The 230686-nt window shown below is 38.9% G+C and carries 188 protein-coding genes, 2 tRNA genes, 4 pseudogenes, 1 CRISPR repeat array and 3 riboswitches (2 of these 198 running past the window's edge); of the genes and pseudogenes, 144 read left to right on the top strand and 50 right to left on the bottom strand.

Annotation, left to right across the window (positions count from 1 at the left end):
• On the top strand, positions 1-2360 hold the 3' portion of the coding sequence (locus AC4PHI_RS02925; protein ID WP_492200828.1) for an HAD-IC family P-type ATPase. It extends 220 nt beyond the left edge of the window; 2360 of the gene's 2580 nt are visible here — the last part of the coding sequence; its start codon lies off the left edge, out of view; it ends in the stop codon at positions 2358-2360.
• Positions 2361-2422: 62 nt separating this feature from the next.
• On the opposite strand, the gene mafR is transcribed toward AC4PHI_RS02925, so the two are convergent.
• On the bottom strand, positions 2423-3874 hold the full coding sequence (gene mafR, locus AC4PHI_RS02930) for a global transcriptional activator MafR (RefSeq protein WP_492200829.1): 1452 nt from the start codon (positions 3872-3874) through the stop codon (positions 2423-2425).
• Positions 3875-4725: 851 nt separating this feature from the next.
• Here mafR and AC4PHI_RS02935 point away from each other — a divergent pair.
• Positions 4726-7365, top strand: coding sequence for an ABC transporter ATP-binding protein/permease (locus tag AC4PHI_RS02935; protein ID WP_492200830.1), 2640 nt, complete (start codon positions 4726-4728; stop codon positions 7363-7365).
• 102 nt (positions 7366-7467) lie between these two features.
• On the opposite strand, the gene AC4PHI_RS02940 is transcribed toward AC4PHI_RS02935, so the two are convergent.
• The 4 genes from AC4PHI_RS02940 to AC4PHI_RS02955 all read right to left on the bottom strand — a co-directional run bounded on the left by AC4PHI_RS02940 (position 7468) and on the right by AC4PHI_RS02955 (position 10792).
• Positions 7468-8250, bottom strand: coding sequence for an ABC transporter permease (locus AC4PHI_RS02940; RefSeq protein ID WP_492200831.1), 783 nt, complete (start codon positions 8248-8250; stop codon positions 7468-7470).
• Positions 8228-8884, bottom strand: coding sequence for an ABC transporter ATP-binding protein (locus tag AC4PHI_RS02945; RefSeq protein WP_492200832.1), 657 nt, complete (start codon positions 8882-8884; stop codon positions 8228-8230). Before AC4PHI_RS02945 ends, AC4PHI_RS02940 begins: the two co-directional genes overlap by 23 nt.
• A gap of 106 nt (positions 8885-8990) precedes the next feature.
• Positions 8991-9998: an alpha/beta hydrolase gene (locus AC4PHI_RS02950; protein ID WP_492200833.1), complete on the bottom strand. Its 1008-nt coding sequence runs from the start codon at positions 9996-9998 to the stop codon at positions 8991-8993.
• A 41-nt stretch (positions 9999-10039) separates the two neighbouring features.
• The gene (locus AC4PHI_RS02955) at positions 10040-10792 is read right to left on the bottom strand and encodes a MurR/RpiR family transcriptional regulator (RefSeq protein ID WP_492200834.1); all 753 of its coding nucleotides are present in this window, start codon (positions 10790-10792) and stop codon (positions 10040-10042) included.
• Positions 10793-11024: 232 nt separating this feature from the next.
• Here AC4PHI_RS02955 and AC4PHI_RS02960 point away from each other — a divergent pair, with 232 nt between their 5' ends.
• The 14 genes from AC4PHI_RS02960 to AC4PHI_RS03025 all read left to right on the top strand — a co-directional run bounded on the left by AC4PHI_RS02960 (position 11025) and on the right by AC4PHI_RS03025 (position 26480).
• A complete protein-coding gene (locus AC4PHI_RS02960; RefSeq protein WP_492200835.1) occupies positions 11025-12347 on the top strand; it encodes a 6-phospho-beta-glucosidase in 1323 nt (440 codons plus the stop codon).
• 303 nt (positions 12348-12650) lie between these two features.
• A complete protein-coding gene (locus AC4PHI_RS02965) occupies positions 12651-13424 on the top strand; it encodes an ABC transporter ATP-binding protein (protein WP_492200836.1) in 774 nt (257 codons plus the stop codon).
• A 349-nt stretch (positions 13425-13773) separates the two neighbouring features.
• Positions 13774-13870, top strand: a riboswitch (TPP riboswitch).
• A gap of 83 nt (positions 13871-13953) precedes the next feature.
• Complete coding sequence (locus AC4PHI_RS02970; protein WP_492200837.1) at positions 13954-14250, top strand: thiamine-binding protein; 297 nt, start codon at positions 13954-13956, stop codon at positions 14248-14250.
• Complete coding sequence (locus tag AC4PHI_RS02975; protein WP_492200838.1) at positions 14219-14983, top strand: ABC transporter permease; 765 nt, start codon at positions 14219-14221, stop codon at positions 14981-14983. The genes AC4PHI_RS02970 and AC4PHI_RS02975 overlap by 32 nt, the downstream gene beginning before the upstream one ends.
• 10 nt (positions 14984-14993) lie before the next feature.
• Complete coding sequence (locus AC4PHI_RS02980; RefSeq protein WP_492200839.1) at positions 14994-15992, top strand: ABC transporter substrate-binding protein; 999 nt, start codon at positions 14994-14996, stop codon at positions 15990-15992.
• A 5-nt stretch (positions 15993-15997) separates the two neighbouring features.
• Positions 15998-16735 carry an ABC transporter ATP-binding protein gene (locus AC4PHI_RS02985; protein ID WP_492200840.1) on the top strand — a complete coding sequence of 246 codons (738 nt, stop codon included), beginning with the start codon at positions 15998-16000 and terminating at the stop codon, positions 16733-16735.
• A 1518-nt stretch (positions 16736-18253) separates the two neighbouring features.
• Complete coding sequence (locus tag AC4PHI_RS02990; protein WP_492200841.1) at positions 18254-19612, top strand: aspartate ammonia-lyase; 1359 nt, start codon at positions 18254-18256, stop codon at positions 19610-19612.
• A gap of 17 nt (positions 19613-19629) precedes the next feature.
• Positions 19630-20802, top strand: coding sequence for an NAD(P)-dependent malic enzyme (locus tag AC4PHI_RS02995; protein WP_492200842.1), 1173 nt, complete (start codon positions 19630-19632; stop codon positions 20800-20802).
• A gap of 81 nt (positions 20803-20883) precedes the next feature.
• Positions 20884-22242, top strand: coding sequence for a class II fumarate hydratase (fumC, locus tag AC4PHI_RS03000; protein WP_492200843.1), 1359 nt, complete (start codon positions 20884-20886; stop codon positions 22240-22242).
• 100 nt (positions 22243-22342) lie between these two features.
• Positions 22343-22693, top strand: a complete 351-nt coding sequence (locus AC4PHI_RS03005; protein ID WP_492200844.1) for a hypothetical protein — start codon at positions 22343-22345, stop codon at positions 22691-22693.
• 206 nt (positions 22694-22899) lie between these two features.
• Positions 22900-23271 carry a GntR family transcriptional regulator gene (locus tag AC4PHI_RS03010; RefSeq protein WP_492200845.1) on the top strand — a complete coding sequence of 124 codons (372 nt, stop codon included), beginning with the start codon at positions 22900-22902 and terminating at the stop codon, positions 23269-23271.
• A gap of 2 nt (positions 23272-23273) precedes the next feature.
• The gene (locus AC4PHI_RS03015; protein ID WP_492200846.1) at positions 23274-24125 is read left to right on the top strand and encodes an ATP-binding cassette domain-containing protein; all 852 of its coding nucleotides are present in this window, start codon (positions 23274-23276) and stop codon (positions 24123-24125) included.
• Positions 24122-24772 carry an ABC-2 transporter permease gene (locus tag AC4PHI_RS03020; protein WP_492200847.1) on the top strand — a complete coding sequence of 217 codons (651 nt, stop codon included), beginning with the start codon at positions 24122-24124 and terminating at the stop codon, positions 24770-24772. Before AC4PHI_RS03015 ends, AC4PHI_RS03020 begins: the two co-directional genes overlap by 4 nt.
• 359 nt (positions 24773-25131) lie before the next feature.
• A riboswitch (Fluoride riboswitch) is annotated at positions 25132-25205 on the top strand.
• 51 nt (positions 25206-25256) lie between these two features.
• On the top strand, positions 25257-26480 hold the full coding sequence (locus AC4PHI_RS03025) for a cation:proton antiporter (RefSeq protein ID WP_492200848.1): 1224 nt from the start codon (positions 25257-25259) through the stop codon (positions 26478-26480).
• Positions 26481-26772: 292 nt separating this feature from the next.
• On the opposite strand, the gene asnA is transcribed toward AC4PHI_RS03025, so the two are convergent.
• On the bottom strand, positions 26773-27777 hold the full coding sequence (gene asnA, locus AC4PHI_RS03030; protein WP_492201526.1) for an aspartate--ammonia ligase: 1005 nt from the start codon (positions 27775-27777) through the stop codon (positions 26773-26775).
• A 209-nt stretch (positions 27778-27986) separates the two neighbouring features.
• Between asnA and AC4PHI_RS03035 the strand changes: the two genes are divergently transcribed.
• The 14 genes and pseudogenes from AC4PHI_RS03035 to ulaG all read left to right on the top strand — a co-directional run bounded on the left by AC4PHI_RS03035 (position 27987) and on the right by ulaG (position 48257).
• On the top strand, positions 27987-28739 hold the full coding sequence (locus AC4PHI_RS03035) for a tRNA lysidine(34) synthetase (RefSeq protein WP_492200849.1): 753 nt from the start codon (positions 27987-27989) through the stop codon (positions 28737-28739).
• 884 nt (positions 28740-29623) lie between these two features.
• Positions 29624-30472, top strand: coding sequence for a PRD domain-containing protein (locus AC4PHI_RS03040; protein ID WP_492200850.1), 849 nt, complete (start codon positions 29624-29626; stop codon positions 30470-30472).
• 108 nt (positions 30473-30580) lie between these two features.
• Positions 30581-32584, top strand: a pseudogene (gene nagE, locus AC4PHI_RS03045) (N-acetylglucosamine-specific PTS transporter subunit IIBC).
• Between the two features lie 408 nt (positions 32585-32992).
• Positions 32993-37519 (top strand): polysaccharide lyase family 8 super-sandwich domain-containing protein, encoded by a 4527-nt coding sequence (locus AC4PHI_RS03050; RefSeq protein WP_492200851.1) that lies wholly within the window; start codon positions 32993-32995, stop codon positions 37517-37519.
• 456 nt (positions 37520-37975) lie between these two features.
• Complete coding sequence (locus AC4PHI_RS03055; RefSeq protein WP_492200852.1) at positions 37976-38356, top strand: hypothetical protein; 381 nt, start codon at positions 37976-37978, stop codon at positions 38354-38356.
• On the top strand, positions 38340-38753 hold the full coding sequence (locus tag AC4PHI_RS03060) for an acetyl-CoA carboxylase biotin carboxyl carrier protein subunit (protein WP_492200853.1): 414 nt from the start codon (positions 38340-38342) through the stop codon (positions 38751-38753). The genes AC4PHI_RS03055 and AC4PHI_RS03060 overlap by 17 nt, the downstream gene beginning before the upstream one ends.
• 18 nt (positions 38754-38771) lie before the next feature.
• Positions 38772-39893, top strand: a complete 1122-nt coding sequence (locus AC4PHI_RS03065; protein ID WP_492200854.1) for a sodium ion-translocating decarboxylase subunit beta — start codon at positions 38772-38774, stop codon at positions 39891-39893.
• A 31-nt stretch (positions 39894-39924) separates the two neighbouring features.
• On the top strand, positions 39925-40062 hold the full coding sequence (locus AC4PHI_RS03070) for an OadG-related small transporter subunit (RefSeq protein WP_492200855.1): 138 nt from the start codon (positions 39925-39927) through the stop codon (positions 40060-40062).
• Between the two features lie 94 nt (positions 40063-40156).
• Positions 40157-41548, top strand: a complete 1392-nt coding sequence (locus AC4PHI_RS03075) for an oxaloacetate decarboxylase subunit alpha (RefSeq protein ID WP_492200856.1) — start codon at positions 40157-40159, stop codon at positions 41546-41548.
• Positions 41549-41888: 340 nt separating this feature from the next.
• Positions 41889-44003, top strand: a complete 2115-nt coding sequence (locus AC4PHI_RS03080; RefSeq protein ID WP_492200857.1) for a BglG family transcription antiterminator — start codon at positions 41889-41891, stop codon at positions 44001-44003.
• A 2-nt stretch (positions 44004-44005) separates the two neighbouring features.
• Positions 44006-45325: a PTS sugar transporter subunit IIC gene (locus tag AC4PHI_RS03085; protein ID WP_492200858.1), complete on the top strand. Its 1320-nt coding sequence runs from the start codon at positions 44006-44008 to the stop codon at positions 45323-45325.
• A 28-nt stretch (positions 45326-45353) separates the two neighbouring features.
• Positions 45354-45680, top strand: a complete 327-nt coding sequence (locus AC4PHI_RS03090; protein ID WP_492200859.1) for a PTS sugar transporter subunit IIB — start codon at positions 45354-45356, stop codon at positions 45678-45680.
• 10 nt (positions 45681-45690) lie between these two features.
• Positions 45691-47175: a sulfatase gene (locus AC4PHI_RS03095; RefSeq protein WP_492200860.1), complete on the top strand. Its 1485-nt coding sequence runs from the start codon at positions 45691-45693 to the stop codon at positions 47173-47175.
• A 17-nt stretch (positions 47176-47192) separates the two neighbouring features.
• The gene (gene ulaG / locus AC4PHI_RS03100; protein ID WP_492200861.1) at positions 47193-48257 is read left to right on the top strand and encodes an L-ascorbate 6-phosphate lactonase; all 1065 of its coding nucleotides are present in this window, start codon (positions 47193-47195) and stop codon (positions 48255-48257) included.
• Between the two features lie 209 nt (positions 48258-48466).
• On the opposite strand, the gene AC4PHI_RS03105 is transcribed toward ulaG, so the two are convergent.
• Entirely contained in the window at positions 48467-49636 is a 1170-nt protein-coding gene (locus tag AC4PHI_RS03105; protein ID WP_492200862.1) for an IS256 family transposase, read from the bottom strand.
• Between the two features lie 224 nt (positions 49637-49860).
• Here AC4PHI_RS03105 and AC4PHI_RS03110 point away from each other — a divergent pair, with 224 nt between their 5' ends.
• The gene (locus tag AC4PHI_RS03110) at positions 49861-50820 is read left to right on the top strand and encodes an IS30 family transposase (RefSeq protein WP_492200863.1); all 960 of its coding nucleotides are present in this window, start codon (positions 49861-49863) and stop codon (positions 50818-50820) included.
• Positions 50821-50915: 95 nt separating this feature from the next.
• Here AC4PHI_RS03110 and AC4PHI_RS03115 read toward each other — a convergent pair whose 3' ends face one another.
• Together AC4PHI_RS03115 and AC4PHI_RS03120 are read right to left on the bottom strand one after the other, a co-directional pair.
• Positions 50916-52223, bottom strand: a complete 1308-nt coding sequence (locus AC4PHI_RS03115; RefSeq protein ID WP_492200864.1) for a PTS sugar transporter subunit IIC — start codon at positions 52221-52223, stop codon at positions 50916-50918.
• Between the two features lie 23 nt (positions 52224-52246).
• Complete coding sequence (locus AC4PHI_RS03120) at positions 52247-53644, bottom strand: glycoside hydrolase family 1 protein (protein ID WP_492200865.1); 1398 nt, start codon at positions 53642-53644, stop codon at positions 52247-52249.
• Positions 53645-53782: 138 nt separating this feature from the next.
• Between AC4PHI_RS03120 and AC4PHI_RS03125 the strand changes: the two genes are divergently transcribed.
• The 3 genes from AC4PHI_RS03125 to AC4PHI_RS03135 all read left to right on the top strand — a co-directional run bounded on the left by AC4PHI_RS03125 (position 53783) and on the right by AC4PHI_RS03135 (position 57605).
• Positions 53783-54580, top strand: coding sequence for a MurR/RpiR family transcriptional regulator (locus AC4PHI_RS03125; protein WP_492200866.1), 798 nt, complete (start codon positions 53783-53785; stop codon positions 54578-54580).
• Positions 54581-54793: 213 nt separating this feature from the next.
• Positions 54794-56881: a cation:proton antiporter gene (locus AC4PHI_RS03130; protein ID WP_492200867.1), complete on the top strand. Its 2088-nt coding sequence runs from the start codon at positions 54794-54796 to the stop codon at positions 56879-56881.
• Positions 56882-57077: 196 nt separating this feature from the next.
• The gene (locus AC4PHI_RS03135; protein WP_492200868.1) at positions 57078-57605 is read left to right on the top strand and encodes a hypothetical protein; all 528 of its coding nucleotides are present in this window, start codon (positions 57078-57080) and stop codon (positions 57603-57605) included.
• A 159-nt stretch (positions 57606-57764) separates the two neighbouring features.
• Here the strand turns inward: AC4PHI_RS03135 and AC4PHI_RS03140 are convergent, their stop codons facing one another.
• From AC4PHI_RS03140 to AC4PHI_RS03155, 4 genes are all read right to left on the bottom strand, one after another.
• Positions 57765-57902: a hypothetical protein gene (locus AC4PHI_RS03140; protein ID WP_492200869.1), complete on the bottom strand. Its 138-nt coding sequence runs from the start codon at positions 57900-57902 to the stop codon at positions 57765-57767.
• A gap of 139 nt (positions 57903-58041) precedes the next feature.
• Positions 58042-58125, bottom strand: a tRNA-Leu gene (locus tag AC4PHI_RS03145).
• Between the two features lie 307 nt (positions 58126-58432).
• Positions 58433-58888: a pyridoxamine 5'-phosphate oxidase family protein gene (locus AC4PHI_RS03150; RefSeq protein ID WP_492200870.1), complete on the bottom strand. Its 456-nt coding sequence runs from the start codon at positions 58886-58888 to the stop codon at positions 58433-58435.
• A complete protein-coding gene (locus AC4PHI_RS03155) occupies positions 58878-59489 on the bottom strand; it encodes an ECF transporter S component (RefSeq protein ID WP_492200871.1) in 612 nt (203 codons plus the stop codon). The genes AC4PHI_RS03150 and AC4PHI_RS03155 overlap by 11 nt, the downstream gene beginning before the upstream one ends.
• Positions 59490-59589: 100 nt before the next feature.
• Positions 59590-59706: riboswitch (FMN riboswitch) on the bottom strand.
• A 192-nt stretch (positions 59707-59898) separates the two neighbouring features.
• Between AC4PHI_RS03155 and AC4PHI_RS03160 the strand changes: the two genes are divergently transcribed.
• Positions 59899-60651, top strand: a complete 753-nt coding sequence (locus AC4PHI_RS03160; RefSeq protein WP_492200872.1) for a nitroreductase family protein — start codon at positions 59899-59901, stop codon at positions 60649-60651.
• A 441-nt stretch (positions 60652-61092) separates the two neighbouring features.
• Here the strand turns inward: AC4PHI_RS03160 and AC4PHI_RS03165 are convergent, their stop codons facing one another.
• Positions 61093-62394, bottom strand: a complete 1302-nt coding sequence (locus AC4PHI_RS03165; protein WP_492200873.1) for a PTS sugar transporter subunit IIC — start codon at positions 62392-62394, stop codon at positions 61093-61095.
• Between the two features lie 15 nt (positions 62395-62409).
• On the bottom strand, positions 62410-63795 hold the full coding sequence (locus AC4PHI_RS03170; RefSeq protein ID WP_492200874.1) for a glycoside hydrolase family 1 protein: 1386 nt from the start codon (positions 63793-63795) through the stop codon (positions 62410-62412).
• Positions 63796-63942: 147 nt separating this feature from the next.
• On the opposite strand from AC4PHI_RS03170, the gene AC4PHI_RS03175 reads away from it, so the two are divergent.
• From AC4PHI_RS03175 to AC4PHI_RS03195, 5 genes and pseudogenes are all read left to right on the top strand, one after another.
• Positions 63943-64713 carry a MurR/RpiR family transcriptional regulator gene (locus AC4PHI_RS03175; protein WP_492200875.1) on the top strand — a complete coding sequence of 257 codons (771 nt, stop codon included), beginning with the start codon at positions 63943-63945 and terminating at the stop codon, positions 64711-64713.
• Positions 64714-64814: 101 nt separating this feature from the next.
• Positions 64815-65795: a LacI family DNA-binding transcriptional regulator gene (locus tag AC4PHI_RS03180; RefSeq protein ID WP_492200876.1), complete on the top strand. Its 981-nt coding sequence runs from the start codon at positions 64815-64817 to the stop codon at positions 65793-65795.
• Positions 65796-65906: 111 nt separating this feature from the next.
• Positions 65907-67283: pseudogene (locus AC4PHI_RS03185) on the top strand (sucrose-specific PTS transporter subunit IIBC); the annotation flags it as partial.
• A gap of 24 nt (positions 67284-67307) precedes the next feature.
• Positions 67308-68708, top strand: coding sequence for a glycoside hydrolase family 32 protein (locus tag AC4PHI_RS03190; protein WP_492200877.1), 1401 nt, complete (start codon positions 67308-67310; stop codon positions 68706-68708).
• 254 nt (positions 68709-68962) lie between these two features.
• Positions 68963-70651 (top strand): IS1182 family transposase, encoded by a 1689-nt coding sequence (locus AC4PHI_RS03195; RefSeq protein ID WP_492200878.1) that lies wholly within the window; start codon positions 68963-68965, stop codon positions 70649-70651.
• 147 nt (positions 70652-70798) lie between these two features.
• On the opposite strand, the gene AC4PHI_RS03200 is transcribed toward AC4PHI_RS03195, so the two are convergent.
• Both AC4PHI_RS03200 and AC4PHI_RS03205 read right to left on the bottom strand, forming a co-directional pair.
• Positions 70799-71425 (bottom strand): bifunctional 4-hydroxy-2-oxoglutarate aldolase/2-dehydro-3-deoxy-phosphogluconate aldolase, encoded by a 627-nt coding sequence (locus tag AC4PHI_RS03200; RefSeq protein ID WP_492200879.1) that lies wholly within the window; start codon positions 71423-71425, stop codon positions 70799-70801.
• Positions 71426-71460: 35 nt separating this feature from the next.
• On the bottom strand, positions 71461-72339 hold the full coding sequence (locus AC4PHI_RS03205; RefSeq protein ID WP_492200880.1) for a MurR/RpiR family transcriptional regulator: 879 nt from the start codon (positions 72337-72339) through the stop codon (positions 71461-71463).
• A 131-nt stretch (positions 72340-72470) separates the two neighbouring features.
• Here AC4PHI_RS03205 and gnd point away from each other — a divergent pair, with 131 nt between their 5' ends.
• From gnd to AC4PHI_RS03270, 13 genes are all read left to right on the top strand, one after another.
• Positions 72471-73382: a phosphogluconate dehydrogenase (NAD(+)-dependent, decarboxylating) gene (gene gnd, locus AC4PHI_RS03210; protein WP_492200881.1), complete on the top strand. Its 912-nt coding sequence runs from the start codon at positions 72471-72473 to the stop codon at positions 73380-73382.
• The gene (locus tag AC4PHI_RS03215) at positions 73382-74392 is read left to right on the top strand and encodes a D-isomer specific 2-hydroxyacid dehydrogenase family protein (protein ID WP_492200882.1); all 1011 of its coding nucleotides are present in this window, start codon (positions 73382-73384) and stop codon (positions 74390-74392) included. The genes gnd and AC4PHI_RS03215 overlap by 1 nt, the downstream gene beginning before the upstream one ends.
• Before the next feature lie 42 nt (positions 74393-74434).
• Entirely contained in the window at positions 74435-75541 is a 1107-nt protein-coding gene (locus tag AC4PHI_RS03220; RefSeq protein WP_492200883.1) for an iron-containing alcohol dehydrogenase family protein, read from the top strand.
• Positions 75542-75559: 18 nt separating this feature from the next.
• Entirely contained in the window at positions 75560-76384 is an 825-nt protein-coding gene (locus tag AC4PHI_RS03225) for a PTS mannose/fructose/sorbose/N-acetylgalactosamine transporter subunit IIC (RefSeq protein ID WP_492200884.1), read from the top strand.
• A gap of 23 nt (positions 76385-76407) precedes the next feature.
• Positions 76408-77271, top strand: a complete 864-nt coding sequence (locus AC4PHI_RS03230; RefSeq protein WP_492200885.1) for a PTS system mannose/fructose/sorbose family transporter subunit IID — start codon at positions 76408-76410, stop codon at positions 77269-77271.
• A gap of 24 nt (positions 77272-77295) precedes the next feature.
• Positions 77296-77799 (top strand): PTS sugar transporter subunit IIB, encoded by a 504-nt coding sequence (locus AC4PHI_RS03235; RefSeq protein WP_492200886.1) that lies wholly within the window; start codon positions 77296-77298, stop codon positions 77797-77799.
• Positions 77800-77832: 33 nt separating this feature from the next.
• Entirely contained in the window at positions 77833-78732 is a 900-nt protein-coding gene (locus AC4PHI_RS03240; RefSeq protein ID WP_492200887.1) for a hypothetical protein, read from the top strand.
• Positions 78729-79175 (top strand): PTS sugar transporter subunit IIA, encoded by a 447-nt coding sequence (locus AC4PHI_RS03245; RefSeq protein ID WP_492200888.1) that lies wholly within the window; start codon positions 78729-78731, stop codon positions 79173-79175. Before AC4PHI_RS03240 ends, AC4PHI_RS03245 begins: the two co-directional genes overlap by 4 nt.
• 66 nt (positions 79176-79241) lie before the next feature.
• Positions 79242-79919: an HAD family hydrolase gene (locus AC4PHI_RS03250; RefSeq protein WP_492200889.1), complete on the top strand. Its 678-nt coding sequence runs from the start codon at positions 79242-79244 to the stop codon at positions 79917-79919.
• Between the two features lie 341 nt (positions 79920-80260).
• Positions 80261-83674 (top strand): type II CRISPR RNA-guided endonuclease Cas9, encoded by a 3414-nt coding sequence (gene cas9 / locus AC4PHI_RS03255; protein ID WP_492200890.1) that lies wholly within the window; start codon positions 80261-80263, stop codon positions 83672-83674.
• 284 nt (positions 83675-83958) lie between these two features.
• Complete coding sequence (gene cas1, locus AC4PHI_RS03260) at positions 83959-84873, top strand: type II CRISPR-associated endonuclease Cas1 (protein ID WP_492200891.1); 915 nt, start codon at positions 83959-83961, stop codon at positions 84871-84873.
• 26 nt (positions 84874-84899) lie between these two features.
• Positions 84900-85193 (top strand): CRISPR-associated endonuclease Cas2, encoded by a 294-nt coding sequence (gene cas2, locus AC4PHI_RS03265; RefSeq protein ID WP_492201527.1) that lies wholly within the window; start codon positions 84900-84902, stop codon positions 85191-85193.
• The gene (locus AC4PHI_RS03270; protein ID WP_492200892.1) at positions 85193-86233 is read left to right on the top strand and encodes a P-loop NTPase family protein; all 1041 of its coding nucleotides are present in this window, start codon (positions 85193-85195) and stop codon (positions 86231-86233) included. The genes cas2 and AC4PHI_RS03270 overlap by 1 nt, the downstream gene beginning before the upstream one ends.
• Before the next feature lie 22 nt (positions 86234-86255).
• Positions 86256-87409: direct repeats of the CRISPR family, unit length 36 nt; unit sequence GTTTTTGTACCCTATATAATTTCCTATCAGTAAAAC.
• Between the two features lie 225 nt (positions 87410-87634).
• On the opposite strand, the gene AC4PHI_RS03275 is transcribed toward AC4PHI_RS03270, so the two are convergent.
• Positions 87635-88816 (bottom strand): ROK family transcriptional regulator, encoded by a 1182-nt coding sequence (locus AC4PHI_RS03275; protein ID WP_492200893.1) that lies wholly within the window; start codon positions 88814-88816, stop codon positions 87635-87637.
• A gap of 209 nt (positions 88817-89025) precedes the next feature.
• Between AC4PHI_RS03275 and AC4PHI_RS03280 the strand changes: the two genes are divergently transcribed.
• The 4 genes from AC4PHI_RS03280 (at position 89026) to AC4PHI_RS03295 (ending at position 95837) form a co-directional block, all read left to right on the top strand.
• Positions 89026-89925, top strand: a complete 900-nt coding sequence (locus tag AC4PHI_RS03280; RefSeq protein WP_492200894.1) for a DUF7916 family protein — start codon at positions 89026-89028, stop codon at positions 89923-89925.
• 37 nt (positions 89926-89962) lie between these two features.
• The gene (locus tag AC4PHI_RS03285) at positions 89963-91243 is read left to right on the top strand and encodes a PTS sugar transporter subunit IIC (RefSeq protein ID WP_492200895.1); all 1281 of its coding nucleotides are present in this window, start codon (positions 89963-89965) and stop codon (positions 91241-91243) included.
• Positions 91244-91657: 414 nt separating this feature from the next.
• Positions 91658-93619 carry a heavy metal translocating P-type ATPase gene (locus tag AC4PHI_RS03290; RefSeq protein WP_492200896.1) on the top strand — a complete coding sequence of 654 codons (1962 nt, stop codon included), beginning with the start codon at positions 91658-91660 and terminating at the stop codon, positions 93617-93619.
• A gap of 565 nt (positions 93620-94184) precedes the next feature.
• Positions 94185-95837 (top strand): peptide ABC transporter substrate-binding protein, encoded by a 1653-nt coding sequence (locus tag AC4PHI_RS03295; protein ID WP_492200897.1) that lies wholly within the window; start codon positions 94185-94187, stop codon positions 95835-95837.
• Between the two features lie 357 nt (positions 95838-96194).
• Here the strand turns inward: AC4PHI_RS03295 and AC4PHI_RS03300 are convergent, their stop codons facing one another.
• Positions 96195-96950 (bottom strand): alpha/beta fold hydrolase, encoded by a 756-nt coding sequence (locus AC4PHI_RS03300; protein ID WP_492200898.1) that lies wholly within the window; start codon positions 96948-96950, stop codon positions 96195-96197.
• A 164-nt stretch (positions 96951-97114) separates the two neighbouring features.
• Between AC4PHI_RS03300 and AC4PHI_RS03305 the strand changes: the two genes are divergently transcribed.
• The 12 genes and pseudogenes from AC4PHI_RS03305 to rpoC all read left to right on the top strand — a co-directional run bounded on the left by AC4PHI_RS03305 (position 97115) and on the right by rpoC (position 116013).
• Positions 97115-98467, top strand: coding sequence for a DEAD/DEAH box helicase (locus AC4PHI_RS03305; protein ID WP_492200899.1), 1353 nt, complete (start codon positions 97115-97117; stop codon positions 98465-98467).
• 317 nt (positions 98468-98784) lie between these two features.
• Positions 98785-100605 carry a glutamine--fructose-6-phosphate transaminase (isomerizing) gene (glmS, locus tag AC4PHI_RS03310; protein WP_492201528.1) on the top strand — a complete coding sequence of 607 codons (1821 nt, stop codon included), beginning with the start codon at positions 98785-98787 and terminating at the stop codon, positions 100603-100605.
• Between the two features lie 146 nt (positions 100606-100751).
• Positions 100752-101462, top strand: coding sequence for a glucosamine-6-phosphate deaminase (gene nagB / locus AC4PHI_RS03315; protein ID WP_492200900.1), 711 nt, complete (start codon positions 100752-100754; stop codon positions 101460-101462).
• Positions 101463-101712: 250 nt separating this feature from the next.
• Positions 101713-102468, top strand: coding sequence for a MurR/RpiR family transcriptional regulator (locus AC4PHI_RS03320; RefSeq protein ID WP_492200901.1), 756 nt, complete (start codon positions 101713-101715; stop codon positions 102466-102468).
• Positions 102469-102577: 109 nt separating this feature from the next.
• On the top strand, positions 102578-103894 hold the full coding sequence (locus AC4PHI_RS03325; protein ID WP_492200902.1) for a PTS sugar transporter subunit IIC: 1317 nt from the start codon (positions 102578-102580) through the stop codon (positions 103892-103894).
• A gap of 10 nt (positions 103895-103904) precedes the next feature.
• On the top strand, positions 103905-105365 hold the full coding sequence (locus AC4PHI_RS03330; protein WP_492200903.1) for a 6-phospho-beta-glucosidase: 1461 nt from the start codon (positions 103905-103907) through the stop codon (positions 105363-105365).
• A gap of 238 nt (positions 105366-105603) precedes the next feature.
• The gene (tsaB, locus tag AC4PHI_RS03335) at positions 105604-106326 is read left to right on the top strand and encodes a tRNA (adenosine(37)-N6)-threonylcarbamoyltransferase complex dimerization subunit type 1 TsaB (RefSeq protein WP_492200904.1); all 723 of its coding nucleotides are present in this window, start codon (positions 105604-105606) and stop codon (positions 106324-106326) included.
• Entirely contained in the window at positions 106310-106867 is a 558-nt protein-coding gene (gene rimI / locus AC4PHI_RS03340; RefSeq protein ID WP_492200905.1) for a ribosomal protein S18-alanine N-acetyltransferase, read from the top strand. The genes tsaB and rimI (AC4PHI_RS03340) overlap by 17 nt, the downstream gene beginning before the upstream one ends.
• Positions 106857-107312, top strand: a complete 456-nt coding sequence (gene rimI / locus AC4PHI_RS03345; protein ID WP_492200906.1) for a ribosomal protein S18-alanine N-acetyltransferase — start codon at positions 106857-106859, stop codon at positions 107310-107312. Before rimI (AC4PHI_RS03340) ends, rimI (AC4PHI_RS03345) begins: the two co-directional genes overlap by 11 nt.
• Before the next feature lie 10 nt (positions 107313-107322).
• Positions 107323-108360, top strand: coding sequence for a tRNA (adenosine(37)-N6)-threonylcarbamoyltransferase complex transferase subunit TsaD (tsaD, locus tag AC4PHI_RS03350; RefSeq protein ID WP_492200907.1), 1038 nt, complete (start codon positions 107323-107325; stop codon positions 108358-108360).
• A gap of 399 nt (positions 108361-108759) precedes the next feature.
• Positions 108760-112299 (top strand): annotated as a pseudogene (gene rpoB, locus AC4PHI_RS03355) (DNA-directed RNA polymerase subunit beta); the annotation flags it as partial.
• Between the two features lie 63 nt (positions 112300-112362).
• Positions 112363-116013, top strand: coding sequence for a DNA-directed RNA polymerase subunit beta' (gene rpoC, locus AC4PHI_RS03360; RefSeq protein WP_492200908.1), 3651 nt, complete (start codon positions 112363-112365; stop codon positions 116011-116013).
• A gap of 105 nt (positions 116014-116118) precedes the next feature.
• Here the strand turns inward: rpoC and AC4PHI_RS03365 are convergent, their stop codons facing one another.
• From AC4PHI_RS03365 to AC4PHI_RS03375, 3 genes are all read right to left on the bottom strand, one after another.
• Complete coding sequence (locus AC4PHI_RS03365) at positions 116119-116853, bottom strand: N-6 DNA methylase (protein ID WP_492200909.1); 735 nt, start codon at positions 116851-116853, stop codon at positions 116119-116121.
• Positions 116854-117433: 580 nt separating this feature from the next.
• The gene (locus AC4PHI_RS03370; protein WP_492200910.1) at positions 117434-119542 is read right to left on the bottom strand and encodes a heavy metal translocating P-type ATPase; all 2109 of its coding nucleotides are present in this window, start codon (positions 119540-119542) and stop codon (positions 117434-117436) included.
• An 82-nt stretch (positions 119543-119624) separates the two neighbouring features.
• Entirely contained in the window at positions 119625-120053 is a 429-nt protein-coding gene (locus AC4PHI_RS03375) for a universal stress protein (protein ID WP_492200911.1), read from the bottom strand.
• A gap of 205 nt (positions 120054-120258) precedes the next feature.
• On the opposite strand from AC4PHI_RS03375, the gene AC4PHI_RS03380 reads away from it, so the two are divergent.
• Together AC4PHI_RS03380 and AC4PHI_RS03385 are read left to right on the top strand one after the other, a co-directional pair.
• Positions 120259-120331, top strand: a tRNA-Thr gene (locus AC4PHI_RS03380).
• Positions 120332-120452: 121 nt separating this feature from the next.
• Positions 120453-121070: a hypothetical protein gene (locus tag AC4PHI_RS03385; RefSeq protein ID WP_492200912.1), complete on the top strand. Its 618-nt coding sequence runs from the start codon at positions 120453-120455 to the stop codon at positions 121068-121070.
• Positions 121071-121083: 13 nt separating this feature from the next.
• Here AC4PHI_RS03385 and AC4PHI_RS03390 read toward each other — a convergent pair whose 3' ends face one another.
• From AC4PHI_RS03390 to AC4PHI_RS03425, 8 genes are all read right to left on the bottom strand, one after another.
• On the bottom strand, positions 121084-122787 hold the full coding sequence (locus tag AC4PHI_RS03390; protein ID WP_492200913.1) for an IS1182 family transposase: 1704 nt from the start codon (positions 122785-122787) through the stop codon (positions 121084-121086).
• Positions 122788-123015: 228 nt separating this feature from the next.
• Positions 123016-123414: a VOC family protein gene (locus AC4PHI_RS03395; protein WP_492200914.1), complete on the bottom strand. Its 399-nt coding sequence runs from the start codon at positions 123412-123414 to the stop codon at positions 123016-123018.
• 56 nt (positions 123415-123470) lie between these two features.
• The gene (locus AC4PHI_RS03400; protein ID WP_492200915.1) at positions 123471-123869 is read right to left on the bottom strand and encodes a VOC family protein; all 399 of its coding nucleotides are present in this window, start codon (positions 123867-123869) and stop codon (positions 123471-123473) included.
• A gap of 443 nt (positions 123870-124312) precedes the next feature.
• A complete protein-coding gene (locus AC4PHI_RS03405) occupies positions 124313-126913 on the bottom strand; it encodes an ABC transporter permease (RefSeq protein WP_492200916.1) in 2601 nt (866 codons plus the stop codon).
• Between the two features lie 13 nt (positions 126914-126926).
• Positions 126927-127589, bottom strand: a complete 663-nt coding sequence (locus AC4PHI_RS03410; RefSeq protein ID WP_492200917.1) for an ABC transporter ATP-binding protein — start codon at positions 127587-127589, stop codon at positions 126927-126929.
• Between the two features lie 87 nt (positions 127590-127676).
• Positions 127677-128597, bottom strand: a complete 921-nt coding sequence (locus AC4PHI_RS03415; RefSeq protein WP_492200918.1) for a sensor histidine kinase — start codon at positions 128595-128597, stop codon at positions 127677-127679.
• A 5-nt stretch (positions 128598-128602) separates the two neighbouring features.
• Positions 128603-129268, bottom strand: a complete 666-nt coding sequence (locus AC4PHI_RS03420) for a response regulator transcription factor (RefSeq protein ID WP_492200919.1) — start codon at positions 129266-129268, stop codon at positions 128603-128605.
• Positions 129269-129380: 112 nt separating this feature from the next.
• On the bottom strand, positions 129381-130961 hold the full coding sequence (locus AC4PHI_RS03425; RefSeq protein WP_492200920.1) for a PucR family transcriptional regulator: 1581 nt from the start codon (positions 130959-130961) through the stop codon (positions 129381-129383).
• Positions 130962-131082: 121 nt separating this feature from the next.
• Between AC4PHI_RS03425 and AC4PHI_RS03430 the strand changes: the two genes are divergently transcribed.
• The 5 genes and pseudogenes from AC4PHI_RS03430 to AC4PHI_RS03450 all read left to right on the top strand — a co-directional run.
• Positions 131083-134094, top strand: a complete 3012-nt coding sequence (locus AC4PHI_RS03430) for a bifunctional FdrA/YlbE family protein (RefSeq protein ID WP_492200921.1) — start codon at positions 131083-131085, stop codon at positions 134092-134094.
• Between the two features lie 265 nt (positions 134095-134359).
• Positions 134360-135613 (top strand): MFS transporter, encoded by a 1254-nt coding sequence (locus tag AC4PHI_RS03435; RefSeq protein WP_492200922.1) that lies wholly within the window; start codon positions 134360-134362, stop codon positions 135611-135613.
• Positions 135614-135625: 12 nt separating this feature from the next.
• A complete protein-coding gene (arcC, locus tag AC4PHI_RS03440) occupies positions 135626-136552 on the top strand; it encodes a carbamate kinase (protein ID WP_492201529.1) in 927 nt (308 codons plus the stop codon).
• A 12-nt stretch (positions 136553-136564) separates the two neighbouring features.
• Positions 136565-137791 (top strand): dicarboxylate/amino acid:cation symporter, encoded by a 1227-nt coding sequence (locus AC4PHI_RS03445; protein WP_492200923.1) that lies wholly within the window; start codon positions 136565-136567, stop codon positions 137789-137791.
• A gap of 322 nt (positions 137792-138113) precedes the next feature.
• Positions 138114-138176 (top strand): annotated as a pseudogene (locus tag AC4PHI_RS03450) (IS200/IS605 family transposase); the annotation flags it as partial.
• 77 nt (positions 138177-138253) lie between these two features.
• Here AC4PHI_RS03450 and AC4PHI_RS03455 read toward each other — a convergent pair.
• The 6 genes from AC4PHI_RS03455 to AC4PHI_RS03480 form a co-directional block, all read right to left on the bottom strand.
• Positions 138254-138946, bottom strand: coding sequence for an MgtC/SapB family protein (locus tag AC4PHI_RS03455; RefSeq protein ID WP_492200924.1), 693 nt, complete (start codon positions 138944-138946; stop codon positions 138254-138256).
• Between the two features lie 15 nt (positions 138947-138961).
• Complete coding sequence (locus AC4PHI_RS03460; protein ID WP_492200925.1) at positions 138962-139795, bottom strand: carbohydrate ABC transporter permease; 834 nt, start codon at positions 139793-139795, stop codon at positions 138962-138964.
• The gene (locus tag AC4PHI_RS03465) at positions 139788-140696 is read right to left on the bottom strand and encodes a carbohydrate ABC transporter permease (RefSeq protein WP_492200926.1); all 909 of its coding nucleotides are present in this window, start codon (positions 140694-140696) and stop codon (positions 139788-139790) included. The genes AC4PHI_RS03460 and AC4PHI_RS03465 overlap by 8 nt, the downstream gene beginning before the upstream one ends.
• A gap of 58 nt (positions 140697-140754) precedes the next feature.
• Positions 140755-142044: an ABC transporter substrate-binding protein gene (locus AC4PHI_RS03470; RefSeq protein ID WP_492200927.1), complete on the bottom strand. Its 1290-nt coding sequence runs from the start codon at positions 142042-142044 to the stop codon at positions 140755-140757.
• A gap of 326 nt (positions 142045-142370) precedes the next feature.
• On the bottom strand, positions 142371-142892 hold the full coding sequence (locus tag AC4PHI_RS03475) for an HAD family hydrolase (protein ID WP_492200928.1): 522 nt from the start codon (positions 142890-142892) through the stop codon (positions 142371-142373).
• Between the two features lie 20 nt (positions 142893-142912).
• Positions 142913-143788, bottom strand: a complete 876-nt coding sequence (locus AC4PHI_RS03480; protein WP_492200929.1) for a GRP family sugar transporter — start codon at positions 143786-143788, stop codon at positions 142913-142915.
• 153 nt (positions 143789-143941) lie between these two features.
• Here AC4PHI_RS03480 and AC4PHI_RS03485 point away from each other — a divergent pair, with 153 nt between their 5' ends.
• The 12 genes from AC4PHI_RS03485 to AC4PHI_RS03540 all read left to right on the top strand — a co-directional run bounded on the left by AC4PHI_RS03485 (position 143942) and on the right by AC4PHI_RS03540 (position 161128).
• Positions 143942-145888, top strand: coding sequence for a BglG family transcription antiterminator (locus tag AC4PHI_RS03485; protein ID WP_492200930.1), 1947 nt, complete (start codon positions 143942-143944; stop codon positions 145886-145888).
• Positions 145889-146335, top strand: coding sequence for a PTS sugar transporter subunit IIA (locus AC4PHI_RS03490; RefSeq protein ID WP_492200931.1), 447 nt, complete (start codon positions 145889-145891; stop codon positions 146333-146335). It abuts the gene before it with no gap.
• A gap of 10 nt (positions 146336-146345) precedes the next feature.
• Positions 146346-146666: a PTS fructose transporter subunit IIB gene (locus AC4PHI_RS03495; RefSeq protein ID WP_492200932.1), complete on the top strand. Its 321-nt coding sequence runs from the start codon at positions 146346-146348 to the stop codon at positions 146664-146666.
• A 19-nt stretch (positions 146667-146685) separates the two neighbouring features.
• A complete protein-coding gene (locus AC4PHI_RS03500; RefSeq protein ID WP_492200933.1) occupies positions 146686-147738 on the top strand; it encodes a PTS fructose transporter subunit IIC in 1053 nt (350 codons plus the stop codon).
• Positions 147739-147756: 18 nt separating this feature from the next.
• Positions 147757-150363 (top strand): glycoside hydrolase family 38 N-terminal domain-containing protein, encoded by a 2607-nt coding sequence (locus tag AC4PHI_RS03505; RefSeq protein WP_492200934.1) that lies wholly within the window; start codon positions 147757-147759, stop codon positions 150361-150363.
• Between the two features lie 16 nt (positions 150364-150379).
• Positions 150380-153436 (top strand): glycoside hydrolase family 2 TIM barrel-domain containing protein, encoded by a 3057-nt coding sequence (locus AC4PHI_RS03510; RefSeq protein WP_492200935.1) that lies wholly within the window; start codon positions 150380-150382, stop codon positions 153434-153436.
• A gap of 1137 nt (positions 153437-154573) precedes the next feature.
• The gene (locus AC4PHI_RS03515; RefSeq protein ID WP_492201530.1) at positions 154574-155035 is read left to right on the top strand and encodes a GNAT family N-acetyltransferase; all 462 of its coding nucleotides are present in this window, start codon (positions 154574-154576) and stop codon (positions 155033-155035) included.
• A 194-nt stretch (positions 155036-155229) separates the two neighbouring features.
• Entirely contained in the window at positions 155230-156243 is a 1014-nt protein-coding gene (locus AC4PHI_RS03520; protein WP_492200936.1) for a D-alanine--D-alanine ligase family protein, read from the top strand.
• A 94-nt stretch (positions 156244-156337) separates the two neighbouring features.
• The gene (locus tag AC4PHI_RS03525) at positions 156338-157033 is read left to right on the top strand and encodes a response regulator transcription factor (RefSeq protein ID WP_492200937.1); all 696 of its coding nucleotides are present in this window, start codon (positions 156338-156340) and stop codon (positions 157031-157033) included.
• Complete coding sequence (locus AC4PHI_RS03530; RefSeq protein ID WP_492200938.1) at positions 157026-157997, top strand: sensor histidine kinase; 972 nt, start codon at positions 157026-157028, stop codon at positions 157995-157997. The genes AC4PHI_RS03525 and AC4PHI_RS03530 overlap by 8 nt, the downstream gene beginning before the upstream one ends.
• Positions 157998-158112: 115 nt before the next feature.
• Positions 158113-158889 carry an ABC transporter ATP-binding protein gene (locus tag AC4PHI_RS03535; protein ID WP_492200939.1) on the top strand — a complete coding sequence of 259 codons (777 nt, stop codon included), beginning with the start codon at positions 158113-158115 and terminating at the stop codon, positions 158887-158889.
• 112 nt (positions 158890-159001) lie between these two features.
• A complete protein-coding gene (locus tag AC4PHI_RS03540) occupies positions 159002-161128 on the top strand; it encodes an FtsX-like permease family protein (protein WP_492200940.1) in 2127 nt (708 codons plus the stop codon).
• Between the two features lie 126 nt (positions 161129-161254).
• Here AC4PHI_RS03540 and AC4PHI_RS03545 read toward each other — a convergent pair whose 3' ends face one another.
• A complete protein-coding gene (locus AC4PHI_RS03545; RefSeq protein ID WP_492200941.1) occupies positions 161255-162664 on the bottom strand; it encodes a DUF5808 domain-containing protein in 1410 nt (469 codons plus the stop codon).
• Complete coding sequence (locus tag AC4PHI_RS03550) at positions 162661-163053, bottom strand: GntR family transcriptional regulator (RefSeq protein WP_492200942.1); 393 nt, start codon at positions 163051-163053, stop codon at positions 162661-162663. The genes AC4PHI_RS03545 and AC4PHI_RS03550 overlap by 4 nt, the downstream gene beginning before the upstream one ends.
• Before the next feature lie 310 nt (positions 163054-163363).
• On the opposite strand from AC4PHI_RS03550, the gene AC4PHI_RS03555 reads away from it, so the two are divergent.
• The 9 genes from AC4PHI_RS03555 (at position 163364) to AC4PHI_RS03595 (ending at position 171476) form a co-directional block, all read left to right on the top strand.
• Positions 163364-164356, top strand: a complete 993-nt coding sequence (locus AC4PHI_RS03555) for a S66 family peptidase (protein ID WP_492200943.1) — start codon at positions 163364-163366, stop codon at positions 164354-164356.
• Between the two features lie 68 nt (positions 164357-164424).
• Positions 164425-165282, top strand: coding sequence for an AraC family transcriptional regulator (locus AC4PHI_RS03560; protein WP_492200944.1), 858 nt, complete (start codon positions 164425-164427; stop codon positions 165280-165282).
• A 697-nt stretch (positions 165283-165979) separates the two neighbouring features.
• Positions 165980-167128 (top strand): endolytic transglycosylase MltG, encoded by a 1149-nt coding sequence (mltG, locus tag AC4PHI_RS03565; RefSeq protein WP_492201531.1) that lies wholly within the window; start codon positions 165980-165982, stop codon positions 167126-167128.
• Between the two features lie 142 nt (positions 167129-167270).
• Positions 167271-167747 carry a transcription elongation factor GreA gene (gene greA / locus AC4PHI_RS03570; RefSeq protein ID WP_492200945.1) on the top strand — a complete coding sequence of 159 codons (477 nt, stop codon included), beginning with the start codon at positions 167271-167273 and terminating at the stop codon, positions 167745-167747.
• 142 nt (positions 167748-167889) lie between these two features.
• The gene (gene liaF, locus AC4PHI_RS03575; RefSeq protein WP_492200946.1) at positions 167890-168633 is read left to right on the top strand and encodes a cell wall-active antibiotics response protein LiaF; all 744 of its coding nucleotides are present in this window, start codon (positions 167890-167892) and stop codon (positions 168631-168633) included.
• Positions 168630-169706, top strand: a complete 1077-nt coding sequence (locus tag AC4PHI_RS03580) for a sensor histidine kinase (protein WP_492200947.1) — start codon at positions 168630-168632, stop codon at positions 169704-169706. The genes liaF and AC4PHI_RS03580 overlap by 4 nt, the downstream gene beginning before the upstream one ends.
• A complete protein-coding gene (locus tag AC4PHI_RS03585; protein ID WP_492200948.1) occupies positions 169703-170335 on the top strand; it encodes a response regulator in 633 nt (210 codons plus the stop codon). Before AC4PHI_RS03580 ends, AC4PHI_RS03585 begins: the two co-directional genes overlap by 4 nt.
• A gap of 32 nt (positions 170336-170367) precedes the next feature.
• Positions 170368-171030, top strand: coding sequence for a potassium channel family protein (locus AC4PHI_RS03590; protein ID WP_492200949.1), 663 nt, complete (start codon positions 170368-170370; stop codon positions 171028-171030).
• Positions 171031-171179: 149 nt separating this feature from the next.
• A complete protein-coding gene (locus tag AC4PHI_RS03595) occupies positions 171180-171476 on the top strand; it encodes a HesB/YadR/YfhF family protein (protein ID WP_492200950.1) in 297 nt (98 codons plus the stop codon).
• 53 nt (positions 171477-171529) lie between these two features.
• Here AC4PHI_RS03595 and AC4PHI_RS03600 read toward each other — a convergent pair whose 3' ends face one another.
• The gene (locus AC4PHI_RS03600) at positions 171530-172489 is read right to left on the bottom strand and encodes an NAD(P)-dependent oxidoreductase (RefSeq protein WP_492200951.1); all 960 of its coding nucleotides are present in this window, start codon (positions 172487-172489) and stop codon (positions 171530-171532) included.
• 24 nt (positions 172490-172513) lie between these two features.
• Complete coding sequence (locus AC4PHI_RS03605; RefSeq protein ID WP_492200952.1) at positions 172514-173314, bottom strand: DUF1189 family protein; 801 nt, start codon at positions 173312-173314, stop codon at positions 172514-172516.
• A gap of 165 nt (positions 173315-173479) precedes the next feature.
• Between AC4PHI_RS03605 and AC4PHI_RS03610 the strand changes: the two genes are divergently transcribed.
• The 11 genes from AC4PHI_RS03610 (at position 173480) to recD2 (ending at position 186087) form a co-directional block, all read left to right on the top strand.
• The gene (locus AC4PHI_RS03610) at positions 173480-174088 is read left to right on the top strand and encodes a superoxide dismutase (RefSeq protein ID WP_492200953.1); all 609 of its coding nucleotides are present in this window, start codon (positions 173480-173482) and stop codon (positions 174086-174088) included.
• A 314-nt stretch (positions 174089-174402) separates the two neighbouring features.
• Complete coding sequence (locus AC4PHI_RS03615) at positions 174403-174693, top strand: DUF1507 family protein (protein WP_492200954.1); 291 nt, start codon at positions 174403-174405, stop codon at positions 174691-174693.
• A gap of 14 nt (positions 174694-174707) precedes the next feature.
• Positions 174708-175922, top strand: a complete 1215-nt coding sequence (locus tag AC4PHI_RS03620; protein WP_492200955.1) for an FtsW/RodA/SpoVE family cell cycle protein — start codon at positions 174708-174710, stop codon at positions 175920-175922.
• A 17-nt stretch (positions 175923-175939) separates the two neighbouring features.
• Positions 175940-179365: a pyruvate carboxylase gene (locus AC4PHI_RS03625; protein ID WP_492200956.1), complete on the top strand. Its 3426-nt coding sequence runs from the start codon at positions 175940-175942 to the stop codon at positions 179363-179365.
• Between the two features lie 26 nt (positions 179366-179391).
• On the top strand, positions 179392-180519 hold the full coding sequence (locus tag AC4PHI_RS03630; protein WP_492200957.1) for a CAP-associated domain-containing protein: 1128 nt from the start codon (positions 179392-179394) through the stop codon (positions 180517-180519).
• 21 nt (positions 180520-180540) lie between these two features.
• Positions 180541-180969: a YlbF/YmcA family competence regulator gene (locus AC4PHI_RS03635; protein WP_492200958.1), complete on the top strand. Its 429-nt coding sequence runs from the start codon at positions 180541-180543 to the stop codon at positions 180967-180969.
• The gene (locus AC4PHI_RS03640) at positions 180959-181294 is read left to right on the top strand and encodes a YlbG family protein (RefSeq protein ID WP_492200959.1); all 336 of its coding nucleotides are present in this window, start codon (positions 180959-180961) and stop codon (positions 181292-181294) included. Before AC4PHI_RS03635 ends, AC4PHI_RS03640 begins: the two co-directional genes overlap by 11 nt.
• 74 nt (positions 181295-181368) lie before the next feature.
• Positions 181369-181929, top strand: coding sequence for a 16S rRNA (guanine(966)-N(2))-methyltransferase RsmD (gene rsmD, locus AC4PHI_RS03645; protein WP_492200960.1), 561 nt, complete (start codon positions 181369-181371; stop codon positions 181927-181929).
• On the top strand, positions 181930-182418 hold the full coding sequence (gene coaD / locus AC4PHI_RS03650; protein WP_492200961.1) for a pantetheine-phosphate adenylyltransferase: 489 nt from the start codon (positions 181930-181932) through the stop codon (positions 182416-182418).
• Positions 182419-182439: 21 nt separating this feature from the next.
• Positions 182440-183522: a SepM family pheromone-processing serine protease gene (locus AC4PHI_RS03655; protein WP_492200962.1), complete on the top strand. Its 1083-nt coding sequence runs from the start codon at positions 182440-182442 to the stop codon at positions 183520-183522.
• 84 nt (positions 183523-183606) lie between these two features.
• Positions 183607-186087 (top strand): SF1B family DNA helicase RecD2, encoded by a 2481-nt coding sequence (gene recD2 / locus AC4PHI_RS03660; RefSeq protein WP_492200963.1) that lies wholly within the window; start codon positions 183607-183609, stop codon positions 186085-186087.
• Between the two features lie 34 nt (positions 186088-186121).
• Here the strand turns inward: recD2 and AC4PHI_RS03665 are convergent, their stop codons facing one another.
• Both AC4PHI_RS03665 and AC4PHI_RS03670 read right to left on the bottom strand, forming a co-directional pair.
• Entirely contained in the window at positions 186122-187078 is a 957-nt protein-coding gene (locus AC4PHI_RS03665; protein WP_492200964.1) for a diacylglycerol/lipid kinase family protein, read from the bottom strand.
• Between the two features lie 120 nt (positions 187079-187198).
• Positions 187199-187348: a hypothetical protein gene (locus AC4PHI_RS03670; protein ID WP_170169981.1), complete on the bottom strand. Its 150-nt coding sequence runs from the start codon at positions 187346-187348 to the stop codon at positions 187199-187201.
• Between the two features lie 240 nt (positions 187349-187588).
• On the opposite strand from AC4PHI_RS03670, the gene AC4PHI_RS03675 reads away from it, so the two are divergent.
• Together AC4PHI_RS03675 and AC4PHI_RS03680 are read left to right on the top strand one after the other, a co-directional pair.
• On the top strand, positions 187589-188077 hold the full coding sequence (locus AC4PHI_RS03675) for a QueT transporter family protein (protein WP_492200965.1): 489 nt from the start codon (positions 187589-187591) through the stop codon (positions 188075-188077).
• Between the two features lie 290 nt (positions 188078-188367).
• Positions 188368-188880 (top strand): VanZ family protein, encoded by a 513-nt coding sequence (locus AC4PHI_RS03680; protein WP_492200966.1) that lies wholly within the window; start codon positions 188368-188370, stop codon positions 188878-188880.
• 137 nt (positions 188881-189017) lie between these two features.
• Here AC4PHI_RS03680 and argS read toward each other — a convergent pair whose 3' ends face one another.
• On the bottom strand, positions 189018-190709 hold the full coding sequence (gene argS / locus AC4PHI_RS03685) for an arginine--tRNA ligase (protein WP_492200967.1): 1692 nt from the start codon (positions 190707-190709) through the stop codon (positions 189018-189020).
• Between the two features lie 249 nt (positions 190710-190958).
• Here argS and AC4PHI_RS03690 point away from each other — a divergent pair, with 249 nt between their 5' ends.
• Both AC4PHI_RS03690 and AC4PHI_RS03695 read left to right on the top strand, forming a co-directional pair.
• Positions 190959-191414 carry an arginine repressor gene (locus AC4PHI_RS03690; protein ID WP_492200968.1) on the top strand — a complete coding sequence of 152 codons (456 nt, stop codon included), beginning with the start codon at positions 190959-190961 and terminating at the stop codon, positions 191412-191414.
• Positions 191415-191418: 4 nt separating this feature from the next.
• The gene (locus AC4PHI_RS03695; protein ID WP_492200969.1) at positions 191419-192933 is read left to right on the top strand and encodes a phosphohexomutase domain-containing protein; all 1515 of its coding nucleotides are present in this window, start codon (positions 191419-191421) and stop codon (positions 192931-192933) included.
• A gap of 100 nt (positions 192934-193033) precedes the next feature.
• Here AC4PHI_RS03695 and AC4PHI_RS03700 read toward each other — a convergent pair whose 3' ends face one another.
• The gene (locus AC4PHI_RS03700; protein ID WP_492200970.1) at positions 193034-193897 is read right to left on the bottom strand and encodes an RluA family pseudouridine synthase; all 864 of its coding nucleotides are present in this window, start codon (positions 193895-193897) and stop codon (positions 193034-193036) included.
• A gap of 170 nt (positions 193898-194067) precedes the next feature.
• On the opposite strand from AC4PHI_RS03700, the gene AC4PHI_RS03705 reads away from it, so the two are divergent.
• The 5 genes from AC4PHI_RS03705 to AC4PHI_RS03725 all read left to right on the top strand — a co-directional run bounded on the left by AC4PHI_RS03705 (position 194068) and on the right by AC4PHI_RS03725 (position 201524).
• Positions 194068-196185 (top strand): transglycosylase domain-containing protein, encoded by a 2118-nt coding sequence (locus tag AC4PHI_RS03705; RefSeq protein ID WP_492200971.1) that lies wholly within the window; start codon positions 194068-194070, stop codon positions 196183-196185.
• A gap of 78 nt (positions 196186-196263) precedes the next feature.
• A complete protein-coding gene (locus AC4PHI_RS03710; RefSeq protein WP_492200972.1) occupies positions 196264-196608 on the top strand; it encodes a YlbF/YmcA family competence regulator in 345 nt (114 codons plus the stop codon).
• Positions 196609-196679: 71 nt separating this feature from the next.
• Positions 196680-197900: a metallophosphoesterase family protein gene (locus AC4PHI_RS03715; protein WP_492200973.1), complete on the top strand. Its 1221-nt coding sequence runs from the start codon at positions 196680-196682 to the stop codon at positions 197898-197900.
• On the top strand, positions 197900-200563 hold the full coding sequence (locus tag AC4PHI_RS03720) for an ATP-binding protein (protein WP_492200974.1): 2664 nt from the start codon (positions 197900-197902) through the stop codon (positions 200561-200563). Before AC4PHI_RS03715 ends, AC4PHI_RS03720 begins: the two co-directional genes overlap by 1 nt.
• Before the next feature lie 13 nt (positions 200564-200576).
• The gene (locus AC4PHI_RS03725; RefSeq protein WP_492200975.1) at positions 200577-201524 is read left to right on the top strand and encodes a 3'-5' exoribonuclease YhaM family protein; all 948 of its coding nucleotides are present in this window, start codon (positions 200577-200579) and stop codon (positions 201522-201524) included.
• A 64-nt stretch (positions 201525-201588) separates the two neighbouring features.
• Here AC4PHI_RS03725 and AC4PHI_RS03730 read toward each other — a convergent pair whose 3' ends face one another.
• The 3 genes from AC4PHI_RS03730 to AC4PHI_RS03740 form a co-directional block, all read right to left on the bottom strand.
• Positions 201589-202575, bottom strand: coding sequence for a peptidylprolyl isomerase (locus tag AC4PHI_RS03730; RefSeq protein ID WP_492200976.1), 987 nt, complete (start codon positions 202573-202575; stop codon positions 201589-201591).
• Positions 202576-202730: 155 nt separating this feature from the next.
• On the bottom strand, positions 202731-203075 hold the full coding sequence (locus AC4PHI_RS03735; protein ID WP_492200977.1) for a YtxH domain-containing protein: 345 nt from the start codon (positions 203073-203075) through the stop codon (positions 202731-202733).
• A 1-nt stretch (position 203076) separates the two neighbouring features.
• The gene (locus AC4PHI_RS03740; protein WP_492200978.1) at positions 203077-203502 is read right to left on the bottom strand and encodes an HIT family protein; all 426 of its coding nucleotides are present in this window, start codon (positions 203500-203502) and stop codon (positions 203077-203079) included.
• Between the two features lie 127 nt (positions 203503-203629).
• Between AC4PHI_RS03740 and AC4PHI_RS03745 the strand changes: the two genes are divergently transcribed.
• The 4 genes from AC4PHI_RS03745 to trmB all read left to right on the top strand — a co-directional run bounded on the left by AC4PHI_RS03745 (position 203630) and on the right by trmB (position 207177).
• Positions 203630-204364 carry an ABC transporter ATP-binding protein gene (locus tag AC4PHI_RS03745; protein WP_492200979.1) on the top strand — a complete coding sequence of 245 codons (735 nt, stop codon included), beginning with the start codon at positions 203630-203632 and terminating at the stop codon, positions 204362-204364.
• A gap of 2 nt (positions 204365-204366) precedes the next feature.
• Positions 204367-205587 carry an ABC transporter permease gene (locus AC4PHI_RS03750; protein WP_492200980.1) on the top strand — a complete coding sequence of 407 codons (1221 nt, stop codon included), beginning with the start codon at positions 204367-204369 and terminating at the stop codon, positions 205585-205587.
• 83 nt (positions 205588-205670) lie between these two features.
• Positions 205671-206468 carry a phosphotransferase family protein gene (locus AC4PHI_RS03755; RefSeq protein ID WP_492200981.1) on the top strand — a complete coding sequence of 266 codons (798 nt, stop codon included), beginning with the start codon at positions 205671-205673 and terminating at the stop codon, positions 206466-206468.
• Positions 206469-206535: 67 nt separating this feature from the next.
• Positions 206536-207177: a tRNA (guanosine(46)-N7)-methyltransferase TrmB gene (gene trmB, locus AC4PHI_RS03760; RefSeq protein ID WP_492200982.1), complete on the top strand. Its 642-nt coding sequence runs from the start codon at positions 206536-206538 to the stop codon at positions 207175-207177.
• A gap of 101 nt (positions 207178-207278) precedes the next feature.
• Here trmB and AC4PHI_RS03765 read toward each other — a convergent pair whose 3' ends face one another.
• Positions 207279-207614 (bottom strand): PepSY domain-containing protein, encoded by a 336-nt coding sequence (locus AC4PHI_RS03765; RefSeq protein WP_492200983.1) that lies wholly within the window; start codon positions 207612-207614, stop codon positions 207279-207281.
• Between the two features lie 170 nt (positions 207615-207784).
• Between AC4PHI_RS03765 and pepA the strand changes: the two genes are divergently transcribed.
• From pepA to AC4PHI_RS03820, 11 genes are all read left to right on the top strand, one after another.
• Positions 207785-208864: a glutamyl aminopeptidase gene (gene pepA, locus AC4PHI_RS03770; protein ID WP_492200984.1), complete on the top strand. Its 1080-nt coding sequence runs from the start codon at positions 207785-207787 to the stop codon at positions 208862-208864.
• A 7-nt stretch (positions 208865-208871) separates the two neighbouring features.
• Positions 208872-209189 carry a thioredoxin family protein gene (locus AC4PHI_RS03775; protein WP_492200985.1) on the top strand — a complete coding sequence of 106 codons (318 nt, stop codon included), beginning with the start codon at positions 208872-208874 and terminating at the stop codon, positions 209187-209189.
• Positions 209190-209204: 15 nt separating this feature from the next.
• A complete protein-coding gene (locus tag AC4PHI_RS03780) occupies positions 209205-209675 on the top strand; it encodes a universal stress protein (RefSeq protein ID WP_492200986.1) in 471 nt (156 codons plus the stop codon).
• A gap of 79 nt (positions 209676-209754) precedes the next feature.
• Positions 209755-210393, top strand: coding sequence for a YtpR family tRNA-binding protein (ytpR, locus tag AC4PHI_RS03785; RefSeq protein ID WP_492200987.1), 639 nt, complete (start codon positions 209755-209757; stop codon positions 210391-210393).
• A 72-nt stretch (positions 210394-210465) separates the two neighbouring features.
• Positions 210466-210735 (top strand): IreB family regulatory phosphoprotein, encoded by a 270-nt coding sequence (locus tag AC4PHI_RS03790; RefSeq protein ID WP_492200988.1) that lies wholly within the window; start codon positions 210466-210468, stop codon positions 210733-210735.
• Positions 210732-211154: a Holliday junction resolvase RuvX gene (gene ruvX, locus AC4PHI_RS03795; protein ID WP_492200989.1), complete on the top strand. Its 423-nt coding sequence runs from the start codon at positions 210732-210734 to the stop codon at positions 211152-211154. Before AC4PHI_RS03790 ends, ruvX begins: the two co-directional genes overlap by 4 nt.
• A gap of 29 nt (positions 211155-211183) precedes the next feature.
• A complete protein-coding gene (locus AC4PHI_RS03800) occupies positions 211184-211525 on the top strand; it encodes a DUF1292 domain-containing protein (protein WP_492200990.1) in 342 nt (113 codons plus the stop codon).
• A gap of 299 nt (positions 211526-211824) precedes the next feature.
• On the top strand, positions 211825-212286 hold the full coding sequence (locus AC4PHI_RS03805) for a MarR family winged helix-turn-helix transcriptional regulator (protein ID WP_492200991.1): 462 nt from the start codon (positions 211825-211827) through the stop codon (positions 212284-212286).
• Between the two features lie 4 nt (positions 212287-212290).
• Positions 212291-214027, top strand: coding sequence for an ABC transporter ATP-binding protein (locus AC4PHI_RS03810; protein ID WP_492200992.1), 1737 nt, complete (start codon positions 212291-212293; stop codon positions 214025-214027).
• A complete protein-coding gene (locus AC4PHI_RS03815; RefSeq protein ID WP_492200993.1) occupies positions 214020-215912 on the top strand; it encodes an ABC transporter ATP-binding protein in 1893 nt (630 codons plus the stop codon). Before AC4PHI_RS03810 ends, AC4PHI_RS03815 begins: the two co-directional genes overlap by 8 nt.
• A 171-nt stretch (positions 215913-216083) precedes the next feature.
• Entirely contained in the window at positions 216084-216533 is a 450-nt protein-coding gene (locus tag AC4PHI_RS03820; protein WP_492200994.1) for a hypothetical protein, read from the top strand.
• A gap of 44 nt (positions 216534-216577) precedes the next feature.
• Here AC4PHI_RS03820 and rnhC read toward each other — a convergent pair whose 3' ends face one another.
• Positions 216578-217507, bottom strand: coding sequence for a ribonuclease HIII (gene rnhC / locus AC4PHI_RS03825; RefSeq protein WP_492200995.1), 930 nt, complete (start codon positions 217505-217507; stop codon positions 216578-216580).
• 191 nt (positions 217508-217698) lie between these two features.
• On the opposite strand from rnhC, the gene AC4PHI_RS03830 reads away from it, so the two are divergent.
• The 6 genes from AC4PHI_RS03830 to AC4PHI_RS03855 all read left to right on the top strand — a co-directional run bounded on the left by AC4PHI_RS03830 (position 217699) and on the right by AC4PHI_RS03855 (position 224380).
• Complete coding sequence (locus AC4PHI_RS03830) at positions 217699-218163, top strand: cell division protein ZapA (RefSeq protein WP_492200996.1); 465 nt, start codon at positions 217699-217701, stop codon at positions 218161-218163.
• Between the two features lie 16 nt (positions 218164-218179).
• Positions 218180-218725 (top strand): CvpA family protein, encoded by a 546-nt coding sequence (locus AC4PHI_RS03835; RefSeq protein WP_492200997.1) that lies wholly within the window; start codon positions 218180-218182, stop codon positions 218723-218725.
• Between the two features lie 69 nt (positions 218726-218794).
• Positions 218795-221173 carry an endonuclease MutS2 gene (locus AC4PHI_RS03840; protein ID WP_492200998.1) on the top strand — a complete coding sequence of 793 codons (2379 nt, stop codon included), beginning with the start codon at positions 218795-218797 and terminating at the stop codon, positions 221171-221173.
• Positions 221174-221266: 93 nt separating this feature from the next.
• A complete protein-coding gene (trxA, locus tag AC4PHI_RS03845) occupies positions 221267-221578 on the top strand; it encodes a thioredoxin (protein ID WP_492200999.1) in 312 nt (103 codons plus the stop codon).
• A gap of 129 nt (positions 221579-221707) precedes the next feature.
• Positions 221708-222169: a Dps family protein gene (locus tag AC4PHI_RS03850; RefSeq protein WP_492201000.1), complete on the top strand. Its 462-nt coding sequence runs from the start codon at positions 221708-221710 to the stop codon at positions 222167-222169.
• 531 nt (positions 222170-222700) lie between these two features.
• Entirely contained in the window at positions 222701-224380 is a 1680-nt protein-coding gene (locus AC4PHI_RS03855) for a peptide ABC transporter substrate-binding protein (protein WP_492201001.1), read from the top strand.
• Positions 224381-224383: 3 nt separating this feature from the next.
• Here AC4PHI_RS03855 and AC4PHI_RS03860 read toward each other — a convergent pair whose 3' ends face one another.
• Positions 224384-224731: a DUF3899 domain-containing protein gene (locus AC4PHI_RS03860; protein WP_492201002.1), complete on the bottom strand. Its 348-nt coding sequence runs from the start codon at positions 224729-224731 to the stop codon at positions 224384-224386.
• A gap of 124 nt (positions 224732-224855) precedes the next feature.
• Between AC4PHI_RS03860 and opp3b the strand changes: the two genes are divergently transcribed.
• From opp3b to AC4PHI_RS03890, 6 genes are all read left to right on the top strand, one after another.
• Positions 224856-225794, top strand: coding sequence for an oligopeptide ABC transporter permease (opp3b, locus tag AC4PHI_RS03865; protein WP_492201003.1), 939 nt, complete (start codon positions 224856-224858; stop codon positions 225792-225794).
• Between the two features lie 10 nt (positions 225795-225804).
• The gene (locus AC4PHI_RS03870; protein ID WP_492201532.1) at positions 225805-226824 is read left to right on the top strand and encodes an ABC transporter permease; all 1020 of its coding nucleotides are present in this window, start codon (positions 225805-225807) and stop codon (positions 226822-226824) included.
• Between the two features lie 14 nt (positions 226825-226838).
• Positions 226839-227909 (top strand): ABC transporter ATP-binding protein, encoded by a 1071-nt coding sequence (locus AC4PHI_RS03875; RefSeq protein ID WP_492201004.1) that lies wholly within the window; start codon positions 226839-226841, stop codon positions 227907-227909.
• A gap of 3 nt (positions 227910-227912) precedes the next feature.
• Positions 227913-228887, top strand: coding sequence for an ABC transporter ATP-binding protein (locus tag AC4PHI_RS03880; protein WP_492201005.1), 975 nt, complete (start codon positions 227913-227915; stop codon positions 228885-228887).
• Positions 228888-229225: 338 nt separating this feature from the next.
• Complete coding sequence (locus AC4PHI_RS03885; protein WP_492201006.1) at positions 229226-229972, top strand: tyrosine-protein phosphatase; 747 nt, start codon at positions 229226-229228, stop codon at positions 229970-229972.
• A gap of 53 nt (positions 229973-230025) precedes the next feature.
• Positions 230026-230686: the beginning of a bifunctional metallophosphatase/5'-nucleotidase gene (locus tag AC4PHI_RS03890; RefSeq protein ID WP_492201007.1), read on the top strand. 716 nt of this gene lie beyond the right edge of the window; the window shows 661 of its 1377 coding nt (coding positions 1-661); its start codon is at positions 230026-230028; its stop codon lies off the right edge, out of view.

A 230686-nucleotide genomic window follows, 5' to 3' on the forward strand; every position in this document is an offset into this window, starting at 1 on the left:
GAAGCTATGTTGAAATGTTTATCATTCTTGCTGTAGTTTTGATCAATGGGCTGATCGGTTATTATCAGGAGAGAAAAGCTGAAGAGTCATTGAATAGTTTGAAACAGATGATGGGTCAGGAGTCAGTTGTTTTATCTGACGGTGTCAGACAGGCAATGGCAAGCGAAGTCTTGGTTCCCGGGGATGTGGTCATATTACAGCCCGGTGACATTGTACCGGCAGATTTACGTTTGTTTGAAGTTCATGACTTATTAATCGAGGAGTCAGTTTTGACAGGAGAGTCACTTCCGGTAGAAAAAAGTCCGACGAATTTAGATGAGGAGACGCCCCTAGGCGATAGAATCAATATGGCTTTCTCCGGCACTCTGGTTCAGTCAGGGACAGGAAAAGGGATAGTCGTTGAAACAGGAGATGCCACTGAAATCGGACAAATCAATCAGGCGCTTCAAACGGTTGAAAAGCAGACAACTCCTTTGATTTTAAAAATCAATCAGCTGAATAAGCAAATATTCAAGGGATTGATGGGCTTAATTGTTTTCTTGCTGTTTTTTACTACTTTCCGTTACGGTATGGACATGAGTATGTTGCTGTCCACAGTGATTGCCTTGATTGTTGCAGTTATTCCTGAGGGCTTGCCGGCAGTGCTGACCATGATTTTATCCATGGGAGTCAATGAGATGGCAGAAAAACAAGCTATTGTTAAAAGTATGCCGGCAGTTGAAACTTTAGGAGCCATGACTGTTATCTGCTCCGATAAAACAGGCACACTAACAAAAAATGAGATGTCTGTGACAGAAGTCATTGCTGCTGATGGTCCAAAGCAGTTCTGCGACATCAGCGACGTTTCAGAGGATAGTGTATTAACGATTATGAACAACTGTCAGGAATTAAAATTGACTGTTGAGCAAAAGATTGAAGATTTATCCGGCAACCCTACAGAGCTGGCATTGTTAAAGTTTGCGGCATGCTACGATGTACCGTTTTTGCCGCTGCTTGATAAAATTCCTTTTAGTTCAGAGTATAAGTATATGGCGACTTTGCATCAGATGACGAGTGGTGAGCAAATTTTATTTGTAAAAGGAGCTCCGGAAGTATTATTGTCCAAAAGCTCCCTGTCTCCAGAGCAAGCCAAGTTTTGGCAGAGAGAAGGGGCAGCCTTGGCAAAAAAAGGACAGAGAGTCTTAGGGTTCGCCAAGAAATCTTTTTCGCAAGGAGCAGTGTTGTCCCATGATACGGTGGCCGACTTGGAGCTGGTGGCTTTAGCGGGAATTATGGACCCGCCCAAAGAGTCAGCCATCCAGGCCATCAAAGAATCACGTGAAGCAGGCATATCAGTCAAGATGATTACAGGGGACCATAAAGATACGGCGCAAGCAATCGGTAAACAAATCGGATTGGCTCATGTGTGTAACGTCATCGAAGGAAAAGACCTTGATCAGATGAATGAGAAGCAATTGCGCCAACGGGTAAAAGAAGTGGATATTTTTGCCCGGACAACTCCTGAGCATAAGTTGCGTATCGTCAGTGCGTTACAGAAAAACGGAGAGATAGTGGGCATGACTGGTGATGGGGTAAATGATGCTCCAGCACTGAAAAAGGCGGATATCGGTATCGCCATGGGAATCAAGGGCAGTGAAGTCAGCAAACAAGCCGCTGACATGGTGCTGGCAGACGATAATTTTGCCACGATTGCCGCTGCCGTCAAAGAGGGACGTCGGATTTATGACAATTTGAAGAATACGATTAAATTCTTTCTTCCCACGGCTTTAGCTCAAGGATTGATTGTCATCTTCGCTTTATTGACTAATCAGCCTCTGCCGTTAACACCGGTCCAGATTTTGTGGGTGAATATGGCGACTACAATCACGTTGTCCTATGCTCTCGGGTTTGAAGCGGGAAATAAGGCCATCATGAAGCGTCAGCCGCGACATCCGCAGGAGCCCATACTTTCAGGTTACAGTATCTTCAGGATAGTTTATGTCTCACTGCTAATCACCATCCCGTCATATTTGATGTCGATGCAAGCAGAAACCATTGCAGTCCAGCAAACATTACTGTTGCAAAGTATCGTGTTGGCTCAAGCTTTTTATATGATCAATTGCCGGGAGCTGAAAGATCCCGCCATCAACCGGGGATTATTTAAAAACCGGGCGTTGTTCATCTCTTTAGGGGCGCTTGTAGTTTTACAAGGTACAGTCTTAATGTTGCCGGCGGCTCAGAGTATCATCGGGACAACTGATTTGACATGGTATCAACATGTTTCAGCAGGTTTAATCGGTTTAGGGATCTTCACGATAGTAGAGGTAGAGAAGATGCTTACTAAACGATGGACGGGCAGACAAAAAGAACTGACAGCCTAAAATAACTATCGCATTTAAAACAACCAGAGAGTTGACCACTTTGGGCAACTCTCCGGTTGTTTTTAAAAATACATTTGATTGATGTTTTCTTTAATCATTTGAAGTTCTTTCCTGCTGGGGACAAGGGAAATATAAAAAATTTCTTGGGAAAATGAACTCTCAACAGGATAATTTGAAATAATGATATCTTCTTCCCCAAGTTCCCATTCTTGCAGTTGGGAAAGACTGGCATCAATCAATTGAACGCGGGAGCCAAGCAAATCGGTCAGTTCCTTTAGTAAAAAACTTTTCCAGGCCGGCTCTCCTTGAAAAATAAAATAGGCATTGATTTTGGGCGGATTTACTTTCATGATAGCTTCTTGTATCAGCAGTGTTGCAGTGTTGACGATATAAATTGATTGAGGCATGTTCGTTAATAATTCACTGTTCTTGATTTCTTCGAAAACATAATTGTAAAGATTCAAAAAGCGATTGTAGCCGAAAGCTAAGATGTCTTGGGACTCAGAAAAAATATCGGAAAGTTGTTTTGACTCATGATACTTTAAAAAAAATAAAAATAAATTGTCGTTTAAATTGGAAGTATATAATTTTGGCTGTCCAATAGCCTCTCCGATGCGGTAAACGGCTCTTTTACAGCGCTCATTCATATCATGATAGTCTTCGTCGAACATCAAAGAAAGCTTTTCCGGCCAGTGATTATTGTAATTCCAACTTTCAAGAAAACAGAAAAAACTGAAAAATTCTTCTTCTTTTTTTAAAATAATTCCTTCCATGGCATACAAGGAAGCTAATTCTTCCCGGTACAAATTAAAAAGAGGGTCTTCGTCATTAAACACAAACTGATTGATACTGCAGCCTGCTTTGATACGGATTGCGTTGATGAAAAACCAGCAGGTACCAAATATTTCTTCTGTCATCACATGGATTTTCTTCTTGTTCAGCCGATTGATAAAATGAATATAATTTACTTGATGAACGGGATAGTTTTCAAAAAAGAAATTATTATGTGTGAATGGGACCAGCAGACGCTGGTAAAAAACTCTGATATTGATTTCTTCCCCTGACCATTGTACCGTGCTGTGATTCAATTGAATCGCTAAATCGTACGGCTCTAACTGCTTATTTAGTTTGATGACGTGCCTTCTGAGTGTCTCATAGGAGGTGCCAAATTCCGTCACAAACTGATGGGTGTGGATTTTTTTTCTGTATAGCAGAGTTTTTGCCAATTGTATGCCCAGAGACATCTTCATAAAATGTTCCCACACTTTAGAAATCGGCTGATGATTGTCAGAGTGCAGAATCAATCCGGTGTTTCCTTCAGATTCGATGCGCCATCCTTCTGGCAGCAGCAAGCGGATTGAATGGATATCGTTAAAAACGGTTCTTTCTGAGGAACCAATCTCATGGGAGATTTCTTTAGCCGTTGATTGTTGCTGATCCATCAATAACTCTAATATCCTGATTTGCCTTCGTAAATCTTTTTCAGTGATCAGCTCTTTCGCAAGTGAATACATATTTACTCCTTTCCGAAAATATAGTGATTTTAGATTATTGCTCAAAAATTTTTAATCTGTTGATTTTAACAATGGGGCGTGTCTTTCCTTTAGCGTAGCAGCTGATGTTATCATTCATTTAAAAACAATAATTACCGGACGATAAATAACGTGATAACATTATATCATGTTCATCTGGATAGTTGAAAAATAATAGATGAAATTATTATAAAAAACATATTACTTTTAAAAATATATTTAAAAGTGTTTGATTTACGCGTTGTTGTAGATTTTTTGCATGATACATTTTTTTATGAAGCTGATTTTTATTTGGTTGAAAGCTGTAAATTTTATTTTTATTCGATAAATATAACGATTATAAAGTGAAATTAACGAGGTAAAAAAACAAAGTGTTCAAGAGAGAAATAATCATCCGCAATAAAATGTTTTCTCTAATTACTTTTAAACAAAAATTTGTTTAGGAAAAGATTAATTTTAAAACTTCAGACTTAAATGAATGGCAGATAGTAGAGATTTTTTAAAAACTTTGATAAGCTATAAGACATCAGTATTTGAAAGAATATCCTTTGTTATAATTTAACTTGTGTGACAGGGAAGAGCTGTCAAAGCGTTCAGGGGTTCACCGTTTGAAAAGAATTGCGGAATCTTAGCCAAAGGTTTTGTAATCGAATGCCTGTGGTCCTGTTAAAGTATTTATTCGAAGCAACAGGAGAAACCTTCTCCGTTAATATAATAAAAAATAGCAGTCTTTACTCATCACGTGTGACAATATCAGGGGAAATGAATGTCCAATTAGGATTGTTGTATCGGTTGAGATGCCCGTGAGCCTAGCAGTGGAAAGGGAAGATAACATGCTCCAATTAAAAAATATTAGAAAAGTTTATGAAACCGGCAATACAGAAGTAGAAGCTTTAAAAGAAATTGATTTATCTTTTAGGAAAAGTGAATTTGTGTCTATTTTAGGTCCTTCCGGCTGCGGTAAAACCACCATGCTGAACATCATCGGAGGTTTGGATCGCTATACCAGCGGTGATTTAATCATCGACGGGGTATCAACGAAAGAATACAAAGATGCCGACTGGGATATTTACCGCAACAACTCCATCGGTTTTGTTTTCCAAAGTTATAACTTGATTCCTCACCAAACAGTTTTGTCTAATGTAGAACTTGCGTTGACTTTGGCTGGTGTGTCAAGGGAAGAGAGAAGAAAAAGAGCAGTCGAAGCCTTGGAAAAGGTTGGTTTATCCGATCAGCTAAATAAAAAACCCAATCAGATGTCCGGGGGACAAATGCAGCGGGTGGCAATTGCCAGAGCACTGGTCAACAACCCGGAAATTTTGTTGGCAGATGAACCTACTGGTGCCTTGGATTCTGAAACCAGTGTCCAGATTATGGAATTGTTGAAAGAAATCGCCAAGGATCGCTTGATCATCATGGTCACTCACAATGCTGACTTGGCAGAAGAATATTCCACCAGAATTGTCCGCCTGCTTGACGGTTCCATCGTAAGCGACAGCGACTCCTATAAAATAGACGAATCAGAATCCCAATTAAAAGATAAAAAAAAGAAAGTCTCCATGTCATTTATGACAGCCTTGTCTTTAAGTCTTAAAAACTTGCTGACAAAAAAGACGCGGACATTGTTGACGGCTTTCGCAGGCAGTATCGGAATCATCGGGATTGCCCTGATTTTATCTTTATCCAGCGGTATGCAATCCTATATTTCCAGTATGGAGGAGGACACCTTATCCAATTACCCTATTGATATCCAAAGTCAGTCGGTCGATATCGCCAGTATGATGGGGTCCATGATGGAAGCTAATAATAAAAGCGGTGTGGATCATAAGCTGGACAAAATTTATTCCAATAACATCACCACCAATATGGTCAACGCGATGTCTGAGCAGTTGTCCAATAATGATTTAAAACAATTCAAAGCACACATCGAAGATTCTAAAGATTTCAAAGAGTTGACGAATTCAATCAAATACGGTTACGATGTCCAGCCGCAAATTTTCCAAGCTGATACAGATGAGAAGATTTTGCAAGTCAATCCCAGCGACATTTATGAAAAATTGGGATTCAACAGTCCTATGACAGGAAGCGGCGAGGCTAACATGACTGGGGGCGTGGCAGTGCCGGGCAGCCAAACTTGGGAAGAGTTGATAGACAATCCCCAACTGCTGGAGTCTCAGTACGATGTTTTAAAGGGGAGCTGGCCCAAAGAGTTTAACGAAGTCGTGTTGGTGATTGATAAAAATAATGAAGTCAGTGATTCAGTTTTATATTCTCTTGGATTGATGGACAGCACTGAGTTGGAAGAAACAGTCAAAGAAATCAAAGAAGGAAAAGAAGATATTAAAACTAAATCGGAAGTTGTCTCTTTAAGTTATGATGAGATATTGCAGACCCGTTTTAAAATGGTTCTGAATACGGATTATTATGTGGAAGAAGAAGGCAGGTGGCTCGATAAAAAAGAGGACATCGACTATATGAAAGAGCTGATTGCCCAAGGAACCGAAATCAAAATCGTGGGAATTATTCGTCAGAAAGAGGAAGTAACCTCTACTTCGATCAGCGGTTCGGTGGGGTATCTGACAGAATTGACAAACTTTGTCATTGAGAACAACCGGGCCAGTGCAGTTGCCCAAGCCCAGTTGGCGGATCAGGAAACAAATGTTTTCACTGGCAAATCTTTTGACAAAGAAACATACACTAAAGAGCTGACCATGGAAGATGTGCAGCAATATGTAGCAACTTTGCCTCAGAGAGAACAAGAACAAGCACAGACGATGATGCAGATGATGCCGGAAGAAGAAGTTATCGCCATGATGACAGAACAGCTGGCCAGCAATTTTGATGAAGAAGTGACTTATGATACGAACATCAGCACATTGGGACTCGTTGATTTGGATAATCCCAGCAGCATCAAGCTCTATCCGAAAGATTTCGAATCAAAAGAAGAACTCCAGGATTTGATTAAAGCCTACAATGACAAACAAGAAAAAGCCGGACACGACGAGTATGTCATCAATTACACTGATATTGTCGGAGTGATGATTGCTTCGATGACCTCGGTGATTGATATCATTTCTTATGTTTTGATTGCTTTTGTGGCGATTTCTCTGGTGGTGTCTTCAATCATGATTGGTATCATCACGTATATCTCCGTTCTCGAAAGAACGAAGGAAATCGGTATTTTAAGAAGTATCGGGGCTTCCAAAAAGGATATTTCGCGAGTGTTCAACGCTGAAACAGTGATTGAAGGATTTGCTGCGGGCATCATCGGAATTTTAATGACCCTTGCCTTGAACATCCCAATCAACATGGTCATCAAATCTTTAGTAGGGGTTTCTGATATTTCTGCCTTACCGTTATACGGAGGGGTAGGTTTGATTGTCATCAGTATTATTTTGACAGTGGTCGCCGGCTTTATCCCGGCCAAAGTGGCAGCTAAAAAAGATCCGGTGGAAGCATTGCGGACAGAATAAAATAGAAAACATCTTCGAAAAGATAAAACTGTTATAGACAGCACAAATAAACTCACTTGAAAACATGGGATGTCCCCTACTTTCAAGTGAGTTTTTGACTATCTATTCATTTTTTTCCTCGTCTTCATCTAGCAACTGAAGGTCATGGTTAAAATAATTTTTGTAAGCATGGTATCCTGCAATAATCGAGCCTAGACTGGTGGTCGACAAAAGCATAAAAGTGACCATGATTTGATATTTGATGGCATGGAGAGGGTCCACACCGGCAAACATAAGACCTGACATCATACCGGGAAGACTGACAAGCCCCACCGTTTTTGCAGAGTCAATGGTGGGCTGCATGCCGGTTTTGATGCTCTCTCTTAAAATCGGCAGAGAAGCCAATTTGATTGTAGCACCAAGGGCCAGCTTTTCCAGCACTTGCTGGCGCTGGTCGCGGAACTGTTTGTTCAAACTGCGATAGCATAAACCTATTGCCACCATGGAATTACTGGCAATCATACCGCTGATAGGGACGATTTGGGAAGGGATAAACCGTATAGCTCCCGATAAAACTAAAATACCTAATGTGACATAGGTACTGATAAAGATGGCTGAAAAAGAATGCCAGTAATTTTTTTTGGTACTGGGATTTCTTTTATAGGCATTCCATGCGGCGTTGATTACGATGAACAAACTCATGGCTGAGGTAAGAATAAGATTGTTCAGCTGAAAAATATAAGTCAGCACATAGCCGATAATCGAAAGTTGAATGACTGCCCGGAAAATACTGTAAAAAATATCTTTTGAAAGGCCTAGTTTTTCCTTGCTGCTTACAAAAACAGACATTAACACTAGGGCGAATGCCAACACAAGGGAAAGATTATTTACTGCCAGCTGATTCATCAAAAATCTCTCCTTCCTTGATAGTGATAAGGTGCTGGGCGTTCTGGATTTCAGTTTCATCATGGGTCACTCGGAGAATAGTGATGCCCTTTTCATGAATGATACGGATAAGCTCCAGAACGATGTCTTTACTTTTTTCATCCAATCCTGCGGTCACCTCATCCAGTAAAAGTATTTTTGGCAAAAATAAGATGTTGCGGATCAAAGCAACCCGCTGTTTCTCTCCGCCGGAAATCTCCGTGATTTTTTTATCCAAAAAACTCGTAGACAAGTTGACCAGTTCCAGATGTTCTTCTACCTTTTCCAGATCAAATGCTTTATCTCTGACTAAAAAAGGGAAGGCCAGATTGTCCTTGACGGTAGTGTCGAAAAGGGCCGGCTGTTGAAAACAGTAGGACACTTGTTGGCGATAGTCGGTCAGCTGGAACGAAGATTGAAGCTGACCGTTAAATAAAATCTTGCCGCTGGTCGGTGTGATAAGGGAAGCTATGAGTTTTAGCAACGTACTTTTTCCGCTGCCGGAAGGACCAGTCAAGGTCAAAAAGGCTCCCTCGTCTACAGACAGATTGATTTGTTTTAATATTTTTTGCTGTTTTACTTCAAATGATACATCTTCAAGGCTTAAAATAGGCATTTGTTTGTTCCTTTCCTGAGTGTGACAGAGTTTATTATAGCCGCTGTCAGATAAAACAATCAATGGATGTTAGGCAAGGCTTGGGGGCAGAAAAAGGTGTAGCGATTTAAACCTTCCTTTCCAAAACTTTGTCAATAAATTGAAGAGTTTTCGCAAAGCTGTCTTTTGCTTCTTGGGTAGTGAAATCAAATTGGTAGTCATGTTTCACTGGTTTTCTATAATCTTCGAAGAAAAGCGAAGTCACAGGCACATTTAATTTTTCAAGGGTCTGTGCAAACGCCATACCCTGTTCGCTGAAAGAAAAAGTATTGCCGTCCGTCACGTAAGAAGGCGGGAAATCTTTTGTAAGTTTGTCTAATAGAGAAGCTTCGAAAAGCTCCGGTTTCTGCTGCCATTTTTTCGTGCCTAATAATGCCCATGCCACAGTGTCGGCTAAAAATTTTTGAATGAATGAAACGCCGTGTCTTTCTGTCAGTTGTTTTAATTCGTAAGGACCACAACACAAAATGGCTCCTTTTATGGCTTGAGCGGGAATCACTTGGGGAATTCCGGTTTGATTGCCATAGGGAAGATTAGTCTGGGTAATGAGGAATTGAGCTGCGATTTGGGCGCCGGCAGAATCTCCCCCAAACAGCAGGCGTGAAAAGTCAAGCATTGGAAATTTCTCCTGCTGCTGATAAAAACAATCGACCATCTCTTTTGTCTGCTTCAGCTGTCCGGGATAAGCAGAGCTGGGAGCCAACTCGTAGCCCATAGCCACGACGGCTATTTTTCCTGAATTAGCCAAATACACAGAAAATTCTTCCACATCTTCTTTTTTACCGGAAACAAACCCGCCGCCGTGAATCCAAAACAATACCGGAAAGGGGCCTTCTCCCTCAGGATAATAAATGTCGGCCCGGTGGTTATTGAATTGGGAAGTATACGGAACATCAGAAATTTTGTTGACTTTTTTCTGTTCAAGCTGGAATCTTTCCGGGCAGCTGATTTTTTTGGTCAGCCGGAAGAAAAAGTCAAGAACCCTCACCGACAATGTCAATGAAGAAGTCACACTCAACACAATGATTGCTGTCAGCAAAAAAACGCTGGAAGTAAAAAGAATCAAATTAGGCATAATAAAAACTCCTGAAATAATATGATGGGTGCTGTGTTAGATTAGGAAGAATGTTTATCATTGTAAACCCGTTTTGCTAAAATTTCTAAGATATAAGTCACAGGCAGCTGGGAAGTGATATTTGTGTCCTGAAACATTTCTGTGCCGGTATAATATGGGATATTCACATCTGACATATTTGAAATTGTTGAATTAGCGCTGTTGGTGATGGAAATGATTTTTGCCTGATGGATTTTTAACTGATTGATATAATCGATAAGATCTCTATTTTCTCCCGATACAGAAAGAGAAACTAAACAAATCCGCTTGTTCATCTCACGTGAAATATTGGTCAGCGGTGTGTTGAGAGGATCAGCAATAGGCAAAGCCAGCGTAAACATCGAAGAAAACAGCATCGCGCCATACGCCGCAATTGTTCCCGAAGCTCCTATACCTACGAAAAGCACCAAGTCGGCTCCAAGCAAAACCTGTGCTGCTTCAGCAATTTTTTGCTGGAAGCTGTCATTGGTGGTTCGCCTTAAAAAATCGATATAAGGCATTTCGTCCACTCTTTGAATGTCCCGGTGTTTTTCTGCTTGTTCTTGTACGTATTGCTGTAATTTCAACTTGAAATCTGTGAAGCCTTCACATTCGAATTTTTTGCAAAAACGCAAAATGGTGGTGGTACTGACATGTGTTGCACTAGCCAAGTCTCTGATACGCATATAGATGACTTTATCAATGTTGGCTGCAATGTAGTTATAAATCTCGATTTCCACATTTCTCAGTTCCACTTTATGAGGCAGAAACAGCAAAGTTCTCCCTCCTTTCGTCAGTATTTTTATAAATTTTGAAGGGTCTTTCTCTCTTCTGATTATAAAAAAACAGAGTGAGTCAGTCAAGTTTGAATGTAACGTCTTGTTTTATTTATGTGAATTTTCACTTTAAATGTAACACACTCCGTTTTTCCCTCAAAGTATTTACAGTTAACGCTATGAAAGATATAGTGAAGGAAAGTAAACTTTTAGATGAAAGAGGGATGCAGGGATGGCAAAAAAATTAAAAGTGGTCACAATCGGCGGCGGCTCAAGTTATACACCAGAACTTGTGGAAGGGTTTATTCAACGCTATGATGAATTCCCCATTTCAGAGTTATGGCTGGTAGATATCGAAGAAGGAAAGGAAAAGCTGTCTATCGTCGGAGAAATGGCTAAACGGATGGTTAAAGCTGCGGGAATCCCCTGCGACGTTCATTTGACATTGGACCGGCGGGAAGCATTAAAAGATGCAGATTTTGTTACCACACAATTGAGAGTGGGCTTGCTTGATGCTCGTATTTTAGATGAAAGAATTCCATTGAGTCATGGGATGATCGGACAAGAAACCAATGGAGCAGGCGGGATTTTTAAGGCTTTACGGACGATTCCAGTGATTTTGTCCATCGTCGAAGACATGAAAGAACTTTGTCCTGACGCTTGGCTGATCAACTTTACTAATCCGGCTGGAATGGTGACCGAAGCGGTCTTGCGTTACGGTCAATGGGACAAAGTTATCGGACTATGCAACATTCCTGTGAATGCTGTCGTAGAAGAAACAGAACTCTTGGGAGAAAATCCTGGAGATGTCTTTTTCCATTTTGCCGGTATCAACCATTTGCACTGGCATACAGCGGTGGACAAAAAAGGAAATAATCGCACAGATGAATTAATCCGCCTGATGTACGGGAAAGAAAATAATCCGTCCATTGTGGCCAATATAAAAGATAACAGGTTGATTTATGAGCAAGTGGCCAATCTGCACATGGTTCCTTGCCCTTATCACAATTACTATTACTACACAGACAAAATGTTGGCAGAAGAATTGGAAGACTTTAAAGCAAATGGCACACGGGCAGAAAAAGTCAAGAAAATCGAAGCAGAATTGTTTGAATTATACCAAGATCCTAAGTTGGACTATAAGCCTAAACAGTTGGCAGAGCGGGGCGGTGCCCGATACAGCGACGCCGCTTGCGAAGTGATTAGTTCCATCTACAACGACAAGCAGAAAATCATGACCGTCAGCACGTTGAACAACGGGACAATCACTGATTTGCCTGATGACTGTGCGGTGGAGGTCACTTCTCTCATCACAGGCAGAGGCGCAGTACCGTTTAACTTTGGCAGTTTTGAACCAAAACAGCGGGGGTTGCTGCAAGTCATGAAAGCGATGGAGCAGTTGACAATCGAAGCGGCTGTCACGGGGGACAGAGGCACATTGCTTCAGGCGTTCATGATGAATCCTTTGATTACCAGCGGGGACATTGCTCTGGAAGTTATGGAAGAGCTGCTGGAAGCGCACAAAAAATATTTGCCTGTTTTCTTTGGTGAGTAAGCCCAAGAACTGGTGAATCAGTGTTGAGAAAACAGAAAATCCAGCCGAAAAGATTTGATTGAATAGGGAAAAGTTGAAAATTTTCTACCAACACCAAATATTATAGAGCCATACTAAAACAGCCGGGTACCCGGCTGTTTTTTTCGAAAATCAAAAAAATATTCAGAAAGTTTGGAACTTTTTAACGGTAAAATACTTAGCACTGGCTTGCGTTAATTCTCTCTAATGTTTTCTAGACTATTATCGCCCACAAATTAATGGTAAAATGAAAATCAGATGAGAAAATTTGAAGAGGGTGATTAAATGTTTGAATTTAAGGGAGTTTCTTTTGCGAGAGGCAATGAGCTCATTTTAAAAGACATCGATTGGCAGATGAAAAAAGGAGAGCATTGGGCAATTTTGGGTCTTAATGGTTCAGGCAAGACGACACTGTTAAAAATGCTAAACGGGTATTTGTGGCCCTCTGAGGGAGAACTGACTGTTTTAAATCATAAATTTGGTCAAACTTCCATCCCGGAACTGCGAAAAAATATCGGCTGGATTAGTTCTGATTTACAGGAACAGCTGCGGTCTCAAGATTTGGCTGAAGAAATCGTATTGAGCGGCAAGTTTGCCAGCATCGGTGTATGGGTTCCCACCACTAAGGAAGAAAAAGATTTGGCGAAACAGACTCTTAGTCAGTGTGGGGGAGCACACTTAATCGGCAAAAAATACGGCATTCTTTCGCAGGGGGAGCAGCAGCTGGTTTTGATTGCACGGGCATTGATGGCAAATCCTGCCTTGCTTGTTTTTGACGAGCCGTGCAATGGTTTGGATTTATTTGCCCGTGATGCGCTTCTGAAAAGGATTGACCGTATTGGCCAAAATCAATCTGATATCGGTTTGATTTTCGTGACTCACTACATCGAAGAAATTCCGGAAGTTTTTGAAAATATATTATTGCTAAAAGAAGGGGAGATTTTCGCCAAGGGCAAACGGAAAAAAATGTTCCAGCCGGAGCTGTTAAGTAAATTTTACGACGAAAAGGTGAACGTTGTAGAAATTGCCCCTAATAGGTTGACGATTTCACTGGAATAGTACCGTTTGAAAAGAACAGGGTTAGTTGTAAAATAAAGTTAGCTGTCCTAAAACAAATAAAAAACCGTGGTAAAATGCATAGATTATTGAAGTATTTACTCAGCAATGCAGAGGGTTTTTATCATGGTGGGAACTAAAAATCGCAGGGATATTTTACCTAAGCGGCTAACTTAATATTGAAATTCAGGGAGAAGAAGTGCTCCAGAAAATCTTGAAACTAAAAAATCACGAAATATTACTTGTTTTTTTAAAACGCCCGATCATGAAATAACATGATGATTAATAAGTGTATCAATGTTATATGGACTATTGACAATAACAAAAAAAGAGTGTACGCTTTCTCTAATTGAAAATTATGCAGGGGGACGCGAAGCGTTGAGAAGGTAAAACCTGACCCTTTGAACCTGTTGGTTAAGACCAGCGTAGGGAGCATGTCAAAAATACGCATTTTTTCAGGTTATTTTAGGCATTTTCTCTATTTGGAGAAAATGTCTTTTTTTATTTTATTTTTAAGAAAAGAGGGAGAAAAATGGAAGCAAGTATTGCCATTCAAGTGTTACCAAAAGTAGAAGGAGAAAAAGAAGTTGTCCGAGTTGTAGATGAAGTGATTAATTATATAGCCGGCACTGGTTTGACCTATCAGGTTGGTGCGTTTGAAACCAGTATTGAGGGCAGTTATGATGAGTTGATGGAAGTTGTTAAAAATTGTCAATTAATCGCTATTGAAGCTGGTGCTCCCGGTGTATCTGCTTATGTAAAAATTGTTTACAAACCTGAAGGAGATGTGCTAGGGATTGAAGAAAAAACGAAGAAACACGAACATTAATATTTATTCTGGTGTTTCAGTTCTCGTTCTGTTGCTGCTATGGCAAGGTGTCAGTTCACTAGGGTTGATTCCGCTATTCATGCTGCCATCCCCTTTACAAGTAGGGGAGGCATTCATTAATGACTTTGATTTGTTAATGTTTCACTCTAGAATCACTTTGATAGAAGCATTATTAGGATTATTATTTGGAATGTCATTGGGGATTGCAGTTGCAATCTTTATGGATAACTTTGAAAAAATAAAAAAAATAGTTTATCCTCTGCTAGTTTTAACTCAAACAGTTCCAACAGTCGCTATTGCACCTCTACTGACAATTTGGTTTGGTTTTGGTATTATGCCAAAAATTGTTTTGATTGTCATTACCGTATTCTTTCCAGTGTCGGTGGCGATGTTAAATGGTTTTTCATCTGTTGATCCTGACGAACTTCGCCTGCTATATTCAATGGGAGCAAATCGCAGACAGATTTTCTGGCACATCAAGATTCCAGCGAGCTTAGGTGATTTCTTTTCTGCTTTAAAAATTGCGGTGACTTATGCAGTGATTGGTGCAGTAATCTCAGAGTGGCTGGGGGGCTTTGAGGGATTAGGAGTATACATGACACGAGTACGGAAATCTTATGATTTCGATAAGATGTTTGCGGTGATTTTTTTGATATCATTAATAAGTTTGCTATTAATGGCATTGATTAACTTAACAGAAAAGTTGACTATGCCGTGGAAAGAAGAAATTTAGGAGGAGAAAAATGAAATTGAAATGGAAAGTATTAGTTGTATTAAGCAGTTTATTTGTTTTAACAGCATGCAATAATGAAAAAAACGAGGCAGAAAGTGAGAAGTTAGAAAAAATCACTTTTGTTTTGGATTGGACGCCTAATACCAACCATACGGGATTATATGTTGCACAACAGGAAGGGTATTTTAAAGAAGAAGGTTTAGATGTTGAGATTGTCCAGCCCTCTGATGGAGATGCCTCAACAATTGTGGCAAGTGGAAAAGCTCAATTTGGCATCACTGCTCAAGACTCTTTAGCCCCTAATTATGCTTCTGACAATCCCTTGCCTGTCACTGCAGTAGCAACTATTTTGCAGCATAATACGTCTGGAATTATATCTCGTAAAGGTGAGGGAATCGATAGACCTAAAGGGTTGGAAGGTAAGACTTATGCTACATGGGATTCACCAGTTGAACAAGCAACCATTGCTAACGTAATGGAAAAAGATGGTGGAAAATTTGAAAAAGTCAATTTGATACCGAATAATATTGTAGATGAACCGCTGGCTTTGAAGGAAAAACAGGCTGATGCAATCTGGGTTTTCTATGGTTGGGGCGGTGTTTCCGCTGAAAGCGAAAATGTTCCAACTGATTACTTCTATTTTAAAGATTTAAATCCAGTTTTTGACTATTATACCCCTGTAATTATTTCAAATAATTCTTTCTTGGAAGAAAAGAAAGATGTGGCAAAGAAATTCTTGAAAGCTGCTGCAAAAGGTTATAAATTTGCGGTCGATTCTCCAGAAAAAGCAGCGTCTATTTTAACAGGAGAAGTACCGGAATTAAATGAAGATTTGGTTTTAGCAAGTCAAAAATGGTTGTCTAAACAATATCTTGCAGATGAAAAACAGTGGGGGTACATCAATCCGCAACGCTGGAACGCTTTTTACAATTGGCTAGGTGACAATCAATTAATAGAAAAAGAAATTCCTGAAAATACGGGCTTTACGAATGATTATTTGCCGGAGTGAGCAGAATGGTTAAATTGGAAGTCATAAATGTATCGCAAGCATTTTCAGGAAAAAATGTTTTGCACCATCTAAATCTTCATGTTAATAAGCATGAGATTGTAAGTATTATTGGTCCAAGCGGCGTGGGAAAAACAACGCTTTTTAATATTATTGCCGGCTTACTGACTCCAAGCAGTGGTGATGTGCTGCTTGACGGTGAATCAATAGTCAATCGGCCAGGAAAAGTTTCTTACATGTTGCAAAAAGATTTACTGCTTGCTTATAAAACGATTGAAGAAAATATAGCCTTGCCGCTGATTTTACAAGGAGTTAAGAAGAAAGAAGCACTTCAAGAAGCAAATCAACTTCTTATGGAATTCGATTTACTCAGTGTCAACAAGGCTTCCCCAATTGAACTTTCTGGAGGAATGCGGCAAAGAATCGCACTATTGCGGACTTATCTGTTTTCATCCAATCTTATTTTATTGGATGAGCCTTTTAGTGCTTTGGATACTTTTACTAAAAATGAAATTCACGAATGGTATCTCAATATACACAGAAAACTTGCATTAACAACTCTTTTTATCACCCATGATATTGACGAAGCGATTAAATTATCAGATCGAATCTATATATTAAATGGGACTCAAAAAGAAAATATTGAATCATTAGATATTGATTCAAATAGTAAAAATAATGTCAACTTCCTTGTAACTACTGATTTTCTAAAATATAAAAAACATTTGTTGGAAAAATTAAAGTAAAGAGAGTGAGTTGGAAAGTCAAGTTAGCCACTCTAAATAAACAAAAAACGCTAAGGTAAAATTCATCTATCATTGTAATATCTGGTCAGCAATGAGAGAAATTTTTATCATAGTTCTTGCTAGAATAATACCCACAGATAAAACTATGACTATCGCACCTTTGAAGAAAACTGATTTATTGAACTCTGCATTAGGACGGTATATTCAATAGTGAAACGGGCAAACGATTGGGCACTATCATCAAACCACCACTGACGAATTAAAACATGGTGCAAAAACGTAAAATAAAAAACACTGCCACAGTGTTTTTTATTTTACGCTCAATTAGGATAGAATGATGTGAAAATGGTCAAGGCGGATTTCCTATTTTAATTACAATAAATTAAAGATTTTAACAAAAAGATTAAGCTTTGATAAAACAATTGCCAATTTTGATGAAAATTGTTGCGTAATCACATCAAATAGTATATTTTATAAAAGTCAACAAAAATTGTTATTTAATTTCGATAAATATTATTATTAAATGTAAAAAATTAAGACGGCAACATGAGCTTTATTGGAAAGTAAATATCGTGGATAGAAAAATTACATATTTATTTTTATTCGTTTGTTTTATTTTTATATGATAGTTTAAACAACTAATGACAGGGATATGTTTGGTTTTAATCCATTGTCTTTTGGCGAGAAACATTTTTTGAGAAGGTTTTTTTAGAAAAAACACAAAGGTTATTTCAGAAAATGTACGATCAGTTTGCTGAAGTCTAAAAAATATGCTCTGTGATAGTGATTAATTCAAAATGATGTATAGTTGTTATTTTAATTTTATTTAACGTAGAAAATGATTAATGGATTTCTATGTTTTCATAATAAGAAAAGCTTTGCTGCAAGGGAGAACACGAAAACACCTGACGATTAAAACTGATGGTCAAACGGGATAGTTTTCAATACAGTGGCCAGCTTTTCGAGTGAATTTGACAAACAAGAAAGATTTTGGCTATTTTTCAAAATAAAGGGGCAGTTGTATCATTGTCGACTCCCCTCAACACTTCTGATACACACTGCCATGTGATGTCCCCAAAATAACATTACATGACTTCATGACATTCCCAACAAATATCAGAGTCCTTTATTTTGAATTGAAGATAGATAACGGAGGTGAGGCTAAAGCAGACAGGCAGATCAAAATGATAATTATGTATTTTTTTTAACTGGGGGATGCATCCGTGGCGCAAGGCGGGATGCATTCTTTTTTTGTGCTTATTAGAAAAATAAAAATAACTGCTTAAAAAAAGAAAAGTTATCAAGTTTCATTAATATCCCTCTCTAAATCACTAAAAGTATTAGCCTATGTCAAGGATAATGGTATAATAAAATAAAGCGTTATCAGACTTTTGGGAATCATTTTAAATTTATTGTCGGACTTTTTTTATAAAAGATAGCAATCGTAAATGATTATGTGTTTTTAAGGAGCCTAAGTTGAATCGCCGGAAAAATAAAAGACAAAGAGGTAGAGATTAGATGAGCAGAATTGAACGAGACAGTGTTGGAGAGTTAGCAGTTCCTAAGAATAGTTATTACGGGGTACATTCATTAAGGGCAAAGACAAATTTTGATATTACAGGTCAGCCGTTTTCCCCTGATTTTATCCAGAGTTTGGCCCAAGTAAAAAAAGCGGCAGCTCTTGCCAATTACCGGTTAGGTTTGTTGGGTGAGGAAAAAATGACTGCAATCACAAAAGCGGCCGATGAAATCATTGAAGGACAATTTCACGATCAGTTTATTGTGGACCCTATCCAGGGGGGAGCGGGTACTAGCAGCAATATGAATATCAATGAAATGATTGCCAATCGGGGAATCGAACTTTTGGGCGGAGAAAAGGGAGACTTCTCAATTCTCAATCCTATTGATGATGTGAACATGGGGCAATCAACAAACGACGTTTTTCCCACTGCCGGCAAGCTGACGATTTTGAAGCAGATTCCCTTGTTACTGGAACAGTTGGAAGAGTTGAGCCGCAGCTTTAAAAATAAATCAGAAGAGTTCAAGGATATCCTGAAACTAGGACGTACACAGTTGAGTGATGCGGTACCTTTGACTTTAGGACAGGAATTCCATGCTTATCATTCGGTGACAAAAAGAGGGATCAAACGCTTGAAAGCCGCTGTCTATGAGATGGAGAGTATCAATCTGGGGGGAACGGCAATCGGTACTGGAATCACGGCAGATCCTTTATTATCTGAAACTGTTGTACCGATTTTAAATGACATTACTGGTGAGAAGTTGACTATTGCAGAAGATTTGGTAGACGGGACACAAAACATCGATTGTTTTCTTGTTATCTCAAGTGTGCTGAAAACCATTGCTTTAAGTTTATCAAAGGTAGCCAATGACATCCGGCTGCTTTCTTCAGGACCGCGGGCGGGAATCGGAGAAATCATCATTCCTTCTAGACAAAATGGTTCTTCTATTATGCCGGGAAAAATCAATCCGGTCATTCCGGAAGTTTTGACACAATGTGCTTTTGTGGTGGCTGGAAATGATACGACAATCAGCATGGCAGTGGAGGCAGGACAGCTGGAGCTGAATGCTTTCGAACCGGTGATTTTTTATAAATTGTTAGAATCATTTCAACTGCTGACCAATGGCATCCATACTTTCACGGTGAATTGTGTGGACGGTATTCAGGCAGATAAGACCCGTTGTCATGAAAATTTGGAACGCAGCACCTACTTGGCTACCGTTCTCTCTGAAACGATTGGTTACACAGAGGCGGCAGACATTGCACAAGAAAGTTTGGAAACAGGGATGAGTATTAGAGAAGCGGCACGTAAACGGGGAGTCAAAGAAGAAATACTTGATCGTCTTTCTTATGAATAAAGGGAAAGGAAGAAATTATGACAACTATTGAGAAAGCTTTAAAAATGCATGAGGAACACCAAGGGAAAATCAGCGTGGAAAGCAAAGTAGCGGTCACAAACAGGGAGGAGCTAGCGTTAGCGTACACACCGGGAGTGGCAGAGCCGTGCAGACGTATTGAAAAAAATCCCGAGGACAGCTATCGTTACACAAGCCGCGGGAATTTAGTGGGAGTGGTGACGGACGGCAGTGCGGTACTGGGGTTGGGAAATATCGGACCTTTGGCTTCCATGCCGGTGATGGAAGGCAAATCATTATTATTCAAACAGTTTGGGAAAATCGATGCCTTTCCTGTAGCTTTAGCGGAGCAAGATCCTGACAAATTAGTTGAGATCATCACGTCTCTTGCGCCAACCTTTGGGGGGATCAATCTGGAAGATATTTCTGCACCGAAATGTTTCGAAATTGAAAAAAGATTGCAGGAAACTTTAGATATTCCCGTGTTTCATGATGACCAACATGGAACAGCCATAGTTGTGGCAGCGGCCCTAATCAATAGTTTAAAGTTAGTGGACAAAAAAATTGACGAGATTAAAGTCGTCCTGAATGGTCCGGGAGCGGCAGGGACAGCGATTATTTATTTATTATTGCATCTGGGAGTTACTGACATCATCGCCTGCGACAGTAAGGGTTTGATTTATGAAGGCAGGGAAGGTTTAGCGGGAACGTATAAAGAAGACTTGGCCCGAAAAACCAATCAAAAGAAAATCAAAGGGAATCTGTCTGATGCTATAAAAGAGGCAGATGTGTTTGTGGGTGTCTCTATTGCAGGGGCCTTGACGACAGAAATGATTAAGACGATGAAAAAAGATCCAATCGTGTTTGCCATGGCTAACCCTGTTCCTGAAATCATGCCTGATGAAGCAGCTCAAGCAGGTGTGAAAGTCATGGGTACAGGACGTTCTGATTTTCCAAATCAAATCAATAATGTTTTGGCTTTTCCGGGGATTTTTAGAGGAGCATTTGATGCTGGGGCTAAGAAAATCAATGCAGAAATGAAAGAGGCAGCCGTTTATGCCATTGCCGGCTTAATCGGCGAGGATGAGCTTGCTCCAGAATACGTGATTCCTGACGTGTTTGACCAACGGATTTGTCTGACTGTTGCTGAAAAAGTTGCAGAAGCCGCCCGTAAAAGCGGTGCTGTTTATTAATCAATCGGAGATAAATTCAGCTTTTCGTTTTCGGATTAAAATGTGTTGACTATCATAAAAATATAAAAAGGAGTATCAAACATGGCCTATCGGATAGAACGGGACTCACTTGGCGAAGTAAAAGTTGACGCTTCAAAATTTTGGGGTGCACAAACGGAGCGCAGTAAATTTTATTTTGATATTGGTGCAGACAAAATGCCCATAGAGGTGATTTATGCGCTCGTGCAAATAAAAAAAGCCGCAGCGTATGTGAATTGTCAGATGGGCAAGTTGTCAGAAGACGCCAAAACTGGGATCGTGTCCGTCTGCGATGAAATATTGAGGGGAGAATGGGACGAGCAGTTTCCGCTCAAAGTCTATCAGACCGGCAGCGGCACTCAAAGCAACATGAATACTAATGAAGTCATTGCCAACTTAGCCAATCAAAGAGGCACCGATATCCACCCCAACGACCATGTCAACATGTCGCAAAGTTCCAATGATACTTTCCCCACTGCCATGCATATCGCTGCTTATAAAGCGGTGAGACTTGAATTGATACCTGAACTGAAAAAGTGGATAGCCTTGTTTAAGGAGATGGAGAAAAAATATAAAAAAACTATCAAAATCGGACGCACTCATCTGCAAGATGCTACACCTTTGACTTTTGGACAGGAAGTCAGTGGTTGGCGTGCAATGATTGAAAAATCTTTGACGTTCATCGATGAAAGCAGCCAAAGTTTGCGTTATTTAACTATCGGAGGGACCGCAGTGGGGACCGGGTTAAATGCACCTGAAAATTTTGACTCGGCCATGGTGGACCAACTTAGTAAGCTGACAGGATTAAATTTTATTGTTGAAAAAAATAAATATTACGGACTGACTAGTCATTCGGCCTTGTCCTACACCCATGGGGCATTGAGGGCACTCGCGGGGGATGCGATGAAAATTGCCAACGATGTCCGCTGGCTTGCAAGCGGCCCAAGAGCTGGGCTGGAAGAAATCAGCCTGCCTGAAAATGAACCCGGCAGTTCTATCATGCCGGGAAAAATCAATCCGACCCAGGCGGAGGCTTTGACGATGGTGGCCGTCCAAGTCATGGGAAACGACACAACAATACAAGTAGCCGGCAGTCAAGGGAATTTTGAATTGAATGTGTTTAAACCAGTGATTATTCACAACTTTTTGCAGTCCGCCAAGTTATTGACGGAAGCCATGGAGTCTTTTAGAACTCACTGTCTGGCAGGGGTAAAAGTCAATCGTGCCATCATGGCTGAAGGTGTCAAAAAATCATTGATGCTGGTAACAGCGTTGAGTCCCCACATTGGATACGACAAAAGTGCCAAAGTGGCAAAATTTGCCTATGAAAATAATTTGACATTAAAAGAAGGGGTGCTGCGCTTGGGTTATGCTACAGAGGAAGAATATGATCAGTGGGTCATCCCTGAAAAAATGGTGTAAGCAATAGAAAATGATGCTCTTGAATTTTCTGTATTATAGAAGCTACCGAGTATTCTTTCTCAAATAATGCTTCGGTCAGTTTTAGAAGGAGTGATAATAAATGGGTGATAGGGAAAGGCAAAGAAAATTTAATGAAAGTTCAAATATCAGAAAAAGCGAATTTGACAGACATAATACGAACATGACAAGACAAACTAATCCTATCGGCAAAGGACAAAATTTTTTACCCACCAACCCCAAAACGAAAAAGACAAGGTCAGGGGAATTGCTGTTCCAAGTGCTTAGTGGTATTTTAGGCATTGCTTGCTTTCTGCTTGTAAATTATTTTGCGGAAAAGCTTCTGCCATTTCAATTTTATTCCAGTTTAGTTTTTCTTTTTATTAATCTGAGTGTATCTTCTGCCATTGCCTACGCTTGTTTTAAGTTTTTCAAAAAAAAGTTTAAGCTATAAAAACAATCAGCTAATATCATTTGCAGGTACTTTTATGATTCTTTCAACAGAATGATAATAAGTATCTGCAGATGATTTTTTATTTACTGACTTATAATATTTTTGAAAATTATCACTGCATATTTTTGTTTAAAGATGAATGTAACTTTAAATTTTCTTGACAAGTGTTATATACTGTTATACACTGTTTGTGAAGGAGGGGAGAGATGAAAATTATTATTAATAATTCGCTGATGATCCCTATCTATGAACAAGTTGTTGAACAAATAAAAAATGAAATCATCGAAGGTCGTATCAGTGAAGGGGAAGCTCTTCCTTCGGTTAGAAGTTTAGCAAAAGAATTACGTATCAGTGCTTTGACGGTCAAAAAAGCCTATGATTTCTTGGAACAGGAAGGGTTTATTTCGACCGTTCACGGCAAAGGCAGCTACGTTAATCAGTTAAATGTCACTGTTCTTGAAGAAGAGCAAAAAAAAGAAATCGAAGAAGCGTTGGATATTTTGATCAAGCGTGCCAGACTTGCAGGATTGTCTGATGAGGAACTGGAAGTATTATTTAAGATGTTATTGGAGGGATGAACATGATAGGGATGAAGCAAGCTAAAAAAAGATACGGCGATTTTCAATTAAATTGCAGCCTTGACGTGCCGGCGGGTTATATTACCGGGATAATCGGCAGCAACGGATCTGGGAAAAGTACCACATTCAAATTACTTCTAGGTTTGATTTCTGCTGAAGGCGGTGAAATAAATATTTTTGGAAAAAAACCCAGCGAATTAGGTATCAAGGATAGAGAAAAAATAGGGGTAGTCATGACAGATACTGGTTTCAGCGATTATCTATGTGTCAAAGAGATCCGGCAGATTTTAAAATCATTGTATCCTGACTTTGATGAAGCCCTGTTTGACTCGCTATGTCTCAAGCTTGACCTTCCTGAACAGAAAAAAATTTTAGAATTTTCCTCTGGGATGAAAGCTAAGTTAAAAACGATCGTGGCAGTCACCCATAATGCGAAACTGCTGATACTTGACGAGGTGACCACAGGGTTGGATGTAATCGTAAGAAATGAAATTTTAGATTTGTTGAGAGAATACATGGAAAAAGATGAAAAACGCAGTATTTTAATTAGCTCTCATATCTCATCAGACTTGGAAAGTTTATGTGACGATATTTACATGATTAAAGATGGGGAAATAGTTTTCCATGAAGAAGTGGATAAACTACTGGGGCAATATGCAGTGTTGAAGTTAAGCGAGGAACAGTATGCTCAGCTAGATAAAAGCTACATCGTATTTCGTAAAAAAGAGTCTTATGGATACTTGTGTCTCACTGATCAAAAGCAATATTATCTGGATAACTATCCGGAAATTGTCATCGAAAAATCGACAATTGATGAACTTATGATTGTTGTCAATCGGGGGGAAGAATCATGACAGGTTTATTGAAAAAAGATTTGTTTGTTTTAAAATCACAAAGAGTTTCCGTCACCATCGGCCTTTTTATGGTGCTTTCTCTGGTGATGGGAAATGAAGAACCTATTTTGGGAGTTTTTGCAATAGCTTTCTTAGCCTCGACATTAGGAGTTTCCACGATTGCTTATGATGAGTTCAATAACAGTAACACGTTTTTATTTACTCTGCCCATCACTCGTACATTATATACGGTGGAGAAATACGCATTCAGCTTTTTATTTTGTTCTGCTATGACTCTTCTCGCCAGTGTCCTGCTGTTTTTGCTGTATGGGCAAAGGATTTTAGCTTCCGGCTTGTCCTCGTGGCTGCTGATGATTATCGCTGCCATATTTATCTCATTGGTTGTTCCGGCGTTGCTGATTCCCATCAATTTGAAGTTCGGCAGCGAGAGAGGACGGATGGTGATGATCATATTATTTGTCCTTATCGGTGTGTTGTCCCCTAATTTCGCAAAACTAATATCACGAGAACAAATGATTGCATTAATCGATTTTTTTGAGCGATTGGCACCGGTGCAGCTCCTGCTGTTGATAATAGGGCTTGTTTTAGGCTTGACGACGATTTCCGCTTTGATCAGCAAAAGAATCGTAGCCAAAAAGGAATTTTAAAAAGAAATGTTGGCAGGTTATGAGAAAATTCAAAAATCTGGTTGGGGGATTGTTTGTTACCTTTTGATAAAACCCAAAATTATTTTATATTTTTGCGTCTTTTTGTCGGACGGAGACTGAGTTTTTTATGAAATATATGGTAACTAGGGAATGAATGTCTCCCGCAGTTTTCACTGAAACCGCAATTTTGTTAATGACTTCCATCACTTTTTTAGTGTGTAGAAGTCATTATTTTTTTCAAATAAGTATGAATTATTCAGGAGTGTATGATTATGGAAAATTTACAAACAGGGAATCGTTCGTATGATTGCAGCAGACTTTCTTGGGATTGACAAAGTATTTTTTCTAGTGTAGTATATTCACGTGAAGGGAATGAAGTTCTCCCTTGGTTAAGACCTAAACCGCTGACAAGGCTGATGACTTCTGCGAAAATATCGCAGGCGCATTGGCTTTTTTTATTGCTTGCGAAAAAGGAGAGAATGATATGTTGTTTTCATTTGCACTGATATTTTTGATTGGGATGATATTTGGAGAGGTTTTTGATTTCCTTAAACTGCCTAAGTTACTTGGAATGCTTCTTGCGGGTATTCTTTTGGGCCCGCATATGCTGAATGTGATTGACTCGACTGTTTTAAATATTTCTACAGATTTAAGACAGGTTGCTTTGATTATTATACTTGTCAGGGCAGGATTGAATCTCGATATAAATGATTTGAAAAAAATAGGGAGGCCTGCGATACTGATGTGCTTTGTTCCTGCCTGTTTTGAAATTTTCGGCATGTTGATTTTGGGGCCTGCTTTTTTGGGTCTCAGTTTGCTGGAGGCTGCTATCATGGGGACAGTTGTTGCGGCGGTTTCCCCTGCAGTCATCGTCCCTCAGATGCTTAAACTTTTAGAAGAAGGTTATGGCACGGAAAAAGGAATTCCGCAAATGATTATGGCTGGAGCTTCCGTAGATGATGTTTTTGTGATTGTTCTTTTTACCGCATTTACAGGATTGGCACAACGGGGAAGTATGACCTTGACAGATTTTTTAGTGATTCCTACTGCGATTATTTTTGGTCTGTCAGGTGGCGCCCTTGCAGGATGGCTGCTGTCATTTTTATTTTCTAAATATCAGATTAGCAACATGGGGAAAATAATTATTATCTTGTCGTGTTCATTTTTATTTATCACATTGGAGCAGTCGGTACCAAGTATGATTGGTTTTTCGGGATTGCTGGCTGTCATGGCACTTGGTGTATTAATCCGCCGAAAACAATATCATTTATCCCGACATCTTTCAAAACAATTTTCTGACTTATGGCAGGGGGCGGAAATACTCCTTTTTGTTTTGGTTGGTGCATCTGTCAGTATTAATTATCTGGCAGACGGAGGTATTTTATCAGTACTGCTGATAGCAGGTGTCATGTTATTCCGACTGGTGGGCGTGTTTGTAAGTCTGCTCAAAACAAAGTTGAATGCCAAAGAACGGGTATTTTCAGCTTTTGCCTATATGCCAAAAGCAACAGTTCAAGCTGCCATCGGCGGACTTCCTTTGGCCATGGGCCTGACTGCGGGAGAAAGCATTTTAACAATAGCTGTTTTATCTATTATCATCACTGCTCCTATTGGTGCTTTGCTAATGGAGCATTTTCATAAAAAATTACTTGTGAAAGAAGAAAAGGTTGATGATTTTTTAACAGAGAGTCAATTGGAAAAAGTTTAAGTGAGTAATATTAGACCGCAGTATGATGAGAATCTCTGAATTTCTAATATTATAGGGAATAATATGACATCGGAGGTTTGGGGATATGAGGGATCAGAGAGCGGCACCAAACTCAGTCAGGCAGTTAATTTCTAAAATCTTATTTTTCCTCTCTTTGAAAGTCCTGCGTATTTTAAACTCTGCTACATCGAAATAACTTCTAAAGAACTGTCATTTGGAAAGACAGAAAAGCATGACCGAATTTTTCGGTCATGCTAATTTTTATGAGAAATATATTTTGAGACGAACAAGGTTACAGTAAAAACACTTTGTCTTTGCACGCCTTCAGTGTTTCATCGTCCCACAGAGAAACCTGTACTTCACCAATATGTGCTTTTCCTAACAGCAGCATACACATCCGGCTTTGACCGATTCCGCCACCGATTGTCAGTGGCAAGACATTGTTTGCCACTTGCTGGTGAAAATCAAACTTCATCCGGTCTTCCGCCCCCGCTTTTTTCAGTTGTTCTAAAAGGGAGGTGTCATCAACCCTGATGCCCATACTGGACAGTTCCATCGCACATTGGAGCGTATCGTGCCAGAAGAGCAAGTCTCCATTCAATGCCCAGTCATCATAGTCGGGCGCTCTGTGGTCATGGGGCTGTCCACTTTTAAGTTTATCGCCGATTTGCAAAATAAATGTGGTGGGATGCTCTTTTACATAGGCATGCTCCCGCTCTTTAGGCGTTAACTCAGGGTACAAATCTTCCAGTTCCTGACTGGTAATAAAAGAAACGCTCGTATCAATAGAGACATTGACGTTTGGATATTTTGTCCTCAAGCGGCTGGCAGTTTCAGCAATGGCATTCACCAGACTTTGCACAACTTTTTTCAAATAATCCATCGTCCGTTGTTCTTTTAAAATCACCCGTTCCCAGTCCCACTGGTCCACATAAATCGAATGGAGATTGTCGGGGACTTCATCTCTGCGGATAGCATTCATGTCCGCGTATAATCCATTTCCTGGATGAAAATCGTATTGTTTCAGTGCGACCCGTTTCCATTTTGCCAGCGAGTGCACGACTTCTCCGTCATCATTAAGCGACGGCACATCAAATCGGACGGGGCGTTCCACACCGCTCAAATTATCGTTTAAACCTGACTGCCCATTTACAAAAAGCGGGGCAGAGACTCTTTTAAGTTTCAAACTGCCAGTCATGGCTTCCTCAAAACAACGTTTAATAAAGCCGATAGCTGTTTGTGTTTCATAGACATTTAAAATAGATTGATAGTTTTTTGGGATTATCGTCTTGCTGATACGTCATACACCTCATTCTAATCATTTTCTAATTTAGTGTACCACAAAATTGAAAATAAACTAGCCTATTTTTGATTTTATTGTGGAAATTTTCTGCAAAATAAGATGAATTTTTGACTGGGCTTTTTACAGATTGAACTGGGAAAAAAGCGGGGAATTATTTATAATATTTTTATTACTTCAAATTAGCATAGAAAGGAAGTTTGTCGTTGACTTTTACAAAAAAAGATAACCAGCGATTCTATAATCCGTTGCGTAGAGCAGTTTTGAATTACGGAATGATCGCTCCGAATGATAAAATCGCTGTGGGTATGTCGGGGGGAAAAGACAGTACGATGCTGTTTTATTTGCTGGATACAATAAAAAAACAGCGACGATGGGGATTTGACTTTGAATTGCATCCTATTTTTCTTGATATGGGCATGGGGGTGGATGTTCAGCCTCTGGTCGATTTTTGCCGTTCCCTTTCTTATGAACTGGATGTGGTCCCTACCAATATTGCTTCAATAGTCTTTGATATTCGTCAGGAGAACAATCCCTGTTCTTTGTGTGCTAATTTACGCAGAGGTTATTTATATGAAAGAGCAAGGGCTGTTGGCTGTCAAAAAGTGGCATTAGGCCATCATCTTGATGATGCGATTGAAACCTACTTTATGAATTTTCTTTTCCACGGGAAATTGTCCAGCTTCGAACCTATGACTTATTTGGACCGGGCCAAAGTCACGGTTATTCGTCCTCTCCTTTACATGGAAGAAAAAGATATCTTGTCGCTAGTCAAACGTGAAAATCTGCCAGTGATTTTTAATCCCTGTCCGGCAGACAAACAGACAAAAAGAGAAGAAATGAAACAGCTCGTTAACCAGCTTGGAAAAGAATATAAAGACATTCGTCAAAAGTTTGTTAAAGGCATGGAGAACGGTATGGAAAAAGATTTTTGGAAAGTGAAGAAGGCAGAATGCTAAGACGTTCAAGACACCTTTTTAAAGAAATGATTGTTACTGAGTTTTACTGCCGCTAAAATTAAAGAAATTATTATAGGAATCTTCAACAAGAATTCTTGAAAACTCACTGATGGGAACTAATCGAACATATTGAGGTTAATTTGAAATTTTCAACGATACCAAAGAGCTGATCGTTGGATTTTGTTTACTTTTTTGAATATGCGGAAATTTAAAACCAGATGAAAGCTAACCAGGTTTATAGAGCTTTACCCTTGAATAAATTTGTGTATGGGCAGGGAAAAGTAAAGCAAAGGACATTATATAACCGAACATCATCCAAAAAAATCGATTATTCGTGAAGATTAAAAAATCAAGAAGTGTCAACATAGTTCATACAGTATAGAATTGTAAAAGAACAAACAATATTGTATGTAAATATTATCTGCGTACGCATTTGTTTGCTGACTAAATTAAAGGATATCAAACAAAATATTACTAAAATGGATGTTAAAATCCACTTGTTTTTTGATTTCAATCCATTATCTTCGTGAGCTGCAGTTTGCGAATGAACATTATTTCTTGCTTTATTTTAAATTGCACAATAAAATGAGACAACTTATGTTTTTAATTTGAGAATATTACAGTTTGTGAAAAAAAATGATTTAATAACTAGTATAAAGGTGGAAAACTAAGAAATCATTGGTATAGCGGATTTCAAATAACATATAGAATTGAAAGATTTTTTTCATAGTTTATAAAAAAGGGATTGACTTTTGCAAAAACATTTTATACAATGAAACCACTATCATTCATGTGACTAGTTAGACTAGGCATGGAAATAAGTTTATGCAGAGAGCATATTCTATTTCCGTGCCTAGTTTTATATTTTGGGGAGAATTTATTAAATGAGGATAATAAAAGTTTTTAATCAAAATGCTGTCTTGGTCAAGGATCAAGGAGAAGATAAAATTGTGACCGGCAAAGGAATTGGTTTTTCAAGAAAGAAAAATGAGATTGTGCCAGCACATATGGTGGAACGGATATACGTTCAAAACGAAAATAAAGAAAAGATGCATCATTTGCTTGAGTATATACAGCCAGAATATTTTATTGCGTCTGAGGAGATTATTTCAGAAGCAGAATTGGTGCTGAAAACTCAGTTCAATGATCATATCCACTTGCTTTTGGCTGACCACATTGCGTTTGCTGTGGAACGTTTGAGAGATGGGATCGTGATGAAAAATAAATTGCTGACGGAAATTCAAGTGATGTATCCAAAAGAATTTTCAATAGCTGAATGGTCAATTAATTTTTTGAGAGAAAAATTTCATCTTGATTTTCCACTAGATGAAGCAGGATATATCGCGATTCACTTTCATAGTGCCAATCTTGGAAAAACTTCGAGAGATAAAAGCCTGCGAGAAATCACCATTGTGTCCAGAATGGTAGAGTTGATCAGTCAAGGCCTAGACATCGATTTTTCCCAGATGCAGAACAGCTTGGATTACTCTCGGCTGGTTTTGCACTTACGTTATGTTGTGGAGCGGGTTTATGAAAGTAAACTTCACACGATGGACGAAGAGGTTTTAGAAATTCTTAAAATCAAATACAAGAACAGCTTTGAGCTTGCTAAGGAAGTAATTAGTCAAGTGGCAAAGGATTATTATCTGGTGATACCTGAGCAGGAAGTAGGTTATATCACCTTACATATCGAACGTTTGAGTTCTCAAGTGAGAAAACGAATGGAAAAGTGAGTCTTCTGCGTAAAAATTTTGGTGTCGTAATTTATCCGGAAAGTTGCGGCTGAAATTTGGAGGCATTGACTATATATTATTTTATATGATAAAGGAGGTAAGTAGCTTATGAAAGTTTACTTACAAAGAATGGGTAAATCTTTGATGCTACCAGTGGCAACTTTACCAGTTGCCGCATTATTTATGGGGATTGGATATTGGATTGACCCAAGTGGTTGGGGCGGCAATAATTTATTAGCAGCTTTTTTAATCAAAGCTGGGAGTTCTATTTTAGATAATTTAGGTATTTTATTTGCAGTTGGTTTAGCTATAGGGATGTCAAAAGATAAAGATGGCGCATCTGCTTTAAGCGGATTGGTAGCTTTTCTAGTGCCGATGACATTATTGAATATAGATGCTGTTGCGATGTTTTTAAAGATTCCAGCAGAAGAAGTTAACGTGGCTTTTGGCGCAATCAACAACAAGAACGTCTTTATTGGGATTTTGGCTGGATTGATTGCAGCTGAAATGTACAATCGTTTTAGTCATGTAACGTTACCGACGGCATTGGCTTTTTTCAGCGGGAAACGTTTAGTACCAATTGTGACTGCAGCAATGATGTTGGTCCTTTCTGCAGGTCTGATGTTTGTCTGGCCGCCAGTTTATTCAGCACTAGTATCATTTGGTGAATTGATTTCTAGTATGGGAGCAGTTGGAGCAGGTTTGTATGGTTTCTTCAACCGTTTGTTGATTCCGACAGGATTGCATCACGCATTGAACAATGTATTCTGGTTTAACTTGGTTGGTATTGACGATATTGGTAAATTTTGGGCAAGTGAAGGTGTGAAAGGTGTCACTGGAATGTATCAAGCTGGCTTCTTCCCAGTGATGATGTTTGGTTTGCCAGCAGGAGCTCTTGCGATTTATCAGAAAGCTCGACCTGAAAAGAAAAAAACAACAGCTTCATTGATGATTGCAGCCGCTGTCGCTTCTTTCTTCACAGGAGTAACTGAACCTTTAGAATTTGCATTTATGTTTGTTGCATGGCCTTTATATGTTCTCCACGCAGTTTTAACTGGTGTGTCAATGTTAGTTGCGTCTTTATTCCATTGGACAGCTGGATTTAACTTTAGTGCAGGTCTGATCGACTTTATTTTAAGCTTACGTGTGCCAATTGCTAACCAACCTTATATGCTATTGTTGTTTGGCTTAGTAATGGCAGCGGTATATTATTTGTCTTTCACATTTGCAATCGAAAAATTCAACTTGATGACACCTGGTCGCGAAGAAGATACGCTGGAGGACATCGTGGAAGAAGTATCGGCAAGCGGTAATCATTTTGAAGTGATGGCAGCTAAAATTTTCGAAGGTTTAGGTGGAGTTGAAAACATCGAATCAATTGATAATTGTACCACACGTTTACGCTTGGTATTGAAAGATACGAATCTAGTTAATGCAGGTAAAATTAAATCAGCAAATGTTCCTGGTGTGAAAAAAATCGATGGACAAAACTATCAAGTAATTGTTGGAACTGAAGTTCAGTTTGTTGCAGATGAATTGAAAAAGTTGAATAAATAAAAATTTCTTCTTGATAGTTTTTAACTGTGTCGTTTAAAGACGAAAGACCGTTACAATGGAGGGTGTTGCATGTTTAAAAAAAACAGAAAAAAGAAAGAAGTATCAATTTTTCATACAGTAGCTCAAGGAAAATTAATGCCAATTGACGCTGTAGGGGATGGTGTTTTTTCAGAAAAGTTACTAGGTGATGGTTACGCAGTAAAACCGGAAAATGGCGATGTTTTTGCGCCAATTGGAGGGAAGGTAGTAAGTGTTTTTCCAACAAAGCATGCGATTACGCTTGAAACATCGGCGGGGTTGGAAGTCTTGATCCATATGGGAATCGACACGGTAGCTTTAAAGGGGAAACCTTTTGAGATATTTGTTTCAGAAGGGGAAGAGATAACATTCGAAACGAAAATGGCAACGATGGATTTAGCTAAACTGGAAGAAACTGACACAGTTTCAACTATCATAGTTGTGATTACAAATATGGATAAAGTTGCGGAGATCTCGAAAGTTCCAACAAAATCGGTGAGTGCTAGAGAAGAAGCTTGTTCTGTAAAGATTGCCTAAAGCAGCTAAGAGTGAAATTATTGTATAAGTGATTGTTTGTCACTCACCTTATTGTGTAGCAAAGCGTTTGAAAGTAAGGCTAAAAAAGATAATTAATCTGTTAGACAAGACTGGGATAATCTGAAAAATTATGATGTGTCACCACAAAAGAAAGTTTTGAAATGGAAAAACAGATGGATGATTTGTCTTTTAAGTCAAGTACATAGGAATAATTTTGATATGTAAATAGCTGATGAAACCGAAACATGTAAAGAAAAAATGTATAGGTGTTTCACCAGCTATTTCTTTCTGGATATCCGCAATGCAGTCTTTGGGAACAAAGGTAGGTTGTTATTGAGAGACATCAAGACTACTATGTCTCCAGTTTAGTAATTGTTGACCGAAAAAAGTTCGAGAAAGGTAATGAATATGAAGATATTAAAGGGAATGTTAGAAGTTGTCATGTTATTGAGTATTTTCGTGGGAATAGTGGACTATGTGTCAGCCAGTGAAAATGATGATGTGTTTTTTGGGAAAAAGGTAGAATTTTCTGGTGTAGAAGGTGGAAAAAATTCGGACGGAACTTGGAAATACCCACAATTTGTTGGAGACAAAGTTGTAGATGGTAATTCTGAGACTAGATGGTCTGCTGCAAAAACAGACAGTCAGTGGCTGACTATTGAATTAGAGGAAGAAACAGTAGTAGAAGAAATAGTGGTAGACTTTCATGCAGAAAGTCCAGACTATAGTTTTTTAATTTCAAATGATGGTGAAAATTTTGAGTCTATTTTTTCTACCACCGAGGGTTTAAATGGGCAACCAAATCAAAAAGTTGTTTATTTAAATAATAAACCATTTAAATTTTTTAAATATCAGCAAAATAAAATGTGGAAACATTCTAGTAATGGCCAATATTATGGGTCTAGTATTAAATCAATTCAAGCTTATAAAAAATCTAGACTACCAGAAAAAATTGAGTTCTCTGAAAGTGAAATCACTTTGTCTGAAAAAAAGAATTATAAAATCAATTATCAATTCCAACCTGAAGGAGTTGATATTTCTTCGCTGGAATTGGAATGGACATCGTCTAATCCCGAAGTTGCTGCAGTTGCACAAGGTGTAGTGACAGCACTCAAAAAAGGTGAAGTAACGATAGAAGTTAAAATCAAAGATACTGAAATAAAGGCGACAATGAAAGTAAATGTTATAGTATCCGACCCCGAGTTCGAATTAATGCGAAAACGATGGGTAGAAAGATTATTAGGAGATCAAGACAATTTAAACAACCAAGTTCTAAGGGACTATGGCACATTAATTAATGAAGAAGCTGAAACTCTATGGAGTACTTTAAATAAAGAGCCGAATAGAAAAACACTATGGGAAAAAGTTGCCTCAGATACTGTTGCGGCTGACTATACCACACAATTTACTAAAATTAAAAAGCTGACTTTAGGGTATTATAGTCAATCAAGCAGTCTGTTCAATAATCCAGAAGTAAAAAAAGAAATTATCTCTGCTATTTCCTTTATGGAAAATGAAAAGAAGTATAATGGTACTTACTGGACAGGAAATTGGTGGGATTGGCAAATAGGTTCTGCACAACCATTAACGGATACATTGATGTTATTGCATGACGACCTATTGAAAGAAGATTATAATAAATTAGTTGAACTCGTGACACCATTGACTAAATATGCATCCAATCCTAATGTTCAATGGCCAAATTACAGAGCGACAGGGGCCAATCTGACGGATATCAGCATAACTGTTTTAGGTACATCCTTGTTGCTAGAAAACAAAACTTCGATGCAATTGGTTGTTGATAGTGTGCCAAGTGTTTTGAATATTGTAAAGTCAAGGGATGGTCTTTATCAAGATGGTTCCTTGATTCAGCATAATTTTTTTCCTTATAATGGTAGCTATGGGAATGAATTGTTAAAAGGTGTCGGAAGGATTCAATCGATATTAGTCGGCACTAATTGGGAAATGCATGATGAAAGAATGGCTAATTTATACAATGTAGTAGAAAAAGGATATTTGGAAATAATGGTTGACGGAAAAATGCCATCAATGGTATCTGGAAGAAGTATCTCTCGAGCGCCTGGAACCAATCCTTTCACTACAGAATTCGAATCCGGTAAAGAAACAATAGCCAATCTACTTTTGATTGCTAAGTTCTCACCAGAAAATTTAAGCGAGAGAATTCGTGCAACAGTGAAAGAATGGGTCACTAAAACGGATAACACATTTGATTTTTATCATAATCCAAGAGATTTTGAATCCCTTCAGCAGTTAGTTGAAGTTGTCAATAATCAAGACATTGTCCAGTATGAAAACAAAAACACATTGAATATTTATGCTTCAATGGATCGGGTGTTTAAAAAGACAAGTGATTATGCGGTGGGAATCAGTATGTATTCTAATCGGATAGCTAATTATGAGTTTGGTAACACTGAGAATAAAAAAGGCTGGCATACAGCAGATGGTATGTTCTACTTATATAATGAAGACTATGCACAATTTGATGAGGGGTATTGGGCGACCATTGATCCATATCGTCTACCGGGAACAACCGTTGATACGAAACAGTTGGCAGATGGTGCTATGACAAGTAAAAGAAGCCTACAAAAGTGGGTAGGGGGCTCCTCATCAGGACAAAATGCAAGTGTTGGAATGTATCTTGATAAAACAAATGAAGGCATGAATTTACTGGCAAAAAAATCATGGTTCCTATTAGATGGTATGATTATAAATTTGGGGGCAGCCATTAACGGTAAAAGTGAGGCAACCATTGAAACAATCATTGAGAATCGTCTAATCCAAAACAATACAAAAATCTCCTTTAGCAATCAAGAGCAGAAGGCAGAACAGTTCAATATTAATGGATGGGTTAATTTAAATGATGCTAATCAGAACAATAACATTGGTTATATTATTCCTGAATCTATGAAAAATGTTTCCAGCTATGTTGAAACCCGAGAAGGTAAGTACAAGGATATCAATGATTATTTTGTTAATGATCATGTTTACTCGAATCAGTACTTTGTCTTGAATCAAGTTTACGGGAATGAAATCACTGATGGGACCTATGAATATGTGGTTGTCCCCGGCAAAAATGATAATGAGATCGAAGCGATCAGCAATAACCTGCCGTATGCCGTTTTGAGTAATACTTCTGAACTGCAGTCAATAAAAACTGAAAAACTATTATTGGCAAACGCCTGGGGGAAAACAGATGCTCTTTCAAAAGAAGGACTCATCATTAATCAGCCGATGTCATTGATTGTTAATGAAATGGACGATGGCAGCACTAAGATTAGTTTGTCCAACCCTCTGCAGAACAACGAAGTGATTTCGTTAAATTTATTGTCAAACGATTATCAAATAATAGAGCAAGATGCTGAAATCAGTGTTGAAGGCAACAGCATTTTATTAAATTCTAATAATTTGCAAGGTGCTACAAGATCAGTAACTATCAAAGTAAAAAAAGCAGATAAAACAGAATTGGAAGCGTTGTTGACGGAAGCAAATGCCAAAACAGCTTCAGACTACACAGAAGCCAGCTGGGAAGCTTTTGAAACAGCACGGAAAGCAGCCCAAATAGTTTATGATGATGAGAATGCCACTCAAGAGGCAGTAACGGAAGCCGTTACCTCATTGAACGAAGCAATCACACAATTAGAAGAAAAAATTGTGAATCCAGAAACCGTCGACAAAACAGAACTGGAAATGTTGTTAAAAGAAGCGAATGGCAAAACAGCTGAAGACTACACAGAAGCCAGCTGGGAAGTATTTGAAGCAGCTTTGAAAGCTGCTCAAGCAGTTTATGATGATGAGAAAGCCACTCAAGAGGCAGTAACGGAAGCTGTTACCTCACTAAACGAAGCGATGACGCAATTAGAAGAAAAAGTTGTTGACCCAGAAACTGTTGACAAAACAGAACTGGAAGCTTTGTTAAATGAAGTCAAGGAGAAAAAAGCTTCTGACTACACAGAAGCTAGTTGGGAAGCATTTGAAACAGCACGGAAAGCAGCCCAGGTAGTTTATGATGATGAGAAAGCCACTCAAGAAGTAGTAACGGAAGCTGTTACCTCATTGAACGAAGCAATCACACAACTAGAAGAAAAAGTTGTTGACCCAGAAACCGTCGACAAAACAGAACTGGAAATGTTGTTAAAAGAAGCGAATGGCAAAACAGCTGAAGACTACACAGAAGCCAGCTGGGAAGTATTTGAAGCAGCTTTGAAAGCTGCTCAAGCAGTTTATGATGATGAGAAAGCCACTCAAGAGGCAGTAACGGAAGCTGTTACCTCACTAAACGAAGCGATGACGCAATTAGAAGAAAAAGTTGTTGACCCAGAAACCGTTGACAAAACAGAACTGGAAATGTTGTTAAAAGAAGCGAATGGCAAAACAGCTGAAGACTACACAGAAGCCAGTTGGGAAGTATTTGAAGCAGCCTTGAAAGCAGCTCAAGCAGTTTATGATGATGAGAAAGCCACTCAAGAGGCAGTAACGGAAGCTGTTATCTCATTGAACGAAGCAATCACACAATTAGAAGAAAAAGTTGTGGAACCGGAAACTGTCGACAAAACAGAACTGGAAATGTTGTTAAAAGAAGCGAATGGCAAAACAGCTGAAGACTACACAGAAGCCAGTTGGGAAGCATTTGAAACAGCTTTGAAAGCTGCTCAAGCAGTTTATGATGATGAGAAAGCCACTCAAGAAGTAGTGACAGAGGCAATCGTCTTACTAAATAAAGCGATGGATCAATTAAAAAAATCAGAAAAGGCTAGTACGGTAGAATCTAAAGAAAAAACTGGAAAAAAACAAGATGGAAAGAAAAATTCATTATATTTACCAATTACTGGAGAAAAGTCCAACTATGTATACATAATAGGAATGATAATTTTAATCCTATTGTTCGTATATGTGATTAAGCGTAAAAGAGCATAGTTATTTATTCATATGAGATAAAAATGAGCTCTCGTTCAAATTAATTGATCAAGTTACCGATATGCATCGAAGATAGTTTTTAACTATCTTTGATGTTTTTGTTATCCATTTTTTTGAATTTAAAAATTTATGACGAGAATAAAGAATTAAACTAACAGCTTGGTTAAATCATACAATGTTAACGTGATTTTACAGCCATCTTTTGGTAAAATTGAATTATCAGGTAATTTATGTCTATTATGAAAAAATAAACCATCTGATGAACGGGGATATTTTTCAAAAAATCAGCTCCAAAGAATGCGACGTAATGATAACGCTTTCTTTTGCGTTTCCAGTTGTTTTATTAAATTTTCATTGCTCGGAACAACGATTGGTTTATTAAAGTATTTAAAAATGTATGGAAACAATAAGAATTTGCTTTATAAATACTATTTAAGACAAGGGAGGAGGGAAACTATGGGGTTGTTCAGGCGTTTATTTCAAAAAAAAGAACATTCTTCAGAGAATTTTACAGAGGAAAAAAGCAAAGAGAGACAAAAAAATGAGGCACAGTCTAGGAAAGAAATAAATTCTGAGTGGCGGACTGTACCTAATTACATAGAAGCGGATGAAAAAGATTACCAGCTGGTTTCTTTAATTGCTGCAGCCATAGCAGCAGGAGAGAAGCCAGACAGTGAGTTTAAAATAAAAAAAATCATGAAAGTAAACCCTGAAGTGGCATTTGTTTCGGCGATTGCCTCTGCTGTAGCAGCAGAAAATAATTCAGAGAACAAATTTATCGTAAAGTCAGTAAAAAAGAAAAATGACAGGAGGACGGATGATGTTAAGAAAATTTAAGATCAAAATTGATGGGAAAGAATATCTAGTGGAAATGGAGGAAATTGGCGGAGGGCAGTCTCGTCCTGTTCCTACACCACCACTACAAACAACGCCGGCCCCGCCTGTCAGCCCGGCACCAGCAGTTGAAGAAACAGCTGAGCCAATAGGTTCTGTGACTCCTGCGGATGCATTCTTATCAGGAGAAGATGCCATGAAAGCACCAATGCCCGGGACTATATTAAGAGTCCTAGTCAATTACGGGGATGCAGTAAAAGAGAATCAGCCGCTGATGATTTTGGAAGCCATGAAAATGGAGAATGAAATCGTCGCAGAAAAAGCAGGAGAAGTAATCGGAGTCCATGTTACACAAGGACAAATCGTTAATGCTGGAGAGGCATTAATCACTATTAGATAATGAAAAGGGGCTGACGGAGTGGAGACACTGATTCAAGGAATCACATCAATCACAGGAGGACAGATTGCCATGATGGTAATCGGCGCTGTATTGATGTTTTTAGGCATTAAGAAAAAATACGAACCTACATTATTGGTACCCATGGGCTTAGGCACATTACTGGTCAATTTTCCCGGCTCGGGCGTACTGACTCAAACCTTTGGGGGAGTGGAACAAAAAGGTGTTTTTGAAATATTGTTTGAAGCGGGGATAGGCACAGAACTCTTCCCCTTGTTGATTTTTATTGGTATCGGAGCCATGATTGATTTTGGTCCTTTGCTACAAAACCCGTTTATGCTGTTATTTGGTGCTGCGGCTCAGTTTGGTATTTTCTTTACAGTTATTGTCGCAATTTTATTTGGTTTTAATATTCAAGAAGCAGCTTCAATCGGAATTATCGGCGCTGCTGACGGGCCGACAGCTATATTTGTGGCGAACACTTTAGCAGAAAATCTGCTCGGACCAATCACAGTGGCGGCCTATTCTTATATGGCTTTGGTGCCGATCATTCAGCCGATAGCCATCAAGGCGGTGACGACAAAAAAAGAACGTCAAATCAGGATGACGTACAAAGCGGAAGAAGTGTCTAAAATGACTAAGATTTTGTTTCCTATCATCATCACAATCGTGGCAGGATTTATTGCGCCTATCTCATTGCCGCTTGTGGGATTTTTGATGTTTGGGAATCTGCTGCGTGAATGCGGTGTGCTGGATCGTTTATCCTTAACCGCCCAGAATGAATTAGTTAACATTGTCAGCATATTACTGGGATTGACGATTTCATATAAAATGCAAGCAGAAGAATTTCTTAATGTGCAGACATTGATGATCATAGCTTTTGGTTTAGTAGCTTTTGTGATGGACTCCATTGGCGGTGTTTTGTTCGCCAAGTTATTGAACGTGTTTAGAAAAGAAAAAATCAATCCGATGATCGGTGCAGCAGGTATTTCAGCGTTTCCGATGTCGAGTCGCGTCATCCAAAAGATGGCAACGGAGGAGGACCCGCAAAATTTCGTGCTGATGTACGCAGTCGGAGCAAATGTTTCCGGCCAAATCGCTTCGGTCATTGCTGGCGGTTTGTTGCTGGCGTTCTTTGCTTAGATTCTTTTAGATATTTGGAAGGGAGAACAGGATGAATACAGAAACGTTAAAAATAGGATTTGAGTTGATGTTTTTTGGGATGGGTGGCGTTTTTTTAGTTCTTTTTTTGCTTTACTTAGTTTCGATTGCCTTATTAAAATTATTCCCGGCAAAATCAAAATTAAAATAATATGATGGTACCGAAATGTCAAAAATAACAGGAATAATATCAAGGTATTAGTATTAAAAGAATAAATCATCATAGTTGAGGAAAGGAGAAGTGTATGAGGGGAAAAGTACTGTTGACAGAAACTGTTCTTCGAGATGGACAGCAAAGTCAAATCGCCACTCGAATGCCGTTAGAAGATATGCTGCCGATTTTGGAAACCATGGATGCTGCCGGATATCATGCGTTAGAAGTGTGGGGCGGGGCTACATTTGATGCATGTTTGAGATTTCTCAATGAAGATCCGTGGGAAAGATTGCGAAAAATCAGAGCGGTTGTTAAAAACACAAAATTACAGATGTTGTTGAGAGGACAAAATCTGCTGGGATATAAAAATTACCCTGACGATGTGGTCGAAAGTTTTATCCAAAAGTCAATAGAAAATGGCATTGACATCATTAGAGTTTTTGATGCTTTGAACGATACACGAAATTTAATGACATCAATCGAAGCGACTCGAAAATATGGGGGACATTGTCAGCCGGCGATTTCATATACTACCAGCAATTTTCACACTATCGAGTATTATACAGGTTTGGCTAAAGAGCTTGAAAATATGGGGGCAGATTCCATTTGCATCAAAGACATGGCGGGGATTTTGACTCCACAGGCCGCCTATCAGCTTGTCTCAGCAATCAAAGCTGAAATCAAAGTCCCGCTGGAAGTGCATACCCATGCCACTAGCGGAATCTCAGAGATGACTTATTTGAAGTCAGTGGAGGCAGGTGCAGAAATTATAGACACAGCTATCTCCTCTTTTTCTGGCGGAACAAGTCAGCCGGCCACAGAGTCTTTGGCGATTGCTTTAGAGACTTTAGGCTATGAGATAGAAGTGAATATGGAAAAAGTTGCTGAGATTGCTAACTACTTTAATCCAATCAGAGACCGCTATCGCAAAGAAGGCTTGCTGAATCCCAAGGTAAAGGATACGGAGCCTAAAGCTCTGATTTACCAAGTGCCCGGGGGGATGTTGTCGAATTTATTAAGCCAGTTGGAAGAACAAGGATTGAGCGATAAGTATGTGGCTGTTTTGGAGGAAGTCCCAAAGGTACGCTCTGAGTTGGGTTACCCTCCGCTAGTAACACCTCTATCCCAGATGGTGGGCACTCAGGCAGTGATGAATATCGTCAGCGGAGAACGTTACAAGATGGTGCCAAATGAAATTCGAGATTATGTGAAAGGTTTGTATGGCAAGCCGCCAGTCCCGATTTCAGAAGAGATTGTTAAATTAATTGCCGGAGATGAAGAGATTATTACAGCACGTCCGGCAGATTTATTAGCTCCAGCGATGGGCACCTATAAAGAAGAAATCAAAGAATATGCGCACACAACAGAAGATGTGCTTCTCTACGCATTATTTCCAAAACAGGGCCGGGATTTTCTGGGGCGGCGGGAAGACAGATTCTATGACGTGCCGGTGCAGCATATAGAGGTCAGTATTGAGAGCTAGTGTTGGGTAGATTTATTAACTAGGGAAAAAAGAAGGGATTATCTGAAGTAAGATTCTAAAGAGTATAGAAGTATCATGTCCATGCGCTATTAGCAAAGGGAGAAACTTTAGCTAATAGCGTTTTTATTTTGTCGTAAATAATGATTGGTATATTAATAATATCAATTTTTGATAAAAACTAGGCTAAAACCCAGTTTTAAGACGGAAAAGGATTACACAAACCAGATTAATATTATATTTTTATCTGAGGAACCATCCGTTTCAAAATACATTTGAACCAAGTGGTTCTTCTTATACGAATAGTTATAAATTATACTTAGGTTAACCCGGGGTGATAAAAATGAATGAGAGCTCAAAACAAATTTTAAAATTGTTAGTTTCTATGGAAGATTATATAACTATCAATGAAATATCCGAACGTACAGGATTGTCAGACAGGTCTATAAGATATGCAGTAGAAGAGTTGAGTGAATGGTTGATTCGTAATCGTTTACCTGATGTTTTGATGGATAGAAATCATGGCTTGATAATTAGGTTCACTGATAGCACTCGTTCAACAGCTTTAGAAATATTGAAACAGGAAGAACAGCTGGACAGTTATGTAAGCAGTAGCAAACGGTTTATTCAGATTATACTTCTATTGTTAACAACGGACGATAAGGTTTCTATAAAGTATCTAAGGGCTTATTTTTCTGTTTCTAAAACAACGATTCAAAGAGATATAAGGAAAGTCAAAGCTCTTTTACATGAGAATAATCTAACATTAATGTATGAGCCGAAAACGGGTTACTTCATTAAAGGAAAAGAGATCAACAAAAGGACTTTATTTCTAGAGTTCTGTTTTCAATATGTTAATTTATCAGATTTATTTTTGGAAAATGAGGAAATGTTTCATTCGGGAACTGCAAAGTTGGTAATTGAATACTTAGGACACGAAAATTTATTACAAACCAAGTACTTGCTAGCTGCTATAAACAACAAGCATTCGTGTTTTTTAAATGAGTTTGCTTTGTCGCAGCTGGTAGTCTGTATTGTTATGCAAAATAAAAGAGTGGCTTCTGGGAAGTGCATTGTTAACAAAAGTAACATTGTTTTGTCATCAGACTTCAAAGTAACTCCCCTAATCGAAGATATTATTGATGAAATATTACCGTCTATAAGGGACTTTACAAATGAAAAATATTACTTATTCCAAATACTTTCAACAATTAATATATTGAAAAAAGAAAAAAATGTCAGAACCGATTACTGGTTGGAAACGCAATTTTACATGTTGGAAATGCTTTCTTTTATGGAAGAACATCTTGGCATGCAATTCAGTTTTGATAAAGAAATAATTGAGTCGCTCTATCAACATTTGAACGCAATGCTTATACGTGTTGCAAGTGATACAGCCGTTTATAATCCTTTGACCACTGTTATTAAAAAAAGATATGAGAATATTTTTTGCTTGATAAAAGAGTCAGTAAAAATGATTGAAAAAAAATATAAAAAAACAATCTCTGATAATGAAATCGCTTTTCTCGTATTATATTTTCAAACCCTAATTGATAAGCAGGATAAAAAAAATGATAAATTAAGAGTTGCCATTGTTTGCGGGCAAGGACTAGTTACAGGGAAGTTGCTTGAATCTAGTTTGCTAGACTTTTTTGATTTTAATGTGGTAGCGGTCTTGGGCTCAAATGAGCTTGACTTACTGAACAAGATCCCTCTTGATTTAGCTATTACCACAACAAAATTAGCAGGGATCACTGTTCCGCAGGTTCGGGTTTCCCCTTTGCTGACAACAGCAGACACCAATAAAATAAAAGAATTTTTAGTTCACTTTAAACCTGAAACTAGAAGTCGTAAAAGTAGTCAAACGGATTTTTTTAAAAATATTGTCGTATTAGCACAAAGCCGTTCTATTGGGATAGATATAGAAGCATTCACCAAGGAACTGGAAAGTTTGTTTCGACAGGAAGGGATACAAATTGAGAGGAGACTGTTTCAGCCTATGCTAAAGGATATTGTAACTGAAGATTACATTCAATTAAATATGGAGGTGAAGGATTGGAGAGATGCCATTTATATTGCGGCGCAGCCTTTGTTTAAGAAAGGTGACATAGAAGAAAAATATATTCAATCGATGATTGCCAGTGTAGATGCGTTGGGACCTTATATTGTAATTGATGAGCATATTGCACTTGCACATGCAAGACCGGAAGATGGAGCTAAGGAGATTGGTATTAGTTTTATGACTATTCCAAAGGGAGTGGCATTTGATTCAGAGTATGATCCAGTGAAATTATTGATTTGTTTATCGGCAATTGACAATGTTTCCCATCTTAACTTGCTTTCGAACTTAGCTGAGGCAATTTCAGACAAGGAATTAGTGGAAAAGATGATTGGTACTAAGGACAAAAAAGAGTTTATATCATTGCTATTTGATTTTGAAAATAATTTGGAGGTATAACAATGATTAATGGGATATTGGAATTTTTTAAACAGTTGTTGTTGGAACCAACAATCATTATTGGTTTATTAGTTGGGATCGGGTATGCATTAGATAAAAAAGGCCCAGTTAAAGTTATTACAGGTACAGTGAGTGCCATGGTTGGGTTGATGTTGGTACTTTTTGGCGGATCAATGTTTTCAGACACATTTAAACCCATCGTATCAGCGGTCAGTGAACATTATGGGATTACAGGGTATTTAATGGATCCTTACGCAATGAGAGCAGCGACCCAAGAGGGCTTAGGAAGTAACTTTGGCTTTGTCGGATATGTTTTCCTAATTGCTTTTGTGGTAAATCTTCTACTGGTGTTTTTCGGGAAATACACCGGTGCAAAAGGGATATTTCTAACAGGAAACACTGGATTTGCTCATGCTCAAGCAGTTTTATGGCTAGTCAGTTATTGGCTAGGTTTTAACTGGGTAGTTACCATCGCTATTTCAGGTGTTTTATTGGGTATTTACTGGGCTGTCGGGACTACGTTGCCGATAAAAGCTATCAACAAAATAACAGATGATGGCGGGTTTACGATTGGACACAATCAAATGTTTGGGATTTGGTTTTTCTCAAAATTCGCCCATCTTTTCGGTAATCCTGAAAAAGAGGATGCTGAAAGGCTTAGATTACCAGGATGGTTAGGTATTTTCAATCATAATGTTACAGCAATCGCTCTTGTGATGACACTATTTACCGGCGGTTTCCTTTTAACGATTGGGCCGTCAAATGTACAGACTCTGGCTGAAAATCAACATTGGATTATTTATATTATTAATCTTGGATTGAAGTTCTCTATGTATATGGTCATTCTGCTACAAGGTGTACGTATGATGGTAGGTGAAATTAACCAATCATTTAAAGGGATACAAGAGAAACTTATTCCCAATGCTGTTCCAGCAGTCGACGTGGCCGCTCTTTTACCATTTTCTGCTAATGCGGCAACGTTAGGTTTTATTTTTACAACCTTCGGGACAATTTTTTCTATCTTTTTACTGGTAATTTTTAAGAGTCCAATCATGGTTTTGCCAGGATTCGTACCATTGTTTTTTGCAGGTGGACCTATAGGAGTTGTAGCGAATAAGTATGGTGGATACAAGTCCGTTATTGTTTGTACATTTTTATTAGGAATCATTCAAACGTTTGGTTCGATATGGGCAATAAAACTATCCGGACTGCCAGATGGAATTGGATGGACAGGAATGTTTGACTGGTCAACAGTCGTTCCGGTGTTTACGGAAGCTCTCAAATGGATTGCCAAATTATTTAACTTAGGTATTTTTGCATAAATCAAAAATTAATCGGAGGAATTTGAAAATGAAAAAAGAATCAATCAATGTATTGTTTGTCTGTGGTTATGGTGTGGGAAGCAGTGCGATGTCAGCCGGAATTGTCAATCGGGCTTTGAATAAAAGAAATGTCAGAAATGTTGTAGATCACACAGCGGCAGGTGAAGCAGCCGGATTTGCTAATTGGGTCGATATTGTGGCTGTGTCGAAAAAGTTAATAGACATTGTTAATATTGATCAATTTCCTGGGAAAGATGTCATTGAAGTTCAAAATATTATGGATGGCGAAACGATTGCTGATCAAATTTTAGAAATCGTCAAAGTCAAGTATCCTGATGCAATAAAATCAGAATAGGGTGATTCAGATGAAAGCGATAGTGTTACTTTTTGATAGTTTAAATAAGCATTACTTGCCTATGTTTGGAGGAGAAGACGTCTACGCACCAAACTTTGAGAGACTGGCAGAGAAAACTGTCACATTTGAAAATAGTTATGTAGCAAGTATGCCTTGTATTCCTGCTAGGAGAGAACTGCATACCGGAAGAAAGAATTTTTTGCACAGAGAATGGGGTCCCTTAGAACCCTACGATAACTCTATGCCAGAAATATTGAAAAAAGCTGGGATATACTCACATTTAATTAGCGACCATATCCATTATTGGGAAGAGGGAGGAGCTAATTATCACACCAAATATTCCAGTTGGGAAATTGTCAGAGGACAAGAAGGAGATCACTGGAAAGGAAGTGTAGGAGATCCCTCTATTCCTGAGGTCGCGTCAGTTCCATTGAATCAAAAAGGAACAGCTGTTTCTAGTATGTGGCGCAATGATTGGGTAAACCGGGAATATATTCAAACGGAAGAGCAACAACCTATGACACAAGTAGTTAATCTTGGCAGCGAATTTATCAAGAAGAACTTCGATCAAGATAATTGGCTACTACAAATAGAAACATTTGACCCGCATGAACCTTTCTATGTCATGGATCATTATTTGGCTCGTTATGAAAAAGATTATAAGGGCAAACACTTTGACTGGCCGAGAGGACCCGTAAAAGAAACAGAGGAAGAGATAGACCATGTTAAAAATCAGTACAAGGCACTCGTCTCTATGTGTGACGAACAACTAGGAAAAATATTAGACTTGATGGATCGTTTAGATTTGTGGAAAGACACAATGCTCATTGTTGGAACGGATCACGGATTCATGTTAAGTGAACATGACTATTGGGGAAAAAATCAGGTTCCTTATTTTAATGAAGTAGCCCAAACACCCCTATTTATCTACGATCCTCGTGTAAAAAAACAAAATGAATCAAGGCAGTCGTTAGTACAAATGATTGACTGGGCACCAACACTCCTAGATTATTTTGAATTAGATATCCCGGTAGAAATGGAGGGCAAACCTTTAAGGCAGACTTTAGAAGATGATACCCCAGTGAGAGACGAAGCCCTATTTGGTGTTTTTAGTGGTCATGTGAATGTAACCGATGGCGATTATGTATATATGAGGGCAGCTGAAAAAGATAAAATTGATGAAATCTACAATTACACATTGATGCCTGTTCATATGCACGAAGCTTACTCAGTGAAAAATCTTCTTCAAGCAGAATTGGTTGAGGGATTTGACTTCACCAAAGGGTTAAAATTATTAAAAGTTCCTGGCAAAGATAAATATGGTGTAAATAAATTCGGATCAATGCTATTCGATCTAAATAATGACTCTCGGCAATTATCACCAATAAAAAATGAAGAAATAGAGCAAAGAATGAAGACTAAAATGGTGAAATTGATGAAGGAAAATGATGCGCCGGTAGAACAGTATCGACGGTATGGTTTGGAGAGGGACTAAAATAAAAGAGAATGATGATGACGAAAGTCAATGATATTACAAGAGAAAGCTGGATTTTATCCACCTTCCCTGAATGGGGGACCTATTTAAACGAGGAAATTTCGCAAGCAGAAGTTGTGGAAGGGACCGTTGCTATGTGGTGGCTTGGATGTACGGGAATATGGTTGAAAAGTCATGAAAATACTAATATTTTATGTGATCTTTGGTGTGGCACAGGTAAACGCGCTCATGGAGAGGGATTGATGAAAGAGGGGCATCAAATGATGCGTATGAGCGGAGTCAAAAAAATGCAGCCTAATTTAAGAACACAACCCTTTGTTATAGACCCTTTTGCAGTAGAAAATGTGGATGCTTTAGTTGTTACTCATATCCATTCAGATCATTTGGATATCAACACTGCTGCTGCCGTTCACAAAAACTGTCCAGAAGCAAAATTTGTCGGTCCAAAAGAAGTTGTTAATATTTGGATTAAATGGGGAATCCCTGAGGAAAAAACGGTAATCGTGAAGCCGGGAGACAAAGTAGCAGTGAAAGATGTTGAGGTAGTTGCTTTGGAATCATTTGATCGGACGGCACTTATCACGTGTGATGATTCTGAAAGAATATTAAAAGGGAAAATGCCGCAAGAGATGGACGATATCGCAGTAAACTATTTATTCGAAACGTCAGGAGGTAATATTTATCATGCTGGTGATTCCCATTATTGCAATATGTTTGCAAAACATGGGAATGAAAATAAAATAGATGTCTGTCTGGGTGCTTATGGAGAAAATCCAAGAGGAATTACTGATAAAGTAACTTCTGTTGATATGTTAAGGATGGCAGAATCGTTGAATGCCAAAGTTGTTATTCCGGTTCATTATGATATTTGGTCAAATTTCATGGCTGATCCAAAAGAAATCATGGAAATTTGGAAGTTGAAAAAGGATCGCTTGAAATATGGATTTAAGCCTTTTATTTGGCAAGTAGGCGGTAAATTTACATATCCGACAGATAAAGATAATATGGAATTTAATTTTTATCGAGGTTTTGATGATGTGTTTGTGAAAGAAAATGATACACCTTTCCCTTCATTCTTGTAAGGGCCCCAAAAATAAAGTAGTAGAAGAGCAGTGAGCTGCTTGTGTGTTGTGAGATAGTATGTAAAGTAAATATTAGGAAGTGATCAGTATTATCTATAAGCTACTGATTAGAACATAGTATTATGATGAGGAAACATTATGACTGTAAAGTATAAATGGGTAGCGTCAAGAATTATGTGTAAATGGAAAGTCCATCCCGAATGATTAATTTAGAACATTGATTCCAAAGTATCTTGAATTTCTTTGAAACCTTTGTGGACACGACCTAAAAATGTTTGATTATAATTATTAAATTGAGAAACCAAGAATCTTTCTAAAGATTCTTCATTAGGAAATTGTTCTTTTCTCTTTGTATATTTTTTCAGTTGTTTATTAAAGCCTTCAATCAGATTAGTCGAATAGATGGTTCGTCTGATGGAGGGAGGAAAATTGAAAAATGTTAGTATAGCAGGATTCAGGAGTAGTTTGACCACTCTTGGATACTGCTTCTTCCATTTTTCACTCATCAAATGTGTTTGATTGATCGCTTCTTCTTTTGAATCAGCTTGATAAACTTGTTTAAAATCATCACATATTTCTTTTCTATCGCTTACCCGTACTTTATGGGCAATATTTCTCGCAACATGAACACAACATTGTTGAAATTGTGCCTTGGGATAAACACTGTGAATACTATCGCTGATACCACTTAGACCATCGGTCACCACTAATAAAACCTCTTCTAACCCACGGGCTTTTAAATCTTGAAGGATCTCTTTCCAAACAAAAGCAGACTCTGTTGGGGCAATCGTAAATCCTAACACTTCTTTGGTCCCGTCTAATCTGATGCCAATCACAATGTAAACTGCCTCTTTAGAAACCGTTTGTCGCTTTAAGGGAATGTGGGTCGCATCCATAAAAATGACGGAGTAACGTGAGTCTAGTTTCCTATCTTTGAACGCGGAGACATCTTCAGAAATGATTTTACTCATATTAGAAATGGTTTGCGGTGTGTAGTGATGGCCGTACATTTTTTCAATTAAATCAGCTATTTCAGACATTGTAATACCTTTTTGGAATAGCTGAATAATGGTTGTCTCTAAAGAATCATTGGTTCTTTTATAGGCTGGTAATGTCTGTTGAGAAAACTCGCCATTTCTATCTCTTGGAACGACTAAGTTTAATTCTCCATATTCTGTTTTGAATGAGCGTGAATAATTCCCATTACGGGAATTACCAGAGTTAAAGCCAGAACGATCATACTTTTCATAATCTAAGAAAGCCGTTAACTCAGCCTGTAGCAAAGAATTGACAGCAGACTCCAAATGTTTACGAAATAATTCGTCTAAATCACCTTTATTGATTAGTGTTTCCATAATTTCTGTAGTAAAATTGGGCATGTGAAAGTCCTCCTATAAAATTTCTGTGTCGCAATTTTAATTTTACAGAATGGACTTTCTTTTTTACTACCCTAAATTTCTATTTACACAAAATATTTTACGCTATCTATAAATTATCTCTGGTTTATAATCGCCAATTGTAAAATTAAGCTAGACAACTAAAAAAGTCATTTGTGCTACACTCAAAATAGTTCCGATGAAAGAATTATAAGGAGTGCATACAAATGACCTACACCCATCTTACACCAGATGAACTCGTAATGATAGAAGCTTATTTCAAAGTAAATGAATCTGTCGCTAATGTCGCACGTCAATTAAATCGCTCAAGACAAACCATACACAAGGTTTATCAATGTTTCAAACAAGGTAAAACAGCATTAGATTACTATCAACAATACAAACTAAACAAATCCCGCTGCGGGAGACGTTCGATTATTCTGCCTAAAGAACAAAAAGACTATGTTCAAAAAATGGCTGCTCAAGATTGGCCGCCCGATGTCATTATTGGCCGTTCAGAATGTCCAATGGATTGTTCTGTGCGTACACTTTATCGTATGTTTGAAAAAGGCGTATTCGATGTGCTTGACCTGCCACTGAAAGGAAAGCGTAAGCCCAATGGGCATCGAGAAAAACGCGGAAAACAAGCGTTTCGTCGGTCAATTCATCAACGAAAAACCGATCATACTAATTACTTAGAAGAATTTGGTCACCTTGAAGGAGATACAATCGTAGGTGCCAAACACAAAAGTGCCGTCATTACACTTGTTGAACGCCTGTCTAAAGTAATCATTACCCTGAAACCTCAAGGAAGACAAGCGATAGATATCGAAAACAGATTGAATCAATGGTTTGACACTGTGCCTAAACATTTATTCAAATCAATTACTTTTGATTGTGGCAAAGAATTTTCCAATTGGAAGACTATCAGTAATACCAATGATATTGACATTTACTTTGCGGATCCCGGCACACCTTCACAACGTGGCCTAAATGAAAATTCTAACGGATTGTTACGCAGAGACGGTTTATCTAAAAGCATGGATTTTAATGAAGTGACAGAATCCTTTATTCAATCTGTTGCTTCAAAAAGAAATCATATTCCAAGAAAGTCATTAAATTATCGAACGCCACTGGAAGTATTTATGAGCCATGTAGATGAAGATGATTTGTCTAACTTAATTTGACAAACGAAAAATTTAAAAACATCTAAATATTTAATGTTAATTAAAAGCGAAAATGTAGGGTGATTATCCCGACATTTTCGCTTTTTTGGGGGGAATTAATTCAGCTCACTGGCTTGTTTTAAGGAAACACGTTCACTTATTTTAAGGAATGGCAGATAGATGGCAACACCTAGTGCGATCAGCAGAACTTGCAGTACGGGGGCGCGCCAGTCACCGCCGGTAGCAATCCATCCGCTGATGATTGGAGGGGTAATCCAAGGCACCAGAACGACGGTTTTACTTACCAGTCCAACTGCGGTTGCAGCATAAGCAATGAGCGTCTGCAAGGCGGGAAGTAGAACAAAAGGAATCATCATCGGCAAGTTGAAGACTATAGGTAATCCAAAAATTACAGGTTCGTTAATTTCAAATAATCCAGGGGCTACGGCAAGTTTTGCAATTTCTCTATAAGGACGGAATTTTGAAAATAAGAATATGGCAACTAGTAACGAGATAGTTGCACCGGTTCCACCCATTTGAGCGAATGCAGTTTGAAACGATACAGTCAGGATATGAGGCGGTTCTGTACCATTGGCAAATGCCAACATATTGTCCGTGATGTTTTGTGTCATAAACGGTTCAGTAAAAGAGCCGTTTATGACAGATTGATGAATACCAAAGGTGAAAAGTAAATTTCCGAGGCTGTACAAGAATAAGTAGCCTAAAAGACTTGTTCCTATACCTCGTAGTGGCTCTTGAATGATTGTCACAATCAAAGTAATCAAATCTTTGCCTAAAGTAACATCTAAAATCAATGCTAAAGCTGAAAAGAGTGAAATACTAATTAATGAAGGGATGAGTACGTTAAAAGATTTTTCAACAGCAGGAGGCACACCTTCACCAAGATTGATTTTTAAACCTTTTCTTTGTGATAAAAAAAGCAAGAGTTCTGTTTCAACTAGCCCAATAATAATACCTGCAAACATAGAAGAGGTACCCAAGTTGCTGAAAGTAATAACTCCGCTTGTTGCGATTTCAATATCACCAGAAAGAGAAGTGACAGAGACACTTAAAGGCATCATGACAATCAATGTGGCTAGTGCCATGAGAGCAGCAGAAATCGGGTTTTCAAATGAACGATTTTTTGCCAAGAAGTAGGCAGTAGCGGGACAAAGTAACAATCCAGCTATATTCAATGTTCCATTGGTGATACTGTTTCCGAATTGCTGCATGACAGCCAGCATCTCTCCCTCAACCAACCAAGGGAATAAAACATTGTTAACAAGGACCCCAAGCCCTGCCAAAATAAACAACGGCATGATTGTAGCAAAGGCATCCCGCAGTGAACGTAAATGTATTTGTCCGCCAAGTTTTGAAGCAATCTCTACGAATTTATCCATTTTGCTATTTGTATTTGTTTCCATTTCATTTACCTCCTTTTAATTTCTTACATATTTTCTCCATTAGATTGAATGACTTTCTGTAACCATTTATAACTTTTCTTAGGAACGCGTTTTAAATCTTTCAAATCGTGATTCTCTCGGTTGACATAAACCACACCATATCGTTTACGCATATCTCCTTGAGAACTTAGAATATCTATCAATCCCCAACCTAGATACCCTAAAATTCCTACGCCATCTAGGTTAGTTGCATCTTTCATCGCCTGAATATGTTTACGGTGATAATCAATCCTATAATCATCATCAATAGGGTTTTGGCCGTCCCATTCTTCAATTACACCAATGCCGTTTTCTATCGGAAAAACCGGGAGATGGTAACGGTGATAGATTTTATTGAGAATGTCTCTGAAACCTGTGGAGTCAATCTGCCAGTTCCATTCAGTGGTATCAAGATAAGGGTTATCTTGTTTGCCTTCGTATAAATAATAATTTGGTGCGGTTCCTTCAGGTACGTTTTTATGGTTAACCGTTGTGCTGGCGTAGTAGCTAAAGGTTAGGTAATCACTGTAAAGTTTTGCAAGTTCTTCGAGTTCGCCATCCATTATTTTCAGGTCAATCCCATGATTTTTGACGAATGTAAGATAATAATCTGGATACTGTCCTCTAGTGAAAACTTCAAGTAAGGAATGATTGACAAAATCGTCAAATTCTCTAGCAAGCCTAACATCTTCAGGGGTACAGGTTGCAGGATAGACTTCTTGGTAGGCCAACATCCCGCTGATTTGACAATCTGTATGTTCATGAATGTAGTTTGTAACATAGGCATGTGCTAACATTGTATTGTGTTGGATTTGATACATTTCCTCCAGAGTTTTTTCTCCATTCAGATAGCCAGCCGCTCTGAAGCCTTCTGGTAAGTAGAAACAATTTTGTTCGTTGAAGGTCAACCAGTGCTTGACTTTGTGCCCAAATCTTTTTACCATCTCAATGCCATAGCGCTTAAAAGCTTTTACGACTTCTTTTCCTAGGAAGCCATTATATTTTTCTGCCAAGTGAAGGGGCATGTCAAAGTGATAGAGACAGATCATAGGCTCAATCCCTCTAGCTATTAATTCATCGATAAATGTGTCATAAAACTTGATGCCTTCTTCGTTCCATTCGCCATCTCCAGTAGGATTAACCCGGCTCCAAGAGATTTGAAAACGATACATATTCATTCCCAAGTCAGCCATGTAATCAAAATCTTCAAGATAGCGATGATAACTATCAGTGGCTACTTTCCAATCTGACGCATTTTCACTAGCTTCTCGAATGTCATAAACGGATAAACCTTTTCCACCCTCGTTCCAAGCACCTTCAGTTTGCATACTGGAAACTGAATTTCCCCAATAAAAATTTTTATTCAGCAAAATAATTCCTCCATTTCTAATAGTTATCTTCATCATAACTTATTTATGAAGCGCTTTCGTTCCGTAATTTAACAACATTTTCATAATACTTAATTTGTTTCATAAAATGAAACGCTTTATGGTATAATCATTTTGAAAAATATGTCATGTAAATGAAAGGGGACATTGCTGATGAAGTATGATTTATTACTCCGATTACAGCGTTTCAACAGTCATTATCAAGATCAAGATGATATAGACACTCGGATTTTGAAATTTTTGATGGATCATATGAGCTTGCCAGCGATTACTTTAGGCCAGATTGCCGAGGCATGTTATACTTCCAAAGCTAGTGTGCACCGTTTTATCAAAAAACTTGGTTATACCAGCTTTTCAGAATTTCAGGTGAGTTACTATAATATTCCCACGACTCGGCGCGAAGCAAAAATTGATGCTCAAATCACCAAAAAAGGAAATGGGTATCGTGATAATGAATTTGTTTATCGTCAATTTGATTTGATTTTAGCTGATCTTAATTCTTACCGTGAAGAAATCAATTTTTCTCAGGTTGACTATCTAGCTGATTTGATTTTTCAACGTAAATATGTGCATATTTATTCAACTATGACACCGGGAAATTTGGCAGAGATATTACAGTTTCAACTGCTGGCTGCCGAAAAACATATTGAATATTTCCCGCTTCTTGGTGATCAATTGGAAATGGCAGAAACATTGAACGAAAACAGCTTAGCAATCTTTATTTCGCTTGAAGGAAGCTATATCAGCAACAAAGAGCTGACGCTAAAAGTGGTTTCTTCCGACGCACATACGGTTCTAATCACCCAGAATCCAAACATGAAATTCTCTGGACTTTTTAACACGGTGGTCCCGTTAGGTTCCCATCACCATGAAATATCTGGGAAGTACAAACTTTTGATATTTCTGGAATTTTTGATCCATAAGTATCATTTAAAGTATGGCAACCTCTAGGTAAAGTTGGAGGGGTAATGGTTTCAGGTATGATTTCAGATTTTGTAATTAGTCAGCCCTTAACTGACCAATGAATCAGGTGTTTTTAATCGTTTGAAATGATTGCCTCCTCGAATATTGGGGCAATTTTTATGGTACTGCCGTAATAGTTTTTCAATTTTATAAAAAGGTATCTGTGAAAAAATAGAAAATTGTTTTTGGAAGGGGTAATCTATGACGCTTTTAGCACAAATTTTTTTGTTTATCGTACTGGTAATGTTATCGAATTTACTTAATCATTATATCAATGCTGTTCCGCTTGCACTTATTCAGATAAGTTTGGGACTTTTGACAGCTTTTTTATTCGACTTTGAATTGCTGATTCCCTCAGATTTATTCTTGCTTTTTTTTGTAGCACCACTGCTCTTTAATGCCGGCCGCCGCTTTCCGATTAAACAAATGAAGCACTTAACTTGGCCGACCATTGGATTTTCTACACTTCTTGTTTTTGTAACAGCTTTTTTTGGCGGAGCAGCCATTCAAGCCTTGATTCCTGCACTGCCCCTTGCCGGCGGAATTGCCCTAATGAGTATTTTAGCGCCGATCGATCATGTCATGGTAGATGAAAATATTAAATTAGTTCCTCTACCGCAAAAAATCCTTCGTTTAGTTGAAGGAGAGTCCCTTATCAATGAGGTGAGCGGCTTGACAGCTTTCAAATTTGCGATTTTAGCCATCACCACTGGGCATTTTTCAATACAGGAAGCCGCTGCTAATTTTTTCTACAGTTTGGCGGCTGGATTTATTATCGGCTATTTTCTAATCAATCTAATCAATATTTTTGAAAGCTGGGTCATTGAAGAGGGGATTAACGATACTATTTTTATGACTCTTATACAGCTAGTCACACCTTTTTTTATTTATTATGTTGCAGAGCATTTGCTTCACGCTTCGGGAGGAATTGCCGTTGTCACTGCGGGTGTTTTATCGCAAAACACGCCTTTGAAAATCAGAAATCTTATCCCTGATTTGCTCATAACTAGAGAGCATGTTTGGCAATTAGCGGTTTATTTATTAACCGGAGTGATTTTTATTATATTGGGAATGGAATTTGTGATAGCTTTTCAGCATGTTTCTTTTCCGACGGTAGGGTTTTTGGCAACGGTCATCCTTTGTGTCATCTTATCTTATTTCATTTTGTCTTTAATCCGCTTTTTGTGGACATGGGGCTACATCAAGCTGGAGCAAAGAAAACCCTATCTCTATGATCAGCCATGGCTGACGGCACTGACTGCCACTTTGATAGGCAGCCGAGGAGCTATCAATATGGCTTCGGTTTTGTCGATTCCTTTGTTAGTCGATACGGGGCAGCCTTTTCCTCATCGTGATTTCATCATCATTGTTTCTGCCGGAGTTATCGGCTTGAGTATCATTGTCCCTCCGTTGTTCGTTCCTTTTTTGTCCAAACGGTTGGCGGGTTCACAAACTATGTGGGTCACTTCTTCTCATCAAAGAGGATTGTCTTTGGAAAATCTGGAAGAATATGAAGCACGTAAAATGATTGTTTCGCGCGCTATCGAATATTTAGAGAAGGTGAATGAAAAAGAAGACCAGCTTGCTATTCTCGATTTGCTGAGTGAGTATCAGATCCTATCAAGAAAAATAGACCGGGAGATTATGCTGTTGCAAATAGAGAGCAGAGACGGTTTTGAAGACGAAGAAGAGAATGCTGTCAACTTCGCCTTGAATAGTGAAGTCAGGTATTTAAACCAGCTGTTGATAGAAAAGGAAATAGATCAGACCCTTTACCGGTTTTTTAAAAGCAATATTGTCCGGAAAAAACAGCAGTTTAAGACTAAAAAGATGACTTTCGATACACGTATCAAACAAATGGTTGTCTTGCAATTTAAGCTGGATCAACTTGTAAAACACTTCATCAAGAGAAAATCGGAGTTTATCAACGAAGAAAAAATATACCAGGTAGAATTGGAGTGCTCCCTCAAGGCGATTGAAGCTATCGAAAAGGAGATTTCAGCTCAGACGGATAAAAAGAATCACTATGTTGTTACGTTAGACTATTTGATTAAGGAATATCAAAATAATATAGAGCGAATCCATCTTTATGGGGCGGATAAAATGGAGGATTACTTGTTTGAATTATACGAGTTGCATATCCAAACATTGACCGTCGAGCGGACATTTATTCAGCAGTTGTACGAGGAAGGCTGTATTTCTAGAACTTTGGCTGCCAAGTTGCGTCAGTTTGTTAATTATTCGGAGATTTCCATGATGGCAATTATTCACAGTGATGAGTCTTTTTAATTTTTTCGTTTGTCAAATTAAGTTGGACAAATCATCATTATCTACATGGCTCAAAAATACTTCCAGTGGCGTTTGATAATTTAATGACAGGAAGTGTTTCAGTGGCATAGCAATTATTAGTCAGAGTTTTAATTCTGGCTTTTTTATTTGTTCTGAGTACTGTATAATTGATGTTATCAACCTGTTGGAGGGGAATATGTTGAAGAAACTTAAAGGGTTGGTTTTGTTGTCTACCTTACTATTTTTATTAGTAGCTTGCAGTGGAAAACCAGAAGAAAAATCAGATGAAAAAGATAAAACTGGAGTTGCCATTGAAAAAGTATCGGAAGAAATAGAAGAGAACACGTTAAAGGTAGTGAAAGATAAGGATTTTTCTCGACAGGTAGAAACAGGAGAAGGTACTTTTGATCTTGCAAGTGAAGGAGGCAGTACTGCTGATGGATTAATTCCTGTGGTATTTTATGATCCAGAAACCTTTCCAACAGCTATTAGCATTGATGTGGATGGCTTTGATGGAAGTAAATTGACCTTTGTCTACTTGGATGGAGTACTGTTAACTAAAGAGCAAGATAGCATGACACAGGCAGAGTTACACTTGCAAGAAGTAAAATCAGGAATTACAGAAGGGCAGCATGCAGTTCAACTAGTTCAGTATGAAGGTGATGATGAGAGTGGTGAGATACTTACTTTCAAAACACAGTCTTATGAAATTAAATATAAATAACACTTTAAGGCAGAGTCATTCTCTGTCTTTTTTGCTGTTCTGAACAGTCATTCTCACAGCTTATACTGTTTTATAGAGCAGTATACCTGAAACAGAATCACCTTGTAAAATCCACTGTTTAACAAACAGAAAAAGAGGACAAACAGCAATACTTACTGCTCATCCTGTCTTTGCTCCCATCAGTACCCTACTTGTGATAAACCTGTCAAATGCCTCCTCATCTGTTATAGCAACTTTTCCAGAGACTAGTTGTAGTTCATCTTCATCCAACTGATATTTTCTTCTTTTTTCTGTCATATCCCATGCTCCCACCTTTTTATTAAACTAGTGTTACCCACTAGCCTCAGCCAAAAAATAGACTAGAAAAAAAGAGCTGCAGAAACTATCTGCAAACTCTGTTTAACTACTGATATGACAGCATTTTAACTGCTTTTTATGCGGCCGAGAAGACTCGAACTTCCACGGTATTGCTACCACTAGCGCCTGAAGCTAGCGCGTCTGCCAATTCCGCCACGACCGCATAAATACATAATAATACTATTTTTCTGGTAATTCAAGTTTTTTTAATATCCTAAGACTACTTGCTAGTTGTTTATGTTATTGATGGTTCGCTATCTAAAAAATTCATTTAACTTTTGACATGCTGAAGTGAGATCAACAGACTATTTTTCCAAGTTTGAATTTTCAACACGGAAGATACAAATTGCTGTCCATTTCCCTTTATAGCAGACACTTGAAAATCACGGCATGATAAACAAGAGAAGAAATAAAAAATCCATTTCCATTCCTTGTAGAGGAGTTGAAATGAATTTTTTTACCATATAAAGTTAATCGTATAGTCGTTTTTCTGTTTTTTTATTGTCTACATCAATCAACAACTGAAATCCTTGCTTGTTTTCATCTTGATCCCATATTTCTATAAACTTTGGAACAATCTCGATCAAGATTTCTGATTCTTTATGGGGATAAGCATTGTAGCTGTTTTTCCAATGCTTTTCATATAAATCTTCGAAAAATTTATTCTCTTCTAAAACAACTAATCCATGATTTATGGCTATTCCCTCAATTTGGACTCCCCAGTAGCAAATTGCAACGTTTGGATTTTGAAGCAACTGCTTAGTTTTAGGGAAGTTTTTATCAGTTTTAAAATATATTTTTCTTTCATGAATGATACAGCTGACATTTCTGACAGTGACTTTATCGTTAAGGGAAGAGCCGAGAGCCATAATTTTTTTGTCCCCTAATTTATTAAAGCATTGATCCATTGCCAAGCTAAACGCCATGAGTTTCTCTCCTTCTATTAAAAATCACTGATAATTTTTTGAAAAGAACAACGACTATTCCCGCATTGACTCCCAACTTGATTAAGTTGAAAGGAATGATGCCCAACATTACGAGTCTAGGGACGCTATTGACATAAGGGTTAACTGCTTGTGTCATTTTAATAACAGCTTCCATGGATAATCCGTACAGGCGACTATAAAAAGGAATAATGAAATAAATATTAGACAAACAAGCGATAAAAGTCGTAAAAAATACACCTGTCACAATGCCTAAAGTGAGAGAAGAATTTGTTTGTTTTTTCCGATAGACGAACCACACCGGTAAAACAAAGCTGCTGCTGAGAATAAAATTTTGAATTTCCCCTGTGAACATGGAACTTGAACCGACAGTCGCAATTTTTATCAGCAGTTTTATTGTTACCACGCTGATACCTGACAGTGGGCCGTACAAAAGAGTTGCCAAGAGTTCGGGAATCGCTGCAAGGTCAAAGTCCATAAATGGCGGCATAAACGGGAGCGGAAATTTCAGCATCATAAGCAAATACGCAATAGCCCCCAAGAAAGCAACCGTCACCATTTTTTGTGTTTTTTCATTTCGCATGAATCGTCATCTTCCTTTCCAAATTAAAAAGCTCTGCAAATAATTCTGCAGAGCTTGCTGATATCAAAAGTATTTCGCCAAAAAAAACTTAGCATACTATTTGTTCCTTCTTTCATCCAGACTTTACTGTCGGTTTCAGAATTTCACTGAATCAACCTTTTAAGGTTCGCGGACTTTTACCGCCGGTCGGGAATTTCACCCTGCCCTGAAGAACTATTCTATTGTGAATATTTTCTCATGGTTATGAAGATTTGTCAATGCTATTATTTTTGACGATAATTAGGGTTGCTGAATTAGCTTGTAAGAGGGAATAGGTTAAAATCTTTCTTTTTTGATTTTTCTTTTAAAATCTCCAACATTGAACTAGAATAGGTGTTGAAAAACTAAAAAAGTATTGGAGGTTGAGAGGATGAATGCCATTATTCAGAGCCTGTTTAACCGGAAATCGATACGGGTTTATTTGGAAAAAGTGATTTCTGTGGAAGATAAAGAGTTGATACTGGCATCGGCGATTCAAGCACCAAGTGCAGGGAATCAATTGATGTATACCATCTTAGACATTACAGACAGAGAATTGTTAGAAAAGTTATCCGTTAGTTGTGATAATCAAGCATTCATTGCTGACGCGGCGATGGCCCTGATTTTTTGTGCCGACTATCAGAAGTGGATAGATACTTTTTCATTAGTCGAGGAGAGTCCGAGAAAACCGGATGTTGGGGAACTTTTACTGGCATGTAATGATGCACTTATCGCAGCTCAAAATAGCGTGATGGCTGCTGAAAGTCTGGGAATCGGCTCATGTTATATCGGCGATATTATGGAAAAATTCGAGTACCATAAAGAATTGCTGAATCTTCCGCAGTATGTTTTTCCGGTCACCATGCTAGTATTTGGTTACCCGATTGAAAAACAAAAAAGACGTCCAAAACCAAACCGTTTTGATAAAAAATACATTGTTCATGAAAACACATATCATCGTTTAGATGGGGATTCACTGCGTGCCATGTTTGAGGAAAGAGCCGCATTATCACCAAAAAGCGAATTTGATTTTGAAAAATGGGTCCGGGCTTTTTATCGTCGGAAATTTGACTCTGACTTCTCAAGAGAGATGACTCGTTCTGTTGGTTTGTATATTGACGAGTTTAGGAAAGATCGAAAGTAAAAAAATAGACTCTGAGATAAGAAACAGTTTGATTTTGAAAAGTGAAAGCCTCAGAGAATAATGAATGAAATTTTTTCAACTTGTTTATTTAGAAAAAAATCTGTATAGGATGTTCAAAAAAATAAGTTATAAAAAAGAAGCGGGGTTAATTTTAACCGCGCCTCTTTAATTACCACTTGATCTTAGACAAATAGCTGTGTCGTTTCTTAAAAATATAGCTTATTGTAAGGAGTAAATATTTTTAGATGTTTTTTAAGCAAACTTAGGAGTAAACCATTGCTAACAAACACCGTAAAAACAGTGGCTTCATTCATTGATGACTTTTAAAAACATCACTCTAAAAGTAGAGTAGAACAACTTTTTTGTCAATTTGTCTTTAGTTTGATTGGTAGACAATATTCAGACTATTTGATTAAAATTGATAATATCATAAAAGACTTACTAAACAGTTTCCTGAGAAAGTTCTTCTTCCAGTTGTTTCCGTTCAAACATTTTGAAAAACGGGTAATAAATTAAAAGTGATGTGAAGAAACACATAATAACCATCGCGAAAGCGAACCAATTCCAATTAGAAGTAATGAGTGCACCTAGAGGAGCGGGAATTGAAAAAGGTGGTTTCACCATCATTTTAGGCATAAAATTAAGTGTTGTAACAATGTATACCAAAATCGTATTAACAATAGGTGTCAATATAAACGGAATAGATAATATCGGGTTCATTACGATTGGAGCTCCAAAAACTATGGGCTCATTTATATTAAATATTCCAGGAAGAAGCGAAAGACGCCCTAATTGTTTTAAATAACGTGATTTAGAGAATAAAAACAGAAATACTAAAGCAAGTGTTGCACCGGTTCCACCCATTTGCGCATACCACTGAAAAAATTGTTCAGTAAAAACATTTGGAAGTTGAAATTCACTCACACCAGATTGAAAAAGTTCAGCGTTTTCCAAAATAGCTTGATCCCAAAATGGTCGTATAATAGGTCCTAAGACGGCATGACCATGGATACCAAAAATCCAGAAGATACATATTAGTAATTGAGTGAAAATACCTCCCAATAAATTATTTCCCGTTAGGAATCCCTTCAGGGGAGAAATCAAGATACTCAATAGGGCATTTAAATCAAATCCAAAAAAGTGACGTGGAATCCAGAATACTAGAATGATTACTAACGTTGGCAATAATGCTGCAAATGATTGCCCAACAACGGGTGGGACGCCTGGAGGCATCTGAATTTCTAATTTGTGTTTTCGTGTAAAATGGTAGATCTCAACTGAAATAATTGCACCTAGAATAGCACCAAATAAACCCTGGGAACTTAATGGCGTGATAGGAATATAACGTCCCCCAGCCACTTCATTTCCTAGGACGTCTATTCCTGATTGGATGTTGGTCGGGACAGTCATTAATAATGTTGCCAACATTGATAAGAACCCACTTGTGATGTTATCAAGTTTGTATGTTTTTCCTAAATATGAGCCAATGGTAAATGACGCATACAATGACATTAGCCCCACAGTATATCTAAAAGGGACGTCTATTATGTGAATGTACGGCTGAATAAACTCTGCGTAACCAGGAATTGGTAAATTAAGTAAAATTGTAAAAAAAGACCCAACTATTGTTAATGGCAGCATTGAAATCAGCCCATTTCGAATGGCTTGAAGATGTCTTTGTTTCCCAATTTTATCAGCTATTGGCATCAATTTCAGTGATATATTTTCAAAAATTGCATTCATATTAACTTCCTCCTTTTATAAATTAAACCCATTATTCTGAATTACATTTTTAAACCAAAGTCCAGATTTTTTAACTGTTTTTTCTCCACTATTTAAATCTAAACGGTAAAAGCCATAACGATTTTTGTACGTATTAATCCATGACCAACAATCCACAAATGTCCACATGTGATATCCCAAGCAATTACTTCCTTCACCCATGGCTTTATTTAACCAAAGCAAGTGTTCCTTCAAAAAGTTTATTCGATACTCATCTTGGACCATACCGTCCTTAATAAAGGCATCCTCTCCCTCAATCCCTATACCGTTTTCTGAAACAAACCAATCAATATTGCCATACTCATGCTGTATTTTTTTGGCAATATCGTAAATCCCTTTTGGATAAATCTCTATCCCGCGTGAGTAATTCATTCGACGTCCCGGCATTTCATAGTTATCAAAATAATATTCAGGTTTAAAAACACCTTTAGGATTTGGGGAAGATTCACGAGCTTTTACCCGTCGAGGCCGGTAATAGTTAATGCCTAACAAATCAATTTTTGTGTTAGCTATTAATTCTTTTTCTTCTTTACTGATGTTTATATTAATTTGATGTTTTTTTAGGATGTCTTTAATTTCAATAGGGTAAGCTCCCTTTAGAATGGCATCATTTATACTTTTGGTATAAAATAAATCGGCCATCTCTGCTGCCTTCAAATCGGCTGGATTTTCACTTCTAGGATATACTGGTATTACGTCCATAATAATCCCTATTTTTCCACTCAGATTTAGTTCCCGAAAACTAGAAACTGCTTCACAATGTGCAATGACAATGTTATTAAGAACGTTGGCAGCCCTTTCAAAATCAACTATATAAGGATAGTGTCTATCATTTAAATAACCAGCTTCAGCTGGAATCATTGGCTCATTAAAAGTAAACCAATACTTTACTCGGTCTCCAAACAGTTCAAAACATGTCTCTGCATATTTTTTATATGCTAGAATGTTATCTTTGTTTTCAAATCCTCCTTTTTTCTGCAAAGCCATTGGCATGTCAAAATGATATAAATTTATAAAAGGTTCTATACCCTTATTTATCATCTCATTAATGACATTATTATAAAATTCAACAGCTTCATGATTAATTGCCCCCGTACCTTCTGGAATTAAGCGTGACCAAGATATTGATGTTCGAAGCGAATTAAATGATAAATCGGCCATGCGTTCCACATCAGCTAGATAGTCCGTATAAAACCTTGAAGTGTCCTCAGTGGTTATTCCCTCATAAAATCTATGATTAAAATGTTTGCTAGCGTAATCCCAAATATCTTCCCCTTTCTTATCTCCTACTACTCTTCCTTCCGATTGAGGTGCGCTAGTCGAAGCACCCCAAAAAAAACAATCTGGAAATTGACAATCCACTTTATCCTCTCCTCGCTTATATTTGATTTTAGTATAGCATCTTACTTAAGAAAACATTATAATGTTTATTGAAAACGTTTCTTTTATCACGTTTTGATATTTTTAACAAAGTTGACACACAGCGTATCAGAAAAGGAGAGGTAATTTATGTTGTTTTTAAACTATGTTCCTAATCTAAGTCCACTAGAATTTGATATTTATCATTTTATCGTCAAGCATCTAGATCAAGTTGTTTATATGCGGATCCGCGAACTTGCCAAAGCCACCCACACTAGCACAGCAAGTATTCAACGATTTTGCCATAAGTTTGATTGCCAAGGTTTTACTGAGTTTAAAATAAAGTTGGGAATGTACCAAAAAGAATTGAATGAAACAATAGAGCCTGATGATAACAATGAACCCCTTAAACATTTTCTTCATAGATTTAACGAAGACTTTTTACAAAATAAGGTAAATGAAGCAGCTGAAATATTATCAAAGAAACAGCTTATCATTTTTATCGGATCTGGATCTTCTGAAGCAATAGGTTATTATGGTACTTTATTATTTGCTAATTATTCTATCAGTGCTTTGCGTATCGAAGACCCGTCCAATTATCCCGTTGATAGTTTTTCTGATTCTCTTATTCACCAAATTGGAATCATTGTTCTATCTGTCTCCGGTGAGACACAAGAGCTTATTTATTCTTTACAAAATAGTAAGTTGGGACAAAGCACAATAATCTCTATTACTGATTCCGAAAAATCAACGATTGCAAAACTTTCGCATTTGAATATTCCATATCAGATTGGGAGAAAAACTTTACGTAAAACTTATACCGATAACGAAAAAAGGGTTGAAGTTACTTCGCAACTTCCGGCTGTTTTTTTAATAGAACAGATTGCAAAAAAAATATTTTATATAAAAAACAAAAGCTAACAAAGTCATCCTCCAAATACTTAAATGTGCCCATCTTTAAGATTTATGATAATATAAGTGAAAAAGCACGTCTGAGAAGAATGCGGCCACGGGAGAAAATAATGATAACGATTAGACAAATTGCTCAAGAAGCAGGTGTTTCAAAAAGCACGGTCTCTAGATATTTAAATAATGGATATGTTAGCGAGGAAACTGCAAAAAAAATAAAAGAAATTATCCAAAAACATAACTATGTTCCCAATCAATTTGCTAGAAATTTGAAATCAGAGAAAAGTAAATTTATTGGTGTGGTGATACCTAGAATAGATTCTCCTTCAATCATGAGTATGCTAGATGGTGTCGAGAGAATAAGTCGGGCCAAAGGGTATCAATTACTTATATTTAACACTGATTTAGATGTGAAAAGAGAGATTGATGGGTTGTATAGTTTGGTTCACAACAAAGTTGCTGGGATTATTTTGTTTGCAACCGAAATCACAGAGGAACATCTGAGCGCACAAAAAAAAATCAGAGTCCCTATTATTTTTGTCGGTCAAAATCATAAAGATATTTATACTATTAATCATGACAACCATGCAGCAGGGATGTTATTGGCGGAAAAAATGTTGACCTATGGACACCGGAAAGTGACATATTTAGGGGTAACGGAAAGTGACTACTCAGTTGGTGTAGAGCGGAAACGTGGAGTAATCGAGACTTTCTTAAAAAAAGGTATTTCTGTGTCAACTGTTGAGTCCACCTTTAGAACGAAGGATAATTATTATTTAGCACAGGATTTATTTAAAGCACAAGATTCCACATTATATATCACAGCTACAGATAACATGGCCATGGGACTATACCGTGCGGCATACGAACTGAATTTAATAGTAGGTAAAGATATTTCAATTGCTGGCTTCGGCGGATATTCTTTTAGTGGATTTTTAACACCGCCCCTAACTACTATTGATTTTCATCATGAATTAGTCGGAGAAACTGCTGCTAATAATTTGTTAATGAAAATTGATGGACAAGTAATTGAACGTGTTGTCAATATTAAATTTTCTTATATGGAAAGGAAAAGTGTTAGAAAATTAGGTTGACATCGCATACATTAGATGTTATCTTGTATGTGAGAGCGTGAGGGACCGGTCCCTCACGAAAACTTTGCCCTTTTAAGGGACCGGTCCCTTAAAAGGTGAGGAGGAAAGATAATGGAAAACAGAGAAATAGCTCAGGAAGTAATCGAGGCGGTAGGTGGAGAAAATAATATCCGTAGTGTAGCCCATTGCGCGACTAGGTTAAGAGTGATGGTTCAGGATGAAGCGATGATCGACAAGGAAAGAGTCGAGAATATAGCTAAAGTAAAGGGGGCTTTCTTCAATTCTGGTCAATACCAAATTATTTTTGGTACGGGAACGGTCAATAAGATTTACGAAGAAGTGTTGCATTTAGGAGTTGGTGAACAGTCAAAAGCAGAACAAAATGTCATTCCTAAAGATGGAAATATTTTTAAACGAATGATTCGAACTTTTGGGGATGTTTTTGTACCGATTATTCCAGTGTTGGTTGCGACGGGATTATTTATGGGGTTGAGAGGATTATTGACACAACCTGAAATTTTGGGGATTGTTGGGCTGTCACCAGAGACAATCAATGAAAATTTTTTGCTCTATACGCAAGTGTTAACAGATACCGCGTTTGCTTTCCTACCAGCGTTAGTCGCTTGGTCAACCTTTAGAGTATTCGGTGGCAGTCCCATTATAGGTATAGTACTCGGTTTAATGCTAGTTAGTCCTTCCCTGCCCAACGCTTACGAAGTTGCTTCTGGTAATGTAAATGCTATTATGTTGTTTGATTTTATTCCAATTGTAGGGTATCAGGGGACAGTTTTGCCGGCATTTATTTCGGGCATTATTGGAGCAAATCTTGAGAAAAAATTGCGAAAAATTGTTCCAGAAACTTTTGATTTATTAGTGACACCTTTTGTTACCTTGCTGATTATGAGCGTTCTTTCATTGATGCTTATCGGTCCAGTGTTCCATTCTTTTGAAACTATTGTTCTGAATGCGACTACGTGGATTTTAGCGCTACCTTTTGGCTTGGCAGGCTTGCTTATAGGAGCTTTAAATCAGGTTATCGTGGTTACAGGAGTGCACCATATTTTCAATTTTCTTGAAGTGCAGCTATTGACAAATACTGGTAGTAATCCGTTTAATGCGATTATCACCTGCGGTATGGCAGCTCAAGGTGGGGCGACTTTGGCGGTAGGATTAAAAACTAAATCTAAAAAACTTAAAGCTTTAGCTTTTCCATCTGCTTTGTCAGCACTTTTAGGTATTACAGAGCCGGCTATTTTCGGTGTGAATTTGAGGTATGTGCGCCCATTCTTTATGGGACTGATTGGCGGGGGTGTTGGCGGTTTTATTTCCAATATTCTTGGTTTATCAGGAACAGGAATGTCTATTACTGTTATCCCGGGCATCTTGCTGTACTTGAATAACCAGTTAATCCCTTATATTTTGGTCAATGTAGTTGCTATAAGTGTTGGTTTTATTCTGACTTACTTTTTTGGCTTTAAAGATGAACAATTAGAAGAAATATAGGAGAAAATCATGTTAGACGGTAAAGTCGCACAATCAAAATACCCGATGAAATATCATGTTACACCCACTAAAGGGCTGCTCAATGATCCTAACGGGTTGATTCAATTTGGAGGGAAATATCATGTGTTTTATCAGTGGAACCCTGATGGGACGACCCATGAGAAAAAAGTATGGGGACATGTGGTTTCTAAAGACATGATTCATTGGCAAAGACGTCCTGCGGCACTAATCCCGTCTGAAGAATATGACAAAGATGGAATTTACTCCGGCTCAGCAGTCATAAAAGACGAAAAACTATATGTCTTTTATACTGGGAATGTGATAGAAAAAGATGGCACACGAAAAAGTTATCAGTGTTTAGCCATATCTGAGGATGGTGAAACTTTTAAAAAACAAGGACCGATTTTTTCTCATCCTGATGGCTATACCCGGCATGTAAGGGACCCTAAAGTGTGGTTTGATGACGAAAAAAAGCAATGGTATTTACTTATAGGGGCTCAAAGGAGTGATGGTACAGGGACGGCTTTGCTTTACACTTCAAAAAGATTACTGGACTGGCAGCTGCTAGGAGAATTTTTTTCAGAAGAAGAGCGTTCAAAACTTTCTCAACAAGGTTTTATGTGGGAATGCCCTGATTTCTTTACCCTTGATGAATATAATTTTTTCTTGTATTCACCTCAAGGAATCGAAGCGGAGGAGGATAGCTATCAAAACATCTATCAATCAGTCTATCTGGTAGTGTCCCCATCTCCAAAAGGTTTTTTAATCAAAGATAGCCACATGTGTGAGCTGGATTGGGGCTTTGAATTTTATGCTCCTCAAACTTTTCTAACAGAAGATGGAAGAAGGATTTTATACGGCTGGATGGGGGTAATGACACCGAAGTACGAACAAGCTGTCCCGACTGTAGAGGAAGGCTGGCTTCATCACTTAACAATCCCTCGTCAATTAGGGACGCGATCTGGAGCATTAACACAATATCCAGTAGAGGAGTTAGAGCAACTTAGAGCTGAGCAAACTAATTTTGACTTAAAAGAAAACTGGTGTTACGAATCTGCCGACTCCGCAGTGGAGTTACTATTGTATTTTGATGTTGCAGACGATTTCACACTCACGTTGAAAAATTCTACTTCGCTGACTTACTATCACGATAAAAAACAGTTAGTCTTATCAAGAAAGAGTTGGGCAGAGCAACGATACGAATCAAGAAAAACAACCTTAAATCAAATGTTAACAGAACTCAGAATATTCATAGACGGTTCAAGTTTGGAGATTTTTGTCAACCAAGGAGAATCTGTTGCTTCCGCCCGTTTTTTTGAAGAAGGAGAATTTTTGCTGTCCTATAATGGGGACAACAGAGGAAAAGCAGTAGTTTATCAATTAGAACTAATGGATGAAGAACCAGTTTAGGAGTTTTGACAATTTGGCTTTAAAAGATTCACTATTTTAATACTGCAACTCTTGTTTCGCAACTGCAACCTTCTGTTTCACACACATTGCTTTAATTAATCTACATATAAATAAACCGAGGCTGACCCATAAGTCCTCATTCAATGCAAAAAGGAACAAAATCTTTATATGATTTTGTTCCTTTTTTTAGCGATAAAAATAGCACTTCCTTGTATAATTAAAGTACCAACCATAACCAAAAGGGAGTGCTATCTATGTACAAAGATTATAACATGAATCAAGTCACTTTATCACTAGATTTAGAAATTTATTTGGAAAAGGGTGACATCGCTTTTGCAATCAATGAACTTGTAGAAAGCATGCCAGAAAAAGCCTTCTCGGTTTTTGACCATCAGATGGGTGCAACCTCTTATCATCCTAAAATGATGTTGAAGTTGATTTTGTGCGGTTACACGCAGTCTGTTTTTTCTGGCAGAAGAATTGAAGCGCTAGCTAAAGACAGTATTCGCGCTCGCTGGCTGACACAATCCCAGCAACCCAATTTTAGAACGATTAATCGGTTTCGTGTACATCCTCAGATGCAAGTGTTATTAGAAGAATGCTTTATTCAATTCCGAAACCTTTTGGTTTCCCAGAATCTTATCGAAACAGATGCCATCTTTATTGACGGTACTAAGTTAGAAGCCAATGCCAATAAATACACATTTGTCTGGAAAAAAAGCATTGAAAAGTATGAAGCTAAGTTGACAGAGAAATCAAAAGAGATTTATCAACAACTCGTGAAGGAAACCATCATTCCTTCTATTTGTGATGAAGACAAAGACCTTTCAGACAAAGAGTTTTCAAAAATCATCACGGCATTAGAAACAAGTGTAGAAAATTTGACTCAAGAAATTGAGACCTCTGACTGCGCTAAAAAACGAAAACAACTACGCTCTCAACGAAAGGCACCTAAACAAGCCTTGAAGCAATTCTCTGATTTTAAAGAACGTCAGTCACGGTATGTCCGTCAAAAAGCTATTTTAGGTGAGAGAAATAGTTACTCCAAAACAGATCACGATGCCACTTTTATGAGAATGAAAGAGGATCATATGCGCAATGGGCAACTAAAAGCAGGTTACAATGTCCAAATTGCGACCAATCAACAATATGTCCTAGCTTATGACATCTTTCCGAATCCTACGGATACGAGAACTTTAGTTCCTTTTTTACGGACCATAGAAAATACCTATTTTGATTTACCCGACTATATTGTGGCAGATGCTGGTTATGGTAGTGAAGAAAACTATGAAACGATTATGGATGACTTTGAAAAGATACCTTTGATTACATATGGCATGTACCGCAAAGAGAAAAAAAGAAGCTTTAAAAAGAATCGTTTTAATCCTTTGAATTGGCAGTATGATGAGTTAAGAGATACCTATTTATGTCCCATTGACCGTGAGGTCCCGTTTAAACGTTATGCCACTCGTACAGATAACTATGGCTACCAACGACAATTAAAAATATACGAATGTCTTTCTTGTGAAAACTGCCCAGTTCGTTCTCAATGTACCAAAGCGAAGTCAGGTCGTAATAGAATTATTCAAAAAAACGGCAATTGGGACTATTTTAAAGCTTACGTTCAGACGCTTCTGAAAGACGAACGAACAGGCAAATTATATGGTCAAAGAAAAATAGACGTAGAACCAGCCTTCGGAAATCTGAAGGCTAATTTAGGCTTCACTCGATTTTCAGTAAGAGGTAAAGATAAGGTGAAAAACGAATTAGGTTTCGCATTTATGGCAGTTAATCTGAGAAAGTTAATTGTCTATCAGCAGACAAACCTCTTAAATAGACAAAAAAATAAGGAAACCAAAATCTTTTTATCGATTTTGGTTTCCTTTTTACTATTTTTGAGACTTATGGGTCAGCCTCGGCTTATTTGTGTCCAACCTAACTAAAAAACTTTATCGAAATAATTTAAACGAATCTTTGACACCAGCCAGTGTCTCGCTTTATTTTGATTCACAAACTACTATTATTTTTTCTTCTATCTAAGAAGTTATCTCAAGTAATTTTAAAAAAGTTATCATACCACAGCGTTTATGTTACACACTGGCTATTAATTCTCCCAATGATTTATCAGCAGTCTCCCCACTATCAATCATCAGCGCTTTTTCAGAAATAATAAACGATCCGCCGACTGCTAAAACAGCAGGGCATTCAAGAAACTCGTTAACATTGTCTCTATTGATGCCGCCTGTAGGGACAAATTTTATGTCAGCAAAAGGTCCGTTCAAAGCGTTGATAGCCTTGATACCGCCATAAATATCTGCCGGGAAAAATTTGAGAACGTTTAAACCCAAAGAATTTGCCCGCATAATCTCCGTAGGCGTAACAGCACCGGGAATGACCGGGATATTTTCCTCAAGACAAAAGTTTACGATTTCTTCATCTAATCCTGGTGTCACGATAAATTTGGCCCCGTTAGCCACGGCTTCTTTGGCTGTCGCAATATTGCGCACCGTTCCGGCACCAACAATCAATTCGCCAGACTCGGATAAATCATGAATTACTTGGGAGGCCAACTCGCTGCGGTAAGTGACTTCGATAAAATGCAAATTATGCTTCAACAACACTCTCTTTGCGGTCTCCACATATTCCAAAGACGTGGCGGTGTAAAGGGGCAAAAATTTCTCTTCTTCTAATTGTTTTAATAATGCAGTCGTTTCCATATTGATTCCTCCAATTTTATTATTACCATATATGATTACAGAATATAGTCGCTGTCGGTTTTCGAGACAGTCAGGACTGAACGGATGCGTTTCATAGATTTTTGTCCTTGAGTCTCATCATGGAGCATCAAATTCACATAGATAATGTCCATGATTGTCAGATAAAGGATTCGAGAGGCTAAAGATTCAGTACGATATTTTGATTCTTCCGAATAAATCGTGAGATCTTCATCAGCCAGATGTGCCATTTCAGAATGGGGGTTTCCCGTCAAAACAATCAGCTTGGCCTCAGTTTTAGCGACGGCTTTGGCAAGATTTAAGGTTTCTACCGATTGACCGGAATGGGAAAACAGAAAAACCACGTCATCAGATGTAAGTTTTGTGGTATACATCAACTGTAAATGAAAATCCATAATATAGTTGCAACGAAAATTTGTCCGCACGAATTTCTGATAGCTGTCAAAAGCTACAACCGATGAACCGCCAATCCCAAAAAAATGAATGATTTCACTTTCGTAGAGCATTTCCAATATATGATCAAGTTTTTTCGGATTGATTTGGGGAACTAGTTTTTGCATTGCTGCAAGATTTGAATTAATGACTTTCATGGCAATTTCATAGCTGCTGTCATCGGTGGTGATATCGTTATAGGCGATCAATGACGGATCAGAAATAGTTGACGACGAATTTGCGGCAACGCTGATTTTAAAATCTTGAAAGCCATCAAATCCCATTTTTTTAACAAGCTTGAAGATAGTTGCCTGTGAGACGCCCGTTTCATCTGATAAGTTGGCAATGGTTTTTGTGACAAGATTATTTTGTATTTCTAACAAATAATCGGCAACTTTTTTTTCTGTGTCGCTTAGGAACCGATAATTGCGTCCAATCATATTTTCTAAATAATTATTGACCATTTTAACGACCTCCTTAACTATAAATATATTTTACCACTAATTACACAAAAAATAAAATTTATTTATTGAAGCCTTTACAAATAAATAAAATTTATATATAATAGCATTAACAAAAAGGAGAGGTGATTTCCATGAAAGTCGGACTGGTTGGTCTGGGGAAAATGGGACTTAATTTGGCGCTGAATGCAAAAGACGACGGATGGTCAATGATTGGGTTTGATATTAATGAACAAATACGTGAAAGTGCAGAAAAAGAAGGAATTGATGTTGTTCCATCACTAGACAGCCTAGTTGCAAGGTTGGATAAAAAGAAAGTAGTCATGATAAGTGTCCCGGCAGGAAGAATTACGAATGATTTAATCCTTGATCTTGCTTCAAAGTTAGACAAGGGAGATGTTATTATTGATGCAGGGAATGCCAACTACTGTGACAGTAAAAAAAATTATGAATTCCTTGCAGAAAAAGGGATTAATTTTCTGGATTGCGGGACTTCCGGCGGGATGGAGGGTGCCCGATACGGTGCTTGTCTGATGGTTGGCGGGGACCAGGAAGTTTTTGACGATCTTGAACCGTTGTTCAAATCTATTGCCTGCGAAGATGGTTACCTGTACACAGGAAAACCGGGTTCAGGACACTATTTAAAGATGGTTCACAACGGCATCGAATACGGCATGATGCAAGCGATTGGTGAAGGTTTTGATATTTTGCAAGCAACGCCTGAATATGATTTTGATAATGAAGCTGTCGCTAAAGTATGGAACCACGGCTCAGTAATTCGCTCATGGCTGATGGAACTTCTGGAAGAAGGGTTCGAATCAGATCCTAACCTTGAAGAAATCAGAGGGAAAATTAACGCCAGCGGAGAAGCAAAATGGACCTTGGAAGAAGCATTGAAGTTGAATATTCCCACACCTGTGATTGCTTGTTCGTTATTCGTCCGCAATGCCAGTCAAATCGAAGATAGTTTTTCTAACAAAGTAGTCGCAACACTCCGACATGGTTTTGGGGGACATGCGGTTTATCAAAAGGAGACTGAGAGTTAATGAAGAAATTGAAGATTGCCATTGTCAACTCAAGCAGTTTTGGAAAAGTTTTTCCCGGTCATCTTGATCGTTTGTTGAAGCTGGGTGAAGTAGAATACTTTACTTTTGACAGCGAAATCAATGGCAAAGAATTAGCGGAAAAACTGCATGGTTTCAATGTCATCATTGCCAGTGTCACCCCGTTTTTTGAAAAAGAATTTTTTGACAACAAAGATGAATTGTATTTAATTACGCGCCATGGCATCGGTTATAATAATGTTGACTTAAAAGAAGCGGAGAAACATGACACGATTGTTTCAATTGTACCGGCATTAGTAGAAAGAGATGCAGTAGCAGAAAATAATATCACCAATCTGCTAAATGTGATGCGGATGACTTCTCAGGCCCAACAAAGTGTCAAAGATGATTCTTGGGAAGAAAGAGCGACATTTGTGGGGCATACACTATACGGGAAAACAGTGGGAGTGATTGGTGTAGGAAACACCGGCAGCGGTGTAGCAGAAACGCTGCGTCTTGGATTCCGCTGCGAAGTCCTCGGCTGCGATCCTAACAAATCAGCGCTGGATCTTTCCCAATTTGGAGTGAAAAAAGTTTCTCTGGATGAGCTATTAGAAAGAGCAGACGTGATTTGCCTATGTGCCAGTTTGAATGAGACGAGTTTCCACATGATTGGAGCATCTGAAATCAAAAAAATGAAAGATAAAGTGTATTTGTCAAATAGTGCCCGAGGAGCTTTGGTTGAAGAGTCAGCCATTATTGACGGGTTGAAATCTGGCAAGATTGCCGGATTCGCTACAGACGTACTTGAAGTTGAGCCGGGAAGAGCCACACATCCTTACTTGGCATTTAAAAATGTCTTGGTGACACCTCATACTTCAGCTTACACAATGGAATGTTTGGAAGAGATGGGGAATAAATGTGTGACAGATTGCGAGCAATTTGTTCAAGGAATATTACCCCAGCGTTCCGTTCAGATAAAAAGTAAATACCTTGTTGAAAAGAAAGTTTAATGGCAGATGTGATAGCTACTAGAAAATGAAAGGAGAGAAAAAATGTTAAATGATTTGAAAGTGAAAGTCGGTCCACAATTTTATCACTATGCCAAAGGTGCGATTGATACATTTGTCCCGCAATTGCTAGATGAGTTTCAAGCCAAGAATATATTGATTGTTCATGGGGAAATCTCATGGAAAAAGGCAAAACCATACTTGACTTTTTTAGACGATGACAAGTATCACTTTTCCTATCATCAGTATACGGGTGAGTGTAGTTACTATGGTACCGATTTAATCAAAGAAAAAGCAGAAGCAGAAAACATTGATTTCATTGTCGGGGTAGGCGGGGGGAAACTAGCCGATTTGATCGAATATGCCGGACATGTCAGCAATATTCCCTGCGGCATCATCCCTACCATGGCAAGCAACTGTGCCCCTTGGACGCCATTATCCGTGATGTATAAGGAATCCGGTGAATCCGAAGGCAAAACAGAACACTATTTGAGACAGGCGGCATTCTTTATTACCGATCCTTATTTGGTAATCGATTCTCCTGTGGAGTATTTTGTTGCTGGTTTGGCCGATACCATCGCCAAGTGGTATGAATCTGATTTGATTTTAAGTCAGGAGGGAATGACCGAGTATCCATTTTTGAAATTAGCAAAAGAAACTTCGGTTCTGTGTAAGGAAGCAATTTTAAATCAAAGCAAACAAGCAATCGAAGACATGAAGAATCAAAAAGTCACTGACGAATTTATCAATTTATCTGAAATTGTTTTTGCGGTCGCTGGTTTGGTCGGAGGTTTAGGCGATAAATATGCGCGAAATGCAGCAGCTCATGCCATGCATGACGCCATTGCAAAATACCTGCCCCGCAGCCATGACTATCTCCATGGGGAAAAGGTCGCCTATGGTATTCTTTATCAGCTGGCTCTTGAAAACAGATGGGAGCTCATCGATGAGGTACTGCCGTTTTACCATGAGTTGAATTTACCTTGTTCTTTGGCACAAATGAATTTAACACCGCTTTCAAAAGAGGATAAAGAAAAAATCGTGGCATTTATCAATAGTAAAGAAAAGGTTCACTTGATTCCCGTTGAAGTCAATCCAATGACACTTGAAAAAGCAATAGATGATTTGGAAAGCTATAAAAAAAATAAATAAAGGTCAGGAGGAATTATTTTGGAAACATTATCAGTGGTTCAAAGCTTACTAATTGCACTATGGGTAGCTGCTGTCATGTCACGGTGGCTAGGCGGAGGGGCAACCTTGACACTTCGTTTTTCACCGATGATGACAGGGCTCATCTGCGGAATCGTCATGGGAGATGTGAAACAAGCCATGATGGTCACTGCAGCGATTCAACTAATTTATATGGGGGTATTTTCACCGGGTGGTTCAATGCCGTCAGAACCTGCCGTGGCAGCAGCAGTTGCTGTTCCTGTGGCATTGCTCGGCAGTTTGAAACCAGAAGCAGCGATTTCCGTTGCTGTTCCAGTAGGATTATTAGGCAGCTATTTATATCAATTCAGATTCTTTATAAACACATTCCTAGGGAAATATACGGATGCTGCAGTTGAAAAAATGGATGACGGTGCCATCAGGCGATCCATCATTCTCTTGCCGACATTGGCCTCATTTATTTTATTCGTTCCGTTGATTTTTATTGCACTGTATTGGGGAGCACCGGTGATTGCCGATGTTATCGCAGCTTTAGAAGGCACAGTGATACTCCACGTGCTGGAAGTTGTGGGCGGCGGTTTGGCTGCAATCGGTATTGCTACGACGATTTATGTCATTGGTCGTAAAGATTATCTGGTTTTCTTTTTCCTGGCATATTTCCTAAGTGTTATCTTTAAACCTTTAGAAATTACGATGGTTACTTATGCCATCTTGGGTACTTTAATTGCAGCTATGTTTGTTTTGGCAAAAGGTCAAGGTCAAAAAGCAGCGGCATCAGCGACAGGTAATGGTGGTTTCGATGATGACGATGATGATGATTTTTAATCAATGGATGGAGGATAAAATAAATGGCTGAAAATAATAATAATGTGATAAATTCTGGTGCACCAGAACCTATTACACAAAAAGACGTTCGCAAATCTTATTTAAAGTGGCATTTTGCTAATGAAATCCCGCACTCGTTTGAGCGTTATATCGCGCCATCATTGCTGTATGCAATGATGCCGATTCTAAGAAAACTGTATAAAGATCCCGAAAAGTTGAAAGCAGCGTACAAACGTCAACTATTGTTCTTCAATACCCAGCTGACATGGGGCGGAGGAATTATTACCGGGTTGATGGCCTCGATGGAGCAAGAGCGGGCACGTCAGGAAAATGAGAACGAAGAAATCACCATGACCGATGATTTGATGTACAATACCAAAGCCGGGCTGATGGGGGCTTTGGCTGGTATCGGAGATGCAATCGACTCAGGAACGATTCAGTATATCTTTATCGCAATTGCTGTTCCTTGGGCGCAGCAAGGCAGTGCTATGGGAGCATTATTCCCGTTTATCGGCTTTGCGTTGTATCAATTTGCCGTCGGATTGTTTTTTGCCCGTCAAGGCTTTGCTATGGGGCGTAATGCCACTAGCCTGATGGAAAGTGCGGGAATCAAGACCATGATTGACTTGTTATCCATCCTGGGATTGTTTATGATGGGGGTACTGGCAGGAAATTATGTCACAGTTAGTTCTTCGCTGAAGTTTGCGATTTCCGGACGAGAATTTGTTTTGCAGGAACTTTTGGATAAAATCGTTCCGGGAATTTTACCCCTTGCCACAGTTATGGGTGTTTACTTATACTTCAGCAGGAAAGGGCTAAAAGTCACACAAGCATTATTATGGCTGACTGGGATATTGATTCTCTTGGCTGCGATTGGAATACTATAATTGAGTTGGAAAGGATGAACGAAGATGGGTGTTGTAAATTTAGCTAGAGTTGATGAAAGATTGATTCACGGACAGGTGATGTTAACACTATCCCAACGTGCAGGTGTCAACTCGATTTTTGTTGTGGACGATGTGGTTGCAAAGGATAAATTTATGAAGGATTTATACAAGAGTGCAGGAAGCCGTACCGGCCAAAAGACGATTGTAATGACTACTGAAAAATGTAAATATTATTGGGATGAATTCAAATTTAAAGAGTACAGCTGTATTTTAGTCACGAAAACCATAGATGTTATCTATGAGCTGGTAAAGTATGGTGTACCAATGGAAGAAGTAAATGTGGGCGGAATCGCGCAAAAAGACCCGGCAAAAGATCTTCTGGTGACTAAGTCCGTTTACATGAATAAAGAGGATGCTTTAAAATTAAAAGAACTTAGGGATAACTATGGAGTGAAAGATATTTATTTCCAGGCAACTCCAGCTGCATCGAAGACATCCTTAGACGATGTGCTGGCGAAATTCAAATAAAGAAGACAGCCAAATGATTGAGAGGAAGCAGAAATGATAGAGTCAGAGCAGTTTGAAGATTGGAGAATTCGTTACGATCATGTCTATAAAAAAAGATACACTAAAGGTCAAAAACAGCGTTTCTTACGGAGTTTTACCCATGACTTGATGCTGATCCGCAAAGACGTCTCTTTGCGGAAAGACAAGCAAGATAAAAATAGTTTCCATATAGTGGTTGGAGATTTGAAAAAAGCTAAGACGGTGGTTGCTACTTATTATGATACGCCGGCTATCCATACAGGGGATTACTTTTTCTTCGACTATGAGAAACAAAAAAATGCTACAACGATTCCAATTATTGTCAATGCCGCAATTATGCTGCTGGCAGGGATACTTTTGACTTATTTTTTCAGCATTCCTCTCCTTGAAGGGGACGGATTTTCTTGGCGGACACTGCTGCTGTTTCTGGCATATTTTGTTTTCTTCTTTATTTTTGGGCGGGTGACTCAGGGGTGGCCGACTAGGAATACGACCATCCGCAATAATTCTTCATTACTATTTTTGCTGAATGATATTAGTAATCGCCCGGAGTCTGAGTTTGCTTATGTTTTTTATGATAATGGCGTGCAGGGCAGCAACAGTATTCAAAAAATTGTCAATAAACTAGATGTGACCAATCAGCAGTTGATTTTACTGGATAGTATTGGGGCAAAAGGTTTTATGACAAAAGCCACTCCCAAAAGGCAGGAAGCTAAATTAGCAAAGTCTCAAGAGGTAGTTCTAGCAGATTTACCAAAAAACACTCAAATATTTTTAGTTGCCAGCAATGAAGCGGAAAAAGCGGAAGAGCTGTATCTTAGAAAATCTGATTTAAAAACAAACGACTTGAATGAAGAAAATTATCAAGTCTTGACTAAGTATTTTTCTAATATAGAAAGAGGGAGAAATAAATGATAGGTATTGTCATCGCAACCCATGGAGGTTTAAGCGACGGTTTTAAAGATGCAGCCGAAGTGGTAGCGGGTGGAACCCAAAATATTATTACTGTTAATTTGAACGCAGGAGATGACGTGGATAATTTAGGTGTGGAAATCGGACAAGCTATTCATGAGGTCAATGATGGCGATGGCGTGATTGTTTTGACAGACCTTTTGAGCGCAAGTCCTTATAATCAAGCAATGATTGCAATAAATAAGCTGGCTTCGGATTTGCAGAATAAATTGTACATCATCTCAGGCGTTAATTTTCCGATGCTCTTGGAAGCAATCAACGCCCAGTTGATTGGTACTGACATCAGTGAAGCGGTAAAGATGGTCGTAGAGCAAGGAAAAGAAGGAATCATCAGCTGGCATGTATCAGATAATACAGTTGACGATGAGGACGATGACGATTTTTAATTTCTGCTTAATCGTTGCTGAAGAAGCCGTTCGTTTTTTATGCGGTTGTGAGAAGGGAGAGCGTGTATGAAAGAGATTCAAGCCGTTATTTTTGATATGGATGGTTTGATTTTGGATACGGAACGGGCTTACAGTGAAGGCTGGAAAAGAGGGGCTGAAAAATACCGTGTGCAGCTTTCCCAAAGTTTCATTGTGAATGCCGCCGGTCGTAGTGTGGATGACAACATTCAAGCGTTACGGGAAATAGGCATGGAAGATGAATTGATTTTTAGTATCCGCAGGGAACGGGAAGCGTATTTTTTTCAACAGCTCCACAATGGTCGAATCGAAATCAAACCCAATTTTCTTCAACTGATTAAAAAATTAAACGATAGACAAATTAAAACTGGAGTGGCAACGTCATCTTACCGCGACAGAGTGGAAAAGATTTTTTCACATTACCAGTTCGGTCATCTATTCGATACTGTCGTGACTGGTGATGAAGTTAAGAAGGTTAAACCTGCACCTGATGTGTATGATCGGGTCATTGAAAATCTATTAGTTGATAAAAAAAGAACCATTGCCCTTGAGGATTCCCTTACTGGTGCCCGGGCAGCGTCTAATTCTGGTATTCCAGTAATTATTGTGCCGGATCGAAGTAATCATTCCAATAGTTTTACTCCAGTAGATTTGCCCCATTTGATTGGGGTAAAAGATAGTCTAAGCCATGTAGAGGACTGGCTTTATTTACATGGATTGTTGTGATTGTAAAAAATATCAGTCGTCATTAAAAAAACACCCCCTGAATGTTACTGCTCAGTCGCAGACATTCAGGGGTGTTTTATTTAAAATAAGATTTAATTTCTGACCGCACTAATGATTACTTTTCGACGTAGGCATTTTTGTAGTCTCTTTTTGTTAAAGTGGCTGATTTTAATAGAGTATTACGTTATAATATCTTTTATAAACTTAAGTCACACGATAGCATGCCGATTGATAAAAATCGATGTTTTATTTTTTAGTCATTTTTGTATCTCAGTTTTTGACAGCGGTTTCTTTTTAGATGTAAATCAAATGTTTATGAAAAATTTAATGGGGTGAACTAATTGTACAGTATAGGGTTAGATATTGGAATTGCAAGTATTGGATGGTCAGTTATTGATGATTCAACTGGTAGGATTGAAGATTTAGGGGTAAGGATATTTAGTGCTCAAAATAGCGAAAATAATTTGGCAAGGCGAAATCAAAGAGGCGGAAGGCGCTTGACACGCCGACGTAAGACAAGAATAAATGATGCAAAAAAAATTCTAAAGTCGATCCAAATTATAGAAGATAGGAGTTTAAAAAATTCGAGTCCTTATGAGCTCAGGGTAAAAGGACTTGAAAAAAAGCTTTCAAAGGGAGAAATTTACAAAGTTGTTGTACATATTCTAAAAAAGCGGGGAATCAGTTATTTAGATGAAGATAACATTGATGGTTCGGAAGATATTGAAAACTATAAAACACAAGTTCAAAAAAATAAGGATTTGGAACGTGAGTTGACACCTGGACAAATTCAATTTTCTCGCCTTAAAGAAAATAAGAGAATCAAAACAGGACTTAATGCACATGGAGAATACCAACTCAATGTATTTACTGTAGGTGCCTACGCCCGAGAGCTGGAATTGATTTTAAGGAAACAGCAATCTTTCTATCCGGATATCAATGAAGAGGTGATTCAAAAGTTCGTTGGCGACGGATCTGCTGAAAATGCAGGGCTGATTTATCGCAAAAGACCTTACTACCATGGTCCGGGAAATGCGGCTAATCCTAGTCCGTATGGTCGCTGGAAAGATTATAAAATTAATGGCAAACCAGCAGAAAATATTTTTGACCAGTTGATAGGAACAGACTTACAGGGAGAACTTCGCGCCAGCAACATCAGCTTGACTGCTCAAAAATATAATCTTTTGAATGATTTGAATAATCTAGTATTACCAAGAGAAAATGAAAAAATAACCACACAGGAAAAAGAAGGAATTTTGATCGCTTTAATGGAAAATGATATCAAGGTTTTTGGTGCAACGCAGTTAGCAAAAATGATCGGTTTCAAAAAGGAGGAAATCAAAGGTTGGAGAGTGGACAGGAAAGGAAAACCAGAAATTCATTCCTTAAAATCTTATAGAGAATGGCGTAAAGTTTTCAGAGCCAACGGACTGGAGTTGAACGAAATCCCAGTGGAAGTTGTTGACAAGTTAGCAACGATCGTGACACTTAATACTGACCGTGAAGGCATTGAGAACACTTTGACAGTCGAGTTGCCTGACTTATCTGAGGAAATCAAAACAATTGTCATAGAAAATTTTAGTGTGTTAGGTAAAGCAAACAGCAATAAAGCTTGGCACAGTTTCTCAATCAAAACGCTGAATCTACTAATTCCTGAATTACTGCATACCTCAGATGAACAAAATACTATATTGGAAAGATTGCAGTTGAAAAAAAATATTCGAAATAAATATGCAGAATATCAAAGATTGCCTTTTATGGAAGTTTTGGAAGAAATTTATAATCCTACAGTTAAAACTTCTGTGAGGCAGGCGTTTAGAGTCATGAACGATCTGTTGAAAAAATATGGGAAAGACGAAATCAGCTATGTCACGGTGGAAATGCCACGAGACAAAAATGAAGATGACCAGAAGAAAACCATTAGGAATATTCAAGCTGCTAATGAACAAAGGAAAAAAGAAAGCGAGAAATATTTTTTAGAAAATTCAGGTTGGAGTCCGGCTCAATTGGAATTTGAGTTGCGCCGAAAAGGATTCGCGGCAAAATTAGGTTATTATTATGAACAGAAAGGAAGATGTGCTTACAGCGGAAAAAAAATTAGTCCAGAAGATTTGAAAACAGCCGCGACCGAAATTGACCATGTGATTCCTTTGTCTATCAGTTTAGATGATTCAATTAACAATAAGGTTCTTGTCAAGGCCAGTTCCAATCAGGAAAAAGGACAACGATCACCGTATCAAGCGTTCATGGATGGTGCTGAGTTTGGTCAGACATGGGCAGATTATCAATCTTGGGTCAATCAAACAATAAAAAAACCCCATAAAAGAAAAATATTGCTTGAGACTCGCGATGTATTTGATCCTGAGGTTCGCGAAGGGTTTATTGCCCGAAATCTAAATGATACGCGTTACTCCAGCAAGGTCATTTTAAACATACTTCAGAGCTTTTTCTATCAAAATGATACAAAGGTTAAAGTGGTCACAGGGAGCTTTACGCATACCCTTAGGAAAAAATGGGGAGATGCTTTAGAAAAAAGTAGAGAGACCCATCATCATCATGCTGTTGATGCTACCTTGTGTGCAGTGGCTCCTTTTGTAGAAATTAGTCGTTTTAAATATCATTATAGTGATGATGGAAAAAAATTCATGATCGATACAATCACCGGAGAAAAAATACCTTATCAAGAATTTAAGAAAATGAAGCCGGATGAGAGAAGAACATATATTCCGAAATGGGAGGATTTTATTAGCCAATTAGTACCATTGAATTTGCATGATAAAATAAAATTTTCGCATCAAGTAGATAAAAAGTGGAATCGAAAAATAAGTGACGCAACTCTTTATTCAACTCGTGAGGTTGAAAAAGTAGAAATCAAGCGGAACAAAGAGGTTAAAACCAATGAAACATTTATTATCGGGAAAATAGATAACATTTATACAGTACAAGGATGGAAGGATTTTAAAAAGAAAAAAGAAAAACTGTTGATGAAAGACATTGATAAAAAGACTTACAATCAGTTGTTAAACATTGCTTCGAACTATCCAGATTTTGAGGAGATAGAGGAAGTAAACGGGAAAATAAAAAAAGTGGAGCGTTCGCCATTTGAAAGATATTGCCACGAGAACAATGTTTCTGGAATACAAAAATTTTCTAGAAAAGGTAACGGACCTTTAATCAGAAGTTTGAAATATTACGAAAAAAGACTTGGAAATCACATCAACATTACTAGAGATGAGAAAGGGAAAAGAGTAGAAAAGAATAAACATAACAGAAAAACAGTTTTGCTTTCGCTCAATCCTTGGCGGACAGATGTTTACTTTAATCCAGATACTAAGCAGTATGAACTGCTTGGTCTAAAGTATAATCATCTTCAGTTTGTGAAAAATCGATATGGTATCCTGAGGAGTACTTATGAAAAACTAAAAAAAGAAGAAAGAATAGGAGAAAACAGCAAATTTTGTTTTAGTTTGTATCGGAAAGACGGGATAAAAATTGAATACGAGGAAGAAGTTTTTGAAGGACTTTTTCATTCTAGAACAACGTCCAATCGCAACTATTTTGAAGCTAAACCCGTTGATAAAAATAAATGGGATGATAAAGAAGAATTGACTATTTTTGGAAAAGTGTCGCCTTCTGGTCAATTTGTTAAGGGATTAAAAACTGGTATGAATTTAGTGAAATTCAATACTGACTGCTTGGGGAGGAGATATTACGTAACCCATGAACAGTTGAGAGACGTTATAGAAGATAAATAGAATTTTCTATTGCTAGAATGATAGGAATAAGTAGGTCTGGAGGGCTGTTTATAATTATAAAAATTATTTTGAAAAAGGTCTTTTCAACGGAGTTGTTTTATGATAATCTAAAGATGTAGTCGACGGACTGCCGTGTTCGACGGAACACGAATCTGATAATAATTTACTGATAGGAAATTATTATAGGATCTACAAAAATAAGGCTTTATGCCGAATTTATCACCCACCATCAGGTTGGGTGATTTTTTTGTAAAAATATTTTTAGAAATGAAGAGAGGTGAAACATGGGGTTTCGGACAGTATTTGTAAAAAATGGTGATTCGTTGCGATTAAAATTGGATAACCTAGAGATATATAAAAAGGGGGAAACCTTTAGTATTCCATTGCCTGATATTGAAAGCGTTATCCTTGAAGGCGGTGATACGGTTATAACAAACAGAATTTTGGCAAGATTAGCTCAGTATCATATTGATGTAATTGTTTGTGATAATAAATATATGCCAGCCGGGGTTTATTTAGGCATGGGTCAATATCATCGGAGTGCCAAACGAGCTCTTTGGCAAAGTAGCTGGGATGAAAATTTGAAAAAAGAAGCTTGGACCAGAATTGTAAGTCAAAAAATAATGAATCAGATTATGTTTGCCAGTTATCAGGGAATTGAAGACGAACGTTTGATTAATTTAAAAGATTTATGTGAAGGAATACTTCCCGGAGACGAATCCAATCGTGAAGGACATGTAGCAAAAGTTTATTTCAATTCTTTGTATGGTTTTGGGTTTACGAGGGAAGAAGATTGTTTTCCAAATGCGTGTATGGATTACGGTTATGCGATTATTCGTGCACAAATGGCTAGATGTGTTGTTTCACTTGGATTACTGCCCATGTTGGGTGTTTTTCATAAAAATGAGTATAATGCATTTAACTTGATTGATGATCTGATGGAACCATTTAGACCATTAATGGATTACTATATCCACGAGACTGTTTTGAAAGAAAAAGAACAGTATTTGACATACGAAAAGCGATTAACTTTAATTGATTTTTTAAATCAAAAAATAAAAGTCAAAAATAAAAAAATATATATCAATCAGGCAATGACGGAGTTTGTATCATCTTTTATAAAAGCAATGGAAATGAAAAACTTTGATCATTTACACGAAATATCATTCAGTGGTTTTTTGGAGTGTGATAGAAAGTGAGTTATGAAAGAGTGAGATTAATATGTATGTTTGATTTGCCGAGCGAGACAAAACGGGAGCAGAGGGAATATCGAATTTTTCGGAAACATTTAATAGAAAATGGTTTTGTCATGTTGCAATATTCTATTTATTACCGAAGTTTGCCTAACCGCAGTGCACTTAAAAAATATGAAACGATCCTAAAAGCCAAGATACCAAAAGTTGGAAATATCAGATTGCTATACGTTTCGGAAACCCAGTTTGAAGATATGATTTTGCTTGCTGGCAACCGAAGTCGTCAAGAAGAAATAGTTGGAATTAAAAGACTGGTGGTAATTTGATGGCAGAATTGAGGGTTGAATATGAAAATGGAAAATTTATTACTCTTGATCTTCAAGACTATTTATTTTTTTATGGTGGTCAAAATGCATGGAAACGGAAAATTATTCGAACGCTTAAACGTTTTTCCCATATAAAATCTCTAAATGAATTAGAAGAGATGGTTTATGGCGAAAATGGAATTGAAATTTATTATGATGGTAAGTTGCTAGATGCAAAGAATATAGCTCTTTATTTTCTTGAGGATAATACCAGTATATTTAATCAGTTGACATGTTTAAAAAATACTCTGATGTACGAAGAGTTAGAAAATTTGCAAAGTAATTTTGAGGTAGCAAAGCAAATGGAGCAGATTAATGAGGATATTCTTTGCCTTGAAACGATTATCAGTAAGCGTATTGGCTGCTATTCCAATAATATTACCAGCACTTTAAGTCCGCTTAATTTTTCGGATTTATTAAAAAGGCATCTGACATTGAAGTATATGGATGATAACATGGATTATCCTTTATCAATGATGAATTCGAGTGAATTACTTGATGAGTTCATATATTTGGTTAGAGAAAAAATTAGAAGGGAGGAGCGCACTATTTGGGTCGTGTTGGCAAATCCGGAAAGCTTTTTGGAACGAAAGGATATTTGCTATCTATTTTGTCAATTTCACGATATAGCCACTGAAACTAAACAGCTTCAATTTTTTGTTTTCAGTAATTCTAGCTTGGCGCTTGAATATACAACTGAAGATATCCATAAAACAGTTTTATTATTTGAAGAATATCAACAATTACCAAACTTTGACATTTTCAGAGAAAGTATTGAAAGAAATTATCCCGATAAATTTTCTTTAGATGATTGGCAATTGGTTTCCTCATTTTATCGAGTTTGTAATTTCATTGGTGAGTCTAGAAGCGATATTTACATTAGTTCCAAGGATATGGTACTATTACGTGTGATGAAAGAATTGTTGCAGGATGAAAGTAGGATTGAGACGTCATTCCAGCCTCTCACCCAGTTAGAGAAACAATTCTTAAAAGATTGGTAAAACCAGTGTAAGTTAAATTTGAGTTTTTGTACCCTATATAATTTCCTATCAGTAAAACCTAGTGTCTTCCTTTTGTTTCAATCTACTTGTTTTTGTACCCTATATAATTTCCTATCAGTAAAACAACATTGTGTTAGAGGGAGCTGGCATACAGGTTTTTGTACCCTATATAATTTCCTATCAGTAAAACTAACATACTTACTGCTACCATCAAACCGAAGTTTTTGTACCCTATATAATTTCCTATCAGTAAAACTAACCATGAAACAATGAAATCACCATCAAAGTTTTTGTACCCTATATAATTTCCTATCAGTAAAACCAGTGCCGTTGAAAAAGTTTTACGTGAAGCGTTTTTGTACCCTATATAATTTCCTATCAGTAAAACCTTGATGCCCGCTATCCGTAGAGTAAGCGGTTTTTGTACCCTATATAATTTCCTATCAGTAAAACAGAATGAGATTGAACAATTCAAGCTAGCTTGTTTTTGTACCCTATATAATTTCCTATCAGTAAAACGCCGATCAATTTATCTGAATTTATTCACAGTTTTTGTACCCTATATAATTTCCTATCAGTAAAACACGAATTAATAAGACTTGGGATCACCGATGTTTTTGTACCCTATATAATTTCCTATCAGTAAAACTGTCGTGCGGTTTACTTTAAAAGTCGGCGAGTTTTTGTACCCTATATAATTTCCTATCAGTAAAACTCTGGAGAGTAATATTTTAACGCAGGCATAGTTTTTGTACCCTATATAATTTCCTATCAGTAAAACTTCTGTGAAACATTTTGAGTGTTCCACGTGGTTTTTGTACCCTATATAATTTCCTATCAGTAAAACCAAACCTCAGACCAAAGGGACTCGGTCTAGTTTTTGTACCCTATATAATTTCCTATCAGTAAAACATTCAATCAACTATGTTAAAATTAACTTACGTTTTTGTACCCTATATAATTTCCTATCAGTAAAACATGTATCAGGTAGATGCAGGTTAGTCGAGGGTTTTTGTACCCTATATAATTTCCTATCAGTAAAACGGAGGATAGATGTAACGTTCTTTGACAACTGTTTTTGTACCCTATATAATTTCCTATCAGTAAAACTGCTCTGTTGATTGAGTGGTGCTTTATTGAGTTTTTGTACCCTATATAATTTCCTATCAGTAAAACCGATTTGATAAAATTGTCGACTATCACGGCTACGCTAATGGCCTTCATGAATTTTATTTTAAAATCTTTATGGAGAGCCCTTTGGCTGAAATCTAAAAAATGCGTGCGGATGTGAGATCCGCACGCATTTTTCTGTTTTCTTACTTCGCTGTCAGCTTCAGGAAAAACATTTGTATTTGTTGCCGGATAGAATGCAGTTTAAAGCAATTAGTCATATATAAATAGTTAAGTTAATAAATGTTGACTGACACATAAACCGCAAGCAGCAACTGCACCGTTTGTTACATGATATTTTTTCAGTTTAAGCTGTTGTTTTTTCTCTTTAGCCAGCAAGGTAACTTGTTTATCCATATGTTCTTTTAATAAAGCCAGCAATTGTGGTTCATTGAAGAGCCGGCCATGGATGAGCATTTTATTGGAATCAATCATCATTGAAACATTGTTGATGGTAATCGACAAATATTTGATTGCATTATGGAGAATATTGATGACTCCTTCATCTCCAAGTTGGTAGGCTTTGAGTATTTTTTCTATGGAAACATCTTCTCTGGATGAGCTCAACTGCCGTAAATAGGTTGACTCAGAATTGTCAAACAGTATTTGTGATTTTTTGATAATCCATGCTTCGCTGGCATAAGTTTGCAGACACCCTCTTCTGCCGCATTCGCATAATTCCCCCTCAGGATGTACGATAATATGTCCGATTTCACCCACAAGGATATTTTCTGTTCCGTACAGCTGTCCCTGATAAATACTGGAGCAAAACATTCCCCGGGAAACATGGAGAAAAGTAAAATTTTCATCGTGGGAATTTTCCCCAAATAATCTTTCGGTTATCGCCATACATTCCACATTGTTTTCAAAATAAATAGGTATTTCAAATGCTTCTATCATTTTTTTAAAATGAAATTTTTTCCAAAATGGATTATTGGTTTGAATGCTCTGATTTCCCTCATCAAAGTGACCAGGCAATGCAATGCCGATTGCGCTAGGTTGATAAGCGCGGCACTCCTGCAAAAAAGTTTGAGTTTCTTTATACAAATTTTCTTCATTTACCACATCAGGGAATGATTTTGTCTGAAATTCATTTTTCTCATATATTTTTCCTAGATTATCGCAAAGAACAAGAGACAGAAATTTTTCTGATAATTCGATGCCTATGTAAAAACTATGCCCTCCAGAAATGTCCAGAAGTATTTTTTTTCTTCCAGATCTTACTTCCTTTGGATTTTCTTCCCCAAGTTCATAAATTAGTTTTTCTTCAATCATATCGGCAGTGATATCACTGACAGTTGCTGGTGTAATACCCGTTTGTTGAGAAATATCAATTCTCGAAAGAGGTCCTTTGGCGTATATTTTATCCAATACTTTTATTCTTCTGTCATGCTGAATTTTGGTTATTTTCATCTTTTTCCCTCGCTTGTCTTCATCATAGACATTATAACATATTGGTTATTTTATATAAACAACTATTTAATTAAAATGATTTGTATGTGTTGACAAATTATAAAAAATTATTTATTATGTAATTAATAACTAAATAGAATTAAATAATAAAAAACAAACGTTTTATTCTTTTATTTAATTATTAAATATAAACAAAAGGAGAGAGGCAGATGGTTAAAAGATTAATTAGTGCAAATGCTTCTGATATTTTGCAAATGACAGCTGCTGAGTTAAAACAAAGTATCAAAGCCAGTGAAGGTCGTGTGATTGCATCTGAAAATGTGGTGCCGCGGGAGTCTTTTATTGGAGATGTAACCAATGCCGAGATTGCAAGAGCATTTGGTGCGGACTTGATACTATTGAATGGTTTGGATATTTTGAAACCGGTTATTTTTGGTCTTCCCGAAACCGAGCACTCTTTTGTTGATGAGTTGCACAGACTTGTCGGCCGTCCAATCGGTGTCAACTTAGAACCTGTGGATGAAGAGACCGAAATGGCAGAAGATCGCTTGGAAATTGCTGAGGGGCGAAAAGCAAACGAAAAAACGATTAAAGAACTGGAAAAATTAAACTTCGATTTTGTTTGTCTGACAGGAAATCCGGGAACTGGGGTAAGTAATCAACAAATTATAAAAACTATTGGCATCGTCAAGGAGTTTTTCTCGGGTTTAATCATTGCCGGGAAAATGCATGGTGCTGGAGCTTCTGAAAAAATAATAGACCTCGAAACAGTGGAAGCATTTATTGAGGCTGGAGCAGATGTGATTTTAGTGCCAGCGGTTGGAACGGTTCCAGGATTTGATGAAGAAGATTTAAAAGCAGTCGTTAAAAAAGCACATGAAAAAGACACGTTAGTAATGACTGCAATCGGCACAAGTCAGGAAAGTTCTGATCAAGACACTATCAAACAGTTGGGGATTCGGAACAAAATTTGTGGAGTAGACATACAGCATATTGGTGATGCCGGTTATGGCGGTTTAGCACCAGTGGAAAATATTTTTGCTTTAAGCAAAGCGTTGAGAGGTATGAGACACACGGTTTCCATGATGGCAAGGTCAATCAACAGATAGCTGACAGACTCAAAAGAATAATTTAGGAGGTAGGAAAATGAATAAAATCAATAAGTTTTTAGAACAAAAAATGCTGCCGGTTGCAGCAAAACTGGGTGCTAATAAGTTCTTAGTTGCTATTCGTGATGGTATCACGCTAGCTATGCCGTTGATTATCATCGGTTCATTATTTATGGTGATTGCCAGTTTCCCGGCACCAGGCTGGGAAGGTTGGTTGGGAGATGTTGGGATTTCTCAGTATCTATGGAAAGGTGTTGACAGTAGTTTCGGATTAATTGGTTTGGTTGCTAGTTTTGGAATCGCTCATAGCTTGGCCAACCAATTTAAAGTGGATGGTATCGGTTCAGGTATTATTTCTTTATCTGCTTTTATCACAGTGACACCGTTTATTTCATCTGATGCTGGTGCTGGCATGCCTACCGGTTACATGGCAGCAAAAGGATTATTTATTGCAATTGTTTTAGGTTTATTGAACGGCTATATTTACCAGTGGTTTGTGAATCGTAATATTATTATTAAATTACCGGACACTGTTCCGCCAGCAGTTTCAAAAAGTTTTAGTGCGATTATTCCGGGTGCAGTCATCATTACCTCCTGGTTAGTTATTTTTGCTCTGTTGGATAAATTCTCTTTGCCTAATCTTCATGAAATTGCCGCAGTCGTACTTGGGAAACCTTTAGGCTTGTTAGGTAATAATATTTTTGGAACGATGATTGTGGTAGGTTTGAATAGTTTGTTCTGGTTTGTAGGGATTCACGGAGGAAATGTTGTTAACTCAGTGATGCAGCCGATTTGGCTAGCTAATATCGATGCTAACCGGGAGGCATATCAAGCGGGAGAAGCTCTTCCTCATATTTTCACCGTATCTTTTATGGATAATCTAGTCTATATCGGTGGAGGCGGTGCAACGCTAGGTCTGGTTTTGGTATTAGGCTATCTTGCCCGCAAGAAAAAAACCAGTCAACAGACAAAAGTTTTAGCACCACTGACAGTTGTTCCCGGTTTGTTTAATATCAATGAACCTACTATGTTTGGTTTGCCTGTCGTATTGAATGTGATGCTGATTATTCCGTTTGTTTTGGCACCAATGATTAATGTTGTGGTGGCATACTTATCAATGGCATCAGGACTGGTTCCGCTGACTAAGACAGTGGCTACTTGGACTATGCCTCCCATCATCAGCGGTTTTCTGATTACAGGAAGTATTAGGGGCTCGATTTTACAAGTTGTATTGATTATTTTGGACGTGCTGCTGTACTTGCCTTTCTTCGTAGCAGTTGAGAAACGATTCAAAGCCGAAGAAATTGGCGAAATGTAAGAATAACTTCTGGTCTAGCTTCACAACTAGTCCGGAAGTTTTTTTGCGTTGTTGGCTCATGAATATTTTGAATTGATTTCAGCGCCTTTCGTCATTCTCGGGTTCATATAATGAAAGAGAAATTTTGAGAAGTAAGCAAAAAGTCAAAGAGCTACAAAAAAATTCTATTAGTTAGTTATTTAAGTCATATTTATAAAGCCGTTGATTTATCAAACATCAATGGTTTTTTTGAGTTGAGGAATCAGTCCGTTTCTATTGTGATACAACGAGCTTAGATGTAAGAATCGTAATCATTTCTGTTTTGGCAGATTACTTGCAATCCCCGTGGAAAGAGCTATAATTAATATATGAATAGTTGTTCATGTATTGAGAATGATTATTGATTAGAAATAAATAGAAAAGGAGAGAATAAAAATGGAGCAAACAACTTATAATAAACAAGCTCAACAAGAATGCAGTTCTGAAAATGGCCGCCGTTGCGGACACAGCCACGGAGATGGCCACGAACATGGAAAATTACCTGTGGTTTTATATTTTATTGGATTGGCTGTTTTCATCGCTGCACTATTTTTAGAAGAAAAAAGTTTGATTCAAAATATTTTATATCTGACTGCGATGATTATGACCGGTTATCATATTACTGCAGAAGGTTTTTCGGATACTTATCACCACACAAAGGAGAAGAAAAAGTTTAGTCCGAATGTTCATATTTTGATGACTTTAGCTGCAGTGGGCGCAATGTTTATTGGAGATTTTTTTGAAGGTTCTCTTCTGATTTTGATTTTTGCCAGCTCTCACTTCCTTGAAGACTATGCGGAAGGCAAAAGCAAACGTGAGATTTCCAATTTGATGAAAATGAATCCAACAGAGGCTCGTCTCTTGGATGATGCCGGGAAAACAACCATAGTTCCCGTTGAAGAATTAAAAATCGGTGATCACCTGCAAGTATTGAATGGGGATCAAGTCCCCACAGATGGTGTGATTATTTCCGGTATAAGTTCGATTGATGAATCTTCTATCAGCGGAGAAAGTATACCAAGAGAAAAATCGACAGGAGATGAAGTTTTCGGCAGCACGATTAATGGAACCGGGAGTTTTGTCATGGAAGTCACCAAGGACAGTACAGACACCCTTTTTGCAAAAATTATTGATTTAGTAAATCAATCCCAAAGTAATCAATCAAAAACTGCTACTAAAATTCAAAAGCTGGAACCGGTGTATGTGAACACTGTTTTAATTATCGTGCCTTTGTTCATCTTGCTTGGCGGAACAGTTTTGAGTTGGTCATGGTATGAAAGTTTCTATAAAGGGATGGTCTTCCTGACGGTTGCTTCTCCTTGTGCGTTGGCAGCCAGTGCAGTGCCGGCCACATTATCAGCGATTTCCAATTTAGCTAAAAAAGGTGTTTTGTTTAAAGGCGGCTCTTTTCTTGCAAACTTTTCCGGTATTCAGGCGATTGCTTTTGATAAAACCGGCACATTGACAAAAGGCGAACCGAAAGTTACAGATGTTTATTTTATTGATGAAGTCGATGAACAAGCTACTGTCAATGTGATTGTTGCAATGGAAAATCAAGCCAACCACCCTCTGGCCCATGCGATTTTAGAAAACTTTGAAGCGGATGAGTACTTAAATCTTGAAGTTGAGAACATGATCGGCAGAGGATTGATTGCGAAACACTTTGATGATGAATATGAAATCGGCAAACCTTCCGGCTTTAAAAACGTTCCGGAAGAAATTGCCGCCCACAATAACCAATATGCTGAAGAAGGAAAAACTGTGGTGTATGTGGCGAAAAACAATGAAGTGGTCGGATTGATCGCCATGATGGATGTGCCCAATGAATTTGCCAAAGGGGTCATCAGTTATTTGAAAGACCAAGGAATCCATACTGTCATGATTACCGGAGACTCTGAAAAAACAGGCCGGGCAGTGGGAGATTTGGTAGGTATTGATGAAGTGGTGGGCAATGTCTTGCCGGAGAACAAATCAATTATTGTCAACCAGCTGAAAAAACAATACGGTCTGGTAGCCATGCTCGGAGACGGGGTCAATGATGCGCCGGCTATCGTTGAATCTGATATCGGTATTGCCATGGGTGAGGGAACAGATGTCGCCATGGATGTGGCAGACGCCGTTTTGATGCAGAATGATTTGCGAAATTTAGCCTATACTCATAAAGTGTCCAAGAAATTAGACAAAGTTGTCTGGCAAAATATTTTCTTTGCGATGACCGTGGTCGTAGTCCTTGTAGTCTTGAACCTGATTGGTAAAATGAATTTGCCGATAGGTGTCTTGTTCCATGAAGGAAGTACTGTTGTGGTCATACTGAACGGGCTGAGATTGTTGGCACCGATTAGACAACCTAAAAATTAAAAAAAAGCAGTTTGATAGGAGAGTGTAAGTCAATCTCTGAAGTATCGAACTGCTTTTTGTTTTGCGATTAAAAACAAAAATGTATACATTGAGTTTACCTCTTTGAGAAAACTAGACTTGAAAGGTTAAAAAGAGTATGAATGAGAAGTCAACTCTCAAAGATTATTGATATTAAGCATCCATCATAAAAAGTTTGAGTATTCTGTATCGAAATGATTGAAAACCAAGCTGTTTTTTTACGTTTCTTGTTGAAATGGGGTAAAATAAATGTGATACTTGCGAGGTAACTGTTATTAAAAGTGAATGTTTTTGGAAAACACACAAACATTCGTGGAACTGCAGGTATCCTTTTAGACTGGGAAAGTCTAGTAAAACATAACTAAAGACAGAGGTGGAAAAATGAAGGTCATTTTTACAAATAGGGAACGATGTTGGTAAATCCGTTATTATTGAAGAACCTAAAAAACTATTTTTTTCAAATAAATGAAGTCGTTTTTAAACAGTATGACAAAGTAACCTGTTTGAAGACGGTCTAAATAATTCACTCACTCAAAGGAGTCGTCAAATGAAAAAAACAATTACTTTATTTGCATTGATTTTAACCGCAATGGGTTTATTGACCGCTTGCTATTCAAAGGAAGACGTGCCTGAAAAAGCTGAACAAGAAACAAAGGAAGCTGTAGTTATAAATGTCATCCAAGAACTAAACACATTGGATCCCGCCAATGCCGTTGATGTAAATACCATTATTGTAATCAATAATGTTTATGAAGGCTTATATCGTCTAGACGCTGGTAACCAGCCGTTACCAGCTGGGGCTGCAGAGTTGCCGGAAATCAGTGAAGATGGTTTGACCTACACGGTTAAATTAAGAAAAGAAGCTAAATGGTCCAATGAAACACCTGTGACAGCACACGATTATGTCTTTGCTTGGCAACGTGCCCATGGGGATACAAACGCCGGAGAAAATGCTCATTTGTTTAGCAGCATTAAAAATTCTGAGGCGATTATCTTTGATGGCAAACCAGCAACGGAATTAGGCATCAGCGCCATCGATGATTATACATTGAAAGTAGAGCTGACCCATCCAACCCCTTATTTTACTGCACTGCTGGCTTCGTCGGCATTCTTTCCCCTGAACGAAGCCTATGTAAAGGAACAGGGTAAGGAATTTGGTGCTAACAGTGAACAAGCTATTTATAACGGTCCATTTGTTTTGGCTGAATTTGCCGGTCCTGGCAGCGGCAGCAACTGGGAGTATCATAAAAACCCGGCCTATTGGGATGAGAAATCTGTGAAAACAGACACCATCAAAGTCAACGTAGTCAAAGAAATCTCCACGAATGTCAGCCTGTTTGAGAGCGGGGAGACGGATGACGTAAATATCACAGGCGAATTTGTCAAAAATAACTTGGACAACCCGGCCTTTGTTTCTGAAAAACCGGTACAAACTATTTTTATTGGTTACAATCACACCAAAGATTTTTTCCGCAATAAAAAAATTCGTCAGGCAATCTCTTTAGTCGTAGATCGTCAGGAAATAACAGATAATCTGCTGAACAATGGATCGGTACCAGCGACAGGTCTGATTTTTGATGGTCTTTACAGTCATTCGGAAACTGGGGAGGACTTTGTCAAGGCTAGCGGAAATAACCTGAAAATGGACGTAAAAGAAGCTAAAAAATTGTGGCTGGAAGGGAAGAAGGAATTAGGATTATCTGAAACAGACGAAGTTCCCATCCATTTAATCACTTTTGAAAGTGAAGATATGCGCAAAATGAGCGAGTACTTGCAAGCTGTTTTTAAAGAGCATCTACCAGGTGCAAAAATAGAAGCATCGGTTTATCCAACATCAGTCTTTATGGAAAGTGCATCGAAACAAGAGTTTGACCTTTACCTAGTCAGCTGGGGTGTTGATTATCCAGATCCTACCAGTCTTTTTCAGCTATTTCAAAGTAGTGTTGCTCACAACTGGGGAAAATACAACAGTCAAACCTACGATGAAGCGTTGAGAAAAGCCAATGAGGATGATGTGCTGGATGTGGACAAACGCTGGAATGATTTGCTGACGGCTGAAAAAATTCTGATGGAAGAACAAGGTGTGACGCCGCTCTACTTCAGCGGTCCTAACCACCTGCGCAATCCCAAGTTAAAAGGGGTGCAATTTCATAATTCCGGCCCCCGTTTTGAATACAAGGGTGCTTACTTAGAACCATAATAAAATTTTTTAGTAACGGAAACGATGAAAAATTTAAATATATGGTCATCATCAATATCAAGTTTTCATTTTTTGAATAAATACAAAAGGCACCACCTATTTTAAAAGATAGGCGGTGCCTCCTGCTTTTATTTAAGCTCTTATCAACTTTTTTCTCTGAACAATGAAAGAAAATGATACAAAAACTTCGAAAAATTTTGTATTTATGCTTTTTTATATTTCAAATTCATTGGTAGCAATGGATTGAGTGTGGATTTTATCATTCTGATTTTAGTTTGTTGAAAAAAATGCAGATATGGGATAAAGGTATTCATCAGGTGGTGACTTCTTCTGAAAGTAAATTTAGACAGTGCCTGATTATAGGTTTGCAGTGAAAAAATCGGTAATCTTCTCCATCAGTTCAATAGTCACTAAGTGTCCTTCCTCTTGCCCTGTGAGAAAAACAGTTTTCTCAGCGTAGGGTTGCTGCTTGATTCTGTCATAAAAATCTTTTGCCAACGTGTATGGAATGCGCTCATCCAATGTTCCGTGCCAGATTAAAAACGGCCGCCGTGAAATTTTCTCCGGGTGCCGGCTTAAATCAACATCTTTGATCCATTTCAAAATCAGCGCCAATTCATCTGGTAAAAGATAAGGGGATTTTTTGATTTGTCGCTTCATCAAGTTGAAATAAGCCCAGGGTTGAGGTGTTCCCATAATGCTTGCTGCGGCAGATATTTCCGGATGAGTGGTCAATAAAGCAGAAGCCGTGATGCCTCCCATAGAGTAGCCGGCAACACCGATCCGCTGATCTAAAATCCAGTTTTTCCTGCGGGCATAATCTAAAATAATTGAAAATTCCAAAAGGTTGTAGGCAATCGTTGACCAAAAGGTGAATGACGGAATAGAGGATCTGTCCCATTTGTTACGTTCGCCGTGGAACATCGCATCTGGAATGATGACGCGGTAATTATTTTTAGCCAATTTTCTGGCTTGCGTCAGTGAGAGCTCTTTAGTATTTTGCCAGCCATGATAAAATATGATCAGCGGCAGCGGGTCGGAGTATTTATTTTCAGGGATAACTTCAAGTACAGGGATTTCTTTTATCATTCGTTTATGTATTTCTAGTTTCATTTAATCCGTCCTTTGTCAGCATCTTGATGAGAAACTTCTTTTCTTTAGTATACGTAAAGGTTGCGCGGAAGCCAAAGTTAAAGCATTTTTGAAAATTAAAAGTTTGGGATCATTTGATTTTGTGTTATAATGCTACGGGACATGGACGAAAAAGAGGTGAGAAAATGACAACTTTTAAACAAATGGATTTAGCCGATTACTTATTGAAAGCAATCGAAGCAAAAGGTTTTAAAAAACCAACAGAGGTTCAAGAGCGATTGATTCCGATGATTCGAAAAGGAAGAAGCGTTGTCGGGCAATCTCAAACAGGAACAGGGAAAACACATACTTTTTTATTGCCGTTAATGACTGAAGTCGCTGCTGAAAAAAATGAAGTTCAAGTGGTAGTGACGGCACCTAGTCGTGAATTGGCAACTCAAATTTATGATGAAGCGGTAAGATTAGCAAGTTTTAGCGATGAAAAACTGCGTGTGTCATTGATCGTGGGAGGCACGGATAAGCAGCGGCAATTAGAAAAATTGGAGAGTCAGCAACCACATATTGTTATCGGGACACCTGGTCGTATTTTGGATATGATTAATGAACAAGCGTTGAAAATTCATACAGCATCTTCTTTCGTGGTGGATGAAGCGGATATGACGCTTGATATGGGCTTTCTAAGGGAAGTAGATCAGATTGCGGGTAAACTGCCGGAAAAACTTCAAATGTTAGTTTTTTCTGCTACTATCCCGGAAAGTCTGCGCCCTTTTTTAAAAAAATATATGGAAAATCCCCATATCGAAGTTGTGGCATCGAAAGAAGTGATTTCCGATACAATCGACAATTGGCTGATTTCTACTAAGGGACAAAACAGCAACCAGTTGATTGCAGATTTGCTGCAGGTCGGCCATCCATATTTAGCAATTATTTTTGCCAACACCAAGCTTAGAGTAGATGAAATCACTCAATATTTGAAAGAGAAGAATTTTAAAGTGGCAAAAATACATGGGGATATTACTCCCCGAGAACGTAAACGGGTCATGCGCCAGATACAGAACTTGGAGTATCAGTTTGTTGTTGCCACTGATTTGGCGGCTCGAGGGATAGATATTGAAGGTGTTTCCCACATCATCAATGCGGAAGTTCCGCAAGAACTGGATTTCTTTATTCACCGGGTGGGAAGGACCGGCAGGCAAGGATTGCCCGGGACAGCAATCACCTTGTATGAACCGGGAGATGAAGATGCAATCATCCAACTGGAAAAAATGGGGATAGTTTTTCAGCCGAAAGAATTTCGTAAAGGCGAACTTGTGGATACCTATGACCGTAACCGGCGAAAACAACGGGAAAAGCAGACACAGACCCTTGCCCCTGAAATTAAAGGGCTGGTTAAGAAGAAAAAGAAAAAAATCAAGCCCGGCTATAAGAAGAAAATCAAACGAGCTATATCTGAGCAAGAACGAAAACAGCGTAAAATCAGCAGCCGTACCTTACAACGGGCTGAAAGAAGAAAACGTCGAGAACAATTTAAAAAATAAACCGTGCTTCTGCGGTTTATTTTTTTCTTCTTATTAACATCTATACCATTTTAATATTCTGTTGACAAATCCATCTCGTTTAGATAATATTTAAAATGTTTCCAAAGATAAAGGCAAAGGAGGATAGGTGTATACCATTTTAGGATAGCGCCAGTTCTGTTGCGGCAGAAGACGAGGAAAGAACTGATCGAAATGTCGGCGGGTAGTTCTAGGGAGTGCACTCTAAAGATTTTAACAAATAGAATCGTGAGATTTGAACAAAATAAAAATCGCGCACTGGAAACACATCACAATAAGCAGGAAAGTTGGTTAGAGTAATGTGTGGCATTGTAGGATTGATAAGCAAAACAGATATTGTGGACGGATTAGTGAATGGATTGGCAAAATTGGAATATCGCGGCTATGATTCGGCTGGGATTTTTGTAGATTCGGCTAAAACAAAAAGCCGCTTGGTTAAAACAAAGGGTGGGGTACAGGAGCTGAAGTCGGAAATGCTAAAAGCTGGCAGGATTACAGGGAACAGAGGTATCGGGCACACACGTTGGGCGACCCATGGCTTTCCGACAAAAGAAAACGCCCATCCCCATGTTTCTTATGACGGTCGTTTTGTTTTAGTCCACAACGGGGTGATTGAAAATTTTCAAACGATTCAATCCCAACTTGTACAAAACCAGTGGATGTGCGGACAGACAGACACGGAAATGGTGGTGCATCTCATCGCGAAATATGCCAATGACGACAACCTTTCAGCGAAAGAAGCCTTTTTAAAAGCTTTGAAGTTGATTCAAGGGTCGTATGCTTTTGCGTTGATCGACAAACTGGAGCCCGGGGTAATCTATGGGGCGAAAAATAAAAGTCCTTTGCTTATCGGATTGGGTGATCATTGCAATGGGGTGTGCAGCGATCCGCTAGGGATGGCGGGACTGACACAAAAATTTATGGAGTTGAAAGATGAAGAGTTGGCTATCATTACTGAAACTGATGTTGTTGTTGAGGACTATGAAGGCGAAGTTCAAGAAGGAGTACCCTTTGAAATTTTCTCTTGGTCAAATGAAATAGAATTAGGGTCGTATGATTCTTATATGCTGAAAGAAATTGAAGAACAGCCTGCAGTCATGCGGAAAATCATCGCCAACTATACGGCAGAAAATGGTGATGTCTTGATAGACGAGAAGATTATTTCCCAATTGCTGGCTAGTGACCGTATTTATATCCTTGCTTGCGGCACCAGTTGGCATGCCGGCTTGATCGGGAAAAAATTGGTAGAAAAATTAACTGAAATTCCTGCCGAAGTTCATTTGGCCAGTGAATTTGGCTACCATACGCCATTGATCTCAGAGAAGCCTTTTTTCATTTATTTGAGTCAAAGCGGGGAGACGGCAGACAGCCGTCAAGTGTTGATCCAGACAAATAAATGGGAGTATCCTTCATTGACTATCACTAATGTTTCAGGCTCTACCTTGTCGCGTGAAGCTACTTTCACGCTGCCTTTGTACGCCGGCCCGGAAATAGCGGTGGCTTCTACTAAAGCTTACACAGCCCAAATTGCCGTTTTGTCGATTTTAGCTGATGCAGTTGGAAAAGCTAAGAAAGTACCGGCAGCCGAAGCATTTAACAGCGTTTATGAATTGAGTTTAGCCACCCATAAAATGGATAGTGTTTTAACTAATCAGGAAAAATATAAAAAAGTAGTAGAGAAAATGTTGCAACAGACGAGAAATGCTTTTTTTATCGGTCGCGGAACAGATTTTTCGGTCTCGTTAGAAGCTGCATTGAAATTAAAAGAAGTTTCATATATACAGTGCGAGGGGTTCGCTGCGGGAGAATTAAAACACGGTACCATTGCCTTAATAGAAGAAGGCACGCCGGTGTTTGCCTTGATTACAGAGGCAACGACACATCTTCAGACAAGAAACAATTTGAAAGAAGTGGAGAGTCGCGGTGCGGCAACTTGTGTGATTGTAATGGAAGGGTTGGAACAATCCGGGGATGAAATCATTTTGCCGAAGGTGCATGAATTTTATGCTCCATTAATGAGTGTCCTGCCGACACAGTTGCTGGCTTATTACACAGCGGTATTGAAAGGTAATAACGTGGATAAACCGAGAAACTTGGCTAAGAGTGTTACAGTTGAATAGATTATTTTCCTGAAAATTATTGTTGGAGGAGCCCAAAAGTAAAAAAATGGAGAAGTATTTTTGTTTAGTTGACAAAATTCTTGAAAAAAAGGCAGTTCTGCCTTATAATTGGACTATACCAAATGGACATGGAGGATGAGACAAAGATGAATATCGTTGTGGTTAAAGATCAGATTGAAGGCGGCAAAAAAGCTTTTAATATCATAAAAGAAGAAATGAATGCAGGACAGGTGAAAGTATTAGGTTTGGCAACGGGCAGTACTCCGATTACATTGTACGAGGAGCTAGTCAAGAGTGATTTGGACTTTTCTGAGGTGTCTTCTGTAAACTTGGATGAATACGTAGGTCTGTCTGCTGACAATGATCAAAGCTATGATTATTTTATGCGTGAACATTTATTCAACAAAAAACCTTTCAAAGCCAATTATTTACCAAACGGTCTTGCCGAGGATATCGAAGCAGAATGCAAAAGATATGATGAAGTTCTTGAAAATAATCCAATCGACATTCAGATTTTAGGAATTGGGGAAAATGCCCACATCGGTTTTAATGAACCGGGCGCTTCTTTTGATGCCACTACCGAAAAAGTCGCTTTGACCGAGTCAACAATTGAAGCAAACAGCCGCAATTTTGAAAAGAAAGAAGACGTACCTACATTTGCTATCTCTATGGGAATCAAGTCCATCATGTCTGCGAAAAAAATCGTTCTCCTTGCTTACGGGGATAAGAAGGCCCAAGCGATTTTCGATACTGTGGAAGGCAAAGTTACTGAGGACGTGCCAGCCAGTGTTTTGCAAAACCATCCAGATGTGACCATCATCTTAGATGAAGCAGCTGCAGAAAAATTATCAAAGTAAGAAAAAAATAAAGTATGAAACAGCCATCCAACGCAAACTTGAGCGGGAAATGGCTGTTTTTTTAAAAGAGATTTTTAAAAATTCAAACAAGAACTCATGAGTAATATGGTATGATTAAAGAGAGAATAACTCGTGTCAGAAGTTTATTAGGTAATGCTTTGTCTGACTTTAAATACAATTTTTACGGGTCATTTAACCTGGAGTTATGGGGTTTAGAAGAGGTTTCTTATTGTGAAAGTGGAGGATTACGATGAGTTTTTTTGATAACTTCAATAAAGCTGAATTAACTGATGTAGAGCGGACTGTGTATCAATATATTGTAGAAAATGCTGAATTGATACCCTATCAGCGAGTAAGAGAACTGGCGGGAAATGCTCATGTCTCCACAAGCTCAGTACTGCGTTTTTTAAAGAAGATGGGATTTGATTCTTTTTCGGAGTTCAAATTTGATTTCAAGCAAAAGTTGAATAAGCTGGCTATTGAAGATTCTTTCAGCGACCAGCTTTTTGACATTTTAAACCGCCGCAATTTTTCCCAAGACCTTGAACATCAAATCGAAAAAGTCAGCAGACGACTCTACACGGCGGACAGTGTGATTTTTTTTGGTATGGGTGCTTCAGGCAATATGTCGGACTATGTTGCGAGAAAATTGGCAAATATCGGAATGAACGCTCTGAGCATCACAGATCCTACCTACCCGATAAAGAGCCACCTGTCAGGGGAGGACAAGAAAAAAGTTTTGATCGTTTTAAGTACCTCAGCCAATACCAAAGAGGTCATCGAGACAGCACTTATGTTGCAAAATGTGCCTAACTTATTTAAAGTGGCGATTACTGGAAACTTGAGCGGGAAATTAGTTGGGCTGTGCGATTACGTCATTGATTACCATTTAAAACAAGACAGGATGCAAGTTTATTTTGATTTGACCAGTCAGATACCGGCGATATTCATTTTGGAGCTGCTGGTGCAAAAAATAAGAGAACACCAAAAAAGAAACACAGTGTAACATGAGTGTTTCTTTTTTTATTTCTCAAGCACTTGTGCCTAAAGGTAAGTAACCCCTTTCTCTTGCGGAGGGATTATTCTATGATGGGAGTATGAAAGGGGTTTTTCTAATGGATAAATTTAATGCAATCATTGAGTCAAAATTAGTACCTGTTGCCACAAAATTAAATAATCAGCGACATGTGGCCGCGATCCGGGACGCGTTTATGTTTACATTTCCGTTAACACTTGCAGCGTCGCTAGTTATTCTGATCAACAACGTTATATTTTCAAAGACAGGATTTATTGCAGAATTGCTGATGCTGCCCAAGTTTTTTCCAAATTTAGAATCAGCACAGCAGTTGTTGACGCCGGCAGCAAACGGAACAATCAATATCATGTCGATTTTTATCGCCTATCTGGTTGCCAATCTTTTGGCAAAGCATTTCAAGTCAGACGATATGCTGGCAGGATTAACAAGTATCGCTTGTTTCATTATTGTCTACCCTTCGCCATTCAGCATTGAAAATGGGCCTAATGTTTTGGAAACCACCTACTTAGGAGCTCAAGGTCTGTTTGTTGCGATGCTGGTTGGGATTATTGTTGGTGAGTTTTTGCCTAAATTGTTTGGCAATGAGAGATTAAAAATCAAAATGCCTGAGATGGTTCCGCCGGCAGTTGCCCGTTCTTTTTCAGGTTTGATTCCAATCGTTTTGATGATTATGTTTTTCTCGATTGCCAGTTTTATCTTCTCCAAATTTGTGCCGGGCGGTTTGAATGAGCTGATTTATTCAACGATTCAAACACCGCTTAGAAAACTTGGCGGAAATATTTTTGGTGTTTTGATTACGGCGTTTGTTCAAAATCTGTTATGGACAGTGGGTATCCATGGCCCTAATACGATGAATGCCATTCGTTCTGCTATTTTTACAGAGCCGGATTTGGCTAACTTGGAATTCATTAACCAAAATGGTACTGTAGTAGGTGTTCCTTACCGTGAAACATGGTCTATGCTCAACGATGCTTTTGCCAATATGGGTGGTTCAGGGATGACGTTGGGTCTGATCATTGCAATTTTTATTGCTTCAAGACAATCACAGTATAAAGAAATAGCCAAGATGTCTCTTGTTCCAGGTCTTTTTAACATTAACGAAACATTGATGTTCGGACTTCCGATTGTGTTGAATCCAATTTTTATTATTCCGTTTATTTTGACACCGATGGTAAATATTATGATCGGTTATGTGGCGACAGTAGTCTTGAATATCATCCCGTCGCCGGCGATTGGTGTGCCGTGGACGACACCGGGACCGCTCATTCCGTTTTTGGGCACCGGGGGAAATTGGCTGGCATTAATAGTTGGCTTGCTTTGCTTAGCAGTTTCAGTATTGATTTACTTGCCTTTCGTGATTGCAAGTAACAGAGTTTTAGAAAAAAAGAATTCATAGGAGGCTAGCCATGACTAGGAATGGTTTACCAGAAAATTTTTTATGGGGAGGCGCGGTTGCTGCCCATCAGATTGAAGGGGGATGGCAGGAAGGAGGCAAAGGGATAAGTATTGCCGATGTGATGACCGCAGGGCGCCATCAGGTCAGCCGGAAAATCACCCAAGGGATTCAGGAGGGGGAATACTATCCGAACCATGAAGCCATAGATTTTTATCATCGCTACAAAGAGGATATCCAATTATTTAAAGAGCTGGGTCTCAAAGCCTTCAGAACTTCCATTGCCTGGTCGCGAATTTTTCCAAAAGGTGATGAAGTAGAACCAAACGAGGAAGGTTTGCGTTTCTATGATGATTTATTTGATGAGCTGTTAAAAAACGGGATTGAACCAGTTATTACCCTGTCTCATTTTGAAATTCCTTACCATTTATATGAAAAATATGGAGGCTTTAGAAATAAAAAGCTGATTGATTTTTTTGTCCGGTATGCAGAAGTAGTGCTGACCCGTTATAAGGATAAAGTAAAATACTGGATGACATTTAATGAAATCAACAATCAGGCAGATGGACAACATGACCTGCATGCGTGGACCAACTCGGCAATAATCTTTGAAGAAGGCGACAACAAAGAAGAGGTAATCTTTCAAGCAGGGCTAAACGAATTGATTGCCAGTGCCAAGGTCGTCAAGCTGGCAAGAGAGATTAATCCAGATTTTTTGATGGGATGTATGATGGCGTACGTGCCGGTTTATCCGTACTCTTGTAAGCCGGAGGATATGATGGCATCAGTCAAAGTGATGAACCGCCGTTTCTTTTACAGTGATGTCCATGTCAGGGGTGAAATTCCTGCCTACATTTTAAATGAATGGGAGCAAAAAGGTTACCCTATCGATTTCAACTGCCAAGATTTAGAAGCTTTAAAAGCTGGAACGGTCGATTTTATCGGGTTTAGCTACTATATGTCAACGGCTGTTACCACCCTTGATGAAGTTTCAGGATTTGATATCCCAGATTTTCCTAAGGCAAAAATCGTATCTAATCCTTACGTTTCAGCTAGTGATTGGGATTGGCAAATCGATCCGGTGGGCTTGCGTTATATGATGAATGTACTTCATCAGCGCTATAATTTACCGCTTTTCATCGTGGAAAACGGCTTCGGGGCGTATGATAAGCTTGAAAAGGATGACAAAATCCACGATCCTTACCGAGTGGACTATTTATCCAAACATATCCATGAAATGATAAATGCAGTGGCAGAAGACGGCGTAGATCTTCTTGGTTATACTCCGTGGGGTGTCATTGATATCGTCAGCTTTGGTACTGGTGAAATGGAAAAAAGATATGGCATGATTTATGTAGACAAAGACAATCAGGGAGAAGGTACTTTGAGACGTATCAAAAAGGATTCTTTTGATTGGTACCAGCAGGTGATTGCAACAAATGGAGAAAGTGTCATGACCCAAACGGATGAATAAGAAATTCTTTCAGTAATTTTTTCGTTGGAGAGATTGACTTTTCATACCAATATATCAAATATAAGGTCGACAGGAGTCTGTCAATGAATGTGTTTTTGATTCGTTGCTCAGCTCCTGTTTTTTCATATCAGTAGACACTTAAAATCAGTTTATGTCAAACACTTGATTTGAAACCTTTTTTGTTTCTGTGATTTTATGCTACAATAATCAAGATTACAAAATAAAGGACGAGATATTAATGAAAATACTCGCATTAGATACTTCTAACCAGACGATGAGTATCGCCCTTTTAGAAGATGACAAGATGCTTGCCAGCTACACGTCTTCCGTGCATAAAAATCACAGCGTCACATTGATGCCGGCGGTCGAGAGCTTGATGAAAAAAAATAATGTGATGCCTAAAGACTTAGACCGGATCGTTGTTGCAAAAGGACCAGGGTCTTATACGGGTTTGCGCATTGGGGTGACTACTGCCAAAACACTGGCTTGGACGTTGGGGATTGAACTGACAGCTGTTTCAAGTTTAGCTCACTTGGCCAGTACTGTGGCTGAAAAAGAAAAGCTGATCGTACCGGTCTTTGATGCCCGGAGAGGTAACGTATACGCAGGTGTCTACCGTTGGGAAAAAAATAAATTAGACACGGTCGTAGCGGATCAGCATATCGGTTTTAACCGTTGGGTGGAGCAGCTGAGTCACTGGTTTAAGGGCGAAGCCATCGTATTTGTTGGCGAGTTGTCCGTGTCATTAAAAGAACAGATACACTCTCAGCTGACAGAGAATTATGAAATCAATGAGCATTTTCTCTTAAATAGTGTTCAATTGGGCAGATTGGGACGGGAAGAATCACCTGTTGAAGATTTGGCAAGTTTTGTTCCAACCTATTTGAAGCTCGCGGAAGCGGAAGAAAAATGGTTATCAACTCACCCCGAACAGAGGAACCATTATGTTGAAAAAATATAATTTCATCGAACGGATGCGGGAAATACTCAAAGAACATCCTCATCATGAAACTAGTAATGAAACTGCCGCTTTGCCAGATTTTCTTTTGCGGGAAGCACGTTATACTGATATTAAAAAGTTGATTCGTATTCAAAAAGAAGTATACCTTGGCGTGGTATCTTGGGGGAAAGCTATCTTTATCAATGAATTTAATGGTCCCCATCCGGTGATGTACCTTGTGGCAGAATATAAGAGAGAAGTGATAGGATTTGCTGGCATTAGGATTGAGGGAACCACCGGACATATTACTAATGTTGCTGTGATCCAAAAATTTCAGCGAAAAGGTTTAGGAACCAGCTTTCTGCACCGGTTGCTTGACTTTGCCAGACAGCACCACTGTGAAACAGTAACATTGGAAGTGAAAGAGAGTAACAGAGATGCACAAAAATTGTATGAACAATTTGGTTTCGTTTCAATGAAAGTAAAAGAATCTTATTACAATAACAATGAAGATGGAATTTTAATGGCACTCTCTTTAAGGGATGAAATGAATGAAACATAAACAGGATTATTCGTCTCAAAGGCTGTCCCAATTGCTGTGGGAACTTAGCGAGACAGCTTATGACAGTGGTTCGCCTTGGACACAGGCGCAATTTTTAGAATCCATCGTGCATCCTTATCATGATTTTCTGCTTGTTGAACAGGAAAAGCACGAAGAACTTATCGCTTATCTACAGTATCAACAAATTTTTGATGAGGCAGAGATATTGAATATCGTGGTTTCTAAGGAATATCGGCGTCAGAGAATTGCCGAAAGAATGTTAAAGGCATTGATTGACCGTTGTTTAGAGGAACAAGTAGCCTCGATTTATCTCGAGGTAAGAAAAAGCAATCAGGCAGCTGTCAGTCTCTATCAAAAAATGAATTTTAAGTTAATCAATATCCGGAAAAATTATTATCATCAGCCTTTAGAAGACGGACTGATAATGGAAAAGGTTTTGAAGTAAGGTGGAAATAATGAGCATTTTTACAAAAAAAAGGCGTCTGATTTTGGCGATCGAGAGCAGTTGTGATGAAACAAGCGCAGCAGTTGTGGAAGACGGCAATATCATATTATCCAACGTGATAGCGTCACAAATACTTTCCCATCAGAGATTTGGCGGGGTGGTCCCTGAAGTTGCCAGCAGACACCATGTGGAACAAGTGCTGGTTTGCATGGAAGAAGCGATGGCGGAAGCCGGTGTCAAAGCAGAAGATTTAAGTGCGGTGGCTGTGACGGAAGGCCCCGGGTTGGTAGGGGCATTGCTGATTGGTATCAGTGCAGCAAAAGCCTTTGCCTTTGCTAATGATTTACCATTGATCCCTGTCAATCATATGGCAGGTCATATTTATGCAGCACGTTTTGTTACAGAGATGGGCTTCCCTTTGATGGCTTTATTGGTAAGCGGAGGGCATACAGAACTGGTTTACATGAAAGAAGACGGGATTTATGAGGTCATTGGCGAGACTCGGGATGATGCCGTGGGCGAAGCCTATGATAAAGTGGGAAGAGTGCTGGGGCTAGCTTATCCCAGCGGAAAAGAAATTGATGAACTGGCCCGTCTAGGTCAGGATACTTGTCATTTTCCCCGCGCCATGATGAAAGAAGACAGTTATGATTTCAGTTTCAGCGGATTGAAAAGTGCATTTATCAATAAAGTGCATAATGCGGAACAGCGTGGCGAAACTCTTTCTATTGAAAATTTAGCCAGCAGTTTTCAAGCCAGCGCTGTTGAAGTGCTGGTGGAAAAGACCGTTCGTGCATGTGAAAATTATGCCGTTACCCAGTTGATTGTGGCTGGCGGTGTTGCTGCCAATAAAGGATTAAGAACGGCGATGCAGCAGCGGATGAAGCAGGAACTTCCTGAAGTAGATGTTGTTTTTCCGCCTTTGAAACTTTGCGGGGATAATGCAGCGATGATTGCAGCCGCAGCATTTTCTGAGGCTGACAAAGGAAATAGAGCAGATATGAGTCTCAATGCTGACCCAAGTTTGGTATTAGGTGATGTAGAATAGGAAGAAAAGGATTTGAAAGCCGGCTGGTTTTCAAATCCTTTTTAAAGTGTAAAGAAGATTTTAAAAAAAATGGGAAGTGATATCAACATCCAGAGCTTGTTTACAGGTCTTCTATTCAATGTCGTGGATTTTTACTTGACAAATAACAGATGATAGCCTAAAATAGATGGGCGTTAGTAGTAGCTTTAAAATAAAGGGGAAATTGGGTGAAATATTGTCCACTCAATCTTTCTGAATAAACAAAGCAAAAATAGATACTTCAAAAAGAAGAATTTGGTCTATTTTTGGTTTTTTTTTGTCTAAAAATAAGCTGTCTGTTGCTAATTAACGAAAACTTAATATTTGAAATGATATTGTAACATTTCAAGTGTTTTGGAATAATCAGAAGGGGTGAAGAGCTTGGCTGGACACGTAGTAAAATACGGAAAGCACCGCGAAAGAAGAAGTTTCGCACGTATCAGTGAAGTATTAGAATTACCAAATTTAATTGAGATTCAAACAAACTCTTATGAATGGTTTTTAAAAGAGGGTTTGCGGGAGATGTTCGAAGATATCTTGCCGATTAAAGACTTCAGCGACAAGCTATCGTTGGAATTTGTCGGGTATGAACTGAAAGAGCCCAAATATACTGTTGAAGAAGCACGTGCCCACGATGCAAATTATTCTGCACCTATCCATGTCACTTTAAGATTAGACAATAAAACAACTGGTGAAATCAAATCCCAAGATGTGTTTTTTGGCGATTTCCCATTGATGACGGAAATGGGAACATTTATTATCAATGGGGCAGAGCGTGTCATCGTTTCTCAACTCGTTCGTTCACCCGGTGTTTATTATAATAGTAAAATAGATAAAAATGGCCGTGAAAGTTTTGGAACGACAGTTATTCCAAACCGCGGAGCTTGGCTGGAACTTGAAACAGATGCCAAAGATATTTCTTACGTGCGTATCGACCGGACACGTAAAATCCCTCTGACAGTTTTGATCCGTGCCCTAGGTTTTGGTTCAGACGATACAATTTTGGAAATGATGGGAGAAAATGAAAGTCTTCGCTTAACGATTGAAAAAGATATTCATAAAAATGCTTCTGATTCTCGAACAGAAGAAGGACTTAAGGATATCTACGAACGCCTGCGTCCGGGAGAACCTAAAACTGCGGATAGTTCACGCAGTTTACTTTACACTCGTTTTTTTGATCCGAAACGCTATGATCTTGCAGCTGTGGGACGATATAAAGTTAATAAAAAACTCAGCTTGAAGACCCGGTTATTAAATCAAGTTTTAGCAGAAACTTTGGTAGATCCGGAAACTGGTGAGATTCTAGTTGAAAAAGGAACAGAAATCACTCATGATATCATGAAAACATTGGAGCCTCATTTAGATAACGGCTTGAACAATGTGACTTATCAGCCCTCTGAAGACGGCGCTATGACGGATCCTGTGACTTTACAAATAATCAAGGTTGTTTCTCAAACAGACCCGGATCGTATTATCAATGTGATTGGTAATGGACAGATTGAGAGCAGTGTAAAAGTTATTACACCGGCAGATATTATTGCTTCATTGAGCTATTTCCTTAATCTTCAGGATGGTGTCGGTCATACGGACGACATCGATCATCTAGGAAATAGACGTATCCGTTCCGTAGGTGAATTATTGCAAAATCAATTCCGTATCGGTTTAGCCCGTATGGAACGTGTAGTCCGCGAAAGAATGTCTATCCAAGACACTGAAACATTGACGCCGCAGCAGTTGATTAATATCCGTCCAGTGGTTGCATCAATCAAAGAATTCTTTGGTTCTTCACAGTTGTCCCAGTTTATGGACCAAACCAATCCGTTGGGAGAATTGACCCATAAACGCCGGTTGTCAGCATTGGGACCAGGCGGATTGACTCGTGACCGTGCAGGTTATGAAGTTCGTGACGTGCATTACTCTCACTATGGCCGTATGTGTCCGATTGAAACACCAGAAGGTCCGAACATCGGATTGATGAACAGCTTGTCTAGTTATGCTAAAATCAATAAATATGGTTTTATCGAGACTCCTTACCGTCGTGTGGACCGTAAAACAGGCAAAGTGACAGACCAAATTGATTATTTGACTGCAGATGAGGAAGACCATTACATGGTTGCCCAAGCTAACTCTTTGTTAAATGACGACGGCTCATTTGTTGACGAGTATGTTATGGCTCGTATTCAAAGTGATAACTTGGAAGTTTCTATTGATAAAGTCGATTACATGGACGTATCGCCAAAACAGGTAGTAGCTGTAGCGACTGCTTGTATTCCGTTTTTGGAAAATGACGACTCAAACCGTGCTTTGATGGGTGCCAACATGCAACGGCAGGCAGTGCCTTTGGTTCAACCGTCGTCTCCTCTTGTAGGGACGGGTATGGAATACAAGGCAGCTCATGACTCCGGTTCGGCACTGATAGCCCAACATGATGGGGTTGTGGAGTATGTGGATGCTGACGGCGTTCGTGTGCGTCGTAGCAACGGTACTTTAGATAAATATACAGTCAGCAAATTCCAGCGTTCAAATGCAGGGATGTGCTACAATCAGCGCCCTCTTGTGGAGCTGGGTGAAAAAGTCGAAACAGGAGATGTTTTGGCGGATGGTCCTTCCATGGAAAACGGCGAACTGGCTTTAGGACAGAACGTTTTAGTCGCCTTCATGACTTGGGAAGGTTACAACTACGAAGATGCGATTATCATGAGCCGACGTCTGGTGAAAGATGATGTCTATACTTCTATTCATATTGAAGAATACGAATCAGAGGCCCGCGACACTAAACTGGGACCGGAAGAAATTACCCGGGAAATTCCAAATGTTGGGGAAGATGCATTAAAAAATCTAGACGAGATGGGAATCATCCGTATCGGCGCAGAAGTCATTGACGGAGATATTTTAGTCGGAAAGGTAACCCCTAAAGGAGTGACTGAATTATCAGCCGAAGAACGTTTGCTCCATGCGATTTTTGGTGAAAAAGCTCGTGAAGTCCGGGATACATCTTTACGTGTGCCTCACGGCGGCGGTGGTATCGTCCATGATGTGAAGATATTTACGCGTGAAGCTGGCGATGAATTGTCACCAGGTGTCAATATGCTGGTTCGAGTTTATATCGTTCAAAAACGTAAAATTCACGAAGGTGACAAGATGGCGGGGCGTCATGGTAATAAAGGGGTAGTTTCCCGTATCATGCCGGAAGAAGATATGCCGTTCTTGCCAGATGGCACCCCAGTGGACATCATGTTGAACCCGCTAGGCGTACCGTCACGGATGAACATCGGTCAGGTACTCGAACTTCATCTAGGAATGGCAGCTCGAAAGCTTGGTATCCATGTGGCAACACCAGTATTTGATGGTGCTACCGAGGAAGATGTTTGGGAAACAGTTAAAGAATCAGGAATGGCCTCAGACGCAAAAACGATCCTTTATGATGGAAGAACAGGTGAAGCCTTTGATAACCGTGTGTCAGTAGGTGTGATGTATATGCTGAAACTAGCGCACATGGTTGATGATAAATTACATGCTCGTTCAACTGGTCCTTACTCATTGGTTACACAACAACCACTTGGAGGAAAAGCACAATTTGGTGGACAGCGTTTCGGAGAAATGGAAGTTTGGGCACTGGAAGCTTACGGTGCAGCATATACGCTTCAGGAAATTCTAACTTATAAATCTGACGATGTGGTTGGACGTGTCAGAACTTATGAGGCGATTGTCAAGGGAGAGCCGATTCCAAAACCAGGTGTTCCTGAATCGTTCCGCGTGTTGGTAAAAGAATTACAGTCATTAGGACTTGATATGCGTGTGCTTGATGATGAAAACAAAGAAATCGAGTTGCGCGATATGGACGATGATGAAGACGATATGATCACAGTGGATGCGTTGACTAAATACGCTCAAGAGCAAGCTGAGAAAAGTGCGGCAAAAAATGATTAGTTCAGATGAATCGTTGTTGTGCTGTTGTAAAGAAGGAAATGGAGGGAACACCTTTTGATCGATGTAAATAAATTCGAAAGTATGCAAATCGGTTTGGCTTCTCCAGAAAAAATTAGAAGCTGGTCTTACGGTGAGGTTAAAAAACCAGAAACAATCAACTACCGTACATTAAAACCTGAGCGTGACGGCTTGTTCTGTGAACGGATTTTTGGACCCAGCAAAGACTGGGAATGTGCCTGCGGCAAGTACAAACGTATCCGCTACAAGGGAATCGTCTGTGATCGCTGCGGTGTGGAAGTCACACGCTCAAAAGTGCGCCGTGAGAGAATGGCCCACATTGAATTAGCGGCACCTGTTTCTCATATCTGGTATTTTAAAGGCATTCCAAGCCGGATGGGTCTGATTTTAGATATGAGTCCCCGGGCACTTGAGGAAATCATTTATTTTGCTTCCTATGTGGTCACAGAACCCGGCGATACTGCGTTAGAGAAAAAACAACTTCTAACAGAGCGCGAATACCGCGAAAAACGTGAACAATACGGCCAGTCTTTCCAAGCTGGCATGGGAGCCGAAGCAGTGCAAAAGCTCTTGGAAGATGTGGACTTGGAAAAAGAAGTGGCAGAACTAAAAGAGGAATTAAAAGTTGCTTCAGGTCAAAAACGGACCCGTGCGATCCGCCGTCTGGATATTTTAGAAGCTTTCCGTCAATCCGGCAACAAGCCGAATTGGATGGTGATGGATGTGATCCCAGTGATTCCGCCAGATTTGCGTCCTATGGTTCAGCTTGAAGGGGGACGTTTTGCGGCCAGTGACTTAAATGACTTGTATCGCCGCGTAATCAACCGGAATAACCGTTTGAAACGTTTGTTAGATTTGATGGCACCGAATATTATTGTACAAAACGAAAAGCGTATGCTTCAAGAAGCGGTGGATGCTTTGATAGATAACGGACGTCGTGGACGCCCGGTCACTGGACCGGGAAATCGTCCATTGAAATCCTTATCACATATGCTGAAAGGGAAGCAAGGACGTTTCCGTCAGAACTTACTCGGGAAACGTGTGGACTATTCAGGACGCTCGGTTATCGTTGTTGGACCGAATTTGAAAATGTACCAGTGCGGTCTGCCGAAAGAAATGGCCATCGAGTTGTTCAAGCCTTTTGTTATGCGGGAGCTGGTTCAACGAGAATTGGCAAGCAATATTAAAAATGCTAAACGTAAAATCGAGCGTCAAGAAGATGATGTTTGGGACGTGTTGGAAGATATTATCAGGGAGCATCCGGTCTTGCTGAACCGTGCACCTACCTTGCATAGACTTGGTATTCAGGCTTTTGAGCCGGTACTGGTGGAAGGACGAGCAATCCGTCTTCATCCGTTAGTCTGTGAGGCGTATAATGCTGACTTTGACGGAGACCAAATGGCGGTCCATGTACCTTTAAATGAAGAAGCACAGGCGGAGGCACGTTTGCTGATGTTGGCGGCTCAAAACATTCTAAACCCTAAAGACGGCAAGCCAGTCGTCACACCTTCTCAGGACATGGTTTTGGGGAACTACTACCTGACCATGGAAGAAGAAAATCGTGAAGGGGAAGGCATGGTCTTCCGCGACATGAACGAAGCTGTGTTGGCATTGCGTAATGGTTACGTACATCTTCACACACGTGTTGGTTTGCAAACGTCCAGTTTGTCTCATAAGCCGTTTACAGAATGGCAAAAAGAGCGAATCTTGATGACAACGGTTGGAAAAATCATCTTTAATGAAATCATGCCGGATGAATTTCCATATCTTAATGAGCCGACAGATTATAACCTGGTGGTTGAAACACCGAATAAATACTTTGTTGAGCCCGGAACCGACATAAAAGCGAGCATTCAGGCGCAGGAGATAATCCTGCCGTTCAAGAAAAAGCATTTAGGAAACATCATTGCTGAAGTCTTTAAGCGATTCAAGATTACCGAAACATCACGGATGCTTGACCGTATGAAAGACTTGGGTTACCATCATTCAACCTCAGCCGGTATTACTGTTGGTGCTGCTGATATTGTTGTCCTGTATGAAAAAGCCGAAATGATCGAACAAGCTCACAAACAAGTCGATAATGTAACTAAACAGTTCCGTCGGGGACTGATTACAGATGATGAGCGATATGAGCGAGTAATCGGTATTTGGAATAAAGTAAAAGATGAAATCCAAGTGAAATTGATGGAAACACTGGATGCCAAGAATCCGATTTTCATGATGAGTGATTCAGGTGCCCGTGGTAATATTTCCAACTTTACTCAGCTGGCAGGTATGCGTGGATTGATGGCAGCTCCTAGCGGACGTATCATGGAATTGCCGATTATTTCAAACTTCCGTGAAGGCTTGACGGTTTTGGAGATGTTTATTTCCACTCACGGTGCACGTAAAGGAATGACAGATACCGCTCTGAAAACTGCTGACTCGGGTTATCTGACTCGTCGTCTGGTGGATGTTGCCCAAGATGTTATTATCAGGGAAACTGATTGTGGAACTGACCGCGGCTTGGAGATAGCAGCTATCCGTGAAGGCAATGAAGTCATCGAGACTTTGGAAGAACGTCTATTAGGACGTTATGTTCATAAGGCAGTGACTCATCCGGAAACTGGAGAGGTGTTAGCTGATAAAGGCGATTTGTTAAATGAGGACATGACTAAGGCAATTTTGGATGCTGGGGTAGAAAAAGTGACCATCCGTTCAGTCTTTACTTGTAACACTAAGCATGGTGTTTGTAAGACTTGTTACGGACGTAATATGGCAACAGGTTCAGAAGTTGAGGTTGGAGAAGCAGTTGGTACCATCGCTGCCCAATCAATCGGTGAGCCGGGGACACAGTTGACCATGAGAACTTTCCATACCGGAGGAGTTGCCGGAGATGATATTACCCAAGGTTTACCGCGGGTACAGGAAATCTTTGAGGCACGTAATCCAAAAGGACAGGCGATTATTTCTGAAGTTACTGGTACGGTCTCAGAAATCAATGAAGATGCTGCGACGCGTATGCGTGAAATCACAGTGACTGGAAAAACCGATACAAGAACGTATACTGTTCCATACACTGCACGACTAAAAGTTGCTGAGGGAGATGAAATCCATCGCGGGGATCCATTGATGGAAGGGTCGATTGAACCGAAACAACTGTTACAAGTTAGAGATGTAATTTCTGTCAGCACCTATCTGCTTCGCGAAGTACAAAAAGTCTACCGTATGCAAGGGGTGGAAATCAGCGACAAGCACATTGAAGTAATGGTACGTCAAATGTTGCGTAAAGTTCGTGTGATGGACCCAGGCGATACAGATGTCCTGCCGGGAACATTGCTGGATATTTCTGATTTTAAAGATCAAAACTATCAAACATTGATACATGGTGGAACTCCAGCGACAGCTCGACCAGTCTTGTTGGGAATCACTAAAGCTTCCTTGGAGACAAATAGTTTCCTATCAGCTGCATCATTCCAAGAAACCACACGTGTTCTGACTGATGCTGCTATTCGTGGCAAGCGTGACCCGCTGCTTGGTTTGAAGGAAAATGTTATCATTGGTAAGATTATTCCTGCTGGTACGGGGATGGCGAAATACCGCAATATGGAACCGAAAGAAGTCGGAGTAGCCAGTGAAAATGTTTATAGTATTAGTGATATTGAAGCACAAATGGCAGCTGAAGATGCCTTGTTAGGCAACGAATAAAAATGAAGCCGTAACATGAGCAGCTGTCAACAGCCTTGGAGATTAAAAATTCCGCAAAAATCTTTTTTAGGATTTTTGTGGAATTTTTTAATTAAACAAGACATTTTAAAAAATTGATGGCCGTAAAAATGTAAATTTCCTTTTCCCATGTTTAAGACGTAGAACTTGCTCAAAATGCTCATGCTTTATTCTTTGCTTCTTCTCGGAAACAATGGCCACAATGGAATTATCTAAATTGAGCACTTGATAAATATTGCCTAGCATCTTTTCGGTCGGATTATCTTTTTTCATGACTCCTTCCCATTGCACCATAAGTCCATAGGGTAAATCGGTAATAACAATGTTAATATTTTTAAATGGCGGGAGTTGCGAATGAGTGATATCCCACTTTAAACATTGAATATCTTTTGGCAATCTTTTAGAATCTGATATCATGGTCTGTAGCCGCTCCACACTATGCAGTGCTTTCAGTTGGGCTTCTTTACCGTCTTTGTCATAATCGTATTGAAGTCGTGCTCTCTTTTGCAGTAATCCGCTGGTTGTAAGAAGGCTTAAATTTTTTTTGGCGTATTCAAGAGTTTTTCCATCAATATCAGTACCGTATATTTTATTTAAATTTTTGCTGTAAATAAATCCAATCACAGTTAACAAATGCCCGCCGCCACAGCAAGGATCATAAATAGAGAGATTCTCTGAAGAGTCTAGGTAAGATAAACATCTTGCCGTAATCTCGCTTGCTATCCTTACAGGAAATGCCGGTGTTCTCGGAGCATTAAGGATGACCCTGTCACTGGAAAAATCACTATAATCTTTTTTGCTCGTCTCAAATTTAAATTTCATGTTTGGATACCTCTTTAGATGGCACTAAATTATATTGAGAGAAACTCGAAAATGATATAGGTGGCTAAGAGATGTTTTACAAAAATCAGAAGATACGAGATTCTTGGTTAAAAAGAATTAATAACACTTTATAGTGAATGTTGAACCATCCATATACATAATAAAAATAACGAATATAAATTTTGTATTACTTGTTTTGTTTTATTAGTGGATTGTTAAAAGATATTTCAAGTCTATTTTAACAGGGCTCCTATTTTTGGCAAGTATTAATTATCGTTTTTTACGAGGGTATTGAATAACGGATATCATTTGATATATTTGTTCGGTATTAAAGTGATATATCCAATAAAAGTTTATAAAATAACGATATTAATAGAATTTTACTGTGTGTGGCAAAGACACAGACAGCAAACAGGAACAGCCAGAAATTATTTGTTGAATTGTTTGGCATGATATCATCGTGTCATCACCATTAGTAGTAATTAAAAAATCATCCCAAAGGAAATTTTCAAATCTCTTTTGGAATGATTTTTTCTATTGTTTTACCTTAATTTTTAAAAGCAAAGTAAAACTATTTGTATTAATCTAATTTTAAAAGCAATGCATTGAAGGCAACGATGACCGTACTGACGGACATTAGTGCGGCTCCGACTGCCGGACTCAGCATAATGCCGATTGGAGCGAGGATTCCTGCGGCTACAGGCAGAGCGATCAAATTATAACCGGCTCCCCACCATAAGTTTTGTTTCATTTTCCGGTTAGTATTGCCTGCCAATGATAGTAGATGAAGAATATCATTCGGATTACTTCTGACAAGGATGATATCCGCGGAGTCTATCGCAACATCTGTTCCGGCGCCAATGGCTACCCCGATATCAGCTCTGGCCAAACTTGGCGCATCGTTGATACCGTCGCCAATCATCATAGTGTGCTGCTGTTGATTTTTGTATGATTGAATGATTTGATCTTTTTCTTCCGGATGGAGTTCGCTATGGACATCGTCAATGCCAAGTTGTTCCGCTACTAGATTAGCAACTTGCCGGTTATCACCGGTCAGCATCACGGGTGTAATTCCTTTTTGTTTTATAGCAGCAATCATATCCTTAGCATCTGCTTTGAGTTGATCTCCTTGGGCAATCATCCCAATCACAGAGTCATTTTCCAATAAATAGCTGATGGAGTTGCCTTGCTCTGAATATTTCAAAAAAAGTTCTTTATCATAAGTTAATTTTTGTTGTTCCAGATATTTTGCATTGACGATTTTCCAGTCCTTTTGTTCAAATTTTCCCGTCAGACCTGTACCTGCAATCGTATTAATTTGTTCAAATTTTGGTAAGGTCAGTGCTTCTTTTTTGGCGGCTTCTACTATTCCGATTGCTAAAGGATGGCTCGAAAAGCTTTCCAGACCTGCAAATAAGCCGAGGATTTCTTTTTCAGAGTAAGCTTGGTCAAAGGAGGAAATATTATTAACTGAGAAATTTCCTTCAGTCAGCGTTCCGGTTTTGTCCATTAAAATCATATCTACTTCAGGAACGATTTCCAAAGCTTGTCTGTTTTTAATCAGCAAACCATTTTGCGCCCCTAAAGAGGTAGTTCGGGCAACGACTAGGGGAACTGCAAGTCCTAGTGCATGAGGACAAGCGATGATCAAAACTGTAACTAGCCGCTCTAAAGCAACATTGATATCTTTCGTCACAGACAGCCAAACAATAAAGGCCAGCACTCCGATGATGACGGCAACATAAAATAGCCAGCCAGCAATTTTATCAGATAGTGCTTCTGCCTTGGATTTTTCTTTTTGCGCTTCAGAAACCAGTGTCATGACTTGAGACAAATAGCCGCTCTTTCCTGTTGCTGAGACTTCAATCACCAGCGAGCCGTTTCCGTTAGAAGAACCGCCGATGACTTCATCGCCAATACTTTTTATGATTGCTTTGGCTTCTCCGGTCAGCAGGGATTCGTTGACCGTACTCTCGCCTTTAATAACGGTGCCGTCAACCGGGATGTTTTCGCCGGCATGTACGATGACTTTATCAGCTACCTGTACGTCACTTAAAGGAACCGTTTTGGTTTTACCGTCGTCTAGTTGTAAAAGAGCCTCATTGGGTAAAAGTTCAGCCATTTTTTTTAAGGCATTCCCGGCGTTTCCTACCGCGTTCATTTCAATCCAGTGCCCCAACAGCATGATGATGATGAGGCTGGCTAACTCCCAAAAGAAATCCATAAAGTGTTGATGATGAAAGAATAGTTTGGCAGTAAAGGCGTATAGGCTATAAAAATATGCGACGGATATCCCCAGTGAAATAAGGGTCATCATCGCCGGTTTTTTTTGCGACAATTCGTTTTTTGCTCCTGAGATAAAAGGAGCACCCCCGTAAAAATATAAAATCGTAGCTAACACCAGAACGACCCAGTCTGACCCGGGGAAGGTTATCTGAAACGGCAGTGTGATGCCCATCATTGGGGACATGACTAATATTGGGATTCCTAAAAATAAAGAATAGAAAAATTTCTTTTTGAATAGCCCGGCATGTTCAGAATGGTGTCCGCCGTGATTCCCATCATTATGGATGTGATGTTCATGATGGTTTTCCATCGGTTGCCTGTGATCGTGTGTCGTCCCATGTTCATGGATGGTTTGATGGTCATGAGACGTTTGTTTTTCATGGTGTTGATGCTCTTGTTTCATATTGGTGGTGCTCCTTTCTCGAATTTTCCCATCTAAAGAACGAAAGTATCCGGAATACTTTTCACTTTGTGTCTAGGGATGGTCATCTGACGATTAAAACATTACATTTGGCATGTGTGGTTGCGTAATGGGCAATCGAACCTAGCAAAGATTCACTGATAAAATGTCTTCCTGTTGCACCCAGAACGATAAGATCAGCATCGACAGTTTCCGGCAGTGTGACTGCTAAAAGTTTTTTTGGGGAACCTTCTTCAATAATGGACGTGAGATTGGTAAAGCCCATATTTTTGGCTTGTTCTTCCAAATCTGAATACCGATTTTCACACTCGTTTCTCAATTCATCTAAAGCGGCGCCAGGAAGATAGTTGGCAATGTTGTTGATGACTTGTACCACGTGAAGTTTAGCGTTACTTTGTTTGGCAGTGGCAACAGCTTGTGCAAAAGCAATTTCCGACGCTTCTGATCCGTCCACACCTACGATAATGTTGTCATAATTCTCTTTTGCTGTCATGGTAACCCCTCCTAATTTTTTTTGAAGCAAAATACTCACCTATATTATAACACGGAGGATATGATAATACGTGTGAGATGAATTGTCTGCTCTGTTGTAAGGTGGAGATGATAATAGGAGCAAGTTGAATTTTAATTATGTACTTGAAATAGTTGGTGGAATAGTATATCATAGGTAATTGTTGATGGAAAATTTAATAAATTTTGCCGCCTTAGCTCAGCTGGTAGAGCACCACCATGGTAAGGTGGGGGTCGTCGGTTCAAGTCCGACAGGTGGCTCTAGGTCAATCTCTTGTGTGTCAAGGGATTGGCTATTTTTTTTCGGAAATTTCATTTTAAAATAAAGTTCCCTGCCATGTCAGCTAAGGTTTTGCTATACTGTAGAAGAGGAGGGAATAATATGAAAAAAATAGTGGTACTTTTTGGGGTTTTATTACTAGTGGGGTGTTCAAAAAAAGAGATGCAAGAGGTACAACCTAAAAATACTTCAACTGATGAGAGCTCGCTTTCAACCAGGGAAACTACTTCGGAGAGTAAAGAGAAGCCATCCGAACAAACGGTGACCACCTCTTCAACAGTTTCGGAAGAAGAACGCCAAAGACAAGTATATGAAGAAAAAATAAATCAATATAACAACTTGCCGGAAGAAATGAAAGTATATTTAGCGACGACCACGGTTGACAGCAGGGCAGAATCTCCCGATCTAATGGGTTTTTCAATTTTTTATAATTTTGAAGGAGATAAACTCTATGTACAAGTGCACTCAGGAGCAGGAGTGGGGCACCCGATTTTTGTGCTGCAATATGATAATGAGTATATTTACCCTGTGGAAGGTGTTGTCAATGTATCAATAGATGATATTCAAGCTGTTCAAGTAAGCACGGCACCTGTCTCAAAGATTGACCTTTTAGAAAAATACCTTAATGCAAAAAGCAGTTATGATAACGGTGTGGCAAATCTTGAAAATATAGCGGAATTACCGGATTGGTTTAACCAAAAGAAAGCTTACCTAAAATAATATTTTTGCCTAATCAAGCATTCGAGAGAGTGGGTGCTTTTTGGAAACGAAAAAGAGGCTGACCCATAAGTCTCAAAAATAGTAAAAAGGGAACCAAAATCAATAAAAAGATTTTGGTTCCCTTATTTTTTTGTTTATTTAAGAGGTTCTTCCGCTGATAGGCAGTTAACTTTCTCAGATTAACCGCCATAAATGCAAAACCTAATTCGTTTCTCACCTTATCTTTACCTCTTACTGAAAATCGAGTGAAGCCTAAATTAGCCTTCAGATTTCCGAAGGCTGGTTCTACGTCTATTTTTCTTTGACCATATAATTTGCCTGTTCGTTCGTCTTTCAGAAGTGTCTGAACGTAAGCTTTAAAATAGTCCCAATTGCCGTTTTTTTGAATCATTCTATTACGACCCGACTTCGCTTTGGTACATTGAGAACGAACTGGGCAGTTTTCACAAGAAAGACATTCGTATATTTTTAATTGTCGTTGGTAGCCATAGTTATCTATACGATTGGCATAACGTTTAAACGGGACCTCACGGTCAATGGGACATAAATAGGTATCTCTTAACTCATCATACCGCCAATTCAAAGGATTAAAACGATTCTTTTTAAAACTTCTCTTTTTCTCTTTGCGGTACATCCCATAGGTTATCAAAGGTGTTTTTTCAAAGCCATCCACAATAGTTTCATAGTTTTCTTCACTACCATAACCGGCATCTGCCACAATATAGTCGGGTAAATCAAAATAGGTATTTTCTATGGTCCGTAAAAAAGGAACTAAAGTTCTCGTATCCGTAGGATTCGGAAAGATGTCATAAGCTAGGACATATTGTTGATTGGTCGCAATTTGGACATTGTAACCTGCTTTTAGTTGCCCATTGCGCATATGATCCTCTTTCATTCTCATAAAAGTGGCATCGTGATCTGTTTTGGAGTAACTATTTCTCTCACCTAAAATAGCTTTTTGACGGACATACCGTGACTGACGTTCTTTAAAATCAGAGAATTGCTTCAAGGCTTGTTTAGGTGCCTTTCGTTGAGAGCGTAGTTGTTTTCGTTTTTTAGCGCAGTCAGAGGTCTCAATTTCTTGAGTCAAATTTTCTACACTTGTTTCTAATGCCGTGATGATTTTTGAAAACTCTTTGTCTGAAAGGTCTTTGTCTTCATCACAAATAGAAGGAATGATGGTTTCCTTCACGAGTTGTTGATAAATCTCTTTTGATTTCTCTGTCAACTTAGCTTCATACTTTTCAATGCTTTTTTTCCAGACAAATGTGTATTTATTGGCATTGGCTTCTAACTTAGTACCGTCAATAAAGATGGCATCTGTTTCGATAAGATTCTGGGAAACCAAAAGGTTTCGGAATTGAATAAAGCATTCTTCTAATAACACTTGCATCTGAGGATGTACACGAAACCGATTAATCGTTCTAAAATTGGGTTGCTGGGATTGTGTCAGCCAGCGAGCGCGAATACTGTCTTTAGCTAGCGCTTCAATTCTTCTGCCAGAAAAAACAGACTGCGTGTAACCGCACAAAATCAACTTCAACATCATTTTAGGATGATAAGAGGTTGCACCCATCTGATGGTCAAAAACCGAGAAGGCTTTTTCTGGCATGCTTTCTACAAGTTCATTGATTGCAAAAGCGATGTCACCCTTTTCCAAATAAATTTCTAAATCTAGTGATAAAGTGACTTGATTCATGTTATAATCTTTGTACATAGATAGCACTCCCTTTTGGTTATGGTTGGTACTTTAATTATACAAGGAAGTGCTATTTTTATCGCTAAAAAAAGGAACAAAATCATAAAAAGATTTCGTTCCTTTTTGCATTGAATGAGGACTTATGGGTCAACCTCTTTAATGTTTTTTTCTTGTATGCTTAGCAGAGGGATTGTCCATCAGAGACAAATCAGTTTCTCATGCTCGCATTTTTAATCTGGCTGTCGATTACATCTTCATCCAGGAAACTTCTAAGAGATTTCCATCGGGGTCAAGTATCTCGACGCCGTACATTTCTTCCTCCGGCACTCCAACATCTACTCTATAATAGTTGCCGCCATTTTTTCTAGCTGTTTCCGCCATTTCTTTTACGATATCAGGGCTATCCACATAAAAAGAAATAAATATCCCAGTTATTGCTTTCGTGTCAGCGATTTTTTTATCATCAATAATCTTTTCAAAAAAATTGTAGTTCATCAGAACGACCCAGAAATTTTCATCCCAAACCATGGTTTTGACATCTTCGATAGAAAAGTTTTCGTTTTGTTTGAATCCCAGACTTTCATAAAATGTGACGGAGCGTTCCATATCACTGACTGGAACATTAGCATTTACCAAAGTGGGCATAGTAATATTCCTTTCTTTTTGGCTGGTTGCTGTGAAAATAACAGAAAATCAATGAGCTACATTTTCATCCACATAGGTTCTAGCGTATTGCCGTCTAAATCTTGAACTTCCAATCCATACATGTAATCTTCCGGGACATCGGTGTCTATATGGTAAACGTGTCCGCCGTTTTCTTTCGCCAATTCGCCGAAAATTTTTACTGCTTCTGCACTTTCCAGGGAAAAGGCAATTAAAGCACCGCTCATTGTTTTTGTGTCAGCTACTTTCCGGTCTTCAATAAACGATTGATAAAAGTCGCGAACTAAAAGCATAATGTTGAAATTTTCGTCCCAGACCATACAACTGGCATTGTCATCAGAAAATTCTTCGTTCTTTCTAAAACCCAAGTTCTCATAAAAGGTTGTGGAAGCTGTTAAATCTTTTACTGGAAAATTTACAAAAACCATTGTTGCCATACGCTCATCCCTTTCATTATTCAATAACATATTAAAAACGATTAATCATTCTTAATACGTTATTATATTAACACGGATTAAATGAAAATAATATTGATAACACTTGAATTGTCAAGAAATCATTTATTTATAATAAGTGTTTTTTTATAATAAATAAAACCACTCTTTCGAGTGGCTGATGAGCAGAACAGGACATAACATTTTTTGATTTTATAGGGTGTCACAAACTATTAACATTGCTCATCATAATAGTATACGCAAAATATATAACTTTTGTGGAAATTTTTAAAATTACAATAGGGATATTGGCAAGTTTAAGTGTAGAACTGCTGTTTGTTTTCCTGAAATTTGTTTGGTTGTTTCTTCGTAGATTGCCAGCAGATTTTTATCCGATATCAGCTGAGCTGATATTTTTTTCGTAATTCAGTGTTTTATCTTTAAGTTTATTCGAGCGTGCTGAAAGCCTCTACAATAGTTGTACGCCGTAAGTCAACGGCTAATTTCCAGCTGATAAAAGTACAGAGTACCACAGTGATTACTGATAGGAGAAGTGTCTGTGTGATTGGATAGTCATATGTTTTTCCTAAAAGGTAAATTTCGGCATAATGATATTGTGCCAGTGTCACCGGAATAGAAATCAGTGTGGCTATTAATAAAGAAACTAAGGCAAAGATAATATTTTCAAAAATAATCATCTTTCTTAATTCGGCAGAAGTCATGCCCAAAGCTTTAAAAAGGTAGAGCTCTTTTCTACGGGTTTTGATTCGGTAAGTCAGATTGTTGCTTAAGTTGGTAATAACCAGCAGAAAAGCAACGATTGAAATGCCAATCACGTAGACCATTTCTTTGCGATAAACCGATGCTAGCTGTTCTTTTTCATTTATCAGACTTCTGGCAGTCGCCTGCTGATTTTCAACGGCTAAATGAATGAGCCGTTCTTCGATTTCTTTTTGCTGTGAAGGGGTGGCCTCTTTTTTTATTGACAGGTTTACTGTTTCGTAAGTAGGGGAAGGAACGATTTTTTGATAGTTGTCTTGGCTTGTTATGAGTATTGGATAAGTCTGTTCCAACATTGAGACAAGGGGCATATAAGGATAATAAACAATGGCTATTATTTTTAGTTCTTTTTCAAAATATTTAGCGGTGTCGTCTGTCATCTGCCAATATTTCTCATCAACCGTTTGTAAATCTGCCCGGTACTTAAATTTTATTTTTTCACCGACATGGTAATCCATCAGCAGCTGTCCTTCTTTAAAAAAGCCGACGGTCCCTTTAGATTTTCCGGAGCTGCTAATGGTCGGCATGGCAATAATAATCTCGTCACTGTCGATTTTATCGGGATCAAATGTTCCATCCATCAAATAGGGGGATAGTTTTCTCAATGCAGAAGCATTGTATCCTTTAAATTTGGTGTGGTAAAGAAGGTGTTTCCTGTCCTTTCCTTCCCCTGAAAAACCATAGTTTCGTTTTAGATTTTTATTTTGTCTTGCAAAATATTCCTTATTTCTTTTTACCCCTGGGTCTATGACTTTAACAGGTAGAGCAGATTGGCTTTCAACTTCTTTGATACCAGCAATATTTTCGATATTTTTAAGAGTTTCATTTTTGATTCCTGCTTGGCTATCCATATCATCATAGCTGCTTATCATAAAATCACTGTTATAAAAAGAAGTCGCTAACCGGATTACTTGATTTTCTTTTGCAAGAATAGCTTGGTAGCTTAATCCGATAAAAAGTGTGCAAGACAGTGTGATAGACAAGATGACAAAAAGAGAGGTTTTGACATCGCGAAAAACATATTTCAGTCCCAGCATGTGATAGACTTTCAAAAGACTTTGCGTTGCTTTGATTTGAATAACATTTAAAGAGATTCCGTAATCGGGTTTATCACCAAAGATTGTTTCAGTAATGGAGTCGTTATTCATTTTTTTGCTGCCGATTATCCCGATTAAAATTATCATTATCACCAGCACCAAAAGAGCAAATAAGATTACAAAAATGGGGATAACTAAATCAAAGGTATCTGCTTTTCCCCAAAAATAAATTTCTATGGCCTGATCTTTTGAAAAGTAAGTAACAGCCAGAGCAATAAGAAAGCCTAAAACAATACCAATGGGGAGGCTGATAAATGTCAAAAGAGACATTTCTGTTAAAATCATGTGTTTCACTTGATTTTTGGTTAATCCCAGTGCCCGAAGAATCCCGTACTGATCTTGTCGTCCCAAAAGAGAAATGCGGTAGACGCCGTAAATAACCAAAGAACATACAGAAATCAAGAGTACACCCATAGCCATATCAAACCAGAAAAGAATGCGGGTATCTTCTTGCCAAACATTTTTTTGGATTTGATTTTCAGATAAGGACAACTCTTCCTGAATAGCAGCTATATATTTTTCTTTGTCAGCATTTTTAAAAGTCACTGTAGCTGTGAGCGAATCATCTCGTATCTTGTCGACTTCCAAGAACGTATACAAATTAACCGCAGCTGCCCGTTTGTTGAAAGCTTGATCGTTAATAATCCCGACTAATGTATAACTTTCCTCCTTGAGTTCTGACGGCTCCTCCAAAAAAATTGTCGGCAGTGTCAATTTTTGCCTAAGTAAAGGGTTCAACCCGAGATTTAATAATGCCCATTTTTCTGCGACGATTTCATTAGGGCGCAGGGGCATCCGGCCGTCAAGCAAGGTGGAAACAGCTAAGATTTCAGTTTCGTTAGCGGCTAATACTGTTGCTTGCTGTCGGTCTTTTGTTTCAATATGCCCTAAGTAAGTACTGAGTCCTAAGTGTTCGATGGTCCCATTATTTTTCAGCAGATTGGCTTGTTGTCTAGTGATATCTTTGATCTCATAATCCATTGCAGTGTAAATAAAAAGATTTTGCTTAGCGGTAATCCGGTGATTTGTATGGAGCAGAATCAGCATACTTACCATCAAAGAGACAGCTAAAATAATACTGAAAAGTAATGCGGCTGTATTTTTACGATATTTTTTTATGAAGCGTAAAGTAAGTTTGAAAAGTGTCTTTCTTTTAATTGCCCGACTCATGTCTTCCCTCCTTTCAAACTACCTCACCGTCTTCCAAGCGAATTATACGGTCTGCAAGTTGTGCCACTTCTTCATTGTGGGTTATAATCACCATTGTTTGTTTGAAGCGTTGGCTTGTCATTTTCAGAAGACTTAAAACATCTTGACTGGTTTTGGAGTCAAGGTTTCCAGTGGGCTCATCTGCAAAAATAATGGCAGGCTTTGTGGCTAAAGCACGTGCAATAGCTACACGCTGTTGCTGACCGCCGGAAAGAGTGTTGGGATAGGCTGTTGTTTTTTCAGACAACCCCAGCAGTTTGATAACCTCAGTGATATAATCTATATCAATCATTTTGCCGTCTAACAGAATCGGAATGGTAATATTTTCCCAAACGTTCAGAGCAGGGATTAGATTGAATTTTTGAAAAACGAATCCGATATTTCTTCGCCGGAAAAGTGTAAGCTCTGTATCATTCAGTGCTGCAAGATTGATGTCATGAATGATTATTTCGCCTTTTGTCGGTTGGTCCAGTCCGCCTAAAATATGAAGGAGTGTGGATTTTCCACTGCCGCTTCTCCCAATAATCGCTAAAAATTCCCCCTTTCTAATCGCTAAGTTGATGCCCCGAAGTGCATGAACCTTTGTGTTTCCTTTGCCAAAGATACGCTCAACATCTGTTGCATTGACTACGTTCAATTACGTCACCTCCAAAAAAAAGTCTGTATTGCTCTTTACAATACAGACTATAACATTTAAAAGTATCCAACTAGTAACCGAAATGTATCACTTTTGATAGATTTCTTCTTTTGGAAGATATATCGAAAAAGTTGTACCTTCGCCTTTCTTTGATTGTACTTTAATATATCCTCCCTGTACTTCAATGATTTGACGGGAAAGATAAAGACCTATTCCTATACCTGATTTATCTGTAACCTGTTCACTGCGATAAAATCGCTGAAAGATTTTATTTTGTTCTCCTTCACTGACACCAATGCCGTTATCTTTCACGGAGATTTTCGTAAAAAAGGAAAAGCTTTCAGCAAACATTTTAATGTTGCTGTTATGTGGACTATATTTGATAGCATTATCGACGATATTCGCCAAAGCCTCACTTGTCCATTTGAAATCGAAAAATGCTTCTTCCGCTGTCTCCTTAAGTTGTAATGAAATACTTTTCTTTTGAGCATTGACCGAAAATTGCTCCATCATAGCAGTGAGCAGCAGGGTGACCGGCTGTTGCTCTATAGTTGGGGAGATTATCCCGCTTTCTAAACGTGACATTTTTACGAGCGAATGAATCAAAAAGTCCAGCTTTTCTGCTTGTTTAGCAATCAATCGACTTTCATTGGATTGAGTGTTGTTTTCTTCCAGCAGCTGTGAATAAAGCCTGATATTTGAAATCGGAGTGATGCATTGATGAGAGATATCTGAAATCAAGGTTTGAACTGCTTGTTTCTGACTGTGCATTTCCTCTTTGGAAAATTCTAGGCTTATGAGATAATGATATAGCTCATTTTCCAAGCTTGACAGGGAAGTGTCTTCGTATTGGGAAATTTTTAAGCGGTCATTTTTAGCATTATCCACTAATTGATGGAGCTTATTAATTAAGCGATCTTCCCGTTTTTCAAAAAATTTATAGAGCAATCCGATACTAATTGCAAGAATGACAGCACAGCAGAGAACGACGGCTAAAATAATAGTCATTTGCATCACATCCATGAGTAGCCCAAACCGTAAACCGTTCGGATATATTTTGGTTGGTTTGGATGATCCCCTATTTTTTTCCGCAATCGTTTTACCGCCATGGTCAAGGCATGGTTGTCAACGAAGTCAGTTTCTCCAGACCATATGTTGTCGATGAGAAACTCCCGTTTTAATGTGGCGCCCCTGTTATTCACCAGCAAATAAAGCAGTTTTTGTTCAGTTTTACTTAATTCGACCAATAGGCCATTTACTAAGAAAATCATATTTTCAAAATCAAAGGACAGGTTTTCAAGTTGGAATTTTGTTGTAGGGATGGTTTGCCGCAATTGTACAGCAACTCTTGCACGGAGTATCATCAAGCTGAATGGTTTCGTGATATAATCATTGGCACCAGATTCCAAGCCGATAATAATGTCTGACTCCATATTGTTTGCGGTGATAATGATGACTGGTATGTCACTTGAGGAGCGAATATCCTTTAGAAAAGCAAGTCCGTGACCGTCAGGCAAATTTAAGTCAAGCAATACCAAATCAACTGCTTCACTTGCGATGATTTCTTTTGCTTCAGCAATTTTCCGGCATTGAAAAAATTGATAACCTTCATTGCCAAGAGCAAGTTTTATCCCGTCATTGAGTTCCTGATCGTCTTCTAAAATAAGGATTTTTTTCATTGTTATCTCCAGTTGATTCGTAATGCATTTAGTTTATCATAGAATGGTGTTTTTTTGGTTTTTACAAAGGTAGACTTTAACTTAATTTGTTAAATGAAAATTTTTAAAAAATTTAAATACTATCTTTCTTTTTACCTAATAAATTTAAAAGATATGTGGCTATTTCATAATTTAGCAATTGGACAGGATTAGTTAGGTTTATATTTAAGATTTCTTGTATTTTATTAATACGATATTTTATGGTCTTTGGATGAAGAAAAAGTACTTCGGATGTTTTTTTAAAATTTCTGTTCTCTTTAAAAAAGGTCGAGAGAGTCTCAAACAATTCTGGATTTTTTTCAGAGAGAGAATAAAGTTCTTCGGGAATTAAATTAATGATATTCTCCATGTTATTATCTCGAACAAATGAGCTAAAAATCCCGAGATCACTAAAACAAACAATATTTTCTATGTGAAATTGCTTACTGAACCGCAATACATCTAGGCACTCCATCAAAATTTCTTTTAGACATCCTCTTTTTTTGACACAGCTAATAGCAAAAACTAAATTTGTATTATTTTCCACAAAGAGTGATAATTTGGCTTGTAATGTCTTTTTTGACACAGCATTTTCATTATCTGGAAAGTTGTATAAAACAATAATATAATTGTGATGTTCAAAGAAAATGGCCTTTGTTTTTAATAATCGAAGACAATTTCTTATTTCTTTTTCTAAGTAGCTATCTCTATGTTCAGAGATTGGGAAAGCTATTCCCTGATAGTTAGGATAATCATCCATCCCTGCCTCTTTTAGCAAACTTTCAAGTTCATCCATATTATTTGGGGTGTTTTGCAAGATGGCATCTGCCAGATTATTCATTCGTGTGAACCGGTCTTTTTTTATCAAATATTCCATCTGCAAACGTTCATTTATTACATCTATTACATTTTCTAGAATGATTAATTTGTATTCAGGCACAATTCTATTTTTATTAAAGACAATCAAACGACCGTTCTCTGTGAATTTATTGAAGATATTGGCTTGAACGGCGGTTGCTTTTTCACCAGTATCTTGGGACGATAATTCTAGAAATTCGTAATGGTATTTGGTAAATGGAGAATTAAGTATTTCCTGTTTGTTGGTAACTATAAAAGAGTCAAAACTTTTGCCAAAGTTGACTTTGATGTCCATCTCTTCAATAATCAGAGAACAAGGTTGATCAATAATCTGATAAAATTCTCTCATTATTTGATCAAATGGAGAAATGTTTCTTTCAAGTTTTGTAAAACGTTGCCTAACTTCATAATATGTTCTCAGAAGATGGGATTGGTAGTTTAAAATAGGCTCATATATTGCTAGCATGATGGCCTCATAACTGAAATCTTGATTGACTTTTATCAATGGGATTTGATACTCGAAACATAATTTTATCAACCAACTAGGAATCATGGTAATCAAACGGTCCATTTTAATGATTAATCCTGAAATACCGATAGACTTCATGTTTTTGAAAAAGTTAAGAACCTCAGTATGAGAAACACCAGTAAAAGCATAAAAAGAAGTGAGAATCAATTGCCCTTTTCTACTCCATTTTTCGATATCTATTGCTTCTAAGACCATGACAGATTCAACACTGTTTTCCAAACCAATATCACCCGTTAAAACTTTGCTACTTTTAAGTATTTCTAACTCTAGTAAATCTTTAATTTTCATTTCCCTTCCCTCTCTTTTTCCTCTTTTGGATAAAAAGTATAGCATTTTTTTAACCTTTAATCCAATGAAAACGCAAACATTTCAAAGTAAGATAATAGTATAAAAGTAAGGGGGAAGAAAAATGTTACACACAGTAATCTTGAAAAATAATTATCAGGATTCTATTAACTTGATGCTTTTGACGAGCCAGATCAATGACCTTGATGGAGTGGTGATGAGCCAGATTATGATGGGGACAGATGCAAACAAGGACATATTAAAGAACACTGGATTATTGACAACTGAAGCCTTAGAAGCGTCACCGAATGATATGATGATTGTTGTAAACAGTAAAAGTGAAGAAATTATGGATTCAGTTTTGGATGAAATAGATAAGTTTTTAGACGATTTGTCAACGAAAGAAGATACTGGATCAGAGAAATCTGCTTCTTCTTGGGACGAGGCGTTAGAAAATTTACCAGATGCTAATTTAGCAGTGTTCAGTATACCAGGCGAATATGGTGCTCCGGAAATGGAACGGGCATTGAAAAATGATTTACATGTTTTTTCTTTCACTGATAATGTTTCTGTTGAAGATGAAATAAGATTGAAAAAATTAGCACATGACAAAGGACTATTAATGATGGGGCCTGATTGTGGGACGGGAATCATTTCTAACACACCAATTGCTTTCACAAATGTGGTAGCTTCAGGAAACATAGGAGTGGTAGGGGCATCCGGAACAGGAATCCAAGAAGTAACAACGATTATTGATCGACTGGGAGGCGGCGTCATACACGCCATCGGAACTGGCGGGAGAGATCTTAGCGATGATGTCGGAGCAATTACAGCTAAGGACGCTATTCTTGGTCTTGAAAATCAAGAAGCTGTTGATGTGATATGCCTCATTTCGAAACCTCCTGCAAAAGATATCAGAAATGAAGTCGTGGAGCTTCTCCATAGTGTTACAAAACCAGTTGTTGCAATTTTTATAGGTGAAAAACCGACAGCACATGAGGGGAATGTTTATTTAGCCCATACCTTAGAAGAAACAGCAAAGATTGCAGTAGATTTGGCAAATGGGAACACAGTAAAATCAAATTATTTTGAAAAAATCTACAAACCAGATTTTCCAGTTCTGGAGCATAATAAAGTAGTAAAAGGTTTGTACTCTGGAGGCACATTAGCTGCAGAAGCCGGTATGCTGATTTCTGAAGCTTTGGGATTAGAGGGCTTAGTGAAAGAAGAGGGATACGTCCTTAAGTCAAATGGTTATGACGTTATAGACTTGGGAGATGATATTTATACTCAAGGTAGACCTCACCCTATGATGGATCCAGAATCTAGAGTACAAAAAATTTATGAATATGCAGCAGATAAAAATACAGGAGTCATTTTGCTAGATATTGTTTTAGGCTATGGGGCTCATCCAGATATGGTAGGAGCTTTGTTACCAGCAATTGAAGACGTAAAAAAAGAGGTCGAGGCAGAAGGTCGTGATTTGCATTTTGTAGCGACGGTATGCGGTACTATGAAAGATCCGCAAGACTATTCTGAATCTGTAAGAAGGCTTAGAGAAGCTGGTGTTTTAGTCGAAGAAAGCAATGCCAAAGCAGTACAACTGGCTTTGATGTTAAAAGGAATAGAAATTTTCGAAGAAGATAGGCCTGTTATCAAATATCTGGGAGAAGTTGTAGAGTTACCAAAAGTGAGTGAAAAAGTAACAGAGTTACTAACATCAAAACCAAAAATAATCAATGTGGGTTTGTCCAGTTTTAATGAATCAGTAATACAAAGTGGTGGAGAGTCACTACAATTCGATTGGCGACCAAGGGCAGGTGGCAATAAAAAGATGATCAAAATTTTGGATGCCCTAGAAGAATTTAACGAAACGATTGAAAAAGAAAATCAGATTGTACTTGACAAAATAAAGAATTCTCAGCCATTTCTGACTGATGTACTGCCGGCAAAAAATGTTATACCAATGCTTGACAGTGAACAAAAAACGTTGTTGCATGCTGGACCGCCTATTCAATGGGAAGAAATGACGGGACCAATGCAAGGTTCTTGTATAGGTGCTGTATTGTTTGAACGTTGGGCGGAAGATGAAGAGGCGGCCGTCCGATTGTTATCATCAGGTGCAGTCAGATTTGAGCCTTGCCATCATGTTCAAGCTGTGGGCCCTATGGGGGGAATTACTTCTGCCAATATGCCTGTCTTTATTGTGGAAAATCGTGCGGGAGGGAACCAAGCTTATTGCATTTTAAATGAAGGTATCGGTAAAGTGTTGCGCTTTGGAGCCTATTCGCAAGAAGTCATTGACAGGCTTGACTGGATCCGAGATGTACTAGGACCAACAATAAGTGGGGCACTTAAAATTTTGGATGGCGGCTTAAATCTTAACGTTTTAATTGCTCGTTCTATTACGATGGGGGATGAATTCCATCAGAGAAATATGGCAGCTTCGTTAAACTTTTTGAAAGAAATTGCACCACTAATCATACAAACAGACATACCAGAAAATCAAAAATATGATGTGATAAAATTTTTAGCAGATACCGATCAGTTTTTCTTGAACATCATGATGGCAACTGGAAAGGCAATGGTAGATGGAGCTAGAAAAGATACGAAGGGTACGGTAGTAACAACGATGACACGGAATGGTGTTGATTTTGGAATCAGAATTGCTGAAACTGGAGATGATTGGTATCTAGCACCTGTTAATACACCAAAAGGACTTTATTTTACTGGATATAGTGAAGAAGATGGTAATCCAGATATAGGCGATAGCGCAATCACTGAGACCGTTGGAGTTGGCGGAATGGCTATGGTTGCTGCTCCGGGAGTAACAAGATTTGTTGGGGCAGGCGGATTTCAAGATGCTTTGGCTATTTCGGATGAAATGGCTAAAATAAGCTTGGCGCATAACAGTAATTTTTCTATCCCTACCTGGGATTTTCAAGGAGCCTGTTTGGGGATCGATATAAGGAAAGTTGTAGAGTTGGGGATCACTCCAATAATAAATACCGGGATTGCACACAAAAAAGCCGGGATTGGGCAAGTTGGCGCAGGAACAGTTAGAGCACCTTTGAAATGTTTCGAAAATGCTCTAGAAGCATATGCTAAGGAATTAGGAATCAACTTTGAAAATTAGTTGGAAAAATTTTTATGAACATGAATAAAATATGTAGACTCTAGAGCTGCGAAAAGCAGCTCTAGAGAAGTTAGAAAGCTTTGTGTTGATAGAGAACAGCCGATATGAACCAAGCGAATTAATTGGATCCTTTTTTGGCATGGAGATTCAAGTAGTGCATCATAAGGTAAGTGAATTTAGATATTAGTTATTATTCAGGTGAAGTTTTGTATTTAAAAGATATTAAAATTTGAATGGATGATTCGATCCAGAAATGGAGGAAATGATGAATAATAGACGGAGAGATATCGCAGTTGAGGTAGGTCAGAATTATTGGATAAAGGTCGTAGCTATATTTTTTGTTGGCTGGATATTGATGTATGGTACGCGGACGATATTTAATCCAATCATGGGAGTTGTTGGGGAACAGTTTGGATTAAGCAACACACAATTGGGATTGGCTAACAGTATTTTTTTCCTGACATATGCTCTGGCTCAAATTCCTTTTGGAATGATTGGAGATAAAATTGGTAGAAAAGTAATTATTTCAATAGGTTTTATTGTTTTGGCAATTATGACATATTTTAGTGGGATAGCGACAACCTTTATTATATTTCTTGTTTTTAGAGCAATTGCAGGTATTGGACAAGCGGCATATTATGGCCCCCAGTACGCACTCTCTACAGAAGCGATTCCTGATAACAAAAGAACGATAGGAAATGCCATTATTAACAGTGGGATGGCCTTCGGAACCTCTGGTGGTTATTTGTTATCGAGTAAGTTAGTATTAGAAAATGGAGAGCATTGGAGCAAGCCTTTTTTCCTAGCAGCTATTCCAACATTTATTGTGGGAGTTTTATTTTATACACTTCTTAAAGAAAAGGTAATCAGACCAGAAGATCGCAAAAAAGATTTGGGCGACAAGGCTGATGGGCAACAGACTGAAAAAGTGTCGCTGAAGAAAATTTTTTCGAATCGAAATCTTCTGGCAGCATTTATCTTGGTATTCACAAGTATATATGCGAACTTTGTTATTATTACTTGGTTGCCTCAGTTTTTAATCGCTGAACGCGGTTTTGAAGGAGCAAGTGTCGGTTTTATTTCATCTTTAGTACCTTGGGCTTCTATACCCGGTGCATTGATATTTGCAAGAGTGAATGACAAACTCAAAGCGACAAAAAAACTAGTCTATATTTTAGTTCCCTTAGCAATTATCTCCGTTTTTTCTATTGCTTTTGTAACAAATCGTATGTTGCTAATTGCAATGTTGATTCTTTATGGATTAACTGGGAAATTGGCCTTAGACCCAATCATTGTAACTTTTGTAACGAGAAATGCTCCATCTGCCTCATTGAGTACAACACTAAGTGCTTATAACTTTATAGGAATGTCGGGTTCTATTTTATCACCTTACGTTACTGGTTTTTTAGCCGATAAAGTAGGTTCGATGCAGGTAGGTTTTTATCTCGCAAGTATTTTGCTATTATTAGGGTTGATAGCTTTCGGCGCCATGGCAAAAGAACCCAAATTTAAAAAATGAGGACGATAGATGATGAGTTTAAATGTAATTGCCCTTGGAGGGAATGCGATACTAGAAGAAAATCCAACAGATAGCGGACAAAAAGAAGTGGTTTCTAGTGCGGCGAAATTTATTGTTGATTTCATTGAGAGTGGGGAAGATGTTGTTTTATGTCATGGAAATGGTCCCCAAGTTGGAAATTTATTATTACAGCAACAAAAAGCTGATTCAGAAAAAAACCCAGCTCTGAATTTAGATACGTGTGTAGCTATGACACAAGGGAGTATCGGGTATTGGCTACAGAATGCGTTGATAAATGAATTTAATCAAAGAAATATGGAAAAAACAGCTGTCTCTTTAATCACCCAAGTTGAGGTTGATCAAGATGACCCAGCATTTAAATTTCCTTCAAAACCCATAGGTCCATTTCTTACTTCAGATGAGGTGAAATCAAAGAAAGACCAATCCATCTATCTTGAAGATGCTGGGAGAGGGTATCGTAAAGTGGTTCCTTCTCCACTCCCCAAAAAAATTGTCGAAATCAAGGCAATTCAAGCCCTGATACAAACTGGAGTCGTTGTGATTTGTGCAGGTGGAGGAGGTATACCGGTTGTTTCACATAATAGAGAAATTGTGGGTGTTGAAGCGGTTAATGATAAAGATTTTTCTGCCAGAATTTTGGCTGAAGAAATTTGTGCAGACCGTCTAATTATACTGACTAGTGTTTCACAAGTGTCAGTAAATTTTAATAAGCCTAATCAAAAAGAGTTGGAAACAATAAACGTGTATGAGGCTAAAAGATATATTGCCGAAGGACATTTTGCACCTGGCAGTATGTTGCCAAAAGTTCAAGCAGCAGTTGATTTTGTTGAAGCATATACGGAAAGGAAAGCAGTCATAACGTCGATTGAGAATCTTAGCAATTTGTCAGACAGTGTGGGGACAACCATTATTAACTGAGAGGAGAAGATAATGAAAATAAAAAAAATATCGAAAACGACCGAGATAATGATTGCTGTCGTACTTGGAATTATTGTTGGTTTAGCATTTCCTAATACTGGTCAATATATTAAGGTTTTTGGGGATATTTTTTTAAGATTGATGCAAATGGTTATTCCAGTGTTAATTTTAGGTCAAATTATACAAGCAGTTGGCGGTGTTGACCCAAAGGAAATCACAAGTTTAGGGGGAAAGACAATTGTGGTTTTTGGCGTCTCTTCATTTTTGGCAGCCACCTGGGGAATTGTTATGGCGACGATTTTTAAGCCTGGATTGGGAGTTAACTTCACAGAAGCAACAGAATTTTCTCTTGAAGCACAGAGTGTTTCAATTACAGAAACTCTTTTAAATTTTTTTCCGAAAAATATTTTTGAATCTCTTACTCAGGGATCAATTATACAGATCATCGTATTCTCGTTATTTTTCGGAGTAGCTCTGAATGCTTTCATGCAAAAAAAACCAGAATCCAAGTTATTCCAAATGATTTTGGATTTCAACGATATTATTATCAGGATTATAAACTATGTAATGATGATAGCTCCAATCGGGATTTTTGCTTTGATCGTTTCAACAATTAGTTCATTGGGCATTCAGATTATATTGCCACTTTTAAAGTATCTTTTGGTCTATGGTACAGCAACAATTCTTTTTATGGGTATTTGGATCCTAACCATTTTTCTCAGTTGCCAAATGAATCCGATAAAATTAATAAAAAACATGAAAAACATGACAATTATGGCATTGGCCACAACTTCATCGGCTATAACGCTGCCTGTTGCACTAGACGAAACTCAAAATAAATTAGGTGTGAGTCCTAGGGTAACAAATTTGGTATTATCATTAGGGATGTCACTGAATAGTAACGGCTCAGCCATGCATATGGCTATTACTGTAGTGACAATTTCTCAGATGTACCAACAGAACATGAATTTTCAAAGCCTTTCCTATCTGGCGATAACTTCAACGTTTGTTTCCTTGGCAAATGCTGTGGTTCCCGGGGCGGGACTTGTTTCTTTAGCGATTATTGTACCTCAAATGGGGTTGCCTGTTGAAAGCATAGCGATTTTTGCAGGAGTCGAATGGTTTGTTGGGATGCTGAGGACAATTTTAAATGTTAATTCTGATGTTTACTCAGCTATACTTGTAGCAAAATCGGTAAAAGGAATAGATTATGATGTCTTTAATGCTGAACAGCAATAAACATGATGTATGAAGCTAGAAAAAAATTTATTTCTTCGTATGATTTGGTTAATGAAAAACTAACTAATCTGACCCTGTAATGGTTGTCAGATTAGTTTTTTTGTTTAGCTATATTTTTAGGTTGAATAAATTTTGGTGTGGATGAAGACATTCATTCACACCTATTTTGTCAATGACTTTAGCCGGTTGAGCACGAAGTCGTGCGAAACAAAAAACCACGCGTATTGCGCGTGGAGGAATTAGCTTTAGCGTTAAGAAACTCCTTTCGATATACTAGATAGTGGCTACCAACCGCTATGAGAGAATCGAGAGGAGTTTCTTTATGTCTAATGACGATAAAAGTTTAGCACATACAAGGTGGAATTGTAAGCATCACCTAGTCTTTATGAAAGTGCAACTAAATTCTATCCATCTACATCATTTGACGAAGAGCTTTTTCTTTATAAACGACTTTTAAATTTATTAAACACTGATTAACTGGATTCGGATGATATTATCATAATAGGAAATGCTTTCAACAATTTCTGTATAATCTAATTTTTTTGGCAACTCTACTGTATAAATATTTGTGTAGATTCGTTTTTCTTCAGTTAGTTCCATATCAAATTTAACATCTCGAATATGAATATGATGTTTTTCAAAATAAGAGGCAATAAAATCTTTAGTTGGTTTACGATGAGTGTACTTGATTTCTATTCGTTTTAATGAAGGGAAAACTATGATTTTTGTTAATGTTGAAAGAACAGTCAGTACCACGCAAAAACCGATTATAGCAATCTGATACATGCCCATCCCTAGTGCGATGCCCAACCCTGCAACTGTCCAAAGAGAAGCGGCAGTTGTCAGACCCTTGACGTCCCTTTTGGTGACAATAATGGTTCCAGCACCGAGAAAACCAATGCCGCTTACCACTTGCGCAGTCAGTCTAGCTTCATCAACTCGTAAAACACCGATTAATTCAGGGGTAGTCAGGGCCCTGTCAATGGCTTGAAGAGCTAATTGAGTTTGAATTAGTGCGATGATGGTAGCTCCTACGCAAACTAAAATATGAGTACGAATACCTGCGGGACGATTTTTAAATTCTCGATCAAATCCTATACAACCCGAAATGAAAATAGCTAGTAACAGTTTAATAGTTATTTCTTTAATTGACATGGTTGTTCCTTTCAATTATTTGACTGAACCTGTCATTCCTGCGACAAAGTGCTTCTGTAAAAAGAAGAAGATGGCAGCAGTTGGCAAGGTTGCGATGACGATACCAACCATGATAATGCCATAATCGGGTGTATAACTGGATCCAAGATTTGAAATAATCAAAGGAACAGTGTGATTTTCGGGTGATTGCAGTACAACTAGAGGCCATAAATAATTATTCCAACTATTCATAAATGTAATAATGGCTGCTGCTGCATAAGTTGTTTTCATCGTGGGCATATAAATTTTTATAAAAAGCATAATCTCTGACAAACCATCAATTCTTCCGGCTTCTAGTAGAGATTTTGGGAAAAGTTTTGTATTTTGCCTAAAAAAGAATATTAAGAAAGTTGTTGAAAGATAAGGCATAATAGCAGAGGCCAACGTATCGATTCCGATGGAAGGGAAAATATCGGAGATTGCACCAAACATTTTAAACAGCGGAATCATCAATGTTGCAAAAGGAATCATCATGGATAGGAGTAAAAATTTAAATAAAACTTCTTTCCCTTTGCTTTTATGGATTTCAAAAGCATAACCTGCTAAAGAGGCTAAAAAAATTGAAATACAGGTTTGGCTGATAGAAATAATAGCTGAGTTTTTTAAGGCGTTTAGCAAGTTGCTGTTTTCAAGCAAGCGATGCAAATTGTTGAAAAATTCTTTTCCCGGCAAAAGATGTCCTTTTGTCACATCAACCGAAGCATTTGTTGCACTGACAAGCATGAAATAAAAAGGAAAGGCGAAGACGATTCCACAGAGTGCTAAGAAAAGATACATTGCGATTCGATTTCCTTTAATCTTTTTAGTCATTTTTATCTCCCCCTACTTTAAATTGAATGGCTGAAATAATTAATACCATGATTACGATGGCATAAGAGACAGCAGCTGCATAACCAAAATCTGGTGTATATTTAAAGGACAGGTTATAAATGTATTGTGAAATAGTCGTTGTCGCATCCCCAGGTCCCCCCATCGTTAAGTTCATTGGTTCATCGAATAACTGTAATGTACCGATGGTTGATGTGATAGACGTAAAGAGAATAACAGGTTTAAGCAAAGGGATTGTTATTTTGAAAAATTGGTTGATTTGATTGGCACCATCAATGCGGGCTGCTTCATAGATTTCGTCATCGATATTTTGTAAAGCTGACAAAAAGAAAATCATATTATAACCCGTCCAACGCCAAGTAATTGCAACAATAATTAAAACTTTTGCCCAAAAAGGGTGAGACAACCAAAGTATCGGTTCTGAAACTAAAGATAATTTCATAAGTAATTGATTGACAATACCATCATTACTGAATAATGTCTTAAAAACGATTGAATAAGCAACCAGCGACGTTACTGAAGGTAGAAAAACAATTGTTCTGAATAAACCTTTCAATTTAACTCTCTTATTGTTTAAAATTACTGAAAAAATGATAGAAAGGATTAACATAATAGGTACTTGAAAGATTAAAAAAGTTAAAGTGTTTTTAGCTGAAGTCAAAAAAGCCGGATCGGATAATAGCCGTTTATAATTAGCTAGTCCAACAAATTCTAATTGATTTCCCGAACCGGACTTCAAAGATAATAACAAGGATTGAACCATTGGATAAAAATAGAAAGTAATAATTAACAAGGATGAAACAAGTACGAAGCCCCAACCTAATAGTTGTTGTCTGAGTTTTAAATTTTTATAGCTTTGCTTTTTTTGAACAGGTTGAACCATTTTTACATCTCCCTTTGAAAATAGCGCTTGATATCCAAGCGCTATTTGTCTTGCTATGCTATTTTTTCAATTGATTTTCTGCTGTCTTTTGAGCTTCTGCCAAAACATCATCTAAATCTTTACCATCGATGTAATTGCGAGCACTAACTTTTAAAATATCCTCAATAGCATAGGTGTTTTTCCCAAAGTTAACTTCTGGAATTTCTGTTGCCCAAGAAGCAAAATCGGAATAAATTTGTTGACCGCCAAAGAACTCATCTTCTTTTTTAAAGGCTTCGCCTTCATATGATTTTGCATAGGAACCGATGGCCCCAACTTCATCAACCAATCGTTGATAAAAATTTTCGCTTGAACCGAATGTTGCTTTGATAAACTCTAAAGCTTTTTCTTTACCATCCATGTCTAAAACAAAGAAGGAAGCTCCTCCTTGATTGGAGGCATTGACTGCGGTTTTAATATCGTCTTGACGCGGGTAGGGCATAACCACCCATTCGCCACTTTGAGATGTTTCGGCCTTAATCGATGGAGTCATCCAGTTACCAGAAATAACTGAGACAACTTTTCCCTCATTGAACTGTTGCAGCCCTTCATTCCAGCCATTATGGACGTTCATAATCCCAGAAACATATAGTTCTTTATAAATCTTAAAAGCTTCCCTTAAAGCATCATTATTTTGAAGGGTAGGTGTGACACCATCGTCCTCTGTGTACCATGCGCCGCTTGAATGAATCATCGAACGAAGCAGCACCAAATCATTCAAATCTGTTGAAACCATTTTCTTTCCTGTTTTTTCTAAAACTGTTTTTCCTAATTCCAGATATTGATTCCAAGTAATATTGTAAAAGTCTTCTACTTTTAACCCAGCTTCTTCGATGAAATCTTTCCGAAGATACATACCTCCTACTCCTGAGTCAAAGGGCATACCATATTGATCTCCGTCTAGAGAGGTTGCTTTAACTTTGTAAGAAATAAAATCGGAAACGTCAAATGTATCGTTTAATGGCACGAAGGAATCTGGATAGGATTCCACAAAGTTTCGTGAACGATTATCTTCGATTAAAACAATATTTGGCAATCCTTTTTTAGTGCCTGAGCTGAAACCAGTGTTCAACTTTTGAATGATATCGTCTTGCCCGTTTTCGACAATTTTAAGTTTAAAATCAGGATTATCTTTTTGGTACTCTTCTTCAGCAATCTGTAATGCTTTGATGTTAAAGTTAGGGTCCCAGGCCCAGACAATTAATTCATTTTCTCTATCAGCAGCTTCTCCCTTCTTTTCTTTAGGTGAACAAGCCCCTAGCATTAGAGCAGTTGTCAGCAATGCGACAGGTATTAAAAATCTTTTCATTTTAATTTCCCCCATTTCCATTTTTGAAGAAATAGCACGTTTTGTTTGCGCTTTCTTTCATGAGTTCATTTTAACATGATAAATCGTTCTTTTTAACTTACTCTTATTCCACATTTAATGTTGACTTTTTTCATTAGAAAAACTTCTAATTTCATTAACATACCAAATTTGCTGCTTTTGTCTATTTTTTGAGGATTTAAAATATTTTGAATAGTTGGGTAAGCTTACGGTGAAAAATAAAATCACCTTTAGTTTGAGAGGATAGATAAAAAAAGATAAGGATTCGTTTTAAGGAATCTTTATCTTTTTTTATAATATGAATGATTTTAAAGACTCTTTTCGATTTCCTCAAGAAGCGAGATTAATTGAGGGAATTCTGTAATAGTATAATCTGCTTCTTCGTTTTGATTTTTAGGAGTATGAGAATATCTTGGAGACCACTTATACCAAATTGAACGAATACCAAATTGATTAGCGCCTAAAACGTCTCGTTCAAGATTATTACCAATCATTACAACTCGATGTTTATCTGAGGGAGTTAATTTCATTTGTTTAAAGGCTGTTTCAAACATTTTAGGGTGTGGTTTTGTTTCCCCAACAATTTCGGAGATGATTTTCTGATCAAAATAGTCTAACAGATTGTGTTGATTAAAGACATTATGAAATGACTGCACATTCCCGTCAGCAACTAAAGCAACTGAGTAGCCAGTTTCAACTAATCTGATTAACGTTTCTTTTGTTCCTGGAATGCAATCGGCTGATTGAACGACCCCTTTTTGATCGAAAACTTGTGTTCCTTCGTCAAAAATAGTATCTCCGCCATCGGTAAAAATAATAGTTTTTTTCATCTTCTTCTCCTTTAATATATTTATTGATTCTGAGCAAGCAGCAGCACACCGCTCATCAATAGGGTAATGCCTATGCTAATTTTAATCCGTTCACTTTTATCGATATTGATATTCTCTTTTAAAATAAAAATACCAGCTAAGGTTGAAACAATGACGGCACTCTGAGAAATAGCGTATGTGGTTGCCACCGGGAAGTGGTTTGTTGCTAGAAACATTCCTATATTTGCGATAGACCAACTGACTCCTGTAATCAAATTTGAGAAGAGACCTTTTTGATCGTTTTTCAAAGGATGGTTATTAGAAATAAAATTTATGACCAAGGAGCTGCTTAACATACCCATACCTTGAGGGAAAAATATTTGTTCTGGTTGTAATTGAAAAAATTTACTAATCAGTACATAACATGTTAAAAATAGAGAAGACCAGCAAATTGTAAAAAAAACAGCACCGCCGTTCTTTTTCGTCCTCTCGGAAGGATGTTTTTTTTGATGATTTAAAATCAGAATGCCAGCTAATACCATAAAGATACCCACTGTGCCAAGGATAATTTCAGCATTTTTTTGCCATTCTGATAAGACGACCACTGAAATCAAGGTAGTAAAGATTAATTGAGTGCCATTGGATAAAGGCATTGCTTGTGAAACACTGGATTGTTTAATCGCCTTGAATTGTAGAAACTGCCCCATTGCCCAAAATACACCTGAAAGAAAACTTATTATAAAAGTAAAGAAGGTTAGTTCCGGGCGAATGATTAATATAGAAATTGAGCCGATTAAACACGCACTGATAGATGTCCCTAAAAGTTGTGTTTCCGGTTTGCTTTTGAGAAGATTGGCAAAAATCGGCATTAATCCCCAACCAAAAACAGGCAAAATTAAATAAAATGAAGCTAGCATAGATTCTCTCCTAGGATTGTTTAAGATATACTTAGTCTAGCATGGAGGAAATAAAGTACAAGACATATAAATTTCTACATTCAATGTGGTAAAAAAGGACGTTTATGCCCTATGTAATAGTGGCTATAATAGTGATAGAAAGGTTGATGGAAAATGGGTGTGATAGGAAATAGAGAAAAGAAAATTATTAAGTATTTATTGAAATATGGCACTGTTAATACAAGTCAAGTCGCAGAACATCTAGAGCTTTCTACCAAAACTGTTTCAAAATCAATCAAACTCATGCAAGAAGAGTTAAAAAAAATCAATGTTAATTTAATTTCAAAGCCTCGAGTAGGTCTGTATTTAGAAGGAGAGTTGCAGAACATTTCTGATCTTTATACAACGTCAGAAAACCAAATACCTGACAGTAAAGAGGAACGGATCATTTATATTTACACAAGACTTTTAAAAGAGGAAAATTTTATAACAATGCAACAGCTGGCTGATGAATTATACATAAGTAAAGGCAGTTTGGAAAAAGATTTGGTCGAAGTGAATGATTTTTTTAACAGGCAAAATATCAAACTTAGTAAAATACCTGGTAAAGGAATGAAGTTGGAACTTGATGAATACCAGAGAAGGCAAGTTGCTTCTAAAATTGTTCAGTTGTTTTGGGCGGACCATTGGTATGTTAGAGAGGAGGAACAAGGGTTATATCCTTTATTTGAAACAATCTCTAGCAACCTCAAAGGCCTTTTTCCAACAGACCAAGTCGATAAAATTATTCAAGTTGTCAGTGAATTCAGTCAAGAAAAGGAGTTCAGATTTACAGACTATGGCTTTCAATCCCTAGTTATTCATCTCGCAATCGCTTATGAACGAATTTTAAGGGGTGATTCAATAGAGGATGCCGAAGAACTAGTCATCGAAGAGAATGATCAGCTTGAAAATACTCGCTATTTAATTCAAAAGCTGAAACAACGTTTAAATATTCATTTTCCAGAGTTTGAAACGAAGTATATTAATATTCACTTGTCTGCGGAGAGTCAACATACTCGGGTTGTGAAAAACCCTGTGATTGATAGTAAGGAGCCCGTTGATCAAGGGTTGACGCTCTTAATAAAAGAAGAATTAAAAAATGGATTTTATGATCAAGCCCTTATTCAAGATTTGGTTACTCATTTGAATTCTGCGATTAAGCGGATTAAGTATGGGTTAGCAATTAAAAATCCATATAAAGACACGATTCGGAGTACCTTTTCTTATTCTTTTGAAAAAGCCGTTACGCTGAAGAAGCGACTCGAAAAAGAATATGAAATTGCTATTAATGATGATGAAACTAGTTACATTGCTATTCATATTCAAGCTTTTTTAGAGAGAAATGATTTAGTGGACAAAAATCAGATTGACGTTGTTTTAGTTTGCAGTTCTGGGAGAGGGACTTCTCAACTTTTAGCAGCTCGAATCAGAAAATATTTTCCGATGATTCGAATCACTCGTATTTTATCCGTTCAAGAATTGTTAAATACTAAAATAACAGAAAATCTAGTCATCAGTACTATTTTTTTAGAACTTGATGATATTTCAGTCATTAAAGTGAGTCCTCTTTTGGAAGGTGATGAAATTGAATTAATTACGAAAAGGATAGAAGAACAAAGCTTGATAAATCAGTTAAGAACAGATGAGTTTAAAAAAATGATTACTTTGGAAAATATTTTTTTAAATCGAAGAGAGACAGACTATCAAAGTGTTTTATCCCATATCGGCAATCACTTAGTTGAAAGAGGTTATTCTTCTGATGAAATTATTGCTTCCAGTTTGAAAAGAGAAAAGGCATCTTTCACTTCTTTCAAAGGATATGCGACACCCCATGGAAATCCTAAAGACGTTCTAAAATCTGCAATCGTTTTTGTTCACCTTGAAGAACCAATTGAATGGGGGAACGAACAGGTAGAGTTTGTCTTTTTCTTAGCTTTAAAAAATGAAACGCCTAAAGAAATGGAAAAAATTTATGAAAGTTTATCAGATATTTTAGAAAATCAGCAGGAGTTAAAACGAGTTGTAACAACTGGTCAAAAGTCAGTCGTTTATAACTACTTTAGAAAGGGCGTATGGTAAATGGATTTAAAAGAAGTTTTAACGGCGGACCAAGTATTGATAGATATTGATGAGAGGTCTAAAGAAGCAGTAATCACTCGGCTAGCAGAAGTACTTTTGTATAAAGAAATCATTTTGAATCAGTCAGAATTTGTGAAGAGTGTTCTTGTCCGAGAGGCTCATGCGACGACAGGTATTGGCCAAGGGATAGCGTTGCCCCATGGGAAAAGCGCTACTGTACAAAAATCAGCTATTGCCGTTGCTCGCTTGCAGCACGGAGTGGAATGGCATTCTTTAGATGATAATCCAGTAGAGCTAGTATTTCTATTGGCTATTCCCGAAGCAGATAAAGGAGATCAGCATCTTAAAATAATTTCTGAACTAGCAGCGAAAATGCTAGATGATGAGTTAATGAAACAACTGAAAAAAACAACCAATGGGGCTGAAATCGTCTCATTATTAAGTTAGGAGAATCTAGATGAAACATAAAATTGTTGCAGTGACAGCATGTACGACAGGAGTGGCACATACTTATTTGGCTGCTCAAGCGTTAAAAAAAGGTGCTAAAAAGCTAAATCATTTGATTAAAGTTGAGACCCAAGGGGCAACAGGCATCGATAATCCTTTAACAGAAAAAGACATCAATATCGGAGAAGTAGTAATTTTTGCAGTAGATACAAAAGTGAGAGGGGAAGAAAGGTTTACAAATAAAAAAGTTTATCGTGTTTCTGTGAATGAGCCGATCAAAGATGCGGAAGCAGTGATTGAAGAAGCTTTGAAACTGATTGAAACGGATTAGCAATAATTTAGGAGGTATTATGAAAAGTTTTTTGAATGATCTTAAAACGCACCTGTTAACGGGTATTTCTTATGTATTTCCACTGCTTGTAATCACAGCCGTCTGTAGTCAGTTGAGCATTTTAGCTAATAATAGCCAAGCTGTCAATCTGCAGAGGCTGGCAATGGCCATGAATACATTGGAAGAACTTTTAACGTTGCTGATTTTTCCAACACTAGCAGGTTTTATCAGCTTTTCCGTTAGTGATAAATTAGGCTTAATTCCAGGGCTAGCTGGCGGCTTAGTGGTCTATTCATTGGGAGCCGGATTTTTAGGCAGTTTGGTTATTGGTTTATTAGCAGGTTATTTATGCCAATGTATGAAAAATAGGATTAAGTTGCCGGCTGTTTTTGCTTCAATTTCGCCAGTGTTTTTAATCCCAACTTTAGGTACCCTTGTCCCAATTTTATTTTTTAGTCTAATTGCGGAACCTTTTATCATTTTCAATACATTGCTGTTGACGGGATTACCGGATCTTTCCTTAAATCTTCAAGTGCTGTTTGCTATTTTAATTGCAGCAATGGTAGCTTATGATTCTGGCGGTTCTGTGAATAAAGTTGCTATGACAATATCTTTTGGTTTTTTGATTACTGACAGCTATTTTCTTAATACAGCTGCTCAGTTGGCAATTATCATTCCTCCTTTAGGTGCAGGTGTAGCGACTCTTTTGGCGAAAAAAAAATATTCTATCTTTTTAAAAGAAGCTGGCAAGCGTTCTTTACTTATGGGGATTGCAGGTATTAGTGAAGGGGTCATACCGTTTACTATGGATGCCCCTAAAAAAACGCGCATCTCTTGTATGTTAGGATCAATGGTTGGAGCAAGCGTAGCTATCTACTATGGTGCAGTGAATAAATTGCCTTTAAGTGGTTTTTATGCTTGGTTTTTTGTCGATGGTATAGCAATCTATCTGCTTGCTATTGTTGCAGGAGTGATAGTTGTTGCTTTTGGTTTAATAATCAATCGTCAAGAAGCTCCTGCTGAAGAAGAGGAAGAAGATGATGAATTTGATGAAGATGAATGGGAAGAATAATTATAGAAAGAGGTCTCTATGACGAAAGTTCATATCGTAAATCATACACATTGGGATAGGGAATGGTATTTTACATCGGCTGATTCACTGGTTCTGAGTGAACAACTATTTACTGATGTGATTGATGAATTAAATGCAAATCCTGAAGCATCCTTTGTTTTAGATGGACAAATATCCATTTTGGATGATTATGTGGCACTCTATCCTGAAAAATTAGATATGATAAAAAAATTAGTTTCTAAGAAGCAGCTGTTTATTGGCCCATGGTATACCCAGACTGATGCATTCTATGTCAGTGGTGAAAGTATTTTAAGAAATATAATGGTAGGTGTTTTTGAAAGTCGTAAGTACGGAGAGTATTTACCGATTGGTTACCTGCCGGATACTTTTGGTTTTAATGCACAAATGCCATTACTATTAAAAGAGAGCGGTTTCGATAATATTTTCTTTTGGCGTGGGATTCATTTAGGGAAGCATGTTCAATCTCCATACTTTAAGTGGGCAAGTTTAAATGGAGAAAATCAAATTATTGCTCTTAATATGCCTCAAGGCTATGGAACAGGTATGTTGCTGGAACCGACTGAAAACTATGTGGCTGGTCGTCTTGATCCAGCTGTCGATTTTATTAAACAATATACGGATACTTCAGAAATCTTGATTCCTTCTGGCAACGACCAATTGAATATTATAACCGATTTTACTAAGAAGGTTGAAGAAATAAATCAGCTGGGCAAGTATGAATACCAACCTAGCAGTTACCAAAAATTTTTAGAGGTTATAAAAAAACAAGAGGACCTGGAAGTTTATACAGGTGAGTTTAGAGAACCCGTATTGGCAAGGATTCATAAAACCGTTGGTTCCAGTCGAATGAATATTAAACTAAAACTCCACGAAGTTGAAGAAAAGTTAATTCATAGAGTAGAACCTTTATTAGTGATTGCAAAAAAATGCGGTATTTCCTTTAGTCCTCAACTATTGATTAATGTATGGAAAAAAATTTTAGAAGGTCAAGCACACGATAGCTTGGCTGGTTGTGTTTCTGATGCGGTGATGGAAGACATCATTCATCGTCTTAAAGAAGCCTCAGAAATGTTAGATAGTATTGAAAATACAATTATGAAAAAGCTTGCTGAAGGCTTAGGATTAACGGAGTCAGAAATTCTGATGGTCAATACAGATTTAAAAGATTTCTCAGGGTATAAAAAGGTGGGATTTTTAAGTAAAAAGAAAGAAATTACTTTTCTTGACCAAGTTCAAGGGACGATTATTAAAGAAACCTATGTTTCCCCGAGGGAAAACATATTAGAAGAAACTCCTGCGGGCAATCGCTTTATTGTGGAAGACGGCTATTATATATTGACTGCTTTGATTAAAGTTGACTTGCCCAGCTTAGGCTATCGAGTAATCAGATTTACCGAAAATGAAGCTATGGAACAACTGTCTATTGTTAATGAGGAAAAAATTTCAAACGATTATTACCAAATTTTTTATGAAAATAATTCTTTAACGTTGCTGTTGAAAAACGGTCAGGAGATTACTGATTTTATACGAATTGTTGATGAAGGAAATGCTGGAGACACTTATGATTTTTCACCTTTAGAAAATGATGAAGAACTTGAACTTATCTTTTCTAGTGTGGAATGTCAAAAAAGTTCAATGTACGAACAATTACTATTAAAAGGTTCTACCTTATTGCCGACTAATTTATCTGAAAGAAAAGCTGGCAAAAAATCCACGTTACTAGAATTTGACTTGATTATCAGTCTGAAAAAAGATCAGCAAGATATCCAGGGGTCCTTACAAGTTCACAATTCAATTTTGAATCATCGCTTACGCCTAAAATTAAAGACAGGTTTTCAAAACAAACGCTCCCACAGTTCTTTACCTTTTGGGTTTATTCAGCGAGAAAATCAAAATATTCAGGATTGGTATGAAACTTATAGTGAAAGACCTGTAGATATCAACCCATTTGAAAGTACTGTTTCTATTGGCGGGGATAGGCAGTCCTACCATGTTTTTACCAAAGGAATGAAGGAGTTTCAGTATGATGAAATTTATATATATATTACTTTGCTTGCGACTACTGATGAGCTAGGCAAACCAGACTTACTGTATCGGCCAGGGAGAGCTTCAGGAGATACGACGAAAAAAGGTCATATAGCTATGCCCACACCTAAAGCACAATTATTAGGGACCCATGCATATGAATTTGTGCTGCGTTTTGATGATCATCTGTTTGATGAAATGATAGTTGCTGAGTGGCGACACAATTTAGAACAAATCTCGATGAGCTATCAGTTGCAAAAATTAAACTATTTTATTCACCGGATAGATAATAAAATTCAACAAGGGCGTAAGGAACTAACTTATCATCAAAAAGAGCTGAGTTTAATTAAACTACCAGATAACTTATTAGTTTCAAGTTGTGCGCCTTCTTATTATGATGAAAAAGCAGTCATCGTTAGAATTGAAAATCCCACAAGTCAAACAATCAAACTTAATTCAGAAGATTTTTCAGCGTACAATGCTTATGTAATCAATGTTCTAGAAGAGATTAAAGACGAGCAGGTGTTGGAAATTGCTTCTTATTCTTTCATCACTTTGAAATTATTAATGAAAAAATAAATGGGGGTTTTTAGTAATGAAACAGTATTTATCAAGTGAGATAGTATCAGAAAATCGTCTAAATGCAAGGGCGCATTTCTTTTCATATCCAAACGTAGAGGATGCCTTAACTTTTTCTAGAGAAAAGTCAAAGGGGTTTCAAAACTTGAACGGACATTGGGATTTTATGATGACAGAACGCCCCGAAATAGTTCCGAGTGATTTTTTGGACGAAAAAATAGATGTTAAGACCTGGAAAAAAATCAATGTACCTGGTCATTGGCAGTTGCAAGGATTCAATCGGCCAATGTATACGAATTTCCGTTATCCTTTTCCTGTAGACCCACCATACGTCCCCAATGAAAATCCAACGGGATATTACCGCCGTACATTTATCTTAAATGAGCAAGAAGAATTCATTCGCAAAATATTACATTTTTCTGGTGTGGATTGTGTTTTTTATGTTTGGTTAAACGGCCACTATGTAGGTTATAGTACAGGCAGTCGTCTGACAGCGGAGTTCGACATTTCAGAATTTATTGTGTCAGGGGAGAATAGGCTAGCGGTTAAGGTTATACAGTGGTCAGCGATGAGTTATGTTGAAGATCAAGATATGTGGTGGTTAAGCGGCATCTTCAGAGATGTTTATCTATTTGATGAAGCGAGACAGCAAATCACAGATTATTTTGTAAAAACAGATTTTGATGAAACTTATCAAAAGAGCAAGTTAATGGTCGAGGTAACATTTGCAGATCGATTATCCGGGCATGGGGAAGAATTGGAATATTGTTTATTAGATAGTTTAGGGAAAGTGGTGTTCAAAGAAAGTTATCGGTTGACAGATCAATTGGTTCAAAATCAAACTTTCCAAGTTGAAAAACCACACAAATGGAATGCTGAGACCCCTTATCTTTATACGTTATTATTAATTTTTAAAAATAAACATCAGATTCAACAGGTCATTATTCAGAAAGTCGGCTTTAGAAAAGTCGAACTAAAGAATGGTTTAATGTTGCTTAATGGGGAAAAAATAATTTTTAAAGGCGTTAATCGTCATGAATTTCATCCCCAAACAGGTCGAACACTTACGGAAGAAACCATGCGTCAAGATATTATAATGATGAAGCAACACAATATTAATGCCGTGAGAACGGCCCACTATCCAACAAACCCAGTATTTTATGATTTATGCGATGAATATGGCTTATATGTAATTGATGAGACAGATATTGAAACTCACGGTATGGAAGTCATTGGCAAGTGGAGCTACTTAAGTTCTCATAAGGAATGGACTGCTACTTATCTCGATCGGATGAAACGAATGGTTGAAAGAGATAAAAATCATCCTTCAATCGTTATGTGGTCATTGGGAAATGAATCAGGTTTTGGGAAAAATCATTTACTTATGAGTCAATGGACAAAAAAAAGGGATGATAGTCGTTTGATTCATTATGAAGGGGAAACTAGTGGTATTTTGGCTCGCAGCAATCATGAGCCTGAGGAATTAAATCAAGCTGCGGATGTTTTCTCTACGATGTATACATCGATTCCTTTGATGGAAAAGTTAGGAAAGCAAACAGATTTAGCTCAACCGCATATTTTATGTGAGTATGCCCATGCGATGGGAAATGGGCCGGGCGGTCTGAAAGACTATCAGAAACTATTCTATAAATATCCTCGTCTCCAAGGAGGTTTTATTTGGGAGTGGCTAGACCATGGAATAGAACAGAAGACAGCTGAAGGTCAAACCTATTATGCTTATGGTGGTGATTTTGGGGAATATCCCAATGACAGCAACTTTGTCATTGATGGCTTGGTCATGCCAGACAGAACACCGTCTCCTGCTTTAGCTGAATTGAAAAAGGTTTATGAGCCAATTGAGGCAGAACTCGTAAACAAGAAAATGACAATTAAAAATCGCTATGATTACATCGATTTAAATCATATTGAAGCAATTCTTGAACTGGCTGAGGATGGAAAAGTCTATTGCAGTAAAATACTTGACTTGCCACTTATTCAAGCTGGAGAAAAGAAAGTTATTGATCTGACCCGGGAGATAACCAGAAAAGAATTTTCAACAGGAGAAATTGTGGCGAGTGTGAAATTTGTGCTGAAGAAACCGACCAGCTACGCTGAGAACGGACACGTGATAACCTGGTCTCAAGAAATTATTAATCAAGGTGTGAAAGAGAAGCTGACTTTGTCTCATCCAATTGAAAAATTTGTGACAAACACTGAAAACAAATTATTTTTTTCAAACGGTCAAACTTCTATGATTTTTGATTTATTAAGAGGGCGCCTTATTTCTTGGCAAAGCGGCGGCAAAGAATTTTTAATCCAACCACCTAAAATTAATTTTTGGCGTGCGATGACTGATAATGACAGTCTGGGCAGTGATAATGATGGTGTGGAAAATATGAAAGAACTTTGGTTGGCTGCCGGAGTAGATATGATGTCTGAGAGGGTTAATCAAGTAACCCAAAAAATCAAGAAACAAGAGGTTCAATTAGTGGTAGAGAGTTTTGTTGGACCTAAAACTTTTGATTGGGGGTTTAATTTAACAACAACTTATCGGATCAATGGAGCAGGGGAATTACTGATTGCTGTTTCAGGTATGAAAGTGGGAGATGGACCAGCTTGGCTGCCAAAGATAGGTCTGCAAATGTCTATTTCAAATCGTTTAAAGGCTGTTCAATGGTATGGTTTAGGACCGAGTGAAACTTACATTGATAGCAAAGAGGCTGGTTTTATCGGCAGATGGTACTTTCCTGTTGCAAAACTTTTTACCAATTATATTGTACCTCAAGAAAATGGCAACCGCATGGATACTCGAGAGATGACTTTAGCAGACAGCTATGGTCAAGGATTACAAGTCTCAGGGGAACGCTTCAACTTTAGCATTAACAAATATGGTACTGAACAACTAGATCAAGTCAGACATGTTTTTGACTTAGTTGAAAAAGATTCTTTAGAATTAAACTTGGATTATCAAGTTTATGGCTTAGGGACGGCAAGCTGCGGGCCCGGAGTCTTACCAGAATATAGATTAAAAAACAGAGATTTTTCTTTTGAATATTTGTTAAAACCTCTTTAAAAACTTGAAATATCCAAATTTAGTGTTTATTTTTTCATAAAAAACACTCACACTTCGAAAGAGACCAACTATATAAAGTTAACTAAAAACTATTTAATATAAAAAAACGACCTCTCAAAAGTTAGATTTTGGGTCTAACTTTTGGGGGTCAGCACCAAATTTTATGCTTTTTATTTTTTGCACAGTAAATAAATCTCAGTAGACTTTAAACTTTTTTTGGCTCTTCGTCAAATGATGTGAATGGCTAGAATTTAGTTGACTTTAAATAACAAACTAGACGGCTTCGCTGAAACAGGTGAGGTTGTCTTTTGGGTTTGTCAGTTTTAAACTGACAAGAATGCGATGCTTGAAGTGCCATAAGCAGTCCGTTTAATGACTTTGATTTTATTAATAAGCCCTTCAAGAGGTCATTATAAAAAGGATAGTTGAAGGTATTTTCAATTCTGTTCAAATGTTTTTGAATGTTTTCACTAAGCTTTTCATATAAAGTGAAATTTTCGGTTTTACTGATGCTAGACTATCTTTGAATACTTTAATATCATTTTTTTGAGAGTAATAAAGCAGCTCTTGATAGAGTTGATACGTTGCTTTTAGAGTTGGGTCAAGAGAAAGCAAATAATCCGCACTCTCTGTTTCGGGCAGCGCTTTTTTGAATAGGCGCTGATACGAATAGTCTTGACAGTTAAGAGAGGCAGCTGATTTTAACAGCAAGCGCCAGTAACGCTTTAACTTACGATCCAGATGTGGCAATCACAGTGCAGTGGGATGTTGGAGGCAGTCAAGTCTTTTACGGATATCTATCTTACTCCTCAAGGCTTGCTTTGACGGATGGTATATCGAAAAACGCCGGTGTCAATGAAGTGTGGATATCCTATTGATTAATAAATAATAAATGATAAAAATGACAAGTTTTCTTTACAGAGAGAATTTGTCATTTTTTCTTATCCCAAAGGACACTTTATTCTTAGCAGTATTCCCATCAAGATATGCTCACAAACTCCCCTGTCACCAAACAACATTTACAGAGGTACCATCTGGATCGTCCGTTTCAAATGTGCTGAGACGACTATAAATTTACTTTGATTGCTGATAAAATTAATAAAAAATATTATTTCCACACTGGAGGTGCAGAAATTGATAGACATATTTGAAAAGATAGATGGCGAAACCATAGATGATGAATATTTCGAATGGCTGCTGGAAGCAGACCCTTCAAGAAAAAACATTGAAAGTTATTTAAAAAAAGGAGACATCTACATTGCGAAAACAAAAGGGCAATCTCTAGGAATCATTGTCCTCTTACCGAAAGATACCACTACGATGGAAATAGTTAATCTCAGTGTGGCTCCGGCTTTCCGTGCAAAGGGCATCGGGACAGCATTGATTCGGAAAGCCATGACGTTAGCTAAAGAACAGGGATATGAAACCATGGAAATCGGAACAGGCAGCACTAGTTTTCAACAATTATATTTGTATCAAAAGTGCGGGTTTAGAATGATGTCCATTGATAGAGATTTTTTTGTTAAACACTACGACCAACCAATCACCGAGAATGGGTTGGAGCTGAAAGACATGGTCCGGTTGAATCAAAGGCTTTGATATCTGATTATCTGGTGCAAAGAAGATATGTTTTTCTTAACGAATCAGTCAGCTGGGACAAATTTAATAGTCAAGAACAGTATTTTTGTTTTCTAAATTTTCTTAAAATAGTTTTTTTCTTAAAGTTGGACTCAATAAATTTGGTATACTGAAACTTGATATAGGCGATGATAAAACAGGTAAAGGAGTTTCTTATGAATATAGTGGTTTTAGCCGGAGGTTACAGTGACGAACGTGATGTTTCACTTGCATCAGGCAGCCTGATTGCCAATGCTTTGATCCAAAAAAAACATCGGGTCTTGTTGGTGGATTTGTATGTGGGATTAGAGGCTGTTGCAGATTTCAATGCAGCGTTCGAACGATATGAACAAAAAAATTATTCTTATCAGGTGCACGCACAAGCACCGGATCTTAAAAAGTTAAAAATGAAGCAAAATAATCAGGAAGAATTAATCGGTCCGTGTGTCCTGGAAGTATGTCAGACAGCAGATGTGGTATTTTTGGCGCTGCATGGCGGAATCGGTGAAAATGGTCAGATTCAAGCGTTATTAGATATTTATAATATCACCTATACGGGAACCGGCTTTTTGGGCAGTGGTTTGGCGATGGATAAGAGACTTTCTAAAGAACTCTTTTTACAACATTCTATCCCTACGCCAACAAGCTTTGATCTTGATGAAAAAGAAAAGATTACTTTTCCTTGCGTGATTAAGCCAAACAGCAACGGTTCTAGTATCGGCGTGGCAATGGTAGACAGTCAGCATGAGTTTCACCAAGCGTTGATGCAGGTGCAGAACTATGATCAAGAGCCGTTGATTGAAGAAAAAATCGTCGGACGTGAGTTTTCTGTGGGTGTCATGGATGGGCAGGCACTCCCTGTGATCGAAATTATACCTAAAACAGGTTTCTATGATTACGAAAATAAATATCAAGACCAGGCAACTGAAGAAATCTGTCCGGCACTTTTATCAAAAGAAAAAACCTGGGAGATGCAAAATTTAGCGTTGAAAGTCCATCGAGTTTTGCGATTGGGAGCTTATTCTCGGATTGATTTTATGATGGATCAAGAAGGGGCAATCTATTGTATCGAGGCTAACACATTGCCAGGGATGACTCCCACCAGTTTATTGCCTCAGGAAGCTTTGGCAGAAGGAATTTCTTATGAGGATTTGTGTGAAAAAATTATTCACTCAGCGTTAAGAAAATAAAGTTGACTTGCTTTGATAATATCGAATGGAAAGTCTCTAAGAACGATGCTGGATTTTTTGTTTTATTACGGAAATCATTTACGGGGGGATTAGAATGAAAATCATGTTAGTTGAAGATGATAAAAAAATAGCGTGGCTGGTGAGCGAACACTTAAAAAAATATGGCTATAGTGTGTCAGTGCCTTCTGATTTAAAGGAAGTCATGATTTTTTTTGAAAAAGAAATTCCTGATTTAGTGTTGATGGATGTCAATCTGCCTTTTTACGACGGGTTTTACTGGACCAAGAAAATCCGACAAATTTCTAAATGTCCGATTATTTTTTTGTCTGCACGGGAAAGCAATATGGATCAAGTCGTTGCCCTGGATTATGGTGCAGATGATTATATTACTAAGCCTTTTTCCTACGATTTGCTTCTGGCGAAAGTCAAAAGTCATATCCGCAGGGTTTACGGGGAATACGCGGCCGGCAATGAAGAACGGGTATATGAAAAAAACGGGTTGCGTTACTATCCTGAGCGTTTGGAGATTCATTATGGCGAAACAGTGGAACTTGTCACCAAAAAAGAAGGGGAGCTAGTGGAATTGTTACTAGTGACCTATCCCGAAGTCGTCAGTCGTGAGGCGATTTTGGAAAAGTTATGGGATACGCAGGATTTTGTTGACGACAATACCTTATCTGTGAATATCACCCGTTTGAGAAAAAAATTTCAGGATGTTGGGTTACCAGACAGTATTTTGACGATTCGCGGCAAGGGCTACAAATTAGTTCTAGGTGAGCCAAATGATTAAAGTTTTTCTTCGCCATCAACTGCCGTATGTTTTTCTATATCTGCTTTCTGTGGTTTTATTAGGCGGGATACTTTGGCTAGACGGCTATCACGATTGGCATGTTCTTTTGTATGGTGTTTTTTTGTCTGCTGCTCTTCTTTTGATTTATCTGATAGTTTATTTTTTTGCCCATCATCAGCTTTACAAGATGTTGGGAGATAAAGATCAAAAACTTTTATTTGACACGTCAAGAAAAGACATGAGTTACTTTTCCAACCAAGTCAATGACTTGCTGTTGACACAACAAAAAAAATCTTATGATGAAATGGTCAAGATACGTGATTCTAGAGAAGAACATTTGAAGTTTATACATTTGTGGGTTCATCAGATGAAGACCCCCTTAGCTGTGATTGATTTAATGATTCAGTCAGACCAGCTCGACAAACAGAATCTGCTGGAAGAAACGGAAAAAATCAATGAGGGATTGCGCATGGCTTTAAACATGGCAAGAATCGAATCTTTTGAAACGGATTTTGTGATTCAAAAGACCTCTTTAAATCAAATCGTCCAAGAAGTGATCCAAGAACAAAAGCGTAATTTTATCCGTAATCGAGTCTACCCGAAAGTGCTGTTTGAGCAGGATTTTTTTGTGGAAACAGATAAAAAATGGCTGCAGTTCAGCATCTATCAGATTGTCAGCAACAGTATCAAGTATGCTTCAGGAACGGAAACTAATATTGAATTTGATATCCGTCAGCAAGGCAATGATTTGCAGCTGATTATCCGGGATTACGGTTCAGGTATTACAAAGGAAGATTTGCCGCGGATTTTTGATCCTTTTTTTACCGGCAGACAGGGCAGAAGTCATCAGGAAGCCACTGGCATGGGATTGTATCTGGTCAGAGAAATTTTTGACCAGTTGAATCATAATATCGCCATCCAGTCTGATACTGGTGCAGGAACTATAGTCACATTGGTTTTCTAAAAGGTTTATGACAGAAGTGTAAGGAAACTGTCATTCTATTCAATAGCTAAAAAAATGATCCTTAGCTAAAATGAAAAAGAACGAGTGAAAGCCGCGGCTTGAAGGAGGAAGGAAAATGACTTATCTAGAGTTGAAAAATGTGAGTAAGACCTATTCCGGAGTGGTCCCCTATGAAGCTATCCGGCGGGTGAATTTAAAAGTTTCTGAAGGGGAGTTTGTCAGCATTATGGGTCCGTCAGGCAGCGGAAAAACAACCTTACTGAATTTGATTGGCACATTAGACCGTCCCACCAACGGCTCGGTTTTTTTAAATCAGCAAGAGCCCCATCGCTTAAAAAAAGATGAGATGGCTAAATTTCGCAGAAGAGATTTGGGTTTTATTTTCCAAGAGGCAAATCTACTAAAAACACTGACTGTAAAAGAAAACATTATGCTGCCCTTGACTTTAGATAAAGTACCGGTAACTGAGATGGAAAAAAAAGCAGACCAGCTGATGACAGCCGTTGGGATTACGGCACTGGCTGACAAACGGATTTATGAAATATCCGGCGGGGAAGCACAGCGTGTGGCGATTGCCAGAGCGTTGATCCACAATCCCGGTTTGGTTCTTGCAGATGAGCCGACAGGCAATCTGGATTCTCAAGCAGCCGGAACCGTTATGAGATTGATGGAACAGATGAATCGTGAGAAAAAAGTCACAACACTAATGGTGACCCATGATGCCGTCTCGGCCAGTTATTCTCACCGGGTGATTTTTATCAAAGACGGTCAGTTATACAACGAAATATATTGCGGGGAAAGCCGCAAGCTCTTTTACGAAAGTATCATGGATGTTTTGGCTCATTTAGGTGGTGCCAATCATCAGTTTCAAGCATCCGCATTGTTCTCGTGAAATAAAGAGCAGGTCCGTTTTTGTTTTTTGACAAGAAGGCGGGAAGAGCGATAAATTTGCGGATGTTTTAATGGAAACAATACATGATTTTGCTGATAAAGGAGGGGTGATGGTGAGCTTTAAACAATTGATTTTTAAAAATATCACAAGAAACGGAAGAGCCTATAGTTCTTATTTTTTCAGCAGTACGTTTTCAGTAACGCTCTTTTTTATTTTCTCCATGATTGCCCATCACCCTGTCCTGAAGGATGGGTTTGAGGGCACGTACACAAACATCACTAATCTTTCTACAATCGGCTTTGATCTCTCTCAAATCATGGTGGTTTTAATGTCGTCGATTTTCCTGCTGTATAGTTTTAATGTCTTTTTAAAAGGACGGAAGAAAGAATTGTCGATTTTTTTATCTTTGGGCATGTCTGAAGGGCAAGCACGACGGATGATTTTTTTTGAAAATATGCTTTTAGGGTTTTCGTCAATCATCGCAGGTTCTCTCATCGGCTTACTATTTTCCAAGCTGAGCTTATTGATTGCTCAAAATCTTTTTATGATTGAAAAAGGTTTGCCTTTTTATTTCCCTAAAGAAGCCTTGCTGTTGACAATGGTCTCTTATGGAATGAATTTTTTACTTATTTCATTATTTACGGTCTTTTCTTTGAAAGTCAGAATCATCACTGAACTGTTGAAAGAAGGGGTTCAAGGAGATGAGCCTTCTGGGACGAAAGATTGGCTGGCTGTTCTAAGCTTGTTGAGCCTATTAGCTGCTTATCTTTTAACTTGGCAGTTTGTCAAAGATTTTAGCTGGGACTGGGAAGCAGATAAATACTTGTTGTATGCCGGCGGGGCTTTTTGTTTTTTGGGAACATTTTTATTTTTTACACAATTGGCACCTCATATGATTTTGCGCTTGAAAAAAAGCAGGTTTTTCTTGAGAGGTTCTCGCGTACTGCTTATCAGTAATTTAACCTACCGCATGAAAAAAAATTCAGTCATGTTTTTCATTATTGCAATCGTTGCATCTGCAGCTTTTATTGGCATGGGGTATACCATGTCCATTGGCGGCTCGCACTATGTTGCCAGTCAGGACAGTTCTTTTGCCTTTTCTTATAATTCAATCGCGTATAATGATGCAGAAAAGATGAAGGAGGAAGACAACAAGAATCTTGCATTTATCACTTCATCAATTGAGGAAGCGGGACATGATTATTTATTACAGGACTTGACCGATCCGATTTTTGCGTTAGTAGTCCGGAAACAACCTATGTCCAAGTGGACGGACAACTATTTAGTTTTCCCTTTGTCAAAATACAACGAAATGGCTGAATTTAAGGGAGAACCTAAACTAGAAATCAAAAATGACCGACAAGTATTGCATGTCTCCAACACTAATTCTCAAAGACAGATGGTCAGCGGCCGTAAAAAAAAGCAGAACATTCACTATGAAGAACTAGAATTTTTTGGTTACGGCGGAGCAACTGTCAAGAAAAAAATGGAAGTAGTTTCTGTTCCCCAAGGCTATAACATTCGTTTCTACGTCAATCCGCTGCTGCTAGTCAGTGATGGTCTATATGCTCAGCTTACAGAACAGACGCCGAAAGAAGGAGGCTATCGTGAATACAGTGTGGTGATCCATTTTAATGAATGGGACAGAGACAAAAAGCTGAATCGTAAAATTTCCCAATATTTTGAAGCTGTTGACGAGCAGCAACTTGGAAAGTACGAAAAAAAGCTGGAGTCCTTAGGTGGGGATTACGAAGCTTTAACAGAATCACAGAAAGAAGAGCTAGACTTGCTCTATCCGGAAGATTTTATTTTTTTCTACTCCCTGTTTGACAGCTGGGTAGAGAATAATCAGTCCAACGGTTTAATTATATTAGTGAGTTTTCTGTTGGGGTCAGTCTTTTTTTCATTCGCTTCCTGTATTGTTTATTTCAGATTGTTTGGAGAATTGGACAGAGACGGAGAATTACATCGGACATTGCATATTTCAGGAACTACTGTCAAAGAACGTCATCGAATCGTCACAGAAGAAATGCTGGTCATATTCTTTTTGCCTTTACTCATCGCCTTATTGAATTTTTGGGTGGCAATGAACTGTCTGAGTATCTATTTAGATACACCTGTCATGCCTTACTTTTTTCAGATTGCAAAAATATATCTCATTTTCCAAGCAGTTTTTTTCATCGTTCTTCGCGGGAATTATTTGAAGCATTTGGATCATTATGCAGAAACTATGAGATAATCTCTATATATATTGATTGCTTTTTCAAAGATAATCAAGAAGTCAATGGAATCGCTGAGAGATTTTTTATTTTCGAATTTAGATAAAACAGGCCCCGGACAATGATGTTGTCCGGGGCTTGTTTTTTTATGGCTGCAAGTTTTCTTTAATTGCTTGGTAGGTTGTTTTTGTTTCAGCAGTAGTTTTGTTAGAAGCAAAATACAATCCCTCAGAGGTTTTTATCTTCACAGATGTTTCAGATGACAGAAAGAGATAAAAATTAGCATCTTCCCCTGTTTCAGTCAGTCTGAATATGCCGGTAGCATAATTGGCAGTGCCTGCCCCTTTGATTCTGATTGCCTTGGGAGGTTCCTCAAGCAAGGTAACTTCTTCAACATCTGAAAAATAAATGTTTTGATTTTTTGCAAAAGGAGCCCGCAAAACAATATAATCATCGCTGACTTGAAACTTAAAGGCATTTTTTGAAAAATCTGCTTTAAAGAGGGGGATAGTCACTCCGACCAGCAGTGCTAGAACAGCAATTCCGATTATCACACCAATTATTTTTGAGCTGGGGTGTCCCAAATTCATATCAATATTAGTCCCGACCCTGTTAGGGACCCAAATTTTCGGGTCGTCCGGATTACAGTAAAAACCGTAACGCCAATAGTAGTCTGCCCCGTCGTATAAATATTTTTCCCCTTGATGCAGTGCCAGTTCTTCACGTTTATTGGAACGGAGCAATAGGATAATCATAACCGCGGGAAAAGCGAAAGCCAACACCAGCAGAAGGGTTATTAATAGTCCGCTGGAAAGGATAAAACCTTTCCCCAGACCAATGCTGAGATACATCCCGATAAAAGCTGTTGTAAGAATTGCGATAAACCACTGGGTTAAAATAAGCAATAACGACCAAGTTCTTTTTTTATTTTGATTGACAAACTGATTGATTTCTTCTTCTTGACTGTGAATGGTGACAGGCAGCTTGTATACTGTAAAATATAAAAGACTTGTCAGTCCAGCAACAGCTAATAATAAAAAGGTGACGAGTAAGAGACTGGACTGAGGGTTTAAAACCAGCAGTCCTAAGGAAACCACTAACTGCAATCCAAGGGGTAGCAGCAGCCAGTAAAATGAAAGTATCCCCTTATGGCGTTCGATAGAAAGTTTTGTATCTACTCGAATGATATTGTGATTGTTTTCTTGCGAGTACCAATGCTTTTCTTGTTTTAGGCGCTGCATTTTTCCAATATGCAGGACAAGCGTGCCATGGACAAGGACAAAGGCCAGCACCATCAGGGCAAAGAAGATGATTAATTGAATAGAATCATAGCTGGTAAGAAACAGAGCCAGACCAAGCAATGCTAGCAAAATGCTGCTGCCTAGCAGATTTTTCCGATAGGAGCGCACAATGTTTTTGACTTCCTTGTTTTCAAGATAGTCATCTTTCAAAGTCGTTTCCAATAGCACATTTTTTCTCGGTTTGCTGTACAAAGTATAAGTGATGGCGATGATGATTAGTACAGCGATTAAAATAAGATAAAATATCCAGTTCATAGTCCGTCCGCTCCCTGTTTTTTAAAGTCGGCGATGATTTTTTGCGTCATTGCAGTAAATTGTTCTTTTGTTAAGCCGTTGACAACACCGGTGGCCAGCAATAATTCCAGTTCTTTTTGATAAACTTCTTGGAAATCCGGCTTGCTAATGACTTTGTCTACCACACGGGAACCTAGTCGCCGGTCTGTTTCGATATATCCGTCACGTTTTAAAAGATTGTAAGCTTTTGAAACAGTCATCACATTAATTCCGATATCTTCCGCAAGCTGGCGGACAGTGGGTAGAGACTCTCCCAGTTGCAGTTCTCCTTTTGCCATACCAATAATGATTTGTTCGTAAATTTGCTGGTAGATTGGAATATTGCTAGTCATTTTCAGTTCTAATAACATCAGCTTCTCCTTAATGTATTATTTGTATTGGTTAGTATAATACAAAAAGAAATGAAAATCAATTCTAAAGACTTTGGATGAATTATAGAGTGAATCAACGCTAATTTTTTTAAGTTTAAAAAATTCCTTTTGCCAGAAGACTGTGGCAGAGTCAAAAGTTCATGCTATAATATGATTTCTAAGCAGGGTTGTTGAAGAAAAATAATTAATTTTTTTAGTTGTCTCGCTGGACTTTTCTAGAAGTGAAAAACGTTTTGTGTTTAGGGTATTATATTTTTTTAAACATGAAAAATGATTGGAGATGAAGTTGATGAGAAATTTCCAAAAAGAATCAAGCATATTGCCGAAAAGGTTGGCTCCCGGTGATGAAATCAGAGTCGTGTCCCCTGCCGGCAGTCTCAAAAGAGTCGGAGGATGGGCTGAAAATAAACGAGCTCTGTTGCATTTGGAAAAATTAGGCTTCAAGATAACCTTTGGAAAACATATCGAAGAATCTGACATCCTTCATTCTGCCTCCATCAAAAGCCGGATAGAAGATTTACACGAAGCATTTTCTGATAAAAATGTTAAAGGGATTTTGAGCACAATCGGAGGGTTTAATTCCAATGAATTATTGCCCTATATTGATTATGATTTGATTAAGCACCATCCGAAAATAATTTGCGGTTACAGTGATATCACAGCATTAAATACCGCAATCACGGCAAAAACGGGATTAATTACTTACATTGGTCCTCACTTTTCCAGTTTTAAAATGGGTGAATTGCAAGAATATCAAACGGAAAACTTTTTGAAAATTCTTCAGCAAATGGAATACCGATTGCAACCTTCAGCTTTTTGGAGCAGCGACGCTTGGTTTGACCCTTCTGTTGCCAGAAAATTATTGCCTACGGAGTGGAAAGTGTATAACGAAGGAGTAGTAACAGGTGTTAGTTTTGGCGGGAATTTAAACACGTTTAACTTGCTGAATGGTACGCCGTATCAATTAAAAATTGAAGAGGGCATTCTGTTTGCAGAATCTGCGGAAGAAAATCCTTATGCTGATTTTGCCAGAGACTTGGCTGCTGTTTTACAAGTTTTCCCAGAAATTTCCGGTTTAGTCATCGGAAGATTTCCTAAAGAAAACGAGATGACTGAAGAACGATTATTATATATATTAGATAAACACCCGAGACTCAAAAAAATTCCCGTGATGTATGATGTGGATTTTGGGCATACCCAGCCTATCTTTACTTTTCCGATTGGGCAAAAGGTGACAATAGCGACATCATCAAAAAGTATAACAATAAATGCTTTCCGCTGAAATCGGGCAGAGAAAGTAGGGCATTGTTGCAGATAGATTGTTAAAGTAGAAAAAGGAGTTGATCATTAATGGAATGGATTGGAAGACTGGAAGCCAGTATCAATTATATTGAAGAACATTTGACGACGAAAATCGACTTGGAAGAACTCGGACGGATTGCCTGCTGTTCATCCTATCATTACCAGCGGATTTTTTCTTACATGACAAATACATCATTGGCTGAATATATCCGCCGTAGAAAAATGTCTCTTGCCGGTGTTGATTTGCAGCAAGGAGAAAAAGTAATCACAGTTGCAGTCAAATATGGTTATGACTCGCCGGATTCTTTTGCCCGTGCTTTTAAAAAGATTCATGGCATCCTGCCTTCTGATGCTCAAAAAGAAGGGAGCAAGTTGAAATCTTTTCCAAAGATTAAATTCCATATAACAATCAAAGGAGATGTTGAAATGGAATACCGGATTGAAAACAAAGAGCCGTTTAAAATCATCGGCTTAAAAACGACGTTGTCAGCAAACATTGAAGAAAATTTTAAAGAAGTCCCAAAACTTTGGGCCCAAGTGAGTGAAGAGGGAGCCATCGAAAAGTTGCTGCCTCTGATGAATACGGAAATCAAAGGAGTATTGGGAGTGACCACGGGATTTGCTGTCGAGAGCGAACAGCAGACGGAGTATTATATCGCAGTAGCCAGCGACAGCAAAAGGCCAGACGGATTTGTTGAATACAAGGTAGATGCATTTAAGTGGGCCATTTTTTCCGGTGCAGGTGCAATGCCCGATGCGATTCAAGAACTGGAACAACGTATCATCACTGAATGGCTGCCAAGTTCTGGTTATGAATATGCGGACGGTCCGGATATTGAAGTCTATCTTAAACCCGATCCGGCAGATGCCTTATTTGAAGTGTGGATTCCTGTCGTAAAAAAATAATAACGTAATAAGAATGCTGCCGCAGGAAACTAGTCGGCAGTATTTTTTTGAAAAAATTATCAAATATTATGACAAGCTGATTTTCCAAAAATTAAAATAGTTAATACGAAGCGTACGAATGAATAAAAAGTACAATTTTATCACTTATAACAGTTATAGTGCAGGGGATGTATCAATGTGAATGGAGAGAGTTTTTCTAAGGATTACGTTAAGAAATTTATAAAAAAAGATTAAGATAATTGTCATTTTATGTAAGCATCATCTGCCCACAATATAGAAAGTCCGTCATCAAAGGCATTTTTAAAAGTGGACAGTCATTTTAATGTGTTTGAAACCATCGATTTATTAATGAAATTATTTTCGTTTTCTATATTTTCGTGTATAATGATGGGAGTTATTGTAGTGTAAGGTTGTTGAATAAGGAGGTTGTGTTTTGTCTGATCTAGAGAAATCGGCCCGTGATTCAGAGATTCAAGAAAAAGCTCAAGCCAATAATCAAGGATCCGATACTAATCCTCGCTTTAGTTTACGTGAGAAAGTGCTGGCTTCTTTGAAGTATCAAGACCAGTCTGCTCCAAGCAATGACAGTCAAAAACATGAATCGAACGAGAATAAAGATGTACGAGAACAGGCAGTTGTTGGCGAAAATGTATCTGACAGTCACAATAATTATCATGAAAATGAAAAAAACTCGGAAATCAATGAAAAAGGTAGCCAGAAAGAGTTGGAAAAAATGAGACGACGTAATGAGCGAAAAAAAGAAAATAAATTAGTAGGAAAAATTGTTTTAGCTGTTGTCACAGCATTAGTGGTGACTGTAACAATCGTGGGCATATCCTTCTACCGCTATTGGCAGGCAGGCTTAAAACCGCTGGATCCAAAAGACGATCAGCTAGTTCAAGTGAATATCCCAATCGGGTCCAGTAATAAAAGTATCGGCAGTATTTTAGAAAATGAAAAAATCATCAAAAGCGGAATGGTATTTACTTATTATATGAAAACAGAAAATATCACCGATTTCAAAGCCGGTTATTATCAAATGTCTCCTAACATGACTTTAGATGAGATAGCAGCATTGTTACAGCAAGGTGGAACAAAGGAGCCGGAAGCTTTGGCTGATGCACGGATCAGTATTCCCGAAGGTTACAGTGCAGAGCAAATCGCCGAGTTGTTTGCAGAAAAAACAAAAATCAAAAAAGCGGAATTTTTGGATGCTTTGAAGGATGATTCCTTCTTTGAAGAATTGTATAAAGACTATGGTCAGCTTTTAGAAAGTGCTAAAAAGGCGCAAGATGTCCGCTATCGCTTGGAAGGCTATCTCTTCCCTGCGACTTATAATTATTACAAAGAAAAGTCTGTCAAAGATATGATCAGGGAGATGGTCGATAAGACCAACTCTGAGTTAGCTGCCCGCCAAGAATCTCTGGATCAATCGGGCATGACGACCCAGCAAGTCTTAACACTGGCATCACTGGTGGAAAAAGAAGGGGTAGAAAAAGAAGACCGACGCAATATCGCCCAAGTCTTTTTAAATCGTATCAAAGCCGATATGCCTTTACAGTCAGATATTTCAGTTTTATATGCGATGGAAAAACATAAAGTACACTTATCAAATAAGGATACAGAAATAGATTCCCCATATAACTTGTATATCAACAAAGGGTTTGGACCCGGACCGTTTAATAATCCGGGAATCGAAGCAATAGACGCAGTGTTGAATCCGGAGCCGAACACTTATTATTATTTCTTGGCAAATATTGCAACACACAAAGTCTATTTTGCTGAAACTTACGAAGAACATTTATTATTAAAAGAAGAACATATTGATAATCAAACAGAAGAATGATGTGTTTTAATGAAGTTATCTATTTACAAATCTTGAAACACGTGGTAACCTTTATGACGTAAACAGGAGTGCTTTTCTGATTTTTATCGGGAAAGCCCTTCTTTTCATTTAACTAAAGTAAACAATTAAAGGAGCTTTATTCATGGTAGAGAAAGTTTACCCAATGACTCTCGAAGGTAAAAAGAAGTTGGAATTAGAATTAGAAGAACTGAAAACGGTAAAGCGTAAGGAAATTGTCGAACGCATCAAAATCGCCCGTAGTTTTGGTGATTTGTCAGAGAATTCGGAATACGAATCAGCAAAAGATGAACAAGCGTTTGTAGAAGGACGTATCACAACACTGGAAAATATGATTCGTTTTGCTCAAATTATCGACAATGATGGAAAAGCGGCAGATGAAGTCTCACTTGGCCGGACAGTAACTTTTATAGAGTTGCCGGACGGGGATGAAGAAGAGTATACGATTGTGGGAAGTGCAGAAGCGGATCCTCTTGCGGGAAAAATCTCTAATGATTCGCCTATCGCCAAAGCGCTGATCGGCAAGAAAATAAACGATGAAGTTATCGTTGCAACGCCGGGCGGCGAGATGGAAGTTAAAATTATAGGTGTATCACAATAAGCTGTGCGGAATGACGCACAGCTTTTTTCAGATGTTTGTTTCTACGACTTTAGTCCTAGAAACATTTCATACTAAAAGAACTCCCAAAATTCAGGCTGTCTTAGTATAATGTATGGAGAACAATGGGATAGGAGCGAGAAAGATGAAAAGCTCATGGAGAATATTTCTGACAATCGAATGTTTATTGTTAGTTTTGGCTGTGTATCAAATCATTCATAATACACCAGCGTTGATATTTTTAATATTTGGCGGTCTGAATTTAGTGTATGCCCTGAAAAAAAGTCCAAGGACCTCTTTTAATCAATTCCAATTAGTTTTGGGGATTGTTGTAGGGATTTTAAGTTTGCTGACCAGCGGTGCCACAGTTTGGATCATGGTAATCATCGGTGTGCTTTACTTCGGGCTAAAAGGGGTGGAAGCAACAGGGGTCAATATGATGGACCAGTTTGAAAATGCCCCGTGGCGGAAAAAACAGATGATGATGATTCAGACTACGGATACAGAATCAAAAAATGGTCGTCGGTTTAAGCGTCCTTGGATTGGCAATCAGCGAATTGGAACAAACGTTTACGAATGGGACGATATAAATTTCACCATCTTCTCAGGAGATACAATCATAGATTTGGGTAATACTTTGTTACCAAAGGAAAATAATGTTATCATTATCCGCAAAGGATTCGGAAGAACACGGATACTAGTGCCCTTAGGTATAGGACTCATGCTTGAGCATTCTACACTGAGCGGGAACGTTATTTTTGAAGAGGATTTTTTCAAGTTGAAGAACGAATCCCTGAAAGTTTTTAGTGACGATTACGATCACAATGCAAGAAAGTTGAAAATTGTGACGAACACATTATTCGGTGATTTAGAGGTGATCCGTATATGATGTCCAAGCAGACCAGACCTTTGATTTTTCTATACACCTTTATTTTCAGTTTTATTGTGCTCGTCTTGACATTGTATACTTATTTTTATTCCCAAGGGAAACGGGAGTGGCTGAAAGAATTATTCCGCACAAAAATAACTTATATACCCTTGATCGTTTATCTTATTTTGATAGCCCTTGTGGTCAGTACCATGGTGTATATCGTGCTGTATTTTTCACACCGTTCCCAATATGGACAGCTGGAAGAAAAAATCAGCCTGCTGGCTAGAAACCACTATGAGAGTCCCTTGTTTTTGAAAACAGTCAAAAATGGGGAAGGGGATCCCTATATCTCAAATATCGATGAAGGTATAGAAAAAATCAGAGAACAAATGCTGACCATGTCAAAGGATTTGCAAATTTTGTCCAGCCGGCCTCAAATGGTGGACGGAGAATCAAAAGAACAAATCTTGCAGGAAGAAAGACACAGGTTGGCCCGTGAGCTCCATGATTCAGTCAGTCAGCAGCTTTTCGCAGCATCAATGATGATGTCTGCGTTGATGGAAGACGCTAAAAAAAATGGACAGCCTGAGGTCATTCAAAAACAGATGAACATGATCGGAGATATCATCAACGCCTCTCAATCTGAAATGAGAGCATTGCTTTTACATTTGAGACCGATCACCTTAGAAGGCAAAAGTTTGAAAAAAGGAATTGAGCAGCTTCTCGTTGAGTTGCAAACGAAAATCAAAATAGAGCTGCACTGGGAAGTGGAAGATGTCTCTCTGCAAAGTGCCATGGAAGATCATCTCTTCCGGGTAGTTCAGGAGTTGCTTTCCAACACATTACGCCATGCCAAAGCCAAGTCTTTGGAAGTTTTTCTTAAAAAAACGGACAAAGTCGTCTTGCTGCGGATGATTGATGATGGAGTTGGTTTTGATACTTCCAATAAAAAAGTGGGCAGTTACGGTTTGAACAATATTAATGAACGTATCACAGGCATGGGGGGAACATGTAAGATCATTAGTTTTGTCGGAAAAGGGACGAGCGTTGAAATCCGGGTACCAGTGATTGAGGAGGAAGAGGAAGAGTGATAAAAGTACTGTTGGTAGACGACCATGAAATGGTAAGATTAGGGGTGTCTTCTTACCTATCCATTCAGGAGGACATAGAAGTTATCGGGGAAGCCGAGAACGGAAAAATTGGTTACGAAAAGGCGTTAGCGCTGAAACCGGACATTATATTAATGGATTTGGTAATGGATGAAATGGATGGCATTGAATCGACCAAACTTATTTTAAAAGAATGGCCTGAAGCAAGGATTATTATTGTCACAAGTTTTATTGATGATGAAAAAGTTTATCCGGCGATTGAAGCGGGAGCCGCCGGTTATTTATTGAAAACATCTACAGCAGGAGAAATCGCCGACGCAATCCGGGCAACTTTCCGCGGGGAAACTGTTTTGGAACCTGAAGTGACTGGAAAAATGATGGAACGGTTGACGAGGAAAAACGAGCCGGTGCTCCATGATGACTTAACGAACCGTGAGCTGGAGATTTTACTGCTTATTTCGGAAGGAAAAAGCAATCAGGAAATAGCAGACGAATTGTTCATCACGTTAAAAACCGTCAAAACACATGTCTCCAACATTCTTTCCAAGCTGGATGTAGAGGATAGAACCCAAGCCGCGATTTATGCTTTTAAACATGGCATCGTAGATTAAATGTTTAGATAATTTAAGGAGATAAACAAGAGATGAAGCAAAGTTTTGCAATTATTGGGCTGGGACGTTTTGGTGCCAGTGTATGTACTGCTTTGATTGAAGCGGGGCAGGAAGTATTAGCGATCGACCGGGATGAAGACCGGGTGAATGAATACATGGACATTGCCACCCATGCAGTTGTGGCAAATGCACAAGATGAAATGGCGTTGCGTTCTCTTGGGCTAAGGAATTTCGATCATGTGATTATTGCAATAGGAGAGGACATTCAGGCAAGTATTTTGGTTACTTTAATGGCCAAAGAGATGGGAGTGGCTCGTATCACAGCCAAAGCCCAAAACACCTATCATGCCAAGGTTCTGGAAAAGGTGGGAGCTGATCATGTGGTTCACCCCGAGCGTGATATGGGGGAACGGGTGGCCCACCATTTGATCTCCAAAAACATTTTAGACTACTTGGAATTATCCGATGAGTATTCGATTGCTGAAATTCAAATTAGTAACAGCAAGTTTGCAGATAAAAGTTTGCTGCAATTGAATTTGCGTCAAAAATTCGGGTTGAACGTGATTGCCATCAGAAGAAAAAATCAGCGTTTGATTGTGTCGCCACCCGCAGATGAAGTAGTTTTATTGAATGACGTGCTTTTTGTCATTGGTGAAACCAAAGATGTGGAACATATGGATGATGTGATGAATTAGTTTTTGAATCAAGCAGGGCATTTTCACGGTGCTTCTGCTTTTTTATTTTTGTCCACGGTTATGAATAGCCGCCCAAGCATTGAAAGAAAAGATTTACCCATAATGTGCTATGATAAAGAAAGACAACAAGAGAAAGTGTGGTTAAATAGATGAAAATCAATGTTCTGGATAATGCACACAAGTGGTTTCAGACTGAGTTAGAACTTGAATCAGGCAGTTACGTACATTTTTTTGGGAAATATGGCGGTAAAACAAATGTCCACGATGGTTTTTCCACAGGGATGAGAGTCGAGAGTCCTGAAGAGCCTCTTGCTGTATTTGAAAAAGAAGGTATTACTTATTTTGTTGAGCATGCAGATGACTGGTTCTTTGCCGGTTATGACCTGACAGTAGGTTACGACGAACAAAAAGAGGAACCTATTTATTTCTTTCAAGAGGAAAAATAAAAAAACGCGGAAAGTTGGTCGAGATGACAACTTTTCGCGTTTTTAATTGAAAATTAGTAACCTAAAGTATAGTCCACAACATTTTTCGGAAGAGGCTGCTGCTCCTTGTAGGCATTGAGGTTTTCTAAAAGAATTTTCATGAATTTTTCTTGATAGTTGATTGAAATCCCTGAAATATGGGGAGTAATCAACACATTATCCAGAGACCAAAGGGGACTGTCGCTAGGCAGAGGTTCTTCTTCAAAAACATCTAAAGCTGCAAAAGCGATGTGCTCTGACTGACAGGCAGCTATTAAAGCTGAGGTGTCAACAGATTCTCCCCGCCCCACATTGACAAAGACAGTTCCTTTTTTAAAATTATCAAAACGTTCCTTATCAAATAAATGATGGGTTTCGTTTGTCAGGGGCAAAATACTGACAACGATATCCATGTCCGGCAAGACATGGTCTATTTCATCTTGCGGGAAAATATCAATAAAATCCGGCAGCTGGCGCCCTGAACGGTTTATGCCATAAACTTCTACTGCCATGGAACTGGCAACTTTTGCCAACTGCTGTCCAATATTCCCTGTGCCAACGATCAACATTTTTTTCAAAGCTAAATCATCGAGTCTGATTCTTTCCCATGTTTTATTTTTTTGTGCGCTGTACGCAGTTAAAATTCCGCGATAATGAGCCAAAAGCATGGCTATCACAGATTCGCTGATTTGAGAAGCATGTACCCCGCTGGCATTAGTCAATACAATGCGGGCTTTCTCTAATCGTTTTAGATCCAGATCGTCCACCCCGGCAGAATAGGTTTGAATCCAACGAAGACTTCCATGTCCTGCTTCCTTTAATTGAAGCAGCTGTTCTCCAATTTTTTTATCCCATCCCACAACGATGTCAACTTTTTTTAGCTCGTCAAGGGGCAACACGTCCTCTTGAGTTAATATCTTGAAGTCTGGGACACAATCTTTGATTGCTTGAATCGAGTGAGCCTTTAGCGGACGTAAAATCAGTAGATTGCTCATGGTATGTCACTCATTTCTATAAAGTTATTTTGTTTTCATCTCTTCCCGGATAACTTGGAAGTAGAAGAAAATACCTACGATCATAATGATTGTACTGGCGGGGACTTGGAAAAAGATGCCGGCAACTGCAGAGAAAAAAACAGGCAGTGTTGAGGCAAATAAAAGTATTTTAACACTTTGTCCTAATTTCAGACCTAGGAAACGCGCACCGCTCAGCAAGTGGGCTATAAAGGCGCCAAAGAAAAGGGAAAAAGCAAAGTCAATCAGAACCGGGCCCATCATACTTAAGACCACCAATAGGATTACAGTTAAACGGTTGCCCGTTGAAGTTCCCAGCTCTTTAAAAAAGTTTCGGGAAATCATGCTGCTGTCCGGTAATTTTTTGTACGGGATCACCATTTTATTTGTTTCGATCAATGAAGAGAGCAAACTGCCTTCTGCGGTGGCGAAGACTACTTCATCCTGCAGCAAACCGATGGCGATTTTATTTCCTGTGACATCTTTTTGTAATCGTTCCGCAGTTTGTATGCCGTCGGGATCAAAAGTAAAAAACATATAGTTGGTTTTATAGAGAAAACTGGCTTCTTCCTCATCGGTTGTCAGCCGGCCGTCTTGCACTGAAAACTCAGGCATTTCTGCGGCAATTTTACTCATATCATTTTGAAAAGTACCCAGCATTTCTATGGTCTGTGCCATGATTGGAACAAGTAAGACCAATCCTAAAAATAAAAAATAAAGAAAAGATTTTGCAAAGGGAAGGTCTTTGGCACTATACAGATTTGCCGGTTTTTTAAAAGATTCTTTAAATAACTGAAATGTGTTCATTCAGTTGCTCCTTTAGTTTAGTTTTATTTTATTGTATCTCTTTTTCAACGGGAATTCAAAATTCTGCGCCCCCTATAAAGCATTTATTTTGAATTTGGTTCTGAACAGTGATACATTAGACTTGTGTTAATAAAAATATAATAATTAATTATGGAGGTTTTGTTGATGAGCTATACATTACCAGATTTACCGTACGCATATGATGCATTGGAGCCGCACATTGATGTCGAAACGATGCACCTGCATCACGACAAGCATCATAATACCTATGTAACCAATTTGAACGCTGCGATTGAAAAATATCCTGAATTAGGCGAAAAAAATATTGATGATTTAGTAGCAGATTTAGCTAATGTTCCTGAAGACATTCGCACAGCAGTCCGCAACAATGGTGGAGGACATGCCAACCATGCATTCTTCTGGGAAATCATGGCACCTAATGCCGGCGGCGAACCGACTGGGGCGATTAAAGCTGCTATCGATGCTAAATTTGGCAGTTTTGATAATTTTAAAGCAGAATTCACTGCTGCAGCAACAGGCCGTTTCGGTTCTGGCTGGGCATGGTTAGTCGTTAATAACGGAGAATTAGAAGTGATGTCAACAGCTAACCAAGACTCTCCTTTAACAGATGGCAAGACACCAGTGCTTGGTATCGATGTTTGGGAACATGCTTACTATAAAAAGTACAGCAACGTTCGGCCAGACTACATCAAAGCATTCTGGAATGTTGTCAACTGGGATGAAGTCAATAAACGCTACGAAGCAGCAAAATAAAAAAAGAAATCAGACTTTCAGACGGATTCGTTTGAAAGTCTTTTTTTGTTTATCTTCATAATGCCGATAATAATCAAACATTATGCATTTAAATAAAGACCTTTAAATAAAAAGGGGTTGACTATTTCAAGCGGATCAGGTTAAACTGAGATAATCAAAAAATGAGAAAACTCTAATGGAACTTTTTTGAGCTCTTTTTATTCTAAGCTTTTATAGTAAAATAGAAGTAGCCAATGATAGCATGTTTTAGAAAATGACCACAAGTATTTCAATGAAAATATGCTATAATAAATGGAACTGAAGGAGGGCTTGAAATGAAAACTAAAAACGACTATCAGCAAGCGATGGAAATATTAATCGAAGAAGCAGATAAAATTAAAACACTGATCAGCAATCAGCGAAATCATTTGTGTATTGCTCAATGTAAAGCTTTCGAAGAAGTTGTTGATACCCAAATGTACGGGTTTAGCCGTCAAGTGGATTTTGCCGAAAAAATGGGCGTCATTTCATTAAAAGAAGGACAACAAATTTTAGCTGATTTAGAAAAAAAATTGAACCAAGTGTATTCTGAAATATATGAAGGTCAAAAAGAAACTCAGGAATAGAAGAGGTGTATGGTTTGGCAAAAAAAACAAAAAAGAGATTCTTTTTGGATTATGGCATTTTGATACCTTACCTCATCCTCTCTGTTTTGGGTGTCGTAATGGTCTACAGCGCCACTGCCTATCGGCTGATCACCAGTGATCCGCCCCAACCTGATACAGCCGCTGCGGCAAAACAGGCACTTTATCTGGGGCTAGGTCTGATATTGATGATCATCATTTATCAAATGAAAACAAAATTTTTGCAAAGTAAAGGGCTGCTTGTCTTGGGAATCGTAGTCATCAGTACCATGCTTCTTTTGACCAGATTTACCAAGATGTTTAGTTTGCAGGCTGGCGGGGCACAGGGATGGTTTCAGTTAGGACCAATCACATTGCAGCCGGTAGAGTTTTTAAAAATCATGGTCATCTGGTACTTGGCGTATATTTTATCACGCAGGCAGGACACTATCGTTCACGGATTTAAACAGGCAGTCTTAAAACCAGTATTGCTTGTGTCAAGTTTGATTTTTCTCGTGCTGATCCAGCCGGATACCGGCGGGGCAGCTATTTTAGTCTTGTTGGTCATTATTATGCTGCTTGCCAGCGGTATCAGCTATTGGTACGGCATCGTGATAGGGTTTGGCGGGGTCAGTTTAAGCTTTCTTGCCATCGAATTGGTCAGCTTGTTAGGGCCGACGCTGCTGCCCGAAAACAAACAGTATATCGTGGATCGATTTCTGGTCATGAGGAATCCTTTTATAGATGCATACGGCAGCGGATTGCAGATGGTTCATTCCTACTATGCCATGTTCAATGGCGGACTGTTTGGCCGGGGATTGGGAAACAGCATACAAAAGAAAGGTTTTCTGCCAGTAGCAGAATCTGATTTCATGTTTTCTATCGTTATTGAAGAACTAGGTTTGATTGTTGCTATGCTGATTTTATTGTTATTGTTCTTTTTGATTTTAAGAATCATCATGGTAGGGATAAGAGCTACACATCCCTTTAATTCTTTGATGTGTATTGGAATCGGCGGCATGCTGTTAGTTCAAACATTTGTAAATATTGGCGGCATCACCGGCATCATTCCGCTGACCGGGGTAACATTCCCGTTTTTAAGTCAGGGAGGATCGAGTTTGTTAGCTCTTTCGATTGCTGTCGGTTTTGTGTTAAATATAAGAGCCGATGAATTAAGAAAAAAATATCAAAGACAGGCTGAAGTTGTGATTCCAATGAAACAAACTCAGTAGAGAGGGGATATGGGTGAATGAAAAAAGTGTTGGTTGCAAATAGAGGAGAGATTGCTGTCCGAGTGTTCCGCGCATGTACCGAGTTAGACATGCCGACAGTCGGAATTTTTGCGGCGGAGGATGAAGATGCCATTCATCGATACAAAGCCGATGAAGCGTATCTGGTAGGAAAAGGGAAAAAACCGATTGAGGCCTATCTGGATATTGAAGATATCATAAGGATTGCTAAAAATTCTGGTGCAGACGGCATTCACCCAGGTTACGGCTTTTTATCTGAGAATGTGGCCTTTGCAAAAAGGTGTGCAGAAGAAGGCATCAAATTTATCGGTCCCTCTGTTGAAAATTTAGATATTTTCGGAGATAAAATCAAAGCAAAAGCTGCAGCTGATGAGGCTGGTATCCAGTCCATCCCAGGTACAGACGGACCTGTGGATCATTTAGACGGGGTATTAGCCTTTGGCGAAAGCCACGGGTATCCGCTGATAATCAAAGCAGCGCTTGGCGGCGGCGGCAGAGGAATGCGTATCGTCCGCAACGCCGAAGAAGCAAAAGACGGATTTTCCAGAGCCTCCAGCGAAGCTAAGGCTGCTTTTGGCAGTGGTGATGTTTATGTGGAAAAATATATCAGCGATCCAAAACATATAGAAGTACAAATCCTGGGAGACGAACACGGGAATATCGTCCATCTTTATGAACGGGATTGTTCTGTTCAGCGCCGTCATCAAAAAGTGGTCGAGGTGGCACCATGCGTTTCTATTTCCGAAGAGTTGAGGGAAGAAATCTGTGACGCTGCTGTCCGTTTGATGAAGCATGTGAGGTATTCCAACGCAGGGACTGTTGAGTTTCTGGTGGAAGGGGACCAGTTTTACTTTATTGAAGTCAATCCGCGGGTCCAAGTGGAACATACAATCACAGAAATGATTACAGATACAGATATTGTGGTGGCACAACTGCAAATTGCCCAAGGCTTGCAGCTCCATGAAGAAATCGGTATCCCGGAACAAAAAGACATCAAAATAAAAGGGGCGGCGATTCAATGTCGGATAACGACGGAAGATCCTGCCAACAACTTTTTACCTGACACCGGAACTATTGACACGTATCGTTCCCCGGGCGGTTTAGGTGTTCGTTTGGATGTAGGAAATGCCTACACGGGTGCAGAAGTAACGCCTTACTTCGATTCTTTGTTAGTAAAAGTGTGTACTTACGGCTCTGATTTTTCCAAAGCTGTGACAAAAATGAAACGGGCATTGAAAGAATTTAGGATTCGTGGTGTAAAAACCAATATTATATTTCTATCCAATGTAATCCATCATGAACAATTTCAAACCGGGGAAGCAAAAACGACTTTTATCGATGGTGCCCCTGAATTGTTTGTTTTTCCGCGGATTCGTGACCGCGGCAACCGGATGTTAAAATATCTTGGGGAAGTGACGGTGAATGGCTTCCCGGGGATAGAAAAGGTCAACAAGCCAATCTTTAGAAAACCTGGAAAAATTGCTTTGAATGCTGGTGATGCTGGTCCTACAGCTAAAAATATTTTAGATAGTCAAGGGCCAGAAGCGGTCAGTGAGTGGATCAAAAACCAAGAAGCTGTCCTATTGACAGATACCACATTCAGAGATGCCCATCAAAGTTTATTGGCAACTCGGGTAAGGACACAGGATATCGTAAAAATAGCCGGTTGTACTGAAGAAGCACTGCCGCAGCTGTTTTCATGCGAAGTGTGGGGCGGTGCGACATTTGATGTGGCCTATCGCTTTTTAAATGAAGATCCTTGGGTCAGATTGAGAAAAATCCGTGAGGCAATGCCTAATACCCTGCTTCAAATGTTATTCCGCGGTTCTAATGCCGTAGGGTATCAAAATTATCCTGACAATGTGATTGAAGAATTCATTAAAGAGTCTGCCCGTCAAGGCATTGATGTTTTTAGAATCTTTGATAGTTTGAACTGGCTGCCGCAAATGGAGAAAAGTATCCAAGTCGTCCGCGATACCGGAAAAATCGCAGAAGCAGCGATTTGCTACACTGGAGATGCTTTGTCTCAAACAAGAACAAAATATAATATCGACTACTATGTCGAGCTTGCTTTGGAGCTGGAAAAAATGGGGGCACACATCATTGCCATAAAAGATATGGCAGGGTTGATGAAGCCTCAAGCGGCTTACCATTTGATTAGTGCTCTCAAAGATAAAGTATCTTTGCCGGTCCATCTGCATATGCATGATACCAGCGGCAATGGTATCATCACATATTCGTCGGCAGTCCGGGCAGGAGTGGACATTGTGGATGTGGCAACAAGTGCCATGAGCAGTTCCACTAGCCAGCCAAGTATGAGCAGTTTCTATTACGCTTTGGGCCAAGATGAAAAAACACCTAAAATCGATATCGAAAATGCACAGCGGGTCAATCACTATTGGGAAAATGTCCGGAGTTATTATTCTCAATTTGAAAATGGCATCAACGCTCCTCAAACAGAAGTGTATGCTCATGAGATGCCGGGAGGACAGTATTCTAACTTGCAGCAACAGGCAAAAGCCGTTGGTTTGGAAGATCAATGGGAGAAAATCAAGAAAGTATATGCTGAAGTTAACCAAATGTTCGGCGACATCGTTAAAGTGACACCTTCTTCTAAAGTTGTAGGGGATATGGCGCTGTTTATGGTTCAAAATGAGTTGACGGAAGAAGATATTTACCAAAAAGGGGATACGCTGAGCTTCCCTGAATCAGTTGTCAGTTTTTTCCAGGGCGATTTAGGCCAGCCCACAGGCGGTTTCCCGGAAAAATTGAAAGAAATTGTTTTGCAGGGGCGTCCGTCCATTGATGTCAGACCTGGATCGCTGGCTGATCCTATTGACTTTGCTGACGTTGAAGCAGAGCTGGAAAAGTTGATTGAATACAAACCAAGTCATGAAGAAGTATTGAGTTATATTATGTATCCGCAAGTATTTTTAGATTACCGGAAAGCCAATGATACTTATGGAGATTTGACCGTTTTGGATACACCGAGCTTCTTTTACGGCATGCGGCCGAATGAAACGATTCGCGTGAAGATTGAAAAAGGCAAGCACTTTAATATCCGTTTGGATGAGGTCGGTGAACCAAACATTGAAGGAAATCGAATCCTGTATTTCATATTTAATGGTCAGCGCCGCGAAGTCGTTATCAAAGATAATAGCGTCAAGTCTCAAGTTATTTTAAAACCTAAAGCAGAGCCGACCAAGAAGGAACACTTGGGGGCAACGATGCCGGGTTCTGTTTTAGACGTACTTGTGGCAGCAGGCGATACTGTGAAAAAAGGTCAAACACTGATGGTCACAGAGGCGATGAAGATGGAAACAATGATTCAAGCGCCGTTTGATGGTATAATCAGTGTAGTTCACGCAGCAGCAGGGGATCCGATTCAGTCTGGAGACTTGCTGGTCGAGATCACACCGAGATAGTCAGCAGATGAAAGAGGGGAGAGCGTGTGAAAAGAGTTGCTCATTTTCTATTAGTATCAGTTGTTTTTCTGATCATAGCGTACATGCAGCCAATTGTTTTTCCCGATGATACGCCTCCCCAACCTCTTGATATTGGCTCGAAAGTTCCCGAAGAAAAAAACCAGAAGTTCATGCAGGGGAAGGTTTCTTCTTCAGGCTTATCTCAATATATTGGGAAAAAAACAGAGTCGTTTATTCAAAATTTTGGAGAGCCTATCGAGATACAAGAAGTGGATGACACTAGCTCATGGTGGATTTTTGGGGAGGATGGTTCTGATTTTCTACAATTGTTGATAGAAGATAAGGTGATTCAATCTATTTTTGTTTTGGGTTCCGCCGTTGACTGTGATTTTTTTAATATTGGGATGACATTGCATGAAATTTCGTCTGTCACCACGCTTTATTCCAACTTTAGTTTTAAGCAGGGTGAGAAAGATTATGTAGTGGAACTCACTGAAAAAGATATGAGTACGCAGCCCCTTGTGGCATTTGATAATGATAGTTTTGCGATTCTCCATATTGACGGAGAAAGTAAAAAGGTGACCGGGATCAGGTATTTGAGCACTGCTGTATTGCTGTCACTAATGCCTTACAATTTGCAGGAAGGAGAGCTTCCTGAGAAAAAAAGCAGTGATTCGGAAAGTCTAGAACTTTCCCAGAGACATTTGGAGAGACAGTTTTTCTCACTTGTCAATCTTATCCGCGAACGTGACGGGAAAGAAATTTTTGTTGCGAATGGACAGTTGTTTCAAGAAAGCAGCAGATTGCTTGCCAGCTTTTTAAAAGAAAAGGAAACTTTTTTGGAAACAGAAGCATTGGACGAGCTGGCAGTACAGATGAGCCTCCAGACTTACCGGCAGCCCTTTTATTTGACACAGAAGGAAATCGAAAAAATCGCAAAGGAAAACAAAGTTTCGATGGATGATACATACGGACTGGCCTATATGCCTACCCGTGATATTCCCTACATGCTGATGCAGTGGTATAGTAATTTTCTGTCACAGTTACCTCTAAACCAGATAGAACAGGGAGAAATCGGCGTGTCATTCAAGGATGATTTTGTTTTTCTGATGCTTAGCGAATCAGTGTCTGAGCAGACAGCAACAAGCGATTGAAGGAAAGTAGGAATAAAAGTAATGATTTACACTGAAGAAGTTTTTGCCATAGAGGACCAGCTTAACGAGTTAGTTAAAAGAATCATGGAAAGCGATACGATGGAAAAACTGATTTCTAGTAAAATTGCTATGGAAGAATCTGAAGATGTCCAGCGAAAACTCCGCAGTTTTTCAGAAGCGAAACGGGCTTTTGAGCGTGTTGAAGCTTATGGCAAACATGCGCCGGATTATAAGGAAAAGCGTCGGGCAGTCCGCAAGGAGAAACGCCGCATCGATACAGACCCGTTGATTATGAATTTTCGGAGAAACGAAACTGATCTGCAAGAAATTTTAGATAGGATTTCCTACCGTTTAGCACAGGTTGTCTCTCCGGACATTAAAATAGATGCAGGGAACCCATTTTTTGAGTTTGCCCAAAGAGGATGTGGAGGTAGCTGTCATGTTGGATAATGAAAAACAAGAGCAAATGTTGCCGTGGAAAAAACGCCGCGGACTGATCGTTTGGATGCACACCTTGCGCCCTTTGCGCCAATTGAGAAAATTCGGCATTATCAGTTATGTCTCAAGACAAATGAAATATGTTTTGATTTATATGGATGAGGTAGCCGTTGAAAAAAATATGTCGGTCATTGAGAAATTAAACTTTGTGCATCGTGTTGAGCGTTCTTACCGCCCGGATGTCTCTATAGAATACAGTAAAATCGATTTAGAGGATGATGACGGTTTTGATGTGGAAGAACTAGGTACGACCATCAAGCTGTCAGATGAAGTTTAATGAACTGAAAAATTCATCAAGTGCTTGATAAGCCGTCTTGATGAATTTTTTTATGAAATGGGAGTGGAATGCTGATGAGAATCGTGGCAGGAAAATTTAAAGGCCGAAGATTGAAAACGTTGGAAGGCAGCAACACCCGCCCCACATCTGATAAGATCAAGGGAGCGATTTTTAATATGATCGGCCCTTACTTTGATGGGGAAATCGTTTTGGATTTATATAGCGGCAGCGGCAATCTGGCACTAGAAGCATTGTCCAGAGGATGCAGTCGGGCCTATTGTGTCGATCATCACTATCAGGCTGTCAGAGTCATCAAGGAGAATGTCAGCTTACTGAAAGCGGAGTCTCAAGTTGTAATCATGAAAAAAAAGGCGGAGACCGCCCTGAAAGAATTTGCTGAGGCGGGCACAATCTTTGATGTGATTTTTTTAGATCCGCCTTATTTGATGCAGAAAATAGAAGAAGAACTGAATGTGATGCTGGATAGCGGTTTGATTGCTGAAAGTGGAATGATTGTTTGCGAAACAGATAAGTCTGTTGAACTGAATGAAAATATCCCTGGGTTGAAGTGTAAAAAAAATCAATTATATGGCAACACCAGGATTACAATATATCAAAAGAAAGCAGGCGTTTAGATGAAAAAGATTGGTTTATTTCCGGGAAGTTTTGATCCTTTTACTCTTGGTCACTTGAATACCATCGAACGGGCAGCCAAATTATTCGATGAAGTGGTCATTGCTATTATGACGAACACCAGCAAACAATCTTTGTTCACGCCAGATGAAAAAACGCAGCTTGCTGAACAGTGTACAAAACAATTGAACAATGTTTCAGTCGTGACCCATCAATCCGGGCTGACTGTTGAATTGGCAAAAGAGCTAGGGGCTTCTTTTTTGATCAGAGGCATCCGTAATATTCAGGATTATGAGTACGAAAAGAATATTGCTCAGATGAATCAAGCCCTGTTTTCGGAAATCGAGACGGTATTCTTGCTTGCTGCGCCGGAACATAGTAAATTAAGTTCCAGTCTTATCAAAGAAATCGCAAGTTTTGGGGGAGACGTTTCTAAATTTTTACCCGAAGCTGTTAACCAAGCAGTCATTAAGAAATATCAAGAAAAATAATTTTAAAGAAAAGGATTTTTGATGATGAAATTTCCTCATAACAGACGTCACAGAAAGCATATTGCAATTTTCATCAGTGTTTTTATCCTGTCATTTATAATGGCAGCGGGAATTTTTATTCCCATCCCTTATTTTATTGAAATGCCTGGCAGTGCTGAAGATGTCCAGCAGTTCGTTCGGGTGGACGGAAAAAGCAATGACCATACAGGCGCTTATTTACTGACGACAGTTGGTATTAGACAGGCTACACCTGCCACGTTTTTATTGGCAAAAAAAGACACCTTTCAAGAAATTATTCCTAAAGAAGATTTTTTAGGAGATCGCACAAGTGAGGAGCATGATTTGCTGGGAGAGCTGCAAATGTCATCATCTGAAAATATGGCAAAGAAGGTAGCTTTGGATTTGGCAGGGGAAACCTATCATTTTTCATACAAAGGTGTCTATGTGATGGATGTTATGGCGACCTCTGATTTTCGCGGGGAGTTGGCCGTTGGTGATTTAGTCTATCAGGTGGATGATTTATCTTTTGAGACAACGGAAGAATTTATGAATTATGTAGGGGCGAAGGAACTTGGAGACACTGTAAATCTGAAAATTGAACGTGATGGGGAAAAGAAATCTGTTTCCGGCAAACTCACGGAATTAAATGATGAGCAGCGGATAGGAGTTGGAATCACTCTGATCGAACGCAAGGAACTGGTGTCTGACCGCGACATCACATTTGAGGTGGAGGGCATTGGCGGACCGTCAGCAGGTTTGATGTTCACACTGGAAATTTATGAATCCCTTATTGGCAAATCTTTAAGAAAAGGTCGCCTGATAGCCGGTACCGGAGAAATAAAAAGTGACGGAAAAGTCGGGATGATTGGCGGTATCGACAAAAAAATAGTAGCCGCTGACCGGGCGGGGGCAGAAATCTTTTTCGCACCAGATGAACCCTACTCGAAGGAAGTCTTGGAAGAACATCCTGACCTGAAAAATAATTATCAGCAAGCGCTTGCCGCTGCAAAGAAAATAAAAACCAAGATGAAGATCATCCCAGTCAAAACAGTGCAAGATGCATTGGATTATATGGAAAGTTTGAAAAACAAAGACAGTAAGTAAGACTTGCTGTTTTTTTCTTGTAATCAGACAGCGGAAAGTTTAAGATTGATTATGAATGATCGGATAAGGAGAGGAAACAAGTCTATGGAAGAACAAATGATAGAAAAGCCATTTATAATCGGCAGCGTTCAGGCTGTTTTTTTTCAAAATCCGGCAAATTTTTATAAAGTGATGCTGATTGCGATTGAAGAAACCAGCAGTCATTATGAAGAACCTGAAATCGTGGTGACTGGAAGCTTTGGAGATATTTTAGAGGGCGAAACATATCAATTTTTTGGAGATGTGGTCGATCATCCCAGATATGGCAGACAGTTTCAAGCGGCTACTTATAAAAAAGTAAAACCTACTTCGGAAAACGGACTGGTAGAATATCTTTCCGGCGAAGCGTTTCCTGGAATCGGGAAAAAAACAGCCGAAAAAATCGTGGATATTTTAGGACCTGATGCCATTGAAATCATCATGAATGACCCCAGTCGTTTGTCAGAAGTCCCCGGGTTGACGCAAAAACGTCAGCAGGCGTTGCAGGAAGGCATCCGTGAAAATTACGGTATGGAACAAACCATTGTTTCCTTGCATGACTACGGGTTCGGCAGTCAGCTGGCAATGACGATTTATCAACTTTACAAATCAGAGACTCTTGAATTGATAGAAGAAGATCCTTATCGTTTGATTGAAGATGTTGAAGGTATCGGGTTTAAGCGTGCCGACTTATTAGCAGAGAGATTGGGCATCGCAGCGGATGCTCCCGTCAGACTGCGGGCAGCGGTCCAATTTGAATTACTGCAAAACTCCATGAGCGAAGGCAACACATATATGGAGGCGGAAGATTTACTCAAAGCAGTAATCGAAACGCTGGAGAACAGCCGTGCAGTGGAAATAGCTCCTCAGATGGTGGCGGATCAAATCATTCAGCTAGTGGAAGAAAATAAAATACAACAGGAAGAAACGAAAATTTTTGACAACTCTTTGTGCTTTGCAGAGATGGGCATCGCCACGTCTATCAAGCGTTTGTTATCCCGTAAAAAAAGGATACACTACGATGATGAACAAATTACGGACTTGATCAAAGTGTTGGAAAAGAGCAACGGTATGTCTTATGGTCCTTCCCAGATAGCAGCTATGAAAGAAGCCGTCTGTTCGCCTTTGTTCATTCTCACTGGTGGTCCTGGTACGGGAAAAACCACGGTGGTTAATGGCATTGTGTCATTATTTGCTGCACTTAATGATTTGTCTCTGGATATCAATGACTATCACGATGAAGTGTTTCCCATATTATTGGCAGCACCTACCGGCCGTGCCGCAAAACGGATGAATGAAACGACAGGCTTGCCGGCCAGTACGATTCACCGTATGCTGGGATTGACTGGTCTGGAGAAGAACAGCGTTGAGGAAGTGGAAGAACTGAATGGGGGTATTTTGATTGTAGACGAGATGTCTATGGTGGACACTTGGCTGGCAAATACTTTGCTAAAGGCGATTCCAACCAATATGCAGGTTATTTTTGTCGGAGATAAAGATCAGCTTCCTTCCGTTGGTCCTGGGCAGGTTCTGCATGATTTGCTGCAAGTGGATGATATCCCTAGTTGTGAATTGACAGAAATTTATCGTCAGGGAAACGATTCTTCCATCATCCCATTGGCTCACAGCATTAAAAACGGCGTACTGCCAAAAGACTTGCAAAAAAATCAAAAAGACCGGTCGTTTTTTGCCTGCACTGCTTATCAAGTGGAAAATTTAATCAGACAGATTGTACAAAAAGCCCAGATAAAAGGTTTTACAGCTCAAGATATTCAAGTACTGGCTCCCATGTACCGGGGAGTCGCAGGTATCGATAATTTAAATAAAATGATGCAGGAAGTTTTTAATCCTAATGACACGGGCAGGCGAAAAGAGGTTAAGTGGAACGATAAAGTTTACCGGATTGGAGATAAAGTCCTCCAGCTGGTGAACGAACCGGAGCTCAATGTTTTCAACGGGGATATGGGGATTGTTACGGGAATAATCTATGGCAAAGATAATGAAGACAAAGTAGATAAGCTGGTGATTTCTTTTGATCAGACCGAAGTGACTTATCAGCGGAACGAGTGGAATAAGATTACTTTATCCTATTGTTGTTCCATTCATAAATCTCAAGGCAGTGAGTTTAAAATGGTGATTTTGCCGATGGTGCAGCAATACTTTCGGATGCTGCAGCGCAATCTGCTGTATACCGGAATCACTAGGAGTCAGGAAAAGCTGATTCTGCTAGGGGAACCCGAAGCTTTCAGACGGGCGGCAGAAAATGAGGGAACCAATCGTAAAACGTATTTGCTGAACAGGATTTATGGTGCTATCGGAGTGCTTCAACCCGGCAGCCAGCCTGTCAGCTATGAGAATATGACGATAGAAAAAGCTTCAACAGAGAATCAGCCGGGATTTGCAATTGGCGAAGAAGATGTTTCGGTAGAACCAGAGGAGAAGGCAACTGAAAACTGGATATTGACACTGGATAAAATCCAGCACGGTATGATTTCCCCGATGATCGGCATGGATGAGACTTTGACACCTTATGATTTTCAAACTTAAAAAGACACAATCCGATAGTGAGATTGTGTCTTTTTTAAAACCAAAAAAATCTTTTTATAGTAGAAAGTCTCACATCAAAGTTTTGTTTAGGAATAATCTCCCCGCTCATTTGACCATACTCTTTGGATGAGGTGCTCAAATTTATTTCTCGTGCTTTGAAATGGGAAACATATTTGGACTCAAGGTGTTTGCCTCGCAACAAAAGAAAAACCAAATATAAAATTTTATAAAGGGGTATCCTTTCTACGACAACCAGTTCAATATTTTGATTAAAAGCAGAAGCTTTCGGGGCGATTTTTAAGCCGCCGCCAAAGTAAGGATGCTTGGTACAAGTGACAAGAAAGGCGCGCTCAAACACAGCATCTTCTTTTTCTGTCCTTACCGACAAGGGAAATCCTTTTTGCTGAAATAGTACCTTGATGGCTGAAAATAAATAAATAAATGCACCGATTTGCAGCCGGTTGAAGGACTGCTTTTTTTCAGATTGATTGGCAGCTGCCACAATGGAAGCATCTAAGCCGATCCCCAAGTTATTTGTGATCAAAGTTTCGTGACGTTTTACTTTGTCCAAACAATTTAAGAGAAATAATTCCTGGGGTTTGTCTGTCTTTAAAAGTAATTTCAAGGCTTCTAAAGGCTCCCGGGGAATTCCCGCACTTCGCGCAAAGTCATTTCCCGAACCGCTGGGGATATAGCCCAGGGGGATGTCTAAACGATTTCCCAAAGCATTAGTGACTTCGTGGAGAGTCCCGTCTCCTCCTAAAACTACCAGCAGAGGGTACGGAGATTTGAAATCTTTTGACCATGGCTTGAGAGTTGTTTCCAACAGGTCTTTGGAAAGTCCGATGGCGTGACCGGCATACTCCGAAGGGTAATAGTTATAAGGGATGTTATTTTTATTTAAATAATCTTTCACATCATTTGCGGCTTGCTTTCCTTTGCCGCCTCCTGAATGTTCATTCGCTATAATATGTAAAAACAAGTCATTCATAGTGAACCCTTTCGTTTGTTTGAATTGTCGGTAAATAAAAAAAGTCATTAGATCACATGGTATCGTGCTAATGACTTCTTCATCTTGAGTCAGTACAAGAATCGTTCATCGGAAAACTCCTTAAATAAGATTTTTCAATGCTTCTACTGCTTTTTCAATCGTAATACCGTAGCCAACTTTTGAATCATCTTTTGCATCATAAGCGATAAAAGTTTGGGTCTGTGTGTTTAAGGCCACACGGTATTTAAATTGAGCGTTATCGTAAATCATAACATTCTCTCCCTTCATAATTTTGCTAGAAGGCGTCTAACGTTTATTTGATAACGAAATTCCAACAGTCATATACTACACTAAAGCTTAAAAAAAAGCAAACAAAAACTTTTGTAAAGTAGGGAATACTTGAAAATACACATTGACTTTGTGAATAAAAAGCACTACAGTGGTAGAAGATTAAAAAATATCGCGGTTCATTCATACCATCCCGCGTCATCAAAACTAGGAGGAATTTTTATGCAAAACAAAAAAACAAAAGGGCTGCTTCTTAATGGTATTGTTGCAGCCATGTATCTTGCCCTGACGATTTTAGTGAATCCTGTGGCGTCAGGTCCGATTCAATTCAGGATATCTGAAAGTTTCAATCATTTAGTGGTTTTTAACAAAAAATTGATTTGGGGCGTATTTTTAGGTGTTGTTTTATATAATTTGATGTTTTCAGAGTTTGGAATTTTAGACGTACTGTTTGGCGGTGGGCAAACACTGGCCGCACTGTCAGTCACCAGATTTTTGAAACGTTATATCAAAGATACCAGATGGCTGATGGCAGCCAATGTCTTGGTGTTCAGTGTCAGTATGGGGTTGATTGCTTGGATGCTTCACGTGGCGATACAAGTCCCCTTTTGGCTGACTTACGGTTGGACTGCCCTAAGCGAATTTATTGTTATGGGGATCGCTGCACCTGTGATGTACTATATCAGTACTAGAATAAACTTGGATTTTTAATTTGTGCTGAAAAATTATTAGTCATATATCGACTTCCTAAAAGTAAAACTAAAACTTTTAGAAGGTCGATTTTTTTAACGGCAAACTGTAAATTTGAACTAAAATGAGAGTTGCGCAAAATATTATCAGATAAGCTGCAAGCAATCAAAGAGATTCATTGATAATTTTTAATCCGCTGTGAAAAATTAAATTCAGAAAGTTAGGTAAGGAGACCTAGCTCTTTTTCGTCCTTAGGTCCTATGGCAGTACCTGCAGTAATTTTCTATAATGAAGGGGAGGAGTTGATTAAGATGAAATATGAAACAAGACAACGTTTACTATCCACCTTTATTTTATTGGTTTATTTAGCATTGCTGACTTGGATCGTGCTGTTCAAGTTATCATTATCTTTAGATGAGTTGCCCAATATGCGTCATTTAAATCTTATTCCCTACGGTGCTTCCAGTATCGTCAATGGTCAGATAGACAAAACAGAAATCATTTACAATGTTTTGATTTTTGTTCCTTTCGGCTTATTATTGTCCATGGTGATGCCTAAGCGGGGATTCCTGACAAAATTGTTCCTGATTTTTGCGGTCAGTGTTTCTTTTGAGGCCATTCAATACATTTGGGCAATCGGAGGCAGTGATATTACTGATGTCATCAACAACACTTTAGGAGGATTGGCCGGTTTGATTTTGTATGATCTGCTGGAGTTGATTTTCCGAAGCAAGCCGAGACTTAATAAAGTCCTGAACTTTTTAGGTGTTGTTATTGGAGTTCTATCAATAGCGCTTTTAAGTTATATGGTGCTGATAAATTAAAACAACAGACTAACAGGTCTTTTAAAACTTGAGATAGAGAGCTTTTTAAAATAAAGAATCCCATGAAATCAATGCTTTAGACAAGTGATTTCGTGGGATTTTTCTATGTTTTGCAATTTTTGCTTAGTCTTTACTGTTTACATTTCGTCAGGTGCGTGGACTCCAAGGAGACGCAGGCCTTCTTTTAAAACAATCTCGACGGAACGGACTAAAGCCAAACGTGAATCTTGCTGCTCATCTTCGTGAACGATTTTTACATGGGCATAATATTTATTGAATGTTTGTGCTAAATCAATGACATATTTTGCCATAATCGACGGTTCGTATTTTTCTGCAGATCTTTCAATCATCAGCGGGAATGCTTGCAGCAGTTTGATGACTTCCCAACTTTCTGCATCATCGAGTTGATAGGTTTGGTCAGCTTTTTTCTCCCAGTTGGTCCGGCGCAGGATAGACGCACAGCGTGCATGAGTGTACTGTACATAAGGGCCTGTTTCTCCCTCAAATCTCACCACGTCCTCTAATGAAAAATCAAAATTATTCATGCGGTCATTTTTAAGATCATGGAAAATAACGGCACCCACCCCTACTTGGCGGGCAATCTCATCTTTGTCAGCCAAGGTCGGATTTTTTTCTTCAATCTGTGCTTTGGCTAACGTGATGGCTTCTTGGAGAACTTCTTCCAACAGCACGATTTTTCCTTTACGTGTAGAGAGTTTTTTCCCGTCTTTGGTAATCAGGCCAAAAGGAATATGTTGAATGTCCTCCGACCAGTCATAACCCATTTCTTTCAAAACAGCTTTTAACTGTTTGAAATGAATCGACTGCTCATTGCCGACCACATATAAAGCTTTTACGAAATCGTAAGTTTCTTTACGGTAAAGTGCGGAGGCTAAATCTCTAGTGATATATAAGGTGGCTCCGTCAGATTTTCTGATTAAGGCCGGATTTAAATTATAAGCAGATAAATCAACAATGTCTGCTCCCGCATCAGATGTCAATAAATGTTTTTCTTCCAGCAGTTGAATCGGGTAGTCCATTTTATCATTGTAAAAAGATTCGCCGTTATAGGAATCAAAGGTCACTTCCAGCAAATCATAAATACGTTGGAATTCATTCAGTGATTCTTCACGAAACCACTGCCACAGGTGAGTGGCTTCTTCGTCGCCGTCCTCCAGCTTTTTAAACCAGGCACGTCCTTCGTCTTCCAGACTTGGATCAGTTTCAGCCTCTTCATGGAAATCCACATATAAACGCAGCAATTCTTTTATTGGATCTTTTTTAACTGCTTCCTCTGAACCCCATTTTTTATAAGCCACAATCAGTTTGCCGAATTGAGTTCCCCAATCACCAATATAATTTATTTTGAATGGCTGGTAGCCGATTTTTTCTAAAATCAGTGCGATGCTGTTGCCGATTACCGTGGAACGCAAGTGCCCCATAGACATGGGTTTTGCGATATTGGGAGAGGACATATCGATAGGGACCATCCGGTTTTCACCAATAGTTTCATCTCCATAGTGGTTTTCTGCCGCTAAAATTTGTTTCAATGTTGCTTCGCTGACAAGATTTTTTTTCAAGAAGAAATTGATGTAAGGTCCCACCACGTTGATTGCCTCAAAATCTTCCGGGTTCAGCTGTTCGGCAATGTCTTGGGCAATCACTTGAGGGGATTTGCGCATGACTTTTGCCAATGAAAAAACGGGAAAGGCCAAGTCGCCGTGTTCGCTGATTTTTGGTTGTTCAATTAATTGAGTGATTTCATCTAATGACAAGTAGTCTTTTAATGCTTTTTCCAAAGCAGATGCGATGACTTTTTTTCCATTCATATTGTACCTCCTAAAATAAAAAAACGATGCTCTATTTAATGTTATACATTTAATACAGATACCAACTGACATTATAACAAAAAAAAGGGTGAAATCCTATCTTTTATTCACAGAGCAAAGGCAGAATGTCTGGGGAAGGCAGATAATTTTCAAATTAATCAGATTTGTTTTTTTCAAACAGGAATTAATCGAATCTCCTATTCAACTTATGCTATAATTAAACCGTTAAATTCGAAAGAGGGGACTGCGATGAAAAAAGCTGATCGACATCGATTGATTCTAAGTTTATTAAATGAACAAAGCATTGAAACTCAAGATGAATTGATTCAAATATTGAGTCGACAAGGAGTGATGGCAACTCAAGCAACGATTTCTCGTGATATCCGTGAGTTGGGCATCGTCAAACGTCACGATGCAGAAGGAAAAGTGCGGTATGTTCAACTGGAAGAACAAAGAGAGAATGCCTTGGAGCTGGAAGAAATCATTGCAGAGATGGTTTCTCATGTCGTTCAAGTCCAGTTTATGTTAATTTTACACACTCAGTTGGGCACTGCTAACATGGTGGCCGCTTTGATCGATGAGGCCCATTTCGCTGAAGTTGCTGGCACGATCGCCGGCACGGATACGGTAGTCATCATTTTGGTCAGCGAAGAACAAGCAACACTATTTAAAGCCCAATTAGAAACAATCATAGAAAAGGAGTAGGGAAATGTCTTTAAAAGATTTAAAGAACGGCTCAGATATCCGGGGGATTTCGATTACGACAAAAGAAGAGGAAGCGAATCTGACGCCTTTAGATGCAGAAAAAATTGCCGTAGGCGTGCTGCATTGGTTACAAGAAAAAAAGCATCTGAATTTGTCTAATGCCACTATCGCAGTGGGACAAGACAGCCGTTTGTCAGGACCGGGTTTGAAGAAAAGTTTGATTGACACTTTTTCAGCTCACGGAGTGGCTGTAATCGATGCGGGATTAGCGACCACGCCGGCGATGTTTATGGCTACCCAGTTTGCCTCATTTGACAGCGATGCCAGTATTATGATTACGGCCAGTCATTTGCCTTATTATTTTAACGGTCTGAAGTTCTTTACGAAGGATGGAGGAGCAGAGAGCGAAGATATTGCTTTTATTTTAGATCACGGAGAGAAACCTTTTTCAGCGCAGTCTACCGACACAGGAACTGTTGTAAAAAAAGATTTGATTTCTGAATATGCTGAAGATCTTGTCAAAAAAATCCGTCAAGGAATCGGTAACGGGGAAGAACAGCCATTAAAAGATTTTCATATCATTGTAGATGCCGGTAACGGTGCCGGCGGTTTTTTTGCAGAAAAAGTACTGGCAGCTTTAGGTGCCAAAACAACAGGGAGTCAGTTTTTAACTCCTGATGGGACATTTCCTAACCACATGCCAAATCCTGACAATAAAGAAGCCATGGCAAGCATTCAGCAAGCAGTGCTTGCTAACGGTGCAGATTTAGGAGTGATTTTTGACACAGATGTGGACCGTGCAGCGGTGGTGGCTAAAGATGGCAGTGCTTTGAACCGTAATAATTTGATAGCGGTGCTGGCACAAATCGTATTAAAGGAGCATCCGGGCACTACGATTGTGACGAACTCGCCCACATCCAGTCATTTGAAAGATTTTATCGAGCTTTTAGGCGGTAAGCAGGTGCGCTACTTGTGCGGGTATCGAAATGTTATCAATAAAGCCATAGAGTTGAACAAGCAGGGAATCCAAACCGAACTGGCTATTGAAACCAGCGGTCATGCGGCATTTAAAGAAAATTATTTCCTTGACGACGGTGCCTATGTGGTTGCAAAAATATTGATGCTGCTGCCGAAATTATCAGAAGAGGGACGCACATTAAATGATTTGATTGCCGACTTGAAGCAACCGGAGGAAACCCAAGAAGTCCGTTTTCGTATCAGCGGGGAAAACTATCGTCAAAAAGGTACAGAGGTCATTGATGTAATGGCTGATTTTATCGAAAAGTTTCCTGATTGGTCCATCGACTTGGATAATGAAGAAGGTATCCGTGTCAATCTTCGTGGAGAAGATGGGTCAGGCTGGTTTTTGTTGCGGATGAGTCTCCATGAGCCATTATTAGTCTTGCAGGTAGAAAATGATGTGGCAGGAAAAAATATTGGTGTGTTCAAAAAATTGAAGGAATTCTTTGAAGTTTTCCCCGAGTTGAACACCTCAGCTTTGTCTGAGCTGTTGAAGTAGGCACATATTTTTATGGCAATAACTGTATAGAAAAACAAAGAAGCTCCGAAAAACAGAAACTCAATCTGATTTTCGGATCTTTTTTATTTGTCGTTTTCTTCTACCATAGGGAGAAGGGACTCTGAACATGTATTTTTTTCTCTGTCAAAGGATGAACAAAGCTTAATTCATGGGCATGCAGCATTAAGCGTTGATCATCTGAATAAGAAGGATTGTACAGGGGGTCGCCTATAACAGGATGTCCTATACTTTGAAGATGGACGCGTATCTGGTGTGTCCGCCCAGTGGCAAGGAAACAAGTTAGAAAAGAGTGTTGTTTGCTCCCCTTAGTGACATGAACTTTTGTTTCGGCGTACTGACCGTTGCGTTTGTCTATGACCCTTTTCCGCCTGTCATGTCTGTCCCGGCCGATTTTTTTAGTAATAGTCAGGGTCTCTTGTTTTATTTCCCCCTGAACGACAGCCTGATAGACTCTTTTGATCGATTTTTGTTCCATCATACGCCCTAATATCGGCAAAATAAACGGATTTTTCGCAAATACAATCAACCCGCTGGTTTCTTTATCCAAGCGGTGAACGACGTAAGGTATCTGATTTTTTTCCATCAAATAATCCGCCAGATGGTTAAGCAAAGTATCCTTTTCATCAGGCTGATTAGGATGGGTCTTCATTTTGGCAGGTTTTTCCACGATAATCAGATGCTCATCTTCAAAAATAGTCTGCACCAATTTCTTGTCTCCCGGCAAAACCTCTGAATTTGAATAATCAGTGGGCTCGAAAATCAAGGTGATTTCATCTCCAGCTTGTACAAACTCATGAAACATTTTTACTTCACCGTTAACTAGCACATTTTTCCTGACACGCAGGAAATGACGGACTTTTCTAGGCACCAGCCAATGGTCTTCTAAAAGTGAGCGAATATCGCGGGATATAAAATGGGGAGGTAAAATGATACTGAATTTCATATAATAAATTTTCCTTTTAGGTTTTTAAGTATTGTAACACACTATTTAAAAAAGTTAGAAGAGATGTTAAAAATATCCTAAATCATGCAAATCAGTCTTAGGGATTAGTGGTTTTAGAGTAAAATATGATAGAATGAACAAGATATTATTATTGAAAAAGAGGGAGTATCATGGACTTTAAACATATATTGCACAAAATAGGTGAGTACCTGAAAACCTTTTGGGCATGGCTCAGACCATATCTGAGTCGCTTTCATCAGTGGCGCAAACGTATTTGGAAAAAATATCAGATCAACAAAATCATTCTTTTGTTAGGCTTGACGGTTGTTCTGGTAACCAGTATCTATTTATTCTATCTGGCTAAAACGCAAAATGTAGGCATGCTGAAAGACGGCTTGGAAATGCGGACAGTGATTTATGATAAAAATGATCAGGAGGCTGGGATGTTTCATGGTCAAAAAGGAACCGTGGTTACGTTGGATCAAGTCTCTCCCCATGTGGTAGACGCATTAGTTTCCACCGAGGACCGGCGTTTTTACACTCACAACGGCTATGATATCAAAGGGATTCTTCGGGCGGTAGTCGGTAGAGTCACCTCTGGCAGGATTACCGGTGGTGGAAGTACCATCACCCAGCAGTTGGCAAAAAACGCTTATCTGACCTTGGACCAAACATTGACCCGTAAAGCCAGAGAGTTGTTTCTTTCAATAGAAATCGAGAAAAAATATTCAAAAGATGAAATTTTAGAAATGTATTTAAATAATGTGTACATGGCTAATGGTGTTTGGGGAATCGAAGATGCCTCACACAGATACTTTGCCAAACCCGCATCGGACTTGACAAAAGACGAAGCTGCCGTACTGGTGGGAATGCTGAAAGGACCGGAAATTTTTAATCCTATTGACCATTACGACAATGCCATTGCACGGCGGGATGTAGTTTTTGATTCCATGGTGGCTAACGGAAAAATGGAAGAGACGGAGGCGGCTCAACTAAAACAAGCGCCGCTGTATATCAGTGACAACTATCAGGTGAGTACGGACAGTTACCGCTACCCTTATTACTTTGACGAGATACTGAGAGAAGCAGAAGTAAAGGCGAAAATATCGCCAGAAGACTTGCAAAATAAAGGCTATAAAGTATACACCTATCTTGACCAGAACTATCAGCAGGGAATGGACACCTCTTTCCAAAATGATTATTTGTTTCCATCCAACGCACCTTCCGATAATGCCATGGTTCAGGGGGCATCTATTGCCATCAATCCGAAAACAGGTGGTGTGGAAGCTGTAGTTGGCGGACGTGGAGAGAAAACGATACTCGGCTTGAACAGAGCCACACAATCCCGGCTTTCCCCTGGCTCAACGATGAAGCCTTTAGCTGTTTACACGCCAGCACTTGAGGCGGGGTATAACGCTGACTCTATTTTGAAAGATGAAAAATTATCATACTATGATGTGGAAAACTATGACAAGATCTACCGCGGCGACGTTCCTCTTCATTTGGCATTGGAGCAAAGTTTAAATGCCTCTGCGGTCTGGTTGTTTGATGAAGTGGGCATCGATACAGGCGCAAAAAAAGTTGAAAAATTTGGAATCAAATTAGTGAAAGAAGATCATTATCACGGATTGGCGCTTGGAGGAATGACCAAGGGAACTTCGCCCATGAAAATGGCCAATGCGTATGCTGTATTCGCTAATAATGGGCAACAGATTCCGGCGCGTTTTATCCGCAAGATAGAAGATGCCTCTGGAGCAATCGTTTATGAAAATGAAAATCCCCGGGCAAAATCGGTGACTTCTAAAAAAACTGCTAATGACATGACCAGTATGCTTCAAGGTGTTTTTACCAACGGAACAGGTGTCAGTGCTCAACCCTATGGCTACAGCATGGCAGGAAAAACCGGGACCACAGAAAATATCGCCGCAGCGGGTGGTTCCAAGGACCAGTGGATCATCGGTTATACGCCGGATGTGGTCATTGCCACATGGATGGGGTTTGACGAAAGCGGCCCTGATCATTATCTGACTGGTTCCAGCGGGCAGATATTGTCTCAGCTTTTCAAAGATCAGGCAGAAAGGATTTTGCCTAATTCACCGGGCACCCAGTTCGAAGTAGGAAATGTCAATGGGGATTCGGAAGGATTGTTCAATGATTCTGATTTGGAAGACTTGGAAAATCAGCTGAAAGAAGGGGCAGACTACTGGGGTGATAAAATCAAGGAAGGTGCCGGAAAAGTCAGGGACAAAGTGAGCAACTGGTGGAATTCCATTAAAGATAATTGGTAAACTGCTTCTTCTAGGAAAACTGTTTAGATGATGGTACAATGGAAGACAGTAAAAGAATAAATGAAAAGAGGCAAATGAATGACAGTAAATATTTATGACAGCGCCAATCAAATTGAGAGAGAGATTCGTCAGCTTCCAGAGTTTCTAGCCTTGAAGGATGCCTTTAATGAATTAAAAAAAGATGCTGAAGCTTTTGATTTGTTTAAGAAATTTCAGGAATTACAGATATCTTTTCAGGAGAAACAAATGAGTGGTGAAGAGTTCACTGACGATGATGCAAAGCAAGCACAGGAATTGACTGAAAAAGTTCAAGCTTCGCCAAAGATTAACGACTTGATGATGAGGGAACAAGCATTCAGCACCATTGTCAATGATTTAAATCGAATCATCATGACACCTGTAAAAGAATTATACGAAGATTAGTAAAAAAGGTTGTCTCATTTCGCTTGAGAGACAGCCTTTTTTTGTAAGATAATCATGGGAGGAGGGAGCGAATGAAATTTATTCATGGGGCAGACATGCATCTGGACCAGTCTTTTGAGGGTCTGGGGAAAATCCCTGAAGAACTGTCAAAAATGTTAAGAAAACAAAATCAGCAGGCATTGGAAACAATGGTGACTCGAGGCATAGAAGAAGATATCGATTTTTTATTACTAGTAGGTGATACTTTCCATCAGCCGCAAGTGACCATTCAGACCCAAAGTTTTTTTATCGAGCAAATGGAGCGATTAAAAGCTCATGATATTCTAGTCTTGCTTTCTTTCGGCAATCATGATTTTTTCCAACCGAAAAAATACTGGTTTGAATTTCCTGATAATGTTATTGTTTTTGAAGACGATCAGGTCGCTACTTTAAAAATCAATTGCCGAGATGGCTTGACTACTGCGGTGAGCGGTTTTTCTTACACTGAACGCTGGCTGGAACATTCTAAACTGGCAGATTATCCTTACCGCAATGATCAAGCAGACTATCATATCGGTTTTTATCACGGACAGATAGGCAGCAACCCCTACGGCTCTTTTTCGGTTGATGCTGCGCAAGTCAAAGGCTATGATTACTGGGCATTGGGGCACATCCATCAACCCACAATAGTTCAGGAAAATCCATATATCATTTATCCCGGAAGTACGCTGAAGCACACCCAAAAAGAAAAAAACAGCGGCTATTTTGTTCTAGCGGAGTTTGATGGTGCTGAAACTCATATCACATGGGAAAGTGCCAACGATGTGGAATGGCAAGAAGTATCGATAGAAGGAAGAAAAATCTACACGATGCAGGAACTTGTTTTCCATTGTGAGCAAGCTTTGGCAGAAATGGTTGATGAACAGCTCAGGTTTGTAAAATTAGTGCTTATTGATGGAAGCCAACCAATCAACGATATTTTGCAAGATATTCAAAATAGACAGGAGCTTCTACATGTGCTTCAGCAAGATGTTTACAATAAAACAAATAGAAAAGTATGGATTTTTGATATCAGCAGTGCTCAAGGGGCAGAAAAAGCGGAATTGAGTTTGCATTTGGACGAGGATTTACTGAAACAGCTGCTGGGGAATTATGAAGTTGATTCGGTTTTCCAAGAAGCAATCAGTGATTTATATCGCCACGCCACATCTGCCCAACTTTTGACGGTTACCGCGGAGCAGCGTGAGGAGCTGCTTCAGCGTGTGATGAACGAGTTCCAGCAATTATTTGCAGCAAAGCGAGGTGATCAGTGATGAGGCTAAAAGAATTGGATATTGTCGGTTTTGGAAAAATAGTGGACCGGCAAATTTCTTTTTCAGATGAGATAACCTTGATTTATGGTCCTAATGAAGCGGGAAAATCTACCATCTATCATTTTATCCGTGAGGTGCTCTTTGGTTTTCCCAGAAAAAAAAGCAGTGCACCGGACTATCAGCCGAAATCCAATGCCTTGTACGGAGGCAGTTTGACTTTTTCTCATCCTCAGTACGGAGAAGTTACAGTGACTCGTCTCAAGTCTGAGAACAGCGGCAAGGCTGTGGTCAAAGTGGGAGAAGGGTTAGAGGGGGATGATGAGTTTCTTCAAAAAATACTGGCTCCCTTGACTAGAGAACTGTTTGACGATGTGTTTAGTTTGGAACAAAGCCAATTAAATGATGTCCAGATTTTAGGAGAAGACCGTCTTCAATCCCTGCTGTTAAGTGTGGGCCTGACTGGTAGTAAGAAACTAGTCACAGAACAGTTAAAATTTCAAAAGAATATGCAGGAGATTTTTAAGCCTAGAGGACGTAAACCTTTATTGAACCAATTGCTTCAGCAATATGATAAGTTGAAAATAAAAATCGTTGAAAAAGAGCAGCAAGAAGCAACCTATCAGCAGCAAATCGTTGCTAGTCAAGAATTGCATCAAATCATCCAAGAACAACAGTATCAGCTGAACGATGAACGGGAAAAATCGGCCAGACTCAAGAAGCAGATCGAACAACTGCCTGAGTGGGAAAACTATCAGAAATTGAAAGATAAGATAGAATTAACCAATAAGGAATTGGATGAACAAGAGGTCAAAATTCTGCAGGATGCTTACCAGCGTTTTAATTTGCTGCTTGAGCGGGAGCAGGAAATCCACGAAGAACAACTGCATTATTACGGTGATGTAGAAAGTCCCAAGTTTGCTTTTTTCTTAAATAATGAGTTGCGTTTCCAAGAGTTTCTTTCTGAAAAGCCTGAAATGGAGGAACTCAATCAAGAAAAAATAATTTTACAAAGGCTGCAAAGAAGCAGAAAAAGCGATATGGAAAATTTGCGGGAGCATTTGAAAATTTCCGATATCGAGAAAAGCTTTTATCCCGGAGATGGGGATACTGAGGAAATTATCGCACTATCACAAAAGGAAGTCGGCATCCACAAGCGTCAAAGGATGTGTAGTGAGCAAAGGGAACAGCAGAAACAGGAAAAAGAACGGATAGGGAAAAAACAATTGTCCCGCAGAGAACAACGTTCCATTGGGAATTTAATGCCGCTGCTTGCAGGCTTGGTTTTTCTTGTTCTGGGAATTGTCGGATTGGTGATGAAAACCGCTGTTGTAGCCATATTCGGTTTAGTTTCTGCTGCTGTGATGCTGAGTTACTTTGGCTATTTTTTCTTGGAAAGACGAAAAGTCCATGAAGAGTATGATTTTCAATTAAAAAATATCGACAGGTCGACGGCAACAACCGAACATGATATGGAAATTTTGGAAAAAGAAGCGGAAGCACTTGAAAAAAAGAAAGAACGATTGAGCGAAAGGTTTCAATTCAACAAGGAACAAAAAGTAGAGGACTGGTTAAACGAATTGAACTTGCGCCAGCGTTTGTTTGATCTGACTAGAGAACATATTTCTGATGGGGAAAAAGCAGCTGAACTCCAAGGAGAAATGGATGTCTTTCGGCAAAAATATATTTGGCTGAACGAGTGGTTCAAAGTTGAAGAGGAAGAGTTTGGACAGCTGCTGCAAAAAATTTCCAACTATGTTTATGAGATGCAGGATAAGAAACAAACTTATCTACTGGAGAATTCCGGAAAGATTCAAGTCGTAGAAACTCTTCAGTCCATTAAGGAGAAAAAGAAACAGTTTGCTGAGGAATACCAGCCGTTGCTAAGTCACTACGGTTTGCATGATATTCAAAGTGTGCCGGTGTTAGTTGGAGAATATCAAAGCTTTAAAAAAATGATTTCCCAAGCAGAACTGACAGAGCAGAAATTAAAAGACATTTTTGATTTAGAAAAAGTTTATAAGCTGAGTAATTTGCAAGAACAAAAAGAGCACATAGATTCTCAAATCAGCGAGTATCAGGAGGAACTAGAAAAAGCTCAGGAAAGATATGAAAGCATGAAGTTTGCTATTCAGCAAATGGCTTCTGACGGTTTGCTGAATGATTTGTATCAGAAAGAAGCCGGTCTGCGGGATGAAATCAATCAGCTGCAATCAGAATGGATCGTCCAAAAGCTTCTAAGCAACTTGGTTCAAGATGTGCAAGATTTTATGGGAACACAGCAGTTCCCGGCGCTGCTGTCGACTTGTTCTTCATTTTTTACAGAACTGACGGCGGGTGCTTATGAAGACTGTTTCTTCGAAGATGGCAACTTGCTGGTGGCTCATCAGTCAGGACAAGTCTTTCAGATTAAAGAATTGTCTACAGGCACCAGGGATCAGCTTTATATGGCGATGCGTTTGTCTTTCGTTTTTCTAAATAGCGAAGAACATTTAGCGCCTTTGTTGATTGATGACAGCTGGCTGCATTATGACCGGGAAAGAAAACAGAGTTTGTTCAAAGTTTTAAAACGTCTTAGCGACAAAGTGCAAATCATTTGTTTCAGCTCTGATACAGAGCTGGCTGATTATGCTTTGGAACAAGGGTTTGAGACACTATCACTTTAAGGGAGGTTACCCGATGAAAAAATTAAAAGAGTTAGTCCTTGATGAAACATTTGAGATGTTTGTTTTATTAAAGAATGCAGATGTACGGATGGCAAAAAATGGCAAGAAATTTATTGCGTTTACCTTTCAAGACACTTCCGGGACGGTAGATGGTAAATTTTGGGATGCTTCAGAGGATGAAATCAAAAAGTTTACGGCAGGACGTGTAGTTTTATTGGGAGGGAAAAGAGAGGCTTACCAAGGTGCTCCCCAAATAAAAATTTTAAATATGCGCTTGGCGATGGAAAGTGAACCGGACAATCCCAGTCTTTACATGGAAAAAGCACCGATTTCCCGTGAAGAAATGGAAGCGGAGTTCAGCAGTGTTATTTTTGAAATCACCAATGCCAATTGGAACCGGATTGTACGTCATTTGTTTTCTCAGTATCAGCAGCAGTTTTTTGAATTTCCGGCAGCTAAAAGAAATCATCATGCCTTTGCCGGCGGTCTAGCCTATCACACGTTGTCTATGCTGCGTATAGCGAAGGCTCTGACGGGTTTTTATCCGGAAATCAATAAAGCATTGCTGTATGCGGGCATTATTCTTCACGATTTAGGCAAAGTCATTGAGCTGACCGGCCCCATATCCACTGAATACACCCTTGCCGGCAATTTGCTGGGACATTTAGTGATAGTTGATGAGGAAATTACCAAGACCTGCCAAATTTTAAAAATCGATGACCGCAGTGAAGATGTACTGGTCCTAAAACATCTTGTTTTGTCCCATCATGGTCTTTTGGAATATGGCTCTCCAGTGCGTCCGCAAATTTTGGAAGCCGAAATTCTCCATCAGCTTGATAATATGGATGCTTCAATTCAAATGATTTTAGGGGCTCTGCGTTCCATTGATGCAGGGGAAAGAACGGAGCGTATTTTCGGAATGGACAACCGAAATTTCTATCTGCCTCATTTCAATGATTAAATAAATTTAGAAAAATAAAACCCGCAAGGCTGCAATATACTGCAACCTTGCGGGTTTTTAAATATTATTTCGTAGAATCAGTTTCTTCAGCTTCTGTGCTTTCAGAAGTGTCAGTTTCTTTCTTTTCATCTTTGGCTGAGGAATCTGTGGCTTTAGTTTCCTCAGGCATGAATTGAGCGACGATAGATGTCAAATCTTCATCTTTGATTTTTACATTAGCTTTCTTAAATTCTTTGCTGAGTACGTCAAACTGGAACTGTTGGTCGGCAACCTTGTTATTAGTCGCAATTTCTTTCAATTGTTTTTTGAAAGGTTTCATGTCGTTGCCTTTGTCCTGTTGTTTGACCATTTTGACAATGTAGAAAGTATTTACTTCCTGATAGCTTTGGTCAAACGTGGTCGATTTGATCACATCAGAGATTTCCCCGTCTTTCATCTGGAAAGCAGCTTCTTTCACTTCAGTGGGGATTGTTGTATTGGTGGAGTCAAAAGTGACTTTCCCTTTTTCAGAGGCTGAAGCATCGTCAGAATTTTTTTCTGCCAATTTACCAAAATCGTCCCCTTTTTTTGCACTCTCATGTACTTTTTTTGCTTCTGCCTCATCGGGCATGGCAATCAACTGTACTTCGACTTCTGGATGGAAGTCTGCCCAAACTTCTTTCAGATCAGCATCGGACAAGTCCACATGAGACTTTAACATTTTTTCATAGGCTAAATAATTTTTGATATTTTCTTTATAAGTTTTTTCAGTCAGTCCGTTGCTTTCAAGGACAGAAGAAAAGGCATCGCCGTATTGTTTTTTGGTTTCGTTGAACTGTTTGTCGATGTCCTTTTGGTCAACTTTATCGCCGTAAGCATTGACAGCAACTTCATTGATAATCATTTGTGTGATACTTTGCTTCACAGCATCATCTGTTTTGACTTGCTCGAAAATGTCGTCCACAGTAATCGTACTGCCTTTCATTGTGACAACATCTGTACTGCCGCCAGTACAAGCAGTCAGAGTGGCCGCACAAACTAGGCCGATGATGGCTAATTTTATTTTTTTCATTTTCATTAAACTCCAATCATTTCATTTCTTAAAGTACTAAACAACTACCTTCAATACTATAACATACTCTGATATTCAAAAAACAGTAAAATATGATTTTTTTGAAAGTAAGTCACAAAAAGTTCACATAAAAGTTAAAAATCAACACTAAAAATTTAGTGTTGATTCTTTTCAGTGGGAAGATGCTGCTTCAGAGTTTCCACTGTCTGTTTGATTTCTTTCAATCTTGGTTCTGTCTGAAACTGAAATTTTCTTATTGTTTGATTCATTTCTTTTTGAAAATTCGGCAGAGTATCCCCGGCAGTCTGTTTCAGATTTGCCAGTGAACCGTTAAAATTTTCAAGTCCGTCTTGCAGTTCACTGACTAACTTTGTGGTGTCGTCTACTTCATCTATCATTTTTTGACGTGTCCTTTTTCCGCTTTCAGGGGCAAACAAAAGCCCTAGTGTAGCTCCGATGACTGAGCCGACCAGCAGCCCTTTAGAAAAGTTTTTCAACATTTTATTCCACCTGCGCCGCAATCTGGCTTGCGATGTCTTTCATCATTTCTGGTGTATACTGTTCTTGATTGTTGGCAAAACGAATCTTGAAATCATCTTCTGTGCTGTATCTTGGAATCAAGTGCAGGTGAGAATGGAACACAGATTGATAAGCCAACTCCTTATTATTATTGACGATATTTAAACCTTTCATGTCGGGAAATGCTGCTTCAAGCGCCCGTGCAATTTTTGGGACCCGGGAAAAAAGAGTTGTCGCCACAGTTTCGTCAAAAGAAAAAATATCTGGTACATGGGTTTTAGGGATTAATAGCGTATGTCCTTTGGTCACTTGCGACAAATCAAGAAAAGCCAATACCTGATCATCTTCGTAAACTTTATAACTGGGGATTTCATTAGAGATTATTTTACAAAAAACACAATCGTTCATTTTATTTCCTCCTTAGACATCTTACTGTTTATGATAATCGATTTTTGGGGAAAACTCAAAAGTAATTCATTTTTACTTTTTTTGGAGTATGTTATAATGATGTCATTGAATTGCTGGAGGAAAAAAGATGAGTTTGAGTGTGAAACATTTGACTGGCGGTTACGGACATATCCCAGTTTTAAAAGATATCAGTTTTGAAGTAGGAAAAGGGGAACTGGTTGGACTAATCGGATTGAACGGTGCGGGAAAAAGCACCACAATCAAAAATATTATCGGTCTGCTCACGCCTCAAACAGGCACCATTGAAATCAATGGGAAAACATTGTCCGAGGATACGGCAGCTTATCGCAAACAAATCGGTTATATACCGGAGACACCTGCTTTATATGAGGAGCTGACGTTAAAGGAGCACATCGAGGTGACCTGTATGGCTTATGATATCCCTCTAACAGTAGGGATGGAGCGGGCTGAAAAACTCCTTAAAACTTTTCGTTTAGCCAATAAACTGGACTGGTTTCCGGCGAATTTTTCCAAAGGGATGAAGCAAAAAGTCATGGTGCTTTGCGCATTTTTGGTGGAGCCCAGCTTGTATATCATTGATGAACCTTTTTTAGGACTGGACCCTTTAGCTATCCATGCTTTGTTGGAACTCTTAAAGCAAATGCAAAGTCAAGGTGCTTCCATCCTGATGTCTACTCATATTTTAGCAACAGCAGAAAAGTACTGCGATCGTTTTATCGTTCTTCATGAGGGAGAAATCAGAGCGGTCGGTACGATTGAAGAACTGAGAACAGAATTTCATCTGCCTGACGCCTCTCTGGATGAGATTTATGTGAAACTAACGGAAGAAGAGGCGGAGTAACGATGACAGCTTTGTATGAACAGCGTTTACAAAAATATCAAAAAAAAATGTTCCGCTATTTGAAGTATGTCTTCAACGATCATTTTTCACTGATTTTACTGGTGTTGATGGGCGGATTCATGTTTGTTTATTCTGAAATGGTTAAGCAGGTGGACCACAGTTTTTATTTTGGCAAACCCATCGTTGGCGGGTTATGGCTGTTGACACTTTTCGTGGGACAGCTGGCCACCCTCGTGGAAGAAGCGGATAAAGTTTTTTTGCTGCCCAAGGAAAAGGAGATGACCCGTTATTTACAGAAAGCCTTTCGCCATTCCTTGGTTATGCCTATGGTATTTTTGTTTTTGATCGTGGCACTTTCATTGCCATTTTTAATGGCGATAGCAGATGTGACACTTATTGACGGCCTTTTTTTTCTTCTGACGATGTGGTGTTTGAAAGTTTGCCATCTCTATCTGAAACACAGTACTCTATATCATGTGGAAAAAGAAAAAATACGGAAGGCCCTGCTATTTTTTTCTATTATCTCTGCTGCAGCCATTATTGTTATGCTGGCAGGATTTTCTTGGGCAGGTTTGATAATCGGCGGCATCTTGCTGTATTTTAGCAAGAAACAGTTTGACCAGTTGATAGAAAAAAGCTTTTTGGACTGGGAAACCATGATTCAAAAGGAGAAAAACCGACAAAAGAAAATTTTTCAGTTTATCAATTTATTTACAGATGTGCCCGGTATGAGCAGCAGTGTGAGACGAAGAAAGTATTTTGATTCCTTGCTTAGAAAAATCAAGAAGGAGCATCATCAGACGTACCTGTATTTATATGCCCGGAGTTTTTTACGGGGAACTGAATACAGCGGGATTTTTGTGCGTCTGTTGTTTGTGGCAGTCATTTTGATGTCCTTTTTAAATCAGTTGTTATGGCTTCTGCCGGTGGCTTTGCTGGCGTTATTTGTGATCTGCTTTCAATTATTGCCGTTATACAGTCAGTTTGACTATATGATTATGACACAGCTTTATCCGGTACCGGAGAATCAAAAGCAAAATAATTTGCAACGGTTATTGCTGATTTTGCTGGGAGGTGCGGGAAGCTTTTTCTGCTTGGCAAGTCTGCTGGTTTTGCCGGACTGGCATTCGAAAGTGATCGCTGTCGGAAGCATTGCATTAATGAGTGTATTGCTGATATTTGTCTATGTTCCAACTCGGATAAAGAAAATGCACAGTAAGTGATTACCTGATCAACTTGACGGAAAGCTTAAAGGGCTTTAGAATATAAAATGCTGAGAAACAAAAAGATTAGAGGAGTTTTGAAGATGGTGAAGCTAGACATGGATGCAGATTTTCAATTTGATAATACTTGGACTCTTCACCCAATCGACGGTGATACGGGAAAAACCTATATGGGCATTCGCGAGACCGAAAAAGTCTTTGTGAAACGAAATACCACGCCGTTTTTGGCCGCCCTGTCACGGGAAGGTATCGTCCCCAAATTAGTATGGACGAGAAGAACAGGCAACGGGGATATTTTGACCGCACAGGAATGGCTGGAAGGAAAGACTTTTTTGCCTGAGGAAGTAGGTCAGAGTTTTGAGGTCATTCAAATTTTATCTCACTTGCACCACTCAGTGTCTTTAAAAAGAATGCTGGTCAGAGTAGGGGGAAAACAAAAATCGCCTTTTGATTTCTTGAAGAGTTATGCTCACCAGCTGCCGGGAGATTTAAAAAATAATCAATACCTGCATAGTGTGTTTCGCTATTTGGAAGATCATTTGCCGGAAGAAACCAGTTTTAAGGTTTGTCACGGGGATCCTGTGAATACCAATTGGTTTGTATCCACAGACGACCGGCTGTATCTGGTTGACTGGGACAGCTGTGTACTGTCTGATCCGGCCTATGATTTAGGAATTTTACTTGGACGGCATGTGCCGTATGGGAAATGGCAACGCTGGCTGGAGCTGTACGGCGAAAATCCCACAGAAGAACTCCTGGAAAAAATCTATTGGTACAGCGGGATGGATTTTCTGTTAAGGATTAAGCAATACCATCAGCGCTATGAATACCCTAAAATGAATCAGGAAATTATGATGCTGAAAAAATTATATTTATATTAAATCCATAACATAAGAAGTTGAGAGAAGTTTTCTTTCTCTCAACTTCTTTCAATGAAAGGGAAAGAAGATGCGCGTTAGAAATAAACCATGGGCAAAAGAACTTATCGAAAAACATCCGGGATATGTGGTTACCGACCCGGAAGAATTTAAAGGAAGATGGCAAGACAGATTTGAGAGAAAACAGCCGCTGCATATAGAAGTCGGTTCGGGGAAAGGACGTTTCATTGTAGAGATGGCGAAAGCACATCCGGGAAACAATTATATGGCCATTGAATTAGAGCGCAACGTACTGGTTTCGATTTTGGAAAAACAGATTGAAGCCCAGCTGCCGAATTTACAGATACTTCATGTTAACGGAGATGCATTGACGACCTATTTTGCCCCGGGAGAAGTAGATTTGATTTACTTGAATTTTTCTGATCCCTGGCCGAAAAACCGTCATGCCAAACGGCGCTTGACCCACAAAACGTTTTTGGAAATTTATGATGAAATTTTAACTTCCGGGGGAGAAATCCATTTTAAAACCGATAATCGCGGTTTGTTTGAATATTCGTTGGTCAGCTTTTCAGAATACGGCATGGTTTTAAAGCAGGTCTGGCTGGATTTGCATGTATCTGATTATGAAGGGAATATCATGACAGAATATGAAGAAAAGTTTTCCAGCAAGGGACAGCCGATTTACCGACTGGAAGCTATGTTTAAAAAATAACTGATATAAAACATCCGGCACTTGAAGAAATAATAAACAACCCCCAGAAATCAGACTATCTCTGATTTCTGGGGGTTGTAAAATTTTCAGCCAGCTGTTATTTACACACGGTAGATGTCTAAGACAGTTCCGGTGTGGGCATCAGCAATAAATTCATATTGAACGATTTGATCGTCTTCTTTGCGTGTGATCCCGCCTGTGTAAGTATCGTATTCAATGGCAAATTTTCTGAGAGGGTGTCTGCTGAACTCGATCCAGGAACCTTCGATAGAACCTTCAGCCAAGAAAAAAGTTTTAACATTTTCAAGAATAATTTCCGGATGGATCGTTTGGCGCTTGTGATAGCAGCGAGTTGCCAAAATACCGCCGACTGTTCCGACTACTGTACCGAAAGCCAGTCCCATGGCAAGCCAGTGAAGTTTACTCGATTTTTCCATAGGGTACCTCCTATTGAGAATGTTTAACCGTATTGTAACATATTATTTCTTATCCACCTAACAAGAAAACGTTTGATTCACATACTAGTATTTTAAAAATTAAAATAAATGGGTTATAATTGACTAAAGGAAGAAAAGTGAGGTGGATTCTGCAGCAGCAGAAATAATTGATGGATGAGAAGAGTTTTTTATTAATCAAAGAGTTGACCCAGATTCAAGGGACAAGCGGTTCCGAAGAAGATGTCCGCCGTTTGATGGCGACCAAGCTGGCTCCTTTAGTGGATCAAGTGTCCTATGATGGTTTGGGCGGAGTTTTTGGCATCAAAAAAAGCAAACATCCTGATGCCCCAAGAGTGATGGTAGCAGCCCATATGGACGAAGTCGGCTTTATGCTGACTCAAATCATGGAAAACGGCATGATGCGGGTACAGCCCTTGGGCGGTTGGAACCCTTATGTAGTTTCTGCCCAAAGATTTACTTTAAAAACACGGCAAGGAGATTACCCGATCATTTCTTCTTCTGTCCCTCCCCACTTGTTGCGTGGAAGCGGTGCTGGGCAAAGTAAGATAGAAGTATCTGATATTTTGTTTGATGCCGGTTTTGAATCCAAAGAAGAGGCGGAAAGTTTTGGTGTCAGACCGGGAGACAGCATCGTACCAGATGTTGAAACGATTAAAACGGCTAACGGTAAAAATATCATTTGTAAAGCGTGGGATAACCGTTACGGGTGTGCAGCCGTAATCGAAATGTTTGAAGCGTTGAAAGATGTGGAGCTGCCTTTCACCTTGATCGGCGGAGCAAATGTTCAAGAAGAAGTGGGGCTGAGAGGATCAAGACCTTCCACCCATAAGTTTAAACCAGATATATTTTTCGCAGTGGATTGTTCCCCTGCCAACGATTTAGAAAAGAAACCAGAAAATTTCGGCAAACTGGGAGAGGGTTTTTTAGTTAGGATTTTTGATCCCGGTATGATTATGTTGAAACGGATGAGGGAATTTATTATCGATGTGGCAGAAAGAAATCAAATCCCCCATCAGTATTTTGTTTCCAAAGGGGGAACGGATGCTGGAGCAGCCCATCTGGTCAATGATGGGATTCCGAGTGCAGTAATCGGTGTGCCGGGGCGTTATATTCATACACACCAGACGTTGTTTAGAATTTCGGACTACGAAGCCGCCCGTGAAATGTTAATCCTCTCAATGAAAACTTTGACAGCGGAATTGATTGATACTATTATCTATGGGAAGTAGGGAACCTATGATTAAACCAAAAAGTTTAGAACATTTAGCAGCACTGATTGAAGAAGGCAAACATGTCTTGTTTTTTACTGCTGACTGGTGTGGGGATTGTGTGTTTATCAAACCACATTTGCCAGCCATCATGGCAGAGTTTCCTGAGTTGCCCTTTGTTGAGGTAGACCGGGATGCTTTCCTTGTGGTTTGTGAAAAAATGAATGTTTTCGGTATTCCAAGTTTTATCGTCGTAGAAGATGGCAAAGAGTTGGGACGGTTTGTGAGTAAAAAAAGGAAAACAAAAGATGAAATCATTGAATTTTTAAGGCCCTATTCAAATTAAAGGAAGGTGAGTAAAGTGTCAAACACAGTAGAATATCAAACAATTTTAGTTGGTGTGGATGGCAGTGATCAAGCGTTTCAAGCCTTTGAAAAAGCAATCGCCGTAGCAAAAAGAAATAATGCAAAGGTAATTTTGACTCATGTCATCGAGAATCGTTTATTCGGCAATATGGGATATACCTTGACGACGGCGGACTTGATTGAGGTAGAAACGGAACGTTCCAAAGCTTTGCTGGAGGAATACGAAGCACATGCGAAAGAACTTGGATTCGATAATTTGGAAACAGTTTTGACTTTTGGTTCGCCAAAAATCGTGATGACCGAAGAGCTGCCGGAAAAATACAATGTGGACTTGATTATGGTAGGTCAATCAGGTTTAAATGCAGTGGAGCGCGTGATTGTCGGAAGCGTCAGTGAATATATCATCCGCCATGCAAAATGTGATGTCCTGATTGTTCGTTCACTGGAAGACTCAAAAGATAAGTAAGCAGGGACATCTGTCATGTTACAGGTGTGGCTAGGAAAAGCCCCACCCTAAAATCAATTGGAAGCAAAAGGAGAATATGATGATTTTTTCTTATAACAAGGAAGCTGTTGGAGACGTTTTGATGGTCGTGACGGCAAATGCACAAGACAAGGCAGTGGATGCTGAGAGCAAAGGGACAGTCACCCGTATTTTTATTCAAGAAGACGGAACGACTGCAGGCTGGAATTTTTTTGATATTTCCCGTACACTGGAAAAATTAGAAGGTACCGGACAGGTTTTTCTCACGAAAGATCAGCAAGGACTTTTAAATAATTTGCTGCAGGAAGCAGGCTTTAACGAAACAATCGAAGACGACGGCAGAGCAAAAATCGTAGTGGGATTTGTGAAGGAGTGCGTCAAACACGAAGATTCTGACCACTTGTCTGTGACGCAAACGGAAGTGGACGGCGGAGAAGTTTTGCAGATTGTTTGCGGAGCTCCGAATGTTCAAGCCGGTCAAAAAGTGGTGGTCGCAAAACCCGGAGCAATGATGCCGGACGGTTTGATGATCTGGCCGGGACAACTGCGGGGAGTGGACAGCTATGGCATGATTTGTTCCGCTAAAGAACTGCAGCTGCCGGATGCACCACGTGAAAAAGGAATTTTAGTTTTACCGGAAGATACTGAAGTAGGCATCAGCTTTGCCGAAATCAAAGAATCATTAAGTGCCGGCGAGTGAATCGAATAAATTTGTAGTTTTAGTTCCTTTCTTGTAGAATAGAGCTAATAAGAAGGAAAGAGGTGGAGATGGGTGAGTTACACAGATGAAACAGTTCGTTTTGAATTTGAGGATCACAAGAAGCAGAAAATCAGCGAGACATTAAAAACTGTTTATTTTGCACTGGAAGAAAAAGGCTATAATCCAGTCAATCAGATCGTAGGGTATTTGCTTTCGGGTGACCCGGCATATATTCCGCGTTATCAAGATGCACGAAATCTCATACGTCGTCACGAACGGGATGAGATCATGGAAGAACTGATCAAAAATTATTTGTCCGGCAATGGAATTTCCGTCAAATGAGAATCATGGGATTAGATGTAGGATCAAAAACAGTCGGAGTTGCTATCAGTGACCGTTTAGGATGGACGGCGCAAGGGATTGAAATCATTCCAATCAACGAAGACAAAGGTGTTTTTGGTTTTGACAGAATCAAAGAATTACTTGACGAATATGACATCCATCATGTTGTGGTTGGGCTGCCTAAAAATATGAATAATACCATCGGACCACGAGCCGAGGCTTCCATGGCTTACGGACGAGAGCTGGAAAAGTTATTTCAAGTCGAGGTCTCGTATCAGGATGAGAGATTGACTACCGTGCAAGTGGAACGAATGTTGGTAGAAGAAGCTAATACCTCACGGAAAAAGCGTCAAAAAGTAATCGATAAATTAGCAGCTGTAATGATTTTACAAAATTATTTGGATAGCCACTCAAAATGAGCGGGCATCTATTGGAAAGAGGTTAAACTATGGGAGAGCATCATCACCACGACCATGATCATGATTGCCAGTGCAACCACGATCATCATGAACACGACTTTATCACTTTAGTCGATGAAGACGGCAACGAGGCTTTATACGAAATTTTATTGACCATCGATGGGGAAGAAGAATTTGCTAATAAGCAGTATGTGCTGCTGTATCCGGCAGGTATCGATGAAGATGATGATACAGAAGTTGATTTGCTGGCCTACGAATATATCGAAGCCGCTTCCGGAACGGAAGGCGAATTAAAAAATATTGAAACAGATGCTGAGTGGGATATGATTGAAGAAGTTTTCAATACCTTTGCAGCAGAACAAGAAGAATAGATTGATTTAAGAACTGAGCTTCCATTATGGATAGCTTAGTTTTTTTATGAGCTTCAAAAAGAATGACGCACAAATGTTTAAACTATAAGGTCTGCAATTTCGTCTAAAATGTTGCTCTTTTTTTAAGCAGCAGTTTGTAATGGCAAAGCAGCATAATGATTAAGAGATTCAAAGCAGGTTTCGCTGTATTTTAAAAAAACTAAAGTACAAAAGCTAAATAAAAAAATTTCCTATTGACCTGTGCGCTTTTTTTCTTTAAAATAGTTAGGGCACGAACTATTTTAAAGGGGCGAGCAGGAATGGAAAGAAAAATATCATTACGTATTCGAATAACCGCCAATAAATTGAACCGAAAGGTCGCAGAGATTTTAAAAGAAGATGGACAGCCTGCCTCCGGGATGCAGATGCAGATGTTGAATTTTATTCACGGAAAATATAAACAAGGTATTCATGTTTATCAAAAAGACATCGAGCAGGTGTTTGATGTACGCCGTTCAACGGCCACAGGGATTTTACAAACCATGGAGAAGCGGGCGCTAATTCAGAGGGAAAGTGATTCCCATGATAACCGGCTGAAAGTTATTTTATTGACCGATTTAGGCAAACAAAAGGTCAAAGACAATATGTCGAAGCTGAAACTTTTTGACGAACTTTTAGTTCAAGGGATTACAGAAAATGAGCTGGAGGATTTTTTGATTGTATTGGCAAAGATTTCTAAAAACTGTCATTCAATCGATCCCCTAGTGGTAAAAGGTAGGTAAGAATGTGCTGAAGAAAATATTACAAAATGTAGGGGAATATAAAAAAGAAAGTTTGATTACCCCGGCCCTTGTGGCATCCGAGGTGGCGATTGACATGGTCATACCTCTGGTCATGGCGATGATGATCGACAGGGGAATCGAAAAAGGAGATACAGAAGCGATTTTGAGATACGGCGTTCTGTTATTTATTTTGGCAATTATTGCATTAGTTTTAGGCGGACTGTCAGGACGTTTTGCGGCGATTGCTTCAGCCGGCTTCGCTAAAAATTTGAGAGATAAACTCTTCATCAGGATACAAGATTTTTCTTTTTCCAATATTGATAAATTTTCTACACCAAGTTTGATTACGCGGCTGACTACGGATGTGACCAATGTGCAGAATGCTTATCAGCTGGCCATCCGTTTGTTGGTACGCAGTCCTTTAAATTTTACTTTTTCACTGGTTATGGCATTCAGTATCAATAAGGAATTATCTTTAATTTATTTGGCAGTCGTGCCCTTTTTGATTATCGGTTTAGGTGCAGTGATTTATTTTGCCCATCCGATTTTTAAAAAGGTCTTCCGGATTTATGACAAATTAAACAATGTTGTGCAAGAAAACCTTCAAGGGATTAGAGTGGTTAAATCTTATGTCCGCGAAAAATATGAGGAACACAAATTTAAAAAAGTTTCAGAGGATATTTATAAATCTTTTTCCAAGGCTCAAAGTATCGTTGCTTTCAACGGTCCGATATTACAGTCTGCAGTTTACGCTTGCATGTTGCTGATTTCCTGGCTGGGAGCCAAGTTAGTAGTAGGCAGTTCGCTGACAACTGGCGAGCTGGTCAGCATGTTCACCTACACGATGCAAATTTTGATGAGTCTGAACATGTTGTCCATGGTATTTGTGATGATGATTATTGCCAGAACTTCTGCTGAACGTATCACGCAAGTTTTGGATGAAGAAAGCGACTTGAAAAACAATCAGGCACCTTTGTATGATGTGCCGGACGGCTCAGTGGTCTTTTCAGATGTCTGCTTCAGCTATGCGGGAGATGAAAAAAAACTGGCATTGAAGCACGCAAGTATGTCAATCGAATCAGGAGAAGTAATCGGCATCATCGGCGGAACAGGTAGCTCTAAGTCCAGTCTGGTTCAGTTAATTCCCAGACTTTATGACGTTACAGTAGGCTCAGTGCAAGTCGGTGGGCATGACGTACGGGATTATGATTTAAAAACACTGCGTGATCAGGTCGGGATGGTCTTGCAGAAGAATACGCTTTTCAGAGGAACGATTAAAGAGAATCTTCGTTGGGGCAATGAGGATGCAACAGAGGAAGATTTGATTCGTGTCTGCAAAGTCTCGCAGGCGGATGATTTTATTCAGGAATTTCCCGAAAAGTATGATGCAATGGTCGCACAAGGAGGAAATAATTTATCCGGCGGGCAGAAACAGCGTCTGTGTATCGCTAGAGCACTGCTGAAAAAACCGAAAATTTTAATTTTAGATGATTCCACGAGTGCAGTGGATACGAAAACAGATCGCTTGATTCGTGCAGGGATGCAAAAGGAAATCCCGGGAACGACCACGTTCATTATCGCCCAGCGCGTTTCCTCGGTGGAAGATGCCGACCGAATCATCGTGATGGATAAGGGCATGATTAATGCCATCGGAACACACGAAGAACTGATGGCAGAAAATACGATTTATCAAGAAGTTTACGATTCTCAGCAGAAAGGGTTTGGTGAAGAACATGTTTAAAAATAATGAAAAAAACAAGACTTCCAGTACCCGGCGGCCGCTGAAAACTTTACAGCGTCTGCTTGCTTATGTATTCAAAGACAATAAATTTCAATTGGTCATCGTTTTGGCCCTGATTTTACTGGCCACGTATGCCAATGTCCGGGGATCGCTTTTTCTGCAAGTGGTGATAGACGACCACATTGCACCAATGGTAGGACAGCAGCATCCTGATTTTACTCCTTTGTTAAAAGCCGTCATCACTATGGGGCTTATTTATGGCGTGGGAATCATTGCAGGGTTGTTTTATAATCTGATCATGGTGAAAATCAGTGAAGGTACACAGAAAAAAATCCGTGATGAGATGTTTACCCATTTGGATTCACTGCCTATCGCTTACTTTGACAGTCACTCCGACGGTAATATCATGAGTTATTTTACAAATGATACGGACACCTTGAGACAGATGATTTCTCAAAGTATTCCTAACCTGATTGCAGCTGCGGTGAGTTTTGTCAGCGTCTTTGCGGCAATGTTCACCATTAGTGTCCCTTTGACCCTGATCGTCATCCTGTCAGTGTCTCTGATGATTTTTACGCTGCGATATATTTCCGGCAAAAGCGGAAAGCATTTCAGCAAGCAGCAGCAAAATCTTGGTAGAGTTAACGGCTATATCGAAGAGATGATGCATGGTCAAAAAGTTGTGAAAATTTTCAATCATGAACCTAAAGTAATCGCAGAATTTACTTCTTTGAATGAAGAATTGCGTGAAAGTGCCACCCGGGCTAATAAATATGCCAACAGCCTGATGCCGATTATGATGAATCTCTTAAACATCCAGTATGTATTGTTAGCGGTCATTGGCGGTTTATTTTCAGTTTACGGTATTTCGAATTTAACGATTGGGATGGTGGCTGCATTTCTGCAGCTGAGCCGCTCCTTAAATATGCCGATCAATCAAATTTCCCAGCAAATAAATTTTGTTATCATGGCGTTGGCAGGTGCTAACCGGATTTTTTGTCTCCTTGACGAAGAGTCGGAGACCAACGACGGCTATGTCACGTTGGTCAATGTGACAAAAGAAAATGGCCGGCTGGTTGAAAGTGAAGAACGAACTGGAACTTGGGCTTGGAAACATCCCCATGAGAATGGCAGTGTTTCTTACACTGAACTCACTGGCGATGTGCGTTTTGAAAATGTCTCTTTTGGTTATGATGATAATCACAGAGTGCTTCACGATATCAACTTGTACGCGGAGCCGGGACAAAAAGTTGCTTTTGTTGGTGCGACCGGTGCAGGCAAGACCACGATCACCAATTTGATCAACCGTTTTTATGATATTCAAGAAGGAAAAATCCGCTATGATAATATCAACGTGAAAAAAATTCAAAAAGAATCTTTGCGTCGTTCGTTAGGTGTAGTATTGCAGGACACACATTTGTTCACCGGGACCGTTCGGGAAAATATTCGGTACGGGAATTTAGCCGCCAGCGACGAAGAGGTGATTCATGCGGCCCGTTTAGCTAATGCAGAAGACTTTATTCATAATTTGCCGGAAAAATATGATACGGTCATCACCGGCGACGGGGAAGGACTTTCCCAGGGACAGAGACAGCTGCTTGCTATTGCGCGGGCCGCCATTGCAGATCCGCCGGTAATGATTATGGACGAAGCTACTTCCAGCATCGACACACGGACGGAAAAATATGTTCAGGCCGGGATGGACAGACTGATGCATGGCAGAACCGTTTTTGTCATCGCTCACCGCTTGTCCACGATTCAAAATTCTGATGTGATCATGGTTATGGACCATGGAAGAATCATTGAACGAGGAACCCATGATGATTTATTGGCGGAAAAAGGGACTTACTACCAATTATACACAGGCAAAATCGAATTATCGTAAAAATAAAACAGAGTCTGGCTGAAGGAAATGTACCAGACTCTGTCTTTTTTATAATCATAAAGGTTGAAGCCGACCATATTCTCTGGCCCATAGAATTCGTTCTTTAGTCTAATGGCGGTAAACAGATAATTATTGTACAATTAATTTAATATTTTGGGGAAAGGTGATTTTATGAAAAAGAGCATATACTTATTGATAATAGTTTTTACCGCAATTATTTTTACTGGCTGCCAATCCAAAAAAGCCCTCTCAACGGATGACTTTTCTAAGGCTGAAGTGGGGATGTCCGCAAAAGAAGTGACAGCCGTACTTGGAAAGCCTGATGAAATCAGAAAAAATCTCGAAAGCAAGAGAGTGGCTGAACAACTGACACCTTTTTTGACATACGTCGATCCCATGCAAGATAAAATAGAGGGTGGGGATGAATTGGTTGAGCAATTGGACCAGACATTGGAAACAATTAAAGATAATGTGGCAATCACTTACTATGTTTATAATTATCAGGATTCTTCAAAAGATGAAGAAACTTCAGTGACAATGGTGTTTTGTGATGATGAACTGACACTGAAACTGGTTGAGGAAAATTTCCAAAGTTTATTGGACACAGAGATGACAGAATGATTGATTAAAGGACAGCTGAGGAAAACACGCTGTCCTTTTAATTTTTATATTTTTTTTAATGCTTTTTGAGTGTTCGCAAAGTGCAGTTTGGCATATTTTCGCAGTAAATCCATTCCGCCCCGCCGCAGGACTTTCGCCGCAGCCAAATCAGAAGCGCCGCCAGCTCCGGATGGAATCTTTATATTTAATTCTTTAGAAGCTTTTTCAAGTTCTTCCAGAAATTTTGCCCGGCAGATAATCGAGGCGGCCGCCACCGCCAGATGATACTGTTCGCCCTTAGTGGCAAAATAAAGATTGTCTGTGACTTGATTTTTTTCCCGGGCTAAATATTTGCGGTAATTCGTTTCCGTTGTAAACTGGTCGATCAAAATCCCGTCCGGCTTGACTGGAGCAATTTTTTGTAATAATAAATAAATCGCCTGATTATGCAAAGCCACTTTCATACGGTTGACGTTGTAGTTTGGCTGGATGTCGTTATATTTGCTAGGTGTCACGACCAGCTCATGGTAAGGGACAGTGACCCTGATGTCTTGGGCGATTTTTATGATATCTTTATCTTTCAACATTTTCGAGTCCTTGACCCCCAGCTCTTTCATTAGAGGAATTTGTTGCGCTGAAACGTAGCAGGCACAAACAACTACCGGTCCGAAATAACTGCCGTTGCCGACTTCATCACTTCCAACGACAGACCAGTCGGAGAAATTTTCAGGCAAATTATTTTTATCCGTCTTTTTTGTTGCACTTTTGTCTTGCGGTTGCTGCCCAGTATTTTTGTCCCACCTGCCTGCTTCTATCTCGGCTTGATTACCTTGGAACAAGACCGTTCCAGTATTATAAGCGGTGATGGTCACACCATTTTTTTTTGCCATAAAACTCGCATGTTCCGGAGTTTGTGTGCTGAGATAGTCGCGATAGTATGATTTCATCTCTTTTAATGTTGCTGCAGATTGTTTTTTCAATGAATAAGTTGCCATGTTACCCCTCTGATTTCTGTTCTTTTCTTTTATACTATCGAATTGTTCCCCATTAGACAAATCTTTTTTATTCTGAAGATGATATTAATCAAGAGAATAGAGTTTGTAAATAAAGTGGAACTATTTTATAATGAGAAAAGAAAGACGCGCAGTGTTAGGAGAGAATGCGTCAGGTTGGAGGAATCACTCAATTGAATAAGACTAGATATAAGGCTGAAATCAACGGCCAAACATATACAATCATTGGTTCTGAAAGCAAGCCCCACATGGATGCTGTGGTGTCGCTGGCAAACAAACAATTTAATCAATTAAAAAAAGCTGCTCCGGAAACTACTGCGGAACAAGCCGCCGTATTGCTGGCCATAAATGCCCTGTCAGACCAGCTTCACATGCAGGAAAAAATTAACAATCTGACAGAAGAGATTGAAAATTTGGAAGCAGTAGCCGCAGAAATCGACAAGTTAAGAGACAGTCATAGGAAAGTGACAGAACTGGAAGCAAAGGTCTCCCGTTATGAAGAGTTGGAGAGAAAAGCCAAAGAAACATTGAAAGAAGAAGGCCGTAAAAGTGAGGAACTGTCTCCGGGAGAAGTTCAATCTATTATGAATCAGCAGTCTTTGGAAAAAATTCAAAAAAGAAATAATCCCAAAAAATAGAAAAGGATTTCATTTTATGTTGAGTATTGTTATTTTGATTTCGTTCATTTTTGCTGTGTATACTGGCGCTCGCCGGGGAATCATTTTGCAGGGCATATACACAGTCGGGTATCTGATAGTTTTTTTTGCTGCCCAAAAGTTTTTTGCTAAATTCGTTGATATTCTTGAATTGGTAGTCCCTTATCCCCAAGCCTCCCCGGACAGCCAGCTGGTTTTCTTTGAGGGCGAGCTGTTGTTTGATTTGGATCGTTATTTTTATGCAGGGGTTTCTTTTATGCTTTGCTTGGCGGTCGGATGGGTCATCGTACGTTTTTTAGGTATTTTTTTATATGAGCTGAATTTTGTTCCTGTCAAGAAGGAAATTAATTTGATCGGCGGCGGTGCCCTTTCGCTTTTTGTCGCCGTTGTTGCCCTGTGTATCCTGCTGACCTTGTTGGCCATGGTTCCTGTTGATTTTGTGCAAAATTTATTTCGAAGCAGCGGTTTAGCCAGAGGAATCGTAAAACACACGCCCTATTTTTCGAAAAAAATACTAGAATTGTGGATGAGTGTGCCATTATAAATTTTAGAGAAGCTGAACGTTATCGTTCAGCTTTTTCTAAAGTATCTGATAAAGACTGGAAGTGATGTCATGAATAAAAAAATATTAACAACTTTGGAATTTGACAAAATAAAAGCACACCTTAAAAATTATACGGCAACGGCTTTTGGTATGGAAGAAGTAGAAAAACTCCAGCCCAGTTCTGATTCCCAAGTAGTTGCTCAATGGTTAGAAGAAACAGAAGAGAGCATGAAAATTTTACGGCTTCGAGGCGGGATTCCTTTACCGGTCCTGCAAAATATTCGGCCTCATTTAAAACGTTTGGAAATCGGGGCTCTTCTTAACGGAAGCGAGATAGCACAAATTGGCAAAGTCCTGTATACAACTTCAGAAGTTCTGCGTTTTTTTGAAGATTTGACTGAGGCAGAAATTGCTCTTCCGCGCTTGTATGCACTTGTTGAAAAGCTGGAGACAGTTCCTTCCTTATCAGGGAAAATCCGTCAATCAGTGGACGAGGACGGCTATGTGACTGACGAAGCTTCAACAGAGTTGCGTAGCATACGCCATCAGATTCGCCGGAATGAACAAAGTATCCGTGAGCGTCTGGAGGGATTGATACGAGGTAAAAATACTAAATATTTGAGTGACAGCATTATTACCATGAGGAATGACCGCTATGTTATCCCAGTAAAAAGCGAATACCGCAGCGTGTTTGGCGGTGTGGTTCATGATCAGAGTGCTTCCGGGCAAACAGTTTTTGTGGAGCCTAAGCAGGTCGTCGAGCTAAACAACCGTTTGAGACAACAGCAAATTGCTGAACGTCACGAAGTGGAACGGATTTTGGCGGAACTTTCAAATGAAATCGCGCCTTATCAACAGGTGCTTTTACAAAATTCTTATGTTTTAGGCAAATTAGATTTTATTGATGCAAAAGCATTTTTCGCCAAAGAAATCAAAGCGGTCGTGCCAAAGCTCAGTCCGGATAAACATGTGGTTCTTCGTCAAGCACGGCATCCATTCATTGAAGAGAACAAAGTGGTCCCTAACGATATTGTTTTAGGAGAAGATTATCAAGCCATCGTCATCACCGGACCGAACACGGGTGGAAAAACGATTACCTTAAAAACATTAGGATTGCTGCAATTAATGGGACAGGCAGGATTGCCGATTACCGCTGGCGAAGACAGTCAAATCGGTGTATTCGATGAGATATTTGCCGATATTGGGGACGAACAATCCATTGAACAGAATTTAAGTACATTTTCTTCCCACATGACGAACATCGTTTCGATTATGACTCAGGTGGACGAAAATTCGCTCATTCTTTTTGATGAACTGGGTGCCGGGACAGACCCGCAGGAAGGGGCCGCATTGGCGATTTCCATCTTGGATGCTGTGGGAAGCACAGGTGCGTATGTGATGGCAACGACCCACTATCCTGAGCTGAAAGTCTATGGTTATAATCGCAAAGGAACGATCAATGCCAGCATGGAGTTTGATGTAGATACCTTGAGTCCAACCTACAAGCTGCTGATAGGCGTTCCCGGTCGAAGCAATGCCTTTGAGATTTCACGCCGGCTGGGACTTGATGAAACAATCATTGACGGTGCCCGCCAAATGATTGATGTGGAGAGTCAGGACCTTAATGAGATGATTGCTGATTTGGAAAATAGACGGAAGATGACCGAAACAGAATATTTGGAAGTCAGGGAACAAGTAGACGCCGCAGAAAAATTACTAAAAGATTTGGAAAATGCTTACGGCTACTTTTTTGAAGAACGGGAAAAAGAAATAGCAAAAGCTAAAGAGCAGGCAAATGAAATCGTTGAAAAAGCAACAGAACAATCGGAAAAAATCGTCAGGGAAATCCGGCAGAAACAGTTGTCTTTAGGTCGTTCACAAGTAAAGGAACACGAACTGATTCAGGTGCAAACAGAGTTGGCTGATTTAAAACACGCTGAAGACAGCCGGTTAAGTAAAAACAAAGTGCTGCAGAAAGAAAAAGCCAAGCAAGTGCTCAAACCCGGAGACGAAGTTTTAGTAGAAACTTTCGGGCAACGGGGAACACTGATTGAAAAAATCAGCTCCGCAGAATGGCAGGTACAAATCGGAATTATAAAAATGAACGTGGCTGAAAATCAGTTGACCAAAGTAACACCTGAGCAAGAAAAACCGCAAAAAAATATCGTTCGGGTGACTTCCTCTTCCGGCGGCGGACGCACACGGGTACCTAGCCAGCTGGATTTGAGAGGGATGAGGTATGACGATGCCGTCCACGAGTTATCTAATTATCTGGATGAAGCTGTGATGTCCGGCTACTCCCAAGTCATTATCGTCCATGGTAAGGGAACTGGCGCCCTGCGGAATGCTGTGAACGATTATCTGAAAAATCATCGAAGCGTAAAAAAATACGGACTGGCTCCCCAGAATATGGGCGGGAGCGGCGCAACAGTCGTAGAATTCAAGTGAAAATTTCACACAAACAGATTATTTTTAAAATAAACTTTCCTTTGATATACTAAAACTACATTGAAATGTAAAAGATTTAGGAGGAAATTTAAAATGGCAAAAGAAGTAACCGATGCAACCTTTGCAGAAGAAACAAAAGATGGAGTTGTACTAATAGATTTTTGGGCAACTTGGTGTGGACCATGTCGTATTCAAGGACCAATCATTGATGAATTGGCAAATGAAATGGCAGGGAAAGCCAAAATAATGAAAATGGACGTGGATCAAAATCCTCAAGTACCGAGTTCTTTTGGTATCATGAGTATCCCGACTTTATTAGTTAAAAAAGATGACCAAGTCGTTGAAAAATTAGTAGGTGTACACCGCAAGGAACAACTGGTTGCAGTATTATCTAAATACATTTAAAACCGGAAAGAAAGTGCTTATATGGGCACTTTTTTCTTTGAATGAGTATAAAAGCCTTTTATATTGTAATTATTATAATCTAGGGGTATGATAGAAGTATCAATAGATCGAAGGAGGAAATTTTAAAAAATGAGTACAGACAAAAGACATGAAGTATTGAACCAGGCAGTTGCAGACTTAAGTCAATTCGCAGTGGTGATTCACCAAGTCCACTGGTATATGAGAGGGCCTGAATTTTTAAATCTTCATCCGAAGATGGACGAATTTATGGATGAGATTAACGATATCTTAGACGAAGTCGCAGAGCGTCTGATTACTATTGGCGGAGCACCATACTCCACTTTGAAAGAATTTGCTGACAATACTAAAATTCCTGATGAGACAGGTACTTACGAAAAATCCATTCCAGACCACGTTGAAGTTTTAATAAAAGGTTATCGTTACCTTAGAGATTTGGCTAAAGAAGGTATCGAAGTCAGCGCAGAAGCAGGCGACTCAGTGACAGAGGATATTTTCATCGACATGCAAGGCAAAGTCGAAAAAATTCTTTGGATGCTTACAGCAAAATTAGGCAGAGCACCGGAGTTATAGTCTAGTGAAACGGCTGACTCATAAGTCTTTCATCTAAAATAGAGAAATTTTAAATAAGAATCCCATGAAATCATTTTTTAAATCTGTGATTTCATGGGATTTTCTCCATTTCGCGACTCTTAGTTCAATTTTTTTCAAATCGTTATCGGGCTTATTTAAAAAGACAGGCTTGCTTATTATAAGTTGGTTCGCATAAAAATTTTGTGGTTACCTATTTTTATGAAAAAGTTAAAAAAATAACGCAATAATTGTTTATCTTTAGTCATTCGAAAATTTTTATATTTTTACATTGTTCATTAATTTTTTATAAATTTAATTTTTAGTTGTTTGGACAAATGTAAATTCAACTTAAATCGATAAAACCAGCTATAGATAGGATTATAAAGCAAATTTTTAATGAAAATAACTCACTCTGTGATAAAATGATGAGAATTAAATTTGAAAATTATTGATTTTTATGAGAATTTAATATAGTATTATCATAAAGTTTCAAATAATTAAGCTTCAAATAAACCTAAGGGGGAAATATCGATGAAAAAATGGGCTTATCTAGGTCTGGTAGCCACGTTGGCGCTTTCTTTAGCAGCCTGTGGTGGAGGCGGAGACGGCGGAAAAACGGATACTACTGGAGAAAAACCGGCAGCATCGGCAGATCTTGCAGATGAACAAGTTTTTCACACAGTTGTTGACCAGGAAATGTCTTCAGCAGACTTATCACTGAACACAGATGTGGTCGGAGGCTTGGTATTAAACAATGTTTATGAAGGTATGTACCGGTTTGACGGAGAAAATGAACTCGTTCCAGCAGGAGCAATCGAAGAACCGGAAGTAAGCGACGATGGGCTTACGTATACTTTTAAATTACGCGAAGAATCAAAATGGTCAAATGGCGACCCGGTCACTGCTGACGACTATGTTTACGGCTGGCAGCGGACAGTTGATCCAAAAACAGAATCAGAATTCGCTTATCTTCACTCCATTGTAAAAAATGGCGAGGCAATCGCAGCAGGAGAGATGGAGCCAAGCGAGTTAGGTATTAAAGCATTAAGTGATTATGAACTTGAAGTAGAATTGGAAGTGCCGACTCCTTACTTTATGAATTTGTTGACGTTCTCAACCTACTTCCCGCAACATAAAGAAACAGTTGAAGAGTACGGCAAAGATTTTGCTTCAACCAGCGAAAAAGCAGTCTACAATGGACCGTTCATTTTGACAGAATTTGACGGACCGGGAACAGACACAGACTGGACTTATAAGAAAAATGATACTTATTGGGATAAAGACAATGTGAAGCTAGAAACCATCACTGCCCAAGTTCAAAAAGAAGGAAACACTTCTCTTAACTTGTATCAAGCAGGGGATGTAGATGATATCCGACTAACTGGAGAATTGGCACAACAAATGGCGGACGATCCAGATTTAGTTATTGAAAAGCAGGCTTCGACATACTATCTGGAATTGAACCAGATTGAAGAAGATTCGATTTTTAGAAATAAAGATCTTAGAAAAGCTATCTCTCTAACGATTGACCGAGAAGCTATCGCTAACAACATTTTAGGTGACGGCTCCGTAGCGGCTGCAGGTTTAGTTCCTTCCGAAATGATGTTTGATCCTGAAAGCGGCAAAGACTTTTCTGAAGAAGCCGGCAATGAGTTGAAATTTGACAGCAAAACTGCCCAAGAACATTGGGAAAAAGCTAAAAAAGATTTAGGCAAGGATAAAATAGAAGTAGAAATTTTAGCATCAGATGCAGACTGGGCGAAGAAAGTTGCTGAATATCTGCAAGGTGCACTAGAAGAAAATCTTGAGGGCATCAAAGTATCTGTGAGTGCTGTGCCACTTAGTGTACGTATTGACAGAAGTAATAATGGTGAATTCGATATCGTGGTCGGCGGCTGGTCTGCAGACTATGCGGATTCAAGTACTTTCCAAGAGTTGTTCACTACAGGCAATTCTTATAACAGAGGGCACTATACAAATAAAGAATACGATGCTAAAATCAAAGAAGCTGCAACCACTTATGCCAATGATCCGGAAAAACGTTTTGCGACACTCGTTGAAGCAGAAAAGATCATTATGAGTGATTTAGGTGTTGTGCCGCTTTATCAGACAGCGGAAGCACACCTGCGTAATCCTCAAATCAAAGGTGTAGCAATTCATCCAGCTGGAGCTAATTATGATTACAAGTGGGCATATAGAACAGCGGAATAAGAATTAAGTAGTCAATAATAATAGCGCAACTGACAAAATAATGAAGATGACACCTACTGAAAACCAATAGAAAGGTTTTTTCTGAAAAATCTTTGAATATGGTATATAAGTAGGTGTTTGTTGGTTACGAAGTTGCGCTAGCTTTTTTTTCATTGTTTTTTGGAAAAAATCAAAGAATCCTGATTGCAGTGTGCTGATGAACGCACCTATAACTAAGAAAAATAAACCAATGTAAAAACTGGTGTTTATCATAGTAAGAGAATCCATGCCGCCGGTACGGATAAAAGAATAGAGAAAAATTGCTAAAAGAACAACGGTACTGGTAAGGCCGATTTTTTTTAATTGGGACATGATAAAGTCAACTCCTAATCAATATGATTGTTTGTCAGTAGCGGGTAAAAAGTAATTAATTCTCTACCGCATTTTAGTTGAAAAATTACGAGAAGTCAAAATGTAATGAAAGAAGGAGAGGAAATTGAAGAACTTTGGAAAATATTTCTTAAAACGGGTCTTCTTTATGGTCATCACGTTGTGGCTGATTATCACCGTAACGTTTTTCTTGATGAAATTACTTCCTGGTTCACCCTACGCGAATCAGGAAAAGTTAAGTCCCGAACAAATTGAAATATTGAATAGACAGGCCGGATTAGATAAATCAGTTCCTGAACAGTATGTGATTTATATGAAAAATATCGTGAGGGGAGATTTCGGTACGTCGTTTCAATTTAAAAACCAGCCCGTTGCCAAACTTCTGGCAAATCGTATCGGGCCATCTTTACAGCTGGGGGCACAAGCTATTATTTTGGGGACGGTCGTAGGCATCGTTCTCGGATTGATTGCAGCATTGAGGCAAAACACATGGGTAGATACCGGTGCGACTTTGATCGCGATTTTAGGACGGTCGATACCCAACTTTGTGTTTGCTGTTTTGCTGCAGTATATTTTTTCTGTAAAGTTCAAGCTGTTTCCGATTGCAGGCTGGAACGGTTTTGCCTCAACAGTTCTGCCGACCGTTGCGTTGGCAATGTCTCCCCTAGCCGATACCGGACGTTTTATCCGGACGGAGATGGTGGAAGTGTTGAGTTCCGACTATATTGAGCTGGCCCGGGCAAAAGGGTTGAGCTATTGGGAAGTTGCCTTTAAACATGGTTTAAGAAATAGTTTGATTCCGCTGGTAACGCTTTTAGGACCTTTAGCCGTTGCATTAATGACAGGTTCTCTAGTAGTCGAAAATATTTTTGCAATCCCGGGAATCGGCGAGCAATTCGTAAAATCAATCATGACAAATGATTATCCGACAATCATGGCTGTGACCATTCTATTCTCGGCCCTGCTGGTGATAGTTATTTTGATAGTGGACTTGCTGTACGGAATAATCGATCCGCGTATCCGCGTTTCTGGAGGTGAGCATTAGAATGGCTGAGATGGATTATTCAAAAATACCTGAAGAAAAATTTGAATTGATTGGGCACCAAGATGCAAAAGAAAGTGAAAAAATTGCAGCGCCTTCGCTGACATTTTTCCAAGACTCATGGCGCCGGCTGAAAAAAAATAAAGCTGCGGTAATTTCCTTGGTCATTCTTGGCATTATCACGTTGATTGCTTTTGGAGCCATTTGGCTTTCACCAAAAGACCCGACGAAGCAGAATGTCCAATTTGCCAATTTGCCGCCTAGGATTCCCGGAATCTCAATAGATGGTTTCAACGGGACCACTTTAGTACGGGGGCAAAGAGTTGACAAGTACGAGCAAGTCGGCGTGCCTGAAGATGTTAATTTTATTTTGGGAACAGATAGTTTGGGACGGGATTTGCTGTCCAGAATTTTCATGGGGACACGTGCTTCCCTGATTATCGCGTTTGTTGCAGCTATTTTGGACTTGAGTTTTGGTGTCACCTATGGACTCATATCGGGGATGAAGGGTGGACGTGTGGATAGTATCATGCAGCGGATTTTAGAAGTATTATCCGGAATCCCTAACTTAGTAGTGATGATTTTGTTTCTGACTATTTTCAAACCGGGTATCTTGACGATTATCCTTGCGATGGCTGTTACTGGATGGATCACCATGGCCAGAATCGTCAGAGCACAAACGTTAAAAATCAAAGACCAAGAGTATGTGCTGGCTGCAACTACATTAGGGCAGTCGCAATTCTCCATCGCATTGAAACATATTTTGCCAAATATTTCCAGTGTGGTTATCGTTCAAATGATGTTCAGTATTCCAACTGCCATCTTCTTCGAAGCGTTTTTAAGTTTTATCGGTTTAGGTTTGACACCGCCGAACGCTTCTTTGGGAATGTTGTTAAGTGAAGGGTACAAGCTGTTCCGCTTCCTGCCTCATTTGATGTGGGCGCCAGCCATTGTCCTTTCTGTAATAATGATTTGTTTTAACTTATTAGCTGATGGAATGCGTGATGCGTTCGATCCTAAAATGAAAGATTAAGAGTGGGTGAAGAGATGGAAAAAGTTCTAGAAGTTAAAGATTTAAAAATCTCATTCGATACTTTTGCAGGAAAAGTTCACGCCATTCGCGGAGTTGAGTTTGATTTATACAGAGGAGAAACCCTTGCTATCGTAGGTGAATCTGGTTCTGGAAAATCTGTGACTACCCGCAGTATCATGAGACTGTTAGCTAAAAATGCCAATGTAGACTCTGGTACGATCATGTTTAAGAATGAAGATTTAAATAAAAAAGATGACAAAGCTATGCAAAAAATCCGCGGGCGCGATATTGCTATGATTTTCCAAGACCCTATGACTTCTCTAAATCCGACGATGACCATCGGCAAACAAGTAGCAGAGCCTTTGAGAAAACATCAAAAGATTTCAAAAAAAGAAGCGATGAAAACGGCTTTGGAATTATTAAGACTGGTAGGAATACCTAATGCTGAAAAGCGTTTGAATAATTATCCCCATCAATTTTCAGGAGGACAGCGTCAAAGGATCGTCATAGCGATTGCTCTTATTTGCCGCCCTGAAATTTTGATTGCCGATGAGCCGACCACGGCTTTGGACGTGACGATTCAAGCACAGATTATCGAACTAATGAAAGACATTCAGGAAAAAATCAGAACATCGATTATTTTCATTACCCACGACTTAGGGGTAGTCGCCAATGTGGCTGACCGTGTCGCTGTGATGTATGGAGGACGGATAGTAGAAATCGGGACTTCCGAAGAAATCTTCTACAATCCTCAGCATCCTTATACTTGGGGATTATTGAGTTCGATGCCTACACTGGAAACTCAGGACAGTCTTTATGCTATCCCGGGCTCTCCGCCCGACTTGCTGGACCCGCCGACAGGAGATGCATTTTATCCTAGGAATGAGTTCGCAATGCAGATCGATACGGAAGAAATGCCGCCGTTTTTTGAAATTTCACCAACACATAAGGCTGCTACATGGTTGTTGGCACCTCAAGCACCCAAAGTGACACCTCCTCAGGAAATCGTCAATCGTCATCAGCGTTTCCAAAAAATTATGCAGGAACGCGAACTGGTGCAGCAGAAGTTAAGGGAGGAGGGCTAGTCAATGGTGGCAGATAAAGCACAAGAAAAAATTATTTTAGATGTAGAAAATTTGAAGCAGTACTTCAACGAAGGCCAAAGAGATGAAGTCAAAGCAGTTGATGGTATCAGTTTTCAAATTTTTGAAGGAGAAACATTCGGTCTTGTTGGCGAATCCGGCTGCGGAAAATCTACAACGGGACGCAGTATCATCCGACTTTATCATCCTACTGCAGGGAAAATCACGTTTGACGGGGAAGATGTCAGTAAAATCAAACGGCGCGCGGACATGGAAGACTTTCGCCGGGACGTTCAAATGATTTATCAAGATCCTTACGCTTCGCTGAATCCTCGTATGAAAGTGCGGGACATCATCGCTGAAGGCATTGACATCCACCATTTGGCTACGGATGTGGATGACCGCAACCGTCAGGTGAACGAGTTATTGGAGCTGGTAGGTTTGGACCGATCTCACGGCACAAGGTATCCCCATGAGTTTTCCGGCGGACAGCGGCAGCGGATTGGTATCGCACGGGCGTTGGCGATGCAGCCGAAATTTATTATTTGTGATGAACCTATTTCAGCGCTTGACGTGTCGATTCAGGCCCAAGTAGTGAATCTGTTGATGGAGTTGCAGGAAAAGAAAAAATTGACCTACTTATTTATTGCCCATGATTTGTCCATGGTTAAATATATCAGCGATCGGATTGGTGTGATGTATTACGGCAAACTGGTAGAAGTAGGAAAGAGTGAAGAAATATACAATTTTGGTGTGCATCCTTATACGGAAAGTCTGTTGTCGGCGATTCCTCTTCCTGACCCGGAACACGAAAGAAGCCGTCGCCGGATTGTTTATAAACCGGCAGAAGACGATGGGGCCGAAAGAGAGCTAAGAGAAATTTCGGAAGGGCACTTTGTCTATTGCAGCGAAGAAGAAGTCGAGCTTTATCAAAAGAAACTGGCTGATAAAAAAGCTCCATCAGAAAAAATCAGCGTATAACGCTGACTCTTACTTGATTGTGTTTTTTGATAGGATCTGGTTTTAAAAAAAGATTTAAGAGATATTCCCCCGTTTCAATCTCTAGATATCTTTTTCTAAGCCAGTGATATAAAAAGATGACGCCCATCAGCGTCATCTTTTTTGGTCATCTAAAAGATGATAACTGGCAGAAGGGATTTATTTATACGGAGATAAAATATCAAAGTAAATTTTTTTATTGATGACAGTTTGCTTTTTTAAAAGGCTTGGGAATACAGGAAGCCAGCAAAAATATGCTATAATCAAGAAGTGTGAGTGATAAGGATACAATAATATAAAATGAAAAGGGAGAAAGATAGATGAAAACATTAACGAATTTTCGGGATATCGGCGGCTATGAGACACAAAGCGGCAGAAGAATAAAAAAGAATTTAATGTTTCGCAGCGGAGAAATCTCACGTCTGTCAAAAAAAGATCACCAAGCTTTTGAATATGACTTTGGGATCCAAACTATTTTTGACTTTAGAGGGGAAGACGAGAAATTAAAAAGCCCCAACGATTCTTTTGAACGGGTGCAAACAGTGGATTTGGATATTTGTAAGGATTCAAATGGAAATTCCGCCAGCATGGAGGATTTAATCCAAGGAAAGGCAGATCCTGACAGTTATATGAAGGAGCTATACAGAGACTTTATCTTTACGGACTCTTCCCGCAAAGGTTACCGCACTTTTCTGGAACATGTATCGGAATTGGAGGCACCTTTTATTTTCCATTGTTTTGCAGGAAAAGACCGTACAGGATTTGGTGCTGCATTGTTGTTGTCAATTCTTGGGGTATCAAAATCCAACATTTATCATGACTACTTGCTGACTAACCGTTTGCGTCAAAAAGCCAACGATCAGATTATCAGTGAAATGAAAAACCACGGGTTAAGTAAAGAAGCATTAGAAATGATTCGGACAATGATGGGAGTCAAAGCTGATTATTTAGATGTCAGCTTTGATGAAATCGAAGAAAATTACGGCGATGTTTCACGTTTTATTAAAGAAGGTCTGGACGTTACGGAAGATGTTTTAGATAAGATTAGATTCCAGTATACAGAGTGAGCTTGCAAGTTAAATTAAAGAAATAGTTTTGACAGTTAAATTGAAGGTTGAAAATGATGGAAGAAATAACAATTTTACATACGAATGACCTCCATTCTCATCTTGAGAACTGGCCGAAAATCAGACGTTTTTTAAATAAAGAAAAAATGAAGGAACATTCCACACATACGGTATTCACTTTTGATATTGGCGATTTTTCTGACCGGGTTCATCCTTTTACCGAAGCGACTAATGGTCAGGGCAACGTCCTCTTGATGAATCAAGTGAACTATGACGGTGTGACGATTGGAAATAATGAAGGCATAGGGAATGAAAAAGCAGAGCTTGACCGTCTTTATAATCAGGCAAATTTCCCGGTGATTTTAAGTAATTTAGTGGATCGCCGCACAGGAGATTATCCCGAGTGGGCAACTCCCTATAAAATTTTTACGTCGATGGGCGGGACCAAAATAGGTGTAATCGGACTGACAGCTCCATTTCCTTTCAGTTACCGTCCCGTTGGGTGGGCATTTGCACAATTAGATGACACACTTCCGAAGCTGCTGAATGAAGTAAAAAAACAGGCAGATTTCATTGTGCTCCTTTCCCATTTAGGAATCATAGATGATGAACACTTGGCAGAACATTATCCGGATATCAATATTATCATCGGCTCCCATACCCATCATTTATTTGAGAGGGGAAAAGTTATCGGCAGTACATTGTTGACAGCGG

The organism is Vagococcus sp. QWL-13 (assembly GCF_058683555.1).

Coding starts and splice junctions, on each gene's coding strand:
- mafR (WP_492200829.1), bottom strand. CDS start 3,874: ATGTATTCACTTGCGAAAGAGCTGATCACTGAAAAAGATTTACGAAGG.
- AC4PHI_RS02935 (WP_492200830.1), top strand. CDS start 4,726: ATGCTCCAATTAAAAAATATTAGAAAAGTTTATGAAACCGGCAATACA.
- AC4PHI_RS02940 (WP_492200831.1), bottom strand. CDS start 8,250: ATGAATCAGCTGGCAGTAAATAATCTTTCCCTTGTGTTGGCATTCGCC.
- AC4PHI_RS02945 (WP_492200832.1), bottom strand. CDS start 8,884: ATGCCTATTTTAAGCCTTGAAGATGTATCATTTGAAGTAAAACAGCAA.
- AC4PHI_RS02950 (WP_492200833.1), bottom strand. CDS start 9,998: ATGCCTAATTTGATTCTTTTTACTTCCAGCGTTTTTTTGCTGACAGCA.
- AC4PHI_RS02960 (WP_492200835.1), top strand. CDS start 11,025: ATGGCAAAAAAATTAAAAGTGGTCACAATCGGCGGCGGCTCAAGTTAT.
- AC4PHI_RS02965 (WP_492200836.1), top strand. CDS start 12,651: ATGTTTGAATTTAAGGGAGTTTCTTTTGCGAGAGGCAATGAGCTCATT.
- AC4PHI_RS02970 (WP_492200837.1), top strand. CDS start 13,954: ATGGAAGCAAGTATTGCCATTCAAGTGTTACCAAAAGTAGAAGGAGAA.
- AC4PHI_RS02980 (WP_492200839.1), top strand. CDS start 14,994: ATGAAATTGAAATGGAAAGTATTAGTTGTATTAAGCAGTTTATTTGTT.
- AC4PHI_RS02985 (WP_492200840.1), top strand. CDS start 15,998: ATGGTTAAATTGGAAGTCATAAATGTATCGCAAGCATTTTCAGGAAAA.
- AC4PHI_RS02990 (WP_492200841.1), top strand. CDS start 18,254: ATGAGCAGAATTGAACGAGACAGTGTTGGAGAGTTAGCAGTTCCTAAG.
- AC4PHI_RS02995 (WP_492200842.1), top strand. CDS start 19,630: ATGACAACTATTGAGAAAGCTTTAAAAATGCATGAGGAACACCAAGGG.
- fumC (WP_492200843.1), top strand. CDS start 20,884: ATGGCCTATCGGATAGAACGGGACTCACTTGGCGAAGTAAAAGTTGAC.
- AC4PHI_RS03005 (WP_492200844.1), top strand. CDS start 22,343: ATGGGTGATAGGGAAAGGCAAAGAAAATTTAATGAAAGTTCAAATATC.
- AC4PHI_RS03010 (WP_492200845.1), top strand. CDS start 22,900: ATGAAAATTATTATTAATAATTCGCTGATGATCCCTATCTATGAACAA.
- AC4PHI_RS03015 (WP_492200846.1), top strand. CDS start 23,274: ATGATAGGGATGAAGCAAGCTAAAAAAAGATACGGCGATTTTCAATTA.
- AC4PHI_RS03020 (WP_492200847.1), top strand. CDS start 24,122: ATGACAGGTTTATTGAAAAAAGATTTGTTTGTTTTAAAATCACAAAGA.
- AC4PHI_RS03025 (WP_492200848.1), top strand. CDS start 25,257: ATGTTGTTTTCATTTGCACTGATATTTTTGATTGGGATGATATTTGGA.
- AC4PHI_RS03040 (WP_492200850.1), top strand. CDS start 29,624: ATGAGGATAATAAAAGTTTTTAATCAAAATGCTGTCTTGGTCAAGGAT.
- AC4PHI_RS03050 (WP_492200851.1), top strand. CDS start 32,993: ATGAAGATATTAAAGGGAATGTTAGAAGTTGTCATGTTATTGAGTATT.
- AC4PHI_RS03055 (WP_492200852.1), top strand. CDS start 37,976: ATGGGGTTGTTCAGGCGTTTATTTCAAAAAAAAGAACATTCTTCAGAG.
- AC4PHI_RS03060 (WP_492200853.1), top strand. CDS start 38,340: ATGTTAAGAAAATTTAAGATCAAAATTGATGGGAAAGAATATCTAGTG.
- AC4PHI_RS03070 (WP_492200855.1), top strand. CDS start 39,925: ATGAATACAGAAACGTTAAAAATAGGATTTGAGTTGATGTTTTTTGGG.
- AC4PHI_RS03075 (WP_492200856.1), top strand. CDS start 40,157: ATGAGGGGAAAAGTACTGTTGACAGAAACTGTTCTTCGAGATGGACAG.
- AC4PHI_RS03080 (WP_492200857.1), top strand. CDS start 41,889: ATGAATGAGAGCTCAAAACAAATTTTAAAATTGTTAGTTTCTATGGAA.
- AC4PHI_RS03085 (WP_492200858.1), top strand. CDS start 44,006: ATGATTAATGGGATATTGGAATTTTTTAAACAGTTGTTGTTGGAACCA.
- AC4PHI_RS03090 (WP_492200859.1), top strand. CDS start 45,354: ATGAAAAAAGAATCAATCAATGTATTGTTTGTCTGTGGTTATGGTGTG.
- AC4PHI_RS03095 (WP_492200860.1), top strand. CDS start 45,691: ATGAAAGCGATAGTGTTACTTTTTGATAGTTTAAATAAGCATTACTTG.
- ulaG (WP_492200861.1), top strand. CDS start 47,193: ATGACGAAAGTCAATGATATTACAAGAGAAAGCTGGATTTTATCCACC.
- AC4PHI_RS03105 (WP_492200862.1), bottom strand. CDS start 49,636: ATGCCCAATTTTACTACAGAAATTATGGAAACACTAATCAATAAAGGT.
- AC4PHI_RS03110 (WP_492200863.1), top strand. CDS start 49,861: ATGACCTACACCCATCTTACACCAGATGAACTCGTAATGATAGAAGCT.
- AC4PHI_RS03115 (WP_492200864.1), bottom strand. CDS start 52,223: ATGGAAACAAATACAAATAGCAAAATGGATAAATTCGTAGAGATTGCT.
- AC4PHI_RS03120 (WP_492200865.1), bottom strand. CDS start 53,644: ATGAAGATAACTATTAGAAATGGAGGAATTATTTTGCTGAATAAAAAT.
- AC4PHI_RS03125 (WP_492200866.1), top strand. CDS start 53,783: ATGAAGTATGATTTATTACTCCGATTACAGCGTTTCAACAGTCATTAT.
- AC4PHI_RS03130 (WP_492200867.1), top strand. CDS start 54,794: ATGACGCTTTTAGCACAAATTTTTTTGTTTATCGTACTGGTAATGTTA.
- AC4PHI_RS03135 (WP_492200868.1), top strand. CDS start 57,078: ATGTTGAAGAAACTTAAAGGGTTGGTTTTGTTGTCTACCTTACTATTT.
- AC4PHI_RS03140 (WP_492200869.1), bottom strand. CDS start 57,902: ATGACAGAAAAAAGAAGAAAATATCAGTTGGATGAAGATGAACTACAA.
- AC4PHI_RS03150 (WP_492200870.1), bottom strand. CDS start 58,888: ATGGCGTTTAGCTTGGCAATGGATCAATGCTTTAATAAATTAGGGGAC.
- AC4PHI_RS03155 (WP_492200871.1), bottom strand. CDS start 59,489: ATGCGAAATGAAAAAACACAAAAAATGGTGACGGTTGCTTTCTTGGGG.
- AC4PHI_RS03160 (WP_492200872.1), top strand. CDS start 59,899: ATGAATGCCATTATTCAGAGCCTGTTTAACCGGAAATCGATACGGGTT.
- AC4PHI_RS03165 (WP_492200873.1), bottom strand. CDS start 62,394: ATGAATGCAATTTTTGAAAATATATCACTGAAATTGATGCCAATAGCT.
- AC4PHI_RS03175 (WP_492200875.1), top strand. CDS start 63,943: ATGTTGTTTTTAAACTATGTTCCTAATCTAAGTCCACTAGAATTTGAT.
- AC4PHI_RS03180 (WP_492200876.1), top strand. CDS start 64,815: ATGATAACGATTAGACAAATTGCTCAAGAAGCAGGTGTTTCAAAAAGC.
- AC4PHI_RS03190 (WP_492200877.1), top strand. CDS start 67,308: ATGTTAGACGGTAAAGTCGCACAATCAAAATACCCGATGAAATATCAT.
- AC4PHI_RS03195 (WP_492200878.1), top strand. CDS start 68,963: ATGTACAAAGATTATAACATGAATCAAGTCACTTTATCACTAGATTTA.
- AC4PHI_RS03200 (WP_492200879.1), bottom strand. CDS start 71,425: ATGGAAACGACTGCATTATTAAAACAATTAGAAGAAGAGAAATTTTTG.
- AC4PHI_RS03205 (WP_492200880.1), bottom strand. CDS start 72,339: ATGGTCAATAATTATTTAGAAAATATGATTGGACGCAATTATCGGTTC.
- gnd (WP_492200881.1), top strand. CDS start 72,471: ATGAAAGTCGGACTGGTTGGTCTGGGGAAAATGGGACTTAATTTGGCG.
- AC4PHI_RS03215 (WP_492200882.1), top strand. CDS start 73,382: ATGAAGAAATTGAAGATTGCCATTGTCAACTCAAGCAGTTTTGGAAAA.
- AC4PHI_RS03220 (WP_492200883.1), top strand. CDS start 74,435: ATGTTAAATGATTTGAAAGTGAAAGTCGGTCCACAATTTTATCACTAT.
- AC4PHI_RS03230 (WP_492200885.1), top strand. CDS start 76,408: ATGGCTGAAAATAATAATAATGTGATAAATTCTGGTGCACCAGAACCT.
- AC4PHI_RS03235 (WP_492200886.1), top strand. CDS start 77,296: ATGGGTGTTGTAAATTTAGCTAGAGTTGATGAAAGATTGATTCACGGA.
- AC4PHI_RS03240 (WP_492200887.1), top strand. CDS start 77,833: ATGATAGAGTCAGAGCAGTTTGAAGATTGGAGAATTCGTTACGATCAT.
- AC4PHI_RS03245 (WP_492200888.1), top strand. CDS start 78,729: ATGATAGGTATTGTCATCGCAACCCATGGAGGTTTAAGCGACGGTTTT.
- AC4PHI_RS03250 (WP_492200889.1), top strand. CDS start 79,242: ATGAAAGAGATTCAAGCCGTTATTTTTGATATGGATGGTTTGATTTTG.
- cas1 (WP_492200891.1), top strand. CDS start 83,959: ATGGGGTTTCGGACAGTATTTGTAAAAAATGGTGATTCGTTGCGATTA.
- cas2 (WP_492201527.1), top strand. CDS start 84,900: ATGTTTGATTTGCCGAGCGAGACAAAACGGGAGCAGAGGGAATATCGA.
- AC4PHI_RS03270 (WP_492200892.1), top strand. CDS start 85,193: ATGGCAGAATTGAGGGTTGAATATGAAAATGGAAAATTTATTACTCTT.
- AC4PHI_RS03275 (WP_492200893.1), bottom strand. CDS start 88,816: ATGAAAATAACCAAAATTCAGCATGACAGAAGAATAAAAGTATTGGAT.
- AC4PHI_RS03280 (WP_492200894.1), top strand. CDS start 89,026: ATGGTTAAAAGATTAATTAGTGCAAATGCTTCTGATATTTTGCAAATG.
- AC4PHI_RS03285 (WP_492200895.1), top strand. CDS start 89,963: ATGAATAAAATCAATAAGTTTTTAGAACAAAAAATGCTGCCGGTTGCA.
- AC4PHI_RS03290 (WP_492200896.1), top strand. CDS start 91,658: ATGGAGCAAACAACTTATAATAAACAAGCTCAACAAGAATGCAGTTCT.
- AC4PHI_RS03295 (WP_492200897.1), top strand. CDS start 94,185: ATGAAAAAAACAATTACTTTATTTGCATTGATTTTAACCGCAATGGGT.
- AC4PHI_RS03300 (WP_492200898.1), bottom strand. CDS start 96,950: ATGAAACTAGAAATACATAAACGAATGATAAAAGAAATCCCTGTACTT.
- AC4PHI_RS03305 (WP_492200899.1), top strand. CDS start 97,115: ATGACAACTTTTAAACAAATGGATTTAGCCGATTACTTATTGAAAGCA.
- glmS (WP_492201528.1), top strand. CDS start 98,785: ATGTGTGGCATTGTAGGATTGATAAGCAAAACAGATATTGTGGACGGA.
- nagB (WP_492200900.1), top strand. CDS start 100,752: ATGAATATCGTTGTGGTTAAAGATCAGATTGAAGGCGGCAAAAAAGCT.
- AC4PHI_RS03320 (WP_492200901.1), top strand. CDS start 101,713: ATGAGTTTTTTTGATAACTTCAATAAAGCTGAATTAACTGATGTAGAG.
- AC4PHI_RS03325 (WP_492200902.1), top strand. CDS start 102,578: ATGGATAAATTTAATGCAATCATTGAGTCAAAATTAGTACCTGTTGCC.
- AC4PHI_RS03330 (WP_492200903.1), top strand. CDS start 103,905: ATGACTAGGAATGGTTTACCAGAAAATTTTTTATGGGGAGGCGCGGTT.
- tsaB (WP_492200904.1), top strand. CDS start 105,604: ATGAAAATACTCGCATTAGATACTTCTAACCAGACGATGAGTATCGCC.
- rimI (WP_492200905.1), top strand. CDS start 106,310: ATGTTGAAAAAATATAATTTCATCGAACGGATGCGGGAAATACTCAAA.
- rimI (WP_492200906.1), top strand. CDS start 106,857: ATGAAACATAAACAGGATTATTCGTCTCAAAGGCTGTCCCAATTGCTG.
- tsaD (WP_492200907.1), top strand. CDS start 107,323: ATGAGCATTTTTACAAAAAAAAGGCGTCTGATTTTGGCGATCGAGAGC.
- AC4PHI_RS03365 (WP_492200909.1), bottom strand. CDS start 116,853: ATGAAATTTAAATTTGAGACGAGCAAAAAAGATTATAGTGATTTTTCC.
- AC4PHI_RS03370 (WP_492200910.1), bottom strand. CDS start 119,542: ATGAAACAAGAGCATCAACACCATGAAAAACAAACGTCTCATGACCAT.
- AC4PHI_RS03375 (WP_492200911.1), bottom strand. CDS start 120,053: ATGACAGCAAAAGAGAATTATGACAACATTATCGTAGGTGTGGACGGA.
- AC4PHI_RS03385 (WP_492200912.1), top strand. CDS start 120,453: ATGAAAAAAATAGTGGTACTTTTTGGGGTTTTATTACTAGTGGGGTGT.
- AC4PHI_RS03390 (WP_492200913.1), bottom strand. CDS start 122,787: ATGTACAAAGATTATAACATGAATCAAGTCACTTTATCACTAGATTTA.
- AC4PHI_RS03395 (WP_492200914.1), bottom strand. CDS start 123,414: ATGCCCACTTTGGTAAATGCTAATGTTCCAGTCAGTGATATGGAACGC.
- AC4PHI_RS03400 (WP_492200915.1), bottom strand. CDS start 123,869: ATGGCAACAATGGTTTTTGTAAATTTTCCAGTAAAAGATTTAACAGCT.
- AC4PHI_RS03405 (WP_492200916.1), bottom strand. CDS start 126,913: ATGAGTCGGGCAATTAAAAGAAAGACACTTTTCAAACTTACTTTACGC.
- AC4PHI_RS03415 (WP_492200918.1), bottom strand. CDS start 128,597: ATGACTATTATTTTAGCCGTCGTTCTCTGCTGTGCTGTCATTCTTGCA.
- AC4PHI_RS03420 (WP_492200919.1), bottom strand. CDS start 129,268: ATGAAAAAAATCCTTATTTTAGAAGACGATCAGGAACTCAATGACGGG.
- AC4PHI_RS03425 (WP_492200920.1), bottom strand. CDS start 130,961: ATGAAAATTAAAGATTTACTAGAGTTAGAAATACTTAAAAGTAGCAAA.
- AC4PHI_RS03430 (WP_492200921.1), top strand. CDS start 131,083: ATGTTACACACAGTAATCTTGAAAAATAATTATCAGGATTCTATTAAC.
- AC4PHI_RS03435 (WP_492200922.1), top strand. CDS start 134,360: ATGAATAATAGACGGAGAGATATCGCAGTTGAGGTAGGTCAGAATTAT.
- arcC (WP_492201529.1), top strand. CDS start 135,626: ATGAGTTTAAATGTAATTGCCCTTGGAGGGAATGCGATACTAGAAGAA.
- AC4PHI_RS03445 (WP_492200923.1), top strand. CDS start 136,565: ATGAAAATAAAAAAAATATCGAAAACGACCGAGATAATGATTGCTGTC.
- AC4PHI_RS03455 (WP_492200924.1), bottom strand. CDS start 138,946: ATGTCAATTAAAGAAATAACTATTAAACTGTTACTAGCTATTTTCATT.
- AC4PHI_RS03460 (WP_492200925.1), bottom strand. CDS start 139,795: ATGACTAAAAAGATTAAAGGAAATCGAATCGCAATGTATCTTTTCTTA.
- AC4PHI_RS03465 (WP_492200926.1), bottom strand. CDS start 140,696: ATGGTTCAACCTGTTCAAAAAAAGCAAAGCTATAAAAATTTAAAACTC.
- AC4PHI_RS03470 (WP_492200927.1), bottom strand. CDS start 142,044: ATGAAAAGATTTTTAATACCTGTCGCATTGCTGACAACTGCTCTAATG.
- AC4PHI_RS03475 (WP_492200928.1), bottom strand. CDS start 142,892: ATGAAAAAAACTATTATTTTTACCGATGGCGGAGATACTATTTTTGAC.
- AC4PHI_RS03480 (WP_492200929.1), bottom strand. CDS start 143,788: ATGCTAGCTTCATTTTATTTAATTTTGCCTGTTTTTGGTTGGGGATTA.
- AC4PHI_RS03485 (WP_492200930.1), top strand. CDS start 143,942: ATGGGTGTGATAGGAAATAGAGAAAAGAAAATTATTAAGTATTTATTG.
- AC4PHI_RS03490 (WP_492200931.1), top strand. CDS start 145,889: ATGGATTTAAAAGAAGTTTTAACGGCGGACCAAGTATTGATAGATATT.
- AC4PHI_RS03495 (WP_492200932.1), top strand. CDS start 146,346: ATGAAACATAAAATTGTTGCAGTGACAGCATGTACGACAGGAGTGGCA.
- AC4PHI_RS03500 (WP_492200933.1), top strand. CDS start 146,686: ATGAAAAGTTTTTTGAATGATCTTAAAACGCACCTGTTAACGGGTATT.
- AC4PHI_RS03505 (WP_492200934.1), top strand. CDS start 147,757: ATGACGAAAGTTCATATCGTAAATCATACACATTGGGATAGGGAATGG.
- AC4PHI_RS03510 (WP_492200935.1), top strand. CDS start 150,380: ATGAAACAGTATTTATCAAGTGAGATAGTATCAGAAAATCGTCTAAAT.
- AC4PHI_RS03520 (WP_492200936.1), top strand. CDS start 155,230: ATGAATATAGTGGTTTTAGCCGGAGGTTACAGTGACGAACGTGATGTT.
- AC4PHI_RS03525 (WP_492200937.1), top strand. CDS start 156,338: ATGAAAATCATGTTAGTTGAAGATGATAAAAAAATAGCGTGGCTGGTG.
- AC4PHI_RS03530 (WP_492200938.1), top strand. CDS start 157,026: ATGATTAAAGTTTTTCTTCGCCATCAACTGCCGTATGTTTTTCTATAT.
- AC4PHI_RS03535 (WP_492200939.1), top strand. CDS start 158,113: ATGACTTATCTAGAGTTGAAAAATGTGAGTAAGACCTATTCCGGAGTG.
- AC4PHI_RS03545 (WP_492200941.1), bottom strand. CDS start 162,664: ATGAACTGGATATTTTATCTTATTTTAATCGCTGTACTAATCATCATC.
- AC4PHI_RS03550 (WP_492200942.1), bottom strand. CDS start 163,053: ATGTTATTAGAACTGAAAATGACTAGCAATATTCCAATCTACCAGCAA.
- AC4PHI_RS03555 (WP_492200943.1), top strand. CDS start 163,364: ATGAGAAATTTCCAAAAAGAATCAAGCATATTGCCGAAAAGGTTGGCT.
- AC4PHI_RS03560 (WP_492200944.1), top strand. CDS start 164,425: ATGGAATGGATTGGAAGACTGGAAGCCAGTATCAATTATATTGAAGAA.
- greA (WP_492200945.1), top strand. CDS start 167,271: ATGGTAGAGAAAGTTTACCCAATGACTCTCGAAGGTAAAAAGAAGTTG.
- liaF (WP_492200946.1), top strand. CDS start 167,890: ATGAAAAGCTCATGGAGAATATTTCTGACAATCGAATGTTTATTGTTA.
- AC4PHI_RS03580 (WP_492200947.1), top strand. CDS start 168,630: ATGATGTCCAAGCAGACCAGACCTTTGATTTTTCTATACACCTTTATT.
- AC4PHI_RS03590 (WP_492200949.1), top strand. CDS start 170,368: ATGAAGCAAAGTTTTGCAATTATTGGGCTGGGACGTTTTGGTGCCAGT.
- AC4PHI_RS03595 (WP_492200950.1), top strand. CDS start 171,180: ATGAAAATCAATGTTCTGGATAATGCACACAAGTGGTTTCAGACTGAG.
- AC4PHI_RS03600 (WP_492200951.1), bottom strand. CDS start 172,489: ATGAGCAATCTACTGATTTTACGTCCGCTAAAGGCTCACTCGATTCAA.
- AC4PHI_RS03605 (WP_492200952.1), bottom strand. CDS start 173,314: ATGAACACATTTCAGTTATTTAAAGAATCTTTTAAAAAACCGGCAAAT.
- AC4PHI_RS03610 (WP_492200953.1), top strand. CDS start 173,480: ATGAGCTATACATTACCAGATTTACCGTACGCATATGATGCATTGGAG.
- AC4PHI_RS03615 (WP_492200954.1), top strand. CDS start 174,403: ATGAAAACTAAAAACGACTATCAGCAAGCGATGGAAATATTAATCGAA.
- AC4PHI_RS03625 (WP_492200956.1), top strand. CDS start 175,940: ATGAAAAAAGTGTTGGTTGCAAATAGAGGAGAGATTGCTGTCCGAGTG.
- AC4PHI_RS03635 (WP_492200958.1), top strand. CDS start 180,541: ATGATTTACACTGAAGAAGTTTTTGCCATAGAGGACCAGCTTAACGAG.
- AC4PHI_RS03640 (WP_492200959.1), top strand. CDS start 180,959: ATGTTGGATAATGAAAAACAAGAGCAAATGTTGCCGTGGAAAAAACGC.
- rsmD (WP_492200960.1), top strand. CDS start 181,369: ATGAGAATCGTGGCAGGAAAATTTAAAGGCCGAAGATTGAAAACGTTG.
- coaD (WP_492200961.1), top strand. CDS start 181,930: ATGAAAAAGATTGGTTTATTTCCGGGAAGTTTTGATCCTTTTACTCTT.
- AC4PHI_RS03655 (WP_492200962.1), top strand. CDS start 182,440: ATGATGAAATTTCCTCATAACAGACGTCACAGAAAGCATATTGCAATT.
- recD2 (WP_492200963.1), top strand. CDS start 183,607: ATGGAAGAACAAATGATAGAAAAGCCATTTATAATCGGCAGCGTTCAG.
- AC4PHI_RS03665 (WP_492200964.1), bottom strand. CDS start 187,078: ATGAATGACTTGTTTTTACATATTATAGCGAATGAACATTCAGGAGGC.
- AC4PHI_RS03670 (WP_170169981.1), bottom strand. CDS start 187,348: ATGATTTACGATAACGCTCAATTTAAATACCGTGTGGCCTTAAACACA.
- AC4PHI_RS03675 (WP_492200965.1), top strand. CDS start 187,589: ATGCAAAACAAAAAAACAAAAGGGCTGCTTCTTAATGGTATTGTTGCA.
- AC4PHI_RS03680 (WP_492200966.1), top strand. CDS start 188,368: ATGAAATATGAAACAAGACAACGTTTACTATCCACCTTTATTTTATTG.
- argS (WP_492200967.1), bottom strand. CDS start 190,709: ATGAATGGAAAAAAAGTCATCGCATCTGCTTTGGAAAAAGCATTAAAA.
- AC4PHI_RS03690 (WP_492200968.1), top strand. CDS start 190,959: ATGAAAAAAGCTGATCGACATCGATTGATTCTAAGTTTATTAAATGAA.
- AC4PHI_RS03695 (WP_492200969.1), top strand. CDS start 191,419: ATGTCTTTAAAAGATTTAAAGAACGGCTCAGATATCCGGGGGATTTCG.
- AC4PHI_RS03700 (WP_492200970.1), bottom strand. CDS start 193,897: ATGAAATTCAGTATCATTTTACCTCCCCATTTTATATCCCGCGATATT.
- AC4PHI_RS03705 (WP_492200971.1), top strand. CDS start 194,068: ATGGACTTTAAACATATATTGCACAAAATAGGTGAGTACCTGAAAACC.
- AC4PHI_RS03710 (WP_492200972.1), top strand. CDS start 196,264: ATGACAGTAAATATTTATGACAGCGCCAATCAAATTGAGAGAGAGATT.
- AC4PHI_RS03715 (WP_492200973.1), top strand. CDS start 196,680: ATGAAATTTATTCATGGGGCAGACATGCATCTGGACCAGTCTTTTGAG.
- AC4PHI_RS03720 (WP_492200974.1), top strand. CDS start 197,900: ATGAGGCTAAAAGAATTGGATATTGTCGGTTTTGGAAAAATAGTGGAC.
- AC4PHI_RS03725 (WP_492200975.1), top strand. CDS start 200,577: ATGAAAAAATTAAAAGAGTTAGTCCTTGATGAAACATTTGAGATGTTT.
- AC4PHI_RS03730 (WP_492200976.1), bottom strand. CDS start 202,575: ATGAAAAAAATAAAATTAGCCATCATCGGCCTAGTTTGTGCGGCCACT.
- AC4PHI_RS03735 (WP_492200977.1), bottom strand. CDS start 203,075: ATGTTGAAAAACTTTTCTAAAGGGCTGCTGGTCGGCTCAGTCATCGGA.
- AC4PHI_RS03740 (WP_492200978.1), bottom strand. CDS start 203,502: ATGAACGATTGTGTTTTTTGTAAAATAATCTCTAATGAAATCCCCAGT.
- AC4PHI_RS03745 (WP_492200979.1), top strand. CDS start 203,630: ATGAGTTTGAGTGTGAAACATTTGACTGGCGGTTACGGACATATCCCA.
- AC4PHI_RS03750 (WP_492200980.1), top strand. CDS start 204,367: ATGACAGCTTTGTATGAACAGCGTTTACAAAAATATCAAAAAAAAATG.
- AC4PHI_RS03755 (WP_492200981.1), top strand. CDS start 205,671: ATGGTGAAGCTAGACATGGATGCAGATTTTCAATTTGATAATACTTGG.
- trmB (WP_492200982.1), top strand. CDS start 206,536: ATGCGCGTTAGAAATAAACCATGGGCAAAAGAACTTATCGAAAAACAT.
- AC4PHI_RS03765 (WP_492200983.1), bottom strand. CDS start 207,614: ATGGAAAAATCGAGTAAACTTCACTGGCTTGCCATGGGACTGGCTTTC.
- pepA (WP_492200984.1), top strand. CDS start 207,785: ATGGATGAGAAGAGTTTTTTATTAATCAAAGAGTTGACCCAGATTCAA.
- AC4PHI_RS03775 (WP_492200985.1), top strand. CDS start 208,872: ATGATTAAACCAAAAAGTTTAGAACATTTAGCAGCACTGATTGAAGAA.
- ytpR (WP_492200987.1), top strand. CDS start 209,755: ATGATTTTTTCTTATAACAAGGAAGCTGTTGGAGACGTTTTGATGGTC.
- ruvX (WP_492200989.1), top strand. CDS start 210,732: ATGAGAATCATGGGATTAGATGTAGGATCAAAAACAGTCGGAGTTGCT.
- AC4PHI_RS03800 (WP_492200990.1), top strand. CDS start 211,184: ATGGGAGAGCATCATCACCACGACCATGATCATGATTGCCAGTGCAAC.
- AC4PHI_RS03805 (WP_492200991.1), top strand. CDS start 211,825: ATGGAAAGAAAAATATCATTACGTATTCGAATAACCGCCAATAAATTG.
- AC4PHI_RS03815 (WP_492200993.1), top strand. CDS start 214,020: ATGTTTAAAAATAATGAAAAAAACAAGACTTCCAGTACCCGGCGGCCG.
- AC4PHI_RS03820 (WP_492200994.1), top strand. CDS start 216,084: ATGAAAAAGAGCATATACTTATTGATAATAGTTTTTACCGCAATTATT.
- rnhC (WP_492200995.1), bottom strand. CDS start 217,507: ATGGCAACTTATTCATTGAAAAAACAATCTGCAGCAACATTAAAAGAG.
- AC4PHI_RS03835 (WP_492200997.1), top strand. CDS start 218,180: ATGTTGAGTATTGTTATTTTGATTTCGTTCATTTTTGCTGTGTATACT.
- AC4PHI_RS03840 (WP_492200998.1), top strand. CDS start 218,795: ATGAATAAAAAAATATTAACAACTTTGGAATTTGACAAAATAAAAGCA.
- trxA (WP_492200999.1), top strand. CDS start 221,267: ATGGCAAAAGAAGTAACCGATGCAACCTTTGCAGAAGAAACAAAAGAT.
- AC4PHI_RS03850 (WP_492201000.1), top strand. CDS start 221,708: ATGAGTACAGACAAAAGACATGAAGTATTGAACCAGGCAGTTGCAGAC.
- AC4PHI_RS03855 (WP_492201001.1), top strand. CDS start 222,701: ATGAAAAAATGGGCTTATCTAGGTCTGGTAGCCACGTTGGCGCTTTCT.
- AC4PHI_RS03860 (WP_492201002.1), bottom strand. CDS start 224,731: ATGTCCCAATTAAAAAAAATCGGCCTTACCAGTACCGTTGTTCTTTTA.
- AC4PHI_RS03870 (WP_492201532.1), top strand. CDS start 225,805: ATGGATTATTCAAAAATACCTGAAGAAAAATTTGAATTGATTGGGCAC.
- AC4PHI_RS03875 (WP_492201004.1), top strand. CDS start 226,839: ATGGAAAAAGTTCTAGAAGTTAAAGATTTAAAAATCTCATTCGATACT.
- AC4PHI_RS03880 (WP_492201005.1), top strand. CDS start 227,913: ATGGTGGCAGATAAAGCACAAGAAAAAATTATTTTAGATGTAGAAAAT.
- AC4PHI_RS03885 (WP_492201006.1), top strand. CDS start 229,226: ATGAAAACATTAACGAATTTTCGGGATATCGGCGGCTATGAGACACAA.